The 230686-nt window shown below is 58.4% G+C and carries 207 protein-coding genes, 3 tRNA genes and 4 pseudogenes (2 of these 214 cut by a window edge); 139 read left to right on the top strand and 75 right to left on the bottom strand.

Going from position 1 to position 230686, the window contains the following annotated elements; all coding sequences use genetic code 11:
* On the top strand, window positions 1-208 hold the 3' portion of the coding sequence (locus tag AC1DUY_RS05735) for a RidA family protein (RefSeq protein ID WP_478112920.1). It extends 179 nt beyond the left edge of the window; only the last 208 of its 387 coding nucleotides appear in the window; its start codon lies beyond the left edge, outside the window; the stop codon is at window positions 206-208.
* Between the two features lie 25 nt (window positions 209-233).
* On the opposite strand, the gene AC1DUY_RS05730 is transcribed toward AC1DUY_RS05735, so the two are convergent.
* Window positions 234-671, bottom strand: a complete 438-nt coding sequence (locus AC1DUY_RS05730) for a MarR family winged helix-turn-helix transcriptional regulator (protein WP_175366344.1) — start codon at window positions 669-671, stop codon at window positions 234-236.
* Between the two features lie 174 nt (window positions 672-845).
* Between AC1DUY_RS05730 and AC1DUY_RS05725 the strand changes: the two genes are divergently transcribed.
* From AC1DUY_RS05725 to AC1DUY_RS05695, 7 genes are all read left to right on the top strand, one after another.
* A complete protein-coding gene (locus AC1DUY_RS05725) occupies window positions 846-2027 on the top strand; it encodes a substrate-binding domain-containing protein (RefSeq protein WP_478112918.1) in 1182 nt (393 codons plus the stop codon).
* 166 nt (window positions 2028-2193) lie between these two features.
* The gene (locus AC1DUY_RS05720) at window positions 2194-3708 is read left to right on the top strand and encodes an amidase (protein WP_478112916.1); all 1515 of its coding nucleotides are present in this window, start codon (window positions 2194-2196) and stop codon (window positions 3706-3708) included.
* A gap of 35 nt (window positions 3709-3743) precedes the next feature.
* Complete coding sequence (locus AC1DUY_RS05715) at window positions 3744-4601, top strand: branched-chain amino acid ABC transporter permease (protein WP_441230569.1); 858 nt, start codon at window positions 3744-3746, stop codon at window positions 4599-4601.
* Window positions 4602-4605: 4 nt separating this feature from the next.
* The gene (locus tag AC1DUY_RS05710; protein ID WP_441230568.1) at window positions 4606-5826 is read left to right on the top strand and encodes a substrate-binding protein; all 1221 of its coding nucleotides are present in this window, start codon (window positions 4606-4608) and stop codon (window positions 5824-5826) included.
* Between the two features lie 79 nt (window positions 5827-5905).
* Entirely contained in the window at window positions 5906-6928 is a 1023-nt protein-coding gene (locus AC1DUY_RS05705) for a branched-chain amino acid ABC transporter permease (protein ID WP_478113375.1), read from the top strand.
* 2 nt (window positions 6929-6930) lie between these two features.
* Complete coding sequence (locus tag AC1DUY_RS05700; RefSeq protein ID WP_478112913.1) at window positions 6931-7665, top strand: ABC transporter ATP-binding protein; 735 nt, start codon at window positions 6931-6933, stop codon at window positions 7663-7665.
* Entirely contained in the window at window positions 7658-8359 is a 702-nt protein-coding gene (locus AC1DUY_RS05695) for an ABC transporter ATP-binding protein (protein ID WP_068734624.1), read from the top strand. The genes AC1DUY_RS05700 and AC1DUY_RS05695 overlap by 8 nt, the downstream gene beginning before the upstream one ends.
* A gap of 131 nt (window positions 8360-8490) precedes the next feature.
* Here the strand turns inward: AC1DUY_RS05695 and AC1DUY_RS05690 are convergent, their stop codons facing one another.
* From AC1DUY_RS05690 to AC1DUY_RS05670, 5 genes are all read right to left on the bottom strand, one after another.
* Complete coding sequence (locus AC1DUY_RS05690) at window positions 8491-9033, bottom strand: GNAT family N-acetyltransferase (protein WP_120287017.1); 543 nt, start codon at window positions 9031-9033, stop codon at window positions 8491-8493.
* Between the two features lie 25 nt (window positions 9034-9058).
* Complete coding sequence (locus tag AC1DUY_RS05685) at window positions 9059-9283, bottom strand: hypothetical protein (RefSeq protein WP_147421566.1); 225 nt, start codon at window positions 9281-9283, stop codon at window positions 9059-9061.
* 75 nt (window positions 9284-9358) lie between these two features.
* Window positions 9359-10558: an acetate/propionate family kinase gene (locus AC1DUY_RS05680; RefSeq protein WP_478112910.1), complete on the bottom strand. Its 1200-nt coding sequence runs from the start codon at window positions 10556-10558 to the stop codon at window positions 9359-9361.
* A gap of 9 nt (window positions 10559-10567) precedes the next feature.
* Complete coding sequence (locus AC1DUY_RS05675; RefSeq protein WP_478112908.1) at window positions 10568-12970, bottom strand: phosphoketolase family protein; 2403 nt, start codon at window positions 12968-12970, stop codon at window positions 10568-10570.
* Window positions 12971-13046: 76 nt separating this feature from the next.
* Window positions 13047-13445 (bottom strand): translational machinery protein, encoded by a 399-nt coding sequence (locus AC1DUY_RS05670; RefSeq protein ID WP_478112906.1) that lies wholly within the window; start codon window positions 13443-13445, stop codon window positions 13047-13049.
* A 438-nt stretch (window positions 13446-13883) separates the two neighbouring features.
* Here AC1DUY_RS05670 and AC1DUY_RS05665 point away from each other — a divergent pair, with 438 nt between their 5' ends.
* Genes AC1DUY_RS05665 through AC1DUY_RS05655 form a run of 3 tightly spaced genes read left to right on the top strand, consistent with a single transcriptional unit; the run spans window position 13884 to window position 16910 of the window.
* Window positions 13884-15020 (top strand): ABC transporter permease, encoded by a 1137-nt coding sequence (locus tag AC1DUY_RS05665; RefSeq protein WP_478112904.1) that lies wholly within the window; start codon window positions 13884-13886, stop codon window positions 15018-15020.
* Between the two features lie 2 nt (window positions 15021-15022).
* Window positions 15023-15802 (top strand): ABC transporter ATP-binding protein, encoded by a 780-nt coding sequence (locus AC1DUY_RS05660; RefSeq protein WP_478112902.1) that lies wholly within the window; start codon window positions 15023-15025, stop codon window positions 15800-15802.
* A gap of 1 nt (window position 15803) precedes the next feature.
* On the top strand, window positions 15804-16910 hold the full coding sequence (locus tag AC1DUY_RS05655) for an ABC-type transport auxiliary lipoprotein family protein (RefSeq protein ID WP_478112900.1): 1107 nt from the start codon (window positions 15804-15806) through the stop codon (window positions 16908-16910).
* 173 nt (window positions 16911-17083) lie between these two features.
* Here the strand turns inward: AC1DUY_RS05655 and AC1DUY_RS05650 are convergent, their stop codons facing one another.
* Window positions 17084-17707, bottom strand: coding sequence for a TetR/AcrR family transcriptional regulator (locus AC1DUY_RS05650; RefSeq protein ID WP_478112898.1), 624 nt, complete (start codon window positions 17705-17707; stop codon window positions 17084-17086).
* A 79-nt stretch (window positions 17708-17786) separates the two neighbouring features.
* Here AC1DUY_RS05650 and AC1DUY_RS05645 point away from each other — a divergent pair, with 79 nt between their 5' ends.
* From AC1DUY_RS05645 to AC1DUY_RS05590, 12 genes are all read left to right on the top strand, one after another.
* Complete coding sequence (locus AC1DUY_RS05645) at window positions 17787-18671, top strand: SDR family oxidoreductase (protein ID WP_478112896.1); 885 nt, start codon at window positions 17787-17789, stop codon at window positions 18669-18671.
* Between the two features lie 82 nt (window positions 18672-18753).
* Complete coding sequence (locus AC1DUY_RS05640) at window positions 18754-19641, top strand: alpha/beta hydrolase (RefSeq protein ID WP_478112894.1); 888 nt, start codon at window positions 18754-18756, stop codon at window positions 19639-19641.
* 30 nt (window positions 19642-19671) lie between these two features.
* A complete protein-coding gene (locus tag AC1DUY_RS05635) occupies window positions 19672-20538 on the top strand; it encodes an MBL fold metallo-hydrolase (RefSeq protein ID WP_478112892.1) in 867 nt (288 codons plus the stop codon).
* 443 nt (window positions 20539-20981) lie between these two features.
* Window positions 20982-22487 (top strand): MocR-like pyridoxine biosynthesis transcription factor PdxR, encoded by a 1506-nt coding sequence (gene pdxR / locus AC1DUY_RS05630; protein WP_478112890.1) that lies wholly within the window; start codon window positions 20982-20984, stop codon window positions 22485-22487.
* Window positions 22488-22833: 346 nt separating this feature from the next.
* Window positions 22834-24441, top strand: a complete 1608-nt coding sequence (locus AC1DUY_RS05625) for an ABC transporter substrate-binding protein (protein WP_478113373.1) — start codon at window positions 22834-22836, stop codon at window positions 24439-24441.
* Window positions 24442-24515: 74 nt separating this feature from the next.
* On the top strand, window positions 24516-26516 hold the full coding sequence (locus AC1DUY_RS05620; protein WP_478112888.1) for a hydantoinase/oxoprolinase family protein: 2001 nt from the start codon (window positions 24516-24518) through the stop codon (window positions 26514-26516).
* A complete protein-coding gene (locus tag AC1DUY_RS05615) occupies window positions 26513-28084 on the top strand; it encodes a hydantoinase B/oxoprolinase family protein (RefSeq protein WP_478112886.1) in 1572 nt (523 codons plus the stop codon). The genes AC1DUY_RS05620 and AC1DUY_RS05615 overlap by 4 nt, the downstream gene beginning before the upstream one ends.
* Window positions 28085-28115: 31 nt before the next feature.
* Window positions 28116-29429: an aminotransferase class III-fold pyridoxal phosphate-dependent enzyme gene (locus AC1DUY_RS05610; protein WP_478112884.1), complete on the top strand. Its 1314-nt coding sequence runs from the start codon at window positions 28116-28118 to the stop codon at window positions 29427-29429.
* Between the two features lie 23 nt (window positions 29430-29452).
* Window positions 29453-29818, top strand: coding sequence for a nuclear transport factor 2 family protein (locus AC1DUY_RS05605; RefSeq protein WP_231079413.1), 366 nt, complete (start codon window positions 29453-29455; stop codon window positions 29816-29818).
* 35 nt (window positions 29819-29853) lie between these two features.
* The gene (locus AC1DUY_RS05600; protein WP_478112881.1) at window positions 29854-31506 is read left to right on the top strand and encodes a long-chain-fatty-acid--CoA ligase; all 1653 of its coding nucleotides are present in this window, start codon (window positions 29854-29856) and stop codon (window positions 31504-31506) included.
* Window positions 31503-31925 (top strand): Zn-ribbon domain-containing OB-fold protein, encoded by a 423-nt coding sequence (locus AC1DUY_RS05595; RefSeq protein ID WP_478112877.1) that lies wholly within the window; start codon window positions 31503-31505, stop codon window positions 31923-31925. Before AC1DUY_RS05600 ends, AC1DUY_RS05595 begins: the two co-directional genes overlap by 4 nt.
* Window positions 31922-33070: an acetyl-CoA acetyltransferase gene (locus tag AC1DUY_RS05590; RefSeq protein WP_478112875.1), complete on the top strand. Its 1149-nt coding sequence runs from the start codon at window positions 31922-31924 to the stop codon at window positions 33068-33070. The genes AC1DUY_RS05595 and AC1DUY_RS05590 overlap by 4 nt, the downstream gene beginning before the upstream one ends.
* A 464-nt stretch (window positions 33071-33534) precedes the next feature.
* On the opposite strand, the gene AC1DUY_RS05585 is transcribed toward AC1DUY_RS05590, so the two are convergent.
* From AC1DUY_RS05585 to AC1DUY_RS05550, 8 genes are all read right to left on the bottom strand, one after another.
* Window positions 33535-33609: transfer RNA gene (locus AC1DUY_RS05585), tRNA-Gln, on the bottom strand.
* Between the two features lie 312 nt (window positions 33610-33921).
* Entirely contained in the window at window positions 33922-35580 is a 1659-nt protein-coding gene (locus tag AC1DUY_RS05580; RefSeq protein WP_478112873.1) for a urocanate hydratase, read from the bottom strand.
* 19 nt (window positions 35581-35599) lie between these two features.
* The gene (locus tag AC1DUY_RS05575; RefSeq protein ID WP_478112871.1) at window positions 35600-36688 is read right to left on the bottom strand and encodes a DUF917 domain-containing protein; all 1089 of its coding nucleotides are present in this window, start codon (window positions 36686-36688) and stop codon (window positions 35600-35602) included.
* 64 nt (window positions 36689-36752) lie between these two features.
* On the bottom strand, window positions 36753-38132 hold the full coding sequence (locus tag AC1DUY_RS05570) for a dihydroorotase (protein WP_478112869.1): 1380 nt from the start codon (window positions 38130-38132) through the stop codon (window positions 36753-36755).
* Window positions 38133-38196: 64 nt separating this feature from the next.
* Complete coding sequence (locus AC1DUY_RS05565; protein WP_478112867.1) at window positions 38197-38856, bottom strand: amino acid ABC transporter permease; 660 nt, start codon at window positions 38854-38856, stop codon at window positions 38197-38199.
* Window positions 38856-39557, bottom strand: a complete 702-nt coding sequence (locus tag AC1DUY_RS05560) for an amino acid ABC transporter permease (RefSeq protein WP_478112865.1) — start codon at window positions 39555-39557, stop codon at window positions 38856-38858. The genes AC1DUY_RS05565 and AC1DUY_RS05560 overlap by 1 nt, the downstream gene beginning before the upstream one ends.
* Before the next feature lie 3 nt (window positions 39558-39560).
* Window positions 39561-40322: an amino acid ABC transporter ATP-binding protein gene (locus AC1DUY_RS05555; RefSeq protein WP_478112863.1), complete on the bottom strand. Its 762-nt coding sequence runs from the start codon at window positions 40320-40322 to the stop codon at window positions 39561-39563.
* Entirely contained in the window at window positions 40319-41152 is an 834-nt protein-coding gene (locus AC1DUY_RS05550) for a transporter substrate-binding domain-containing protein (RefSeq protein WP_478112862.1), read from the bottom strand. The genes AC1DUY_RS05555 and AC1DUY_RS05550 overlap by 4 nt, the downstream gene beginning before the upstream one ends.
* 166 nt (window positions 41153-41318) lie before the next feature.
* Here AC1DUY_RS05550 and AC1DUY_RS05545 point away from each other — a divergent pair, with 166 nt between their 5' ends.
* The 6 genes from AC1DUY_RS05545 (at window position 41319) to AC1DUY_RS05520 (ending at window position 47423) form a co-directional block, all read left to right on the top strand.
* On the top strand, window positions 41319-42539 hold the full coding sequence (locus tag AC1DUY_RS05545; RefSeq protein WP_478112860.1) for a LysR family transcriptional regulator: 1221 nt from the start codon (window positions 41319-41321) through the stop codon (window positions 42537-42539).
* A 183-nt stretch (window positions 42540-42722) separates the two neighbouring features.
* On the top strand, window positions 42723-43931 hold the full coding sequence (locus AC1DUY_RS05540; protein ID WP_184511854.1) for an ABC transporter substrate-binding protein: 1209 nt from the start codon (window positions 42723-42725) through the stop codon (window positions 43929-43931).
* Window positions 43932-44086: 155 nt separating this feature from the next.
* Complete coding sequence (locus AC1DUY_RS05535) at window positions 44087-44959, top strand: branched-chain amino acid ABC transporter permease (protein ID WP_439064911.1); 873 nt, start codon at window positions 44087-44089, stop codon at window positions 44957-44959.
* Window position 44960: 1 nt separating this feature from the next.
* The gene (locus AC1DUY_RS05530; RefSeq protein WP_478112857.1) at window positions 44961-45965 is read left to right on the top strand and encodes a branched-chain amino acid ABC transporter permease; all 1005 of its coding nucleotides are present in this window, start codon (window positions 44961-44963) and stop codon (window positions 45963-45965) included.
* Complete coding sequence (locus AC1DUY_RS05525; protein WP_478112855.1) at window positions 45958-46716, top strand: ABC transporter ATP-binding protein; 759 nt, start codon at window positions 45958-45960, stop codon at window positions 46714-46716. The genes AC1DUY_RS05530 and AC1DUY_RS05525 overlap by 8 nt, the downstream gene beginning before the upstream one ends.
* Window positions 46716-47423: an ABC transporter ATP-binding protein gene (locus AC1DUY_RS05520; protein WP_120286986.1), complete on the top strand. Its 708-nt coding sequence runs from the start codon at window positions 46716-46718 to the stop codon at window positions 47421-47423. The genes AC1DUY_RS05525 and AC1DUY_RS05520 overlap by 1 nt, the downstream gene beginning before the upstream one ends.
* 4 nt (window positions 47424-47427) lie before the next feature.
* Here the strand turns inward: AC1DUY_RS05520 and AC1DUY_RS05515 are convergent, their stop codons facing one another.
* Window positions 47428-47901 carry a hypothetical protein gene (locus AC1DUY_RS05515; RefSeq protein ID WP_478112853.1) on the bottom strand — a complete coding sequence of 158 codons (474 nt, stop codon included), beginning with the start codon at window positions 47899-47901 and terminating at the stop codon, window positions 47428-47430.
* The gene (locus tag AC1DUY_RS05510) at window positions 47898-48809 is read right to left on the bottom strand and encodes a helix-turn-helix transcriptional regulator (protein ID WP_184511849.1); all 912 of its coding nucleotides are present in this window, start codon (window positions 48807-48809) and stop codon (window positions 47898-47900) included. Before AC1DUY_RS05510 ends, AC1DUY_RS05515 begins: the two co-directional genes overlap by 4 nt.
* A gap of 158 nt (window positions 48810-48967) precedes the next feature.
* On the opposite strand from AC1DUY_RS05510, the gene AC1DUY_RS05505 reads away from it, so the two are divergent.
* The 20 genes from AC1DUY_RS05505 to AC1DUY_RS05410 all read left to right on the top strand — a co-directional run bounded on the left by AC1DUY_RS05505 (window position 48968) and on the right by AC1DUY_RS05410 (window position 71857).
* Complete coding sequence (locus AC1DUY_RS05505; protein WP_184511848.1) at window positions 48968-50518, top strand: benzoate-CoA ligase family protein; 1551 nt, start codon at window positions 48968-48970, stop codon at window positions 50516-50518.
* A gap of 21 nt (window positions 50519-50539) precedes the next feature.
* Window positions 50540-51358, top strand: a complete 819-nt coding sequence (locus AC1DUY_RS05500) for an alpha/beta fold hydrolase (protein ID WP_478112850.1) — start codon at window positions 50540-50542, stop codon at window positions 51356-51358.
* A gap of 12 nt (window positions 51359-51370) precedes the next feature.
* On the top strand, window positions 51371-51865 hold the full coding sequence (locus AC1DUY_RS05495) for a DUF309 domain-containing protein (protein ID WP_478112848.1): 495 nt from the start codon (window positions 51371-51373) through the stop codon (window positions 51863-51865).
* A gap of 111 nt (window positions 51866-51976) precedes the next feature.
* Entirely contained in the window at window positions 51977-53665 is a 1689-nt protein-coding gene (gene boxC / locus AC1DUY_RS05490; RefSeq protein ID WP_478112846.1) for a 2,3-epoxybenzoyl-CoA dihydrolase, read from the top strand.
* A gap of 104 nt (window positions 53666-53769) precedes the next feature.
* Window positions 53770-55215: a benzoyl-CoA 2,3-epoxidase subunit BoxB gene (gene boxB, locus AC1DUY_RS05485; protein WP_478112844.1), complete on the top strand. Its 1446-nt coding sequence runs from the start codon at window positions 53770-53772 to the stop codon at window positions 55213-55215.
* Window positions 55216-55292: 77 nt separating this feature from the next.
* The gene (boxA, locus tag AC1DUY_RS05480) at window positions 55293-56486 is read left to right on the top strand and encodes a benzoyl-CoA 2,3-epoxidase subunit BoxA (protein ID WP_120287978.1); all 1194 of its coding nucleotides are present in this window, start codon (window positions 55293-55295) and stop codon (window positions 56484-56486) included.
* 88 nt (window positions 56487-56574) lie between these two features.
* Complete coding sequence (locus tag AC1DUY_RS05475) at window positions 56575-58464, top strand: feruloyl-CoA synthase (RefSeq protein ID WP_478112841.1); 1890 nt, start codon at window positions 56575-56577, stop codon at window positions 58462-58464.
* A gap of 625 nt (window positions 58465-59089) precedes the next feature.
* Window positions 59090-59809, top strand: coding sequence for an aspartate/glutamate racemase family protein (locus AC1DUY_RS05470; protein ID WP_478113371.1), 720 nt, complete (start codon window positions 59090-59092; stop codon window positions 59807-59809).
* Window positions 59810-59884: 75 nt separating this feature from the next.
* Complete coding sequence (locus tag AC1DUY_RS05465; RefSeq protein ID WP_478112839.1) at window positions 59885-60745, top strand: VOC family protein; 861 nt, start codon at window positions 59885-59887, stop codon at window positions 60743-60745.
* On the top strand, window positions 60745-61866 hold the full coding sequence (locus AC1DUY_RS05460) for a M14 family metallopeptidase (protein ID WP_478113369.1): 1122 nt from the start codon (window positions 60745-60747) through the stop codon (window positions 61864-61866). The genes AC1DUY_RS05465 and AC1DUY_RS05460 overlap by 1 nt, the downstream gene beginning before the upstream one ends.
* A gap of 21 nt (window positions 61867-61887) precedes the next feature.
* Complete coding sequence (locus AC1DUY_RS05455; RefSeq protein WP_478112837.1) at window positions 61888-62901, top strand: quinone oxidoreductase family protein; 1014 nt, start codon at window positions 61888-61890, stop codon at window positions 62899-62901.
* Complete coding sequence (locus AC1DUY_RS05450; RefSeq protein WP_093756972.1) at window positions 62898-63332, top strand: PaaI family thioesterase; 435 nt, start codon at window positions 62898-62900, stop codon at window positions 63330-63332. Before AC1DUY_RS05455 ends, AC1DUY_RS05450 begins: the two co-directional genes overlap by 4 nt.
* A gap of 90 nt (window positions 63333-63422) precedes the next feature.
* Window positions 63423-64997 (top strand): ABC transporter substrate-binding protein, encoded by a 1575-nt coding sequence (locus AC1DUY_RS05445; RefSeq protein ID WP_478112835.1) that lies wholly within the window; start codon window positions 63423-63425, stop codon window positions 64995-64997.
* Window positions 64998-65011: 14 nt separating this feature from the next.
* A complete protein-coding gene (locus tag AC1DUY_RS05440; RefSeq protein WP_478112833.1) occupies window positions 65012-65980 on the top strand; it encodes an ABC transporter permease in 969 nt (322 codons plus the stop codon).
* Window positions 65981-65983: 3 nt separating this feature from the next.
* Entirely contained in the window at window positions 65984-66829 is an 846-nt protein-coding gene (locus AC1DUY_RS05435; RefSeq protein ID WP_093756969.1) for an ABC transporter permease, read from the top strand.
* Window positions 66830-66836: 7 nt separating this feature from the next.
* Window positions 66837-67859 carry an ABC transporter ATP-binding protein gene (locus AC1DUY_RS05430; RefSeq protein ID WP_478112831.1) on the top strand — a complete coding sequence of 341 codons (1023 nt, stop codon included), beginning with the start codon at window positions 66837-66839 and terminating at the stop codon, window positions 67857-67859.
* Window positions 67837-68826: an ABC transporter ATP-binding protein gene (locus AC1DUY_RS05425; protein WP_478112829.1), complete on the top strand. Its 990-nt coding sequence runs from the start codon at window positions 67837-67839 to the stop codon at window positions 68824-68826. Before AC1DUY_RS05430 ends, AC1DUY_RS05425 begins: the two co-directional genes overlap by 23 nt.
* 24 nt (window positions 68827-68850) lie before the next feature.
* Complete coding sequence (locus AC1DUY_RS05420) at window positions 68851-70359, top strand: class I adenylate-forming enzyme family protein (RefSeq protein ID WP_478112827.1); 1509 nt, start codon at window positions 68851-68853, stop codon at window positions 70357-70359.
* Complete coding sequence (locus tag AC1DUY_RS05415) at window positions 70356-71117, top strand: SDR family NAD(P)-dependent oxidoreductase (RefSeq protein ID WP_175366292.1); 762 nt, start codon at window positions 70356-70358, stop codon at window positions 71115-71117. The genes AC1DUY_RS05420 and AC1DUY_RS05415 overlap by 4 nt, the downstream gene beginning before the upstream one ends.
* A 224-nt stretch (window positions 71118-71341) precedes the next feature.
* On the top strand, window positions 71342-71857 hold the full coding sequence (locus AC1DUY_RS05410) for an Lrp/AsnC family transcriptional regulator (protein ID WP_175366291.1): 516 nt from the start codon (window positions 71342-71344) through the stop codon (window positions 71855-71857).
* Between the two features lie 431 nt (window positions 71858-72288).
* Here the strand turns inward: AC1DUY_RS05410 and AC1DUY_RS05405 are convergent.
* Window positions 72289-72363, bottom strand: a tRNA-Thr gene (locus AC1DUY_RS05405).
* A gap of 336 nt (window positions 72364-72699) precedes the next feature.
* Between AC1DUY_RS05405 and AC1DUY_RS05400 the strand changes: the two genes are divergently transcribed.
* The 5 genes from AC1DUY_RS05400 to AC1DUY_RS05380 all read left to right on the top strand — a co-directional run bounded on the left by AC1DUY_RS05400 (window position 72700) and on the right by AC1DUY_RS05380 (window position 76607).
* A complete protein-coding gene (locus AC1DUY_RS05400; RefSeq protein WP_231079452.1) occupies window positions 72700-72912 on the top strand; it encodes a hypothetical protein in 213 nt (70 codons plus the stop codon).
* A gap of 35 nt (window positions 72913-72947) precedes the next feature.
* Entirely contained in the window at window positions 72948-74657 is a 1710-nt protein-coding gene (locus tag AC1DUY_RS05395) for an FAD-dependent oxidoreductase (protein WP_231079453.1), read from the top strand.
* Between the two features lie 20 nt (window positions 74658-74677).
* Entirely contained in the window at window positions 74678-74986 is a 309-nt protein-coding gene (locus tag AC1DUY_RS05390; RefSeq protein ID WP_092145281.1) for a UBP-type zinc finger domain-containing protein, read from the top strand.
* Between the two features lie 41 nt (window positions 74987-75027).
* A complete protein-coding gene (locus tag AC1DUY_RS05385; protein WP_439072911.1) occupies window positions 75028-75951 on the top strand; it encodes an alpha/beta fold hydrolase in 924 nt (307 codons plus the stop codon).
* A gap of 149 nt (window positions 75952-76100) precedes the next feature.
* Window positions 76101-76607 carry a hypothetical protein gene (locus AC1DUY_RS05380; protein ID WP_441230530.1) on the top strand — a complete coding sequence of 169 codons (507 nt, stop codon included), beginning with the start codon at window positions 76101-76103 and terminating at the stop codon, window positions 76605-76607.
* A 24-nt stretch (window positions 76608-76631) separates the two neighbouring features.
* Here AC1DUY_RS05380 and AC1DUY_RS05375 read toward each other — a convergent pair whose 3' ends face one another.
* Window positions 76632-77264 carry a TetR/AcrR family transcriptional regulator gene (locus AC1DUY_RS05375; RefSeq protein WP_441230529.1) on the bottom strand — a complete coding sequence of 211 codons (633 nt, stop codon included), beginning with the start codon at window positions 77262-77264 and terminating at the stop codon, window positions 76632-76634.
* A 135-nt stretch (window positions 77265-77399) separates the two neighbouring features.
* Here AC1DUY_RS05375 and AC1DUY_RS05370 point away from each other — a divergent pair, with 135 nt between their 5' ends.
* The 10 genes from AC1DUY_RS05370 (at window position 77400) to AC1DUY_RS05325 (ending at window position 84392) form a co-directional block, all read left to right on the top strand.
* On the top strand, window positions 77400-78335 hold the full coding sequence (locus AC1DUY_RS05370) for an SDR family oxidoreductase (protein ID WP_120286964.1): 936 nt from the start codon (window positions 77400-77402) through the stop codon (window positions 78333-78335).
* Between the two features lie 42 nt (window positions 78336-78377).
* Window positions 78378-79043 (top strand): Rossmann-fold NAD(P)-binding domain-containing protein, encoded by a 666-nt coding sequence (locus tag AC1DUY_RS05365; RefSeq protein WP_439078205.1) that lies wholly within the window; start codon window positions 78378-78380, stop codon window positions 79041-79043.
* A 126-nt stretch (window positions 79044-79169) separates the two neighbouring features.
* The gene (gene murA / locus AC1DUY_RS05360; protein ID WP_093756957.1) at window positions 79170-80459 is read left to right on the top strand and encodes a UDP-N-acetylglucosamine 1-carboxyvinyltransferase; all 1290 of its coding nucleotides are present in this window, start codon (window positions 79170-79172) and stop codon (window positions 80457-80459) included.
* 21 nt (window positions 80460-80480) lie between these two features.
* Window positions 80481-80927, top strand: a complete 447-nt coding sequence (locus AC1DUY_RS05355) for a DUF2948 family protein (RefSeq protein ID WP_315843657.1) — start codon at window positions 80481-80483, stop codon at window positions 80925-80927.
* 103 nt (window positions 80928-81030) lie between these two features.
* Window positions 81031-82326: a histidinol dehydrogenase gene (gene hisD / locus AC1DUY_RS05350; protein ID WP_478112820.1), complete on the top strand. Its 1296-nt coding sequence runs from the start codon at window positions 81031-81033 to the stop codon at window positions 82324-82326.
* Window positions 82323-82820: a UPF0262 family protein gene (locus tag AC1DUY_RS05345; protein ID WP_089266102.1), complete on the top strand. Its 498-nt coding sequence runs from the start codon at window positions 82323-82325 to the stop codon at window positions 82818-82820. Before hisD ends, AC1DUY_RS05345 begins: the two co-directional genes overlap by 4 nt.
* Before the next feature lie 6 nt (window positions 82821-82826).
* The gene (locus AC1DUY_RS05340; protein ID WP_068734774.1) at window positions 82827-83294 is read left to right on the top strand and encodes an arsenate-mycothiol transferase ArsC; all 468 of its coding nucleotides are present in this window, start codon (window positions 82827-82829) and stop codon (window positions 83292-83294) included.
* A gap of 74 nt (window positions 83295-83368) precedes the next feature.
* Window positions 83369-83992: a Maf-like protein gene (locus AC1DUY_RS05335; RefSeq protein ID WP_093756955.1), complete on the top strand. Its 624-nt coding sequence runs from the start codon at window positions 83369-83371 to the stop codon at window positions 83990-83992.
* Between the two features lies 1 nt (window position 83993).
* Window positions 83994-84158, top strand: coding sequence for a DNA gyrase inhibitor YacG (yacG, locus tag AC1DUY_RS05330; protein WP_439059750.1), 165 nt, complete (start codon window positions 83994-83996; stop codon window positions 84156-84158).
* A 158-nt stretch (window positions 84159-84316) separates the two neighbouring features.
* Window positions 84317-84392: transfer RNA gene (locus tag AC1DUY_RS05325), tRNA-Phe, on the top strand.
* Window positions 84393-84445: 53 nt separating this feature from the next.
* Here the strand turns inward: AC1DUY_RS05325 and AC1DUY_RS05320 are convergent.
* The 4 genes from AC1DUY_RS05320 to AC1DUY_RS05305 all read right to left on the bottom strand — a co-directional run bounded on the left by AC1DUY_RS05320 (window position 84446) and on the right by AC1DUY_RS05305 (window position 90439).
* Window positions 84446-85495 carry a tyrosine-type recombinase/integrase gene (locus AC1DUY_RS05320; RefSeq protein WP_478112816.1) on the bottom strand — a complete coding sequence of 350 codons (1050 nt, stop codon included), beginning with the start codon at window positions 85493-85495 and terminating at the stop codon, window positions 84446-84448.
* 471 nt (window positions 85496-85966) lie between these two features.
* On the bottom strand, window positions 85967-86524 hold the full coding sequence (locus AC1DUY_RS05315; protein WP_478112814.1) for a hypothetical protein: 558 nt from the start codon (window positions 86522-86524) through the stop codon (window positions 85967-85969).
* Window positions 86525-86885: 361 nt separating this feature from the next.
* Window positions 86886-88556, bottom strand: coding sequence for a DUF927 domain-containing protein (locus AC1DUY_RS05310; protein ID WP_478112812.1), 1671 nt, complete (start codon window positions 88554-88556; stop codon window positions 86886-86888).
* A gap of 1070 nt (window positions 88557-89626) precedes the next feature.
* Complete coding sequence (locus tag AC1DUY_RS05305) at window positions 89627-90439, bottom strand: hypothetical protein (protein WP_478112810.1); 813 nt, start codon at window positions 90437-90439, stop codon at window positions 89627-89629.
* Between the two features lie 532 nt (window positions 90440-90971).
* Between AC1DUY_RS05305 and AC1DUY_RS05300 the strand changes: the two genes are divergently transcribed.
* The 7 genes from AC1DUY_RS05300 to AC1DUY_RS05270 all read left to right on the top strand — a co-directional run bounded on the left by AC1DUY_RS05300 (window position 90972) and on the right by AC1DUY_RS05270 (window position 95460).
* On the top strand, window positions 90972-91232 hold the full coding sequence (locus AC1DUY_RS05300) for a 3'-5' exonuclease (protein ID WP_478112808.1): 261 nt from the start codon (window positions 90972-90974) through the stop codon (window positions 91230-91232).
* Between the two features lie 394 nt (window positions 91233-91626).
* Window positions 91627-92133: a hypothetical protein gene (locus AC1DUY_RS05295; RefSeq protein WP_478112806.1), complete on the top strand. Its 507-nt coding sequence runs from the start codon at window positions 91627-91629 to the stop codon at window positions 92131-92133.
* Between the two features lie 377 nt (window positions 92134-92510).
* On the top strand, window positions 92511-92717 hold the full coding sequence (locus tag AC1DUY_RS05290; protein ID WP_478112804.1) for a hypothetical protein: 207 nt from the start codon (window positions 92511-92513) through the stop codon (window positions 92715-92717).
* A complete protein-coding gene (locus AC1DUY_RS05285; protein WP_478112802.1) occupies window positions 92714-93118 on the top strand; it encodes a 4-fold beta flower protein in 405 nt (134 codons plus the stop codon). The genes AC1DUY_RS05290 and AC1DUY_RS05285 overlap by 4 nt, the downstream gene beginning before the upstream one ends.
* A 209-nt stretch (window positions 93119-93327) precedes the next feature.
* Window positions 93328-93924 carry a hypothetical protein gene (locus AC1DUY_RS05280; RefSeq protein ID WP_478112800.1) on the top strand — a complete coding sequence of 199 codons (597 nt, stop codon included), beginning with the start codon at window positions 93328-93330 and terminating at the stop codon, window positions 93922-93924.
* Window positions 93925-93971: 47 nt separating this feature from the next.
* Entirely contained in the window at window positions 93972-94532 is a 561-nt protein-coding gene (locus tag AC1DUY_RS05275; RefSeq protein WP_478112798.1) for a tudor domain-containing protein, read from the top strand.
* Window positions 94533-94788: 256 nt separating this feature from the next.
* On the top strand, window positions 94789-95460 hold the full coding sequence (locus tag AC1DUY_RS05270) for a DUF4339 domain-containing protein (RefSeq protein ID WP_478112796.1): 672 nt from the start codon (window positions 94789-94791) through the stop codon (window positions 95458-95460).
* Between the two features lie 41 nt (window positions 95461-95501).
* On the opposite strand, the gene AC1DUY_RS05265 is transcribed toward AC1DUY_RS05270, so the two are convergent.
* Entirely contained in the window at window positions 95502-96086 is a 585-nt protein-coding gene (locus AC1DUY_RS05265) for a tyrosine-type recombinase/integrase (RefSeq protein WP_478112794.1), read from the bottom strand.
* Between the two features lie 299 nt (window positions 96087-96385).
* On the opposite strand from AC1DUY_RS05265, the gene AC1DUY_RS05260 reads away from it, so the two are divergent.
* From AC1DUY_RS05260 to AC1DUY_RS05200, 13 genes and pseudogenes are all read left to right on the top strand, one after another.
* Window positions 96386-97054, top strand: coding sequence for a hypothetical protein (locus AC1DUY_RS05260; protein WP_478112792.1), 669 nt, complete (start codon window positions 96386-96388; stop codon window positions 97052-97054).
* Window positions 97055-97234: 180 nt separating this feature from the next.
* Entirely contained in the window at window positions 97235-98932 is a 1698-nt protein-coding gene (locus tag AC1DUY_RS05255; protein ID WP_478112790.1) for a DUF262 domain-containing protein, read from the top strand.
* 65 nt (window positions 98933-98997) lie between these two features.
* Window positions 98998-99171: a hypothetical protein gene (locus tag AC1DUY_RS05250; RefSeq protein WP_478112788.1), complete on the top strand. Its 174-nt coding sequence runs from the start codon at window positions 98998-99000 to the stop codon at window positions 99169-99171.
* Window positions 99168-101618, top strand: a complete 2451-nt coding sequence (locus tag AC1DUY_RS05245; protein ID WP_478112786.1) for an AAA family ATPase — start codon at window positions 99168-99170, stop codon at window positions 101616-101618. The genes AC1DUY_RS05250 and AC1DUY_RS05245 overlap by 4 nt, the downstream gene beginning before the upstream one ends.
* A gap of 19 nt (window positions 101619-101637) precedes the next feature.
* Window positions 101638-102291, top strand: a complete 654-nt coding sequence (locus AC1DUY_RS05240) for a hypothetical protein (RefSeq protein ID WP_478112785.1) — start codon at window positions 101638-101640, stop codon at window positions 102289-102291.
* Window positions 102288-103310: a hypothetical protein gene (locus AC1DUY_RS05235; RefSeq protein WP_478112783.1), complete on the top strand. Its 1023-nt coding sequence runs from the start codon at window positions 102288-102290 to the stop codon at window positions 103308-103310. The genes AC1DUY_RS05240 and AC1DUY_RS05235 overlap by 4 nt, the downstream gene beginning before the upstream one ends.
* A gap of 272 nt (window positions 103311-103582) precedes the next feature.
* Window positions 103583-108427, top strand: a complete 4845-nt coding sequence (locus tag AC1DUY_RS05230; RefSeq protein ID WP_478112781.1) for an NACHT domain-containing protein — start codon at window positions 103583-103585, stop codon at window positions 108425-108427.
* A gap of 573 nt (window positions 108428-109000) precedes the next feature.
* Window positions 109001-109306: pseudogene (locus tag AC1DUY_RS05225) on the top strand (integrase core domain-containing protein); the annotation flags it as partial.
* A 288-nt stretch (window positions 109307-109594) separates the two neighbouring features.
* Window positions 109595-110557, top strand: a complete 963-nt coding sequence (locus AC1DUY_RS05220; protein ID WP_478112779.1) for a Bug family tripartite tricarboxylate transporter substrate binding protein — start codon at window positions 109595-109597, stop codon at window positions 110555-110557.
* A 76-nt stretch (window positions 110558-110633) separates the two neighbouring features.
* The gene (locus AC1DUY_RS05215) at window positions 110634-111884 is read left to right on the top strand and encodes a CaiB/BaiF CoA transferase family protein (protein ID WP_478112777.1); all 1251 of its coding nucleotides are present in this window, start codon (window positions 110634-110636) and stop codon (window positions 111882-111884) included.
* Window positions 111884-112819, top strand: a complete 936-nt coding sequence (locus AC1DUY_RS05210) for a hydroxymethylglutaryl-CoA lyase (RefSeq protein ID WP_478112775.1) — start codon at window positions 111884-111886, stop codon at window positions 112817-112819. The genes AC1DUY_RS05215 and AC1DUY_RS05210 overlap by 1 nt, the downstream gene beginning before the upstream one ends.
* A gap of 70 nt (window positions 112820-112889) precedes the next feature.
* Window positions 112890-113795 carry a LysR family transcriptional regulator gene (locus AC1DUY_RS05205; RefSeq protein ID WP_478112773.1) on the top strand — a complete coding sequence of 302 codons (906 nt, stop codon included), beginning with the start codon at window positions 112890-112892 and terminating at the stop codon, window positions 113793-113795.
* Window positions 113796-114383: 588 nt separating this feature from the next.
* Complete coding sequence (locus AC1DUY_RS05200; RefSeq protein WP_478112771.1) at window positions 114384-114476, top strand: hypothetical protein; 93 nt, start codon at window positions 114384-114386, stop codon at window positions 114474-114476.
* 101 nt (window positions 114477-114577) lie between these two features.
* Here AC1DUY_RS05200 and AC1DUY_RS05195 read toward each other — a convergent pair whose 3' ends face one another.
* Complete coding sequence (locus tag AC1DUY_RS05195; RefSeq protein WP_478112769.1) at window positions 114578-114709, bottom strand: hypothetical protein; 132 nt, start codon at window positions 114707-114709, stop codon at window positions 114578-114580.
* Window positions 114710-114912: 203 nt separating this feature from the next.
* Between AC1DUY_RS05195 and AC1DUY_RS05190 the strand changes: the two genes are divergently transcribed.
* Both AC1DUY_RS05190 and AC1DUY_RS05185 read left to right on the top strand, forming a co-directional pair.
* A protein-coding gene (locus AC1DUY_RS05190) for an IS3 family transposase (protein ID WP_478112767.1) occupies window positions 114913-116264 on the top strand; the annotation gives its coding sequence in 2 pieces (ribosomal slippage) (window positions 114913-115258 and window positions 115258-116264; 1353 coding nt in all).
* 296 nt (window positions 116265-116560) lie between these two features.
* Entirely contained in the window at window positions 116561-117664 is a 1104-nt protein-coding gene (locus tag AC1DUY_RS05185; RefSeq protein ID WP_478112766.1) for a Bug family tripartite tricarboxylate transporter substrate binding protein, read from the top strand.
* A 227-nt stretch (window positions 117665-117891) separates the two neighbouring features.
* On the opposite strand, the gene AC1DUY_RS05180 is transcribed toward AC1DUY_RS05185, so the two are convergent.
* Window positions 117892-118332: a nuclear transport factor 2 family protein gene (locus tag AC1DUY_RS05180; protein WP_478112764.1), complete on the bottom strand. Its 441-nt coding sequence runs from the start codon at window positions 118330-118332 to the stop codon at window positions 117892-117894.
* Window positions 118333-118812: 480 nt separating this feature from the next.
* Window positions 118813-119370 (bottom strand): nuclear transport factor 2 family protein, encoded by a 558-nt coding sequence (locus tag AC1DUY_RS05175; protein WP_478112762.1) that lies wholly within the window; start codon window positions 119368-119370, stop codon window positions 118813-118815.
* On the opposite strand from AC1DUY_RS05175, the gene AC1DUY_RS05170 reads away from it, so the two are divergent.
* Complete coding sequence (locus tag AC1DUY_RS05170; RefSeq protein WP_478112760.1) at window positions 119313-119546, top strand: hypothetical protein; 234 nt, start codon at window positions 119313-119315, stop codon at window positions 119544-119546. The two genes, AC1DUY_RS05175 and AC1DUY_RS05170, sit on opposite strands and share 58 nt — an antisense overlap.
* Window positions 119547-119863: 317 nt before the next feature.
* Complete coding sequence (locus tag AC1DUY_RS05165; RefSeq protein ID WP_478112758.1) at window positions 119864-120253, top strand: RidA family protein; 390 nt, start codon at window positions 119864-119866, stop codon at window positions 120251-120253.
* Window positions 120254-120637: 384 nt separating this feature from the next.
* Here AC1DUY_RS05165 and AC1DUY_RS05160 read toward each other — a convergent pair.
* Window positions 120638-121752 (bottom strand): annotated as a pseudogene (locus AC1DUY_RS05160) (YbfB/YjiJ family MFS transporter); the annotation flags it as partial.
* A 297-nt stretch (window positions 121753-122049) separates the two neighbouring features.
* Between AC1DUY_RS05160 and AC1DUY_RS05155 the strand changes: the two are divergent.
* From AC1DUY_RS05155 to pdxR (AC1DUY_RS05145), 3 genes are all read left to right on the top strand, one after another.
* Window positions 122050-122649: an AraC family transcriptional regulator gene (locus AC1DUY_RS05155; RefSeq protein ID WP_478112756.1), complete on the top strand. Its 600-nt coding sequence runs from the start codon at window positions 122050-122052 to the stop codon at window positions 122647-122649.
* A 122-nt stretch (window positions 122650-122771) separates the two neighbouring features.
* A complete protein-coding gene (locus tag AC1DUY_RS05150) occupies window positions 122772-123551 on the top strand; it encodes a YggS family pyridoxal phosphate-dependent enzyme (protein WP_478112754.1) in 780 nt (259 codons plus the stop codon).
* A gap of 500 nt (window positions 123552-124051) precedes the next feature.
* On the top strand, window positions 124052-125533 hold the full coding sequence (gene pdxR, locus AC1DUY_RS05145; RefSeq protein ID WP_478112752.1) for a MocR-like pyridoxine biosynthesis transcription factor PdxR: 1482 nt from the start codon (window positions 124052-124054) through the stop codon (window positions 125531-125533).
* Between the two features lie 65 nt (window positions 125534-125598).
* Here the strand turns inward: pdxR (AC1DUY_RS05145) and AC1DUY_RS05140 are convergent, their stop codons facing one another.
* Window positions 125599-126519: a LysR family transcriptional regulator gene (locus AC1DUY_RS05140; protein WP_478112750.1), complete on the bottom strand. Its 921-nt coding sequence runs from the start codon at window positions 126517-126519 to the stop codon at window positions 125599-125601.
* Window positions 126520-126594: 75 nt separating this feature from the next.
* Here AC1DUY_RS05140 and AC1DUY_RS05135 point away from each other — a divergent pair, with 75 nt between their 5' ends.
* Window positions 126595-128214, top strand: coding sequence for a GMC family oxidoreductase (locus tag AC1DUY_RS05135; RefSeq protein WP_478112748.1), 1620 nt, complete (start codon window positions 126595-126597; stop codon window positions 128212-128214).
* A gap of 321 nt (window positions 128215-128535) precedes the next feature.
* Here the strand turns inward: AC1DUY_RS05135 and AC1DUY_RS05130 are convergent, their stop codons facing one another.
* The 3 genes from AC1DUY_RS05130 to AC1DUY_RS05120 are packed head-to-tail and all read right to left on the bottom strand — an operon-like array spanning window position 128536 to window position 130710.
* Window positions 128536-129774, bottom strand: a complete 1239-nt coding sequence (locus tag AC1DUY_RS05130) for an NAD(P)/FAD-dependent oxidoreductase (RefSeq protein WP_478112746.1) — start codon at window positions 129772-129774, stop codon at window positions 128536-128538.
* Window positions 129775-129794: 20 nt separating this feature from the next.
* Window positions 129795-130439, bottom strand: a complete 645-nt coding sequence (locus AC1DUY_RS05125) for an FMN-binding negative transcriptional regulator (RefSeq protein ID WP_478112744.1) — start codon at window positions 130437-130439, stop codon at window positions 129795-129797.
* A 52-nt stretch (window positions 130440-130491) separates the two neighbouring features.
* Window positions 130492-130710: a rubredoxin gene (locus tag AC1DUY_RS05120; RefSeq protein WP_477721066.1), complete on the bottom strand. Its 219-nt coding sequence runs from the start codon at window positions 130708-130710 to the stop codon at window positions 130492-130494.
* A gap of 297 nt (window positions 130711-131007) precedes the next feature.
* On the opposite strand from AC1DUY_RS05120, the gene AC1DUY_RS05115 reads away from it, so the two are divergent.
* Both AC1DUY_RS05115 and pdxR (AC1DUY_RS05110) read left to right on the top strand, forming a co-directional pair.
* Complete coding sequence (locus tag AC1DUY_RS05115) at window positions 131008-132195, top strand: ABC transporter substrate-binding protein (protein WP_478113367.1); 1188 nt, start codon at window positions 131008-131010, stop codon at window positions 132193-132195.
* A 392-nt stretch (window positions 132196-132587) separates the two neighbouring features.
* Window positions 132588-134120 (top strand): MocR-like pyridoxine biosynthesis transcription factor PdxR, encoded by a 1533-nt coding sequence (pdxR, locus tag AC1DUY_RS05110; RefSeq protein ID WP_478112741.1) that lies wholly within the window; start codon window positions 132588-132590, stop codon window positions 134118-134120.
* Between the two features lie 165 nt (window positions 134121-134285).
* Here pdxR (AC1DUY_RS05110) and AC1DUY_RS05105 read toward each other — a convergent pair whose 3' ends face one another.
* Window positions 134286-134705: a DUF1348 family protein gene (locus AC1DUY_RS05105; protein WP_478112739.1), complete on the bottom strand. Its 420-nt coding sequence runs from the start codon at window positions 134703-134705 to the stop codon at window positions 134286-134288.
* A 507-nt stretch (window positions 134706-135212) separates the two neighbouring features.
* On the opposite strand from AC1DUY_RS05105, the gene AC1DUY_RS05100 reads away from it, so the two are divergent.
* The 7 genes from AC1DUY_RS05100 to AC1DUY_RS05070 all read left to right on the top strand — a co-directional run bounded on the left by AC1DUY_RS05100 (window position 135213) and on the right by AC1DUY_RS05070 (window position 142504).
* Entirely contained in the window at window positions 135213-136010 is a 798-nt protein-coding gene (locus AC1DUY_RS05100; protein ID WP_478112737.1) for an ABC transporter ATP-binding protein, read from the top strand.
* Complete coding sequence (locus AC1DUY_RS05095; RefSeq protein WP_478112735.1) at window positions 136007-136720, top strand: ABC transporter ATP-binding protein; 714 nt, start codon at window positions 136007-136009, stop codon at window positions 136718-136720. Before AC1DUY_RS05100 ends, AC1DUY_RS05095 begins: the two co-directional genes overlap by 4 nt.
* Window positions 136721-136732: 12 nt before the next feature.
* A complete protein-coding gene (locus AC1DUY_RS05090) occupies window positions 136733-137611 on the top strand; it encodes a branched-chain amino acid ABC transporter permease (protein WP_478112733.1) in 879 nt (292 codons plus the stop codon).
* 2 nt (window positions 137612-137613) lie between these two features.
* Entirely contained in the window at window positions 137614-138630 is a 1017-nt protein-coding gene (locus tag AC1DUY_RS05085) for a branched-chain amino acid ABC transporter permease (protein WP_478112731.1), read from the top strand.
* A gap of 135 nt (window positions 138631-138765) precedes the next feature.
* Complete coding sequence (locus tag AC1DUY_RS05080; RefSeq protein ID WP_478112729.1) at window positions 138766-139995, top strand: ABC transporter substrate-binding protein; 1230 nt, start codon at window positions 138766-138768, stop codon at window positions 139993-139995.
* Between the two features lie 324 nt (window positions 139996-140319).
* Complete coding sequence (locus AC1DUY_RS05075; protein WP_478112727.1) at window positions 140320-141741, top strand: amidase; 1422 nt, start codon at window positions 140320-140322, stop codon at window positions 141739-141741.
* A 493-nt stretch (window positions 141742-142234) separates the two neighbouring features.
* Window positions 142235-142504, top strand: coding sequence for a hypothetical protein (locus AC1DUY_RS05070; protein WP_478112725.1), 270 nt, complete (start codon window positions 142235-142237; stop codon window positions 142502-142504).
* 64 nt (window positions 142505-142568) lie between these two features.
* Here AC1DUY_RS05070 and AC1DUY_RS05065 read toward each other — a convergent pair whose 3' ends face one another.
* Window positions 142569-144284, bottom strand: coding sequence for an FAD-dependent oxidoreductase (locus AC1DUY_RS05065; protein ID WP_478112723.1), 1716 nt, complete (start codon window positions 144282-144284; stop codon window positions 142569-142571).
* 47 nt (window positions 144285-144331) lie between these two features.
* Here AC1DUY_RS05065 and AC1DUY_RS05060 point away from each other — a divergent pair, with 47 nt between their 5' ends.
* The 7 genes from AC1DUY_RS05060 to AC1DUY_RS05030 all read left to right on the top strand — a co-directional run bounded on the left by AC1DUY_RS05060 (window position 144332) and on the right by AC1DUY_RS05030 (window position 153126).
* A complete protein-coding gene (locus AC1DUY_RS05060; protein WP_478112721.1) occupies window positions 144332-144922 on the top strand; it encodes a MarR family winged helix-turn-helix transcriptional regulator in 591 nt (196 codons plus the stop codon).
* 509 nt (window positions 144923-145431) lie between these two features.
* Window positions 145432-146880: an aldehyde dehydrogenase gene (locus AC1DUY_RS05055; protein ID WP_478113365.1), complete on the top strand. Its 1449-nt coding sequence runs from the start codon at window positions 145432-145434 to the stop codon at window positions 146878-146880.
* A 126-nt stretch (window positions 146881-147006) separates the two neighbouring features.
* Complete coding sequence (gene mdlC / locus AC1DUY_RS05050) at window positions 147007-148644, top strand: benzoylformate decarboxylase (protein ID WP_478112719.1); 1638 nt, start codon at window positions 147007-147009, stop codon at window positions 148642-148644.
* A gap of 132 nt (window positions 148645-148776) precedes the next feature.
* Window positions 148777-149835, top strand: coding sequence for a maleylacetate reductase (locus AC1DUY_RS05045; RefSeq protein ID WP_478112717.1), 1059 nt, complete (start codon window positions 148777-148779; stop codon window positions 149833-149835).
* A 322-nt stretch (window positions 149836-150157) separates the two neighbouring features.
* Window positions 150158-151000, top strand: a complete 843-nt coding sequence (locus AC1DUY_RS05040; RefSeq protein ID WP_478112715.1) for a dioxygenase family protein — start codon at window positions 150158-150160, stop codon at window positions 150998-151000.
* 126 nt (window positions 151001-151126) lie between these two features.
* Entirely contained in the window at window positions 151127-152089 is a 963-nt protein-coding gene (locus AC1DUY_RS05035) for a Bug family tripartite tricarboxylate transporter substrate binding protein (RefSeq protein ID WP_478112713.1), read from the top strand.
* A 233-nt stretch (window positions 152090-152322) separates the two neighbouring features.
* On the top strand, window positions 152323-153126 hold the full coding sequence (locus tag AC1DUY_RS05030) for a tripartite tricarboxylate transporter substrate-binding protein (protein WP_478112711.1): 804 nt from the start codon (window positions 152323-152325) through the stop codon (window positions 153124-153126).
* Here AC1DUY_RS05030 and AC1DUY_RS05025 read toward each other — a convergent pair.
* The 5 genes from AC1DUY_RS05025 to AC1DUY_RS05005 all read right to left on the bottom strand — a co-directional run bounded on the left by AC1DUY_RS05025 (window position 153107) and on the right by AC1DUY_RS05005 (window position 158420).
* Window positions 153107-154003, bottom strand: a complete 897-nt coding sequence (locus AC1DUY_RS05025; RefSeq protein WP_478112709.1) for a bifunctional 5,10-methylenetetrahydrofolate dehydrogenase/5,10-methenyltetrahydrofolate cyclohydrolase — start codon at window positions 154001-154003, stop codon at window positions 153107-153109. The two genes, AC1DUY_RS05030 and AC1DUY_RS05025, sit on opposite strands and share 20 nt — an antisense overlap.
* 9 nt (window positions 154004-154012) lie before the next feature.
* Window positions 154013-155293 carry a glycine cleavage T C-terminal barrel domain-containing protein gene (locus AC1DUY_RS05020; protein ID WP_478112707.1) on the bottom strand — a complete coding sequence of 427 codons (1281 nt, stop codon included), beginning with the start codon at window positions 155291-155293 and terminating at the stop codon, window positions 154013-154015.
* A 26-nt stretch (window positions 155294-155319) separates the two neighbouring features.
* A complete protein-coding gene (purU, locus tag AC1DUY_RS05015) occupies window positions 155320-156222 on the bottom strand; it encodes a formyltetrahydrofolate deformylase (RefSeq protein ID WP_478112705.1) in 903 nt (300 codons plus the stop codon).
* A gap of 132 nt (window positions 156223-156354) precedes the next feature.
* Window positions 156355-156966 carry a nuclear transport factor 2 family protein gene (locus tag AC1DUY_RS05010; RefSeq protein WP_478112703.1) on the bottom strand — a complete coding sequence of 204 codons (612 nt, stop codon included), beginning with the start codon at window positions 156964-156966 and terminating at the stop codon, window positions 156355-156357.
* A 59-nt stretch (window positions 156967-157025) separates the two neighbouring features.
* Window positions 157026-158420 carry an MFS transporter gene (locus AC1DUY_RS05005; RefSeq protein ID WP_478112701.1) on the bottom strand — a complete coding sequence of 465 codons (1395 nt, stop codon included), beginning with the start codon at window positions 158418-158420 and terminating at the stop codon, window positions 157026-157028.
* A gap of 152 nt (window positions 158421-158572) precedes the next feature.
* Between AC1DUY_RS05005 and AC1DUY_RS05000 the strand changes: the two genes are divergently transcribed.
* Window positions 158573-159562 (top strand): LysR family transcriptional regulator, encoded by a 990-nt coding sequence (locus tag AC1DUY_RS05000; RefSeq protein WP_478112699.1) that lies wholly within the window; start codon window positions 158573-158575, stop codon window positions 159560-159562.
* A gap of 301 nt (window positions 159563-159863) precedes the next feature.
* Here AC1DUY_RS05000 and AC1DUY_RS04995 read toward each other — a convergent pair whose 3' ends face one another.
* From AC1DUY_RS04995 to AC1DUY_RS04985, 3 genes are read right to left on the bottom strand one after another with little or no spacing between them, the layout of a single operon-like run.
* On the bottom strand, window positions 159864-161030 hold the full coding sequence (locus AC1DUY_RS04995; RefSeq protein WP_478112697.1) for an FAD-dependent monooxygenase: 1167 nt from the start codon (window positions 161028-161030) through the stop codon (window positions 159864-159866).
* Between the two features lie 4 nt (window positions 161031-161034).
* On the bottom strand, window positions 161035-161457 hold the full coding sequence (locus AC1DUY_RS04990) for an acyl-CoA thioesterase (RefSeq protein ID WP_478112695.1): 423 nt from the start codon (window positions 161455-161457) through the stop codon (window positions 161035-161037).
* A complete protein-coding gene (locus AC1DUY_RS04985) occupies window positions 161454-162305 on the bottom strand; it encodes a fumarylacetoacetate hydrolase family protein (RefSeq protein WP_478112693.1) in 852 nt (283 codons plus the stop codon). The genes AC1DUY_RS04990 and AC1DUY_RS04985 overlap by 4 nt, the downstream gene beginning before the upstream one ends.
* A gap of 125 nt (window positions 162306-162430) precedes the next feature.
* Between AC1DUY_RS04985 and AC1DUY_RS04980 the strand changes: the two genes are divergently transcribed.
* The 4 genes from AC1DUY_RS04980 (at window position 162431) to AC1DUY_RS04965 (ending at window position 166902) form a co-directional block, all read left to right on the top strand.
* Window positions 162431-163654 carry an ABC transporter substrate-binding protein gene (locus AC1DUY_RS04980; protein WP_478112691.1) on the top strand — a complete coding sequence of 408 codons (1224 nt, stop codon included), beginning with the start codon at window positions 162431-162433 and terminating at the stop codon, window positions 163652-163654.
* Entirely contained in the window at window positions 163651-165336 is a 1686-nt protein-coding gene (locus AC1DUY_RS04975; RefSeq protein WP_478112689.1) for an AMP-binding protein, read from the top strand. The genes AC1DUY_RS04980 and AC1DUY_RS04975 overlap by 4 nt, the downstream gene beginning before the upstream one ends.
* Entirely contained in the window at window positions 165333-166382 is a 1050-nt protein-coding gene (gtdA, locus tag AC1DUY_RS04970; protein ID WP_478112687.1) for a gentisate 1,2-dioxygenase, read from the top strand. Before AC1DUY_RS04975 ends, gtdA begins: the two co-directional genes overlap by 4 nt.
* Window positions 166383-166452: 70 nt before the next feature.
* Complete coding sequence (locus tag AC1DUY_RS04965) at window positions 166453-166902, top strand: MarR family winged helix-turn-helix transcriptional regulator (protein ID WP_478112685.1); 450 nt, start codon at window positions 166453-166455, stop codon at window positions 166900-166902.
* Between the two features lie 86 nt (window positions 166903-166988).
* Here AC1DUY_RS04965 and AC1DUY_RS04960 read toward each other — a convergent pair whose 3' ends face one another.
* Window positions 166989-168308, bottom strand: coding sequence for an MFS transporter (locus AC1DUY_RS04960; protein ID WP_478112683.1), 1320 nt, complete (start codon window positions 168306-168308; stop codon window positions 166989-166991).
* Between the two features lie 148 nt (window positions 168309-168456).
* Window positions 168457-171996: an indolepyruvate ferredoxin oxidoreductase family protein gene (locus AC1DUY_RS04955; protein WP_478112681.1), complete on the bottom strand. Its 3540-nt coding sequence runs from the start codon at window positions 171994-171996 to the stop codon at window positions 168457-168459.
* 157 nt (window positions 171997-172153) lie between these two features.
* On the opposite strand from AC1DUY_RS04955, the gene AC1DUY_RS04950 reads away from it, so the two are divergent.
* Window positions 172154-173068, top strand: a complete 915-nt coding sequence (locus AC1DUY_RS04950) for a LysR family transcriptional regulator (protein WP_478112679.1) — start codon at window positions 172154-172156, stop codon at window positions 173066-173068.
* Between the two features lie 325 nt (window positions 173069-173393).
* Here the strand turns inward: AC1DUY_RS04950 and AC1DUY_RS04945 are convergent, their stop codons facing one another.
* Window positions 173394-174032 carry a TetR/AcrR family transcriptional regulator gene (locus AC1DUY_RS04945; protein WP_478112677.1) on the bottom strand — a complete coding sequence of 213 codons (639 nt, stop codon included), beginning with the start codon at window positions 174030-174032 and terminating at the stop codon, window positions 173394-173396.
* 89 nt (window positions 174033-174121) lie between these two features.
* On the opposite strand from AC1DUY_RS04945, the gene AC1DUY_RS04940 reads away from it, so the two are divergent.
* The 3 genes from AC1DUY_RS04940 to AC1DUY_RS04930 are packed head-to-tail and all read left to right on the top strand — an operon-like array spanning window position 174122 to window position 179327.
* Window positions 174122-175195 (top strand): efflux RND transporter periplasmic adaptor subunit, encoded by a 1074-nt coding sequence (locus tag AC1DUY_RS04940; protein ID WP_478112675.1) that lies wholly within the window; start codon window positions 174122-174124, stop codon window positions 175193-175195.
* A complete protein-coding gene (locus AC1DUY_RS04935; RefSeq protein ID WP_478112673.1) occupies window positions 175192-176274 on the top strand; it encodes an efflux RND transporter periplasmic adaptor subunit in 1083 nt (360 codons plus the stop codon). Before AC1DUY_RS04940 ends, AC1DUY_RS04935 begins: the two co-directional genes overlap by 4 nt.
* Window positions 176271-179327: an efflux RND transporter permease subunit gene (locus tag AC1DUY_RS04930; RefSeq protein ID WP_478112671.1), complete on the top strand. Its 3057-nt coding sequence runs from the start codon at window positions 176271-176273 to the stop codon at window positions 179325-179327. Before AC1DUY_RS04935 ends, AC1DUY_RS04930 begins: the two co-directional genes overlap by 4 nt.
* 437 nt (window positions 179328-179764) lie before the next feature.
* On the opposite strand, the gene AC1DUY_RS04925 is transcribed toward AC1DUY_RS04930, so the two are convergent.
* The 3 genes from AC1DUY_RS04925 to AC1DUY_RS04915 all read right to left on the bottom strand — a co-directional run bounded on the left by AC1DUY_RS04925 (window position 179765) and on the right by AC1DUY_RS04915 (window position 183735).
* Entirely contained in the window at window positions 179765-181960 is a 2196-nt protein-coding gene (locus AC1DUY_RS04925) for a xanthine dehydrogenase family protein molybdopterin-binding subunit (RefSeq protein ID WP_478112669.1), read from the bottom strand.
* Between the two features lie 2 nt (window positions 181961-181962).
* A complete protein-coding gene (locus AC1DUY_RS04920) occupies window positions 181963-182427 on the bottom strand; it encodes a (2Fe-2S)-binding protein (protein WP_478112667.1) in 465 nt (154 codons plus the stop codon).
* 420 nt (window positions 182428-182847) lie between these two features.
* A complete protein-coding gene (locus tag AC1DUY_RS04915; RefSeq protein WP_478112665.1) occupies window positions 182848-183735 on the bottom strand; it encodes a DUF3108 domain-containing protein in 888 nt (295 codons plus the stop codon).
* 363 nt (window positions 183736-184098) lie between these two features.
* On the opposite strand from AC1DUY_RS04915, the gene AC1DUY_RS04910 reads away from it, so the two are divergent.
* From AC1DUY_RS04910 to AC1DUY_RS04900, 3 genes are all read left to right on the top strand, one after another.
* Window positions 184099-184830 (top strand): response regulator, encoded by a 732-nt coding sequence (locus AC1DUY_RS04910; RefSeq protein WP_478112663.1) that lies wholly within the window; start codon window positions 184099-184101, stop codon window positions 184828-184830.
* A gap of 61 nt (window positions 184831-184891) precedes the next feature.
* The gene (locus AC1DUY_RS04905) at window positions 184892-186259 is read left to right on the top strand and encodes an ATP-binding protein (RefSeq protein ID WP_478112661.1); all 1368 of its coding nucleotides are present in this window, start codon (window positions 184892-184894) and stop codon (window positions 186257-186259) included.
* Window positions 186260-186723: 464 nt separating this feature from the next.
* The gene (locus AC1DUY_RS04900; RefSeq protein ID WP_478112659.1) at window positions 186724-187584 is read left to right on the top strand and encodes a DUF3313 domain-containing protein; all 861 of its coding nucleotides are present in this window, start codon (window positions 186724-186726) and stop codon (window positions 187582-187584) included.
* A 278-nt stretch (window positions 187585-187862) separates the two neighbouring features.
* On the opposite strand, the gene AC1DUY_RS04895 is transcribed toward AC1DUY_RS04900, so the two are convergent.
* From AC1DUY_RS04895 to AC1DUY_RS04870, 6 genes are all read right to left on the bottom strand, one after another.
* Window positions 187863-188576, bottom strand: a complete 714-nt coding sequence (locus AC1DUY_RS04895) for an ABC transporter ATP-binding protein (RefSeq protein ID WP_478112657.1) — start codon at window positions 188574-188576, stop codon at window positions 187863-187865.
* A gap of 2 nt (window positions 188577-188578) precedes the next feature.
* The gene (locus AC1DUY_RS04890) at window positions 188579-189340 is read right to left on the bottom strand and encodes an ABC transporter ATP-binding protein (RefSeq protein ID WP_478112655.1); all 762 of its coding nucleotides are present in this window, start codon (window positions 189338-189340) and stop codon (window positions 188579-188581) included.
* On the bottom strand, window positions 189337-190302 hold the full coding sequence (locus AC1DUY_RS04885; protein WP_478112653.1) for a branched-chain amino acid ABC transporter permease: 966 nt from the start codon (window positions 190300-190302) through the stop codon (window positions 189337-189339). Before AC1DUY_RS04885 ends, AC1DUY_RS04890 begins: the two co-directional genes overlap by 4 nt.
* A complete protein-coding gene (locus AC1DUY_RS04880) occupies window positions 190299-191183 on the bottom strand; it encodes a branched-chain amino acid ABC transporter permease (protein ID WP_478112651.1) in 885 nt (294 codons plus the stop codon). The genes AC1DUY_RS04885 and AC1DUY_RS04880 overlap by 4 nt, the downstream gene beginning before the upstream one ends.
* Before the next feature lie 27 nt (window positions 191184-191210).
* Window positions 191211-192344, bottom strand: coding sequence for an ABC transporter substrate-binding protein (locus AC1DUY_RS04875; RefSeq protein WP_478112650.1), 1134 nt, complete (start codon window positions 192342-192344; stop codon window positions 191211-191213).
* Window positions 192345-192446: 102 nt separating this feature from the next.
* Window positions 192447-193292 carry a cyclase family protein gene (locus tag AC1DUY_RS04870; protein ID WP_478112648.1) on the bottom strand — a complete coding sequence of 282 codons (846 nt, stop codon included), beginning with the start codon at window positions 193290-193292 and terminating at the stop codon, window positions 192447-192449.
* A 180-nt stretch (window positions 193293-193472) separates the two neighbouring features.
* On the opposite strand from AC1DUY_RS04870, the gene AC1DUY_RS04865 reads away from it, so the two are divergent.
* Window positions 193473-194288, top strand: a complete 816-nt coding sequence (locus tag AC1DUY_RS04865) for an IclR family transcriptional regulator (protein ID WP_478112646.1) — start codon at window positions 193473-193475, stop codon at window positions 194286-194288.
* A gap of 236 nt (window positions 194289-194524) precedes the next feature.
* Here the strand turns inward: AC1DUY_RS04865 and AC1DUY_RS04860 are convergent, their stop codons facing one another.
* Complete coding sequence (locus AC1DUY_RS04860; RefSeq protein WP_478112644.1) at window positions 194525-195370, bottom strand: beta-keto acid cleavage family enzyme; 846 nt, start codon at window positions 195368-195370, stop codon at window positions 194525-194527.
* Between the two features lie 43 nt (window positions 195371-195413).
* Window positions 195414-196358 carry a 3-hydroxyacyl-CoA dehydrogenase family protein gene (locus AC1DUY_RS04855; RefSeq protein ID WP_478112642.1) on the bottom strand — a complete coding sequence of 315 codons (945 nt, stop codon included), beginning with the start codon at window positions 196356-196358 and terminating at the stop codon, window positions 195414-195416.
* Window positions 196359-196741: 383 nt separating this feature from the next.
* Between AC1DUY_RS04855 and AC1DUY_RS04850 the strand changes: the two are divergent.
* A pseudogene (locus AC1DUY_RS04850) lies at window positions 196742-196952 on the top strand (transposase); the annotation flags it as partial.
* Between the two features lie 177 nt (window positions 196953-197129).
* Here AC1DUY_RS04850 and AC1DUY_RS04845 read toward each other — a convergent pair.
* From AC1DUY_RS04845 to mdcA, 7 genes are all read right to left on the bottom strand, one after another.
* On the bottom strand, window positions 197130-198017 hold the full coding sequence (locus AC1DUY_RS04845; protein ID WP_478112640.1) for an acyltransferase domain-containing protein: 888 nt from the start codon (window positions 198015-198017) through the stop codon (window positions 197130-197132).
* Between the two features lie 96 nt (window positions 198018-198113).
* Window positions 198114-199112, bottom strand: a complete 999-nt coding sequence (gene mdcB, locus AC1DUY_RS04840) for a triphosphoribosyl-dephospho-CoA synthase MdcB (RefSeq protein ID WP_478112638.1) — start codon at window positions 199110-199112, stop codon at window positions 198114-198116.
* Window positions 199109-199789, bottom strand: a complete 681-nt coding sequence (gene mdcG, locus AC1DUY_RS04835) for a malonate decarboxylase holo-[acyl-carrier-protein] synthase (RefSeq protein WP_478112636.1) — start codon at window positions 199787-199789, stop codon at window positions 199109-199111. The genes mdcB and mdcG overlap by 4 nt, the downstream gene beginning before the upstream one ends.
* Window positions 199764-200489, bottom strand: a complete 726-nt coding sequence (gene mdcE / locus AC1DUY_RS04830; RefSeq protein WP_478112634.1) for a biotin-independent malonate decarboxylase subunit gamma — start codon at window positions 200487-200489, stop codon at window positions 199764-199766. The genes mdcG and mdcE overlap by 26 nt, the downstream gene beginning before the upstream one ends.
* Window positions 200476-201414: a biotin-independent malonate decarboxylase subunit beta gene (locus tag AC1DUY_RS04825; RefSeq protein WP_478112632.1), complete on the bottom strand. Its 939-nt coding sequence runs from the start codon at window positions 201412-201414 to the stop codon at window positions 200476-200478. The genes mdcE and AC1DUY_RS04825 overlap by 14 nt, the downstream gene beginning before the upstream one ends.
* The gene (gene mdcC, locus AC1DUY_RS04820) at window positions 201414-201728 is read right to left on the bottom strand and encodes a malonate decarboxylase acyl carrier protein (protein ID WP_478112630.1); all 315 of its coding nucleotides are present in this window, start codon (window positions 201726-201728) and stop codon (window positions 201414-201416) included. Before mdcC ends, AC1DUY_RS04825 begins: the two co-directional genes overlap by 1 nt.
* 13 nt (window positions 201729-201741) lie before the next feature.
* The gene (mdcA, locus tag AC1DUY_RS04815; protein WP_478112628.1) at window positions 201742-203388 is read right to left on the bottom strand and encodes a malonate decarboxylase subunit alpha; all 1647 of its coding nucleotides are present in this window, start codon (window positions 203386-203388) and stop codon (window positions 201742-201744) included.
* A 185-nt stretch (window positions 203389-203573) separates the two neighbouring features.
* Between mdcA and madL the strand changes: the two genes are divergently transcribed.
* From madL to AC1DUY_RS04800, 3 genes are read left to right on the top strand one after another with little or no spacing between them, the layout of a single operon-like run.
* On the top strand, window positions 203574-204008 hold the full coding sequence (gene madL, locus AC1DUY_RS04810) for a malonate transporter subunit MadL (protein WP_478112627.1): 435 nt from the start codon (window positions 203574-203576) through the stop codon (window positions 204006-204008).
* Between the two features lie 9 nt (window positions 204009-204017).
* Complete coding sequence (gene madM / locus AC1DUY_RS04805) at window positions 204018-204782, top strand: malonate transporter subunit MadM (protein ID WP_478112625.1); 765 nt, start codon at window positions 204018-204020, stop codon at window positions 204780-204782.
* A gap of 9 nt (window positions 204783-204791) precedes the next feature.
* The gene (locus AC1DUY_RS04800) at window positions 204792-205478 is read left to right on the top strand and encodes a GntR family transcriptional regulator (protein ID WP_478112623.1); all 687 of its coding nucleotides are present in this window, start codon (window positions 204792-204794) and stop codon (window positions 205476-205478) included.
* Window positions 205479-205584: 106 nt separating this feature from the next.
* On the opposite strand, the gene AC1DUY_RS04795 is transcribed toward AC1DUY_RS04800, so the two are convergent.
* The 3 genes and pseudogenes from AC1DUY_RS04795 to AC1DUY_RS04785 form a co-directional block, all read right to left on the bottom strand.
* A complete protein-coding gene (locus tag AC1DUY_RS04795) occupies window positions 205585-206571 on the bottom strand; it encodes a flavin-nucleotide-binding protein (RefSeq protein WP_478112621.1) in 987 nt (328 codons plus the stop codon).
* Window positions 206572-206583: 12 nt separating this feature from the next.
* Window positions 206584-207194 (bottom strand): annotated as a pseudogene (locus tag AC1DUY_RS04790) (glutathione S-transferase family protein).
* 183 nt (window positions 207195-207377) lie between these two features.
* The gene (locus AC1DUY_RS04785) at window positions 207378-208310 is read right to left on the bottom strand and encodes a LysR family transcriptional regulator (protein WP_478112619.1); all 933 of its coding nucleotides are present in this window, start codon (window positions 208308-208310) and stop codon (window positions 207378-207380) included.
* 134 nt (window positions 208311-208444) lie between these two features.
* On the opposite strand from AC1DUY_RS04785, the gene AC1DUY_RS04780 reads away from it, so the two are divergent.
* The 3 genes from AC1DUY_RS04780 (at window position 208445) to AC1DUY_RS04770 (ending at window position 211486) form a co-directional block, all read left to right on the top strand.
* Window positions 208445-209473 (top strand): NAD(P)H-dependent flavin oxidoreductase, encoded by a 1029-nt coding sequence (locus AC1DUY_RS04780; RefSeq protein WP_478112617.1) that lies wholly within the window; start codon window positions 208445-208447, stop codon window positions 209471-209473.
* Between the two features lie 75 nt (window positions 209474-209548).
* On the top strand, window positions 209549-210901 hold the full coding sequence (locus AC1DUY_RS04775) for an MFS transporter (RefSeq protein ID WP_478112615.1): 1353 nt from the start codon (window positions 209549-209551) through the stop codon (window positions 210899-210901).
* Between the two features lie 192 nt (window positions 210902-211093).
* Entirely contained in the window at window positions 211094-211486 is a 393-nt protein-coding gene (locus AC1DUY_RS04770; RefSeq protein WP_478112613.1) for a tautomerase family protein, read from the top strand.
* 124 nt (window positions 211487-211610) lie between these two features.
* On the opposite strand, the gene AC1DUY_RS04765 is transcribed toward AC1DUY_RS04770, so the two are convergent.
* Window positions 211611-211940: a cupin domain-containing protein gene (locus tag AC1DUY_RS04765; protein ID WP_478112611.1), complete on the bottom strand. Its 330-nt coding sequence runs from the start codon at window positions 211938-211940 to the stop codon at window positions 211611-211613.
* A 170-nt stretch (window positions 211941-212110) separates the two neighbouring features.
* Here AC1DUY_RS04765 and AC1DUY_RS04760 point away from each other — a divergent pair, with 170 nt between their 5' ends.
* Window positions 212111-213079 (top strand): Bug family tripartite tricarboxylate transporter substrate binding protein, encoded by a 969-nt coding sequence (locus tag AC1DUY_RS04760; protein ID WP_478112609.1) that lies wholly within the window; start codon window positions 212111-212113, stop codon window positions 213077-213079.
* A 238-nt stretch (window positions 213080-213317) separates the two neighbouring features.
* Here the strand turns inward: AC1DUY_RS04760 and AC1DUY_RS04755 are convergent, their stop codons facing one another.
* Window positions 213318-213593 (bottom strand): hypothetical protein, encoded by a 276-nt coding sequence (locus AC1DUY_RS04755; protein WP_478112607.1) that lies wholly within the window; start codon window positions 213591-213593, stop codon window positions 213318-213320.
* Window positions 213594-214051: 458 nt separating this feature from the next.
* Here AC1DUY_RS04755 and AC1DUY_RS04750 point away from each other — a divergent pair, with 458 nt between their 5' ends.
* Both AC1DUY_RS04750 and AC1DUY_RS04745 read left to right on the top strand, forming a co-directional pair.
* On the top strand, window positions 214052-214387 hold the full coding sequence (locus AC1DUY_RS04750; RefSeq protein WP_478112605.1) for a winged helix-turn-helix transcriptional regulator: 336 nt from the start codon (window positions 214052-214054) through the stop codon (window positions 214385-214387).
* A gap of 23 nt (window positions 214388-214410) precedes the next feature.
* The gene (locus tag AC1DUY_RS04745) at window positions 214411-214890 is read left to right on the top strand and encodes a MarR family winged helix-turn-helix transcriptional regulator (protein WP_478112603.1); all 480 of its coding nucleotides are present in this window, start codon (window positions 214411-214413) and stop codon (window positions 214888-214890) included.
* Between the two features lie 350 nt (window positions 214891-215240).
* Here the strand turns inward: AC1DUY_RS04745 and AC1DUY_RS04740 are convergent, their stop codons facing one another.
* From AC1DUY_RS04740 to AC1DUY_RS04720, 5 genes are all read right to left on the bottom strand, one after another.
* Window positions 215241-217421 carry a molybdopterin-containing oxidoreductase family protein gene (locus AC1DUY_RS04740; protein WP_478112601.1) on the bottom strand — a complete coding sequence of 727 codons (2181 nt, stop codon included), beginning with the start codon at window positions 217419-217421 and terminating at the stop codon, window positions 215241-215243.
* A 17-nt stretch (window positions 217422-217438) separates the two neighbouring features.
* On the bottom strand, window positions 217439-218845 hold the full coding sequence (locus tag AC1DUY_RS04735) for an FAD-dependent oxidoreductase (protein WP_478112599.1): 1407 nt from the start codon (window positions 218843-218845) through the stop codon (window positions 217439-217441).
* Window position 218846: 1 nt separating this feature from the next.
* Window positions 218847-219059, bottom strand: coding sequence for a ferredoxin family protein (locus AC1DUY_RS04730; RefSeq protein ID WP_478112597.1), 213 nt, complete (start codon window positions 219057-219059; stop codon window positions 218847-218849).
* A gap of 157 nt (window positions 219060-219216) precedes the next feature.
* Window positions 219217-220719, bottom strand: a complete 1503-nt coding sequence (locus tag AC1DUY_RS04725; protein ID WP_478112595.1) for an aldehyde dehydrogenase family protein — start codon at window positions 220717-220719, stop codon at window positions 219217-219219.
* Between the two features lie 92 nt (window positions 220720-220811).
* Window positions 220812-221708 carry a LysR family transcriptional regulator gene (locus AC1DUY_RS04720; RefSeq protein ID WP_478112593.1) on the bottom strand — a complete coding sequence of 299 codons (897 nt, stop codon included), beginning with the start codon at window positions 221706-221708 and terminating at the stop codon, window positions 220812-220814.
* A 212-nt stretch (window positions 221709-221920) separates the two neighbouring features.
* On the opposite strand from AC1DUY_RS04720, the gene AC1DUY_RS04715 reads away from it, so the two are divergent.
* From AC1DUY_RS04715 to AC1DUY_RS04685, 7 genes are all read left to right on the top strand, one after another.
* A complete protein-coding gene (locus AC1DUY_RS04715) occupies window positions 221921-222796 on the top strand; it encodes a dihydrodipicolinate synthase family protein (protein WP_478112591.1) in 876 nt (291 codons plus the stop codon).
* A gap of 455 nt (window positions 222797-223251) precedes the next feature.
* Window positions 223252-224508, top strand: a complete 1257-nt coding sequence (locus tag AC1DUY_RS04710; RefSeq protein WP_478112589.1) for an ABC transporter substrate-binding protein — start codon at window positions 223252-223254, stop codon at window positions 224506-224508.
* Between the two features lie 4 nt (window positions 224509-224512).
* Window positions 224513-225274 (top strand): ABC transporter ATP-binding protein, encoded by a 762-nt coding sequence (locus AC1DUY_RS04705; protein ID WP_478112587.1) that lies wholly within the window; start codon window positions 224513-224515, stop codon window positions 225272-225274.
* Window positions 225267-225974: an ABC transporter ATP-binding protein gene (locus tag AC1DUY_RS04700; RefSeq protein ID WP_478113363.1), complete on the top strand. Its 708-nt coding sequence runs from the start codon at window positions 225267-225269 to the stop codon at window positions 225972-225974. Before AC1DUY_RS04705 ends, AC1DUY_RS04700 begins: the two co-directional genes overlap by 8 nt.
* 9 nt (window positions 225975-225983) lie before the next feature.
* Complete coding sequence (locus AC1DUY_RS04695) at window positions 225984-226871, top strand: branched-chain amino acid ABC transporter permease (RefSeq protein ID WP_478112585.1); 888 nt, start codon at window positions 225984-225986, stop codon at window positions 226869-226871.
* On the top strand, window positions 226868-227896 hold the full coding sequence (locus tag AC1DUY_RS04690; protein ID WP_478112583.1) for a branched-chain amino acid ABC transporter permease: 1029 nt from the start codon (window positions 226868-226870) through the stop codon (window positions 227894-227896). The genes AC1DUY_RS04695 and AC1DUY_RS04690 overlap by 4 nt, the downstream gene beginning before the upstream one ends.
* A 202-nt stretch (window positions 227897-228098) precedes the next feature.
* On the top strand, window positions 228099-228437 hold the full coding sequence (locus AC1DUY_RS04685; protein WP_478112581.1) for a tripartite tricarboxylate transporter substrate-binding protein: 339 nt from the start codon (window positions 228099-228101) through the stop codon (window positions 228435-228437).
* A gap of 201 nt (window positions 228438-228638) precedes the next feature.
* Here AC1DUY_RS04685 and acuI read toward each other — a convergent pair whose 3' ends face one another.
* Together acuI and acuR are read right to left on the bottom strand one after the other, a co-directional pair.
* Entirely contained in the window at window positions 228639-229622 is a 984-nt protein-coding gene (acuI, locus tag AC1DUY_RS04680; RefSeq protein WP_478112579.1) for an acrylyl-CoA reductase (NADPH), read from the bottom strand.
* Window positions 229623-229635: 13 nt separating this feature from the next.
* Window positions 229636-230307 carry an acrylate utilization transcriptional regulator AcuR gene (acuR, locus tag AC1DUY_RS04675; RefSeq protein ID WP_478112577.1) on the bottom strand — a complete coding sequence of 224 codons (672 nt, stop codon included), beginning with the start codon at window positions 230305-230307 and terminating at the stop codon, window positions 229636-229638.
* A 245-nt stretch (window positions 230308-230552) separates the two neighbouring features.
* Between acuR and AC1DUY_RS04670 the strand changes: the two genes are divergently transcribed.
* On the top strand, window positions 230553-230686 hold the 5' end (the start) of the coding sequence (locus tag AC1DUY_RS04670) for a Bug family tripartite tricarboxylate transporter substrate binding protein (RefSeq protein ID WP_478112575.1). The gene runs 850 nt beyond the window's last position; only the first 134 of its 984 coding nucleotides appear in the window; it begins with the start codon at window positions 230553-230555; its stop codon lies off the right edge, out of view.

Below are 230686 nucleotides of genomic sequence, written 5' to 3'. Positions count from 1 at the left end.
GCTCGCGGGGCTCGATCTCGGCTTCGAGCACATCACCATGACGCGGATTTATCTCACCGAGTTCAAGCGCGACTACGTGGCGATGAACGAGACCTATCGCAGCTATTTTCCGCCGGATCGCCTGCCGGCGCGGACCTGTGTCGGCGTCACGGACCTCGCTTATGACGCTCTGATCGAAATCGACCTGGTTTGTCGACGGCCCAGATAATGGTCGGTGCGAAGAGATGGAAAACCTAGTTCGCCTTTTCGATCAGGCTTTCGAGCAGGCGCTTCAGGTCGGCCGTTGCCTTGTTGCCGTAGTTTTCGGCGATATGGGCTTCCTGGCTCAGCGCCAGCGAGTTCAGCCGCTGGGTAAGAGTCTTGCCGCGGTCGGAGATGAACATCACCACCTTGCGGCGATCATCAGGGTCCTGCACTCGGTAGACCAGCGCATCAGACACCATACGATCGACCATCTTGGTAAGAGTCGGATGATTCAGCAGAACCGCATCGGCGAGGTCGCCCATGGAATGGCCCTTGCCGTCGGACAGCACTTTCAGAATGCGCCACTGTTCGACCGGCACGCCTTCCTTCTTGAAGCGCGCATCGAGCTGGCGATTAATCTCCCGGTTCGCCTGCGCCAGCAGATAAGCGAGGTGTTCGGTGATGGGCGTGCTCGGCGATTTGGCCACGGTTGGGAAACTTTGCTGGAAGAGGTGATGAATATTAGGCGACTTTGCCTGATCCATATGCACGGGAATCGTTGAATATTCAATATTTTCCTCTACGATATTTTCTTTCGCACGATTTTACTGCCGATCAACTGATGCCGCCGCCGCCGCTGACAATGTCGAAAGGAGAGCGACATGCTCTCGTCACTGCAGATTGCAACGACCGGCGCGCTGCCGATGCCGGCGCCATGGTTGCTGAAGGGCTTTCAGGACAGGGGGGGAGGTCGTGACGCGATAGTACGTCCCGATCTGTTTCCGCGGCGTCGCAATCGCGAAAAGCTGCGCGTCGTCAATTTTATCGGCCTGTCCGGCCCGGCCGGGATCTGGGGCCTGGCGGGCACCAATAGCATGATGCTCGCGGCTTCGGAGATCAATCGGCGCGGCGGCATTCTCGGGCGCGAGATCGAGCCGGTGTTTCATGACGCCGGCGGCGATATCGATGGCGTTGTCCGCACGGCAGCTGACCTGATTGCAGCCGGTGATGTCGATGTCGTCATGGGCTCGCATATCAGCGCGGTCCGCGTCGCGCTGCGCAAGGTGATCGCCGGGCGCGTGCCCTATATCTACACGCCGGTCTATGAAGGTGGCGAACGCACGCCCGGCGTGATGGCGATCGGTGAGACGCCGCGCGATCAGTCGCGCCCGGCCATCGAATGGCTGGCGAGTGAAAAGAAAGCGGCGCGCTGGTATCTGATCGGCAGCGATTACGTCTGGCCGTGGCTGGCCCACAAGGCCACCAAGACATACATCGCCGGCGCCGGAGGGCGCGTGGTGGGGGAGGAATTCGTTGCGCTTGGCGAGCAGAATCACGATGCCCAGATCGCCCGTATCCGGGCCGCCAAGCCGGATGTCGTGGTCATCTCGCTGATCGGTACCGACAGCATCGTGTTTAACCGCGCCTTCGCCGAACATGGTCTCTCGTCGAAGGTTCTCCGATTGGCGGGTGCCATGGATGAAACGCTGCTGCTCGGCATGGGCGCGGATAGCTCCGAGGGGCTCTATTGTGCATCGGGCTATTTCGTCGACCGCGCGTCGGCGGCGAATGATGCATTCCGTGCGCAATATGAAGCATCGTTTGGACGCTGTGCGCCTGTGCCGGGATCGGTCGCGCAGTCGAACTACGAGGGGCTTCGGTTTCTCGAATCCGTGGCGACCAAGGCGGGCTCATTCGACGTCCGGCCGATGCTGAACGCGGCGTCCAGCGTGGCCTATCACGGCGCCCGCGGTGAGGTCAGCATGCGCGGCGGGCGGGCGAAAATGCCGATCTATCTTGCCGAAGCAGACGGTCTGGATTTCAGGCTCATCCGGACATTCTAGGTCAGTCGCAGACCCGATCAGGACGACCCCGAAAAATAATACTTGAAAAGGAAAATATTTCTCTTTCTAATGATGCGCGAAAGGCAACACCGTCGTCGCCTTGACGGCGTGGGCATCCCGAAGAAATGCCGCGCCGGTTGCATCGTGGATATCAGGAGAAATCATCGTGGCCGTTTCACTTCCCACTCCCGATCAACTCCTCGCCGTCGCCGATCAGTGCGGCCTCGCGCTGTCCGATGAGGACGTCACCTCGTTCCGCGCGCTGATGCAGGGATCCGTCGATGCCTACAACGTCGTGGCGGCGATGCCCGACGAAGTACCCGAAGTGAAATATCCGCGTACACCTGGCTATCGGCCCGCGCCGGAAGAGAACACGCGCAACGCCTGGTATCGGAAGTCCGTGGTGAAGGGTGCGCCCGGCGGCAAGCTCAAAGGCAAGACCGTCGCGCTGAAGGACAACATCATGCTGGCCGGCGTGCCGATGATGAACGGCTCCTCCACGCTGGAAGGCTATGTGCCGGATTTCGACGCCACCATCGTCACGCGCATGCTGGACGCCGGCGCCGAGATCATGGGCAAGGTGCATTGCGAATCCTTCTGCATGTCCGGCGGCAGCCACACCAATTCGACGGGCAACGTGCATAACCCGCACAAGATGGGCTATTCCGCCGGCGGGTCTTCGTCCGGCAGCGCCGTTGTCGTGGCGCTTGGCGAAGTCGACATGGCAATCGGCGGCGATCAGGGCGGCTCCATCCGCATGCCGTCTTCCTTCTCCGGCACCTATGGCATGAAGCCGACCTGGGGTCTGGTGCCTTATACGGGCATCATGCCGATCGAGATTTTCGTCGATCACACCGGCCCGATGACATCCAACGTCGCCGACAATGCGCTGTTGCTGGAAGTGCTTGCCGGCGATGACGGTTATGATCCGCGGATCAAGTCGCCGGAAGTGCCGGAATACACCAAGGCGCTCGGCGCCGGTGTCAAGGGCATGAAGATCGCTATCGTCAAGGAGGGTTTCGAGCAGCTCGGCGCCGAAGACGCGGTCAACCGCAGCGTTCGCGAAGCCGCCAAGCGCTTCGCCGATCTCGGCGCGACAGTGGAGATGATCTCGATCCCGATGCATCTTACCGCGGCGGCGGTCTGGACCCCGATCGGCACCGAAGGCATGACCCAGACCATGATGGTGGGCGACGGGTATGGCCTCAGTCGGTCGGATCTCTATTCGACCTCGCTGATGGACGCCCATCGCGGCTGGCGCGGGCAGGCGGATTCGCTGTCCGAAACCACCAAGCTGCTGCTGCTGTTCGGCACCTACATCAATAACAACTTCGGGCCTCGTTTTTACGGCAAGGCGCTGAACATCTCGCGTCGCGTCACGGCTGCCTATGACAAGGCGCTGGCGAGCTATGATCTGTTGCTGATGCCGACCACACCGATGAAGGCGACACCGCTGCCAGCGCCCGGCGCGCCGCGTGAAGAAGTCGTCGGCCGCGCTTTTGAGATGATCTCCAACACCTCGCCTTTCGACATCTCGCATCATCCGGCGATGTCGATCCCCTGCGGCATGGTCGATGGTCTGCCGGTCGGGCTAATGCTGGTCGGCAAACATTTCGACGAGATGACCATCTATCGCGCCGCGCACGCTTTCGAGCAGTCCGCTGATTGGAAGACGATGTGAGGAATCCATGCAGAAGCGGGGATCGGTGATCGCGCATGGATAATCTGATCATGGCGATCTTCGAGATCGCCAGTTTCGGGGCGATCGTCGTGCTGGTCGTGCTGGGGCTGGGGATCATCGCCAGCATGATGGGTATCTTCAATTTCGCGCAGGGCGAGTTCGTTCTGCTCGGGGCCTATGTCACCTATATCGTCCATTCCGCCGGCGCACCGGTGTGGCTGGGCATGATCGCTGCACCCTTCGTGGTCGGTGCTTTAGGCTTCGTGCTGGAGCGGCTGATTGTCCGGCGCTTCTATGCCGCGCCGATCGTGGCAATGCTCGGCACCTATGCGCTCGGACTCATCATTCGCGAGATCGTGCGTGGCCTGATCGGTGGGCTGTATCTCTCGGTGCCGGAGCCGGTCGGCGGCTCGGTGACCATTGGTGGCATGCATTTCTCAACTTGGCGTCTGGTGATCATCGTGATCACCGCACTGGTGATGGCAGGGAGCTATCTGCTTCTGGCGCGCACCGCGTTCGGCCTGCGCATCCGCGCTTCCCTGGAGAACCCGGCGCTGGCGCGAGCCTCCGGCATTTCGACCAACGCAATCTATGGCGCAACCTTCGCCTTCGGCGCCGCGCTCGCAGGTCTGGCCGGCGCGCTGATCGTGCCGGTGTTCACGCTGTTCGCCGATCTCGGCATTCGCTTTCTGATTCAGGGCTTCGTCGCCGTCATGGTCGGTGGCATCGGCTCCTTTGCCGGACCGGTGGCTGGCGCAGGCCTGATCGGCACGCTCAGTGCAGCGCTGCCGTGGGTGATTTCGCCCGTTATCGCCGACGTCGCGGTATTCGTGCTCGCCATCATCTTCATCAAATTCCGGCCGCAGGGCCTCGTTGCAGGAAAAGGGGTTTAGTCCAATGTCTCATGACGCCAACACTCTCAGCCGCCGCCGCTTTCTTGGCAACTTCGCCTTTGCTTCGACGGCCATCGCTACCGGTATCGGAAGCTGGGTCATCCCCGCAGGCTGGGCTAACGCGGCTGCCGGACCGATCAAGGTCGGTGTCGGTACCGATCTGACCGGGCCGATGGGCTATGCCGGCAATGCTGACGCCAATGTGGCCAGGATGGTGATCAAGGACATCAACGATGCCGGCGGCCTGCTGGGCCGACCGTTGGAACTGTATATCGAGGACACCGCGTCCAATGAATCCGTCGCGGTCGGCAATGTTCGTAAGCTGATCCAGCGCGAAAAGGTCGATCTGGTCATCGGCGGCATTACCTCGTCGATGCGCAACGCCATCAAGGACGTGATCGTCTCCCGCGGCAAGACGCTCTATATCTATCCGCAGCTCTATGAGGGCAAGGAATGCACGCCCTATCTGTTCTGCACCGGGCCGACGCCGGCGCAGCAATGTGATGAATTCATTCCCTGGCTGATCAAGAATGGCGGCAAGAAATTCGCGCTGCCCAGTGCCAATTATGTCTGGCCGCATACGCTGAACGTCTATGCACGCAAGGTGATCGAGGCCAACGGCGGCGAGGTCGTGTTCGAGGAATACTACCCGCTCGACCAGATCGATTTTTCGTCGACCGTGAACCGCATCATTTCGAACAAGGTGGATGTCGTCTTCAACACCGTCATTCCGCCAGGTGTCGGGCCATTCTTCAAGCAGCTCTCCGAAGCAGGCTTCCTCAAGAATGGCGGGCGGCTCGCCTGCGTCTACTATGACGAGAACACGCTCAGCATCAATCAGCCGGCCGAGATCGAGGGCCTCGCAAGCTGCCTCGATTACTTCAAGGCGCTGACGCCGGAAGATCCGTTCAGTGCCAAGCTCCAGGCGGCCTACGAAAAACAGTTTCCCGGCAACTTCCTGTTCGCGGCTGGCAGTGCCGCGACCGGCACCTATCGCGGCCTGAAACTGTGGGAGGCGGCCGTCAAGGAAGCCGGCAGTGTCGATCGTGATGCAGTTGCCAAGGCGCTCGACCATGCCAAGATCGCCGAAGGCCCGGGCGGCCCGGCCGAGATGGTCCCCGGTCAGCGGCACTGCAAGATGAAGATGTACACGGCGGTGGCCAAGGGCGGAAAGTATGAGGTCGTCGCGCGCAGCGCCGGTCTCGTCGATCCCAAGGAATGCTGAGTCGATAACCGAACCTCGCGGGAGTGGCCGATATCACTCCCGCTTCTCTTTCTCTCATGCCGGCGACCTGATGACCGAGATGACGCCACTCTCTGCCGTATCTCTGACGCGAGGCATCAGCGCATCGCGCCAATGGCGCGTGCTGCCGATGATCGAGATCGCAGTGCTGGTCATTGGCCTGCTGCTGCCGCTGGTGCTGCAGGATTATCTCACCGTCTATGCCACGCGCGTGCTGATCCTCTGTCTGTTCGCGCTGTCATTCGACCTGGTCTGGGGCTATGCCGGCATCATGAGTTTCGGCCAGGCCGTGTTTTTCGGCTCGGCCGGGTATGGCGTGGCGCTGCTGGCGCGCGATCTTGGCATTACGTCCATCCTGCTCGTGCTGCCCGCCGGCCTTCTGATCGGCTTCGGCTTTGCGCTGCTGCTCGGCGGCTTTCTGTTGCTTGGTCGCCATCCCGCCAGCGTCATCTTCGTCGCGCTGGGCACGCTGACCGGTTCCTATGCCTGCGATCGTCTGGCGCGGGGCTGGTACTATCTCGGCGGCCAGAACGGCATTCCCTCGATCCCGCCGATGACAATCGGCAGCTATGAGCTCACAGAGGGACCTGTCTATTACTACATGGCCATCGGCTTCCTGATCGTGGTCTATCTGCTCTGTCGTTTCCTGATGCGCTCGCAATTCGGCCTCGCGCTGGCTGGCCTGCGCGAAAACGAACAGCGCATCGCCTTCTTCGGCTACAAGGTGCAGCACCTCAAGGCGATCATCTTCTCGCTGAGCGGGGCTATCGCCGGGCTCGCCGGCAGTCTCTATGCGTTTCACGAAGGCTTCGTCTGGCCGAATATGCTGGGCGTGGTGATCTCAACCCAGGTCGTGCTGTATGTGTTGTTCGGCGGTTCTGGCACGCTGATCGGCGCCGTGATCGGCACGGTTGTCATTGAGGCCGTCAGCTTCTGGCTGTCGAACAGCTATCAGGACGTCTGGCCGATCATTCTTGGCGTATTGCTGCTGCTGGTCATCCTGTTCCGGCCCGCAGGACTGGTCAGTCTGTTGTTGTCAGAGCGCGAGCGCGTCGGCAGTTTCGGCCGTCCGGGGAAGCGATAATCATGGCGCTTCTGGAAGCAAAAGGCCTCGTCAAGATATTCGGCAAGCTCACGGCGCTGAACGGCGCCGATCTCACCATCGCCGACAACGAATTCCATGGCCTGATCGGACCCAATGGTTCCGGCAAGAGCACGCTGATGAAATGTATCGCCGGCGCCGAGACACCGACGCAAGGCACCGTCACTTTCGGCGGTCGCGATATCACGCAGGCCTCGCCGGCCGAGCGCGCCCGTGCCGGCACGAGCCTGAAATTCCAGATCACCAGCGTGCTGCCGGCCCTGACGCTGTATGACAACATCCTGCTGGCGCTGCAGGCGCAGACATCGTTGCTCAATCTGGCGCTGTCGCGCACCCGCGGCGTGCTGCATGACAAGGTCATGGCGATGCTTGAACAGTTTCGTCTCGTCGATCGCGCCCACGAGCCGGCCTCCGCGCTATCGCACGGTCAGCAGCAATGGCTCGAGATCGCCATGGCGCTGGCGCCGGAGCCGAAACTGTTGCTGCTCGACGAGCCGACCGGCGGCATGAGTCTGGAAGAGCGGCGCGTTACCGGCGAATTGCTGCAACCGATCAAGGCGTGCTGTTCGCTTGTCATCGTCGAGCACGATCTCGATTTCATCCGCGATATCTGCGACCGCCTCACGGTGCTGGATCAGGGCCAAATCCTGCAGACCGGCTCGGTGCAGCATGTGCAGTCGTGCCCCAAAGTCCAGGAGGTCTATCTCCGCCGTGCCTGACGATAAATTCCTCGATATCCAGTCGCTGGATGCTGGTTACGGCCGCAGCCAGGTGCTGTTCGGCGTTACGCTCAGCGTGCCGTGGCGCGGCGGCGTCGCCATTCTCGGCCGCAACGGCGCCGGCAAGACCACGCTGATGAAGGCTATTGTCGGTGAGTTGCCGGTGCTCGGCGGTGCGGTGAGCCTCGATGGCCGCGATGTCGGCAAACTGCCGACCGAGCAGCGCATCCGCCGCGGCGTCGGCTATGTCCCGCAGGAACATTCGGTGTTCGCGAAACTCTCGGTGCGGGACAATCTCGCCGTCGGCGCGCTGACCAATCGCGACAGCGGGGCAGTCAACCGCGTACTGGAGATCTTCCCGAAGCTCGGCCAGCGGCTCGATCAGTTTGCCGGCACATTGTCCGGTGGTGAGCGCAAGATGCTGGCGATCGGACGCGCCATGCTGTCAGATCCCAAAATCCTACTGCTGGACGAGCCGACTGAAGGCGTCTGGATCGGTGTCATCGAGGAAATTACCGAGCGCCTGATCCTGCTGGCGAAGGACATCGCCGTTGTCATCGTCGAGCAGCATCTCGATCTCGCGCTTCGGGTCGCGAGCCGCGCTTACGTGCTGGATCGCGGCCGGGTTGCGCTGACAGGTTCGGCCGGCGAGATTCGCGACGATCCACGATTGTTGCAGTATTTGGCGCCTTAGAACCAAGCGAGATCGTTGGCACCTACTTCTTTTTGCAGCCTTCGTTTCAGGGTGAATAATGTCCGCGTTTGGCGCAAAGCGGACATCATCATGAAATGCTTCTGATGCCGAGTTGCAGCCGCTCCGTTTACTCAGAGGTTTAAAGTGACATCATAAATTCCGTGATCTTCTGTGTCGGCCATGACTTCGAAACCCAGCTCTCTGCACATTTGAAGCATGATCGTGTTTTCGCGCATGATTTGGCCAACGATCTGTTTAAGCCCTTCGGAGCGGGAATACTCAATAATCAACTGCATCAAAGCCCAACCGAGCCCTCTGCCTTTGAGGTCCGATTGAAGGAGGATGGCATATTCACCGGAAACGCCGTCTTCTTTGCGATGCATCCTGACGACGCCAAGCGGCTCCTGGCTCGCCTCATCGAACGCGATGAACGCCATGGCCTTAGCGTAATCAATCTGCGTCAAGCTTACGAGAAACGGGTGGGAGAATTCTTTGATGGCACCAAAGAAGCGAAGCCTGAGATCGCCCTTATTAACGCGGGAGAGAAGCGTCAGAACCAGAGGTTCATCCGCCGCCGTAATCGGCCGCGTAAAAATTCTCCAGTCAGAATTGAGAACGAGATGTCGCTCCCATTCGACCGGGTAAGGACGAGTTGATCCACCGACCGCGTTCATGTGTGGCTCGTGGCCTGATCCTGCATTAAAAACCGCCCTGCAGCTTGGTAGAAAGCACCTTCAGAATACCTTCGTAAGTGGTGATCATCTTCTTGTGCCGATCGACTGTCTCGGCCGTTATGTCCTGCCAGTCGCCACCGGTGGCGCGCTTGCCGATCTGCAGTTCGCCAGCTTCCATAGGCGACATGTGCTCGTGGCATTCGTCCAGAGCTTCCCTGATGCCATGCGCGTATGTTTCAAGATTTATCATGGGGACCTCGTTGGTTATATGGTGCAGACGGGTAGCCCGTCGAATGTCTCTCGGTAGTTTGAAGGAGACGGTGTCCTAGGCTGAATCGAAGAGGCCATCAGCTAGGTTCCTTACGCAATAACGCGCGATGACCAACTCCTCGTTCGTCGGAATGATCCGGATTTCGACACTGCTATGCCTAGTGCTGATGCATGCGGATCCTGCATCGTTTGCGTCTGAATCGAGGGCGAGACCTAACCAGCTCAACTGCTCGCAAACGCGCCGTCGAATTTCCTGCGCGTGCTCGCCAATCCCGCCGGTGAAGATCAGGCAATCCAGACCATGAAGACTGTTGACCATCATCGCCGATTGTCTGGCGATAGAATCCACGAACAGATCGATGGCTTCGGAGGCATACGGGCTTTCACTTGCGAGCAATGCTCGCATGTCGCCTGATAGTCCCGACACTCCAAGCAGCCCGGATTCTCGATAGAGCAGGTTTTCGAGGTCGGTTGCCGACATTCCACGCTGTTGTTGTAGATAGAGGAGCACGCCGGGATCAATGGCGCCGCAGCGGGTCGCCATCACCAAGCCGTCGAGCGGCGTGAAACCCATCGTGGTGTCGATACTGCTGCCATCGCGCATGGCGCACAGGCTGGCGCCGCTGCCCAGATGTGCGACAACGCATCGTTTCTCGTCGGGAGATGGTGAGAGTTCCAGGAATCGTTCGGCAATGAACTCGAATGATAGGCCGTGAAATCCATAGCGGCGGATGCCGACGTCATGGAGCTGGCGTGGAATGGCAAAGCGGGTGGCGGAGGCGGGAAGTGAGTGGTGGAACGCCGTGTCGAAGCAGGCAACCTGGGGCAGTTCCGGCCGTTCGGTCATGATCGCACGTATCGGCGATAGACAGCGTGGCTGATGCAGTGGCGCCATCGGTGTCAGCTTTTCAAGCTCATTGACTATCGATCCCGTCAATCGGACCGGCGCTGCGAAGGCCAATCCGCCATGGACCACGCGATGACCAACTGCAACCAGATCGTCACTGGCAAGGTAGCCATCGATCCAATTCAACGCATCAAGCAGCAGTTCTTCTCCGTGGCCGTCCGCGACCTTGCGATGCTGATCATAGAGAATGGCCCCGTCGGTTTGCTTGATCGTCAGGCGGGGCTCGGCGTCGTGCTCGTCCAGACGCCCCCGGCAGAGCAATCTCGGCTCTCCATCTGATACGATATCGAATAGCGCAAGCTTAATGCTTGAGGAGCCGGAATTCACGACAAGGACGGCATCAGACATCGCTTGTCCTCAGTCGGCTATGTGCTTGGTGAAGTGGTCTGGCCAGCTCCAATCGCGAATCTGCGGCATGTCTTCGCCATGGGCGCGCACATAAGTTGTGTGCTCGAGCAGCTTGTCGCGAAACTGCTGCTTGATCGCCGCTGCAGTGATGCCGAGGCCAGGAACGCGTTCGATGACATCGATGGCGAGATGGAAGCGGTCGAGCCGGTTCAGCACCACCATGTCGAACGGCGTGGTCGTCGTCCCTTCCTCCTCGAAGCCGTGTACATGCATGCCGGCATGGTTGGCGCGGCTGTAGGTCAGGCGGTGGATCAGGTTGGGATAACCGTGAAAGGCGAAGATCACCGGCTTGTCCCGGGTAAACATGCCATCAAAGTCGCGGTCATCCAGTCCGTGCGGGTGCTGTGTCTTGGGTTGCAGCGTCATCAAATCGACGATGTTGACGACGCGGACCTTCAAGCCGGGTACGGCTTGACGCAGCAGGTCCACCGCTGCCATGGTTTCCAGGGTAGGCACGTCGCCACAACAGGCCATCACGACGTCTGGTTCGCTGCCTGTATCTTCGGTGCCAGCCCAAGGCCAGATACCGATCCCAGCGTCGCAATGGGTCGCAGCTTCCTCAATGCCGAGCCATTGCGGCGAGGGTTGCTTGCCGGCAACGATGACGTTGATGCGGTCATACGTCCGAAGCACGTGATCGGTGATCCAGAGCAGTGTGTTGGCGTCCGGCGGGAAGTAGATCCGGACGATGTCGGCCTTCTTGTTAGCGACCAGGTCGACAAAGCCCGGATCCTGATGACTGAAGCCGTTGTGGTCCTGGCGCCAGACATGGGATGTAAGGAGATAGTTGAGAGAGGCAACGGGACGTCGCCAGGGTAAAGCCCGGGACACTTTCAGCCATTTGGCGTGCTGATTGAACATTGAATCGACGATGTGGATGAAGGCCTCATAGCAAGACATCAGCCCGTGGCGGCCGGTCAGCAGATAGCCTTCCAGCCAACCCTGACATAAATGCTCGCTGAGCACTTCCATCACCCGGCCGTCCTGGGCGAGGTGGACATCATACGGCTCGATGCCCTCCATCCAGACGCGCTCGGTCACGTCGAATACCGCGTCGAGCCTGTTGGATGCTGTCTCGTCTGGACCCATGATGCGGAAGTTGCGCGCATCGGCGTTCAGCTTGATGACGTCGCGCAGAAATTGCCCCATCACGCGCGTTGCTTCGCCTTCGGTTCCGCCGGGATGGGGAACATCGATGGCGTAGGCGCGGAAGTCAGGTAGCTTCAGCTCGCGCTTTAGCAAACCGCCGTTGGCATGGGGATTCGCTCCCATGCGCCGGCGACCGTGCGGCGCCAGGGCCTGCAACTCAGGTAGCAGCCGACCGGCTTTGTCGAACAGATCGTCGATCCGGTAGCTGCGCATCCATTCTTCGAGCAGACTGAGATGTTCGGGATTGCCGCGCGGATTGGCGATCGGGACCTGGTGGGCGCGCCAGAAACCTTCGACCTTCAAGCCGTCGACTTCCTTGGGGCCGGTCCAACCCTTCGGACTGCGCATGACGATCATAGGCCATTTCGGCCGCTCCACCGTTGCGCGACCGTCACGGGCCGAAGCCTGGATCGCACGAATCCTGTCAATCGCGCGCTCGAGCGTATGCGCCATCAACGGGTGCATAACGGCAGGGTCGCTGCCCTCGACGAACATCGGTTCATGACCGTAGCCATGAAACAGATGGCGTATTTCGTCGTCGCTCATCCGTCCCATCACGGTGGGATTGGCAATTTTGTAACCATTGAGATGAAGAATGGGCAATACCGCGCCGTCATGCTTCGGGCTCAAGAACTTGTTGGAGTGCCATGACGCGGCAAGGGGGCCTGTCTCCGCTTCTCCGTCTCCGACGACACAGGTGACGATCAGGTCGGGATTGTCGAAGGCCGCGCCGTAGGCGTGCACCAGCGCATAGCCGAGTTCACCGCCTTCATGGATGGAACCGGGAGTTTCCGGAGCCGCATGACTGGGAATGCCGCCGGGAAACGAGAATTGTCGAAACAGTTTCTGCAGTCCGTCTTCATCCTGGGTAATGTCCGGATAGACCTCGCTATAGGTGCCTTCCAGATATGTATTTGCGACCATCCCCGGGCCGCCATGGCCGGGGCCGCAGATATAGATCATGTCGAGGTCGTGGGCGCGAATAACGCGATTCAGGTGCGCGTAGATGAAGTTTAGCCCAGGCGTGGTTCCCCAATGGCCGAGCAGGCGGGGCTTGATGTGGTCCTTGCGCAACGGCTCGCGCAGTAGCGCGTTGTCCAGTAGATATATCTGACCCACCGACAGGTAATTTGCGGCGCGCCAGTAGCGATCAATTAGCTGAGCCTCGTCGGTGCTGAGGAAAGCTTCTCCATAACGTGGCATATGCTGCACCTTGATCCAGTCGCCGCACCGCGACAAATATCTGCCGCCAATATTCGCAATTGCTTGGTCGCAAATTTCAGCGGCTTGCGGGTGCGTCGCCGCGCAATGTACCGATCTTGAAGTGCTTCTTGGCGTAAGCGACGATTTGGCCATCGGTGGGATGGTCAACGGCCTCGACGCCGACAATGCGGCTGCCGATATGCGTATGCTCTCGCAGATAGGTCGCCAGTTCGGTTTTCGCCTGCGCCGGACCAATGATCAGAATCTCACCGGCATCACTCACCGCGTCCGCCACGTCTTTCATCAGTCCCTTGTCTTCGTGGACATGACCGCTTCCGATTTCGTTGGCCTTGTGATGAATGTGGCGTGTCTCGAATGTCGGATGGAGATCGAGTTGATCTGTCCCGGTGAGGCCGACATGGAATATCTTCGCTTCGCGATGGTCGATCCAAACGACCGCATGAAAATGATGCATCTTGTTTCCTTGTTTGCGAATTGCTCTCGCGTCTAGCTTGCTCTTGCAGCCGTGTTATCCTCTGCAGAAGCGAGGCACATGCTTGCTGTTGCAGAATATCGTCGCAGAACAGTACGGCAAACGGCGAGCGGCCGTTTGACATACGTCAAACAGCCGTCACGTCAGAAACGATCTAATTGAAAAAGACCAGAACGCGCGTGATGACCTCGTTCACTTCACCCAAACCGCCAGAGCGGCGGAAGTTCCGAAGATAAGTTACAGGCCGACGATAAACGGAATTTCGTTCCGGTGATCAGGCAGAAGGAACTTCGTTGTATGATTTGAGGGCGATCCGTGTCACCCAACATGTGGCCTCCACTTCAATCCGCGTGTCGTCCTGCTGACGACGCTCGATGGCGCCTCCACTGGCCTGTTTTGGCATAAGCGCAGGAGATCGTCGTGATGAGTGCACCTTTGCTGATAGCCAGCGCCAATGGCGATGAGCTCGAATTACGCCCAACAGGAAGTTGGACCGTCGTCAATGCGGCAACTCTGGAGCAACTATCTGCCAGCATAGCGCCGCAGCTCGCGCGGGCACGGTCGGTAACCGTGAACATGTCCGGCGTCCGGGAGCTCGACACGTTGGGCGCTTGGCTGATCGAGCGATTATCGCGACATTTGGCCAGCGGCGGCCAACGCGCGCACATTGTGGGAGCTGCAGAAGACTATATCGATCTGATCGAGGAATTAAGACAGGTCAATCGACGACGCAATCCGGGTCCCACAGAGCGTAACTCCATCGCCGACAGATTCGAAATGCTAGGTCGGGCGGCGCTGGCGGCAGTTCTGGATCTGTCGGCTTTCCTTCAAATGCTCGGCGCAATTTGCCTGGCCGCTGTCGGTGTGCTTCGCCGCCCGAGATCGTTTCGGCTGACATCACTGGTTTACCAGATCTATCGGGTCGGCTGGCAGGCGCTTCCGATAGTGGTCCTGATTACATTTCTGATCGGCGCCATTATCGCGCAGCAGGGTATCTTCCACTTCCGCAAGTTCGGCGCGGAGGCCTATGTGGTCGATATGGTCGGGATCCTGGTGTTGCGTGAACTGGGGGTTCTGATCGTTGCAATCATGGTCGCCGGAAGATCCGGGAGCGCCTACACCGCTGAACTGGGCTCCATGAAGATGCGCGAGGAGATTGATGCTCTATCGACGATGGGTCTTGATCCGGTCGATGTGCTGATCCTGCCTCGCGTCGTCGCGTTGATCGTCGCGTTGCCGATCCTAGCCTTCGTAGGGGCGGTCGCGGCGCTTTACGGGGGAGGCCTCGTTGCATGGTTTTATGGGGGAATGTCGCCGGTAACATTCATAGCCCGGTTACATGAGGCGATTTCGGTGACGCATTTCGAAGTGGGTATCATCAAAGCGCCATTCATGGCGCTGGTGATCGGGATCGTCGCGTGTAGCGAGGGGCTTCGCGTGAGAGGTAGCGCCGAATCTCTAGGCAAACAAACAACGACATCTGTCGTGAAATCGATCTTTCTCGTCATCGTTCTCGACGGACTATTCGCGGTGTTCTTCGCATCGATAGGAATGTAGCGATGCCGGAGACAGACACGCATGTTGCCATCCATGTTGAGGACCTAGTTGTCGGTTTCGGCCGCCATATCGTCATCGATCGTCTTTCACTCGATGTTCGGCGCGGCGAAATCCTGGGGCTGGTCGGTGCCTCCGGTGGCGGGAAATCGGTGCTGATGCGGACCGTGATTGGTTTGATTGAGCGGCAAAGCGGAAAGATCGAGGTCATGGGGAGTGATATCGGTCTGACGCCCGGGCGCCGGACAAGGGATGTCGCTGCAAAATGGGGAGTGTTGTTTCAGCAGGGAGCACTGTTCTCGTCGCTTACGGCATTGCAGAACGTCGAGTTTCCGCTTCGCGAGAATGCAACGCTCTCGGACGAGCTCATGACCGAGATTGCGAGTGCCAAGCTGGAAATGGTGGGTCTCGCGCCGGAAGACGGTGCCAAGTTTCCGTCGGAACTTTCCGGCGGCATGACAAAGCGAGTCGCGCTTGCACGCGCATTGGCGCTGGATCCGGCCATCGTCTTTCTCGATGAACCGACTTCCGGCCTCGATCCTATCGCAGCTGGCGATTTCGATACGCTGATCAAGACGTTGCAGAAGACGCTGGGACTCACGGTCTTCATGGTCACGCACGATCTCGCCAGTCTGAATACCGTTTGTGATCGCGTTGCCGCCCTGGCTGATGGAAAAATCGTCACGATCGGACCGATGAGCGAGTTGCTTCGATCCGAGCATCCATGGGTTAAGGCTTATTTCCATGGCAAGCGCTCCCTCATGCTCCAACCAAAGGCGATTTGATATGGAAACGCGCGCTCCTTTCGTCATCGTCGGCGCATTCGTTCTCGCAGCTATCGCTGCGGTGTTCGGCTTTATATTCTGGCTGCATAGCACCGGAAATTCAGGTCCGCGGACTGCCTATCAGATTGAGTTCGACGGCTCTGTGCCGGGTCTGCTGGTGGGCGCCGCGGTGCTCTTTAACGGCATTCGCGTAGGGGAGGTGACGCGTCTCGATTTGGCGGCCGATAGCCCCAGTCGCGTCAATGCAAGCATCTCGGTTGTGAACACCACTCCCGTTCGCAGTGACACAAAGGTGGGATTGGACTTCCAGGGACTGACGGGGGTGCCGGTAATCGCATTGGAGGGAGGTAAATTGTTGACGAATTCCGCTCCCGTGACGATGCTGGTAGCCGAACCCGGCGCTGGCCGCAGTATGACACAAGCGGCACGCGATGCCCTTGGGCGGGTCGACGGCGTTCTGGCGGACAATGCCGCGCCGCTCAAAATCACGATCGCCAATCTTCAAGTGTTCTCAGAAGGACTCGCTCGCAACACTGGAAAGCTCGACGGAATTGTCAGCGGTCTGGAGCGAATGACGGGCGGCGGCGCTTCTCCGGTATCTAAGGTGACCTATAATCTTCGCGCTGCTGTTGATTTCCCGGCACCAACCAAAATACTTAAGGGGCAGTTCGCGATACCCGAGCCAACAGCTGTCGTCCTTTTGCAGACGCAACGATTCTTGTTTTCGCAGCCCAAGGACACGGTGGCCTTCTCTGACGCGCAGTGGGCAGACAGCATTCCCAAGCTCGTCCAGGCGAAGATCTTGGAGAGTTTCGAAAACTACGACGTAACACATGCACCCACGCGGCCGCTGGACGGCGTTCAGCCCGATTATCAGCTTTTGATCGATGTCAGACGATTTGACGTTGGGCCCGATGAAACGCCCGCGGCAGAAATTGAGTTGTCTACAAAGATTTTGGATAAGGATGGAAAGGTCATAGCTTCACGGATATTTCGCCAGAGCCAGAGGATCGAAAAGCTGGATGCACCAGGAACCGTTCGGGCTTTCGACTCCGCTTTCTCAAACCTTGCCAAAGAGCTCGTCTCTTGGACTACCCAGAGTTTCTGACTTCGGAATCAGCAATGGTTGGCTTGTCCGCTTTTGGCGCAAAGCGGACATCTGCAAAGGTTGGCGCCGTTGCTCAGCTATTAAAACTGCGTCGCTCGCCAAGACTTGACCACAGCTTTGGTCTGATGGCCTCGTTCCCGATTTCTTATAAAAACTCTTTTATAGTCAGGAGACTAGTTGTTAGTACGTCGTCGACGTGGGTTCATCTTGGCGTCTTCTATCAACGGCCATGCCAACATGGCGAGGTTGACGACACGGCGTAGCTCTCCAGACGTGGCGCCAGCCTGCGGCAGGTTCATCGAAGCGTGCAGGACACCGAGGAAGTGCCACGACAGCCCGTCGATGTCGGATCCCGGGGCCAATTCTCCGTTTGCGACCGCTTCACGCAAAATTCCGCTGAGGATGGTGCGCTGGCCCGTGAGTCCCTCCCGCGCCACCGCTTGGCTCGCCGGCGGCAGATCGGTCATCTCCGAGCAGGAGCGCGCGAGCATGCAGCCGGCTGGGCGGGCCGCCTTATCGGCTGTGGGCAGGAATTCGTGAAGTAGCGCCTCCAGCTGTTGGCGCTTCGTGCCAGCTTGAACCGCGTTCATCCGCTTTAGGACGCGCTGCGCGTAGTTCGAAAGCACTTCCTGGAACAGTCCGTCCTTGTCCTGAAAGCGCTTGTACATGCTGGATCGTGACAGACCCATCGCCGTCGTCAGTTGGTCGATCGACGACGCTGCGTAGCCGTGCCGCCAGAACACCTCCATCGCGGAGTTGATCACTGCACTGTCATCGAACTGGGGCTTTCCGCTCATCGGGTACTCGCTTGACATTATGGAACGATCGTTCCAAGAATGGTGGACCGATCGTTCCAGGATACGTAAGGATGCTCCCATGTTCAAGCACTCTCAGCCCAACAGCAGCCGCCCCCGCATTGCCGTCGCCGGCGCCACGGGTCGCGTCGGATCCGCGCTGATCGCAAGCCTGGCGTCAGAACCTCTCGATTTAGTGGCGCTAACGAGAAATCCGAATGTGGAAGGCTTACCCGCTGGCGCTACCATCGCGGCAGTGGATTTCGACGCGCCATCGACCCTCGACGAAGCTCTGCGTGGCGCCGACAGGCTGTTTTTGGCTCATGGCACGTCCCCCCAGCAGGTTGCCAACGAGATCGCCCTGATCGATGCGGCGGTCGCCGCAGGCGTGGGTCAAATCGTGAAATTGTCCACGATGGGCCCGCCCTCGCGGCTGCACCCGATGGATTGGCACATGCAGATCGAGGCGCATCTTGCGACCGTCGACATCGGCTACACGGTTTTGCGGCCGTCGACGTTCGTCGACATCCTGGCGCGCGCAGGCACTCCAGTCGCGGATGATGCATGGGGCGGCGCGGCCGGCTCGGGAGTGGTCAACCTGATCGATACACGCGATGTCGCCGATGCTGCGCGCGTCGCGCTTTTGGACAACGCGCACCCCACTTCTCAGCGCGTCTACCATCTGACCGGCCCGCGGGCCGTAAGCATGCCCGAGGTCGCCGAAGAAATCTCGAAACTGCTTGGTAGGACCGTCACATATCAGCAGCGAAGCCCTGCAGAGCAGCGCGAGAAGCTCCTTGCCTCGGGACTGAGCGAGTTTGTCGCTGACGTGCTGCTCGGATTAGACCGCCTATTTTACCAGTCGGTGATGGCTGAAACGACAACAACGTTTAAGGCATTGACGGGCCGCGAACCTCGATCCGTCGCCGGGTGGCTGGGCGAAAACATCTCGAAGTTTCGGAAGTAGTCCGAGCTCTGCCAGTTCGGGGCAGCGAAGCCCCCCCCCCCCGGACTTTGATTTCGCGACCTCCATGGATGAGTGCTGTCTTATGACCAGCAAGCTCGATGTTTCGATCCCGGCCGAAGGCGGCATTTTTCTGCATGGTTGGCTGTTCGTGCCCGATGGGAAGGGGCTCTTCCCGGCTGTGACAATGGCGCATGGTTTCGGCGACTCGATCCACCACGGGCTTGAGCCGTTCGCCGTCTCATTCGCGGAGGCAGGCTTCGTCGTCCTGCTGCATGACCACCGTGGCTTCGGGCGCAGCGGCGGAGAACCACGTCAGGACGTTGACCCCTGGCGGCAGATCGCCGATTGGCGGCGGGCCATTTCGTTTCTGGAAACGCGGCCGGAAGTTGACGCCAGGCGCATCGGGCTGTGGGGGACGAGCTATGCCGGCGGCCATGCCCAGATGCTCGGCGCGACCGATCGGCGCCTCCGTGCGGTCGTGGCGCAGGTGCCGACCACCAGCGGTTATGAGCAGGGCCTTCGCCGCATCCCGGCGGAACTTCTTCCCGCCGTAGAGGAAGCTCTGTCGGACGATGAGCGCGGGCAGCTCTACGGCGAGCCCCGCTATCAGGCCCTTGTCAGTGCCGATCCGAACGTGCCCGCGGCGTACCGTTCAAAGGATGCGATCGACTTCACGCTTCAGCCGGTCCCAGAGGGCGCGTGGGAGAACAGGGTGACGCTGCGCTCGTCCCGCCTGGCGCGGATGTATGAACCCGGTGCGTTTGCCCCTCGCGTCTCGCCGACGCCACTCCTGTTCGTGGTCGCCCGCGACGACAAGACGACGCCGACGGACCTTGCTCTTGCCACCTATGAGCGTGCGCTCAAGCCGAAGAAACTCGCTCTGCTGCCAGGTGGCCACTACGACATTTACGTAGCCCAACGTGACGCCGCGATTGCTGCCGCCGTCGATTGGTTTTGCGCGCATCTCTGACACTTACCCCTTCTCAAACGAGGACAGTTCATGACTAAGACCAGCAAGCAATGGACGCAGCTTCAATGGGATCTGTTTATCAAGAAACGCCCCAGCGCGACGCAGGGTTTCCCACCTGGAAAGGAAAGCCTGAATTGGGTGGCGAACACGGTGACGCTATTATGGGGCAAACACAACGCGGTCTTGGTCGACACGTTACTCAGCGATGCCCACAACGCAGAGCTCGCCGACTGGATTGAGGCGAAGGGAAGTACGCTTCGCACCATCTACCTGACGCACGCGCATCCCGATCATTTCTTCGGCCTGACTCTGCTGTTGAAACGCTTCCCGGAGGCGCGTGCTATCGCGCGTCCCCGCGTTGTTGCGGCGATGCACGTAGCTTCCTCCCCCGAAATCGTCGCTAATAATTGGTCCCGGCGCTTTCCCGGACAGATCCCGGATCGCCTGACAGTCGCGGATGTACTCGACGCCGACAGCTTCGAATTGGAGGGGCACGAACTCCGTGTGATCGATACCGGCCACACGGACACCGACGATACCACGGCGCTCTACGTACCGTCGCTGGACCTCGTCATTGCGGGGGACGCGATCTACAACGAGACACATCCGTTTCTCGCGGAGTCTGGCCAAACCGGTCGGCAGGCATGGCTCGCGGCCATCGACAAGATCGCTGCGGTCAATCCGGCGGCGGTTGTCGTCGGCCACGGTCCGCTCGATCCCGATAACAGCCCGAGCCACATCGAAGCGACGTGCCAGTACATCCGCGAGTTTGATGAAATCAGCCGCGAGAGCGAAACTGCCCGGCAGCTTTATGATAGGATGCTCGCCCTATATCCCGATCGGATCAATCCTGGCTCGCTTTGGGGCAGTGCTCATGCAGCAAGGAGGAATGGATGAGGTAGATGACGAGGACAGTAAGGCGCGTCGCGTGACCTGAAGGAACACCTCTCATGTAGCGATGGTGGCCGTTGACGAAAAACAAAGTCAAGGATGACCGCTCCTGGCGCAAAGCGGACCTTCATTCGTAAATCCGAGCCCTTGTGGAGGGGGGCGTTGGTGCAGGCCGTGATTGCAGATCGTTGATACGCCCGATGCCTCCAGGCTCCGGATCTCTTCGAAGGACTTGAGGTAGAGGTCCGGATTTCGCGTATTGCGAGGACCGATACTGCGATCGAGATTTTAGCGCGCTGGAAGCGTTTTAGCTCCGATCTCAACCGTGTGCAGGGCGCCTGGCAAGCTCGGCCATTTCGGCTGTACGGTGCGATGTGGACGTCCAGCCTTCCGTGCTGCTACGTGTTCGGTCGCATTCATCTCGATCGTTTGTCCGGGCCCCGTTTCGCATGCAGAATTCCACTGGCCAGAGGAGACGGATGTCGCTGGCGGGCATCCGTCTTGACCGGGCCTCTTCAGTGGCATTGCCCCATCAGATCGCAGCGCAGATGCGCGACGGGATTCTGCACGGGACGCTGCCGGCGGGCACCCAGTTTCTCGGTTCGCGGGAGATTGCGCGCGAACTCGGGTGCTCGCGCATGGTGGTGCTGAGTGCCTGGGACATCCTCTACGCCGAAGGTTATCTGGAATCGATGCCGCGCGGCGGTGTCTCGGTCGCTGCTGTCAGCCGCAACGCGGCATCACCGGCGGGCGCGTCTGCGGATACGTCTCGTATCGCCGGTCCCATCTCTCAGCGCTGGCAGTCGCTGATTGGTTTCACCTATGAGACCAATTGGGCGTCCGATTTCAGCCCCGGTGCGCCCGATATCTCGACCTTTCCGTTCGGCGACTGGGCTCGGTTGCTGCGCCAGACGTCGCTGCAACCCGACAAGGAGGAATGCCTCGATTTGTCCCCCGCCGGGCTTCCCGAGCTTCGGCGCGAGATCGCGGATTTCCTCGGCGCGGTACGTGGTCTCGTCTGCACGCCCGAGCAGATCGTCGTGACCTCGGGCACTTCCAGCGCGCTCGACCTGTGCAGCCGCATGATCCTCGATCATGGGGACGAAGTTTGGGTGGAGGAACCGGGCTTCGTCGAGGCGCAGTGGTCGCTGACGGCGGCGGGCGGTAAATTGGTGCCGATACCGGTGGACGACAAGGGGCTATGCGTCACCGAGGGCATTCGCCGCGCGCCGAATGCGAAGCTGATCGTGGTGACGCCGTCGCATCAATATCCGCTCGGCGTCAGCATGGGGCTGGAGCGGAGGCTGGAATTGCTCGACTGGGCCAATCGCAACGACGTCTGGATTGTCGAGGACGACTACAATTCCGAGTTCCGGCATCAGGACAGCATGATCGCCTCGCTGAAGTCGCTCGACCGGGAGCAGCGCGTGATCTATCTCGGCACTTTCTCCAAGATCATGATGCCGAGCTTGCGCCTGGGCTATATCGTCGCGCCGGAGCGCTTCGTCGAGATCTTCACCAGGGGCCGCGCGCGCATCGACGTGCACAGTTCCGGCATCGGCCAGCGCGCCCTCGCCGAATTCATGCGCGAGGGCCATCTGCTACGCCATCTCCGCCGCATGCGAAAAGTCTATGCGGAGCGGCAGCAAGCCCTGATGGATGCGATCCGTCAGTATTTGCCTGATGATCTCACCCTCGCTCCCTGTGCAACCGGTCTTCATCTCGTCGCTCTGTTCACCGAGCGCCTGAAGGCGCGGATGAGCGATGTGGAGGCGGCACGGCTGTTGAAGCAAGGGGGTCTCCACGTGCAGCCGCTATCGCAGAATCATCTAGAGACGCCGATCTATGCCGGCCTCGTATTGGGTTATGGTCGCCTCAAGCCCACCGATGCGACGCGTCTGATCGCGAAAATGGCGCAGATTCTCGGTGTGGAGCCATCTGCAGCGAAAAAATAATCCGATCCGCCATATGCGGTTCCCAGCAATGGCGGGCGCGCCTGCGAATTGCGCAATCTTCGGCGGGTAGCTCCCTTGCCGCCGCACAGGCGCGATCTCGTCGAACCATCGATAGCGCGATAACTGCCGCACATCCTGCGTCTGAATGGATCGGCGCGCCGATGAGATCGTTGCTGCATTCGCGTGCAGCATTTGCACTGTAACCAAGCACCTTGGCCCATCGCTCGCGCGTTACGCTGCGTCCGGCAATCTGGCCTAGTCGTTTCCAGTGAGTCTGGCTCTATCCGGATGCGCGCGACGCGCCAAGATTTGCAGAACGAGGTTCGACAGGGGACGGTGGCAGATGATGGCTGATCGCGGGCGTTTGTTGAGATTGACGGGCACCGTGCTGCTGATGGCGCTCACGCCAGCGGCGGCACAGGCGCAGACGCGGGCCGAGACGCTGCGTCAGGTGACTGGCAACAATATCCCGACGCTGGACCCGACCACCCCGGGTGCGACACGTGAGGCCTTTGGCGTCTCGACCAGCATCTATGACCGCCTTGTGGCCTTCGACCGCAAGCGCGACGAGAACGGCGTCTGGGTATTCGACCGCAGCAAGATCCGCGGCGAATTGGCGGAAAGTTATGAGGTCAGCCCGGATGGGCTGAAAATCACCTTCAAGCTGCGCGATACCAAGTGGCACGATGGCACGCCCGTCACCGCAGAAGACGTGAAATGGTCGCTCGACCGCGCCGTCACCGCGAAATCAATTGCCGCGGGACAGATGGGCACTGGCTCCCTGACGAAGGCGGAACAGTTCGCCATCGTCGATGAGCGCACGATCACTGTAACACTACCCAAAGCGGATCGTCTGGCGCTGGCCAATCTCGCCACGCCGCTGGCGCCGATCTTCAACAGCAAGCTCGCGAAGCAGCATGCGACAGCCGAGGATCCCTGGGCTCAGGAATGGCTGAAGACCAATACCGCTGGTTCCGGCGCCTACACGGTCGAGATGTTCAAGCCGGGCGAACAGTTGATCCTGAAGCGCAATGAGAACTGGAAGAGCGGCCGTGACGGCAAGCTGCCTTACTTCAAGCGCGTCATCGAACAGACCATCGGCGATCCCGCCACGCGAGCCAATCTGATCGAGAAGGGCGATGCCGACATCGCCATCGATCTGCAGGCCAGCGACGTACCGTCGCTGCAGCAGCGCGGCAAGGTCAAGGTGGAGTCGTCACCGCAGACCAACGGCTTCACCATGATTGCCTTCAACACGCAAATGGCGCCGTTCGACAATCTCAAGGTCCGTCAGGCCATCGCCATGGCGCTGCCCTATAACGACATGTTTAGCGCAGCAATCTTCAAGCGTGGCTCTCCGCTGTTCGGTGCATCGTGGATGTCGCCGCCGACTGCCGACTTCCCGCAGCCGATGCCGGCGAAGACCGATATGGCCAAGGCCAAGCAGCTTCTGGCTGAAGCCGGTTTCGAGAAGGGCTTCAAGACCACTTTCAGCATCAATGTCGGCTCCGCCGCGGTCACCGAGCCGATGGCGGCGCTGCTGAAGGAGGCGCTGGCGAAGCTCAACATTGAGGTCGACGTGCAGAAGCTTCCGGACTCGCAGATGTCGACGCAGATCACCGAGAAGAAGTTGCCGTTCTTCACCGAAGGCTCCACCGCCTGGCTGCCGACCACCGATTACTTCTTCCGCAATTTCTTCACCGGTAACCAGCGCTGGAATTACAGCTCCTGGAATGACGAGCTGGTGGTGAAACTGGCCAATCAGGCTCGGTTCGAGCAGGATCAGGCCAAGTATGACGAGATGGGCAAGCAGATGATCGCGGAATACGTCAAGGAAGTGCCGCTGGTTCTGCTGTGGCAGGCCAATCAGGACGCCGTGATGATCCCGCAACTCGATGGCTACACCTACTGGTTTCACCGCCAGGTCGACTTCCGCGATCTCGCCCGCAAGTAAGCGAAGACGAACGACCCGGCGATGTAGCCCTTGTGCTGCATCGCCGGCCCTGAATGAAAGCGGGACCAACGCGCGTGACGAATATCTGGGAAATCGGAACCGACATCGGTGGCACCTTCACCGATATCATCGCCATCCGGCGCGACACGTCAGAGACGCGGATCGCCAAAGTGCCGTCGCGCCCCCACGCGCCGGTGCAGGCGATGCTCGAAGCCATCGAGGCTGTTGGTCTGCGCAAGAGCGACGTGAAGCGCTTCATTCACGGCACCACCCGGATCACCAATGCAATTGTCGAGGAACGCCTGCCCAGGATTGCGTTGATCGCGACGAAGGGGTTCGAGGACGTTCTTGAGATCGCACGATATCGCCGCCGCGATCTCTATCGCCTGGATATCGCGCCAAAGGCCAAGGCGCTGGTGCCGCGTGAGCTGTGCTTCGCGCTCGACGAGCGCCTCGATCACGAGGGTCAGGTGTTGAAGCCACTGGCCGAAGCCGAAATCGAGCGCCTGATCGCCTGGCTGAAGGAGACTGGCGTGGAAAGCGTCGCTGTCTCGCTGCTGCATGCCTATGCCAATCCCGTCCATGAACAGATGCTGGCCGAACGGTTGAAGGACATCGTGCCACATGTCTCGCTATCGCATGAGATCAATCCCGAGGCGCGCGAGTATGAGCGCACGTCGTCGACGACGTTCAATGCAGCGGCGATGCCGATTGCGGTGGAATATCTGAGCGAGCTTGAAGAGCGCCTGCCCATCGGTCCGGGCCTGCAGGTGTTTCACTCCGCCGGTGCGATGATCCCGATCTCGGCCGTCAAGCGCCGTCCACTGGTGATGGCGATGTCCGGCCCGGCCGCCGGCGTTGCGGCCTCGGTCAGCATCGCGCGCCAGCTCAAGAAATCCCGCGTGCTCACTTTCGATATGGGCGGCACGACCACCGACGTCTGTCTGATCGTCGATGGCCAGGCGGAGATGGCCGACGGCAAGATGCTTGGCGATCGCCCGCTGCGGCAGCCGATGCTGGCAGTGCATTCCATCGGCGCCGGTGGCGGCTCCATCGTACGTGCCGGCGCGGGCGGCCTCACTGTCGGGCCGGAAAGTGCCGGCTCCGAGCCGGGCCCAGCCTGCTATGGCCGTGGCGGCACCAAGCCGACCATCACGGATGCCAATGCGCTGCTCGGCTATCTCAACCCTGAAACCAAGCTCGGCGACCGCATCGGTATCGACGTCGATGCTGCAGCCCGCGTCATCGAGCCGATCGCGCAGGGTCTCGGGCTCAGCCTTACCGAGACTGCGCTCGGTATCATTCGCGTCGCGAATGCCACCATGGCTCGCGCGCTGCGCCGCGTGACGGTGGAGCGCGGCATCGATGGTCGCGACTGCACGCTGCTGGCGTTTGGCGGTGGCGGCCCGATGCATGCGGCGGGTCTCGCCGAACTCTACGGGATCACCGAGATCGTGGTGCCCGCTGCGTCCAGCGCCTTCTCCGCGCTGGGATGTCTGACTGCGGATTTCAGCTTCTTGCAGCAGCAGACTCTGCGCGTTGCGCTGGATAGCATCGATCCGGCCAAGGTCACGCAGCGTATCGAAGCGCTGGTCGAGCAGACCCTCGTGCCTCTGCTCGCCAATGCGATCCCGCGCGCGTCGATCCAGATCGAACTGGTCGCGCTGATGCGCTATGCCGCGCAGGCCGATGCGATCCCGGTGCCGTTCACGATGCCGCTCGATGCTGAAAAATTGCGGCAGGACTTTCTCGTCAAGCATCGCGAATTGTTCGGCTATGCGACCAGCGAGAGCTGCGTGATTGAATCCGTGCGTGCGCAGGCCCGCCAGCCCTCGACCACCGAAGTCAGCCGTCCAAAGACGGCGCTGCGCACCATGGCGACTCCCAGGCGCCGCTGTTCGTTCGATGGCGCACCGGATGTGATGACCGATGTGATCGATCGAAGCGCGATGACCGACACCATTATTGGCCCTGCGATCATCGAAGATGCCTGGTCCACCGTGGTGCTGCCGCCGCAATGGCAGGCGACGCCGGACAGCAACGGCAATCTTTATCTCGCGAAGGTGGCATCATGAAGCTCGACCCGTTTGCCGTCGAAGTGATCCGCCATGGCCTGTCGGCCGCAGCGGAAGAGATGAGCCTGGTGATGACGCGCTCGGCGCGCTCACCGCTATTGCGTGAGGCCGGCGATCTGTCCTCGGCGATCACCGATGCGCAGGGCGAGCTGATCGGGCAGGGCCGCGACATCCCGGTCCATCTTGGCGCCATGGCCTACACGATCCGCGAATTGCTGAAAGTCGTGCCGGCTGCGACGCTGAGCGAAGGCGACGTGCTGATCTACAATCTCGGCGCGCTCGGCGGCAATCATCTCAACGACGTCAAGGTCGTCCGTCCGGTGTTCTTCGAGGGCGACATCGTCGCTTTCGCTGTCAGCCTGGCGCATTGGCCCGATATCGGCGGCACGTGGCCGGGCAGCTATCTCGCCAAGGCCATCGACACCTTTCAGGAAGCACTGCGGATTCCGCCGATCAAGGTCGCCACGGCAGCAGGCGTCAGCGATGCCATCGTCCAGTTCCTCAAGGTCAATGTCCGCGATCCCGAATCCTGCGAGGGCGATTTGCTCGGCCAGATCGCCTGCACACTGGCCGGCGAAAAGCGCATCGTCGAATTGTGCAAGCAGCACGGTAAGGCAATGTTCGTGGCGGCGCTGTCGCGGCTGCACGATCTCTCCGAAGCCGAGATGCGCGAAGCCATTCTCGGGCTACCTGACGGCGTCTATGAAGGGGAGGATTTCCTCGACGACGGCGGCCCCGGCGACGAGCCGGCGCGTATCCATGTCAAGATCACCATCAAGGGCGACGAAGCGACGTTCGATCTGTCCGGCAGTTGCGACCGGGTCTCGAATTTCTGCAATACGACGTCCTTCATTGCGAAATCCGCGGTGGCCTATAGCGCGCGCATCATGAGCGGGCGCGATATGCAGCAGAATGGCGGCGCGTTGCGTCCGCTCACCATCATCACCCGACCGGGCTCGATCTTCGAACCCGGTCTCACCGCACCGGTGGCGGCAGGCAATCACGAGACTTCGCTGCGTATCGTCGATGCGATCTTCCTGGCTATGCAGGACGTGATTCCGGAGCGGCTGTCGTCGGGCGGCGCCACCACGTCCGGTATGCTCTCTTTCGCCGAGCCGCGGCAGGATGGCTCCTGGAAGATGCTGTACGAGGTCCATGCCGGCGGCGAGGGCGCGCGGCATAACCGCGCCGGCTGCGCTGCGACCCGCGTGCACCTGACGAACACCTCCAACACGCCGGCCGAGGCCATCGAGGCCAACTACAATATTCGCGTCGAGCAGCAGGCGATCCGCTGGGGCTCCGGCGGAGCAGGCGCATATCCGGGCGGTGATGGTGTCGTGCGCAGCTACCGCATCCTTGCCCCGAGCATGCATCTGACCAGTTGTGTCGAGCGCAAGCTTATTCCCCCGTTCGGCCTGAAGGGCGGCGCACCCGGCAAGACCGCACGCCTTACGCTCACGCGCGGCGGTGAGGTGATCGACGTCGAGGGCAAGTCGAACCTCGTGCTGCAACGGGACGATGTCATCACCATCGAGATGTGCGGCGGCGGCGGCTATGGCCGCGCGTGATGCGCCTCCGCAAGGACAAAAAGGATAATCGATGAGCAGACTTTTGCGGACGGGCCTCAATGCCGGCGACAGCGCCCCCCTGACCGTGGTCGGCGGCGAGGGCGTCTATTTCCATCTGCAGGATGGGCGTCGCCTGATCGACGGCAGCAATACCGGTGGCGGTCTCGGCCATCGCCACCCGAAAATGGTGGAAGCCATTCGTGCAGCCGCGGATACGCCGGTCGTCAACGAAGGCTGGACCTGGATCGGTCGCGAGAAAGCTGCCGATGATCTGATCGGCACGGCCTTTGCGGGCGAAGAGGATTGGGTCGGCGGCGTGCGCTTCTGCATCAGCGGCAGCGAGGCCAACGACATGGCGCTATCGTTGTGCCAGGCCCTGTCGCAGAAGACGGCATTGGCGACGCGCGAGCGCGCCTATCACGGCCTCGTCGGTCTCTCGCGCAGCATGACTGTGCAACCGCACTGGCATGGTGGGCTCGCCGTGCAGGCCGGCGGTTCGCGTCTGCCGGCCCCGATGGCGCCGGTGAAGATCCTGCCCGCGCCCGATGGCGCGATCTATGGCGCGCCGCTGAGCAATCAGCCGGTCAAGGACGTTCTCGCCGATGCCGGCGCTGTTCTGGCGGATACGGCGGCGACCATCATCGACTATACGCAGGGTGGAAATTACTACGACGGCGACTATCAGGACGAAGTCGCTGGTCACGCCGCCAAGGCGAATTCGATCTGGATTGCCGACGAAGTCGTCACCGGCGCCGGACGCTCCGGCCGCTGGTTCGCTTTCCAGGGCGCCAAGAGCCGTCCGGATATCGTGACCATGGGCAAGTCGCTCGGCGGCGGCGCTGCGGCGGTCGCGGCCGTGATCGTGTCCAAGAAGATCGTTGAGCAGCTCAAAGGATCGAGCTGGCAGAACTACGGCACGCTGCGTGGCCATCCGATCAGCATGGCCGCCATCAGTGCCTATCTCAATGTGGTGACGGAAGAGGACATTCTGGCACGCGTGCGCGCCATGGAAGTGTTCTTCACCAAGCGCCTGCTCGAAATTGCGCGTAACCATCCGAGCGTCAGCCGCGTTGCAGGGCAGGGCCTGCACTGGACCGTCGAACTGCACGGGCCCGACTGGCGCTCATGGGCTGCCGACACCATGGAGAATCCGATCGCCTCGCGTGTCGCTGCGCGGGCGATGGAAGCCGGCGCCGTGATCGGCACCAGCGGCGAGCAGACCTCGCTGTTCCTGGCGCCGCCGCTGATCATCAGCGAGCAGGATGCCGAGCGGCTGCTCGCAGCGCTCGACCATGGACTCAAACTTGCCGATGAGGAACACGAGCGTTCCGGCGGCCTCAACTGACACACGACAACAGAGACGTGAAGATGCAAGACGAACAGGACATCCGCGCCGTCATCGCCGGCTATTTCGAAGCGCTGTATCACGGCGATGTCGCCGGCTTCCGTCGGGTGTTGCACCCGCAGGTGCGGCTATCCTCGGCAACCGATGGCACGCTCGTCAATCTCGATCTCGAAACCTATATGGGCATGGTCGCGTCGCGACCGTCGTCGGCGTCGCGGGGCGACCCGCGCGAGGACGAGATCGTGAGCGTGTCCGTGGCATCGCCGACTACGGCCCATGCCCGCGTCAAGGACATGTATCTGCCGAAGCGCTTCGTCAACGAACTCTCCTTCATCAAGATCGATGGCCGCTGGCAGATCATCGCCAAGGTCTGGCACTTCTTCGCCTGATTAATTGCTGAAATGTACCTGTCAGGAGGCTTGCCGTGAGTGACGTCTCTCCGTTCTGGCCACCCGGCGAGCCGCACACGCTGCCTTTGCCCGAGGGCGTCCTCTACGATGCGCTGGTGCGGGCGGCGACGGCGCGGCCGGATCATCCGGCCACGCTGTTCTACGGCGGAGTGCTCACCTACGCGGAATTGTTACGGCAGGTCGATGCGCTCGCCGGCTATCTGCAGAACATCTGCGGCGTGAAGCGCGGTGATCGCGTGATGGTCGCGCTGCAGAATTCGCCGCAATATGTGATCGCGTATTACGCCGTCATGCGGGCCGACGCCGTGGTTGTGCCGATCAACCCGATGAACAAGACCGCCGAACTCGACTATATCGCGTCCGACAGCGGCGCCACGGTGGCGATCGTCGGCAGCGATCTCGTCGATGTTTTTGCACCGCTTCTTGGCAACGCCATCAACAGCATCATCGTCGCGCACTATCACGACTATGTACCCGAGACATCGCCTTACACGCTGCCAGCCTGTGTGACGCAAAACGGATCGTGCCCCACGGCGCCGGGTTGGCGCGCCTGGGACTATGTCATCGCGCGCAACGAGACGCCGTCGCCGATGACCGTGACGCCAGCCGATCTCTGCCTGTTCCCTTACACATCCGGCACCACGGGCAAGCCGAAGGCCTGCATGCATCTGCACTTGAGCGTGCTGTTCACAGCGGTGTTGCAAGCGCGCTGGTACCGGCTCGGTGGCGCCGACGTGCTGACTGGCGTGCAGCCGTTCTTTCATGTGGCGGGCATGCAGGGCTCGATGAATGCAGCGATCTCGGTCGGCGCGACGCTGATGCTGATGGCGCGCTGGGATAAAGACCTGATCCCTGATCTGTTCGAGGCCCATGGCGTGACCTTCTGGAACGCGGCGCCGACTATGATCGTCGACGTGCTGTCCAGCCCGACATTCCGCGAAGAATGTTTTGCAACGCTCAAGGTCATCACCGGAGGTGGCGCGACGATGCCGGTGGCGGTGGCCGAGCGGCTGAAGACCCGCTTTAGCCTCGAATTCGTCGAAGGCTACGGCATGACCGAGACCATGTCGCCGACCCACATCAATCCGATGGAAGCACCAAGGCGCCAGTGCCTCGGCATCGCCGTGCACCAGACCGACGCGCGGATCATCGATCCAGACACGCTGACCGAGCTCGGCAGTGACGCAATCGGTGAGATCGTGGTCAACGGCCCGCAGGTGCTGCAAAACTACTGGAACAAGCCTGAAGCGAACGAGACCACATTCGTCACGCTGGGCGGCAAGCGCTTCCTGCGCACCGGCGATCTCGGCTATCGCGATCGTGACGGCTATTTCTTCGCGGTCGACCGGCTGAAGCGGATGATCAATGTCAGTGGCTTCAAGGTGTGGCCGGCGGAAGTCGAGTCCATCATGTATGGCCATCCCGCCATCAAGGAGTGCTGCATCATCTCGACGCCGGACAGCTATCGCGGCGAGTCGGTGAAGGCTCTGGTGGTCCTGCATGATGCGGCCAAGGCGTCGACAACGGCAGACGACATCATCGGCTGGGCGCGTGGCGCCATGGCCAATTACAAGACGCCACGCTTGGTGGTGCTGGTCGATAGCCTGCCGCGCTCGGAAAGCAACAAGATCAGCTGGCGGTCGCTGCAGGAAGCGGAGTGGACATGACGACAGCAACCTCGCCAGCGGCCGAGCTTGGTCCCGAAGGACAGTTCTGGGCCCATCTGCGCGCGGGCAGACTGATGATCCAGCGTTCGCGCTCGACCGGCGAATATGTGTTCTATCCGCGCCTGATCGCGCCCCGCAGCGGCGCAGACGATCTCGAATTCGTCGAAGTCAGCGGCTTCGGCACGGTCTATTCGACCACCATCATGCGGCGGCCCGCGAAGCATGGCGGCGACCACAATGCCTGCGTCGTCGAGCTCGATGAGGGCGTCCGCATGCTTAGCCGCGTCATCGCGTGCGCGCCGGATGAGGTTCATATCGGCATGCGCGTGCAGGCGGTGATCGCGCCGGTGGATTTCGGCACCTATGCCAATGGCGAGCAGCCCATCGTGCTGTTTCGTCCCGTGGGAGCCGCGCCATGACCGCATCCTCGTTGCGTGGCAAGAGCGCCGTCGTCGGTATCGGCACCTACGGCCTCGGCCGTGCGCCCGGTCTGTCCTCGATGGATCTGATGGCGGGCGCCACTGCACGCGCCGTTGCGGACGCGGGCCTGCAGTTGAAGGACATCGACGGCATCTGCGGTGGCACGCTGTATCACATGTTCCCGACGCTCTCGATGGGTGAGTATCTCGGCATCCGTCCGAAATGGGCGTGTTCGGACATGACCGGCGGCTCGTCCTTCCTGTCGCATCTTCTGCAGGCCACCATGGCCATCGAGGCAGGGCTCTGCACCACGGTGCTGATCGCTTATGGATCCAATCTCAAAGGGGCCGGTACCTTCGGCATCCACGAACTGCCGACCTTCGAGAAAGTCTACGGCCTGATGTCGCCGCTGCCCGGTTACGCGATGTGCGCCGCGCGGCACATGTATGAATACGGCACCACGCGCGCGCAGATGGCGGAAGTTGCCGTGGCCGCGCGGCAATGGGCGCAACTGCATCCAGACGCAACGATGAAGGCACCGCTGACCATCGACGACGTGCTGGCATCGCCACTGGTGGCCGATCCGCTCTCGCGGCTGGATTGCTGTCTGATGAGCGATGGTGGTGCGGCGGTCATCGTCACCAGTCCCGATCGTGCGAAAGCGCTGAAGCACAAGCCGGTCTATTTCCTCGGCGGCGCCGGGGCGAGCTGGAGCCGCGAGGTCTCGCAGATCCCGGATTTCTGTACGACGCCGACTGCCGAATGCGCGCCGCGCGCGTTCGAGATGGCGGGCATCACCACGACTGATGTCGATGTGTTACAGCTCTACGACGCCTTTACCATCAACGTCATCATGTTCCTGGAAGACATGAGATTCTGCAAGAAAGGCGAGGGCGGTGCATTTGTCGCCGGTGGTCGGATCGCGCCGGGTGGTGCTCTGCCCGTCAATACCAATGGCGGTGGATTGTCGTTTGCACATCCGGGCATGTATGGGCTGTTCACGCTGATCGAAGCGACGGAGCAATTGCGCGGCAATGCCGGCGCACGGCAGATCGCGGATGCCGAGATCGCGATCGCTCATGGCAATGGTTGCACCTTCTCGCATGAATTTACGGCCGTGCTTGGCGGCGCCAACACGCTGTAATGACAGATCTGTTGATGTTCACACCTTGTGGATAATAGACGATCATGTGTAACCACACGTGGTGTCGCTGATGCTGCCCTAGTTCTTCCTATCCATCGTGAAACCGAAATTATGGCCTTCATCGGCTTGCGTCGCTGTCTGTTGAAACAGGTACACGTTGCCGAAGCCCGGCGATGAATGGGTCATGTATGTATCGTGCCAATACGGTGAAATGTTCCTAGCTTTTGCCGGCAGAAGTCGCTTGCGCGCGCCGACGCAAACCTTCATCGGTGATCGTTGCCGCCAGCCTTTGAACGGAAGGCGCATACGAACCGAATGCGAGTGAAAAGCGCCCCTTTGCGGGCGCTCTTTTTTGACCACTCCGCAGAACGCACCGGAAACGAGTTGTCAGAATGGGCGGGGGATGAGTTGTCAGAACGGCTTCTGACGATAATTCCTAACCATCTGATAATATTGTTAAATATTGGCTGGGGCGGGAGGATTCGAACCTCCGCATGGGGGAATCAAAATCCCCTGCCTTACCACTTGGCGACGCCCCAAAGGCCAAGGCGATAAAGGGCGGGCTGGGCCCGCGGATCGCTTTGGCTCCGTCGGTCTATAGAGAGAGCTCCGCAATTTCAACCACCTGCCAGCGGTGTTCCCCGCTTCCGGATGCGACTGACTTTTGTGCAATTGGGGGTGTCGGCGTCTGCCGGCGCGCGTGAGCCCCTGACGCCCTGAATTTTCCGATTTTCACGGTTGCATAATGCGCGATACGGACTGGGAGCTGGCGCTCGGCGACGTTCCCGAAGCCTGTCCGCGGGCGCGGGCACTCGCCCAACACGCCATAGAATGTGTTCGGAACGACCGTTCTAGAGTTGTATATGCGGGATGTGCTTGAGCGAGACCTCGTCGATGGCCTCGCCATACCCCGCATCCGCGTAGCGGATGACGCCGAGGCCCGTGTCGTTGTCGAGGCTCATGGCGAGTCGTTCTGCCGCGGCGGCCGTGCCGTCGGCGATCAGGGTGACCCCGGCGCTGGTCATGTAGCCGGCATAGCCGCCGCCGCCGGAATGAACGGCGACGAGATCGGCCTGGGACGAACACAATGCCATGGCGTCGAGGAGTGGCCAGTCAGCGATGGCATCTGAACCGTCGCGCATGTTCTCGGTCATGATGTTTGGATGCGCCATGCCGGCGGCATCGAGATGATCGCGCGAGAAGGCGACCGGTCCCTTGAGCGTGCCATTGGCGACGAGTTCATTCACGCCCAGCGCCAATTCGCTGCGCTCGCCATGACCGAGCCAGGCGATGCGGGCCGGCAAGCCTTCGAAAGGTACGTACTGGCAAGCGAGCTTGATCCAGTTCGAGACGATCTGGTTATCGCCGAATAGGCGCAGCACGAGATCGTCGATGGCACGGATGTCGTCGGGATCGCCCGACAGCGCCATCCAGCGGAACGGACCGATGGCGCGCGCAAAGAGCGGGCGCAGATAGGCTTCCGTGAAAATGGGGATATCGAAGGCATTTGCGACGCCGCCTTCCTTGGCGTGGGTGCGAATGAGATTGCCGTTGTCGAACACTTCCGCGCCGCGCGCCTGGAAGGTCAGCATGGCGCGCACATGATCGACAATCGACGCCCGGCTCTCCTCCATCAATTGTTCCGGCGCTGACTTGCGCATGGCGCGCGCTTCCTCGAGTGAGCGCGTGCGCGGCACATAACCGTAGACGAGATCGTGGGCTGCGGTCTGGTCGGTCACCACATCGGGGATGATGCCGCGCTGGGCGATTTCCGGATAGATATCGGCGGCATTGCCGACGAGGCCGACCGACAACGCGCGACGCTCGGCCTTTGCAGCGCCGATCATCTCCAGCGCTGAATCGAGATCCGGCGCGATCACTTCGAGATAACCGATCTCCTTGCGCTTGCGCGCCCGTTCCGGATCGATGTCGACGGTGAGGATCGCGGCGCCGGCCATGCGGCCTGCCAGCGGCTGCGAGCCGCCCATGCCGCCGAGCCCGGCGGTGAGGACGAAGCGCCCGGCGAGCGTGCCGCCAAAACGGCGCTCGGCGATGCGCATGAAAATCTCGTAGGTGCCCTGAATGACGCCCTGCGAGCCGATATACTGCCAGGCGCCGGCCGTGAGTCCGCCCCAGCAGATCAGACCCTTGCGCTCGAGTTCGTAGAAGATCTCGGCCTTGGCCCATTGACCGACAATGTTGCAATTCGCCATGATCACTAGCGGCGCCTTGGCGTGGGTGCGCAGCAGGCCCACGGGCTTGCCGGACTGGATGACGAGAGTCTGGTCCTCCTCCATGGTCATCAGCGCCTGCACGATGGCCTTGTGTGCGGGCCAGTTACGGGCCGCGCGCCCCAGCGCCGCATAGACGACGAGGTTCGACGGATCCTCACCGACCGCGAGCACGTTTTCCAGAAGGCGCAACAGACCTTCCTGCCGCCAGCCCTTGGCGCGCAGCTTTGGGCCGCCAGGAATCGGAAAATCGGGGTGCCGTGGATTCGCTGATGTCATGACGGACTCCTGTCGTGTCTCAGGCCAGTGCGTAGCGCGCGATCTCGATGCCCATGGCGCGCTCGACGGAGGGATAGACCGCCGGATCCTTAACGCTGGAGGCAAGCGGAATGATCGTCTTCGACACATGGAACAGATGCACGTTCATGCCGACTTCGAGATGGCCTACGCTCATCGGCTCAGCCTCGTCGGACAGTGTGGCGATGATGTCCGGGAAGGTCGCGAGACGCTTACCATTTGCGTCGACGATGGCCATGTATTCGTTCATCACATGCAGCGTGATGGCACGGTCGCCTTCGCCGATGGTCAGGGTGCCGATGTCGAAGGCTTCCGGTGTATAGACCACATTCTTCGCAGTAATCTTCCCGCTGCCAAGGATGGAGCCGCCGGTGTCTTTGCAGATCGCGTCGATCACGGCAGTCGCTCCTTTCGGCTCGGCGGCGAGGATGGCTTCACCGAGGCGCAGCGCTAGCGAGATGCCGCCGAGAGCAGCGTTGTCGCGCACATAGGACGCGCGCACCGGATTGCGGCAGGAGGCAATGAAGCCGCCAGACATGTCGCCAGCCGTACGCAGGATCGGCGACACCTTGGCGGTGGCGCCGCGCACTGTGAGTTCGATATAGCGGTTCTCGGCGCGGTTGCCGCCGGCGGCTGTCTGGATCATCGGCTCGGGCGAGCCGGCAAGGCCGATCGATCCCATGTCGCCGGTCGGATGCGCGCGCATGTCGCCGACGGCATCGACCACCTTGGTGCCGAGCAGGGCCGATGGTAGCCACGCATTCATGGTGGACGACTTGCCATTCTGGCCGATGATGAGGCCTTTCAGCGGTTCACCCAGCGCGTCCTGCAGCAGTTGCACCGCGCGGACGTAATCCTTGCCCTGCATCTCCCAGGCGGTGGTCGATGCCGGCGCGCCGATCGCAGCGGCTGTGGCGACCCAGTCGTCATCGTCGAGTTCGTCGATCGACACGAGTTCGGGCTTGCCGACGAGAATCGCGGCGCGGCCGAGCATGCGCCCGTGATCCGCCCAGCCGCCGCCACCGGCAGCATAGACACCGCCGCCGCGCACGGCGGCTTCAATATCGCGTTCGGTCAGAATACGTCCCATCGGAATGTCTCCTCGGCAGATGTTCTTGTGTTCGATACGTGGTCGGTGATCGGAACGGCGGGCGTCACGCCACCGGCAGTCGCTCTGAGAGAAGCAGCGGTGGCCGCACGAATTGTCCGCTGCCAGGTTCGGCGAGAACCTTGCTGCCATCGAAAGCAAGCTGGCCGCGCACATAGGTCGCAGCCACGGTCCACGGCAGCGTGATGCCGTTATAGGGGGACCAGCCGACCACGTTGTTGCCGCTTGCGGCACCGTCATAGATGATGGGCTTGTCCACCAGCACGGTGATGTCGGCGTCGAGGCCACGCGCCAGCGCGCCCTTGCGATCGTCGATGCGGAAGTGCCGCGCCGGATTGAACGACATCAGCTTCGCGGCATGGGTCAGCGGCAATTTGCGTTCGACGAGGCCCTTTACCAGTAGCGGCACCATGGCCTCTAAGCCGGGGACGCCGGACGCATTGGCAAGCATGTCCGGATTGATCTTGCGATCTTCCGACCAACTGACGTGATCGGTCGAGACCAGCGAGACGCGTCCGGCTGCAAGCTCTGCCCACAGCGCTTCGACATCGGCGCGGGGGCGCACCGGCGGATTGATCTTGGCCTTGCCGCCGAGGCGGGAGACGTCGTTCTCCTCGTCGAGCACGAGATAGTGGATGCAGCATTCCACTGTGGCGTGATAGCCCTCGGAGCGATACCACGCCGCAATATCATAACCGCGTGCGACAGAACAATGCACCACATGGGCGGGACAACCGGTCTCGGCGCCGGTCTCATAGATCTGCAGCATCGCCAGGATTTCGGCGAGCGGCGGGCGCGACATGGCATGGGCGCGCCAGTCGGTGACGCCCTTGGCCTTCACCTTGGCGACGGCATCGCGGATGAATTCGTCGTCCTCGTTGTGGACACCGGCTGCGAGGCCGGTCGGCGCAATGGCGGCGAAGCAGTCGGCGAGCAGCGGCGCGGGGATGCGCGGAAAGCGCTTGGGGTCAGTGCCGAAGGTGGAGAACTTGAAGGCGGCGACGCCGGCCTTAGCCTGTTCGGCGATACGTGCCGGACCTTCTTCGGGGTCGATGGTGCCATAGAGCGCGAAATCCACGCGCGCTTGCTTGCTCGCATGGGCGATCTTGCGCTCGACCGCAGCAGCTGAACAGACCAGATCGCCTTCATCATAGGGCATGTCGACGATGGTGGTCACACCGCCGGCTGCGGCGGAGCGCGTCGACCAGATGAAATCTTCCTGATTGCGCTGCGACAGCGAGTGCACCTGCGCGTCGATGGCGCCCGGCAGGATCATGCCTGACTTGAAGTCCTGCCGCTCGCGCGCGGCAGGCGGCGTGCCTTCGCCGACGGCACCCACGCGCCCGTCGCGGACCGCGACCCAGCCGTTCTCGATGATGCTGTCGTGACCGATCACCTTGCCGGTGAGAACCAGATCGAAATCCATGTGCAACTCCACATTCGCCGCCGGCGAGCCGGCTTGTCGTGATGATCCCGCGGGACCGTGTGTCCTAGAGCCTGTGCTCCAGCCGCGCGATCAGCCGCACGATCGGCAACAGCAGGAGCAGATAGATGATGGCCGCGAGGATCAGCGGCGATGAGTTGTAGGTGAGCGAGCGCGCCAGATTGGCGGAATGCAGCAGCTCCGGCACCGAGATGACGCTGGCCAGCGTCGTGAGCTTCACCAGCTCGACCGTGTTCGAGAGCAGATCGGGCAGCACGTTGCGGATCGCCTGCGGCAGCGTCACGTAAAGCAATGTCTGTGTGGCGGAGAGTCCGGTCGACCGCGCGGCCTCGCGCTGGCCCTTCGGCACGCTAACCATGCCGGCGCGATAGATCTCGCCGTAGTAACTTGCCGAATTGATCAGGAAGGCGACGGCCACAGCCACCAGCGCGGGCACGCGCAGCCCGATAAAGGGCAGGCCCGCATAGACGAAGACCAGGAGCACGAGCGGCGGAAAGGCGCGGAAGAAATCGACGGCGGCGATCGCCGGCCAGCGCAGCAGGCGATAGGGGCTGGTGGTCAGCAACATCACGAGGATACCGCTGACGAGGCCGATCGGGATCAGGAACGAGCATAGCAGAAGCGTCTGCAGCAAGCCCTGCAGCAGGAACGGTGCGACCTTCGCCATGACGTCGAGATTGAAGAATTCCTGCGTGAACTGCTCCATCAATGCTCACCCCACCGATAGTTGCGTTCGAGCGTACGGGAGGCGATCACCAGTGGAATGAAGACCAGCACGTAAAGTAGCGCGCCCATGGTCAGCGGCGTCGCATTGGCGGACATCGACAGCGCGGAATTGGCGCGGCCAAGAATCTCGTTGACACCGATGGCGCTGCCAAGCGCGAGGTTCTTGGTGATGGAGATCGCGCGGTTTGTGAGCGGCGGAATGCCGAGGCGGACCGCTTGCGGCAGGATCACATAGCGCAGCGTCTGAGCGAAGGTGAGCCCTGTTGAGCGCGCGGCCAGCCACTGGCCCTTCGGCACCGAGGTAATGCCGGCCCAGAAGATCTCTTCGGCAAAGGCCGCAAGCACCGCGCCGAGGGACATCCACAGCACGATGAGGCTGGGCAGGACGATGCCGATATTTGGGAAGCCGAAGAATAATACCAGGATGATTGCGAGCGGCGGCAGGGAACGGAAAATGTCGACGAACACCATGATGAGGAAATTGACCGGCTTCCAGCCGATCGCCCGGAGCGCCGCGAGGCCGAAGCCGGCGCCGATACCGGTGATGACCACTGCGAGACCGGCAAGAATGGTAACGCCGGCGCCCTGCAAAATCTCCCAGCCGTACTTCATCGCGATATCCGCATTGAAGAAGGTGAAGACGAAGCGGTCCCAGTTGCTCATCGCGTCGGCGGCGGTCATGACCTAATGCCTGATCTGCGCGAGGAAACGTTTGGTGCGATCTTCCTTCGGCCGCAGGAAAATGTCTTCGGCGCTGCCTTGTTCGATGACCAAGCCGCCATCGAGGAACACGACCTTGTCGGCGGCTTCGCGGGCGAAATTCATCTCATGGCTGGCGATCACCATGGTGATGCCGCGGTCGCGCAGGTCCTTCACGACGGCGAGCACGCTGCCGACCAGTTCCGGATCCAGCGCCGAAGTCGGCTCGTCCATCAGGATGATCTTGGGATTGAGCGCGAGCGAACGCGCGATGCCGATACGTTGCTGCTGGCCGCCGGAGAGTTGCGCGGGATAGGACGCGGCCTTGTCGGGCAGACCCACCAGCGCCAGCATCTCCGCGGCACGGGCATTGGCGTCGGCGGTGCTCATGCCGGCGATCTTGCGCAGGGCCAGCGTGATGTTCTTCTGCACAGTGAGGTGCGGATAGAGGTTGAAGCTCTGGAACACCATGCCGATCTGTCGCCGTGCGGCATTGATATCGGTGCGCGGCGACAAAAGGTCGACATTGTCCATGATGATGGAGCCGCCGTCCGGCTCCTCAAGGCGATTGCAGCAGCGCAGCAAGGTACTCTTGCCCGAGCCGGATGGGCCGATGAGGAACACCAGTTTGCCCGGCTCCACCAGAAGGTCGACGCCCTTCAGAACTTCGGTTGGGCCGAAGCTCTTCCGGACGCCGCGCGCTTCCAGCAGATAACGGGACGCAGACGTTGCTGCCGTCGAGCTCATGAGCAGGTCGGCTTCTGCTCGGTCGCATCATAGCCGGCGACACCCGGTGCGCCATAGCCGGGATAGATGGTGGTGGTCGCCGATCCGGCCTCGGGCTCGACACCGAACCACTTCACGTAAAGCTTCTTCAGCGTGCCGTCCTGCTTCATGCAGACGAGTGCGTCTTCGAGCTTGTTGCGCAATTCAGTATTGCCGTTGCGCAGCGGCATGCTCCAGACGAGGCCCGTCTTGTAGAGAAAGGCATTCTTCAGCCGCGGATTGTTCTTCACGATCCAGGCGACGACGGTGGCGGCCGAGATGTTGGCGTCGGCACGGCCGGCGAGCACGGCTTGCGCCGCGTCGGTGCTGGTGGCGAAGGATTCCGACTTCCAGCCATATTTGGCGGCGTTGTCGTTGACCCATTTCTCGTAGATCGCGCCTTTCTGCACGGCGATGGTCTTGCCGGAGAGATCTTCGAGCTTGGTGATGGGAGGTGCCGAAGCCAGCGTCATGAAGCGATAGTCGGCGTCGACGAAGCCTTCCATGAACAGCAACTGCTGCGCGCGCTCGGGCGTGACAGTGACCACAGCAGCGAGGAAGTCGTAGGTGCCGGCCTGAAGCGCCGGAAGGAGACCGGCGAATTGCGCGCCTTCCATCGTGATCGGGCGCTTGATGCGCTTCGACATTTCATCAACGACGTCGATATTGAAGCCTTCGAGGCCGCCCGACAGTTTGGGCATGGCATGCGGCGCGAAGGTCGAGTCGATCGCGGACTTCAGCGGTTCCTGAGTCTGAGCGAGTGCGGGACTGGCAAGGGCCAGAAGCCCGGCGGCAAGGATCATTGCTTTCATCGAACACCTCCATTGGTGCGGCCAGGCCAAGCCGGCAGCTGGCTCCGCGGTCCTTGTCATGAAGGCTAACGCAATTGCGCATCGGGGGGATATCCCATTTGATGGACATCCTATACGCTCTCGCTGCAGCGCGGAAAAATCGACTACAGACCCGGATGACAATGGAATGGACATTGCGACCTTGGTGATGACAGCCGTGGTGCTTCGTTGCGGCAATGTGCGCGAAGCCGCGCGCCAACTTGGACGCGCACCCAGTACGCTCTCGGCAGCGGTGAAACGGTTCGAGCGCTCCATCGCAGCGCCGTTGTTGAATCGCGTAGGTGCCGCGAGCTTTCTCACGCTTGAGGCACGGCGAATGCTGGACGAGATTGAAGCCGCAGCGGATATCGCGATGGGGATGATCGCGCCCGATAGGGCAGGCGATGCAGCACGGGCTTTCTGCGCCGAGTGTGATGTCAGTCTCACGGCCTTGCAGCGTGTCGCATTGGTTGCGGAAACCGGCAGCGTTCGTCGTGCCGCACGCATCATCCGTCTCGGTCAGCCGCAACTCGCGCGACAGATTGCACGCGTTGAAGATGAGCTCGGCAGCGTGTTGTTTCATCGCTCCCGTATCGGTGTCACGCCGACGCCGGCATGCCAGTTGCTGGTCACGTCGTTGGCTGAACTTGAAAAAGCCATGCAGCGACTGTCACGGCGTGCGCGTGAGCGTTTTCGTTCGACCAATGCCACCATCAGGCTCGGGGCGGTGATGCCGCTCGGCCATGAAAGCAATGTCGCGCGGCTGCTGGCCTTTCTCGTCGCCGCTTGGCAGCGGGATCGGCCGACGCAGCCGCTGTTTGTCACCAATGGTACGGCCGAGGATCTGCTGACCGGCCTGAAAGACAAACGGTGCGACGTCGCGTTGATCGACAGCGACACGATCCCGGCCGATGTCTCGTCCCGCGCGCTGGTGCGATCGAAACTTGTGGTCGTTGGCGCGCGCGAGGTGCTGGGTGACCAGCCCGATGTCATGCAGGTGCTTCGGCAACAGCCGCTAGCGCTACCCAGCCGACGCACCGGGCTCGGCCAAGCCGCGCACAAACTGCTGGCGCAATTGCTGCCTCAGGCAGAGATCGATGCGCTGACAATCACGGAAATCGACTCGATCCCGATCATTGCCAACCTGATGCTGGATTTCGGCTTCGTGTCAGTACTCCCCGAAAGCGCACTCGTCTCGTTCGATGCACGCCTCGTGGCGCTGCCGGTTGATCCCGGGCTTGAACTTATCCTGTCGCTGGTCTGGGTACAGACCGAGGGTGCGCGGCGCGGCGCCCGCTCCATTCTTGCTGCCCTGCGCAACTATGCGCCGGCAACGCCAGCAGCCGCCATGATGGTGAACAGCGATTGATTTGAATGAGCGTGGCTACCCACTGCCGCTGACTATGAATTATAATTCTTGATCTTTTCCAATTTCGTGCATTATGCTGCAGAGATGCGAGCGCGGGAGGAGGGCAATGCTCCCACCTGGCGTCAATCTGCATTGGTAGGCCGGATCAACCGGTCATCAATTATTCCGAGGGGAGACGAGCCGATGACCACCAAGGGGTTTCTGCGTCCGTTGACGCGGCGCGCCATGCTGTCCGGGACCGCCGGTGCAGCAACATTCATTGCGACGTCGCCGCTTCATAGCCCGGCCATCGCGCAGAACGCGCCATTGAAGGTGGGGATGATGCTTCCCTACACCGGGACCTATGCGAAGCTTGGCCAGTTCATCGATGACGGCTTCCGCCTTTATGTCGAACAGAAGGGCGGCAAGCTCGGTGGGCGCGACATTGCGTTCGTGCAGGTGGACGATGAATCGAAGCCGGAATCAGCCACCGACAACATGAACCGGCTGGTCGGCCGCGAGAAGGCTGACGTCGTTGTCGGCACCGTTCATTCCGGCGTGGCCATGGCGATGGTCAAGGTCGCGCGCGACACCAAGACACTTCTGATCATTCCGAATGCTGGCGCCAATGATGCGACTGGTCCAGCCTGCGCGCCGAACATCTTCCGTACGTCGTTCTCGAACTGGCAGAGCACCTACCCGATGGGCAAGGTGATGGCCGATGCCGGTATCAAGAACGTGGTCACGATCACATGGCGTTATACCGCCGGTGCGGAGATGATCGGCGCCTTCGCTGAAAACTTCACCAAGAACGGCGGCAAGATCGTAGCTGACCTGACGGTGCCATTTCCGGAGGTGGAATTTCAGGCACTGATCACGCAGATAGCACAGTTGAAGCCCGATGCCGTGTTCAGCTTCTTTGCAGGCGGTGGCGCGGTGAAATTCGTCAAGGACTATGCGGCGGCCGGCCTGAACAAGACCATTCCGCTTTATGGCGCGGGCTTTCTGACCGACGGTACCATCGAAGCGCAGGGTGAAGCCGCCAAGGGCATCAGGACGACGCTGCATTACGCGGACAATCTCGATAATCCCGCCAATCTCGCCTTCCTCAAAGCCTTCAAGGCCAAGACAGGCAAGGACGGCGATATCTACGCCGTACAGGGCTACGATGGCGCGGCGCTGCTGGATATCGGGCTGACCGCCGTCGGCGGCGACTTCAATGCGCGCGACAAGATGATCGCGGCGATGGGGGCTGCGAAGATCGACAGTCCGCGCGGGCCGCTGTCCTTCAACAAGGCGCATAACCCGATCCAGAACATCTATCTGCGCGAGGTCCGCAACGGGCGTAACGAGATGATCTCGATCGCCCAGGCCGATGTCGACGATCCCGCGCGGGGCTGCAAGATGACCTGACGCATCGTTGCGCGGTCTGTCGATGAAGATCGAATCGTCGAAGCCTGTTACGCGCAATACCGTCCGTGACGGAGGCGTAGCTGCGAAGCCAGGTACGGCCTCATGCTTGATTGCGCCGGCGACTGAAGGTGGCCCGCCGTGACTGGATTGATCTGATGGACCTCATCACACTAGGCGTTCAGTTGCTGAATGCGGTTCAGTATGGCGCAGTCCTGTTCCTGGTCGCGAGCGGCCTGACACTGGTGTTCGGCATCCTGGGGGTCATCAATCTCGCCCATGGCGCGTTCTATATGCTCGGCGCCTATCTGGCTTACTGGATCACGTTGATGACCGGCAGTTTTGTGGTCGCCTTGCTTGGCGGCGTGCTGGTTGCCTTCATCGCCGGCATTCTGCTTGAGACCGTCTTCGTTCGTCTTCTCTACGGCCGGGATCATCTGGCGCAGGTGCTGCTCAGCTTCGGCCTCATCCTGGTCATCGATGAAATCAGGCAGTTGCTGTTCGGCAAGGACGTGCACGCGGTTGCTCCACCCGCGTGGTTGTCGGGGTCGATCCAGCTGACCGACAATCTGTCCTATCCGGTCTACCGGCTGGCGATCTGTGTATTCTGCCTGATGGTGGCACTCGTCATCTTCTTCGTAATCACGCGCACCAAGATCGGCATGATCGTGCGGGCGGGCTCGGAAAATCGTGAGATGGCGCGCGTGCTCGGCATCAAGTTCGACCGGGTCAATCGCTACGTCTTCGCCGCCGGCATCGCGCTGGCGGCGCTCGGCGGCATCCTGATCGCGCCGATCTCGACAGTGTTTCCCGGCATGGGGGATGGCATGCTGATCCTGTCCTTTGTCGTGGTCGTGCTCGGTGGCATCGGTTCGGTCGCTGGCGCAGCCGTCGGCGCACTGCTGATCGGCCTCACGGATACGTTCGGAAAGGTGTTCTTTCCCAGCGTGTCCAGCATTCTGATCTATGTGGTGATGGCAGCCGTGTTGCTGTGGCGGCCCAGCGGAATTCTCGGACGCCAGGATGCTTGATATGAGCATGCCCAATCTGCGGGCGCGGTTGTTCGGCATCGCCTGTTTGGCTATGGCGATTGCGCTGCCATTCTGTGTATCGACCTATTACACGCAATTCTTTGCCAAGGCGCTCATCATGGGCATGCTGGCCATGTCACTGAATCTCGTGGTCGGCCATGGCGGTTTGGTGAGCCTCTGTCATGCCGCCTTTTTCGGCCTCGCGGGATACGTGCTTGCGCTGTTGTCGCCTCGTTATGATGCGGCGTCGCTGTTAACGACGCTTCCGATTGCGATCCTGTGCTCCGGCACTGCGGCCCTGCTAATTGGCGCGCTAGTGCTGCGTACCCGCGGCGTCTATTTCATCATGGTGACGCTCGCTTTTGGCGAGATGCTGTTCTTCTTCTTCCACGATACCAAATTCGCTGGCGGATCGGACGGCATTTCCATCAACATCCGGCCCGAGATCGCCATTGCCGGCCGCCAATTGCTCGATCTCGACAAGCCCATGACTTTCTACTTTGTCGTGCTGGGTTTCCTGGTGGGCGTGATCGCTCTGCTCATAATGGTGGTCCGCTCACCTTTCGGGCGGGCGCTGGCGGCAGCCCGGGACAATGAGCGCCGGGCGCGGTCGCTCGGCTTTCCGATCTTTCGCCTCCGTCTGACGGCGTTCACCCTGTCTGGCGCGCTGGCGGGCGTTGCCGGTTATCTGGCCGCGGCCCAGTTCGGCTTCGTCGCACCGCAGATGCTTGGATGGCACCAGTCGGCGACAATCCTGGTCATGGTGCTGATCGGTGGCTTACGCTCGGTCACCGGGCCGCTGGTCGGTGCGCTGGTTCTGATCGGCATGGAAGAAGTGCTGAAGGCGCATCTCGACAACTGGAAGCTTGTCGAAGGCCTGATCATCATCGGCATCGTTATCCTGCTACCCAACGGTGTCCGGCAGATCTGGTTGATGGTGTTCGGGGCGTCGCCGCAACGCGCGGCCGAAATCAAGCCTGCAGCTGCGGAAGCCCGCCATGCATGACATTGCGCTGCGTGCCGCTGGATTGCAGAAGCGCTTCGGAGGCCTGCTGGCCGTTTCCGATGTGTCGATCGACATTCGCGCCGGCGAGATCCATGCGGTGATCGGCCCGAACGGTGCCGGAAAATCCACACTGATCAATCTGCTGGCCGGCGAACTTCTGCCAACCTCGGGTGAGGTCCTGTTGAATGGCGCGGATATTACATCGTTATCGCCGGACCGACGCGCGCGCGCCGGCCTCGGCCGCGCCTATCAGAAGACGACGTTGTTTGCGCAATTCAGTGTTCATGAGAATGTGCGTCTTGCGGCGCAGGCTCGTTCAACCGCGCCGCTCCGGATGTTTGGCGGCACGCGGTCCGACCGGCCATACCTCCAGTTGGTCACCGATGCGATCGACCGGGTTGGGTTATCCGCACGCTCGCAGATCGTTGCCGATAAACTCAGTCACGGCGAACAGCGCCAGCTCGAGATCGCGATGGTGCTGGCGACCAATCCGCAGGTCATTCTGCTCGATGAGCCACTGGCGGGCATGGGGCCATGGGAAGCGCGGGGCATCATCGGATTGATTGCGTCGCTGAAGGCCGATCGTGCGCTGCTGGTGGTGGAGCACGACATGGATGCGGTGTTCGAACTCGCGGACCGGTTGACGGTGATGCAGGACGGTCGTGTCATTGCCACAGGTTTGCCTCAGGACGTACGCGTGGATCCCAGCGTGCGCGCCGCCTATCTCGGGGCTGATGGAGGCATCGCGTAATGGCCTTGCTCGAGGTGGAAAAGCTCGATGCGTTTTATGGCGCTAGCCAGATTCTGCACGGCATCGATCTGACCTTCGCGCCGGGCGAGCAGGTGGCGTTGATTGGTCGCAATGGCATGGGCAAGACCACGCTGCTGCGTTCGCTGATGGGATTGATGCCGCTTTGTCGCGGCAGTTTGCGCTTCCACGGCCATGATATCCGCAATGCAGCGCCTGAAACGATCGCGCGATGCGGCATGGCGCTGGTGCCGGAGGGCAGGGGCATTTTCGGTTCGCTGTCGGTCACCGAAAATCTGGTGATGGCCGCGCGACCAGGCAATCACGGCCGTCAGTCCTGGACCCTGCCGAAAATCTTCGAGCTGTTTCCGCGTCTGCATGAACGCCGCAATAATGGAGGGCACCAATTGTCGGGGGGCGAGCAGCAGATGCTGACTATCGGTCGCGCGCTGATGACCAATCCCGATATGATCATGATCGACGAAGCCACGGAAGGTCTGGCACCGCTGGTGGCGCAGTCGATCTGGCAGACGCTGGCGATCGTCCGGGGCGAGGGCATCGCGACCATCGTCGTCGACAAGGATTTTCGGAGTCTCGCGAAAGTCGCCGACCGAATGGTAATCCTGTCGAAGGGCTGCGTGGTGTTCGACGGAACGCCGGCGGCATTGGCTGCGCAGCCGGACGTGCTGGAGCGCCATCTCGGCGTTTGAGCGATCAGACCACGACGACGGTCAACGCATCGTCATTGGCCGCAAGAATATTGTCGGAAAGCGGTTCCGGCCATTGCACCACGAGGCGGCCGAACAGATCGTTGAGCTCTTCTCGGTCAATGGCGTCGTAAAAACAGGGCGTCGTGGCGCGCGCGATGAAGCTGTGTAGCAGGTGCGCGGCATCATAGTCATAGACGATGTCGCTGGGAACGCTTCCCGGCTTGCGCAGCAGGAAGGTTCGCAGGCTTGTCAGGCGTGCCTGCCCGCCGTCTGTTGCGGCAAAGGAGAGCACGGCTGTCTGATGCGCAATGCGTGGGCCATCCTGCATCCGGTCATATATCGGCAGCGCATTGGCGCTGATGACATCGGTGAGATCGCGGAAATCGTTTGAGACGTCTTCGGAATGCAGGGTGTTGCGGATCGCCATGACACCGGCGGGATCGAAGCCGCGTGCTTGCAGAAGCTCGCCCAATGTCACGACGCAGCGCTTCTCAGCCCGAAAGCCTGGGCATTGCTGTTCAACACGCGCGACACCGCGCCGACTAGTTGTGCGGCAGCCTTGTCCTTGCTGAGGCCGGCCGTATCGACAATGGCGGATGCGCGGGAATAGAGCGGTTCGCGGCTCAGCAGGATTGTGCGCAATTCCTGCATGGCGGAGCGGTCGTCGGCCATCGGGCGCAAGTCTCCCTGGCGACGGACGCGTGCCATGTGTTCTTCGGGCTTGGCCTTGAGCCAGATTGTGTAGAACGACGACAATACGCGATCGAAGGTCACAGGTTCCGAGACGATGCCGCCGCCGGTCGCAAGGACGATGGGCTCCTTGCGTCCCAGCAGGCCGTTCAGCGCGGCCTGTTCCATGCGACGAAAGCCCTCCTGTCCATAGAGCGCGATGATCTCGGCGACCGATAGTCCGTTGTGCTGCTCGATCTCCTTATTGAGTTCGACGAAGCTCCAGCCGATCTTGTCCGCCAGCAATTTGCCAAGCGTCGATTTTCCGGCGCCGCGCAGCCCGATCAGGGCGATGCCGCTGAATGACATATAATTCTGGAACTGACCGTTCCCGCGTCCGGCGAGAACGTCCTTGGCCTGGGCGATCTGGTTCGGTGTCGCGTTGCGAACGAGGTCGCGAATGACCGGCCACTCCGTTGTCGGTTCGTCCGCCGGAATCAGATCTTCGAGATGGGCACCCATGGCGCCGGACACCCGGCGCAGCAGCACGATAGACACGTTGCCCTTGCCGCTTTCCAGTTGCGCGATGTAGCGCTCCGAAATTCCAGACACTTTTGCCAGCACCTTTCGCGACATGCCGCGCAGGCCGCGCATGGTGCGGACACGCTGACCGAGCTGTTCAAGAAAGGCGGTTTCGGGATCGGCCTGGTCGGTCATGTGGCGTGCGTGCTCGCAGAGGATTTCAGGAAAGATAATTCCGGATGCGATTGACAGCAACCGGAGTTGGTGACTTTATATGAATTATAATTCAAAAAAGACGATAGGGAGAGCACCGTGAGCAACGGTTGTGGAATCGCCCAAGGTGCAGACGCATCATGAGTGGGCCGTCCAGTTCTTACAATGCGGTGACCTGGCTTCTCGACCGCAACATCGATGAGGGCCGTGGCAGCAAGCTCGCCTTCACCGATACCGTGACCGAACTGACCTATGGCGACCTGCAGGTAAAAAGCTGCCAACTGGCCAATTTACTGAAGCGGCTCGGTGTCCGGCGCGAAGAACGCGTCGCGATGATTATGCTCGACACCGTCGACTTTCCTGTGGTGTTCCTCGGCGCGATCCGGGCCGGCATCGTCCCGGTGCCGCTCAACACTCTGCTGACCTCGGACCAATATGCCTATGTGCTGGCCGATTGCCGGGCGCGCGTGTTGTTCATTTCCGCGGCGTTGTTGCCGGCGGTCGACGAGATGCTCGGTCGTTTGCCGGATCTTGAGCATGTGATTGTTGTCGGTGGCGCTGGCAATGGCCGCAAGAGTCTGGCTGACGAAGTCAGGAATGAGAGCACAAGCTTCGCCACGGTCGCGACCCATGCGGACGAACCTGCCTTCTGGTTGTATTCGTCCGGATCCACGGGCATGCCGAAAGGCGTTCGCCATCTGCACGCCAGTCTGGAGGCAACGGCGACCACCTATGGCAAGCAGGTTCTCGGCATCCGCGAGGACGATGTCGGACTGTCTGCGGCCAAATTGTTCTTCGCCTACGGCCTCGGCAACGCCATGACATTTCCCATGTCGGTTGGCGCCACGACGGTGCTCAATCCGGAGCGACCCACGCCGGCCACCATGTTCGGCCTGATGCGCCGATATCAGCCGAGCATCTTTTTCGGGGTGCCGACATTGTTCGCAGCGATGCTGAACGATGAGGGGTTCAAAACGGAGGCTCGCCTCCCGCGCCTGCGCATTTGTACCTCGGCTGGCGAAGCGCTTCCGGAGCCGGTGGGGAACGGCTGGAAGAGCCGCTTCGGCGTCGATATTCTCGATGGCGTCGGCTCAACCGAACTGCTGCATATCTTTCTGTCGAATGCTCCCGGTGATATCAAATACGGCACGTCCGGCCGGCCGGTGCCAGGTTATCGTGTGCGGCTCGTCGATGACGCGGGGCTCGATATTGCCGATGGAGAAATCGGCGAGTTGCTCGTCGATGCGCCGTCTGCCGGCGAGGGATACTGGAATCAGCGTAGCAAGAGTCGTCGCACCTTCGAAGGTCATTGGACGCGCACTGGCGACAAATATGTCCGCGACGCCGACGGGCGCTATACGTTCTGCGGACGTGCCGATGACATGTTCAAGGTGTCCGGCATATGGGTGTCCCCTTTCGAGGTCGAGAGCGCGCTGATCGCGCATCCCGCCGTATCCGAAGCGGCGGTCGTACCGGAGGCCGACGGCGAGGGGCTGTTGAAGCCGAAGGCCTTCGTGGTGCTGAAGCCGAATGCCGTGGTCGAGGGCCTACGCGAATCCTTGAAGGATCACGTCAAGCAACGGATCGGTCCGTGGAAATATCCACGCTGGATCGAGGTTGTCGATTCACTTCCCAAAACAGCCACCGGAAAAATCCAGCGCTTCAAATTGCGCGATGGAACGGCAGCCTGAAACCGAGAGATGGATGACAAGATGAGCGCATTGCAATCCGCGGGACGGCTGACCATCGGTGCATCCGAACTTGAATACCGTATGATCGGTCCGCAACCCGATGCGGCGCCGACCATCATACTGCTGCATGAAGGGCTGGGCTCGGTCGCGCTGTGGGGCGACTTCCCGGACAAGCTTCAGGCGGCGACCGGGGCCGGTGTCTTCGTCTATTCGCGCGCCGGATATGGCGCGTCGACGCCGGTCGTGCTGCCGCGGCCGCTGGACTACATGCATGTCGAAGCACTTGAGGTGCTGCCGCAGCTGCTAGATGCCATCGGCTTTCGCCGCGGCTTGCTGGTCGGTCATTCCGATGGCGGATCCATCGCGGCGATCTATGCCGGTGGCATTCAGGACCATCGCATCCGCGGCGTCTCGATGATCGCGCCGCATTTCGTCGTCGAGGATATTTCCGTCACGTCGATCGCTGACATCAAGACGGCCTACGAACAGGACGACCTGAAAGCGAAACTGGCGCGCTGGCATGATGACGTCGACAACGCGTTTTATGGCTGGAACGGCGCTTGGCTCGATCCGCAGTTCCGCGACTGGGATATTTCCGACTATCTCGCTTACGTGCGCGTGCCCGTGCAGATTTTGCAGGGCGCCGACGATCACTACGGCACCATGAAGCAGATCGAGATCGCCGAGGTCGAATGCTATTGCCCGGTGGATGTCGAGATCATTCCCGGCGCTGCGCATTCGCCCCATCGCGAAGCCCCCGAGGCAACCTTGCGGGCCGTGGCGGATTTTACCAATCGCCTGCTGCATTTTCACGGCGAGGGCGAATTACGCGCTGCGTAAGCGGGCACGATCGTGACTGTCACTCCTTCTCTCGCGATGCCGCGCTGGCCCTATCGGCTAGGCAAGCAGACGAAGGCTGATCACGACACGCTGGCGCAGGCCAAGGCGCTGGTCCCGCTGCGCTATGCCCGGTTCGTCCCGGCGGATGATCCGGCGTTGCGCTACGGGCTCGCGCTCAACGATGCCGGCTTCTTCTGGGAGGCTCACGAAATTCTCGAGGCTGTCTGGAAGGTGGCGCCGCAAAGAGGGCGCGACCGGATTCTGCTTCGCGCCTGTATTCAGGTTGCCAATGCCAATCTGAAACTCAGTCTGCAGCGGCCGCGCGCGGCATATCGATTGCTGCAGGACGCACTGTCCGAACTCGATGAACTCGCCATGCGTCCGCTGGCGGGTGTTGCCGGAAGTTTTTCCGAGCACTTTCCGGTCGCGATGCTGGCGTCTGCGCTCGCGCATCAACTGGCGATCGACGAGGCCGAGCGGGGTCCGGTCAAGATCACCGGAACATGAAAGAAAATGCATAATTGTATCGGATTTCCCTAGACGCCCTCAATATCATGAATTATTGTGCATATAAGCAAGGCGCACAGCGCATGAATCAAGACTGTCAAAGGGTGGAGCATGGCCGCAGAGCAACGCGTTCTCTCGAACGGCGCCAAATTTATCGACTTCCAAACCGATCCGTCGCGCTACCGCCACTGGAAGCTCAGTGTCGATAAGGCCATCGCAACGCTCACCATGGATGTTGATGAGAATGGCGGTCTGTTCGAAGGCTATCAGCTCAAACTGAATTCCTACGATCTCGGCGTCGATATCGAACTGGCAGATGCCGTGCAGCGGCTTCGCTTCGAATATCCCGAGGTCAAGGTTGTGCTGCTGCGCTCCGGTAAGAACCGCGTGTTCTGTGCTGGCGCCAATATCCGCATGCTGGCCGGCGCGACCCACGCGCACAAGGTCAATTTCTGCAAATTCACCAACGAGACCCGCAACGGCTTCGAAGACTCGAGCGAAAATTCCGGCCAGCGCTTCATTTCGGTGATCAACGGTACCGCTGCGGGTGGCGGCTACGAACTGGCGCTGGCCACCGATCACATTATCATGGCGGACGATGGTTCGGCGGCGGTGGCGCTGCCGGAAGTGCCGTTGCTCGCGGTGCTGCCGGGCACCGGCGGCCTGACCCGCGTGGTCGACAAGCGCAAGGTGCGCCGCGATCACGCCGATTACTTCTGCACGATCGAGGAAGGTATCAAAGGCAAGCGCGCAGTGGCGTGGCGGCTGATCGATGACATCATTCCGAACAGCAAGCTTGAAGCCAAGGTCGCGGAACGGGCCAAAGAGTTTCTGGCGACGTCGAAACGTAATGGCGCCGGCGATGGCCTCAAGCTGGCACCGCTGAATCGCGCCTTCGGCGACAGCGGCATCCGCTACGATATGGTCAATGTCGATATCAATCGTGCAGAGCGAATTGCGACCATCTCGATCAAGGCGCCTGACGCTGCGGCGCCGTCGGATATCGACGGGATGATAGCGCGGGGCACTGCCTTCTGGCCGCTGCAGGTGGCGCGCGAGCTGGACGATGCCATCCTGCACCTGCGGATCAATGAACTTGAGACCGCCATGCTGGTGTTCAAGTCGCATGGCGACGGCGCCAATGTACTGGCTCATGACGTTTTCCTCGAAACCCACAAGGCACATTGGCTGGTCAATGAGATCCGGCAATACTGGAAGCGGGTGCTGAAGCGTATCGACGTGACGTCGCGTACGCTGGTGACGCTGGTCGAGCCGGGCTCGTGCTTTGTCGGCACGCTGGCCGAACTCGTCTTCGCTGCGGACCGCTCCTACATGCTGGTCGGCCAAAAACAGGGCGACAACCGCGCGCCGCCGGCTATCGTATTGAGCGCGATGAATTTCGGGCCTTACCCGATGAGCCACGGGCTGACGCGGCTACAGTCGCGCTTCCAGGCCGATCCGGAGGATGTCACCCGCGCGAAAGCGCGGATCGGCGAGCCGCTCGATGCGGAAGCCGCGGAGCAGCTCGGGCTCGTCACCTTCGCGCTCGATGACATCGACTGGGATGACGAGGTGCGCGTATTCTTCGAAGAACGCTGCAGCTTCTCACCCGATAGCCTCACAGGCATGGAAGCCAATCTGCGCTTTGTCGGGCCTGAGACGATGGAATCGAAGATCTTCTCGCGGCTGACCGCCTGGCAGAACTGGATCTTCCAGCGGCCCAATGCGGTCGGCGAGAACGGCGCGCTTGGACGTTACGGCACCGGCCAAAAGGCGCAGTTCGACATGACGCGCGTGTAGCGTCTGCAACTGGAACAGCTCGGCCATGTGTCACTCTTTGGATAAATGCAAGTCGGTGGCTTGCCCAATTCGAACGATCAGAAATACAGCGGGAGATCCCAGTCATGAACATCATGAATGTCGACTACAGCACGAAGATTCCGAACAACGTGAATCTGGCCGAGGATCGCCAGGTGCTCAAGGCGCTGGAGGGATGGCATCCCGGCTATCTCGATTGGTGGAACGACATGGGGCCTGAAGGTTTTCAGGAATCCCTCGTCTATTTGCGCACCGCGATATCGGTCGATCCCAAAGGCTGGGCCAAGTTCGACTATGTGAAGATGCCTGAATATCGCTGGGGCGTGTTGTTGGCGCCGCAGGACACCGAGCGCAAGGTGAACTTCGGACGACATATGGGCGAACCCGCCTGGCAGGAAGTGCCCGGCGAATATCGGGCGATGCTCCGACGCCTCGTTGTCATTCAGGGTGACACGGAGCCAGCGTCGGTCGAGCAGCAGCGTCATCTCGGTCAGACCGCGCCGTCGCTCTACGACTTGCGCAACCTGTTCCAGGTCAATGTGGAGGAGGGGCGCCATCTCTGGGCGATGGTCTATCTGCTGCAGAAATATTTCGGCCGTGACGGCCGCGAGGAAGCCGACGATCTTCTCCGTCGCCGCTCGGGCGATGCCGATGCGCCGCGCATGCTCGGTGCGTTCAACGAGGCCACGCCGGACTGGTTGTCCTTCTTCATGTTCACCTTCTTTACCGATCGCGATGGCAAGATGCAGTTGGAGAGTCTGGCGCAATCCGGCTTCGACCCGCTGTCGCGCACCTGCCGCTTCATGCTGACGGAGGAGGCGCATCATATGTTCGTCGGCGAGACCGGCGTCGGGCGCGTGTTGCAGCGAACCTGCGAAGCGATGAAGGCGGCGGGGATCGAGGATCCTAATGCCATCGAGAAAATCCGTGCGCTCGGCGTGATCGACCTGCCGACCATGCAGAAGAAGATCAACCTGCACTATTCGCTGTCGCTCGACCTGTTCGGTTCGGAAGTTTCGACCAATGCCGCGAATTTCTACAATTCCGGACTGAAGGGCCGCTTCCAGGAGACCAAGATCGAGGATGATCACCAGCTCACCAACGACATCTATCAGGTCCTGAAATTCGTCGATGGCGAAATCAAGCTGGTCGACGAGCCGGCGCTGACCGCGCTCAACATGCGCCTGCGCGACGATTACACCGCGGATTGTGCCAAGGGCGTCGAGCGCTGGAACAAGATCATCGAGAAGGCCGGCGTCAATTTCCGCTTCGATCTGCCTCACACCGCGTTCCATCGCCAGATCGGTGAATTCCGCGATGTGAACGCTTCGCCGAAGGGCATCATTATGAGCGATGCCGCCTGGGCGAAAGCCAGGAACGACTATCTGCCGTCCGTTGACGACGGTGATTTCATCGCGTCGTTGATGACGCCGATCAGCGAGCCCGGCAAGTTCGCCAGCTGGATATCGGCGCCGAAGGTCGGCATCGATAACAAGCCGGGCGACTTCGAATATGTAAAGATTGCAGCCTGAAACAAGCACACGCGGCGGAGGGATTTCCAGCCCCCTTCCGCCGCTGTCAGTCCTCGATGGCACGCGCGGGATCTGCCATGAACGCCCCTTTCAAACAGCACCTGATCGATCCGGAAATCTGCATCAGGTGTAACACCTGCGAGGAGAGCTGTCCGGTCGATGCGGTGACGCATGACGACAACAACTATGTCGTCAACGCAGAGATCTGCAATTACTGCATGGATTGCATCTCGCCGTGTCCGACCGGCGCGATCGACAACTGGCGTGTCGTCGCGGCGCCATATTCGCTCGACGAGCAGTTCTCCTGGAGTGACCTGCCGGCGCAGGAGGAGATCGCGGACAATAGCCCCGGGGCGGGCGCCATCGAGGCGCTCGAGGATGAGATCGGCGCGTTGCTCGAAGAAGCACGCAAAGGGCTGGGCGGCAAGCCCGTCGCGCCGCTGTCATCGAGCAAGGCGTCGGTCAATCTCTATAACCGCGGCAAGCCCGCGCTGGCCACGGTAACCGGCAATTTTCGACTCACCCATGCGACGGCCGACTCCGACGTGCGCCATATCATCCTGGATTTCGGCGAGCAGCCGTTTCCCATCCTTGAAGGCCAGAGCATCGGCATCGTCGTGCCGGGCTTGGGCGCGGACGGCAAGCCGCATCAGGTGCGGCTCTATTCGATCGCGAGTTCGCGCGATGGCGAGAAGCCGAACACCAACAATCTGGCGCTGACCGTGAAACGTGAGTCCGGCGGGCTGTGTTCGAATTACCTGTGCGATCTGCCGCGTGGCGCAAAGGTCGAAGTCACCGGGCCATTCGGTGCCACCTTCCTGCTACCGAACGATCCTTCGGCGAATGTTCTCATGGTCTGCACTGGCACGGGCTCTGCACCATTCCGCGGCTTCACGGAGCGCCGCCGGCGCGCGATGCCTGGCGCGCCCGGGCGGCTGCTCCTGTTCTTCGGTGCGCGCCGCCCCGAGGAGTTGCCCTATTTCGGTCCGCTGCAAAAGGTCCCAGAGGAGTTGCTGGGCAAGCACTTCTGCTATTCGCGCGTGCCGGGCGAGCCACGGATCTATGTGCAGGATCGTATTCGCAGCGAAGCTGCAGCGATCACATCGCTGCTGCGCGACGTGCAGACCCACGTCTATATCTGCGGGTTGAAAGGCATGGAAAGCGGCGTTGAAGAGGCCTTCGCCGATATTTGCCGCGCCGCGTCGATGGATTGGTCGGATCTGAAAGCGGCGATGCGCGGCGGTGGAAGATATCATGTCGAGACTTACTGATCGATGTTGCATCCGAACTGGCAACGACCGGTTCGACTGAACAGCCCGAATAAGAACAAAGACGGGTAAGTTGTGGGGGAGAGAAGCGATGGTTCTGGACCGCGACAATGCGGCTGGCTCAGGCAGTCCATTTTTTCTGACGCCGTCGGTTGACGCAGAACAGCGATCCGACGGTACGATCCTTCTTCGATCCGATACAGCACTGCGTTCCTATGCGCGTTGTGTCGGGGACTGGCTCGAACATTGGGCACAACAGGCATCGGAGCGGATCTTTCTGGCGGAGCGGTCCAGTCCGGATTTGCCTTGGGTGACGCTGAGTTATGCAGAGACGCTTCGGCGGGTGCGCGGCGCGGGTAGCTGGATTCTTGCACAGGAGATGAGTGCGCAGCGGCCCCTCGCAGTGCTATCGGACAACGGCATCGAGCATGCGGTTCTCGCCCTGGCAGCGATGCATGTCGGTGTGCCCGTTGCTGCGATTTCGCCGGCATATTCGCTGATGTCGCAGGACTTCGAAAAGCTGCGTGGCGCAATTCAGCTTCTCGATCCCGGTGCCATCTACGTCTCGGACTTGCATCGGTTCGGTCAGGCCCTCGCTGCGATCGCCCCGTTTCACACTGCTGCCATCATCGGTGGTGGCGCGACCGCCGGAGTGGGATGGTCATATGCTGATGTGGTCACAACGCCGGTAAGCGCAGCCATCTATCATGCCTTCGCAGCGGTCGATGCAGATACGATCGCCAAATTCCTGTTCACATCGGGATCGACCGGCGCGCCTAAGGCGGTCATCAATACCCAGCGCATGCTGACCTCGAGCCAGCAGGCCAAGGCACAGACTTGGCCGTTTCTCGAAGCCGCGCAGAGCGAGCTCGTTCTTCTCGACTGGCTGCCCTGGAGCCATACCTTCGGCGGAAATCACAATTTCAATATGGTGCTTTGCAATGGCGGAACGCTGTACATCGACAGCGGCAAGCCCGCGCCCGGATTGTTCGCGACGTCGATCGCCAATCTGCGCAGCGTCATGCCGACGGTCTATTTCAACGTGCCGCGTGGCTTCGACATGCTTATTGCAGCCCTGCGGAAGGACGATGGGTTGCGAGAGCGCTTCTTCAGCGAGGTGAAGTTCGTCTTCTATGCCGGTGCGGCTCTGCCGCAGAGCACATGGTCGGCGCTGGAGACACTTTCCATCGAGACAATCGGGCGTCCGTTGCCGATGGTCTCCGCCTGGGGATCGACGGAAACATCGCCGCTTGCGACCGATTGTCATTTTCAGGCGCCAAGATCAGGCAATATCGGCGTGCCTATTCCTGGTACGGAGCTAAAGCTCGTACCATCTGACGGCAAGTTCGAGGTGCGGGTGCGCGGGCCCAATGTGACGCCGGGCTACTGGAAGGCGCCGGACCTCACCGCGAAAGCTTTTGATGCGGACGGCTTCTATCTGATCGGCGATGCCGTTGCATTTGCAGATCCGGCTCATCCCGAGCAGGGCTTGCTGTTCGACGGGCGCATCGCCGAGGATTTTAAACTGACATCGGGCACATGGGTCAAGGTCGGAACGCTGCGCGTGGCAGGAATCTCCGCGTTGGCGCCACTGGTTCAGGATATTGTCGTGGCCGGCCATGGTGGCGAGGATGTGCGCTTCCTTCTTGTTCCCAATCTGGCTGCCTGCCGTGCCGTGTCGGGCCTGCCGGATTCAGCGAGCATCGATGCCGTGCTTGGCTGCGAAAATGTGCGTTCGTCCATAGGGGAAGGGCTCGCAAGACTGAAGGCGGCAGGCGGAGGGTCTTCCACCTATGCAACTTGCGCGCTGTTGCTGGCAGAGCCGCTATCTGTCGATGGCGGCGAGATTACTGACAAGGGCTACGTCAATCAGCGCGCCGTTCTTGCACGCCGCGTAGCCGACGTGGAAGATCTGAACAGAGGGTTCTCAGGCCGCTTGATAATCTGCGCGAGCATCGAGCAATACGCCCGTCATGCCTAGCCGGGATATCCAGAACTCGAACGATGCATCGGGACAATAAAATATCGCGTTGATGGTGAAGGCATAAGGTCGAGCGACCACACGCAAGACTCTGCCGATGCGATCAACTGTCACATGCCGTGTCATGTCGTCGTCACACACCAGCGCGGGCGCCGTGGTCAAATATGGCGCTCTTCCCCAGAGCACATGGACCGGCGCGAGGGCATTCGCGCGCTCCACGAGGTCGCCTTTCCCTCCAGGAGGCGACCTCGTTTGTTTCTGATGAACGGCTCATGCGAAGTGTTCGCGGAACATGTCTGATTCGCATGCGTGTTAAGTTGCACTGAGTTCTACTCCTGGTGCAGACCGAACTCCGGCATTCTTCTCACACAGTGAGATTTCACGCGACACACACGGCAACTCCCGGCGCTGCACGTCGTTGCATCATTCTGGTCCGTCAGGGCCGAGCGAAGAAACGTTGATGCGGCGGAATGAAAAATTTGAAATCCTATTCCGCCGATCGCTCGAACTATGAAGTTTCATCTCAGGCAAACAGAGTATGATCGCTGCGATCCGCAATCGGATTGCGCGGCACCGATGCTATCGTTCCCGTCAAATACATCGACTGGAGAAGCGAGCAATGGTGATGCGGACGATAGGTTTGATTGGTGGAATGAGCTGGGAAAGTACTGCTGTTTACTACCGCCGGCTGAATGAGCAAGTCCGCACGGAGTTCGGTGGGCTCCACTCCGCGGATATTCTGATGCGCTCAATCAACTTCGATGCGATTGTGAGCCTGCAGAAGCAAGGGCGTTGGGACGAGGCCTGCCAGGTTCTTGCTGACATCGCCCGGGATCTGGAAGGAGGCGGTGCCGGTTGCATTCTGATCTGCACCAACACGATGCATAAGCTTGCCGACGAAGTGCAGCAGGCAGTGTCGATCCCGCTTCTTCATATTGCCGATGCGACTGGTGCTGCCGTGAAGGCTGCAGGGTTGCAGCGGCCACTACTTCTGGCAACGCGCTACACGATGGAGCAGGACTTCTATGTGACGCGATTGCGCGAGGGGTTCGGGCTAGATCCCGTTATTCCGGCTGAGGCCGATCGTGTGTTCATTCACGACATCATCTTCGATGAACTATGCCAAGGCGTTGTTCGCGAGGATTCGCGCCGTCTCTATCTCGATGCGATTGCACGAGGAAAAGAGCACGGCGCTGACGGTGTAATTCTTGGTTGCACCGAGATATGTCTGCTGGTCGGCCCCGAGCATATCGATCTTCCCGTCTTTAATTCAACAATTCTGCACGCGGATGCGGCGCTGGCTTTTTCAATGTCGAAAGAAGAGCCGCGACCACGTGCTGCATGACATCGGCGTGATTGATCTTTGGATTGGCATCGATCTTGCTCGTCTCTCTAACCTGGAAGGCAATGAGGCTTTCGTATGAGTGATATGCGTACTGCGCAACGTAAGATCTCGCCGGTCCTCGACCACGTCGTCATCAACGTGATGGGCCAGCTTGATGAGCCTGCTGCGCAATATACTCGCCTCGGCTTTCAGTTGACGGAGCGCGGTCACCATACGCTCGGCTCCAGTAATAACCTCGCGATCTTCGGCACGAACTATCTCGAACTTCTCGGCTATTTGCCGGGGCGTGAAACGATGCGTGCAGATCTCTGGACACATCCGCCAGGATTGAGCGGTCTGGTTTTCAAGTCCGTCGATGCCGATCTGGTTTATGCGACACTGAAGGACAACGCTGTTCCCGTCATGGAGCCAATGAGCTTCGCGCGGCCGGTCGAATTGCCGGGCGGCGCCCAAGACGCGCGTTTCAAGGTCATCCGCGTGGCGGGCGACGAAGTGCAGAACGGCCGCACGTTCTTCTGCCACCATGATACGCCGGAACTGGTGTGGCGCCCCGAATGGCAGACGCATGCCAATGGCGCTACTGAAATCGTCGAATTTGTCATCGCCTCGCAGCAACCGGCGCGAACTGCAGCGCCCTATGAACGCATGTTCGGCGCACCGCTCCTGACGCTGACGGATGGCGGCTTTTCGTTCAGCGCCGGTGCCGCGACGATCTTCATACTCGATCCTGCAGCCGTGGCCGATCGCTACGTCGGGGCCGCGCTGGTCAGCCCGGATGGCACTGACCGCATGGTCGCGCTGGTGTTCAAGGTCGCGGCGCTCGACACGCCGCGCGCCGTATTCGATGCGGCCGGCGTTTCCTTCAAGCCCTATGCTGATGGCATCATCGTGTCGCATGCCGATGCAGCCAATGTCGCTCTGGGGTTCACGGCGTGATGGTAGTGCTCCCCAATGATTTCACCCGGAGTTTTGCGCTCGACTATGACGGCGCGCGCGTGAAGTTTCGCAACGCTGCGAATGATGTCGGCGCTGCGTTGACCACCTACACCCATCCGGCGCTCAAGGGCCCGAATGGCCAGGATCTGTGCATCGACGTGGCGCGGCTCGGTGATCCGCGCGCAGCTTCGCAACTGGTGATCCTCAGTGGTACGCACGGCCTTGAAGGCCTCAGCGGTTCGGCGGCGCAGATCGGTTGGATGCAGAGCAATTTTGCGCGCGCCCTTTCGCGCGGCGTGTCGGTTCTCTTTGTTCACGCGATCAACCCCTATGGCTTTGCCTGGGGTACGCGGACCACCGAGAACAATGTTGATCTTAATCGCAACTTCATCGATTTCGCCGCTCCCCGTCCGGCCAATCCGGGTTATGCGAAGCTTTATCCGCACCTGCTTCCGGAGGACTGGACGCCGGCAGCCCTGCAGATCTACGCCGACGCCGTCGAAGCTTTCAAGGAGGCGCATGGAGACGACGGTCTGTTCGACACGCTGGCGCGCGGGCAGTACGACTTCCCGGATGGTTCCAACTATGGCGGCTCTGGGCGCGAGTGGTCCAATCTGACTCTGCAGACCATCGTCGCCGATCATCTCGGCGCGGCCGAGCGCATCGGCTTCATCGATTGGCATACCGGCATCGGTGATTTCGGCGAGTCCTTCTTCCTGTGCTTCAACCCTGAAGGAGGCGCGCTTCATGCGGAAGCCGTGCGCTGGTGGGGCGAAGACCGGATCGTCGGTCAAAAGCCGAACAATTTTGCACGGCCCAATTATCAGGGACTCGTGTTTCACGGCATGACCAGGTTTCTCGGCGCGCGACCGATGGTCGGCGCTGTGATCGAATTTGGCACGCGTGGTACCAAGGTCCGCCGCGCCCTGCAGCTCGATCTCTGGCTGAAGTTCAAGGCCGAGAAAGACAGCGAGCGCGTTCGCATGCTGCGCGCAGACCTGCACGATTGCTTCGTGCCCGTGTCGTCGCACTGGCGTGAAGAGACTACAGAACAAGCCATTTCCATCACTCAACAGGCGGTGGAGGGGCTGGCAAGCTGGTCCCTCTCTGCCGCAGCCTGAACCAACGGAGCGAGATAGATCATGCGAGCAGTTGTCCTTTACGAACACGGCGATAACGATAAGCTGCAATTCACGGCGGATTATCCGACGCCGAAGGCCGGCGAGGGCGACGTCGTCATTCGCGTGCGAGCATCGTCGATCAACTATCACGACGTCTTCACCCGCCGCGGTATGCCCGGCATCAAGGTGCCGCTGCCTGTCATCATTGGCCTCGACGTGGTCGGTGAGATCACCGAACTTGGCGCGGGCGTCACTGGCTGGAGCATCGGTGATCGCGTGCTGATCGATCCGGTCAACCGCGTCGAAGGCGGCCTGATGGGCGAGACCCAGGACGGCGGCCTCGCCGAATTCTGCCGCGCCAAGGCGCATCAGCTCGTCAAGATTCCGGAAGGCGTCAGCTTTGAGCAGGCGGCGGCACTTCCGGTCGCCTATGGCACCGCAATTCGCATGATGAACACCATCGGCCAGATCAGGGCCGGCGAGAAGGTCCTGATTCTCGGCGCCAGCGGCGGCGTCGGCGTGTGTTGCGTGCAGCTCGCCAAGCTGGCCGGCGCTTATGTGATCGCCTGTGCCGGCAGCGAGGAGAAGGGCAAGCGGCTCACGGAGCTCGGCGCAGACGAGATCATCCTCTACACGCAGTCCGACTTCATGAAGACGATCTATGAGCGCCACGGAAAGCCGCATCGCCGGCGCTTCGTCGAAGGCGGCGGTGTCGATGTGGTCGTCAACTTCACCGGCGGCGACACCTGGGTAAAATCGCTGCGCTGTCTGAAGCTCGGAGGCCGCATTCTGACTTGCGGTGCGACTGCCGGCTACTCGCCTACTGAAGATCTTCGCTTCATCTGGACCTTCGAACTGGAGATCAAGGGCTCCAACGGCTGGGAACGTGACGATATCACAAAACTGTTTGATCTCGTCGCCGCCAAGAAGCTGCAGGTACTGATCGACAAGACCTATCCGCTGGAGGAAGCAAAGGAGGCTGTGCGCATCATTGAGGACCGTGCGGTATTCGGCAAAGTCGTGGTGACGCCGTGAGCAAGCCCGACGTCAAGATTCTGACGGCTGCCGAGATTCAGCAGATGCTGGACGTGTCGCCGTTCAATCTGTTCCTCGGCCTTGAGGTCATCAAGGCCGATCCGGCAACGCAGGAAGTGACGATGCGGTCGCCGATGCGGCCGGAATTCGAACGCCGACCGGGCTCCAAGCAATGGCATGGCGGCGTCATTGCCTCGGTCATCGACACCGTCGGCGATTTCGCCGTCGGCATGATGGTCGGGCGCGGCCTTCCGACCGTGAACTTCCGGGTCGATTACCTGAAGCCGGCTGTCGATACCGCCTTGGTCGCCGTGTCGCGGGTGCGCCGTGCCGGCAAGAGCGTCGGTGTCGCTGACGTCGATGTGTTTGACGAAAAGGGCGCGCTGCTGGCCATCGGCCGCGGCACCTATTCGACGCTTGAAGCAAAATAATAGCAGGACCGGGCGGCGCACGATGGCGGACCGGTTCCTGTCTGCAACAAAGGAAGAACAATGAGCGGTTTTAGCAGACGTGATTTTTTGATGACGACAGCCGGTGCTGCTTTGGCCTCCGGCTTTGCCGGTTCTTCCAAGGCGGCAACCGGGGCCCCGAAGCGCGGCGGCACGCTGGTCGGCACATGGGGCGGATTTGAGCCGCAATCGCTGTTCGTTCCAGCGGGGGGCGGCTCCAGTCCGTATTTCACGTCGACCAAGGTGTTCGAGCGGCTGATCCGCCTGACCGCCGACCTCAAATTCGAGCCGGTGCTGGCTCTCGGGATCGAACCGGCAGAGGATTTCCGCAGCTACACGATCAAGCTACGTCCGAACGTCACCTGGCATGACGGCAAGCCACTGACCTCGGACGATCTGGTCTTCAATGCGATCCAATACTGGAAGCCGATCTCCGCTGGCGTCACGCTCGATGCTCTGCTGACCGCGGAGGCCGTGGATCCGCTGACCGTGGTGCTGAAATTCAAAGTGCCGGTGCCAGAGTTCTTTCTCAAGTCCGTGCTGGCCGGCAAGGCCGGTCTCGTCATTCCCAAGCATATCTATGACGGGTCGAACATCATTACGAACCCGATCAACAACACGCCGATCGGCACCGGTCCGTTCAAGGTCAAGGAGTGGGTGCGCGGCAGCCATGTCGAATATGCCCGCAATGACAATTACTGGAATTCGGGCTTGCCCTATCTCGACAAGTTGGTGATCCGCTGGTGGCGAGATCCGGCATCGCGGTCGGCCGCGTTCGAGGCCGGCCAGCTTGATATAGGCACATTCAATCCGATTCCTGCGCCGGATATCGCGCGCCTGACGGCCACCAAGAAGTTCGTTGCCGAGACCAAGGGCTATTCGAATTCGGCGTGGATCACGAGTGTCGAGTTCAACCAGCGTCGCGAGATCTTCAAGAAGCGCGAGGTGCGTCAGGCCCTGCTTCATGCGATCGACCGCAGCTTCATCGCGGATACGGTTTTCTTCGGTCGCGCGCGTCCCTCGCTTGGTGCTCTCCACTTCTCGAATTCAATCTTCTTCACCAAGGACGTTCAGGATTATCCGTTCGACGTTAAAAAGGCGGCCGCGTTGCTCGATGCTGCCGGCTATCCGGTGAAGGCCGGTTCGCGCTTCAAGATGAGCCTGGTATCGGCCGGGTGGTTCGAGGAAAACGTCAAGATCGGTCAGTATTTGAAGCAGGCTTTCGAGGACGTCGACATCACCGTCGATCTGGCGATCCCCGATCGCGCGACCTCACTGAAACGCATCTACACCGACTATGACTATGACGTCGCGGTGTCGAACAATTCAGCGAGCATCGAGCCGATCCCGCAGACAACGCAATACTACACCACAGATGGTATCGTGAAGGGGGCAGCCTTCCGCAACGCCACCGGTTATTCCAATCGGAAGATGGACGAGACCGTCAGCAAGATGGCGATCGAGACCGATGAGAAGAAACGCGTATCCCTGGTGCACGAGTTCGACAAGCTCGCAGCGAGCGACGCGCCGGTCCTGCCGATGGTCGACCTTGAACCCGTGACGATCGCTCGCTCCGATGTCCGCGATCATTCGCTGACGGCGGACTTCATGGGCGAAAGCTGGGCCGAGGTCTGGCTGGACCGCTGAGAGCGGAGGCAAACGTGCGTCGCATCATCATCCGCAGGCTCGTGCAAATCATTCCGCTGATCTTCGCGGTCATTGTGATGAATTTTATTCTGATCCATCTGGCGCCGGGGAGTCTGTTCGACGTCATGACGTCCGAACAGCAGATCACCGACCCGAAGATGCTGGATCAGCTGCGTCACACCTACGGGGTCGATCAGCCGGTGTCGGTGCAGCTTGCCAAATATATTTGGTCGGTGATGCGGCTCGATCTCGGCTATTCGTACCGGCAGAACGCACCGGTGTTTGATGTGATCATGCAGCAGCTTCCGGCGACCTTGATCCTGATGCTGGCGGCAATCGGAATTGCTTTGCTCGTTGGCGTCACGGCCGGCGTGCTGGCGTCGATCAAGGTCAACACGATCTGGGATAATCTGATCTCGCTCGGTGCGGTATTCTTCTTCGCTGCACCGAGCTTCTGGCTTGGCATCATGATGACGGTGATGTTCGCGGTGAAACTCGGCTGGTTTCCGGTCGGCGGCATGCGTACCATTGGTGTGGACGAGAGCGCCATCGGCGCTGTGCTGGACGTCATGCACCATCTCGTCCTGCCTGCAACGGCACTAGGGCTTTTCTACGCCGCGACCTTCGCGCGGGTGATGCGGGCCTCAATGTTGGAGGTGGCCCGGTTGGATTTCGTACGGACGGCGCGTGCCAAAGGCCTGTCGGGCGGTCGTGTGGTCCTGGCGCATGTGATGCGCAACGCGATGTTGCCGATCGTTACGCTGCTCGGATTGCAGCTTGGCACCATGCTTGGCGGGAGCGTCGTCATCGAAGCAGTGTTTAGTTGGCCCGGCATCGGCAGTCTGTTGTTCGACAGCGTGATGAGCCGCAATTTTCCCATGGTGCTCGGTGTGCTCGTCCTCGGTTCGCTGCTGGTCGCGGTCTGCAACGCGACCGTCGATCTGCTGTATCTGCGGCTCGATCCCCGGATCAAGGCGAGGTAGATCATGCTGACATTGTTCTTCGACTTCGCCCGGCGCTTCGCCCGCAACCGCGCGGCGCTGGTCGGTCTGTTTCTCGTCCTGGTCGTCGTCGGTGTTGCTATTGCCGCGCCATGGTGGTTCCCGCGCAACCCGCTTCGTATTGTCGGGCGGCCGGAGATCTGGCCCTTCATGTCGTCGCGTTATCCGCTTGGCACGGATTCTCTGGGTCGTGACATTGCAGCGATGATTGCCCACGGCGCCCGCACCACGCTTCTGATCGGCCTCTGCGCCAGTCTCACCGCAACCATCATCGGCATCACCGTCGGCGCCACTGCGGCCTATGTCGGCGGCTGGGTCGATGAGCTGTTGATGCGCCTGACCGAATTATTCCAGACCATCCCGAACCTGATCTTCGTGCTGACCATCGTGTCGATCCTCGGGCAAAAGATCGAATATGTCACCATCGCAGTGGGCGTCGTGACCTGGACGCCGATCGCACGGCTGACGCGCGCCGAGTTCATGTCGCTGCGCGACCGCGAATTCGTGCAGGCGTGCCGCGCCATGGGGATGGGCAGTCTGCGGATCATGTTCGGCGAGATACTGCCGAATGCGTTGCCGCCGGTGATCGTGCTGTCATCACTGGTCGTTGCTGGAGCCGTTCTGTTCGAGTCCGCTGTCGCATTCCTCGGGCTCGGCGATCCCAATGTCACCAGTTGGGGACAGTTGATCGGGGACGGCCGGACGCTCATTCGCTCGTCCTGGTACATCTGCGCAGTGCCGGGTCTTGCGATCATGCTCACTGTGCTGGCGCTCAACCTTGTAGGCGACGGCCTCAACGATGCGCTTAACCCCAAGCTGCGGGATCGCTGAGATGATCATGGGCAGCAAAGCCGGTCCAGCGCCAATCCTCTCCATTGAGAACCTGGAGGTGTCGTTGTTCACGCGCCGTGGCATTTTGCCTGCGGTCGATGGCCTGTCGCTGACGGTCTCGGCCGGCGATACGCTGGCCATCGTCGGTGAATCCGGCTGTGGCAAGTCGCTGACGGCGCTGGCGATCATGCGGTTGTTGCCGAACCCGCCGGCAAAGATCGTCGGGGGAGCCGTCCGCTTTATGGGGCGTGATCTCGCTGCCTTGTCCGAGCGCGAGATGCAGCGGGTCCGCGGCAAGGACATCTCGATGATCTTCCAGGATCCGATGACATCGCTGAACCCTGTGGTCGCGGTTGGGGATCAGCTGATCGAAGCAATCCGGCGCCACAATGACGTGTCGCGTCACGAGGCGAGAGACCGCGCGGTCGAGTTGCTGCGCCGGGTGCGTATCCCGGATGCGGAACGCCGCTTCAATGATTATCCGCACCAGATGTCTGGTGGCATGAGCCAGCGTGTCATGATCGCCATGGCGATTGCTTGTGGGCCAAAGCTCCTGATCGCCGACGAGCCGACCACTGCGCTCGACGTTACTATCCAGGCGCAGATCATCGAACTGATGAAGGAGTTGCAGTCCTCATCCGATATGGGTCTCATCATCATCACCCATGATCTCGGCGTGGTTGCCGAAGTTGCCGACCGGGTGGCCGTGATGTATGCCGGCCGCAAGGTCGAGGAAGCGCCTGTGGAGGCATTGTTCGAGCGGCCGCTGCATCGCTACACGCGGGGGTTGCTGGGGGCGACGCCGTCGGCACAGCGCCGACGTGGCAGTCGTCTCGTCGAAATTACGGGCAACGTGCCGGCGCTGTCCGATTTGCCGCAGGGCTGCGCCTTCCAGAACCGTTGTCCCGATGTACTCGATCGCTGCCGTGCCGAGCGACCACAGCTGGCGCCGTTGCTGCCGCACCGTTCCGCCGCATGTTTTGCTGCCGAGAAGGAGTTATCGCGCGATGCCGCTGCTATCGGTGCTTAGTCTCTGTGTCCAATACCAGAGCGCGCAGGGTGTCGTGCGGGCGGTCGACGATGTGAGTTTCGACCTCGAACCCGGAGAGACCGTAGGTCTGGTCGGGGAATCCGGCTGCGGCAAGTCCACGCTCGGCAAGGCGATCATGCGTCTGGTGCCGACGTCCGACGGACGCGTCTTCCTCGATGGTGACGATGTCACGCGGATGCAGGCCGGCGCGTTGAAGGCCTCGCGGAAGTCGATGCAGATGATCTTCCAGGATCCTTATGGATCGCTCAATCCACGCCACGACGTCGGCACCATCGTCGGGCAACCGCTCAGCGTCGCCGGCTGGTCGCGCCGTGATATCAAGGATCGTGTCATCGAGCTGATGGGACAGGTGGGCCTGCCGGCCGATGCGATGCGGCGCTATCCGCATGAGTTCTCTGGCGGCCAGCGCCAGCGTCTCGGCATTGCGCGTGCACTTGCGCTCAAGCCCAAGGTCATCATCTGCGACGAGCCGGTATCTGCGCTGGACGTTTCGGTGCGCGCGCAGGTTATCAATCTGCTCGAGGACCTGCAGCAGGCAACGGGCGTGTCGTATCTGTTCATCTCGCACGATCTTTCGGTCGTCGAGCATATTTCGGACCGGCTGATCGTGATGTATCTCGGTCGGATCGTCGAAACAGGCCGCAGCGAGGATGTCTGGGATAGACCGGCGCATCCTTATACGGAGGCATTGCTTGCCGCCGCGCCGATCGCCGATCCGCGCACCGCACGCAGCCGCACCCGCAGCGTGCTGCAGGGTGAGTTGCCCAGCCCGCTCAATCCACCGCCAGGCTGCGGCTTCAATACGCGCTGCCCCTACGCTCAGGCGCTTTGCCGCGAGGAGCGACCGATGCTGCGCGATGTCTCCGATGGCCGCAAGGTGGCTTGTCATTACGATCTGCTTGAACAACCCGCGGCGTTGCCGCGGGTTGCGCGGGTAGCCAATTAAGTTCTCAGAAGTGGAGTATTGCCAATGCGGTGGAATAATCTCGGTGACCTGATCGATCGCAGCGGTGACCTTGATCGGGAGGCGGTCATCGATCTGATCGATCCCGCGCATCCCAGGCGCTACACGCACCGTCAGATCGACGAGATGGCAAACGGGGTCGCCCAGTATCTTGTCGATAGTGGCTACAAGCGCGGCACACATATCGCGATCCTGTCGTTTAACCGCGCCGAATACATCATTTGCTATTTCGGCATCATGCGCGCCGGATGCATCGCTGTCCCGGTCAATATCAAGGCTGCGCGCGACACGGTCGATTTTGTGATGGACGACGCGAAGATCGCGCTGGCATTCGTCGACAATGCCAATCGGCCGATGGTGCGCGACGACATTCCCGTCATCAATTTCGACGACAACGGCCCAGAGGGCTTTTTCGCGACGATCAAGCCCGCCTCGTTCACAGCGGTAGAAACCACGCGGGAGGAGGTCGGGCAAATGCTCTATACGTCCGGCTCCACCGGCCGGCCCAAAGGCGTACCACTATCGCATTACGGACAGCTCTGGGCGATCTCGACACGGACCAGCGGCGCGCTCAATCAGGATGATCGCTACATCATCGCGCAGCCGCTGTTTCACATGAATGGCCTGTTCGCCATCAAGACGATCTTCGCTCAGAATGCGTCTGTGGTGGTGCTGCCGTCGTTCGAGACCCGCAGTTATATTGAGGCCATCGCCAAGTACAAGGTGACCGCCGCCACGGCCGTTCCCACCATGTGGGCCCGTGTCGTCAAGGAAACGGAACTGCTGGCGAAGAATGATATCACCTCGGTTCGTCGCCTGATGCTTGGGTCGGCGCCGATGACCATGGGTCTGTGGGACAGGATCAAGCAGGCGCTGCCCAACGTCGTAATGACGATGGGCTACGGCACCACGGAAGCGGGGCCGGCTGTGTTCGGCCCGCATCCCGACAAGATCCCGACGCCGCCGTTAGGGTTGGGCTATCCGATCCGCGTGGAGGACGTCCGTCTCGTTAATGGAACCGAGAATGAAGGTGTGCTGTTGATGCGCAATCCGGCGGTGCTGGATCACTATCACAATCTGCCGCAGCAGACCGCCAAGGTGCTGACCGATGGTTGGTATTACAGTGGCGATGTGATGCGCCGCGATGCTAACGGCTTCTATTTCTTCGTGGGCCGTGCGGATGACATGTTCGTCTGCTCCGGCGAAAACATCTATCCGGGCGAAGTCGAAAAGCTGTTGGAGCGTCACCCGCAGGTCCAGCAGGCGGCGGTGGTGCCGTTGCCCGACGAGGAACGGAGCCAGGTGCCGGTTGCGTTTATTGTCACGCGGGAGCAGCCTACGCCGAGCTTCGACGATATCCGTCAGTTCGCCATCGCCAATGGTCCGGCATATCAGCACCCGCGCCGCGTTGAATTCGTCCACGAATTGCCGTGGGCGGGCACCAACAAGATCGATCGCAAGGCTCTGATCGATCGGGCGCGCAGCCTGGAAGCCAGTCACGGCTGGTCCGCATGAGCGGGCTCGCAGGGAAGGTCGCGCTGGTCACTGGTGCCAGTCGGGGGATCGGTCAGGCGATCGCGCTTCGCTTGGCGAAGGACGGCGCAACCGTTGCGGTTCATTACAACGCCTCGGTCGATGCCGCGAATGCGACCGTGGCGGCCATCGCCGCCGTTGGCGGCGACGCCTTTCCGATCAAGGCTGATCTCTCGGAACGCAATGGCGCGGCCGCCTTGGCCGCGGATTTTGGTGCCGAACTGACCGAGCGCCATGGCAGCCCTGCATTCGACATTTTGGTCAACAACGCCGGCGTCGGAAAGCGTGCGACCATCGAGGATATTTCCGAGGACGACTTCGACCTTCTGCTGCAGACCAATCTGAAATCGCCGTTCTTTCTGATCAAGGCGTTGATGTCGCATCTGCGCGATGGTGGCCGTATCATCAATATCTCGTCGATGGGGACGCGTTCGGCCTATCCGACCATGGCCGCCTATGCGCCGGCCAAAGCGGGTCTGGAAGCGCTGAGCCGATTGCTGGCCGTTCAACTCGGTGGTCGACAGATCACCGTGAATTCCGTGATGCCCGGTGCGACCGCGACGGACATGAACATCGTCGCGCGCGATCCGGTGGCGAGCCGCGCAGTGGCTGAGACCATCGCGCTCGGCCGGGTCGGGCAACCCGACGATATCGCAAGGGTCGTCGCCTTTCTCGCGTCGGACGAAGCGGGCTGGGTCACTGGCCAGCAGATCGATGCCAGCGGTGGCCAGCGACTGTAAGAGGCCACGCGTTCAATCAACGAGCCGATATCACGACACGCGGTAGCGAATTCATCTTAGCACTGCGTTAGCAGAGGCGTCGCTTTTGACGCCAGCCTGCTGCTCGAATGCGCAGCGATGATAATTGTTTATGCTCGCGAACTTTCAAATCTCGCAATAGCATTGCGTCACGATGGCAATGAACGGCAGAAATATTCTGCGTACACCCTTCATCGGAGGTCACAATGCTCGACGAGCTCGACCGCAAAATTCTCGCGGCACTCCAGGTAGACAGCAGCCTTTCCATGCAGGACCTGGCTGATCGTGTTGGCCTGAGTTCCACGCCGTGTTGGCGTCGCATCCAGAAGCTCGAAAGCTCTGGCTACATCAAGCGACGCGTTGCACTTCTCGATGCAGACAAGCTGAATTTGGGTGTCAGCGTTTTCATCGCCGTGCGAACGAACCAGCATAACGCGGAGTGGGTTCAGCGTTTCCGGAAAATCGTCGTCAGCTTCCCCGAGGTGGTCGATTTCTATCGCCTGAGCGGCGACGTGGATTATCTGATCCGGGCTGTGGTCTCGGACATCCGGGCCTACGACGATCTTTATCAGCGGCTGATCGCCAAGATTGATCTGCATGATGTGTCGTCAATGTTCACGATGGAGCAGATCAAGTCGACGACCGAATTGCCGCTCGTGAATGCTTTGGTGAAGCAGGGCAGGGGCGATATATCTTCGGCGGCGCATTTCCTGTCACATTGAGATGCCGCGGCTCCGAAGCTGCCGCATGGAGTGTAATCGTTCGTGTGCCGCGGGCCGCACCGTTCCACGATTTTCGGCTGGAGCGGTACGTGCCGGCCGATCGCATCTGCGTCTTCTACGGTTCGACGAGGGTCGGCAGAGGCATTATGTGGGCCAAACGAAAAACCCGCCGGTTAGGGCGGGCTTCGGCGGTCGTCTCGATTTTGGTCCGTCATTCAAAGCGACAAGCGTACTGCCCCCGCGAAGGGGGTCTGGTTCAAGCTCGTTTGAGTCCGGTGACGCGGCTGCTTATGCCGGATGATTGGAACAGGCAGGGAACAGAGCCCCGGATAGTCCCGTATTGAACCGCGATTCGCGTTCTGTTCTGCCGCGAGATGCCTGATTGTCAGGTGCCTCGGTCGGGAGAACTTATTGATTTAACGGGGGAAAAATGGTGCTGCCAGACAGGATTGAACTGTCGACCTCTCCATTACCAATGGAGTGCTCTACCACTGAGCTACGGCAGCATGCTGGGTGCAGGAATCAGCCTCGAGGGCGCCTACCAAGCGGGGCGATCCTTGCCACAAGGTCACGGGCGGCGCAAGCGCGGGTGGCACTTAGAATGCATCATTATAACAGGGGTGTGGTCGGCCTGTTGCGGTTGCAGCCGCCTTGCGCTTCGCCATTGGCGAGTCGATCCGGTTCCCCATGGCCTCGATAACCGCCGGCAGAGCCTTCATTGGCCGGATCATCATCTCGAAGTCGATCATCTCGCCTGACGCGTTGAAGGCGGTTATGTATGGGGTCACAGGATCCAATCGGGCGCATCTGTGTGCACGCCATTCGATCGACCATAACTGCCCATGACCGATAAGCCGAGCAAACCCGCCAAGGAAAGTGCAACTGCCCGTCAGGACAGGCTGCGCCAGGCGCTGCGTGAAAATCTCAAGCGCCGGAAGGTGCAAATGCGCGGGCGCGCCAGTCAGGCCAGCGATGCCGTCGCAGTCGAGGCGTCATCGGATGACGATAAGACACAGGACTTCTGTTCAAGACCCGTCGATCCCGATCGGGATTGATGGCACCTGTCCGCCGCGTGAGCATGCGAGTTTAAATGTCATCAGAATCCCAAGCATCATCCAGCGCCGAGCTGCCGGCCTACGCGCCGCGGGCGGCGCTGCCGCGTCACGATCAGACTTTTCCCGTGCTGACGGCGGCGGAGATCGAGCGGATGCGCCGCTTCGGTGAGATCCGGCATTACAAGGATGGCGATTGCCTGTTCGAGACCGGCAAGCCCGGTCCCGGCATGTTCGTGGTGTTGTCCGGACATGTGGCGATCACCCAGCGCGACGGCTTCGGCCGCATCACGCCGGTGGCCGATCAGTGCACCGGACAGTTCGTGGCCGAGATCGCGCAACTGTCGGGCCGCGTCGCGCTGGTTGACGGTCATGCTGAAGGCGATATCGAGACACTGCTGATTCCGCCGGAACGGCTGCGCGCGCTGTTGATCGCGGAAGCGGATCTGGGCGAGCGCATCATGCGTGCGCTGATCCTGCGTCGGGTGAACCTCCTGCAGGGCAGCGCTGGCGGTCCGGCTTTCATCGGCACGGCCAATTCCAGCGATGTCATTCGCCTGCAGGGCTTCCTCTCCCGCAACGGCTATCCGCATCATCTGCTCGACCCCGCAACGGACAAGGACGCCGCCGATCTGATCGCGCGCTATACGCCGTCGCCGGAGGATCTGCCGCTGGTGGTGGTGGCCGACGGCACGGTGCTGCGCAATCCGTCCTTCTCCGAACTCGCCCGCGCGATGGGCATGATCAGCCATATCGCCAAGGGCAAGACCTATGACGTCGCCATCGTCGGCAGCGGACCTGCGGGCTTGTCCACCGCGGTGTATGGCGCGTCGGAAGGCCTGTCGGTTGCGGTGTGCGATGCCAAGTCATTCGGCGGCCAGGCCGGCGCCAGCGCGCGGATCGAGAACTATCTCGGTTTCCCGACTGGCATCTCCGGGATGGCACTCACGGCGCGTGCCTTCAACCAGGCGCAGAAGTTCGGCGCCGATATCATGATCCCGGCGGCMGTGAAGTCGCTGGACTGTTCACGCAAGGACGGACTGTTCGCTCTTGAACTCGACGATGGCGATGTCATGCGTGCCAAGGCCATCGTGGTGGCATCGGGCGCACGCTATCGCCGGCCGGACATCGAGCGGCTCGCCGATTTCGAAGGTCGCGGCGTCTGGTACTGGGCATCTCCGATCGAGGCCCGACTCTGCAGGGAGCAGGAAATCTACCTGGTCGGCGGTGGCAATTCGGCAGGTCAGGCGGCGGTGTTTCTCGCGAGCCAGGCCAACAAGGTGCATATGGTGATCCGCGGCGGCGGCCTCGGCGCCAGCATGTCGCGCTATCTGATTGAGCGCATCGAGGCGACACCGAATATCGAGCTGGTCTTCAACACCGAAGTCGTGGCGCTGGAGGGGACGCAGGAGGCGGGGCTCGAACGGATCTGTACCCGTAGTCGGCTGTCCGGCGAGGAGTCCTGCGCTGACATCCGTAATCTGTTCCTGTTCGTCGGCGCCGATCCCGCCACCGAGTGGCTGGCGGACTGCGGCGTCACGCTCGATCGTCATGGCTTCATCATCACCGGCATTCCCGCCAATGGCCGCAGCGTGCAGGCGCTGGAGACGTCGGTGTCCGGTGTCTTTGCGGTCGGTGATGTGCGCTCGGGTTCGGTGAAGCGTGTCGGCGGCGCGATCGGCGAGGGCGCCCAGGTGGTGGCGGCGCTGCATGGTTTTCTCGGCGATACGGCCACGCCAACCCTTTGAGCTCATAACGGGAGATCATCATGCCGAAAGGCTGCACGCATATTTCCGGCATTCGCGATGTGACACCCAGCGCACTCGGTTGCGAGGAATGCCTGAAAACGGGCAGTATGTGGGTGCACTTGCGGATCTGCCGGACCTGCGGTCACGTCGGCTGCTGCGACGACTCCCCGAACAAGCACGCGACCAAGCATTTCCACGCCACGAAGCATCCGATTATCGAAGGCTACGATCCGCCCGAAGGCTGGGGCTGGTGCTATGTCGATGAAGTCATGTTCGATTTGTCGGATCGAAAGACTCCGCACAACGGGCCGATTCCGCGCTACTACTGAGACAATCGTCCCGACGCGGGCGACGTTTCAGTGGGGACTTCATGCACATTTTTACGATCGGACGCCGGGCTTTGTTGGGTGTGCTGCTGGCCGTCCTGGCAGCGCCGTTTCTCCCCGTATCCGCTTCAGCGCAAGCTCCGCAAAGCCGCTTCGCCACCATCAACGGCGTCAAGCTGCATTATCTCATTGCGGGCAAGGGCGATCCGATCGTGCTGCTGCATGGCTATGCCGAGACCAGCCATATGTGGCGCCCGCTGATCGCGAAACTTGCGGCCAGTCATACGGTGATCGCGCCAGATCTGCGTGGCTTCGGCGATTCCGACGCGCCGGCTGATGGCTACACCAAAGCGGCGATGGCACGCGATATCCATGCGCTGGTGGCCGGCTTGAAATATCCCAAGGTGAAAATTGTCGGCCACGACATCGGTCTGATGGTCGCCTATGCCTATGCTGCGCAATATCCGAGCGAAGTCGATCGTATCGCGTTGATGGATGCCTTTTTGCCTGGTGTTGGCGACTGGACGCATGTCTGGCTGTTGCGCGACCTCTGGCACTTCCATTTCTACGGCAAGACGCCGCTGGCGCTGGTCGCGGGCCGCGAGCGCATTTACCTTGAGCACTTCTGGAATGATTTCGCCGCGAACCCGAAGAAGTCGGTGCCGGAAAAGGACCGCGTGTTTTACGCCAAGGCCTATGCGAAGCCCGGCCATATGGCAGCCGGTTTCGAGGTCTTCCGCGCTTTTGAGAAAGATGCCGCCGAGTTTGCCGAACTTGCCAAGACCAAACTGCCAATGCCGATGCTGGTTCTCTCCGGTGAGAAGGCCGGTGGGTCTTTCCTGATCGAGCAAGGGCGCCTCGTCGCCAGCAATGTGGACGGCGTTATCGTCAAAGGCTCAGGCCATTGGCTGATGGAAGAAGCCCCCGATCAGGTGATCCCGAAACTGGTTGAGTTTCTCAACAAGTAGGATTTCGCGGCTCTATTGATCGAACGCGAAAGTCTTGAACGAAACGGCGCCTTGCACGCAAATCTATATGATGACTATCAGCCAAAAACTATTGGCAAGTTCCCGCGCTGCACCCTAAGATTTGAAAAGTTCTAAAGCAGGGGTGCATCATGGTCCTAGGAATGAGCTTGGCAACGTTCACGTTGCTTCATGTGGTGGTCAGCCTGATCGGCATCGTCGCGGGCCTGGTCGCAATGGTCGGGTTGTTGAAGTCAAAGCCGATGCCCGGCTGGACCGGTCTGTTTTTGCTGACGACGATCCTGACCAGCGTGACCGGCTTCTTCTTTCCGGTCGAAAAACTGCTGCCGTCGCATGTCATCGGCATCATTTCGCTGGTGCTGCTGGCAGTCGCCTGTCTGGCGCTGTACGGCCAGAAGCTGGCGGGGCGCTGGCGCTGGATTTACGTGCTGACCGCGATGATCTCGCTTTATCTCAATGTGTTCGTGCTGGTGATCCAGAGCTTCCTGAAGGTCCCGCCGCTGCATGCGCTGGCACCGAGCGTGCCGCCGAGTGAGCCGCCTTTTGCGATCGTTCAGGGCATCGTGCTGGTGTTCTTCGTCGTCACGACCTTCCTTGCGATCAGGAAGTTTCGCCCGATGCCCGGCGGCTTCGCCTGATCGCCGGGCGGCTAATATCACCCGTCAGGTTTTCGCCTTGCGTGCGGGCGGCTCGTCGAGGGCCGCCCGGATATCCGCAAACATGCGCCTGACCAGCACGTCCGGCTTTTCGCGCGCGCCTTGGGTCAGCCAGTTCTCGCTCGCGATCCGGATGGCGCCGGTGGTGATCATTGCCACCAGTCGCGCCCGCGTCTGACCGGTCTTGTCGCTGGCGCGCGCTGCAAGCGCCCCCGCCATCGCGCGTTCCATCTTCTCGTATTTGAGCTGCTCGCGCGCCTGCAGTGCTGGCGTTTCGCGCTTCAACCGGGCAATGGCGATGGCATCCTCGGGGTTGAGGTGCCGAGTCATGGTCAGGATCGCATTCTCTGCTGCGGTGATCATCGATTCATCAGCAGGGCGTTCGGCGATGGCAGCGGTCAGGGCATCGGCGCTGCGATCCTGCCACGCCACCACGACATCTTCCTTGGACGCGAAATAATGGAAGAAGCTGCGGCGCGAGATCTCGGCGGCGGCCGCGATATCGTCCAGCGTGGTAGCCTCGTAGCCTTTGGCCAGAAACAGCTTCATCGCCGCTTCCGTCAGCCGCTGCAGGGTCTGCTCACGCTTGCGCTCGCGCAGCCCGGCGGCCGGCGCAATGTCGGCCGCTGACGTTTTCAATTTTGATTTCAGAGGCTTGGCGGTGCTCATCGGCCTTAAGATAAGGCTAGCCTGCACCTATTGCAAATTTGCACTGAGTGCACATTTAGCCTTGCGCAGGCGTTCGTGCCGCTGATCGGATGTGGGGAGACAGAGATGAGCGATTGGACCACTAGGGACATTCCGCCCATGACCGGCAAACTGGCCGTGGTGACCGGGGCGACAGGCGGCCTCGGCTTCGAGACGGCAATGGCGCTTGCGGGAGCCGGCGCCGAAGTGGTGCTGACCGGCCGTAGCGACACCAAGGGGAGCGCTGCGATCGAGCGCATCTGCGAGCGACATCCCGACGCGATCATCAGCTATGAGCACCTCGATCTCGCCAGCCTGGACGCCGTCGCTACTTTCGCACGCCGTTTCGATGCGATGTACGCGTCGCTTGATCTGCTGATTAATAATGCCGGCGTGATGGCGCTGCCGACGCGCCAGACCACCGCCGACGGCTTCGAGATGCAGCTCGGTACCAATTATCTCGGTCACTATGCGCTCACGGCGCGTCTGCTCCCTGTGCTTCGCCGCAACAAGGCGCCGCGTGTGGTCAATCTCAGCAGTCTTGCACATCGTTCGGGCCTCATCGATTTCGACGATCTTCAGGGCGCGACATTCTACAAGCCGTGGAAAGCCTATCAGCAGTCGAAGCTCGCGATGCTGATCTTCGCGATCGAGTTGCAGCGGCGCAGCGATGCCGCAGGCTGGGGTCTGATGAGCAATGCCGCGCATCCCGGTTTCGCGCTCACCGATCTCATTCCGAACGGCCCCGGCAGCGGTGGCTTGATGGGGCTCGGAAGCCGGTTGCTGCGTCCGCTGAGCCATTCAGCCGCCGCCGGTGCCTTGCCGACATTGTTTGCAGCCACCTCACCCGATGCGAAGCCAGCTGGCTATTACGGCCCGAACGGCGTCTACGAAATGAAGGGGCCGCCGGCTCCCGCGAAGATCATGCCGCGAGCTCAGGATGCCGCCGTCGGCGCGCGGCTGTGGGAGGTCTCAGCTGCGCTCACCGGCATGTCGTTTGATCAGGTCGCAATTGCCGCCTGATTGCGTCGCGCGATCGACTGTCAGTCATCCAAAGGAAGTCTCATGAAAGTCATTCTGTTCGGTGCGACCGGCATGGTCGGGCAAGGCGCGCTGCGCGAATGCCTGCTCGATCCCGATGTCGAGGCCGTGCTCGTGGTCGGCCGCAGTCCTACCGGGCAATGTGATGCCAAGTTGCGTGAGATCACGCATACGGATTTTTTCGATCTGTCGGCCATCGCGCCCGACTTGACGGGCTATGGCGCCTGCCTGTTCTGCCTTGGCGTCTCGTCGCTGGGCATGAGCGAGCCGGACTATCGTCGGATCACCTACGACATCACCCTCGCGGTGGCGAACACGCTGGCGCGGCTCAATCCTGGCATGACCTTCGTCTACGTGACCGGCCAGAGCACCGACAGCACCGAGCAGGGCAGCGTGATGTGGGCGCGGGTCAAGGGCAAAACCGAGAACGACTTGCTCAAGCTGCCGTTCAAGGCGGCCTATATGTTTCGCCCCGGTGGCATCCAGCCGCTGCACGGTGTGCGCTCGAAGACGGCGTGGGTTCAGGCGATCTACACCGCGACCGCGCCTCTCTGGGCGCTGCTGGTCCGGATCGCGCCAAAATACGTCACCACGACGGAGAAAGTCGGCCGCGCCATGATCCGGGTGGTTCGTAACGGTTATTCCAAGCCAATCCTGGAAACCCCGGATATCAATCAGGTCGGAGCGTAAACGGGCCGATTCGGCCCTTTTTTAGATTTGCTGCCGGCCTCATCGAAAAACCGCAAATTTCGACGCTTTTGCTTTAAAGAGGCCATCCGCCCTATAGTCGGGGCACAGCAATCAGCGGGAATCGGTATGGATCGCATTCGCATCGTCGGCGGCAGCAAACTCAATGGCACGATCCCGATTTCGGGCGCCAAAAACGCGGCGCTGCCATTGATGATCGCCGGTCTGCTGACCGACGAGACGCTGATTCTCGACAACGTGCCGCGTCTGGCCGATGTCGCGCAGTTGCAGCGCATTCTCGGCAATCACGGTGTGGACATCATGTCGGCCGGCAAGCGCCCGGGCGACCATGAATATCAGGGCCAGACCCTGCATATCTCCGCCGCCAACATCATCGACACGACAGCGCCCTACGAGCTGGTGTCGAAGATGCGCGCCTCCTTCTGGGTGATCGCGCCGCTGCTGGCGCGCATGCACGAAGCCAAGGTGTCTCTGCCCGGCGGCTGCGCCATCGGCACCCGTCCAGTGGATCTGCTGATCATGGCGCTGGAGAAGCTCGGCGCCGAGCTGACTATCGACGGCGGCTACGTGATCGCCAAAGCCCCCGGCGGCCTGAAAGGCGCCGAGATCGACTTCGCCAAGGTCACCGTGTCCGGCACCCATGTGGCGCTGATGGCTGCGACGCTGGCCAAGGGCACGACCATTATCAACAACGCGGCGTGTGAGCCGGAAATCGTCGACGTCGCCGACTGCCTGAACAAGATGGGCGCGCGCATCTCCGGCGCCGGCACCACGACGATCACGATCGAGGGCGTGGCCAAGCTGAATGGCACGCGCCACACCGTGCTGCCGGATCGCATCGAGACCGGCACCTATGCCATGGCCGTGGCCATGACCGGCGGCGATGTGCAACTTTCAGGCGCCCGGCCTGAATTGCTACAGTCGGCGCTCGACGTACTGGTCGAGGCCGGCGCGACGGTGACGCCGAACAACGACGGCATCCGCATCTCGCGCAACGGCGCGGGCATCAAGCCGGTTAACGTGTCGACGGCGCCATTCCCCGGCTTTCCGACCGATCTGCAGGCGCAACTCATGGCGCTGATGACGACAGCCACGGGCTCCTCGCATATCACCGAAACGATCTTCGAAAACCGCTTCATGCATGTGCAGGAGCTGGCCCGCTTCGGCGCGCGCATTCACCTCGACGGTGAAACCGCGACCATCGACGGTACGGCCAAGCTGCGCGGCGCGCCCGTGATGGCGACCGATCTGCGCGCCTCGGTCTCTCTGGTGATCGCCGGCCTCGTTGCGGAAGGCGAGACCATGGTCAACCGCATCTATCATCTCGATCGCGGCTTCGAGCGGCTCGAGGAAAAGCTGTCCGCCTGCGGCGCTACCATCGAGCGCATCAGCGGATAGGATTCTCTCAAAGGGGTCGCCGTGACGGGTCAACGCAAGCTGATTGCACTGGATGCCGACGACCTCGCGGTGATTTCCGCGCATGTTCAGGATGCGGCCGTCAATGTTGGCGACATTATCTGGCGGCAGGGCGAGAAGCGGCTCGTGGTCGGCATGAGCCGGCTCGACTGGGATCAGACGATTTCAGGGGAAGTCACGCCGCGCCGGCTGGTCTCGGCGCTGCGCTTCGACCGCGTGCTGGCCTGCAAGTCCCGCGATATCGATCTCGAAACGCCCGACATCGCGCTGGAACTGTTCGGCATCGAATTCCATGCCGCCGAGCCTCCTGGCGGTAGCGTCGTCCTGATCTTCGCCGGTGGGGGCGCACTCCGGCTGGATGTCGAGTGTCTCGAGGTCGAACTGGCCGATCTCGGCCCGGACGATCTGACCAGCGATGCCGGCACCGAGGCCTCCGGTCTGGACGCCTGATCCGCTATTCATCCTTTCCATGGCAGCACAGGGTTGACGGCCCTTTGCCGCCGCGCCATTGAGCAGGGGGCCTTGGCCGGCAAGGCCCCGCCGGAACACCAGAATGCCAATTCGTATCGATACCGCCAGCGCCGATTTCACCCAGCGCTTCAATGCTTTCCTGACCATGAAGCGTGAAGTCGCGGCCGATATCGAGGCGGCCACCCGCGCCATTGTCGACGATGTCGCCGCTCGCGGCGACGCAGCGCTGCTGGAGGCCACCCGTAAGTTCGATCGGCTCGACCTCAAGGCCTCGGCTCTGCGCGTAACCCCTGCCGAGATCGATGCCGCCGTGGCCGCCTGCGACGCAGAGACCGTCGAGGCCCTGACATTCGCCCGCGATCGCATCGAGCTGTTCCACAAGCGCCAATTGCCCAAGGACGACCGCTTCACCGATGCGCTGGGCGTCGAGCTTGGCTGGCGCTGGAGCGCCATTGAAGCTGTTGGTCTCTATGTGCCCGGCGGCACCGCCGCCTATCCATCGTCGGTGCTGATGAATGCCGTGCCGGCCAAGGTCGCAGGCGTCGAGCGCGTGGTGATGGTGGTGCCGTCGCCGGACGGCAAGCTCAACCCACTGGTGCTGGCCGCGGCGAAGCTCGGCGGCGTGTCCGAGATCTATCGCGTCGGTGGCGCGCAGGCCGTGGCCGCTTTGGCCTATGGCACCGCGACCATCGCGCCGGTGGCCAAGATCGTCGGTCCCGGCAATGCCTATGTGGCCGCTGCCAAGCGCCAGGTGTTCGGCAAGGTCGGTATCGACATGATCGCAGGTCCGTCGGAAGTGCTTGTTGTCGCCGACGACACCGCCAATGCCGACTGGATTGCCGCCGATCTGCTGGCGCAGGCGGAGCACGACGCCAATGCGCAGTCGATCCTGATCACCGACAGCGAGCGCCTTGCGGACGATGTTATCCTTGCCGTCGAGGCCCAGCTCACCACACTGCCGCGCGCCGAGATCGCGCGTGCGTCGTGGGAGAGTTTCGGCGCGGTCATTCTGGTCGATAAGCTCGATGACGCCGTGCCGCTCGCCAACGCCATCGCCGCCGAGCATCTCGAAATCATGACGGCCGATCCTGAGGCGTTCTCGCTCAAGATTCGCAATGCCGGCGCCATCTTCCTCGGCGGCCATACGCCGGAAGCGATCGGCGATTATGTCGGCGGCTCGAACCACGTGCTGCCGACCGCACGCTCGGCGCGGTTCTCGTCGGGTCTCGGCGTACTTGACTTCATGAAGCGAACATCGATCCTGAAGTGCGGGCCGGATCAGCTGCGGGCGCTGGGACCGGCTGCGATGACGCTGGGCAAGGCCGAAGGCCTCGATGCTCACGCACGTTCAGTCGGATTGCGCCTCAATTTGCGATGAGTAATGCCCCTCCACCAGAGGATGACAGCAACAACCGCATCGTCGCGGTGACGCTCGATGAGGAATCGATCGGCCGTTCCGGGCCGGATATCGAGCATGAGCGCGCGATCGCGATCTACGACCTGATCGAGCAGAATCTGTTCGCGCCGGAAGGCGCGCACGTCGGCCCGTTTACGCTGCATATCGGCATCACCGGCAGCCGGCTGATGTTCGACATCCGCCGCGAGGACGGCACGCCTGTCGTCGCGCACCTTCTGTCGCTCGGGCCGTTCCGCCGCATTGTGAAGGACTACTTCATGATCTGCGACAGCTACTATCAGGCGATCCGCACCGCTACGCCCGACAAGATCGAGGCCATCGACATGGGCCGCCGCGGCATCCACGACGAAGGCTCGCGGACATTACAGGAAAGACTGGCCGGCAAGGTACGCGTCGACTTCGAGACGTCGCGGCGGCTGTTTACGTTGATCTCCGTCCTTCACTGGAAAGGCTAGTCGCTGATGGCCGCGCCGCCACGCGCGCGTACGCCGCAGGCGGTGTTGTTTGCCTGCGGCCAGAACAGCGTGCGTTCGCCGATGGCCGCCAGCCTGCTGCAGCAGATGTTCCCGCAGGCGCTGTATGTGAAATCCGCCGGGGTGAAGAAGGGCGAGCTCGATCCTTTCGCAGTGGCCGTGATGGCCGAACTCGGCCAGGACATCTCCAGACACAAGCCCATGACCTTCGAGGAACTCGAAGACTGGGAAGGGCTCAATTTCGATCTCATCATCACGTTGTCGCCGGAGGCGCATCACAAGGCGCTGGATCTGACACGCACCGATGCCGCCGAGGTCGAATACTGGCCGACGGTGGACCCGACGGGAACCGAAGGTAACCGCGACCAGAAACTGGCCGCCTACCGCGAGGTCTGCGACGGGCTCCTGCTACGCATCCGCAAACGTTTCGCCAAAGGCGGCGCTGCCAGCGGTTAAATAACCGCACCGCGGTTGTCGAAGCAGAGCCCTTCCGATAGGTTCCGGCCGCATTTCCAGGATCATCGCCCCGCATGCTCGGCCGCCCCAAATTCGTTCTCGCCTCCGGTTCGCCCCGCCGCCTCAGCCTGCTCAATCAGGCCGGGATCGAGCCCGATGCGCTGCGTCCCGCCGATGTCGACGAGACCCCGAAGCGGGGTGAACTGCCGCGCGCCTGCGCCAATCGTCTGGCACGTGCCAAGGCGGAAGCCGCCCTCAAGTCAGTTCAGCTCGACGACGAACTCCGCGGCGCGTTCATCCTCGCGGCCGATACCGTGGTCGCCGTCGGCCGTCGCATCCTGCCCAAGGCGGAACTGGTCGATGAGGCCTCGCAGTGCCTGCGGCTGCTGTCGGGCCGCAACCACCGTGTCTATACGGCGGTCTGCATCGTCACCCCCAAGGAAAGCTTCCGGCAGCGGCTGATCGAGACCAAGGTGCGCTTCAAGCGCCTCAATGAAGAAGACATCTCGACCTATATCGGCTCCGGCGAGTGGCGCGGCAAAGCCGGTGGCTATGCCGTGCAGGGCATTGCCGGCTCCTTCGTGGTCAAGATGGTCGGCTCCTACTCCAATATCGTCGGCCTGCCGCTCTATGAGACCGTCTCCCTGCTGGGCGGCGAAGGTTTCCCGATCCGTTTTGGTTGGTTGAATGCAAGCTAAGGTGTCCAAATCCGGCGAAAAACCGTGCCCGATCTGCGGCAAGCCCGCGGTGGAGGCCTCCAAGCCGTTCTGCTCCGAGCGTTGCCGCGACGTCGATCTCAATCGCTGGCTGTCGGGTTCCTATGCGATTCCCGGCAAACCGACGGATGACGAGGACGCCGAATAGGCTTGACGGGCATTCGCGCTGTCCAAGCCGGTCCGAAGCGGTCATTTCCCATTGTTTTGACGGGAAAATCTTCGTTCACAGAAATGCCATCGGGCGGGTGGACAGGGCCGATTTGCCTGACTATAAACCGGCGCTCCCTGGACCTGATCCGGGGCGGCGCCCAGGTAGCTCAGTTGGTAGAGCATGCGACTGAAAATCGCAGTGTCGGTGGTTCGATCCCGCCCCTGGGCACCATGATTTCAATGGCTTAGCGGTAATTGAGTTCGAGCGTTAGACAAAAATGCGATTCAGTTAGACGAGTTTGTTCTTCGTTTGCTCCCCAACGGGTCGAGCCTGCCAACAACTTCATTCATCCGGTCTGACGTATTCGCTGTCTGGGAATAGTGGATCGCCATGGCGAGGGTCTTTTGCCCGAGCCACCTCCGTACTGTATCAATGTCGAAGCCTGCCTCTATTAGGAGCGTTCCTACGGTGTGGCGTAGGCCGTGAAATGTCAGGCCTTCTCCGACCTTCCCTTCTTGCTTCAGCTTCGAGATGGCTTTGATAAAGGTCGAATTAAAACCGCTCTCGGTCCACGGTTTACCGTAGGTTGTTACTGCAAGAGTGACCGCACTTGCCTGCCGGTTCTCTTTGAGAACCGAAGCCAAGTCGGGATGCAGCGGAATTGAAACTTCCTGTCCTGTCTTGGAAGTTCTGCGCCAAATTCTGCCATCCCGTATTGCAGTGCTGGTGAGCGAAAGCACATCGGCCTTACGCAAGCCAGTGAACATCCCCAGGGCTACCGGCACCCGAAGCTGGTAAGGAACCTCGGAGAGTACGGCCCGACATTCGTCTGCGGTCCAGGGCCTATTAGCAGCCGCCTTCCGACGCGAGCGTCTGATCCGCTTAATTCCCTTTACAGGATTTTCTTTAATTGCGCCCGTTTCCCTTCCGTGCTCGCACGCGACTGACAAAACGGCCAAGGCGTAATTGGCCTGACGCTGCCCATGTCGGTCATACAATTTATCGCGCAACTGAGCGACGAACTGTGGAGTGATCTCAGTGAGCGGCATTTCGTCGAGCGGCTTCAGCAGATTCATCATGCGCCCATACCCCTGCTTTGTCGCCATCGCGAGATCCCGAAAAACAGGAGAGTTACGATACGTGACAAATAGCAAACCTAGCGTACCCGGTAGTCTCGAAGACGATTTAAGCTTGCGCTCTATTGCCGCGAGTTCGGCAAAGAATGTTCCTGTACCGTATTCGGCATTGAGACGAACCATGGTCTTACGGTGGTAAGCGTACCACTTGCCTTTCACCATGTAGCGCTTGAGGCCTTTGACACGAACTACCGTCACATCACTTTCCAATCAATTCGAGCCAGTTTACGTGGCCACTATGTTGGCCTGCCTTGAAATCGTCGATCCAGGAATCCAAATCCCGAATATCGTAGCGCTCTAATCTCTTTCCCGTACCCAGAGCCAATACTGGCACCGTGCAGACCGTCAGAAAGCTCGGTAAGCTGAGACCGCAGTAAGCCGCGGCTTGCTGACGCGTAAGTAGGCGCATCGAAGTCCGCCAACAGCCACTATGAATTCTATCAAAATCACGTTGTTTTGGCTGCATGATAGTACAAGGAGCTTTTACACTAGAGCTCAATCTGAATCGGATTTGCGCAATCGAGCGCAAATCAGTTCAGTTTGGCATCCGATGCCGCTTGCTCCTACCCGATGTTGTGTGGTTGCGATGACTTACACGCTATCCCGAAATCCGCCACCTCATCGGAATGAGCCTGCAAAATTCGCAGGCGACCATCGTTCCTTTGGCTCCTAAGGTAGCAAGCGATCAAAACGCCGAAGAAACCGTCGCGCTTCTTGGCCAGACTCTGTGTGATCACGAAAATCGTTCCAAAAATCCCCAGTGCTCCACCGCAGCTGAATTAGATTTATTGCAGAGACCGGATTTCCCTTCCGCATTTTGTACGCGATTACGGCACCTTTCTTGAGAGAATCGGGCGTGTTGCGAAGTCTATGTTCCAAAGGAAGCTTCTGTTGCAGGCGTGCAATGAAAGCTATCGCACCGGGCAGGAGTTGCTTTCGTGAAGGATGCTGAACGGGAATTTGGTGCTGCCGAAGCAGGGAAAACACGTGCGCAACCCAAATAAACCAAAGCTGCTTGCGGCGAAATTGACCGGCGCTCTGCGGTCGCGAAAGCAGTGCGATAACACCTTCCGTCAAGATCATCGTTTTCGCGATGTGATGCTCAAAAAGGTCAACCGGGTCGCTCAGATCGCTGTATTGCGATACGTCGCCAAATTGATAATTCAGAAATGCGATCAACTGAGTCGGATCTTCCCGGATGGCGTCGAGCAGTGCAGTTCTGCTCATCTCCTCGCGGCGCTTCTGCTCCTCAGTATGGTGCGTTAGAGATCGCCGTAGGTAATCCGCCCGATCTCTCCAGCGGATGATCTTCTGGACATTATCTTTCTGAATCTTTCTCGGCGATGGGTAGCTAGTACTCGAATTTGCCAAGATGATTGTACTCGAGATTAATTTATCGCGAAGCACGCTCGGTATTCTACAGGGCTTGATACTTGCCTGTAGCGTCAACCATTCATGTTCTGGAATTGTAATATCGTGATGCATCTAACACCGAAAGGAATGTGAGCGAGGTCAAACCCAGGTTTGTGCGATGGATTTCTGCGCATGCAAAGAAGTGCCCGCGAGAGATCCATGACCGCGGAGGTGTCTAGTTTTGACTAGCACGTTTACGAATCGAGCTTTTTGCGAGCTCTTCTTTGGTAATTTCAATGCGATAAGAACGACGGCGCTTGCCGTCTGGCCAAGTAAACTGCTCTTTGGGCCCTGACTTGCCCTTCTTCGCGTTGGCAAGCCGTATCTTCCCGGTCATGATCAAGTCTTGTAAGGTCAACCGGCGCTGCTCTTTTGATTGAAAAATTCCATTGATCGATTCAATTTTGGCGTAATAGCGCGCGGACTTTGTCAGACTGATACTGTACCCGCGTTCAGTCCTGTAGGATTTTATCTTTCCTCTTGGCTTTAGTGAGCGCAAGAAATCGATCAACATCCGTCTTCCACTTCTTAGCAGTACACCTTCATCATTGAGCGAATCCCTCGCAGCAAAATAGCAGGAGCTTATAGCGGCTTGTAAATGCTTCGCTGTCCATGGAAGAATTCCGAGGTCAATTGCAATCATCCCGCCAGCATAGATAATTCCAAATTTCTGGGCCACATCTCGCGCGAGATCGCGGTCATCATTCGAAATGACAGAATCAACGAAACGCGCCGTGTACTTCTCTGCATCTTTCGTAAAAGTCTTTGGCTGTCTGCATAAGCCTCCGGCATAGTGGATAAACACGGCCCCATGATTGTTGCCGCATGCTTCTTGAATCCTTCGAAACTGATCAATTCTCCATTTTGGAGTTGGCTTTATTCCTTCCGCTCTCGCTCGATCAAAGATATGCTTTCGACCGTTTGAAAGCACAGGCACGTCAATCATCCTAATCGACTCACCGCCGCGCCGCTCCTCTCCAACTGACCTGGCTAGTTCGTAGATTGGACTTTCCATGGAAGTCAAAAGAATCACATTCCAGCTTTCGGTCGTGGTTTCGAATGACGTGTGACGCCGACGTTCGGATCCGGCACTAATACTGTACGAAAAATCTCGAATTCGCTGATACTTCTGAGTTGCCGTGCCTTTCATACTTTCAAAGTCGTCAATTGGTGCCAAGCAATCGTTGAAGCGTGGCATGAGCTCTTCCTGGCCTGCGTCGGTAGAATGCCAAGTCGGCAGCATGTCGATCCGGCCGATACCGACAACCGAGGATGCCAGAAGAGACGCCATGGATTTTCCTGAGCGCGTCGGCCCAGATATGCATAGAGAGAAGCTTTGCTGCTTGAGTAAATGCAACAATGGCGCTGCAAATGACGCGGCTATTCCGAGCGTCAGGATCGACGACGAATTCGCTAACGGGGCGACTGTTCTTGCCCATGTTTTCCAAGTGCCAGAAGCTGCAAACCATCCGCGTTCATTTGAATTGCCGGGCTCCGGCAGGCCGATTACCGAAGAAGTGTTCTTGCCGACAATCCGACTCTGCACCGCAAACGACCGCTCGCCCGGAAGCCACCCAGATCGTGCAACGCGGGAAATCTGCTGCTCGGCTTTTATATTACCAAACTTCTTGAGAGATTCTCGGCGATGATCGGAGATTGGAAGGTCTGCGCCGATATCCAGCAACTTCGATTCGAGTGATTTTGGATCCGACACAAGTGAGGGTGACAACTCCACTCTTCGAAGCTTTCCATTTTTGAGCCGAACCTCAATCAATACTTTAAAAAGGTCTGATGCATGATCGTGGATTTCTGCAACTTTTCTTAAACCCAGCGTTTTCTTCGTCATGGCGAATCTCATTGTTTTCAAATGGTTTGCAGTTCGTGCGCTGCTGCACAGTGTGCACGGCTCAAACGCGAGCCTTCCGCTGTGAGGTCGGTTGCCTGTGCAGTTCAGTCACTTTGGGGTTGAGGTCTGTCTGGACTTATCGCAAACGGGGCTCAGGAATCGTCCATTCCTTTGAGCAATATGCGGTCTGACAAATGCGAATTGTGCAAGAACGTATATAGCTCGATGCGTTCCTCGCGCCGCAAACGATCATAAGAAGTGATGCGGCACATTCTTGATCCGTCTCGATATCGACGCTCTCCTATCTTTGAGATGCGGCGATTGAACTGAGTTTTAAAGGCATAGCCAATTGCAGCACGATTCCCATCCCAATGCTGAATCTTGACTGGTCGGAAGACGGTCCGCGTACGCTTGAAGGTTCGGCGGAGGCGTTTCTCCCAGCGAGGCTGATTGAAACTGCTCGTCAATAGCCAAACATGCGGTGACCAATGTGCTTGGAATAGGTCGCTGGTATGCTCGTTAAGCGAGAAATCGATGCCTCCGACAAAGACCTTTATTCGGCAAGCTTGCAGCGTGCTCATCAGGGATCGCTTATAGTCGCCCAAGTCTAAATCGCCCAAACGACCTTTGGGGAGCGACTGTGCAGGTATCAAAGAGACCACGCGAAACTGTCTATGAGGCTTCAATTCGCTGTAGAGGGAGCTAACCAGAAACCGCTGGATAGCGCGCCCGCACGCAGGACATGCGCCTGAGCCGCAACGCTTCCGGGGTTCACATGCCTTTAGTATGCTAGCACCCTCAGCATAGCCGCCACGTCGAAACAGGCGCGCCCTCTTTTCGCGCTCCGCCTCGATGGCCGCGCTGCTTGGAAGATGCTTCCAGCGAGGGGAGGCGTCCGTAAACCACCTCTCATCCGCGAGAGCCATTCGCAAGAAATCATTGAACCCTGGTGCATCAGAAGAAATCACAGTAGCGGTCTCCTTGTTTCGACCGCTGCAATCTCACTCACTTTAGGCAACTAGGGTATGAGGCGTTTTCTTTTGACCTAGGTCTAATTTATTTGACCACCTCTACTGGGGAGCGCGGTAAGTTTTCATGATTTCTAGTTGAACTTCGTCAAAATAATCGATGTCGGGGCAAACTAGTTCAATGCTGCTGGGAAATCGCGCGAACTTGAAGCGAGAACGTGATACGGGGTCAAGCAAACGCAGCAGCCGTTCTTGAGCAAAACGTGCAATGCCAAAAAACCTGTCGATTTGGAGCGGGTCGGCTAGAAAAGCTTCGGCAACTGGAATTGAATCAGGATCATCTGGGACAATCCACAAAAGTTCTTCGATTCCCTCTTCTTCGCCGAATGATTCAGCCGTCCAGGCGAATGGACCCGCAATAGCTTGCTCGCTCCATCCCGCTTTCAGAAGAGTAGACCCGGGCGTGCTTTCCTTCCTCTCCTTGTCAGTCATGTCTTCGGACGTAAATCCTCCCTGCTCAATGAAGTATCGAGCTTTCAAGAGGCTGGGCTTTAGCTCCTCCGGGCAGTGCATAAAGAAATTGACGATCTCTCCGGCAAGCAGATCCGTAGTTTCATAGACGTGGGAGAACCAACCCGCCAACGGTGATTCAACAAGGGCCCTCGCCATGTCGTCAACGCTCGGCGATACTCGCGGCTCCTTGCCGTTGCTTTTGTCATAGAGATAGATATTTGCTGCCGCGACGACGTTCGCATATCGCAACACTTCCTGATCCTCAGGCCAACGCATCCATGCACTGAAGGTCATCAAAGAAATTAAGCGATCAGCTGGGGGCGTTTTCACATCCACAATGTGAGCAATAAGTTCGTCGCCGGTTATCAATTGAGCAGTCTTGGCTGTAAGTTTGGATATCATGCTTATTCCAAAAATGCGTAATCTAAATCAGTTCGGCAGCGGGGACCTCCGCTCCGGGCATACGAACTAATTGCCAGCCGTCGTCGGAACGCCGAACAGCCGGGCAAGAACCACCAAAGCTCTGCTTAGCCGATTCAGAGGTAGCTTCAAACTGGAAGTGATCGAACTGCGATCTACTTGGTGCTATTACGGCGTTTATCGGCTCACGCCCGAAGATGTGACCGGGGCAGCAGCTTGACTCAACCCACATGCAGCATGCGTGCTGGACTTGCCGGATGCCGGACCAGTAGGGGGCCGGTGCAATCTTCGACCAGCTCGGCGGGCGGCTAACGCCCCAGCGATTGAGGAAGGTCATTGTTCCGATTTCCGCACTACCGGCATGGAGCGATCTCTGTGACCCGCTGAGGCGACGCAAGAGCCTGCGATTGCCTAAGACGCGACGCTGCAGACGATTGCCATGCAATTCGGGTCCGCTGGAGAGTCCTGACAGGCTTCGTGCTCGATGCGGCTGATGTCGCGTTCGGCGACAGTTATGATGATTCGCGTGGTCCTCTCGACCGAGTGGGAATGCGTCACGATTATGAGTGACGTCGATGGTTACTTCCCATCGGCGAGTGCCGAAACCGACCCCGCTATCGAAGAGGAGCGTCGAGTTTTCTACGTCGCGCTAAGTCGTGGCAAAGAGCGTTTGGAAATCTTGATGCTTTGTGGGCGTTCGCTGGAAAATACCAAGGTGTCGTTAAAGGCAACACCTTTCCTCGCAACAGCATTGTTGCCAATGTGCAGTCAGTAAAAGGACCCTCCGTTTATCAGAAACAGAAAAACGAGGGTGGACAACCTGCTCACCATGGAATCTTGAATCGTGATCCAGCCGTGAGCCGTCAAACTCCACATTTGAGCGGTCAAAACGCTTTGATCACGTAAAACGGTTTTTTCTTTTTCTCGCTAAAAAAGTCGCGATGTTAGCCTCCGACCGGGCGTCATTTAACTTGGAACCAAGCGGGCGGTGATCCGCTTTGAATGACAGAATGCGAACTTTGAGCGGTGCGATATGCGTCGCCGCTGACATCGATCTAGGGATCGGAAATTCCAATCTTGTAAATGAGCAGTGAGCATCCTGCTCAACGTCAATTATGACGCTTGATCGTGGTGCTCGTGATCAGTCAATAAAAATGGTGGAGTCAATTATGAGCAAATCCAGAACGACCGCGAAACCCGTTGAAAATGTAACCTCCGACGGCATCCAGCACACAGAGAAAAAGCTGAGAGATATAAGGCGCTACGTGAATGGCGTGCGTGTAACGAGCGAACTCGGTGAAATGCTCGCTCATATCGCATCCGCTAGTCGTCCAATTGCGCCGGAAAGGAAGCTGAAAAATTCGGAGTGCGCTGAATACGTCCTAGGCGTTCTTAGCAGTTTGAATTTAGCGGAGCGCGTTGATCCGGCCGCGCCGCTACCGATATGGCTGTCGGGTGACGACAGGAGGTTTGTCAAATGGGGGAAATCAAGACCCGCATGGGTAATTCGAAATGCTCGCCTCAGTCGCGCAGTCGCTAAAGCGATTGAGGAACTGGATCCGTGGGAGGCGAATGCCGCAGATGCCGATGAAAGGCGCATCCACGATATCCGAGTGCAAGTCGCAGCTAACCTGATGTCCGTTGCCGAGCGAGCTAAGAAGAAATCATTCCATTGATCGAAGCATTCGCGAGACGTTCGCAATTCGCTTTGGTGAAATATCAAGAAGATTGATCAGAGTTTTAGGATACGAGTCAGCGGCGACATCAGCCGTTGGCCCGATCAACTGTATAACAAAGTGGCCTTTCTTATACAGTGTCGCCGTTGAGTTCCTTGGCCCATCAAGCGAAGCCGGATCCAAAACGACACCCAGGCAGGGCGTACTGCACCGGTCGATTTTGCGGTCGACACGACGACATAAAGGCTCCACGGCGGTCGTCCTTGAGCAATGTTGTAAAATGATCGAGGGGCGCTACAGCGCCGCCTGGTTCGCAGTACCGCTGCGAAATTAGTACGATCAAAAGCGCCTCCCTTGAAAATATCGCGGTTTCGATCATGGCAGTCATCCAGATCGCGAGCGCCGCTGGCTGCCCAGAAGAGGAGATGATCACCAAATTTTCTATTGATGAATACCTAGCGCAATCGAACGTGCAGCGCGAATTAAGCGACCGCGTCATCATGCAGCAACAACGTCGCATGACGCTAATTTCAAGTGCCACAGTTCCGGTGACTGCGCGCAACCTTAAGAGGAGAAATTTATGAGAAAGCTCATACCGCTTTTCGATCAGAAGGGTATTCCACAGTTATGGCTCGGTCCCGATGATTGGCTATATGACGAAGATGGGCAGCCCGCGGCCTTTCTTTTCGGGGATGGCGTATTCAGCGTTCGCGGGGTTCATATCGCTTGGTGGGACAGCGCGTCGGTGCTGGGCAGCGACGGCTCCGTCATGCTGATCACGCGAGCGGGAAATCCTTGGGTCGGGGATGCTCCCTACCAACTAGGTCGATCATCTCCGGCACCAAAACTCGGTGCGGTAAAACCCAGCGTCGGCTACACGCCCGCGAAGTTTCACACGAAGAGAGGTTGGTTTCGGCCCGATACGCTTATGTATCAGGTTGCCGTGGAACAAGCTCTCAAGCAACGTGGGACAATGAGGCCGTAGACGCGTGACCGAGACATTTATGGGATTATAGTCTAATAAATATAGGAAATTGATCGTATTGACAATGGGAGTAAAATCCTACATTATCGCGTCTGTCCAATGATGGAGAGACAGATGTCAAAACGACTGAGATCATCCAATTCTATCGCCCGCCACTTACTCGAAAACAGGAGCCAATTCGGCTCCTGTTTCGTTTAAGGGGGACGCCAATGGCCCAAGCTACTTCGATCAAGAAAACGCCTGACCCGACCTTCAGCGAGTTGTTTGTGTTTGGCCGCGATAAAACGGGGCGAGAACGAGGCGCGAGATTTCTCTCCTCGACTGAATTTGCGGTCCGGGCTGCTACCGAAGACGGCTACAAAGCGGTCAGTCATCCGCCCCTCGGTTTTGCGGAAATCGCGATGGACTTGCCCTTAGGCCAGGTCAGTCCAACAGGGCGGCTCTCTATTCCTATCATACAAACCAAGCTGTTCCGCTCTGTAATGTCTGCTGAACGCCAGATTGAGCAAATGAAGCACGCCGAGCTTCACGGGATCGCCTCATCTAATCTGCTCAGTATAGTCGGGGCGCAAGAGCCCAGCGGAGCTGAGTTGCCAGCTTATCCGACAATGCCTCAAAGTTGGGGGGCGATCGGTATCGGTGATCTCGTTTTGATTCACGGCGGCCCAGAGATTGGGTGGTGGGACGCGGTTGTCGTGGATCGCATTGAAGATGTCCTGAAGCTGCTGCTGCGCAACGACCCTTGGGAGGGTGTGTTCTATCGTCATCGGAATGCCGTCGCGCTGATCAATTCCGGGGCGGCTTAAGGATTGTCAAAACTGCCTTCAAGGCCGATTCAATCAAGGGAAATGAGATGATGAATAGTACGCACGCTTTGCCCGAGTCAGCGTTGATTGCGCTCGGGCGTAATGAAAAGCAGCGCACATGTGGCGCATGGTTTTCTCAACCGAGTGACAAGCTCATCGCAGCTTTGTCGGCTATGAGGTGCCAGGTGTTCAACGGCGTCCCCAAAGCGTTGCAGGACCTCGCAAGAAAATTGCCGGAAGGTCGGTTGCTTTCGAGTGGCAAGGTTGTGCTGCCCAGCATTCGAAAGGACCTGCACGAGAAAATTTCGGCTGCGAGCGTGAAAGAGAACTTCAACAACTTGGCAGCAACGCTGAACGAGCGATTGCTCCCCGAAGTCGGCAAGGTTGTTGACGCAAGCCGAAGCGAACGCCTCTCCCGGAATTGGGACGATCTGCGACCAGGCGACGTTGTGCTGGCTCCTTTTGGCCCCGATGAAGGATGGTGGGAAGCCACGGTCATCGAACGGGAGAACAACGTTGTCACGCTCAAATACCGCGATCATCCAAAGGAGCCGACGTTCGTGCGACACGTGAGCACGTTGGCCCAAATGCACCCCGATCTGGCCTAGCAGCTTTGGACGCGGTGTACGGCCGTGTGAATGCCTGTACCAGAACGAACGAAAGCGGCCCCGATCTCTGATCGGGCCACTTAAAAAAATATCATTAATCGGAATCGGGGTGCCTCGCACCGGTGCGCATAAGGCTGCCGGTTGGCGGCGCCTTGACATGGGGCGAACGCAGAATGACCGTTAAACAGCAAACTTCGACGACATCTCAGACGCCATTCGTGGCAGGAGCGGCGACCCCAAAACATGGAGAGAAGCAATGGGCGGTCTTGTCATGAATGATCGTGGCACGCTTGGCGGTTTCACGAGGAATGGTTCATCCGCAGACGCAGACGCGCCGCCAGATTTCGATCAATCGAACTACGATGATTGGTATTATGTAGGCGATGGTCAGAAGAACGGTCCGATCTCTGCAGTCACAATCAGGCGGCTGTTGAATGACCGGAAGATCTCGGCCAGTACGCTTGTCTGGCGCAGAGGCATGAAGGATTGGTCGACCATTCGTGAAAGTGACCTCGAAGCATTCGTCGAATCTGAGCCTCCAACTATCTCTCCGCAACACATAGGCAATGGCTACGTGTGGGTTCTTGCAACCCTTCCTCTCTTATGGGGCTTTATCGACGCATCAATCGCTTATAGCAATCAAGAGGCGGCGGTGCGAACCATCGTGCTTGGTTTCCCCTATCAGCCTAGCCGAGGGCTGCCGTGGCAACTCACCTTCTTAGTGAACGGAATTCTAGGTTGGTTGGACGACCGAAGATTGCAAAAAGCTGGATACGGCACGACGTGGACCAGAGTGTTTGCTGTTTCGTTCTTCCCGGTTTATCTCTTCGTCCGCGCGAATAGGCTAAAGCAGCGGCCGTCCTATGCTATCGTCTGCATTATTTCCTTCGTTGTAGGGATGCTTCTGCTGGCATCTGCAGGCTCTTGAAACGCAAATGGCTCGATCATTGATCGGGCCATTTTTGCATCTCATTCAATCAGATGCACCAGTCGGTGCTGCGCTTCGCTATCACCCTCAATATAACGCTGCGTCGTCAGAATTGACCGATGTCCGGCGAGAAGCTGAACATCCCGGAGAGATCCGCCCGCCGCATAGACCATCTTTGCAGCCTTCGTGATAAACGTTCTTCGTCCCGAGTGTGATGAACAGCCGACCAAGCCAATCGCACGAAACGCGCGGGCAAACCAAACAACGATGTTGAGAGGCGTCACTGGCCCGCCGCGCTCCGACTGAATGACTGCCGCGCTTCTGCCCACGAGGGAGACTGCACGCAGCTCGATCATCGAGTCTCTTAGCTCGGCATTCATCGGAATCACGCGGCCTCCGCGTTTCTTTGCAATTCGGTCGTGCAGAGCAATCGATGTGCCGACGTTCCCCTCAGCATCCAAGACCATGTCCCACGTCAGCTTCGCGATTTCTGCTGCGCGAAGGCCAGCTTTAACCGACAGAAGCACGACAACACGGTTTCGGAGGGGGTGGCGAGATCGTGTCGCCCAATAGAGCAAATCGTCAGCCTGGTCGGGCGTCAGTATCCGCGCTTGTCGGCCGGGCATACGTATATCTCTGTAATCTTCATCACCGAAATATAGCTGACATCAATGATAAAAGCGACGTCCAGAGCGGCGTTACGTCGTCGGAGAAGTGTTCGGCCAGCATATAGCGGCGGCGTCAAGGCAGACTGATAAGGTTTCGTGGCAATCCTATACAGTGAGCAACCGGATAGTTCTACGGCGAAAGGCGTACTGTTTGTCACGCCTCCTAGGAGGATCGGTCCCGTTCCTCCGAAACGTAAGCGCAGGAGAATGACCCCAGACCTGTTTCTTGCGGGAAGCTAGAGTGTTAGAATGCCCTTATGGAGATGGACAAGATAAAAGCCGAACTCGACGTACTGCGGGAGTTCATCGAATTCGTGAACCGGCAGGTGGGTGTTTATTGCGACTGCCTGTCTGGTTTCCAGGGCAACAAGGTTCGCGTCGAGCGGCAGATGCCCTGCCTGCAGAAGCCAACCAGCCGCCGCATCGAAGATGGCCAGCCGGTCATCACCTATGTGAGCGTGGAAGACCCGGCACGGCCCGATGTGCTGCACCAGCGCATCATCCGGGCAGACGACTATATCAAAGTGAATTCGGAAGCGGCCTACAACGAGCAGCAGGTTTGCTGGGCGATCGTGGTCTTCATCTTCGCGACGTGGGACGAGGAGATCCGGTCTCGGATCGCGCGCATCCGGGGTGTCGAGCCCAACACGATCCGGCTCGACGAGATGGGTGACCTTCGCATCCTGCGCAAGGCCATCATCCATAACAGCGGCATCGTCACCGCTGCCGAACACGCCAAGCTCAAGAAGATGACCGATATCTGCCAGCCCGATATGAAACTGGCCTTCACCCACGATCAGATGCACACTCTATTTGTGCATGTGAAGCGGTCTATCGGCCGGCTCATGACGTGGCCTTTCGCCCATTTGCCCGGTGCGCCCGACCCGGACTCGATAGTCGGCGTGGCGATTTCCAAACATCGATGACCCGGTCTGCCGTCCTGAAGTTTGTCGGAATGGCGACCTTGATCCCGGGCCAGTAATACGCGGGCGCGACGCTGGCTATTGCCTGGGTAACCAAAAGACATTGCGTCCGACGAAATGTGGCAAACCCTCGACTCCCAATGCCTGGGGTGGCATCGTGAGGCAAAAATTGGGGGAAATACGATGGCTGCACCGCTTTCCGCGCATGAACACGCGATCGCCAAAATCTTTGGCGGTGACTATGTTTTTCATATTCCGGGGTTTCAACGGCCTTATTCCTGGACGACGGAGCAGGCTCGCGACCTGCTTGAAGATTTCCTCACTTTCATGAACGACGACGATCCGGGCGATACGCAGACGCCTTTCTTTTTGGGCAGCATCGTCCTGACCAAACCAGAGAACAACCCGCACAGCGATGTGATCGACGGCCAACAGCGCCTGACTACCATCACATTGCTTTTGTCAGCTCTCCGAGCCCACCTTTCCTCCGCCGAAGGCAAAGGCATAACCCAGCTGATCTACGAACAGGGCAACCCGATCCTGCGCACGGAGGATCGATTTCGGCTGTCGCTACGCTCACGTGATGAGGAATTCTTCCAGAACCATGTGCAGCGCGAGGGCGGTTTCGCCAAGCTTATCGCGTTGGGTGACCAGACTTCCGATAGCCGTCAAAATCTTCGAAACAATGCCCTGTTGTTCGACGAAAGACTCAAGGAACTGAAGGTGCCGGAGCGCCTTGCATTGGCGCAATTCATCGCTACGCGCTGTTTCCTTGTCGTCGTATCAACGCCTGATCTGGACTCTGCCTATCGCATATTCCAGGTTCTGAATAGTCGCGGCCTGCCGTTGGCCCCCGGCGATATTCTGAAAGCGCAAATCGTCGGTGCCATCGAAGAGGGACAGCGGGACGCCTATACTCGCAAGTGGGAAGACCTGGAGGAAAGCCTTGGCCGGGAGGAATTCAGCGAGTTATTGAGCCATGTGCGAATGATCTATCGCAAGGCCAAACCGAAAGGCACGGTCCTCAAGGAGTTCAATGATCATGTCGCGAAAGACCACAAGCCCAAGCAGGTCATCGACGACATACTCATTCCTATGGGAGAGGTTTTCCGGGAATTGACGAACGCGGAGTATGTCAGCAGCGAGCGAGCGGAAGTCATCAACGAATATCTGAGGTGGCTCAACAGGCTGGAATTTACTGATTGGCTCCCTCCGGCGCTGGCATTTGCTGCAAAGAACAGAAGCAAGCCTAAAGCCATGGAGACTTTCTTCAAGGACCTGGAGCGACTGGCTTATTCGATGCTCGTCCGCAAGAGCAGCATAAATGACCGTATCGACGCCTTCTCGAAGCTGACCCGTGAGGTCGAGAACGGTGATGATCTTGGGGCTTCGAAATCCGCACTCCAATTATCGAGCAAGGCGCAAGCTGCAACATACAAGGTTCTAAGCGGGCCTCTGTACGACACGCTTGCGGCCCGGGCACGATCCGCAGTCCTGCTTCGTCTGGATGGGCTCGTCTCGGGCGGCGGCGCGACCTATGATTACGCAACAATTACGGTCGAGCATGTCCTTCCTCAAACGCCAAAAGCGGGTTCGGCGTGGCTGACGTGGTTTCCCGATGCGGACAAGCGCCTTGAGGTGGTTCACACCTTGGGCAACCTTGCGCTGCTCACCCGGAAAAAGAATGCCTCGGCGAGCAACTGGGAGTTTGACCGCAAGAAAACGTCCTATTTCTCCAAGGGCGGCGTGTCACCATTCCCGATCACGACGCAGGTGCTTGAGCACAACGACTGGACGCCAAAAGTCGTTGCTGCACGACAGAAGGAGCTGTGTGACAAGCTCGAGAACCACTGGCGATTGGAAGGCCGTAAAGCAGCCTGAAGCGATTATTACGGGCGAATTATGAAACGCGGGAACGCAAACATATTTCTGGAAGCATACTCCCAATGACCAGCCTTAAAGAGACGATCGTCGAGAAATTCCTGTCTGATCTTGCCGCGAAACAGGCGCTGAATGACGGAAAACTCGAAGCGTTCCGAAAGCTTCTTGCGGAGAATCCAAAGGTCAAAGCCGACGAATTCTTGAAGATATTCGCGGACGACGAGAGTGATTTCGCATGATCAAATTAATCTCTGCCCACATTGAGGAAGTTCGCGGCATTCGCAAACTCGACATAACCTTTGATCAAACGAATTTTGCGATCTCCGGACCTAACGGCTCAGGCAAGAGTGGCGTTATTGACGCGATCGAGTTTGGCCTTACCGGAGAGATGGTCCGCCTTCAGGGGCGCGGCACCAAGGGGCTGTCAGTCGCGGAACATGGACCGCACGTGGATAAAACCAAGTTTCCTGATGCGGCGTTTGTCGAACTCAAGGTCTTCATTCCGGCTCTCAACAAGGGTGCCACTATCCATCGCAAGGTTTCTGCGCCGAAGAAGCCAAAAATTGTTCCCAACGATCACGATATAAAAGCGGCACTCGCTGATATTGCAGCGCATCCGGAGATCACCCTTTCACGTCGTGAGATCCTCCGCTTCATCCTGGTAGAACCGACCGCTCGGTCGGAAGAAATACAGGCAATCCTCAAGCTTGACGATATTGGTCAAATCCGCAGCAGCCTGAATACTGCGCAGAACCGGCTTCAGACCGCCCACAAGGCCGCGGAAAATAACGTACGGTCTAGCCGTGACACCTTGCAGCGGCACCTCCAGATTCCGGCGTTTCAGGCAGCTGAAATCCTGGCGGCAATCAATCCGCGTCGCAAAATATTGGGGCTTGGCTCCATTGAAGCCTTGGCTGCAGACACAGAGCTCGATGCGGGCCTCACGGACACGGCAAAAGCGCCGGAATTCAACAAGCAATCGGTTCTGCGCGATCTGCATGCGCTTGAACAGGCTGTCACGACTCTTCCAGCCACCGGGGCGGACAACGTTGCCTCCATCCTGTCTGTGCTCGGCACTCTGGAAGCCGATCCTTCTTTTCTGGATATTCTCAACCGGCGTGAGCTGATCGAAAAAGGTCTCAACCTCGTTGATGGGGCTGACTGCCCACTCTGCGATAAACCCTGGGATGGCGAAAATCACCTGCGCGCGCATTTGACGGCTAAATTGGCCAAATCATCCGAAGCAGCGCGCCTTCGCGCGACGCTAGTCGCGGCGGGAAGCGAGCTTTCGCGAGACGCCACGAAGCTGAGCTCGCTTCTTGGGCTTGTCCAATCGGCTGCGGTTAGCTTGGACGATGCTTCGACAGAGGCAATTATCGAAGCATGGGTCGCAGACCTTGGACAGCTCCGAGGCCAACTTGCGCGCTTTGAGGGATTGCTGGAGCTTAAGCCGAGGCTGCAAGCCGGATGGTACTCGATACCAGGTGATTTGGTTGAAAAGCTGAGCGGTTTAAGGAAAACCATTGAGGCCAGGCCGGACCAGACTGCAACGGCGGATGCCCGAACATTTCTGCTGACAGCCCAGTTGCGGTTAAACGATTACCGTAACGCCATGCGCCAGAATAAGCGCGCAGAGGCGACAAGCAATATTTCGAAACTGGCCTACGAAGCCTATTGCGGAGCCATGGAGACGGAGCTTAATGCCCTGTACGAAAGCGTGGAGAACGATTTCAGTTCGTTCTATCGAACAATCAACGAAGGTGACGAGCTGAAGTTCGCGGCCAAACTTACGCCAAGCGAAGGCAAGCTCGATTTCTCTGTGAACTTCTATGAGCGCGGACTGTTTCCGCCTGCGGCCTTTCATAGCGAAGGGCATCAGGACGGCATGGGCGTCTGCCTATATCTTGCTCTGATGAAACGTCTGCTTGCAGACCGCTTCACGATCGCTCTGCTTGATGATGTCGTTATGTCAGTGGATACGGATCACCGATATCAGTTCTGCAAACTGCTAAAGTCCGAATTTCCGAATACGCAGTTCATTATTACAACCCATGATCGCGTATGGGCGGAGCAGATGCGGTCAGCAGGCCTCGTCACGTCCAAGACCTCTTTGGCCTTTCATAGCTGGACGGTCGATACCGGACCACTTGTTGAATCAAATGTCGAGATCTGGGATGAAATCGCGGGATCACTCGCGAAGGGCAAGGTCGAGGCCGCAGCGGCAGCCCTTCGACATCACCTCGAATACGTCGCGCGGCTTCTTGCCAATGACCTTGGAGCCCAGCCGGTTTTCAAATCAGACGGACAATACGAACTCGGCGAACTGATGCCGAGTGTGCTTGTCCGTCTTAGAGACCTATGCGGCAAAGCGGCGGATGCTGCCCAGTCTTGGGGACATGATGCCGATAAACAAGCAGCCCTCGACCGGAAAACGAAGCTTTCGGGCTGCAACGGCGCTGTGAGCATTGAGCAATGGGCGGTCAACAAGGCGGTCCATTACAACGCATGGGCAAATTTCGGCCGCAAGGATTTCGAGCCCGTGGTAACCGCTTTTCGGGAACTCCTGGACTGCTTTCGCTGTAGTGAATGCGACACGTGGCTTCACATTACTCCGCGCGGCGCACCTGAAGTGGTCCGTTGCTCGTGCAGCAAAGTGAGCCTGAATTTGAAACGAAAAGCCAAATAGCGAACCACTTGGCTGACACATGACCGATCTCAAACAGTTCAGCGAAGATACGTTCAAGGCGGCGCAAAGCCCGGCAAACTGGCTGCTTAGTGCCGAGCGACTGCGCGATGGTGCAGAGGCGATCCTGACCCACGAACAGGCTTTGGAAGTCGATTTCCTGCGGGCCTATGACGCCGCCACGAAGGAAGCAGCGGCGATAGCGTATAGCGAAGGAAGACATGCAGGCGTCGCTGATATCGAGGCGCGCGCTCCAAATTACCCTGCGGCGCAGCTTCTCTATGGGTACGCCCTTGAAAATCTGTTCAAGGGAATCTGGATTGCAAAGGACCGCTCGCTGATCTCCAAAGGTAAACTAAACCGCAAGCTGAAAGCGCACGACCTGACAAAATTGGCAGAGCTCGCGGGCTTTGTCCTTCACACACAGGAGACACCGGTCGTACAGGCGCTTTCAAAGCTTACGGTATGGGCGGGCCGCTACCCGGTCGCACTGTTCGAGAGGGAATTCACATCCACGCCGAATGCCGACGAGTTGCTCGACTATGGGGCGCGCCATCCGATCGTCAGAGCCCTGTACGAACGGGGCCATGCTAAGTTGACCGCGTTACTGCCGAATCCGATCACAAACCGGCATGGTGCAGTCGCGGTCTTCCGCCAGCCGGGGACGTACGCATGACCGATCGAGCGACCGTCTCATGGCTAAGCGACGGCGAGAAATACGCGCTGTTGGGCCTCAACATCAAAAGCGACCCGACGGGGTTTTCCGCCGAACAAATTTCGCCCGAGCTTGCGGTTCTGACGCAATCCTCGTTCAAGATGCCGTCGCACTGGCGCGAATGGCTGGGAAGTATCCGCGCAGAGGAAGTCGAGGATTGCGATCTCTTCATTCTCACCAAGCTTCAATCAAAGCACCCCGGTGTGCTCGACGACGAAAATCAGGAGCTTCAGGCACGGGTCTGGGGTTTTTATCGCGGGTTGTTACTGACAAGCCGGTTCGCTACCGCACACAAGCCTGTGATCTTGACGGGGTCGCGCGAGGACAATGAAGTCGGCGTCCGTCAGGCGCAGGATCTGGAAACGCCCGCTGAGTGCGTTTTCCGCTTCTATCCCGAGGTCTCGCAAGCAGACCTGAGGCAGGCTGCTGAAGTTGCCATGCAGCTCGGCAAGATTGGCGAGGCTGCGAAGAGCAACAGCTTTTGGCGTCTGTTTCGAGTTCTGCAACTCTATGTCTCCACTCGCCCCGAACGTCAGATGCTCCACCGTTTGCATCAATATGCGCGGTGCGTTGACGGTCTCATCCTGTCGCGACCAGGTAAGGGTGCCAGCGATTTCATGAGCAGGACCGAGTTGTTTATTGGAGCGGGTCATGCCGACGTGATGGGCGAAATCTACGCGGATCGCAGTGCTGTCGAGCATTTGCATGAAGACAGGTTGCTGGAGCCGTTCGAGCGGACGAAGCGGCTTGAACTGGTGCGAAAGGAAGCGATCATCGAGTACGTCGCGCGCACGGTCCAGCAGCGGATCGTCCTGAACGAACATCTATGGCTGCATTTCGCCAACCGAGAGGGGCTTGAAACGTTCTGGGCGATGCGGCCCGACCAGCGGAGGGCCGTCTGGGGCGATCCGATCAATCCGCTTGAGGCGCTCGCAGAATTTGAACCGAAGGATATCCAAGATGGTGATTTGGGCGCTTGATTCCGACTTAGTGGAGCGTTTTGGCCCGATTAGGGGCCATGGCCAGATGCTCGCCCGACGGTCAGCTTTTACCTAGCGACGCCTTGATTCCAAGTTCGCTGCGATGCGGCGAGCATGATGTACGTCAATTCTGACATGGTGTTCCCTTGCAAGGTTGGCAGCTTAGGTTGTGTATAGGTAGCCGATTCCACTGCATCGCGACCTTAAGCGCGCCTAATAGCGTCATTTCGGTCTGTCGATCGCCTCAACGCGAAATCTTTGAAGGGTTGAACGTGACGCCCGATAGAATTGATCTTCAGCGCATTAGGGTCTTTGGGGGGTCGCAAAACCATGCATTTGAAGAATTGTGCTCGCAACTCGCAGCGTTAGAGCCGCGCAGTGACGGCGATGTTTTCTTTCGCAAAGGTGTTGGTGCCGACGCCGGGGTGGAATGTTTTATTCGGCATCGCAACCGCGACGAAACGGGATGGCAAGCCAAGTTCTTTTTTGAATTCGGCTCGGGGCAAGTTGGCCAGCTTGACGAATCAATCGAACAGGCTCTTGCGAAGCATCCGCGTCTGAAGCGCTATATCGTCTGTATACCATTCGATCTGTTCGACCAGCGTTCGGGCAAAGCAATGAGCCAGTTGGCCCGCTGGGAAGCTTGGGTCAATAAGTGGAAAACGAAGGCTGCCGGTAACAAGCGCAGGATTTCAATTGAGCTGTGGAGCAAGAGCGCCATCGTCGAGCGGCTGGGCCGGGACAATCCGCTTTATTCGGGACGCTCAGTCTTCTGGTTCGACGACACATTTCTCACGACGCGATGGTTCGCAGAACGGTTCGAGCGGGCGCGCGCGAGTCTCGGACAGCGCTACACGCCTGACACGAATGTTGAACTGCCCATCCGGCATGCGATCCTTGGCTTCTGTCGCGACCCTTCTGTTCTTGATGAGGTCGACCGCTGGGGCCAAGAACTTGAAACGACGCGGCACAGCGCGATACGAGATCTCCGATCGCTCCAATCTATCAGCGCACTCGCCGTCGAAACCGCGGATCTAGAGAAGACGACCGCGTCATTGAGTTCGCTCCTCTCGGCGATACCTGCTGATCCAGATTATCACTTCCCGATCCAGAGTTTGATCGATGGAGCGAACGAGGCGCTTACAGCAGCCGCGCGAATAATGCGGGCCGCCTGGAACTTCAAGAGTACCGATACAAAAGAACAGGACAAAGTCCGATACCTGTCTCACAGCTTAAACAAACTCGACGCGGCGATTGACACCATTCTCTCGGCTCTCGGCGGAGACCGCTGGCGTATCATCAACGAGCGACGCGTACTCGTGACTGGTCCGGCCGGCATCGGCAAGTCACACTTGTTCGGTGATGCGGTCGATCATCAAGTCTCGCAAGGACGTCCTGCCGTACTCGTCCTGGGCGGCGCGCTGATAGAGGACGACTTATGGAGCCAGATTGTGAAGCTGCTGGGCCTCACGGTATCTCCCGAGATGTTCCTTGGAGCTATGGATGCGGCAGCCGAAGCGGCCGGAACTCGTGCAGTCATTTTCATTGATGCGATTAATGAGCGTCACGGTATCGCCATTTGGTCCGAACGGCTCTTGGCTTTTTTAAAGGTGATCGAACCGTTCCCTCGTGTGGCGGTGGCATTGTCCTGCCGCTCGACCTATCTGCCTTATATTCTACTGAATGACGCGGCTAAGAACGTGCCCCAGCTCCGGCATATCGGGTTTTCAGGTCGGGCCGCAGAGGCTGCCAGGCTGTATCTCGATCGACGTGGCATCGTGCGTATGGCGGCGCCCAACCTCGTACCCGAATTCGAGAATCCGCTGTTTCTAAAGACGTGTTGTGATTATTTACAAAAGGAGGGCCTCACAGAACTTCCCCGAGGTCTTCGGGGCGTTACCGAGATTTTCCACTTCTACACGAAAGCTGTTGCAAAGTCGGTCGAGCACCGCCTCGGGCTTGATCATAAAATGAAAATCGTCACTCGTGCTCTTGAAGCCCTGGCGGCGGCTTTCGATAAGGGCGAACGGGGATATCTAGAGTATCAAAAGGCCGCGCAAGTACTCGAACCCATTCTTTCGTCCGAAGGCCGCTTTGAAACCAGCTTGCTTGCTCAATTAATCAATGAGGGCGTTCTTGCGGACGAACCTGTCGCGGCTGAAGATGGTGGGATTGATCAGATCGTGCGATTCTCGTTCGAACGCTACAGCGATTATCGCATTGCGCGGCAACTTCTTGATCAGCATTTGAATGATATCTCGCCCACGAGCTCGTTTAAAGATGAGACGCCGCTTCATGCCTATCTCACCGGCGAAGACGCCTATAAGCATGCTGGCGTGATCGAGGCTATGGCCGTTCAGCTTCCTGAACGATGCGGCCTTGAATTACCGGACGCGATCGCGAGAAATGCCCGCTACGTGCATTTGGTTACTGAGGCGTTTCTTGGCAGTGTATTGTGGCGCGAGCAAAAGGCATTCACCAAACGTACTCTTGAACTTCTTAAGGATGCCTCACGGATGTCAGGCCGTGACGAGCAGCTCCGAACGCTGATTGCCATAGCGACCGAACCGCACAATGCGTTCAACGCAAATTACCTTCATGACATTCTACGCAAGCGACCTATGCCGGACCGAGATAAGGAATGGTCAACATACATCGCCTTTGAAGAGGATGAGGACGATCCAATCGAGACGCTCATCTCGTGGACCGGTCACAACGGTTTCGAAGCAATTGATGACGCGAGGGCTGAGCTTACTGCCATCATCCTCACTTGGTGTTTCACAACAAGTAACCGGTTCATTCGGGATCGTGCCACCAAATCGCTCGCGACGCTTCTCTCGACGCGGCTCAAAATTGCGGCACAGACAATTGACCGCTTCAGGGATATTGACGATCTTTACGTTATCGATCGACTTATGGCGTCGGCATATGGTGCTGCGTTACAAGGAATGGATGTTGGCGGTCTTGCTGCGCTAGCTCAGAGTGCCTTTACGTGTGTGTTTGATCGCGACGAAGCGATTGTACACGTTTTAATTCGCGATTATGCGCGTGGGATAATTGAACTGGCGCAGATGCGAGGCGTACTGCCTTTGACCATCGATATTGGACGGGCACGACCGCCGTATCGGAGCGAATGGCCAATCGAAGATGTTCCAGAATCCACCATCGAAAGCTACAAGCAGGATTACCCGGGCGGACATCGGATTAGAGATGATATCGTCGGATCGGCTGTCAATGACGGCGATTTTGCGCGCTATATATCAGATTACCCTATTCGCAGCTTCAGTACTCTTCCAATTGCATGGATAGGCAGAACTGAGCGGAGCATATATGATGATTGGGTTGCCGCGCTTACGGCAGAGGATCCAAAATCATTTAAGCTATTGAACGATGTGATAGCGGCATGTGATCTCTGGCGCGCGGAGCAAGATCCGCGCAGTCCTATGGAAATCGCAATTAAGTTCGTTAAGCCTGGCGATCCCGTTGATGAGGATCGGCGAAATTCACATGAGAAGGCAGTCGACGAGGCCGAAGAAAAATTGCGTGCATCACTTGGTGTTACAGGGTGGACCCAATACTGTGATCAGGCCCGTCATCACGTGCGCGACGGTCTCCAGTGGGCTCGACGACATTATCAGTGGCCGCCATCGTTTGACTCCCATGTAGGGCGACGCTGGATCTGCAAGCGAGCGCATGACTTTGGCTGGACGCAAGAACGGTTCGCCGATTTCGAGCGAAACTCAAGCCGTGGCGGTGATCGGCACAATCATCGGATCGAGCGGATCGGCAAAAAGTATCAATGGATGGCATTCCACGAGCTTCTAGCTCGCTTGGCAGATAATGTTGCCTATAGGGAATCGTCCTATCCTGCACGATTGACCGCGTTCAATGGTCCTTGGGAAGTCAATCGCCGAGATATCGATCCTTCGCTACTGGCCGCGCGGCCGCAAGATGAAAAACGTCAAAGTGATCGGACATGGTGGATGCCCGTCCAGGTTTCCCTGAAGGAAATGTCGCCATACGGACGGCTTGCGTGGCTTGAGAGCCCAGACGATATAGTCAATGGGGAGCATCTAATAACAGTCACGGAACCTAAGACTAAGCGAACGTGGCTTGTCATCGACGAATTCGAAAATTGGAATCAATGGGGTCTTCGAAACGGAGAACGTACCCTCGATCGCCAAGTATGGTTTCATCTTCGTTGTGTTCTTGTTCGGTCGCCCGACCGGGAAAAGCTAGTTAGTGCGCTCTCGGATAAGATATTCCGAGGCCAGCACGACATGCCCGAGCTTGATAAGCCATCGGAGGGTTACATAGGTGAGTACCCCTGGCACCCGATCTTTAAACAAATGGACCCTTGGCTTTCGGCCTCCAAATTCAAGGAAACCTCCTTCAAAATCCAGCCGACCGTGACGGATTATCTCGCTGAACGAGGTGGGCACGACTATTCGATTGAGGAGACGTTTCGCTTCAACCTGCCAGCGCCGGGACTTCTCAACGGCATGAAGCTTCATCTGTCAAATGGGCGCTCGCTCGATTACGCCGATGATAATAGAAATACCATATTCTTCGATCCATCGACGCGGGAGCCCGGTCCAGGCGCGGGCTTGATCGACCGCGATGCGTTTCTCGCTTACCTATCATCTGCTAATCTAGAAGCCGTTTGGATCATCTCGGGTGAAAAAGACATAACCGGTGGCGACAAACACCACCCGGGCTTTGGCGGGTCACGGTCGTTTACGTCGATATATTGGCTGAACGAGGGTCGCTTTGAACGCCGCGATTTCGAAGAGCGTCAGAGGCCGACACCGGAACAACTGGAAAAATACTTTGAAGAAGACGGTGTAGAGCCGCCGCGGCCTAGGAGAAAGCCATCGGTGACAAAGAAGCCCGTGAGAAATCCTAATGCGAAGCCGAGGGCAGGATCGGCCACCAAGTCGAAAGTGTCACCAAAAAAGGCGACTAAGAGACCGACATTGGCTGCGGCTGGTAAGACGGTCGTTAAAAAGAAAGTCGCCAAGAAAGCAAAAGAATCCTCGAACCTAAAAAGGGTGCCTGGAAAAGTACAGGCAAGAAAGAGCGCGACCAAAGTTGAACCTCGCGGAAGACGAAAATAGATATCTGACAAGCCAAAAGTAATTGTGACCCTTACAAATAGCCTTCGTATAAATACACGCGCGCTCTCGCCTGAAGATGGCGGCCTCGGCATGGCCGGGCGCGGAGGAACGTCAGACTGGCGCGGTGCCGCGGGCGCGGAATCCCATTCATAGGTTGAGCGGGAAGCCGCCCAACCACATACTCATCTTGCGCTAGGCAGCCACCTTATCGCGGATCAGGTCGCCCGTGGCAAAGCACGGCTTTTGGCCACTCTGGAAGATCTGGCAATCGATGCAGCGGCCAACTGTATAAGAAAGATGAAAAACCTATCCAGTCCGGTGACTGTATAAGAAAGTTACATTTCCTATACAGTTCTCGGCGATCAGGTAGCTCGGTGATTTCGCCATTTCCAATGAGTGAGATCAACCCTGTGCCAACGCCAAACTGCAGTCGTCGAAACGAAAGGGACTGGAAGGTGGGGCTTTAGCCTGTTGGCGCCCTTAGGTGCCTCTAATTGGTGGCAGTGTGGCTGGTCGTACGACAGCTACGTGTACTCGTGATGCAGTGAGCTTTTCGGCGAAGCTTGTGAAGACAAGGGCAGGGAGCATGTGCGCGGGGCACCGTATCACCCGCAGACCCAGGGAAAGATCGAGCGCTGGCACCAGACCCTGAAGAACCGCATTCTGCTCGACAACTATTATCTACCCGGAGATCTCGAACGACAGATCGGCGCCTTCGTCGAACATTACAATCACGTCCGCTATCATGAGAGCATCGAAAACGTCACACCGGCCGACGTCTACTTCGGCAGAGCGGAGACAATCCTCGCAGAACGTCAGCGCATCAAACGCGCCACCATCGCAAACCGCCGCTTGCAGCACCGACTGCAGGCCGCTTAAACTCTACCCCTGATGAGCCAGAGCCTCCCTTCTCGAAATGCCTGATCAGTCTCAAATTATCTGATGACGGACACTGACGCTTAAAACGGTCGCTGCGAGCGCTCGTTACACTTTAGGAACGAGAAATCCGATCATCCGCAACGGAGAAACCAATCAAGTCTTGCGTTCTTATCGTGTTCCGCGATGTCTGCCATCGCGAAACACGGCTTTAGCTCTCAGCGGCATCACTTCACCTTCCCGTGAAAACAGACCATTTGGCTAAGCCGGTGGAATTCCAGGGAGGACCGTATGAAATCCGTACTCGTCGCGGCCGTAGTCATGATTGCTACAACAGGTGCCGTAAGAGCTGACCAATATCCGAGCAGGGCGGTGACGATCGTGGTCCCTGCAGCGCCGGGTGGAACGACGGACTTGACCGGCCGCCTGCTGGCTGAAGGTCTGCGGCAACGGCTCGGTAAGACTTTCATCATCGAAAACAAGGGCGGAGCCAGCGGCAATATCGGCACTGGCGGCGTGGCTCGTGCGAAGCCGGACGGCTACACGCTGCTAAGCGCTTATTCCGGCTATCAAGTCGCTAATCCGGCCCTGTTTCCAAAGCTGGACTGGGATCCGGTAACGAGTTTCGAGCCCATTGCGATGGCGCTGCGCGCGCCGCAGGTTATTGCAGTGCGGAAGGAATTTCCCGCCAACACGCTGCAGGAATTCATTGCATATGCGAAGGCGAACCCGGGCAAAGTGACGTACGCATCTTCCGGACTGGGCTCCATCCAACACATCGGCAGCGAGCAACTTTCAAATCTCACTGGCATCAAGATGGTCCACGTCCCGTACAAGGGATCGGGACCGGCGATGAACGATCTCGTTGGCGGTCAGATCGACGTTTTCATCACGACTCCACCGGCGGTCGTAGGCTTGCTGGCTGATAAACAGGTCAAGGTGTTGGCGATCACGAGGGCAACGCGGCATCCGTCGATGCCGAACGTGCCAACGACGGCGGAAGCCGGATTGAAGGAGTTCGAAGTTGATTCCTGGTTCGCACTCTATGCGCCCGCAAAGACGCCAAAGGCGATCATCGAGAAATTGGCGAAGGAAGTCGCGGAAGTCGTGAAGTCGCCCGACTTCATTCGCAAGGCTTCAGACAACGGTGCCGATGTCGAATTCAAGGGGCCGGAAGAGTTGCGGGCCTTTACGGGCGAGCAGCTCAAATACTGGTCGGAAATGATCAAACAGACCGGGATCAAGCTGAACTGATCGAGCGAGGGCTTCGGATAATGCTCACGCATCACCGGTGCGCTCCTCACGACGGCAATTTGTGGAGAAACCAAGCATGCCTCAGGGCGAAAACAAAATAAATGCAGAAACGGCCACGGGGCCGCTTGCGGGCATGATGGTCCTTGAACTCGGCTGCTATATTGCGGGACCGTTCGCGACACGGCTCCTTGCGGATCAGGGCGCGACCGTCATCAAGGTCGAGCCGATCGACGGCGGCGATCCCGTCCGTACGTGGGGCGAGATGGTGGATGGTAAATCGGTCTGGTGGTCGGTTCACGGTCGCAACAAAAAGAGTGTGACAGTCAATGTTAAGACGCCGGAAGGGCGTGCCATCGTTCTTGACTTAGCCAAACAGTCGCGGGTCATCGTCGAAAATTATAAGCCGGGCCAGATCGAACGCTGGGGGATTGGTCCCGGTGAAATCGAAGGGGTGAACCCAACCGCGGTTCTCGTTCGCATTTCCGGATACGGTCAGACAGGTCCGCTCTCGCGCAAGCCATGTTTCGGCGTGATAGGAGAGGCCATCGGGGGCCTGCGCCATCTCACTGATCAGGCGCCCGGCACGCACGATCTGCCGCCGGTGAGGGCAGGTGTCAGCATCGGCGACAGTCTGGCAGGCATATACGCGGCAATGGCTGCGCTCGCAGCGGTCCATGAGCAAGACCACAGCGACGCGCCGAAATTTCGCATTGTCGATGTATCGCTCACCGAAGCAGTTCTCAGCCTTCTGGAAGGATGCGTTCCGGAATATGGATTGCTTGGAAAGGTGCGTCAGCCGTCCGGATCGACATTGCCGACGACGGCTCCATCGAACGCCTACCCGACGAAGGATGGCACGTGGATGTTGATCGCAGCGAACTCCAATCCGCTATGGACGAAGCTGTCGGCTTTGATCGGGCGCCCCGAGCTTGCCAATGCACCGACGTTCCAGACCAATGTAGAGAGGGTGGCCAATGCAAGTGATCTGGACGCATTGATTGCCGACTGGACGAAGACCGTGGACAGTGACGATCTCGCAAGAAAGCTCGACGAGGCCGAGATACCGTCCTCGAAAATCTACACGGCTGCGGAAATCTGTGCGGACGAACAATATCGCGCCCGCCAGATGGTCGTCCCGATAAATGACCCGAACTTCGGAGAGGTCCTGCATCCCGGGGTAGTTCCCGTCGTTTCCGGATTTGACAGGACGGCCGCGATCCGCTGGCCTGGCCCGGAAGTGGGCGCGCACACGAACGAGGTTCTCGAACACCTGCTCGGATTCTCACCGGATCGCATATCCGGCCTCAAGCAGAGCGGAGTAGTATGATGGATGGCGTGACGATATGCGAGGTGTCTCCGCGTGACGGGTTTCAACCGGTGCGAACGGTCATTCCTACCTCGGACAAGGTGGAAGCGATTTGGCGATTGAGCAAGACGGGTCTGGGTCGCATCGAAATCGGCGCGTTCGTCAGCCCGAAGGCGATCCCGCAAATGGCCGACATCCGCAATGTCTGGTCCGCCACAAGGTCGGATAATCTATCCTATCGGCCCTCCGTTTTGGTGCCGAACGCAAAAGGGGCTGAGCTGGCACTCGCCGAAGGGTTGAACGAGATCGTCTTCGTGCTTTCTGTCTCCGAAAGCCACAACGAATCCAACGTAGCCCGCTCAGTGCCCGAATCCATGATGGAGCTCCAGGCCGTCATTGACCGTTTGAAGCATGTCGAAGGCGCATTCCTTCGGGTCAATCTTGCAACTTGTTTCGATTGCCCGTTCGAAGGCACGATCTCGCCGAACCGCGTCCTCGAACTTGTGGAGACGATCTCGCCGTTCCGCAGTCAGATCGAGTACGGTATCTGCGACACGACGGGCAGAGCGAACCCGGCCCAGATGACCAGCCTGTTCTCACTCCTTGTGCCCCGCATCGCGGCAAAACAGCAAGCGGTCGCTTTTCACGGGCACGACACGTTCGGGCTCGGCGTGGCCAATGCCCTGTATGCCTATCAGGCTGGCGTTCGGATATTCGATGCGTCGGCTGGCGGGTTAGGGGGATGTCCCTTCGCACCGGGCGCTTCCGGAAACACGGCGACGGAGGATCTCGTCTTCACGTTCGAGAATATGGGCATTACGACGCAGATAGATCTAGCCAGCATGCTTGACGCCGCGGCGTACGTCTCCAAACTGGACCCATCGTCGTCCGGCGGCCATCTCACCCGGGTCCCGCGCGAGCGCGCCCTCGCTCCGGCCAGGCGGGCCGCCGCGTAAATCCGATGGAGATGGCTGCGCCAGCGAGCCGTCCCTCAACCGCCGGTAGGGCTCCAATCGGTGCATTGCCATGATCTCACATGACCTGACATCTCTTCTCCTGTTCGCAGAAGTGGTGGAACAACGCAACATTGCCGGCGCCGCTCGAGAAAAGAACCTTGCCACCTCGGCCGCTTCGAAGCGCATCTCCGACCTCGAATTGAGGATGGGTACTGCTCTGCTGAACAGGCTGCACAACGGTGTTATACCGACGCCAGCGGGAGAGGCGCTCTACAACCACGTCAAACGCGTCGAGAGCATCCTACAAGACGTCGAAACCGAGATCGGCGAGTATGCCCGCGGCGCCCGTGGGCATGTGCGCATTTGGGCGAACTGGTCGGCGCTCGCACAGTTTCTTCCCGAGGATCTGGCGATGTACGCTCAACGCTTCCCGGACGTCGGTTTGGAGTTGAAGGTGGACGTTTCCGGGGCGATCGTGGAAGCGGTCTCGATGGGAGAGGCCGACATAGGAATCTACTCGAACCATATCGGCCCGACCAGCCTGTGCGAACGCGTCTATCGCCGGGATACTCTTGTGGTGGTCGCGCCGCGTGGACACGCGTTCGAAGGCAGGGCCTCCGTGTCCCTGCGCGACCTGAGCGAACATCCCATCGTTTCTCTGAGTGTGAAAAGCACGCTGAGCACTCGGCTCGCTGCAGAAGCTGCGGTCATCGGCGTGCCCTTGCGTGTGAAGATCGAGGTGCTGGACTTCGATTCTGTGCGCGGCCTCGTGGCGGCCGGCCTCGGCGTTTCCGTGCTTCCGCAAGGGGCGGTTGAGCCTTATCTCGGCGGCGATCTGTCGATCATTTCCGTGCCATTCAGCGAGCCGTGGGCGACCCGCTCGTTGATGATCGGCTATCGAGCGGAGGACGCCCTGACTGCGGCTGCGCGCGATCTGGTTATGTGCCTTGCACCGCGATTGGATGCCAAAGCTTAAGTACGGTGGGACTTGGACGAGTGGTGAATGGTGCCAGGAGACGGCGCCGCGCGGCAGGATCGGACAAGAATTTCGCAGAGCTGGGCTACCGCCCGAAATGGAAACTGAGCCACAACGCGTCTCACACCTGCATGGAGACGCAAATGACCGTTCGGCATTCATCCTCGACAAGATCCCTGCGACCGCTGCGATGGGGAACGGCTGCATGGTGGGACGATCTCCATAAATTGGCGACACGACGGCATCGCTAAGTCTGCGCCGCCCTCCGCCGTGAAGGTTGCCGTAGGGTTGCCGCGTTCGCTCGTGCACCGGCATGTCGTGGACACGCGACTGTTTTCAGCGGAACGTGCAACTTCCATCGCGCATTGTTAGACGCGGGCGTTGATACTCATTTGATTGTGTTCGACGCGATGCCCCATGTTCACTAGACCAAGTATCTCGCCCCTTTCTGGAGGCCGGATGTGGAAAACGATCACCTCGCCGATTCAAAAGAAGCTTGCCAGCATGCTGGTAGATGCAAGGTAAGACGCTGGCCGCCAGATTGATCTTGCAGAAAAGCTTGGCGTTTATCAGTCGTGGGTAACGCACATGGAATCTGGTCAGCGGCGGATTGATGTCGTGGAGCTTATCGAGTTGGGCCGAATCATTGGTTTTGATCCTGCCGCGATGGTACGAAACTAAACAAGCGCTCGTCGCAACGTCGCCCGCCGGGTGTGAGTCCAGGGTTCTGAGCATTAATTTCTAGCATATCGATATCGGTGGATTGGAGAGGTGCCAATTTCCTAGATTCGGTGGAGATGGTGCTTGGTCCCATATCCCTTGTGCTGCTGGAAGCTGTAACCCGGGTGGACTCGGCTGCTGTTGTCCATAAAGCGGTCACAAACGACTTTCGCGATAATGGATGCTGCCGCCACGGATAGACTGGATCGCCGCCGACGATTGGGCGCGTGGGAACGGGGCGTTCAATATCGATAGGTCCGTCGACCAGGACAAGATCCGGCCGGAGTGGAAGATTGCGGTCATCTTCAAGACTTGTTGCCCGTCAGCACCCCTGAGACGAAATGAGGGACTTCACGTAGGGAGGATTTCTGGTTCATCGTAGCCGTAAGGAACGAAGATGAAACATACATCCGGGCCGGGCAAAGCACCGGCAGAACAAGTGCTGAAGGACATCCGGCGCCAGACGCGCCGCCAGTATTCGGCGGAAGAGAAAATCCGCATCGTGCTGGATGGATTGCGTGGAGAGGAGAACATCTCCGAGCTTTGCCGCCGCGAGGGCATCGCCGCCTCGATGTATTACGGCTGGTCGAAGGAGTTCCTTGAGGCTGGCAAGCGCCGGTTGGCGGGCGACACGGCCCGCGCCGCCACCTCCGGCGAGGTCAAGGACCTACGTCGTGAAAGCTCAGCTCTGAAGGAAGTGGTTGCGGATCTCACCCTGGAAAATCGCCTGCTCAAAAAAAGTTTGAACGGGGATGGGGAGGACGAGGCATGAGATATCCTGCGTCCGAGAAGGCCGAGATCATCGAATTGGTAGAGCGGTCACACCTGCCCGCCAAGCGCACGCTGGACAGGCTCGGCATCCCGCGCGCCACGTTCTATCGCTGGTACGACCGTTACCGCGAGGGCGGTATTGAGGCGTTGGCCGACCATCGGTCTCGACCGGATCGCGTCTGGAATCGCATCCCGGACGATGTGCGAGGCCAGATCATCGGTGTGGCGCTGGAACTTCCGGGGCTATCGCCGCGCGAGTTGGCGGTGCGCTTCACCGATGAGAGGAAGTACTTTGTCTCCGAGGCTTCAGTCTATCGGCTGCTGAAGGCATACGACCTTATCACCAGTCCTGCCTATGTGGTGATCAAGGCGGCGAACGAGTTCAAGGACAAGACCACCGCCATTAATCAGCTTTGGCAGACCGACTTCACCTACCTCAAGATCACCGGCTGGGGCTGGTACTATCTGTCGACCGTCCTTGACGATTTCTCGCGCTGCATCGTGGCCTGGCGGCCTGGTCCCACCATGTGCGCTTCCGACGTCACGGCGACGCTCGACCAGGCGCTGGCGGCCTCCGGCCTTGACGACATTGCTGTCACGCAGCGGCCGATGCTTCTCAGCGACAATGGGTCGAGTGACGTGGCAGGCGATCTGGCCACATGGCTTGAAGACAAGGGCATGGAGCATGTGCGCGGGGCACCGTATCACCCGCAGACCCAGGGAAAGATCGAGCGCTGGTACCAGACCCTGAAGAACCACATTCTGCTCGACAACTATTATCTACCCGGAGATATCGAACGACAGATCGGCGCCTTCGTCGAACATTACAATCACGTCCGCTATCATGAGAGCATCGAAAACGTCACACCGGCCGACGTCTACTTCGGCAGAGCGGAGACAATCCTCGCAGAACGTCAGCGCATCAAACGCGCCACCATCGCAAACCGCCGCTTGCAGCACCGACTGCAGGCCGCTTAAACTCTACCCCCTGATGAGCCAGAGCCTCCCTTCTCGAAATGCCTGATCAGTCTCAAATTATCTGATGACGGACAAAACGGCATCAGCAGGGATTATAGCCTTGGCCGTGATTCGGAAGCGGAACTGAGCAACGGCGATTGTCCGGCGGTGTCCCTTGGGCGCGGATATGGAGGCGAATGCATCGGTCAAGTCAAAGCTCCTACTCAACGCGTTCTGACGACACTTCGATTCTGGCACAACGATATTTTGCCAAACTGGTACTTAGCCGCTGCATCTGCCGGTGTTGGAGTCAGTGGATGCCAGTGACCAGAACACATGCGAAATATTTGTGCAGGTTCGAGAAAATACGGGCACCAGGGCTAAGGGCGCAGGCGATGCATACACTACGCGCGCTGCCGCTCCGTTGGATAATTGAAACGGTCAATTGGGGTGTTGATATGAACCGGTTAAAAATACTCATTATCGGGTTCGCCATTTGTCTTATGCCCGCGATCGCGTTGGCGCAACCTTATCCTACACGACAACTAACAATGGTTGTGCCGTATGCGGCAGGCACGGGAGCAGACGTTGTCGCGAGAGCGCTCAGCAGAAACTTAAGCGAAAAGCTAGGGCAGCCGGTAATCGTCGAGAACAAGCCGGGTGCCGGCACGAATATCGGTCATGCGTATGTCGCTCGTTCCAAACCGGACGGATACACGATCGCATTCGCTTCAGTAGCGGGCCTTGCAGCAAACAAGAGCCTCTATCGAAATCTCAATTTTGATCCTCAAGGCGATTTGACGCCGGTGTCGATGGTAGGGAAGGGGGCAATGGTGGTTCTCGCGACGCCAGCCTCCGGCGTTCGCAGCATCGAAGATCTCGTGAAATATGCCAAGTCTCGACCCGGCAAGGTCAATTTCGGCGCCGCCAACACGTTTGCCCGCGTTTGGATCGAGGTGCTGAAGTCTGCTGCCGGAATCCAGGCAGAAACAATTCTATACGCTAATGCAGGAACGATGCTGAACGATCTGATGGGAGGGCGCCTAGACTTCACCGTCGAAAATACCGGAACGTCGCGTGGATTAGTTAGCAGTGGTGATCTCGTTCCTCTTGCCGTTACCTCGAAGGAGCGCGGCAAATTCAATGCTGACGTCCCGACGCTCTCGGAGTTGGGAATAACGAATCTTGAGGCTGATACGTGGTATGCGATATATGCTCCAAAAGGAACGCCGAGCGAGATCGTCAAGCGCCTAAACGCTGAAATTAACGCGATCCAAGTGATTCCTGAATATGCGCGAGTGAAAGATTTTGCTGAATATGCGGGGGGCGGTGGCACGCCCGAGGAAATGGGAGCATTCCAGGCCAGTGAATTGGAGAAGTGGCAAGGGATAGCCGCGAAGACTGGCATTCGACTAGATTAAGTTCTCCGCTAGGCATGTCGTACCGTCCGCCGTTTATTAGGCGAAAGGCGTCGACCAGCGATTGAGGTTTGCAGGGCGCGAGCTGATCAGGAACACGATGATCGAGCAGCCTTTCATCTGACGAGAGTATTGCCTCGTCAGATGAAGGCATGACGCGTGCCGGCGCCTGCTGACCGGACGGGAAGGTGATCGACACCTTGTACCGTCACCCATACCAACCCATTGCGTTAAGCTGGATCGAAGTATTCACTTTCGGCCCGCTTGCCGTCCTCCCACACGTGGAAGCAAGCATCCCAAAGCACCAGTTTCCCGTGGCGATATTCGAGGAGTTCGAGGCCCCGGCCTTCCATCTTTTTGCCGGTGACCGAGTCAATCCAGTCGGCGGTCCAGCTACGGGTCACTTTCTGCCCGTCGATGGCCAGCACCGTCTTCTTCAGCTTGTAATTCTTCTGTCTCAACAGCCGCTTTTTCAGCCAGGCCCGCGCCTGTTCCCGTCCTCGGATCTCCGGCAGTGTTGCGAAGCGGACGATGACCTCGTCGTCATATTTTGCAACTAGGCCGTCGACATCGCCCTTCTCGAACTTCTCCTCGGACGCGCGGCTTGCCGCCTCGGCTGCTTCCCAAGCGATGGGCTCTTCTTCGACAGGCTGTTCCAGGGCAATATTCATTGTCGCTCCTTGTCGATGGGTGATAGGAGCGCAACATCGCCTCATGCCGGTTACGCGAGTAGACCCAGTTTGAACGGATGTCGATGATCCAGAATGCGCAGCATAAAAAATCCCATCGCACTTCCGGAAAAAGCGCGATGGGCAGTGGGAGGAACCTAGTCGTTCGATCGCGGCTCGACGGGTTTGATTACACGGCCGAAATCAGGCCGAAAGTGCATCTATACGTTTGGTGAAGCACGTGATCTTAACGCTTCCGGACTCAGAAGATAACTACACGGTGCATGCGACCGCGCCGGGGCAAAGTCAGCGTGATGGTCGGCTTCACATCCAGAACGTATGAGGTGTGAGCAATCTCGGCAGATTGGCATAATGGCCCGATAGTCGGCCTTTGAACCTAATCCAGAGCGACATAAGCATGCTTGTCTCGTATTCTTCCAAAGGAGCGGGAAGGCGCACGGCCGTCCCGTTGCTTGGACCGGATCAGTACTTGCCGAAATAGCTGCTTTCCTTGGCCTTGCCAGCTTCCCAGTAATTGTAGGAGCAGTCCCAGACTTTCAGTAAACCGTTTTCTAGCTGTAGGGCTTCAACACCACGCGCTTCATATCGTTTGCCTGTGGCATTATCAGTCCAGGTTCCTACGAAGCTGTTGGCGTAATTCTGGCCGGAAACCAGCAGGAAGCTCTTGTCGACTTTGTAGTCGCCTTGAGATGCGAAGCGCGCACGAAGAAACTTCTCGACCTGCCCCTTGCCCGTCATCTCTGGCAATTCCGCGAAACGGACGACGATGTCGTCAGCATACTTGCTGATGATGGCGTCGACGTCGCCGGCCTCGAAGCGCTCCTTGCTCTTAGCTAGGCGCGCGACAACGTCTTCAACTGTGAGGTCTCGTTCGAGAGTTGCAGTCGACATTAGAAGTTTCCCTTCCGTTATTAACGACAAGGCAAGCTGAGGCGGTTTTCGAGACTCCGGCGAGAGCCAGATTGCGGGTTTCGCGCTGGACCAGATTGCAACGTGCTGCGACATTTCGAAGCCGATCATTCGCAGCTTGCCGTCCTAAGCCGAGCGTTGTCCATGCAGATATTTCAACAGCCACTGCCCCATATGCTGGCTGTTGCACGGATTTGCGGAAATTTTTGACAAACCATGCCGTTTGCATGTGCAGATACCATCGCCATGTGGATCACTGTGGAGTGTGGATTCTGGACCTGTTGTGAGTTGGTCCGGCGGCAGCCGGGATTGAAGCGCGACCGTATTGTGGTTAAGGCGGCGTTCAAAGCCCGCTCGATCCGCCCCTCGTGTGCCGCTTTCAAAACACGCGGCCCGATGCGCTCCGAAATGTCGAGTCGAGGGACTGATGCTTACGATGCGAGATGAAGATCCTATGCTTGCCCGTCGCTTTGACCTTATAGCAAACAGGGCCAATCCATTTGGTTCAGCGGACCTAATTATCGGTCCTAGCTTAGGTCTCGTAAGGTGACTATCGTGATATGAACCGCACGTGACGAAACAAAAAACTTAAGGAGAGAAACTTATGAAAATTCTTCAACCAGAGAACTGGAAAAAGCCGCGCGGTTATGTGAACGGTGTCGCTCTCGATGGGCCCGGCCGCTGGATCGTTCTCGCCGGGCAGACGGGCCAGAACGAGGATGGCAGTTATCCCCCGTCTCTCGCCGAGCAAACCAGCAATGCCATGCGGAAGATCTGCACATTGCTGACCGAAGCAGGCGCAGGCCCCGAACATATGGTCAAGCTGACGTGGCTGTTGACCAGTCGTGACGAGTATGGAGCTTCCGGCGCTGGCATCGGTGAGGCCTGGAAACAGAATTTCGGCCGCAACTTTCCGCCATCCACGCTCGTTTACGTCGCAGGTCTGGTCGATGTGGAGGCGAAGGTCGAGTTGGAAGTAACTGCGTTCGTGTGAGTAGCACCTAGGTGTCTAGGTCCGCGCGGTGTGGGGGATCAGTCAAGCTGATCCCTCGCTCCGGGAGAAGCTGTGAGACAGATACTCCACGGTAATCGCATGACACGCATGCCATCCGAGTGGCGACACAGCGAACGAAGGCTCAGCTCCAGCAACTAGCCGCGCAGCGCAGCCCCGGCTCGGATGCGGACATTAATGCGTCTGGTCTGCTCGTCCCGCGCTCGGACAGAATCACCTGATTAAGCTGCATTTCGTAACATGCGTTTTCGAGGTCAGAGTTGAGGACTTAGCACTATGGAGCATGCTGAGACGATGTCCATTCACTGCGACTTCGCGGGCTTTTCTCGTTTCTTCGCGTTGGAGCGCAAAAAGTAAAACGACTCCGATTGCCATTACGAGTGCAGCTAAGATCATCGCTCCTTGAAAGCTGCCTGTTGAGGTCGCGATATAACCAGCTATGGCCGGTGCAACAATTTGGGCGGCGCTATAGCTGAGCGTTAAACGGGCCATTGCCTTGGCTGGATTCTCGGGAAAGTGCCTTCCAATGATTGACAAGGTTAGGCTCACTACGCCCACGAACGTGGCGCCATAGAGGATTGCACTGAGTATGTTGACCGAAGCATTGTTGCTCATTGTCGGCCATGCAATGGAGAGTGTCTGCGACCAACCGCATTCGCGAGGCGATCCCAGAGGAAACAGGAAGGTGTTGCTGCCAAGCCCACCATCACCCACACCCACATTCCTTTGCCTGTGAGCAGCGGGAGCTGCTCTAGCATGGCAACGGTGAACGTTGCGCTGATGACGTAACCAACCCCTCCGCAGAAGTAGGCAGCAACCAGCAGGTTCATCCAACATCGCGATGGTGGCTGAGGAGCGGCCTTGACGGTTTGAGGAGGAAGCCCTTCTGGTGCTGGAAGCCAGAACCAAGCGGGCAAGAAGAACGCCACGCCTAGCAGCCCAAGGCTCATCCATTGAGCCTTCCAAGACAAGCTCCCCGCCATTGCGGCGACGGCCCAGCCTGAAACGATGATACCAAGCCCAATTCCGGCAAAGTGCAGACCGAGTTCGGGTTTGTGGTCGTGCCGGATGAGCCAATTGAGGACGAGTCCGGACGCGAGAAGAAGGCCGGCAGTGCTTGAGAAACCAGATATAAAGCGCAGGACGGCCCAGAGAAACATGTCTTGAGCTAGCCCCATCCCGGCAGTGCTGAGAACCGCAACTATGAGCCCACATCGATACATGTAGAATTTCTGCCTCAAGCTACCAATCGTGGCCGCTGTGAGCACGCCGAAGATATAGCCAAGGTAGTTCAGCGTCGCTAACCATCCCCCCGCTAAACTAGATAGGCCTGCATCGTTACGCATGATCGGCAGCATGGGGGTGTATGCGAACCGTGCGAGCCCGACAGTCAGAATTAGGGCAGATATGCCGGCGAAGATAACCCGCTGACGATTAGAGCCAGAACAGCTAAAGCGTGGAAGTGTGGTGTGGAGGGGCATGTGAAGCGCTCAAGTGTTGAGGGATGAGCAACATGCTATGGCCCGGGCACATTCACTGTCTTTCGACGTATGGACTAAGTATATCGATGAAACGACAAAGTGAGGTGAAAGCGTGCCTTTGCGAGATGACTGGATCACGATTGCAGTGCCTGAGTTTGACTCGCTGCCCGCACCGATTTACCTGCGCGCCGAAAGCTTGGCCCCCCGACAGTGCTTTCCTTCGCACGCGCACCCTTGGAATCAGTTTGTCTATGCCAAGCCGGAACGTTAGTCGTGGCGGTTCAGGAGTCGTGGTACGTGATCACTCCCGAGCAGGCGATTTGGGTGCCGACAGAGATGCAACACACCGTGGGTACACTTCACGGAGCTGATTTCCGGAACCTATATGTGGAGGATAACCGTCGTTTGGCCATGCCGAAGACCTGTACCGTGTTCAAGGTTTCGTCTCTTTTGCGTGCTCTCATCGCCGAGTTGGAGGAAATCGATCAGCGAGACGAGGCTCAGGTGTACGTTGACCGAGTCAACGGACTGATTGTTGAGCAGTTGCGCCGCCTGCAACCACAGAACTTTCATCTCCCATGGCCTCGAACCCCTATGTTGCGGAAAGTCTGCGAAACGCTCCATACCAATCCGGCAGATCCTCGTGACATGGAGGACTGGGGCAGAGAGCTTGGTGCCTCACCGCGAACTCTTGCTCGTCGATTCGAGAAGGAAGTTGGAAGCAGTTTGCGAGACTGGCGCCATCGCTTGCGCTTATTTCTGGCAATGGAGTGGCTCGGTGCTGGGCGTAGCGTGACTGCTGTGGCGCTTGATCTTGGCTATGCCTCAACTTCGGCATTCACCTTCATGTTTCGTCAAGAAATGGGGTGCAGCCCGAGGGCATGGATTTCACGATGAAGTCCTTGCGTATACATCGTAGCGATTGTCAGTAGCCGGCAAGCTTGCCATTCGATCACAGCCAGCGCGGTACTCCAGAAGGACGAACACGCAGCTGCTCTCGAGCAAGAACGGGAAAATTTATGTTGGAGATAGATAGCGCGCGATTCACAGACGACCCGCGCTCGCTAATACGCACCAATCTTGATAAGCTTGAGCAGCGCATAGATCAGGCTTGCATGCGTGCTGCCCGCAGACGTTCGGATGTTCGCCTTTTGCCCGTTAGCAAAACCGTACCCGCCGCGGTTGTCCGTATCGCTTCCGAACTGGGCCTTTCCGAATTCGGCGAGAACAAGGTCCAAGAGGCGGAGGGTAAGGTTCGCGATTTGGCCGAGCTGCCGTTGAATTGGAGTATCATCGGTCACCTCCAGACAAATAAAGTGAAATCGATGGTAAAGTTCGCCAGCGAGTTTCATGCGCTGGATAGTTTGAGGCTGGCCGAAGCGCTCCAGGCAAGTCTCGGCACCGCCGGCCGGCGTCTAGACGTGTTCGTCCAGGTCAATACCTCCGGTGAGGCGAGCAAATATGGTTTGAAGCCTAACGAGGTAGAGGATTTCGCTCGTCGGCTCTCCGACTATCCAGCCCTTATCCCACGCGGGCTGATGACTCTTGCCGTCCTGAGCGGAGAGACTGACAAGGTTCGCGAATGCTTCAAGTTGCTGCGGCGACTTCGCGATTCACTCGGCGATAGAACATCGGTGCGACTTGACCTCCTCTCAATGGGAATGACAAGCGACTTCGAGATAGCAATCGAGGAAGGTGCTGACATCATAAGAGTCGGTCAGGCGATATTCGGGGCTCGGCCGACAAAGGATGGACACTATTGGCCTGGGCTTCCTCTCCGCAGCAGCGGGCTGTCCTAGTGACGCCGCGGGGCCGCAGTTCGGTACGCTCGGCGAGTTCTGTTACGTCCTTCACTGCAAAATGAAATGCTGGCGATGCAGCCCTACGAATGCCGGCAAGTCGCTGACATTCAAGCGTTACCTGATCGGCTAGTTCCACATCGATATCGGTGAGGTCCGAACCGAGGAGGCAAGCTCTGCCTTTTTGCGGCGGTGGACCGGACCGCGAAGGTCCCTTTCGCTCGTCTGGAGGACCAGCGCCAATTCGAAGATCATCTGGCCACCTTCCTCGACGGACGATAACTTCGCAAGGCGGCTCAAGACCCTGCGGCATCACACCCCACGATGCTATCAGCACGGGCCTGGGCCAACGAGTCAGGCCGCTTCCGGCTCAAATACAGTCCTTGGACGTCGTGACTGAATACCCTAGCGGAAACGACCCTGAATTGCCCCTTTGCTTCGGACCAAATCGCATTCTGGTCTAGAGGATTTCTAAGGATCGTGGCATATAACTAAGCCAAATGCCACGTATTCGCAGCACCATCGTCATTCCGTCTCTGGGGTCGCTGGACCGATCGTCTGGACGCGTTGGCCAGCAATTGGCGCGCGGTCTTCGTGATGCTATTTCGCGCGGGGACCTGAAGCCAGGCGAGCGACTGCCTTCCACGCGCACGCTCGGGCTGTCGCTGGGCTTGGCTCGTGGGACCATCATCGAGGCTTTTGAGCAGCTCAAGGCTGAAGGGTACCTCGAGTCACTGCCGCGCGCCGGCACGGCGGTAGCCCGTGCGTTGCAGGATGAGACGGTTATGCCGGATCCTGGCGTGATCTCGGTCTCAGCCGGGAAAAATTCGGCCCTCCCTGCCAAGGCAGCGGCATTCGCCGCCATTGCGCGCACGCTGGAGCCGCAGCTCGGCATACCGTTTGCGATCGCGCATCCAGCGGGGGCGGTGGCGCCGGACGAAACCTGGCGGCGCCTCGGTAATCGCATCCGTGCGACGCGTGCCGCAGCTCCGACCGGATATATCGATCCGCGGGGCCTGCGGTCACTGCGTTTGGCTATATCAGACTACGTTCGGAAGGCTCGCGCGGTAAGATGCGATCCCGAGCAGGTGATCATCACGGGTGGCACACAGCAAGGACTTTTTCTATCTGCAACGGTTCTCTCAAGTGCGGGTGATTCCGTTTGGATTGAAGATCCCGCTTATCCCGGCATATCGACGCTGCTGAGCGCTTTCGACCTAAACGTCCATCAGGTCCCCGTCGATACCAACGGAATCGCGGTGGAACAGGGCGTGGCGGAATGCCCCCATGCCCGCGTCGCTTTTGTGACTCCGTCGCACCAATATCCGATCGGTATGCCGATGAGCATGTCGCGGCGAGTGGCGCTGCTGCGTTGGGCGCAGGACCACGGCGCCTGGATCGTGGAGGACGATTACGATAGCGAACTGCGTTACTCCGGTCATCCTTTCCCGTCGCTGCAGGGCCTTGATCCCAATCGCGTTATTTATCTTGGCACCATGAGTAAGATCATGTTCTCGTCCATGCGGCTCGGTTATGCCATCGTTCCCGAACCACTGATCGAAGCGTTCGCCGGCGCACGCGCGCTCATTGACAGGCACTCGCCGACCGCCGACCAACACGTTTTGGCGGCGTTTATCAATGAGGGCCACCTCGAAGCGCATATTCGGCGTATTCGCGGCGTGTATGCGCAGCGACGCTCGGCGCTGATCGAAGCAATTCGTGACCATTTTCCTCAATGGGTTACGCTCCAGCCTAGCGACCAAGGTATGCATTTGGTACTATGGCTGCCAGACGAGATCGATGACGTGTCGTTCTCAGCGGAATGCTTGAATCAGGGAATTGTAGTCCGCGCCATATCGCCGATGTTTTCTGCGCGTCAGAAGCGCTCCGGCTTGATGCTGGGCTTCGGCGGTTTCTCGATCGCCCAACTGGAGTTCGAAGCCGTTCGCCTTGGAGCGCTATTGCATAGCCGGCGTGGCTGACGCGATGGTGCGTTTGCATACGCTGCCGTCGTGAAGCACGGCGTCTGAGAGACGCGGCTACGTTACTAGTCCGATTTGAGGAACAGCTCCCGATCTCTGCGCACATTTGTACGAAGCACGTCCATCGCAAACTTAATCAGTGGTCGGCCCTTGAGATCGTCATGAACTGATAGCCAATACGCGCGTTCGAAAAAGATCGCGTCCGTCATGATGCGTTGCAGGCGCCTGTCGCGCTTTGCGACAAATAACGGAAGGATGCCCAAAGCCGCACCGCAGGCCACCATGTTGGCCTGCGCCGCTACGCTCGTGCTCCGCATCACCGGCTTGATCTGAACGCCTGGTGCAATCTTGATGAAATCAAGTTCCTGAGTGAACAGAAGCTCCGGAATATAGCCTGTAAAAATATGAGACTGCAGGTCGGACAAGTCGTTAGGCCGATTATGGGCCTCGAAATAAGGGCTGCTGCCGTAGAGCCCAAGCTTGTAGTCGGTGAGCTTCTGTGACGTCAGTTGGCCCGATTTCGGTCGGTCCAGTGTGATTGCGATATCGACCTCGCGGGCGGCAAGAGAATAGCTACGAGGTAAAGCCACAAGTTCTATCTCTATCCCGGGACGCTCTGCGGCGAGCCGGGCCAGACATTCGGCAAGATAGGCGATGCCGAGCCCCTCGGGCGCTCCGATCCGAACAACGCCAGCCAGCTCTGCGGAAATGTCAGCAGCGCCAGCGATCTTGCGAAGGATAATCGATTCCATTTCGTTCGCCGCCTCGGCGAGCTCTCGGCCTTTCTGGGTGATAACTGTACGGCGGCCGGCACGCAGTACCAGCGGCAACCCCAGTTCGGCCTCCAGCCGCGCAATCCGCCGACTGACGGTTGAGTCGTCCATGCCGAGCGCTTTTGCGGCAGCCGTCATTTGCCGAGTGCGCGACAGCTGCAAGAAGATCTTCAGGTCGTCCCAATCCACGTTTTTCTCTGCAAATTTGCGCAATGCTTTCTCATCTATCAGCGTTGAGCGACCGAATCCATCGTGTCATCTGGAACGATCGCCAAAGGGAGATAAATGATGACAGCGCAATTGGACGGCGATTACGACTACATCGTCGTTGGTGCAGGAACGGCTGGATGCATTGTTGCCAATCGTTTGTCTGAAAATCCTGCTAATCGGGTCCTCGTTCTCGAAGCTGGGGGGCGTGACAACTGGATTTGGTTTCATATTCCCGTCGGTTATTTGTTCGCGATCGGCAATCCACGGTCCGACTGGATGTTCCGCACCGAGCCGCAGGCGGGGCTCAACGGCCGCTCGCTCGCCTATCCGCGCGGCAAGGTTATCGGTGGATCGTCAGCTATTAACGCGATGATTTCCATGCGCGGACAGGCGGAAGACTATGATCATTGGCGCCAATTAGATCTCCCCGGCTGGAGCTATGACGATGTGCTGCCGCATTTTCGCAAGCTTGAGGATCACTTTCTCGGCGAAAGTGAGCATCATGGCGTCGGCGGCGGTTGGCGAATTGAGGCTCCACGCATTTCGTGGGGTGTCCTTGATGCCGTTGCCGCGGCAGCCACCGAGATGGGAGTACCGCGCACAGCGGATTTCAACACTGGTTGCAACGAAGGCGTGGGCTATTTTCACGTCAACCAAAAGCGAGGGCTGCGCTGGTCGTCGGCGCGAGGTTTTCTAAAGCCTGCGCTTCGCCGCCCCAATCTGCGCCTGGAGACCCACGCCCAAATTGATCGTTTAATCATCAGGAACGGCCGGGTTGAGGGTGTGCGGTACGAAAAGGATGGCACACTCTTCGAAGCGCGAGCGCGCCGCGAGACGATCCTGAGCGCTGGAGCCGTGGGCTCTGTCCAAGTGCTGCATCGTTCAGGAGTTGGCCCAAGTGAATGGCTCGCACCGCTCGGCATTCCGATGGTTATCGATCGCCAAGGGGTCGGTCGCAATCTCCAGGATCATCTGCAGCAGCGAGCGATCTATCGCGTGAGCGGCACGCGCACATTGAACGAAACCTATCACTCGCTTCTCCGGCGTGGCTTCATGGGGGTCGACTACTTGCTTCGTCGCAAGGGGCCCCTGACGATGGCGCCGTCGCAACTCGGGATCTTCACGCGCTCAGATCCGGGACAGGAGAGAGCAAATATTCAGTTTCATGTTCAACCGCTTTCCCTGGATAAATTTGGCGATCCCTTGCACAGGTTTCCGGCCATCACGGTTGCTGCATGCAATCTTCGGCCGACATCGCGCGGCGTTATCCGAATTAGGTCGGCCGCCATCGGCGAAGCACCGGTCATCGCACCCGAATATCTGTCGACTGAAGAAGATCGTTTGGTCGCGGTCGATGCAATCCGCGTTACTCGGCGCTTGATGCGCCAGCGCGCCTTGTCGGCATTTAATCCTGTCGAACATCTGCCAGGGCCCTCGGTTGGCGATGATGCCAACGCGCTTGCGATGGCCGCTGGCGATATCGGGACAACAATCTTCCATCCTGTTGGCACCGCACGGATGGGACGCGTGGACGATAATCGCGCTGTGGTCGATGCCCGATTGCGCCTCATCGGACTGGACGGCCTGCGCATTGTTGACGCATCGATCATGCCGACCATTACTTCCGGCAACACAAACACGCCGACCGCGATGATCGCTACGAAGGGCGCGAGCATGATCCTAGACGACGCTCGCTGAGACGCGAGCTGCTCCATTTGGGCTTAGGAGGAAAACACCCATTCGGCTGCGCCGAATGGGCGTTAGTCTTCCTCCACAAAAGCCACTTCGCGGGTGCGCCTAAAGAACGGAAGCAATAGGGGCGCAATGAAGCAAGATCGGCGCGATCAAGTCCGGATCCTTCGCAGACATGATTGCGATGGACGGTGACCCGATCCGGGATATCTCTCCTTTAACAGATCAAGGAGCGCATCTTCCGCTGATCGTAAAGGGCGGTAAGATCATCAAGAATACCTTACCTTGACCTCCCAGTTGTCGATGATGCGCTGTCGTCCGAGCTACTTACGGAGCGACACTTAAGAGCCTGCTCAGCAAAGCGTCGGGATCAATCGAGTTGATGTCGTCCGCAATGTAGCGATGAGCGATCGCAACCTTTAGCTTGCGCAGCGGCATCGCAATGTCTTTAACATGACCAAAGCCACTTACACCGAGAAGTGTGCCATCCGTGCCGAACGATAGGAAGAGCTTAGAGCTTCCCATCTGATGGATTGTGGTCGTTGAAGCGCTGGTGGGCAAGCCGAAAACTTGCAGAGCAGATGCGTACTGGTTACTCCAAAACCACGGTACCTCGTCGAAGGTTTTGCTTTTCCCCAGCATATTGCCGGCCGCCACGCCGGATTGATCCTCGGCGTTTCTCCAATTTTCCAGCCGAATATGGTTGCCAAATAGAGCGCTGCTATACCGACATACGTCCCCGCACGCGAATATCGCCTCATCGTCCGTTTGCAGATAGCCGTTCGTGAGGATGCCATTCGAGACGCTTAGGCCCGCCGCCTCGGCAAGTTCAGTTCGCGGCGTAACGCCAACACCGAACACGACCATATCGCATTCAATCGTTTGCCCGTTGGTGAGAACGACGGCAGAGACGGAATGACGTCCATCGAGTGCGGCAACCGAAACGCCAAAGTCGATATCGACGCCGCGCGCTCTGTGTTCGGCTATGACGGCTTCCGAAATAATGGAAGGGAGAGATCGGGCCATAGCAACCGGCGCTGCCTCAAGCACGCGTACCCGGCATCCGCGCTCAATGGCGGCTGCAGCCACCTCCAGCCCAATCACGCCCGCACCGATGATCGCGACCGTCCGTCCGGGTCGCAGCAGCCCTTCTATCGCTTCTGCATCGTGCGGGGCACGAAGTGGAAACACCCCAGACAAGGTTGCACCAGGCACTACGAGAGGTCTGATCGCGGACCCCGTTGCAAACAGCAGTTTACTGTAAGAGATAGCTTTGCCACTCGCGACAGATACGGATTTCCGGGATCGATCAAGCTCGACCGCAGGATCGTTAAAAGCCAAATCGATGGAGTTTTCCGTGAACCAGGACAGCGGAAAGAACGTGCATTGCTCCGCTGTTCGCTGTCCAAGTAACACGGCCTTAGAGAGCGGCGGACGATCGTAAGGTAGATAGGATTCCTCTCCGATCAACGAGATTCGTCCGGTCCAACCCTGCTTACGCAAAGCTACTGCCGCTTTAAGTCCGCTGTGACCAGCGCCGACGATTACGAAGTTGGCATCGTTCAAAGTTATCTCCGTGTCCAGCCTTAGTTGCTGGCTTCCTTCACAACAGCGGCAGCCAGCATGGCCTCGCCGATGACGTGCTCTCCCTTATCACTTAGCGCCTGGCCAGCAGTGCGAATGTCCCGGACCTCCTTGTTCTGACTTAATTTCGATTTTCCAATGAGGCGGGTGATCTCGATCTCGATCCCAACGATCGCTTTCAACATCATGTCGAGATAATCCTTCGGCGCGTCTGTCATTTTCCAGGGCGTCGGCTGAGATGCTTCGTGCCGACGTGTGAGCCGCGCAACATTACCGCGCACGTAACGTTCATCATCGCGTATTGTTACGCGACCATAAGCGTGGGCGACCATGTAATTCCAGCTCGGTACTTGCTTGTGGAATTCGTGCTTGCTCGGATACCACTGCGGAGAAATGTAAGAATCTCCAGCGCGGAAGGTTACGAGAACTTCGTCTCCATCCGCAATGTCTTGCCAGACGGGGTTCGCGCGCGCGACATGACTGTGCAAAATGCCTAGAGCAGAGTTACTTTTGTCGAGCTCGAACGGAATGTGATTGGCATCCAGTCCGCTCTTTCCGTGGGTGATTAGCGTGCCGAGTGCATTGTTCTCGATCAGATGGAAAAGTTGCTCAGATCGGGACTCTTCAAAGTGGGGCGGGACGTACATAGCTAACCTCAAGGCTGTGCATGCAACACCCGGCGCATGCGAATTCCGGTGTTTAGATCTCGATCATCTCGAAATCGCTTTTGCCAGTGCCGCAATCGGGGCAAACCCAATCTTCAGGGACTTCGTCCCACCGCGTGCCGGGCAGGATACCATCGGCGGGCCAGCCTTCGCTCTCATTGTAGATCAGGCCGCATATAACGCAGAGCCATGATTTGTATGGCGGCTCTGCATTGCTTGGCGTGGGATCCCCTACGGGCGCTTGAATACTCACGAATAACTCCGAAGCCGGTTAGACCAATGAACCCGGTAGGGCATACTTAGCTTGAGTGCTGGCTGGTTAAAGAACCAGTTTAGAACCATCGGAGTAGACCAGATGCCGCAGGCTGCGATGCAATCGCTAGGCAATGGCGGTGACGAGCAACCGTTTCGCCAGCTCAGTGAGCTGATAGCTGCATTAGATGCCCCTGAACTCTCATCTGGTCCAATAAAGATCAAGCATTCTGGAACTACTTCAGGCGGCAAGCCGCACCGAGACTTTATCCGCCGCATGAAACTACGGGGGATATCGATGAATTTAACGAGAGCGTTGTGCGTTTTGACCGGGGTGTTACTTTGCTCGCCCTGCTGGGCGCAAGTCAAAATTGGCGTGTTGAATGATCAGTCCGGCTTATATGCAGACTATGCAGGCAAGTGGTCAGTGGAAGCTGCCAAGATGGCCATAGAGGACTTCGGGGCCAATGTTCTCGGTGGCAAAATCGACCTGGTGTCTGCAGACCATCAGAATCGCGCTGATGTAGCAACCAGCATCGCGCGCCGATGGTACGAGGTCGATGGTGTAGATATGATCACTGATCTGAACGGATCGTCGGTTGCGCTTGCGGTCCATGAACTCGCAAAACAGATGAAGAAGATCGACATCGTGGTTGGTGCGGCTACGTCCCGTTTGACCGGAGATGCGTGCCACTCCAACGGCTTCCACTGGAGTTTTGATACCCATGCACTTGCGCTTGGGACCGGCGGAGCGATGACGGAAGCGGGATCTAAGACCTGGTATTTCGTCACGGCAGATTACGCGTTCGGTCACTCTCTCGAACAGGACACCACCGAGATTATCAAGACGTTCGGAGGCAAAGTGCTGGGATCGGTGCGTCATCCGATGAACACGTCGGACTTTGCCTCCTTTCTCCTGCAAGCGCAAAGTTCTCGTGCTAGCGTGGTCGGGCTCGCCAACGCTGGACTAGACACCATAAATGCAATCAAGCAAGCATCAGAGTTCGGGGTCGTGCAAGGGGGGCAGAAGCTCGCAGGCTTATTGTTCACGCTTGCCGAGGTGCACGGGTTAGGCTTGAAGGCAGCGCAGGGATTGGTTCTGACGGAATCCTATTATTGGGATAGGGATGACCGGTCGAGGCGGTTTGGAGAACGTTTCTTCAAACGCATGGGCCGCATGCCGAGCATGGTGCATGCTGGCGTATATTCCGCGACCTTACAATACTTGAAGGCTGTGCAAGCCGCGGGAACGAAGGATCCTGAAAAGGTCTCGCAAAAGCTGAAAGAAATGTCCGTCGATGATGACGTCTATTCCGGAGGGAAAATGCTAGCCAACGGACGGATGGTGCATGATCTGTACTTGTTTGAAGTCAAAAGTCCCGAAGAATCCAAACGGCCGTTTGACTACTATAAATTGCTTGCGACCGTGCCCGGTGCAAAAGCTTATCCGACGGCTGCACAAAGCGGGTGTCCCTACACGCGATGATAAGAGTTACCCACGAGATATTGAAGAGAGATTACTTGGTAGGCCCTTAGCGGAGTCCTAACCATGCATAATGAATGCATTTCGGTCAGAGAACGGGACGCCAATTCTCGCCATGGGCGCCGGCGCCGCCAATTGCTGTCGGGTGGCTTGCTTATAAAGAGCAGGCCGCCCGGCGCGACACGAACAAAAGGTTCAGCCGATGGTCGCTTTGAAGCAGATGGCGGAAGCGCGGTCGGTCTCTCTTCAGATTTAGCGAGATCATTCGCCAGGTCACTGTCCGATCATGAGGTAGAATATTACTCGAGTCCCTGATCGGGAAGGAAGCGTTCCTCACTGTATTTGGCCTATTGTTTGCTTCAGGATTGTTCCGGATCATTAGGCCAGTATTTCGAATGGCACGACGACGCAGCATCATTTCAATCCCCTCGCTCGGTTCGCTGGACAAAACAGCGGGCCGAGTGGGACAACAGCTCACGCAAGCACTTCGTGAAGCTATTTCAAAAGGGGAGTTGAAACCCGGCGAGCGTTTGCCGTCGACACGGGCGCTGGCAACGTCACTACATCTCGCGCGAGGCACCGTCATCGAGGCGTTTCATCAATTGCATGCAGAGGGTTATCTGGAAGCCCGGGCAAGAGGCGGCACAGTTGTCGCAAACGTCAATGTCCCGAGTGAGTTCGTCGGCCAGATGCAATCTCCGACGGAATCTTCGCTGATCGGTCCCGGATTGCCCGCAAACGTAGCGCGCCTCGCAGAGGTAGCGCGAACTCTTCGTCCGCAAGGGGGGGCGCCCTTCGCCATTGCCCATCCCGCAGGCGCAGTTGCGCCCAACGACAAATGGAGACGTCTCGGAAATTGCGTGCGCGCCATGCGCGTTGCTGCACCTTCGGGGTACATCGATTCTCAAGGGTTGTTTGAGTTGAGGGTCGCTATAGCCGACTACGTTCGCAAGGCACGCGCTGTCAAATGCGATCCCGGCCAGGTCGTGATCACTGCAGGCACACAACAGGGATTGTTTCTGGCCGCGACCGTGCTTCTCTCGCCAGGCGACGCGGTCTGGGCCGAGGATCCAGCGTACCCAGGAATAATAGCGGTGCTCGGTGATTTCGATGTGAACACACATCGAATTCAGGTCGACGCGCAGGGAATTGACGTTCAGGAAGGGCTCAGTCGTTGTCCTGGTGCACGCGTCGCTTTCGTCACTCCTTCGCATCAATACCCGCTGGGAATGCCAATGAGTATGGCGCGTCGCACTGCGTTGCTTTCATGGGCGCGACAGAACAACGCCTGGATCGTCGAAGACGATTACGACAGCGAGCTCCGATATGCCGGCCATCCTTTTCCATCTCTTCAAGGATTGGATCCGGCCCGTGTCGTCTACATCGGGACGATGAGCAAAGTTCTATTTTCTTCGATGCGCTTAGGGTATGCCATCGTTCCGACGTCACTCGTCGATGCGTTCGCAGGCGCAAGAGCTCTGATCGATCGTCATTCTCCTGCAGCCGATCAGTATGTACTTGCGCAGTATATGCGTGAGGGCCACTTCGAGGCGCATATCCGCCGCATACGGAGCGCTTATGCCGAACGACGCACTGCCCTGATTACCGCAATAGAGGAAGAGCTATCGGCTTGGATCACTCTTCAATCCAGCGATCAAGGGATGCATCTTGTTCTCTGGCTGCCACCCGGGTTTGACGACGTTGAGCTCTCTGACCGAGCCGAGAAAAACGGCTTGGTCGTTCGGCCGATCTCACCAATGTATCACGACACTCCACCGCGCTGCGGCTTGATGCTCGGCTTCGGAGGATTCTCGGTTCCGGAACTGAGGGCCGCGGTGATCCGACTACGTGCTCTCCTCGAAACTACCGTCGGCGCGGTGCGGGGTTCTGAGCTGTCGAAACCGACGAGCCTGGAAGCGGCGAGGTAGGATGGCTCAAGCAGACCAATTCTTACCTCGCATCGATTTCCGTCATCGGAGCGGCGGTTTGCAAAACGATGGGTAACACGGGGGCAAATGTGCCCCCGTCCCTTTAGTAGAGTTGGGCCTGAGTACGTTTTGCTTTCGAAGCTCCGGAACAGGGCGAGCAGGAGATTACGGCAGATCCGGCGGAGCCAAGCAGGAAACCAGCTCCCATTTGCAGGCGTACCCGTCACGGAATGTCAAAAATTCCAACGCTCGAGAGCGCCGCATCTCACCGTTCGAGGCTGTGCCGGACCATCTGATATCCAGATCCACCGCCAGCATGTTCTCGGAGGCCATCCGGACCGTCTTCTTGAGACGGTAAGATGTGAACTCCGAAAAGCGCTTCTCCAGCATCCTTTCCATTTCCGCACGAGAGCGGAGAATCGGCATATCGCCGTAATGCGTCTCGCAATCGCTCGTAGCGAAACTCGCCATCGCAGCGATGTCCCGCGGATCCGCATTCCAAAGTTCGACGAGTACATTTAGCCATTTCTGGCCTTCTTCGACGGTTACTTTGGTAAGCGGCGGATGCTTGAGTGAAGTCGTCATTGTGTACTTCCTCCACGTTAGGGTGGGGGAGATCGCGAACCGGTTTGCGCCGTGGTGCGCTGTTCTCCCCGGGTCTGCAACAAACCCTGTGCGACATCTCAGGTTAGGTTGCGGCGTGTACAGAGCCAGATTGGTGACTTTCAATAGAACCAAGTGATTGAACGTCGACGGCGGCGAACTGCTGGATTTGCAGGCAGGCGCTGGGTCGAAAGGATGCACTGGACCAGTTTGAAATCTTGTCGATTGGATTCTGCGTGAAACTGGACCTTGTTGGCGCAACGTGAGAGGGCCAGGAATTTGACATGACAGACCGGTGACGCAGCCGCTGTTGGCGGCACGACCATTACAGCATGTTTCATGCGGTATGGAGTCACATGGCAAGTGTTGTGATCAAAAGACAATAGGCAAAAGCGGGGTGCACGTGAGGCCAAGGGGATTAGTTAGCGTTTGTCATCGCAGAGGGCGCTTCGTGCGTTCCTACCGCCCTCTCAGCGGTGTGCCCGAGAAATGACGCAGGCACAGCTTGAGCGGGGGGCATCGTCCTTGCTCGCAGTTCGCGATGTCAGCGTCGCGTTCGGCGGCATCATCGCACTCAACGGCGTTTCCTTTGCCATGCACAAGGGCCAAATCCTCGGCTTGATCGGCCCCAACGGCGCCGGCAAGACGACGCTCTTCAACTGCCTGTCCCGGCTATATCAGCCGTCGTCGGGTGACATCCTGATGGAAGGCGTGAGCATCCTGTCGCGCCCGCCGCACCGAATCGCCGAAATAGGTATCGGCCGCACCTTCCAGAACGTGGCGCTGTTTCCGAACCTCTCGGTGATGGACAACGTCCGTGTCGGCGCCCATTCGAAGACCTCCAGCGACATCATTAGTGACTCCCTGAGGCTCGCCTGGGTCCGACGCAGCGAAACCAGCGTCAATGACAAGGTGCACGAGATCCTAGCCTATCTTGAGCTCGAGGATGTTGCCCACACTGTCGTGTCCGGTCTGCCCTTTGGGACGCAGAAGCGTGTCGAGCTGGCGCGCGCGCTGGCGGCCGATCCGAAGATCCTGCTGCTCGACGAGCCCGCGGGCGGGCTCAATCACGAGGAAGTCTACATTCTGGGCGACCTCATCCGCCGCATCCGTGATGAGCGCCACATGACCGTGCTGCTGGTCGAGCACCACATGGGCCTCGTGATGTCGATCGCCGACCACGTCGTCGCGTTGAATTTCGGGAAGAAGCTTGCGGAAGGCACGCCCGCGCAGGTGCAGGCGGATCCCGACGTCATCAAGGCCTATCTCGGGAGCAAGGACCAATGAGGACGCTGCTCAACGTCCAAGACCTGCGCGCCTATTACGGCCAAGTCCAGGCGCTCCACGGCCTGTCCTTCTCGCTCAACGAGGGCTCGCTCACGACTCTGCTCGGAGCCAACGGCGCCGGGAAGACCACAACCCTGCGTGCGATCTGCAACATGGTGCGCTCGACTGGAGGTATAGAGTTCGACGGTAAGCCGCTTAACGACCGCTCCACTGAGAGCATCGTGCGGCTGGGTATCGCCCATGTGCCGCAGGGCCGCGGCACCTTCACCACCATGACGGTGGAGGAGAACCTTCAACTCGGCGCGATCACCCGCAAGGACGGTGCCGGCATTATCTCCGACATCGAGCGCATGTATGCACATTTCCCGGTGCTTAAGCAGCGCCACACCCAGCAGGCCGGCACGCTCTCCGGCGGTGAGCAGCAGATGCTTGCAGTGGCGCGCGCCCTGATGCTGCGACCGCGCCTGATGCTGCTGGACGAGCCATCCTTCGGCCTCGCCCCGCTGATCGTGCGTGACCTGTTCGGCATCCTCGGCAAGATCAACCGTGAGGACAAGGTATCGATCCTGGTGGTCGAGCAAAACGCGCAGCTTGCGCTCGAGCTTGCTGACCAGGCCTATGTGGTTGAGACCGGACGCATCGTGATGTCAGGCAATGCCGAGGACATCGCGAACAACGAAGAAATCCGCAAATCCTATCTGGGTTACTGAGGAGCCGGTACGATGGAGCTGTTCACCAATCAAGTGCTGGCTGGCATCGCCACGGGCGCGATCTACGCGTGCATGGCGCTCGCGGTGGTCATGATCTACCAGGCGATCGACCATCTCAACTTCGCGCAGGGCGAGATGGCGATGTTCTCGACCTTCATCTCCTGGCAGCTCATGCAGTGGGGCCTCTCTTACTGGGCGGCTTTTACCATCACGCTGGCCTTCTCCTTCGTCGCCGCCATCGCGATTGAGCGGGTTCTGTTCAAGCCTCTCGTGAAAGCGCCGGTACTGACCAACGTCGCTGGCTTCATCGCACTGTTCGCGATCATCAATTCCGCGGCCGGCCTGATTTGGGACTTCACCATCAAGCAGTATCCGACGCCGTTCGGCTCTTCGCCGTTTTTGGGCAGCCAGCTAATCTCGACCCACCAGGCCAGCATGATTGGTGTCACGGTGCTGCTGCTGATCGGCCTCTACTTCTTCTTCCAGTACACGCGTATCGGTCTCGCGATGCGCGCGGCCGCATCCATGCCTGAATCTGCTCGGTTGGTCGGCATCAACACCTCGTGGATGATCGCGCTGGGCTGGGGCATGGCCTCGTCGATCGGCTCCATCGCGGGCATGCTGATCGGCCCCGTCGTATTTCTCGAGCCCAACATGATGGGCGGCGTCCTGATCTACGGCTTCGCCGCGGCGGTGCTCGGCGGCCTGGCTAGTCCGTTGGGTGCCGTCGTCGGCGGTTTTCTCGTCGGCGTATTCGAAAATCTCGCCGGAACTTACATTCCCGGCATCGGTAACGAGTTGAAGCTCCCGATCGCCCTCGCGCTGATCATTTCCGTCCTGGTCGTCAAACCCGCTGGTCTGTTCGGCCGGCACATCGTCAAGCGAGTCTGATTATGAGCACAGCAGTTGAAGTCCTCGCACAAGGCCGGGTAGCGGTCGAGGCGTTGCCGAAGCGAGCCATGACGCTGAGCACCGGCACCTCGCTGGTGGTGCTGGCTACGCTGCTGATCGCACCCGTCTTCGTCAAGAACTTCTTCATCTTCCAGATGACGATGCTCCTAATCTACGGGCTTGCGGTGCTGGCACTGAACATCCTAACCGGCGGTTCAGGTCAGTTCTCGCTGGGCCAAAGTGCCTTCTACGCAGTGGGCGCCTACACGACGGCAGTGCTGATGGAGCACTTCAACGTCAATTACGCGCTGACGCTACCGATTGCCGGCGTAGTCTGTTTCGGATTTGGCTTCGTATTCGGTCAGCCGGCGCTGCGGCTCTCCGGCGTGTATCTGGCGCTCGCGACATTTGCGCTCGCGACCGCCATGCCGCAGCTGTTGAAGCTGAATTTCCTTGAGCATTGGACCGGCGGGGTGCAAGGCCTCGTCGTTACCAAGCCGGATGCGCCGTTCGGCCTGCCGATGTCGCAGGACATGTGGCTGTACTACTTCACGTTCGCCATTGTCATTGCGATCTATCTCCTATCGGCGAACCTGTTGCGGTCGCGCTCGGGCCGCGCGTTCATGGCGATCCGTGACAACGAAATCGCGGCCTCCTCGATGGGCGTTAACGTCGCGCTCTACAAGACGCTGGCATTCGGCGTCTCTGCGGCGATCACCGGCATTGCCGGCTCGCTCGGCGCCATCGCGGTGCAGTTCGTCGCGCCCGACAGCTACACCGTCACGCTGGCGATCTCGCTGTTCCTCGGCATGGTCGTCGGCGGCGTCGGCTGGCTGCCCGGCTCGTTTATTGGCGCGGCCTTCATCATCTTCGTGCCGAACATGGCCGAGAGCATCTCGAAGGGGCTCTCCGGCGCCGTCTTCGGCGTGCTCCTGTTCCTCGTCATTTACCTCGTGCCGCATGGCGCAAGACAAGTCGCGATCGTCAGCCAACGCATGATCCATGGAGCTGAGAAATGACGGGAGAAAACAACTGGCTTAGACAGAGTACCAGCGATCGATTGCAAAATTTGGAGCTTCTTGGCTCTCGTTGGAGAGCCCAGAAGGCACCCCTAATAGACAAGAATTAGACATAACAACCAGAGGAGAAAAGGCATGACTTCTTTCGATTGGAGATGGGTAAATCTTTCGATTGCCCTCCTGCTCAGCGTTGCTACGTCGATCCCGACGCAGGCACAGACCATATACGATCCTGGCGCAACAGACACGGAGATCAGGATTGGCAACATCATGCCGTATAGTGGTCCGGCTTCGGCCTATGGCACGATAGGCAAGGCAGAAGCCGCTTATTTCAAGAAGATCAATGCCTCGGGCGGCATTAACGGTCGCAAGATCAACTTCATTAGCTACGATGATGCTTACAGTCCACCTAAGACGGTGGAGCAGGCACGCAAGCTCGTCGAAAGCGATGAAGTTCTCTTTATATACAGTGCGCTGGGCACTCCACCGAACTCGGCGATTCACAAATATATGAACTCGAAGAAGGTGCCACAGCTTTTCGTCGCGACCGGCGCCACGAAGTGGGCCGATGCGAAGAACTTCCCCTGGACGATGGGCTGGCAACCTAACTATCAGAGCGAATCTCGCATCTACGCCAAATATCTCCTCAAGGAGAAACCCAACGGCAAAATCGCCGTGCTTTATCAAAATGATGATTACGGCAAGGACTATCTCAAGGGCTTGAAAGATGGGTTGGGCGCCTTGGCGGCGTCGATGATCATTGCGGAGGAAAGCTACGAGACCAGTGAACCTTCGATCGACAACCACCTGGTTAAGCTGAAGTCTACCGGTGCTGATGTGCTTATCAACATTGCGACACCAAAATTCGCGGCACAGGCGATCAAAAAAGTCGGTGAGATCGGCTGGAAGCCCCTACACATTCTCAACAATGTGTCGATCTCTGTGGGAAGCGTCATGAAGCCAGCCGGCTTCGACAATTCGCAGAATGTCGTCTCCGCGGCCTATCTCAAGGATGTATCAGACCCGCAGTGGAAGGAAGATGCTGGCATGAAAGAGTTTCTGGATTTCATGGCCAAGGATTTCCCCGACGGCGACAAACTCGACTATTACACTTTGTACGGCTATGGAATCGCGCAAACACTGGTGCAGGTGCTCAAGCAATGCGGCAACGACCTAACCCGTGCCAACGTCATGAAGCAGGCTGCCAACCTAAAGAATTATCGCACGGAGGTGCTGCTGCCCGGCATCACGATCGACACTTCGTCAACCGATTTCGTCCCCATTAGCCAACTGCAGTTGATGCAGTTTAAAGGCGAGCGGTGGGAGTTATTCGGCGATATTATCTCAGGCGATATCGGCGGCTAATCTTAATCCAGATCTCGTCGTCCCCCGCAGTGCGGTCTGCGGGGGAATATGGTTGCACTGTCCTTGTTCCGCGGCTGCTCACGTTCGCCGCGTCCGAGTCCCTCAAAGCAATGTCGACCGTCGGGTCACGCTAGTTCATCAAGAGAGGGTCAATGAAAAGTATCAGAGCAGGGCGGACTAGAATTCGCATCTATGAAGGTCGTTTCTCAGGTGCAGGTTCTCGCTTGCGCGTTTCTCGTCAAATGGCACGCCGGTCGTTCTTAGCAAGAGCTGAGCACTCTTCGGAAGCGGCAACGCTTGAAAGTTCTTCATTGCGAGTCGTCAATGTGTGATCCTACGTCTCTTTCAGGCACCGAGCTCCTCATAGCTTATAAGACGCGCACCCTTTCTCCTGTCGAAGTGGTCAACGCTTGCATCGCGCGCATCGATCGATTTCAGCCTGAAGTCAATGCGTTTGTAATCCAAGATCGTGAAGGCGCGTTCAAGGCGGCAAGAAAATCGGAGCGTCGTTGGCTATCGGGCGAGCCGTTGGGACCTGGCGACGGAATTCCTGCCACGATCAAAGACAACATCGCTTGGAAGGGGTTTCCCACTCGCTCCGGCTCGTGCATCACTGGTTTGGAGCCGCTTGATTTCGACGCTCCAGCAGTTTCTCGCCTGAAGGAATCGGGCTGCGTTCTTCTCGGCAAGACAACGATGCCGGAATTTGCGTGGAAGGCGGTCGGTGATAGTCCCCTTACTGGCATTACACGCAATCCTTGGAAGCTCTCACGCACCAGCGGTGGATCGTCATCTGGAGCAGGTGTGGCGGCCGCCTTAGGATTGGGGGTCTTTCATCTTGGAACCGATGGAGGAGGGTCGATCCGAATACCGGCAAGTTTCAATGGTGTTGTGGGCTTCAAGCCGTCATATGGCCGCGTGCCATCGTTCCCTTCGTCTCCAATGGGAGCGCTTGCCCACCTTGGTCCATTGACCCGCTCCGTCTCCGACGCCGCTCGTATGCTGTCAATTATCGGGCAGCCAGACGGTAGAGACCTAACGGCCTGGAACCTTCCCATGTTCGAGTTCAACCAGGGAGCGGTAGGAGGGATAGAGGGCATGCGTGTGGCGTGGTCCCCGACGCTGGGATTTGCTGAACGCGTCGATCCAGAGGTGGCTCGGCTTACCAAGGCGGCAGCCCATTCGTTTGTGGATCTCGGCGCAATCGTCGAGGAAGTGGATCCTTGCTTCAGGGATCCAATCGACATGTTTCAAACTGTCTGGACGGCAGGCGCAGCACTGATCATGAGACAATATCCTGCGGATGCGCGGTTGAAATGCGACCCCGGTTTCGCTCAAGCGGCCAAAGCTGGAGCTGGAGTGACGGGTGCCGACGTAGTCGAAGCGCTGACACGTCAGCGATACGCTGTGTCAAACCAACTCAACAATCTGTTCTCTGAATATGATCTGCTGTTGACGCCTCAAGTGGCGGTTCCAGCAATGCCGATTGGGATGAACGTGCCGCCGTCGGGCTTTGCTGGTTTCGACTCTTGGGGTACGAGTTGGACGGAGTGGAGTCCCTTCACCTACCTTTTCAACATTACTGGGTCTCCAGCGATCTCGCTTCCTTGTGGCCTCACGTCGGACGGGTTGCCTGTCGGGCTCCAGATTGTTGGGCCGTTGAGGGCTGACGAGATGGTCCTACGCGCAGCCCGTGCGTTCGAAAGCCTCAAGCAGTTCAAACGGCTTGATGCTTTGGGCGTATAGCGATCCCGGAATAGTGATGGCATTCTTCCTCGCGCTGCCCTACGGCAAACTCGCACATGCCGTAGTCCACTCGGTCGCGTTGCTCAAGTTTAACACCGAGAAGCAGATGCCGGACCGGCTCGGGCTCGGTGGCGATAGCATGCCCGCTTTCGCGGAGGATCTTCGGCATCGGGCGTCGGCGGCCGCAATTCGGCGACGCTCGCTGTGCAGCAGCGCAATGCAAGTCCGTCTGCAAAATACGCTACGAGCTCGTGACGTTCGATGACGAATGCAAGCCCAATGTCGGTATTCATGTGGCGACTAAGGCGGCTTCGGACAATTCGATCGTCGCGGGCGTCACCCAATACTGATCCGCCGCGCCGCAACGCCGCGGGCGAGGGCATGGTCTCGTTCCACACCGGCGCGCCACTCAGCAAATATGCGCAGGGGCAGGCCTTCCTCTCGCGAGGATCCTGCATGCGGACCGTTCGCTTATTCGGCTGCGAGTCTGGTGATGGATGCGGTCGAGAAGGTTGGGGCCGACCGCAAGAAGGTCAAAGCGGAGGTCAACAGGACCAAGGGCCACAAGGCGCTTATCGGCGAGATCAACTTCGACGATCACCGGCAGAACATCGTCACCGCCAACGTGTACGTCGTGCGGGACGGCAAGTGGGTCTACTGGCCGGACAGCGACTATTCCGTCATGATTGCGACAGTGGAGACCGTATCAACAACCGTGGGTCTCGTTCGGTCTAACGCGTCGGCTCTGCGCCCGGCTCTCTAGCACTCGTAGCGCGCGGGGGGGGGGGGGGCGTGGCCCTGTTGGAGGGGGGCGTGCCTCAGCGTTCTCAAGCGATCGCTGTCATATCGACAGCATGGCCGGTGACTGTCGAGAGCAGCCAGGTCGGATCTGGAAAAGAATCTCCGCGCCAGGCAACGATCTGGTCCGGCCGGACCAGCACGAAGTCCGCTTCGTATAGATCGCGCACAGCCTGTTCGGCGATATCCACTACTTCGAGCGTGATACCTGAAGCCCTCGCGGCGCTGATCAGCGTGGAGCTCTTGGCATTGTCATGTCCCATACGCAACAGCGTCCATTCAAAGCCGAAGATATCGAACAGCGACTTGTTTTGATCCAGCCAGATGTGCGGTGCACGACCGCCTGGGCAAGCCGTTGCTACGTAAAGGTTCGCCGTGTCTGGTGGCGGCTTGGTGCCATCGGCGACCACAATGGTCGAGCCGTCATAGCGCCCGCCAAAGGTCACACCGGGGATATTGAACTCAGCTCGGGCGTGAGCTTCAAGATGAGCACCCGCGATCTCACGCGCCTTGGCTCCTTCAGGCCCAATATCCTCGATTTCCGCGACCGGCAAAAATAGCCCCAGGGAATCCGCAAATCTGCGGGCATAGCCCGTGTTGCGGAGCGCCAGCGGACGTCGCTCGACCTCGTAGCTCGCAAGCAAATCAGGGCCACCTTGACCTTTCAATGTTGCAGCGAGCTTCCATCCAAGATTGACAGCGTCTTCAATAGCCGTGTTGTAGCCGAGCCCACCGGTCGGCGTGAACAGGTGAACGGCATCCCCCCCGAGGAAAACGCGTCCTTTTTGAAAGTGATCGGCCACAAGCGCGTGTCCGGCGGTCCAGCTTCCGCGTGACAGAATCTCGGCCTGCACCGGCGCGCCGACAGCGGCCCGGAACATCGCCAGTGCATCGGCGTCGGTGATGGTGTCGGGATGCTCATGGGCGCGCAGTTGCGTGTGGAAGGCAAACTCGCCCTTACCATCGACAGCAGTCATGAACGCGCGACGATCGGCATTGAAGGTGACGTTCATCCACGCCGGCGGGTGCGGAACCAGATTATAGAATTCGACGGCGCGCAGATAGATCGCGTACATCTGGCCGCCCATGAAGTCGCGGATAACGCCAGTTTCGCCCTGATAGGAAAATCCGAGTTGATCGCGCACCATGCTTCGCGGACCGTCGGCACCAACGAGATACTTCGCTGTCACCTCTTTACGCTGTCCGTCCGCAATGCTTTCGATCACGGCATCCACGTGACCACCTGCATCATGGAACGATACAAGTTTCCAACTATAGTTGACAGAGATACCGGGCAACTTCTCCGCATGTGTACGAAGTGTCGCCTCAACATACTTCTGTGACACGCGGTGGGGCAATTCAGCCGCACTCCACGAACCAGATAGGCCACTTACCTGAGCACGAGCCTCATTGGCTGAAGGCAGTTTAAATCGAGCAAGTTCGTGCCCTGCATACCTTGTGAAGTAGGCAATGTCGGTTGGGAATTCCGGAGGCATTCCCAGGGCACGAATCTCATCGGCAAATCCTAATCTGCGGAAGTGCTCCATCGTTCGAGCCTGGGTCGCATTGGCTTGTGGGTTGAAGGCCGTTGTGGGCTTGGCATCCACCAGGATCGCATCTATCCCCCGCCTACCCAACTCATTCGCAAGCATCAAGCCACACGGCCCACCTCCAACAATCAATACCGAACAACATTCTGCGGGCATGCCCATCTCCTCACGATCGGCAATATAGGAAGGTAGCATGACTATCTTGTCAAGTTCTTGTCTGAAGAGAACGCGGGCACTAGAAGTTGTTTCAGATTGTCATTGAAAGGCTGAACGACGTGGGCATCAAAAAAGAAGTCGCAAAGCTCCCCCGGCGCGCGCCGGCGCGTCTTACTTCAACGAAACAAGTTTCGGTCAAGGTGCGGGTGACCAAGTCGCCCGGCGATGTTGATAGTTGGCGCCACGACAACGTCGGTCGTCTGATGAACAGTGCGATTCGACGCTTTGAGGCCCGCGTGCTCGAACTCATGAAGGACGCCGGTTATAGAGATACCCGCATTTCCCACGTCAATTTGACTCGAAACCTTGATCGACCCGGCACCCGGGTCACCGAATTGGCGAAACGGTCCGCGATGACTAAACAGGCCATGGGCGAGCTTGTGGATCAGTGTGTTCTCATGGGGCTCGTCGAGCGTGTGCCCGACCCGGAGGACGGTCGCGCGCGCACGGTCCGGTTCACCAAGGCCGGTCTCGAATGGCTCGACGAGTTCAGGAGAGCGGTTGATCAGGCTGAGTTGGAAATGAGCGACGAAATCGGCCAACACAAGCTCGAAAGCATCAGGGCTGGGTTGGCAAAATACGGCGCCAAGCACGACGCTTTGCGCCCAGGGGACTAGTAGGTCGTGCACGTATAAGCCCTGATCCACAGGCGCCTGAGATAGGGGCAACGGCGGCGAGGGCTGTCTCTTGAGCGAATTTGTCGCGCGTTAATAGGCCTGCGCCTGCGGGCCGTGCTGCTTCCCCTAAGCTTCCGAAGCGGCGCGCCGACGGTAGGCCGAGACATTTGTCGCTTAGATGCCGCGGCCCAACTCTTGACAAACTAGTCAGGTTTCCTGTCAAATACTAGTCAGGCTACCTGTCGAGTGCTGCGTTGATTGGTCAGTAACGGTTACGTGGTGGCCAGCGGCATCGAACAGGATCGATATTTAAATTGCAGATCTAAAGGGAATTCCCGTCCACCGCGGCCGCCGGTGATGCTTCGTCACATACGGAGCTGGGGTATCGCCATCGAGTTTCGAGAAGCAGCCGCTTCAATGGGGAGGCGGAAGATCGATTGTTTAAAACGCTCAGTGCAGTCACGCGGTCAACCGGGTGGCAACCAAGAAAACATCAACGGAGGAATAAGATGGACGTTAGACTGCTCATCGGCGATCGCGATACAAATGCAAGCGACGGTAAGACCTTTCCCTGTAACAACCCCCTTTCGGGAAAACCCGTAACTAATGCCGCCGCTGCTACTGTGGCGGATGCCCAAGCTGCGGTTGATGCTGCTTCGGCAGCATTTCCGGCATGGGCCGCGATCGGTCCATCCGCCAGAAGGGAAATGCTGCTCAAGGCTGCCGATAAATTCGAAGAAAAGCGCGGCGCCTTTGTCGAAACAATGATCAACGAAATCGGTACAACCGAAGTCTGGGCGCAATTCAACGTCAAGCTGGCGGCTGGGATTATTCGTGAAGCTGCGGCCATGACCACTCAAATTGGCGGCGAAGTGATTCCGTCGGACAAGCCCGGATGCGTCTCGATGGCTGTGCGTCAAGCCGCAGGCGTCTGTGTTGGCATTGCGCCGTGGAACGCGCCCATCATCCTGGGCGTCCGAGCTGTCGCTATGCCGCTTGCCTGCGGCAATACGGTGGTGCTGAAGGCCTCAGAACTTTGTCCCGGGACACATCGCTTGATCGGTGACGTATTCCGGGACGCCGGTTTTCCCGCCGGAACGGTCAACGTCATCAGCAACGCGCCCGCAGACGCCGCCGCCGTGGTCGGCGCACTGATTGCTGCGCCTGCTGTCAAGCGGATCAATTTCACGGGCTCGACCCGCGTCGGTCGCGTGATTGCAACGACGGCCGCACAGCACCTGAAGCCGGTCCTTCTCGAACTGGGTGGCAAAGCGCCGTTGATCGTGCTGGACGATGCGGATCTCGACGCCGCGGTCAATGCCGTTGCGTTCGGCGCTTTCATCAATCAAGGACAGGTCTGCATGTCCACTGAGCGCGTAATCGTCGATAACTCCGTTGCGGACGAATTCGTCCGAAAACTTGCGTCGAAAGCGAGTTCGCTACCATCGGGCGATCCGCGCACCAAACGCGTCGTTGTCGGCTCCATGATCAGCGTCAACGCCGCCAAGCATGCCGAAGCTCTCATTGCCGAAGCAGTCGCCGATGGTGCCGTGAAGGTCGCAGGCGGCGAGCGGGAAGGCACAATTCTTCCCGCTACGGTGCTCGATCGCGTGACGCCGAAAATGCGCATCTTCGTAGAGGAGAGTTTTGGCCCGTCCGTCTCGGTGATCCGCGTCAGCGGCGTCGAGGAAGCGATCAAGGTGGCGAACGATACCGAATACGGGCTTTCGGCCGCCGTCTTCAGCAAGGATGTGGCGCGGGCCCTTACGATTGCCGCCCGTATAGAAACCGGCATCTGTCACATCAACGGGCCGACCGTCCATGACGAAGCGCAGATGCCCTTCGGCGGCGTCAAAGGCTCCGGCTATGGCCGCTTTGGCGGCAAGGCCGGTGTCGATGAGTTCACTGATCTTCGCTGGATTACGATCGAGACCGGTCCCCAGCACTATCCCTTTTAACGGGTCCATTCGCTGATCACCAGATACGCGGTTGCCAAATCGCGTATCTCGGCATTCGACGCCGAAGGCTCTTGCACCATTGTCACCGTTTTTAGTCGACACGAAGAAAGAAGAGTAGGGAACGCGATGCCAGATTCTCAAGGTGCGGGGAAATCGAACAAGACGGTGCGGGAAGTTACGCTTGACCTGCTTCGCGCGTTCGGGATCTCAAAGGTGTTCGGCAACCCTGGCTCGACGGAACTGACATTCCTGCACGACTGGCCCGATGACATCGAATATGTTCTGGCGCTCCAGGAGGCGTCGGCCGTCGGCATGGCTGATGGTTATGCGCAAGCGACCGGTAATGCGGCCTTCGTCAACCTGCATTCCGCAGCGGGCATGGGCCACGCTCTGGGCAACCTTTTCACATCCTTTCGCAACAAGACGCCGCTGGTCATAACTGCCGGGCAACAGTCGCGCAGCATTCTTCCCTATCAGCCGTATCTGTATGCCGAGCAGGCTACAATGTTTCCGCGGCCCTATGTGAAGTGGAGTGTTGAACCGGCGCGCGCTGAAGATGTCCCGACGTGTATAGCTCAGGCTTATTACATCGCCATGCAGCATCCGCGCGGTCCAACCTTCGTGTCCGTCCCTTCGGACGACTGGACAAAGACCACGCCAACTCTCAACGCACGCCATGTATATCCTGAAGTCGCGCCGGATCTGACAGCCATTAAAAAGCTGGCAGAAGCGATTCAACAAGCAAGCAATATCGCGTTTGTTGCGGGACCGACAGTGGATCGCAGCGGTGCGGTCGATCTCATGATTGAACTCGCTGAACGCTCCAACGCCGTGGTGTGGGCGAGCCCGATGTCCAGCCGCGCAAGTTTCCCCGAGCGCCATCCGTTGTTCGCCGGCTTCCTGCAGGCAGCACCGGAGCCATTGTCGAAAAACCTCGAGCAATATGATCTCGTCGTCGTATTCGGCGCGCCGGTCTTTACATTCCATATCGAAGGTCATTGTGATTTCCTGCACTCCGGCACTCCGCTATGGCAGATTACCGATGACCCGACCGAAGCCGCAATCGCGGTGACAGGCACCAGCATTCTCTCAACGTTGCCGTCCGCCATCCGGGCACTGCTCGGGCAAGTGTCGTCAAAGAAACGGACCGAGCGGCAATCGAAGGTTCTGGAGACCGCGTCGGTGCCGGCCGCTGACGGCAAACCCCTACGCGCCGAATTCCTGCTATCCAGGCTTTCGGCAGCATTGCCGGAAGGGGCAATTGTCGTCGAGGAGGCGCCGTCGCACCGGCCGGCGATTCAGCGTTACCTGCCAATGTCCGGCGCAGACAGCTTCTATACCATGGCGAGCGGCGGCCTTGGCTACAGTCTGCCCGCATCGGTCGGGGTCGCCTTTGCACGCCAGGGCCGACGAATTGTTTGTCTCATCGGTGACGGATCGACGATGTATTCCGTTCAGGCGCTCTGGACGGCGGTCCAGCACAAGCTGCCTGTTACCATCATCGTGCTCAACAATTCCGGATATGGAGCTATGCGCACGTTTTCCCGCATTCTCGGGGCCGATCGGCCGCCGGGGATCGATCTCCCCGGCATTGATTTTGTCAGAATAGCAGAAGGTTTCGGCTGCGCTGCGTCCCGCATTCATGAGGCCGCCGATGTGGACACCGCATTGCGTGACGCGCTGACCGGGACTGAACCTAAATTGCTGGAGGTTATCGTCGATCCGACGATTTCCGATATCTACAGCGTACCGAATGCACGTTGATGCCGGCAGCAATGCTACTTCGCGGTTCGTGGAGGTGTCCATACAACAGGGGTGATGGAGGTTCATCAGACTATGTCGCCCCTCCATCTTCAATCGGCTCCGGCCGCGCCTCGCTTGACGGGAAATAGTGAAATGATTTCGTCGTTTTTGTATAACACCAACCCTGCTCGCATTCTTTTCGGGCAGGGAGCCCTGGCCAGCGTGGCTGACGAGATCAGAGGGCAGGGTTGTCACCATGCGCTGGTCCTCTCCACGCCATTTCAGAAAATGGAGGCAGAAGCGCTTGCCAGGCAGCTTGGCGGATTATCGGCGGGCGTATTTGCTGAAGCTACGATGCACACTCCGATTTCGGTAACTGAAAAGGCGGTGTCTGCTTATAAGGCCGCTGAAGCCGATTGTATCGTAGCGCTCGGCGGTGGTTCAACTATTGGGCTTGGCAAAGCGATCGCCTATCGCAACGACGCGCCACAGATCGTGATTGCGACAACTTACGCCGGTTCTGAAGTAACTCCGATCCTCGGGCAAACTGAGAATGGCATTAAAACAACGGTAAGAGACGCCAAGATCCTACCCGAGGTGGTCATCTACGATCCGAATCTGACGTTGAACCTGCCTGTGCGAATGAGCGTGACAAGCGGGCTGAATGCCATGGCACATGCCGTTGAGGCTGTTTATGCGCAAGACCGCAATCCGATCTCGTCAATGATGGCAATCGAGGGGGTGCGCGCGCTACGCGATGCACTGCCGTTGATCGTAGCCGATCCGCGGAACGCGGAAGCGCGTGGCAATGCGCTTTACGGAGCATGGCTGTGCGGAACGGTGCTTGGATCCGTCGGCATGGCGCTGCATCACAAGCTTTGCCACACGCTGGGTGGTAGCTTCGATCTGTCTCATGCGGAAACCCATGCGGTCGTGTTGCCCCATTCGGCATCCTACAACGCCAAAGCCGCTGCGGAGGCGATGCAGCCGCTCGCTAATCTGTTTGGAGGTTCCGTCGGTGGCGGTCTCTATGATTTCGCCACGTCGATAGGAGCACCGTTAGCGCTGAGAGACTTGGGGCTGCAGCAGGCCCAGTTGGATAGCGCTGCCGATCTCGCCGTGAAGAACCCATACTGGAACCCGCGCCCTGTAGAACGTGACGCTGTGCGAGCGCTGTTGCAACGCGCTTGGGAGGGCGCACGACCGGAGTAAGCGACGCTAGGGCAGCTCAAACTAGATCAAGGGATGAGAAGGGAAAATGCGAATGTTTACCAAAAGAACATTGCTTGAGATCGGGACTGCAGCAACGATTCCCTTGGGGTCGCCAGACTACGCTCTGGTTTATTCCGTCAAGGTTTAGCGCATCAATGGATGCTGACACTGATTTTAGATAGCCTAACAGGTTGCTTCCGCGCGCTGACAATTGAGTTCGGTCATGCCAGACGTTTCCCGCTTTGCCACCTGTTGGTCGGCGAAAAGTCATTCTCGAAAATGACAAAGTTAGTACTCGACCAGTCAAGAAAGGACTCCAGCAATGACCGGTTTTTTTACCGAGGAACGTTCTGTCGAAACCGTGAATGCCCGCATGGGCAAGCACATCAATGCACGTCTGGCGGAGGTGATGGCATCGCTGGTCCATCACCTACACAGTTTCGCCAAGGAGATTCACCTGACGACGGACGAATGGGAGATCGCTGTCGATTTCCTGACTAAGACTGGCCATATCTGTAGCGTAGAACGTCAGGAGTTTATCCTTCTGAGCGACACGCTTGGACTGTCCATGCTGGTGGATGCAATCAACAATCGCCGCCCGATTGGCGCCACGGAAAACACGGTACTTGGTCCTTTCCACGTGGTTGGCGCTCCAGAACGCAAAATGGGCGACAAGATCACGCTTGATGGTAAGGGTGAAGCCTGCCTGTTTGAAGGCCGCGTGATTAGTGCGAACGGCGAGCCGATCTATGGTGCGCGGATTGACGTGTGGTCAGATAACGCAGATGGTTTCTATGATGTGCAGCAGCCCAATATTCAGCCGCAATGGAACAATCGCGGTATCTTTATAACCGGCGCGGATGGCAAATACAGTTTTGTCGGCATTAAGCCGGTTTCGTACCCGATCCCAAACGACGGCCCAGTAGGGCAAATGTTGGACAGCTTGGGACGTCATCCCTATCGGCCTGCTCATATGCACTACATCATCACCGCACCAGGCTATCAAAAAATTGTCACGCACACCTTTGTCGGTGACGATCCGTACATCACGTCCGACACGGTGTTCGGCGTCAAACAAACGCTGGTCGCGCCATTCGAACGCGTCAATGATGGCAGCACGATCTGGCGTTCGCCGTTTAATTTCGTGCTTACGCCGGCGCGATGAAGGCAAGTCGATGACCACATCCTGTACGAAGCATTGAGCTAATAAAACAGGAGTGGCGATGTTTTCGATGCGCATAAGCAGCTGCAGATCGGAAAACGACGCAGTCAAACACGGGGGAGAATATCGATGCGGACTTATTTTCTAGCATTTTCGATCGTCGCGGCGTTGTTATCGCAATCAAAGGCGCAGACTTGGCCAACGCAGCCTATCAAGATCATCGTCAATTTTCCGGCCGGCGGTGCCGCCGACCAACTGGCACGCCTGATCGGCCAGCCGCTTCAAGACACATTCCGCCAGTCGATCGTCATAGAGAACAGGGTAGGGGCTGGCGGAAATATCGGTGGAGACGCGGTCGCAAGGGCCACGCCGGACGGCCATACTTTGCTCATGTCTTCGGGCGGGATGGTCGCGATCAATCCGCACATCTATTCCAATATGTCCTTCAGTCCGACGAAGGACCTCGCCCCAGTCGCCTCCGTCGCCCGCGTGCCCTTCTATCTCGTTGTGCGTTCAAACAACCAAGCGAAAGATTTCGGGGCATTCATCGCGGATCTGCGACTCAACCCAGGAAAGAGAAGTTACGGGTCGCCTGGCATCGGCAGTTCGCCCCACCTCGCTTCGGAAATGATGGGGCGCATGACCGGAACGGAGATCGTGCACATACCCTATCGCGGAGCGGCCCCCGCTCTAAACGATCTACTCGGGGGGCAGATAGATTTCCTGTTCGATCCTGGTATTGCGATCGAACATGCGAAGTCCGGTGCGCTGCGGATCCTGGCTATCGGTAGTCCCAGGCGGTCACCCCAGCTGCCCGACGTACCAACGCTCGATGAGCTTGGCTTGAAGGGGTTCGATGCAGATGCTTCATTCGGGTTCTATGCACCTGCCCGCACGCCTCCCGCGGTGATCGAGAAGCTAAACGGCGAGATTAATCGCGTGCTCGCGACGCCTTTACTGAGTGAAAAGATCGTGACTTTCGGAAGTATTCCCGCTCCGATGAGCCCCGCCGATTTCGGTGTGAAGTCGGAGAGGGACTCTGAGCGTTTTGGCGCTATCATCAAAGAGAGAGGAATTAAGTTAGCCAATTGATGAGAAGACCTGAGGGTAGAGAGCGCAAGATGACGCTTGCGAGGTCCCTGTCAGGCGGCCAATAGCAGGTGGTCGCAATAGGCCGTGCGCTGATGTTCGATCCGAAGTTGCTGCTCTGCGATTCGGACAACTTTCGCCGACGCTACGACGCCGCCAGATCTGGGCAGTTCGTCAGAAAAACAGCCTCTTCAATCGCACCATTTGAGACAATATCGATCTGACAGTATCGAGACATGTCCATGGAACGCGCCACGGTAGCGCCAAATTGGCAGGGGCCACGAGCTCATCGTAGCCTTGCCCGACGGTACAACGCTGATCGTGGGGGAGGGAAGGCGTCTCTCGAGCGGGCAGCGGAAAAAGATTGCCAGCTAGGGCGCTTGTCAACAACCCGCTCATCCTCCTCTTCGACGAGGCCACCGTTTAGTTCGGTCGGTTTTGGGTCCACCCAACATCTGACGGGAGAATTGCTCGCGCAGTTCGCGGGGATCAAGTTCATGCATGTGCCTTACCGCGGCGGCATGCAGCCTCTCACCGATCTCATCGGCGGGCAGATCGATCTCATTGTCGACACCATTACGGTGACAGGCCAGGCGGTTAATGCAGGAACCCTAACGGGACTGTGGATTTCCAGTGCGCAGCCCTGGCCGACGCTTCCGCAAGTTCAGCCCATTGCCGCCGAACTTTCCGGCTCCGAAGTGAAGTCCCGGGTCGGGCTGGCGGCGCTGGCACGCACGCCGCCGGATATCGTGGCAAGCTCAACGCTGCTATCGCCAAAGCGATCGTCAATCCGGAATTCCGGTCGAAACTGGGCTTACTCGGAATCCATGCCGAAGGTTCATCTCCGGAAGCGATGGCATCATTCGTCGCATCGGAAAGCAAGCGCTGGAACGACGTCATCGACAAAGCGGGCATACAGCGCGTCGAGTAGGCGCGACCGCACGCATCGAAGATGCTTCGCTTTTCTTATCTTCCGCACTTTCGGCTTTCTCGATCACCTTATAGCCAATAGAGGCGCGTTTAAGCACCCGTTGATTTGATTAGTCGGTTTGCGGCCGCAATACGTGCAGTGCTAAGGGTGTTCACGAGCAAACACGCAACTGTCATCGGACCCACTCCGCCGGGAACAGGTGTGATGGCGCCGGCAATCTCCACTGCTTCGTCGAACGCAACGTCGCCGACGATCTTTTCCGTCCCCGCATCTGTCCTAATTCGCGTGATACCGACGTCGATGACGATCGCGCCTGGTTTGATAAAGCTACCACGGATGAGGCCGGGTACGCCGGTTGCCACAACCAAGATATCCGCCTCTCTGCACCGCTTCTCGAGGTCTGTCGTGTGAATATGTGCAATAGAAACCGTGCAGAGCTCCTGTAAAAGCAACCGAGCCATCGGGCGACCGACAACATTTGACGCACCTACGACAAGCGCGCCCAGACCAGCGAGGTCATTCCGGACAGACTTAATCAGACGCATAACCCCGAGTGGGGTGCAGGGAATGAGAGCGCCGGCCATTCCGGCTGCCGTCCGCCCGACGTTAAGCGGATTAAAGCCGTCCACGTCCTTGTCTGGACATATTGTACTGACCACTCGCGCGGTGTCGATATGCGTCGGCAAAGGAAACTGAACCAGAATGCCGTTGACGGCGATATCGTTATTCAGTTCATCGATTAACCCAATCAGTTTTTGCTCCGCGGTATCGCGATCAAGAACGAACTTACGCGATCGCATGCCGACCGCTTCGGTCTGTCGCACCTTATTTGAAATATAGACGTGACTGGCGGGATCGTCACCAACGATCACAACAGCCAGTTCCGGCGCGTCAGCTCCGCCGGCACGGAGGGCTGCAACGCCCTTTGCAACTTCGTTCCGGACGGCGGCTGCGATAGCCCTTCCGTTAATGATATGTGCTGTCATGATCGACGATCAAACCTTAGAGAGATCGACGCGTCGATTGTCCTTCTTGTAGGGCGCCGCCGCGACCTTCGCACGAATGCGTTTCTGACGCCGGCCCGGCTCACCCCAAATAACCTCGACTTCCGTGCCGATCTCGGCGTGATCCACGTCTATGGTGCACAGCGACAGCATCTCGCGGAAATAATAGCTGTATCCGCGTGAGGTGGTTACGCCAACGTCCTTGTCACCACTGATGACGCGGTCCGCATACATGAATCCGCGTTGATCACGGGGCATTTCCATGAACTGATAGGGCTCCTGCTCCTTTTGGAAGAGTGAGGCATGGACATCAGCTACGTCATCGCCATTCCACACGAGTGTGCGCATTGCACGGCGTGGATTGGCAACTTCTTTTTCCAGCGCTTCACGTCCGATGAAGTCGTGATTGAAGTTGATGACCTTGCTCCAACCAAGTTCGACCGGGCTGCGATACCAGTCGCGGAGATCGTTCGACTGGAAGCTTCCGGCAACATTGAACGTCGCCGCATAGCCCGGCATAGCGGACCTGAATTCCTGCTGATACTGCTCCATATCCTCGTCAAAGATCGCAGGCATATAGTCTGTCACGATGGTCGGGAAGCATGCCTCAAGGTGATTGACGAAAATTGCGCGGCCGCCAATGCGCCGGAGTCCAAATTCTTGACCGGCGGATACAATGGCATCATACACCGCGGTTGCCTGGGTCATTGGCCCCTGCAACTCGAACCCGATTTCGCCTGACATTCCTTGCCTTAAGGCAAGCATCTTGCAGCCCGCGATTTCGATTTCACCGGAATGCATGAATTTCACATCGCGCAGCGACGTGTTCGCCACTTTTTCCAGCAAGGCGAGCGAGGTCGGCCCTTGGACCTGAAAGTTGAACCAGTCATCAGCGGCAGAGGTGACGTTGTAGTTACCGTGACGGCGGACATAGTCCACCCAGAAGGTGCCTCGTCCGAACAGCATAAATTCGTCCTCGGAGAGGCGGGTCAGAATGCCCTCCGCGATGACCTTTCCCTGCTTATTGGTGTGCACGACGTGCTTCGACTGCTTGACGTCGAATTTCTGAAAGCTGTTCACCGAAGTATCCGAAAACAGCTTTAGGGCATCCGGCCCTTTAAAACGTCGCTCCCAGAGAAATGACCAGTCGCCGATCGCGCAAGTCTCTTTCCATGACATGCTTTCATCGATCCAATCAGTATATTCGGGAAGACCCCAGCGCGAAGTGAAATAGCCTTCTGGAGTCTTGCGCATGTCGGCTGGCTTCAGCATTGTCGTTCTCCTGATGTTGTCTTTGGTCAGTCGGCGAAAACGATTGTACGTTCGCCGTTGATGATCACGCGATCCTCGAGGAAGAGGCGAACGGCGCGCGAGAGAACGCGTCGCTCGATATCCCGTCCCTTGCGGACGAGATCTTCCGGCGTATCCCGATGGCTCACGCGCTCAACATCCTGTTCGATGATCGGACCTTCATCCAGATCGCCCGTTACGAAGTGTGCCGTTGCGCCGATTAGCTTCACGCCACGCGCGTGAGCCTGGTGATAGGGCCGCGCTCCCTTGAAGCCGGGAAGAAAGCTGTGATGGATATTGATGCAGCGTCCCTGCAGGTGACGCGATAAATCGTCCGACAATATCTGCATATATCGAGCAAGCACGACGAGGTCAGCCTTCGTGTCCGCGACGAGCGTCTTTATCTTTGCTTCCTGCTCCGCCTTCGTATCGCTCGTGATCGGAAGGTGATGGAAAGGAATGTCGCCGACGAGGCTAATCGTAAGAACGGACTGCGGGTGATTTGAAACGATACCGATGACATCCATGTGAAGTTCGCCGAGCCGATGACGGTAGAGAAGATCGCCCAGACAGTGATCAAATTTTGAAACGAACAGAAGGACGCGCTTGCGCTCCGCTTGAGGTCTCAGCTTCCATACCATTTGAAACTTGCGCTCGATGGTTCCGAGGCCGGCGCGCGCTGTCCTTGCGCCATCCTCCGACAGGGTCACGCCGACGCGCATGAAGAAGTGCTGACTTATCACTTCATCGACCTGAGCGGCTTCGATGATGTTGCCGCCGTTTTCATATAGGCAGCGCGAGATCTCCGCGACTATGCCGGGAACATCGCGACACGATATGGTTAGGATATATGGAGAAGCATTCACGGCTTGTGATTCCATAAATTGACGGTGACCCGAGACGGTGGCCATCAAAAGGACCACGGGGTCGTCGATGGACAGATGATTCCGGAGGAGGTGGATCGAAGAGATTGTGGAACAGAGCGTGGTTGTGCTTGCTCCGCCACCAAATCTATTTCTTCAATCGATCTCGGTTAACGCGTGCTACGGTGTTGATGAATTGCCCGCCAACCAGCTCGTACCGCGCCGATACAAGTCTTGCACTTCATCACCGATAAGCCCCGGCATATCTCGCTTCACCTTGTAACCGATGCGATGTTGGAGATAGGCCAGGTGGCGATACCCGGTCGGATATTCCTGGAGAATCTTGTCATCGAGCTTGAGCAGAGCGCCCGGGTCTACAGGCGTTAGCTTGTCTTTCTCATAAATGGGCTGGCGAACGACGAGACCCCAGCGGCCGTTCCGTCGCTCCAGGAAGTCATAAAACCGACCAGTGCAAACCACGTCGCAAAGGACGCTATCGACCGGGCCTCTCTGGGAGATTGTCATCTTCGTCTGCGCGACGGCGCGATCCTTGGCGAGATCAACAGACGTTCCGCCGAGAAAATGGAGGATGTTCACCCCTTTCTCGAAACCTTGCTTGCTTACGCGAATGAACTCATCGGCGTTGCCTTGGAACCAAGTGGCGTGCATTACGCCATCGTCATGCCAGACGGTACGGAATCGCTCCCAATCACCCGCATCCCGCCAGATAACCCAGTTTTCAATGAGGTCGCGCACCTCGAGACGGTCCAACAAGTCCTGCGAAAATGCCATTTTGTAACCTCTAATTTGTATGATGAATTCTCTATTGTCGAGGATTGTTGCCGGGCGGACTACGGCCGATTTGCGTTCACCGGTGGCGCGTGCAGATTTACGGACGCCACCGCAACGAGAGCGATCAGCAGGCTCACCGCGATAGAGACGAAGAAAATGCTTCCACCAACTCCGATCGCCAGCGACCCTGCAAATGCACTCGCGATCGCGCCGGCACGGCCAAAGCTTGCAGCGACGCCAACGCCCGTCGAACGAATTGAGGACGGATAGACGTGCGTCGCCAGTGCGTACAACGAACCTTGAGCACCGAGGAGGAAGAAGCCTTGAATGCAAAGCAGAAAGAGTAATATCGGCTGATTTGTTGGTGCGATCTGGATATTCGCCAAAGCGATCGTACCAACAATCGAGGCGCCGGTGACGCCGAGGATGCCTGTCCGAGTGCCAAGCCTGGAGATTGCCCAAGCTGCGGCGAAGCAGCCCGCGGTGCCTCCAAAATTGAATAGCGCGAGCCCGAAGCTGGCGCCTTGCACATCGATGCCGCTGGTGGTGAGGAGCGTCGGTGCCCACCCATACATCATAAAGACAGGAAGTTGACAGAAGAAGAAAGCCGCCCAAAGGGCGAACGTGCTCCGGCGAATTCCGATATCAAACAATCTGCCCAGCAGGCTTGACCCAGGTGCCGCCCTGCGAGTGTCGACTAGGACGCAATCTGCCGGAATGCTCTCACCGAGCATTCGTATTGACCTGGCCATTCTTTTCGGCCCGGCGCCTTGGCGAAGCAGGTATTGCGGCGATTCAGGCAGTAATAGAACCAAGGCGGTCGCCAGGAATAACGGAACCAACCCGCTCACAAAGAACAGGGCGCGCCATCCGTAGCTCGGTAATATCTGCGCCGCGACTAAGCCTCCGATCATGCCACCTATGGGAATGCAGGCGATGCCGATAATTACCGACACGCTTCGGCGGTTCATCGGCGTGTATTCTGCCGTCAGAGCCATCGCGGCGGGAACGGCTCCTCCCAGTCCCAGCCCCGCGATAAAGCGGCAGAGCACGATCTCGTTAACGGAGGAGGCAAATGCGATCGCCATCGTAGCAAGTGCGAATAACGTGACGGAAGCGATTAGGGCCAGCTTACGGCCGAAGCGATCGCCCACCATTCCGCCGATCGGGCTTCCCACCGCCATGCCGACGAATCCTAAAGCGAGCGCCGGCGCAAAATCGCTCCGCAGGACCTTCCACTCGGCGATCAGCGACGGGATCGCAAAGCCAAGAATCTGGTTGTCCAAACCATCGAAGATTAGAGCCAGGGAGCAGAAGAAAAGTACTTGCTTTCGACTGGCATTCCAGCTGCCGCCATCGACTAGAGCAGCGATATCAATTGTCGCGGCCGAAAGGCCCGAACTTTCTTTATTCATTTTTCCCCCTTGACCAACTGAAGCAATGTTCAATTCCATTGCTTTGCTGCGACGCAGCAAATAGTGGAGACCAGCCACGTAGCGACAGCTTCGGCCTCTTCCTCCGGCGTTGCTTCACCGTGTTGCTTGTTTTCTAGTGGCGTGAACTGATATTGAAAACCTGCGGTTTGCTTATATGAGTTATCAGATCCATGGATATCAGACGCCTCGATCTCAACCTGCTTCTGCTTCTGGATGGACTCTATCGGGAACAGAACCTCTCGGCGGTCGCGCGCCGATTACAGTTTAGTCAGCCGGCTGCGAGCGCCGGGTTGCGCAAGTTGCGTGAATTTTTCGGGGACCAGCTATTTTTCTCTACGGGTCGCGGAATGAGGCCGACACCTTTCGCAGACTCTATCATCGAGTCCGTTTCGTCGGCTCTCGCGATTATCAATGAAGGAATCCTTCAGAAGCCGCTTTTTGTGCCCAGCAGCACCGACCGTATTTTTACAGTCACTACGACTGATATCGGCGTGATGATCTTTCTGCCGCCAATTCTCCGTCGATTACAATTGGAGGCGCCGCACGCGAACATCAATTGCGTTGCTTGCGCTCATGGCGAAATGGAGCACTTGTTAGAGACGGGAGAGATTGACCTGGCTATAGGGTACTTCCCCGATCTCGATGGACCGAATATCGTAACAGAAAAACTGTTCGATCACCCCTTCACGTGCATTGTCAGAGACACTCATCCCACAATCTTGGACTCACTCTCTCTGGGCCAGTTTCTTGCTGCAGACCATCTCGTCGTCAGTCAGCAAGGTCGCAGCCAGGAGATATTCGAACGGCGAATTCGCGAATTGAGAATCCAGCGGCGCGTACTGCTTAAGCTGCCGCACTTTATGAGTGTTCCTCAATTGATCGCTCAAAGCGACATGATCGCGACAGTCCCTTATTCCCTCGGAGTCTGGTACGCCAATATCGGATTGAAGCTGTTCCCACCTCCGATGCAGATTCCTCTTATCGAGCTCAACCTGCATTGGCATAAACGCACGTTCAACGACCCCGCTGTGCGTTGGCTGCGCGGTATGGTGGTGGAGGAGTTGCGAGATCGAGATCCAGTGCTTGCAACAACCGCAGGGTACGCCAATACAAGGCATGGCATGTCTAAATCTAACAGCCGCATTCCGATCAATGACTGAAGGTGCGTAAATAGGTTTGGGTTGATGTTTCAAGCGAATTCGTGGTCGAATGCCATTCGAAGGGGCTGTCAAGGCGGCTCGTTGATTGACAGCCAGTCAATGAGTCACTGCTTGCACGCGGCATGGACGGCCCTCGCATCCCGTGGCGCAAGAATCAGGTTCAAGTTCTTGCATAAATAGGAAGTAAACTTGCCGCTGTTCGCAGCAATATGCGCAAGATGCCTTGCTACGAAGGGCACCCTTCAGCATGAGTGACCAAGGCTGCAGTTGAACGAGTTAATTAGATACGATCTTCAACAAGTCACGAGCTCGGTATTGCCTTCGTCACATTCTTCCAGCTCAAGTAGCTATTAACGAAGTTTGGGCATGTGGAAGCGAGTTTATCCGGATCGACCCGGCCGGACCGGCTTATATATTCGTGAGCGAATTCCAGCGGCGCAAGCTTCATCTTCTCGTCGAAGCTTTCGTACCAATTTGCACTGCGCGCCGCGGCCGTTAAGAGTTTAGCCACGATAGGCTTGCGGCGCTCTTCGTACACCTGAAGCGCACTCGGGATATCCGCATCCGTATCTTGAATTGCGCCGACGAGTGCTTGGACATCTTCCAGCGCCAGACGGGTCCCGGAGCCGATGGAATAATGCGCGGTCCGCAAAGCATCTCCCACGAGCACCATGTTTTGGTGCGACCAGCGTTCGTTGGTGATTTTCGGGAATTGGCGCCAGATCGATCGGTTCGTCAGTAGCTCTGCGCCTTCCAACGTCTCGTCGAATATGCCTTGACAGAAAACGCGTGACTCCTCTTCCGTCATTTTCTGCAGGCCAAGTCTTTGATAGTTGTCGGCGGTCGTCTCTACCAAGAATGTGCTATGGGTCTTGCAATAGCGGTAGTGGTGAGCATTGAACGGGCCATTGTTCGTCGCGAGGAACGTTTGCGTGAGTGCGTCGTAGGGTCGCGCCGCGCCAAACCAGGCAAACCAGTTTGTTAAATTCTCGACCTTTGTGCCGAACTCTTGTTCATGCGTCCTTCGTACCAAGGAGTTGGCGCCATCTGCAGCGATAATGAGATCCGCATCGCTGAACTCGGAGATGTCCCGAAGCGATTTGTCGTAGATTGTTTTCAGGCCGACCTCCTGGGTCTTGGCGTGAAGAATGCGCAACAATTCGAGGCGGGCAATCGCCGTGAAACCAATACCGTCAATGCGCACACGCTGGCCACCAATCCGTACCTCGATGTCGTCCCATGCTTCAAGCCCGCTGGAGATAGCGTGAACGAGATCAGGATCGTCACCCGACAGAAACTGCAGCCCTTGAGCCGACAGGACCACGCCAAAGCCGAAGGTGACGTCCTGCGGATTCTGTTCGACAATCATGATGTCGGAAGAAGGAAGCAGTCTTTTGAGACGATAACCAGCGTACAGACCGGCCGGACCGGCGCCTAGAATTCTGATTTTCAAGGATGACTTGGACAATTCCTTACTCCTGGACCGTTCGAGCTTTTAACAGCTCAATGACAGACTGCGGCAGGGGGCATTTGCGCAGGCTTTGTCCTTCGTGAGATGCCCATACCCGCGTGTCCGTCAGTTCCGCATAAATGCAATCTTCTCCGAGAAAGCGATGGCGGACCGTAAACGATGTTGTGCCGATCCGCATGACCGCAATCTCATGGGTAATCAACACATGAAGTTTCGGTGCATCGAAAAAACGCATGCCGAACTCGACGCAAGGTAGTCCCTCCGTCTTGCCGTCAGCGGTCGTGCCGTTGGGCGCGTATCCGGCCGCATGAAACATTTCGTTTAGGCCATCGACCGCCCATTTTGCGTAGTTCGGAAAGAATACGATCCCTCCAGGATCGCATTCGCTCCAGTGCAAACGCCGGGCGTAGGAATACGGGCTCAATCCGATACCTCTCCGATATTGATCGTCAGTTTGCCGATGCGTTCGATGTCGACATCGAGGACATCACCGGGCACGATCGGCCCCACGCCTTCCGGCGTGCCGGTCATGATCACGTCGCCGGGATGCAGCGTATAGAAGTTCGACGCATATTCGATAAGGCGTGCGACATCGAAGATCATCATACGCGTGTTGGACTTCTGCCTTATTTGGCCATTCACGCTGAGCGAGAGATCGAGCGCATCCGGATTTGGCACTTCGTCTGCCGTCACGATCCACGGGCCGAGTACGCTGTATGTATCCGGCGACTTGCGGAAACCCGGAAACTCCTTGCCGCGTACTGTGATGTCGAGGCCGACCGTGTAGCCGTAAATATGGTCGAAGGCGTTGTCTCGCGAGATGCGACTACCGGCCTTGCCGATGACGATCGCAAGCTCGACCTCGTGGTCGGTACGCCGATCGGAAAAACGCGGACGGATCGCCTGCGACGGCCCGATCAGCGAACTGCCGGCCTTGAGAAACAATCCGTATTCGTCGAGCGACGTATACGTTTTGCCCTGATTGATCTCGCGATCGGCATTCGCTTCGTCGATATGAGCTTTGTAGTTTATGGGCGCGCCAATGATCTTTCCTGGATTGGCGATTGGGCTGTCCAGCCTAACCCCCGCCAACGGCAATGTCATCGTGCCAGAGAGCAGATCGCTGCGCTGCGCCGACGCCAACTGCGAGATGGCCCAGTCTCCCGGCGGAAGAGGCCACGACGGGTTCAAGTCCAGTTTATCGGTGATGTCCCGAACCACGTCGCCTTCGACGATCCCCACACGGTTGAAATCGAACCTGCAGATGTTCATGGCGTCTCTCCCTCGCTTCTAATTACTGCATTTGCATTTATTGCATATGCAGTATATTAATCGTCGTCAAGCCGTCGATGAACGGCGATGCAGTCGAGCAATCATGACCGGGAGAGGAACGATCGATGTACAGGACATTGTTAGCAGCGACGCTTTGCACTGCAGCGGCGATATCGAGTTGCGCTGCACAAGCTGAAGTTTCCGGCGGTGTGGTTAGGGTTGGGGTACTCAACGACATGTCGGGCATCTTTCAGGACACCAATGGGCCAGGCTCGCTCGAGGCGGCGCTGATGGCGGTTGAGGACTTCGCCGGCGGCGGCAAGAATTTGAAGGTCGAAATCATCTCCGCCGATCATCAGAACAAGCCTGACGTGGCGACGGCCATCGCTCGTCGATGGCTGGATGTCGATGGTGTCGATGCCATCGTCGATGTGCCGAATTCGGCAGTCGGTCTTGCGTTAAACTCTCTGTTGCGCGGCACGAAGATGACGCTGCTGGCATCCAGCACGGCCACATCAGACCTGACCGGGCAGTATTGCTCACCGAACACTGTTCAATGGGTCAATGACACATGGGCTTCCGCGCGTGCGACAACGTCTGCCATAGCAAAGCGCGGCGGTAGAAGCTGGTATTTCCTGACCGCGAATTTTGCGCTCGGTACGGCACTGGAGACCGAGGCAACGTCCTTCGTCGTGGCAGAAGGCGGTAGCATCAAAGGCTCGGCGCGCCATCCGTTTGCAACGGCAGACTTCTCCTCCTTCTTGCTGAGCGCTCAGGCGTCCAAAGCGGATGTCATCGGGCTGGCCAACTCGGGAACGGATACGATCAATGCCATCAAGCAGGCCGACGAGTTCGGGATCATGCGGGGCGGTCAGTCGCTCTTGGCTTTCCTGGTGTTCGTCAACGATATCCATGCGATCGGATTGAAGACCGCTAACGGTCTGTTGCTGGTGGAGTCGTTCTACTGGGATATGAACGAAGAGACGCGCGCGTTTTCGAAGCGCTTCGCGGCGCGGATGGGCGGCAAGGTTCCGAGTGCAAATCAAGCCGGCGTTTATTCATCAACTCTCGCCTACTTGCGCGCGGTCGCAGCCGGCGGATCGGATGAAGCGAAAATTGCCGTTCCGGAAATGAAGCGCGCCCCGATCAAGGATCCATTGTTCGGCGAAACCACCGTCCGGGCCGACGGCCGTGCCGTGCATCCGATCTATTTGTTCCAGGTCAAAAAGCCGGAAGAGAGTCGCTATCCGTTCGACTATTACAAACTCATCGACACCATTTCGGCCGAAGCGGCATTCAGGCCCGTAAACGCCGGGAACTGCCCCTTGGTGCCTGGAGCCGTGAAGTGAGTGGACCAAGCGTACCACTGGACGAGGTCGTCTATGCGGACGCCGTCGCGGCCGAACGTTTCTTCCGTTGCGGCGCATGGATCGATCGGCGCATCGATCAGCAGCTCGACGAATGCTGCGAGCGTTACGGCAATCAGACGGCTTTCGTATGCGGCGATGTGACGTTGACATTCGCTGAGCTCGGAATGCGGGCGCATGAACTCGCCCGCATTCTCGGTGAGCGTGGGCTAAAAGCGGGCGACCGCGCTCTTTTCCAGATGGGCACGAGTATCGAGACCGTCGTTTCTTTCTTCGCTTGCCTGAAGGCGGGGGTGATCCCCGTCTGCACGATCCCGCAATACCGTGAAATCGAGATGTACAAGCTGGCCGACGTCACACGTCCGTCCGCCTACTTCGTTCAGAGTGGTGACGGTGCCTTCGATCTAGTGCAGTTCGCCAAGGATGTGGCGCGAGAGAAATCGATTGCGCATGTAATCGCCTTCGCGGCCCCATCGGAGAAGCACGCTTTTCACATCACGTCTTCCGAGACCTGGAAGACACCCACCGTCATTACGGCGCGGCCCGCAATATCCAGCCAGGATGTGGCCGTTCTGCAGCTATCCGGCGGCTCTACGGGGGTGCCGAAAGTGATACCGAGGTTTCACGCAGAATACCTCGGACATGTGCGGCAATGGTGCGACCGCTACGATATGCAGGCCGGCGACGTCGGGATTTGGGCGCTTCCCCTTATGCACAACGCCGGCATGATGTTCGCGCTGCTGCGGACCGTGATCTATGGATGCTGCACCGTGCTCGTGCCGCGCTGGGATCCTGAGCGGTTTCTTGCGCTGATTGAACGCTGGAAGGTCAACCACGCCTTTACGATCGGTCCGCACGCCCCGGCGATCRCATCGTTCGACGGAATAAATCGCTTCGATCTTTCCAGTTTGCGGTTTTTTCTCACCCTGCAGGGAGCGGCACCGATTGAGCGCGCGACAGGTGTCGCAACGACGAATATGTTCGGGATCACCGAAGGTCTGGTTTTAACCGCACGCCCGGACGATCCAGCTTCCGTCCGGCACGCTTCGGTGGGCTCTCCGTGCTCGGCCTTCGACGAGATCCGGCTTCTGCAACCGGGAACCGAGCAAATTGTCGAGGATGGCGAAGTTGGCGAACTCTGTTTCAAAGGCCCATCCTCGCTGAGAGGCTATTTCGCTGCTCCCGAATTGTCCGGGTCGAGTTTGACGAGCGACGGTTTCTTTCGTACCGCCGATTTGATGCGTCGCGTGCAGATCGATGGCCGATACGCCTTCGTCTTCGAGGGCCGGATGCGCGACAATATCAACCGCGGCGGAGAGAAGTTTGGCACCGAGGATATCGAGCATCTGATTGCACAACATCCCGATGTCGCGGACGGCAAGATCGTAGCGATGCCAGACCCGATCTACGGCGAGAAGGCGTGCGCTTTCATTATTCCGAAGCCGGGCAGTCAACTCGTCACGCTCTCCGACATCACGCCCTTTCTCCTCGCCAAAGGTCTGGCAAAATTCAAGCTGCCCGAGCGGATCGAATTGATCGAAGCGTTTCCGGTCACCCGGGTGGGCAAGCTAGATCGCGCCGCATTGCGCGCCGCTATCGCGGATCGTCTCGCCGAGGAAGCTCGGCCAAGCCCGACAACCAGTTCTCGAAAGGAGAGCGCATGAACCAGCAGAACATTTTGAGAAACAGCGTCGATCGCGGCGACTTTTACCGAGAGCTCGATTCCCTGAACCTCGCGCCGCTTTGGGAGGTTCTGAAAGGCCTAGTTCCTTCAGATCCCCGGCCGGTCGCAACGCCATATGTCTGGCATTGGTCGACCGTCCGCCCGCAGTTGCTCGCAGCTGGTTCGTCGATAAGCGCCGAGGAGGCCGAACGGCGCGTTCTGGTGCTGGAAAATCCTGCTTTGCGTGGGCGTTCGCAAATCACGGACACGCTTTACGCGGGACTTCAGCTGATTTTGCCGGGCGAAATCGCACCTGCCCATCGCCACACCCAATCGGCGCTCCGCTTCGTATTGGAGGGTGAGGGTGGCTATACAGCCGTAGACGGCGAGCGAACAGCCATGCATCGCGGGGATCTCATTCTGACCCCTTTCTGGACCTGGCACGACCACGGACATGATGGTGAAGGACCGGTGATCTGGATGGATTGCCTCGACGTACCGCTTGTCGGATTCCTGAAGACAGGCTTTCGCGAAGAGCACCGGGAGTCAGCCCAGGCCACCACACGACCCGAGGGCTATTCCGAAGCACGGTTCGGAAGCGGGCTGATGCCGGTCAATTACCGGCCGGAATCATCCACCTCACCGATCTTCAACTATCCCTATGCGCGAACGCGGGAAGCTCTCTTTCAGCTTGCGCGAACGGGCGAGATCGATCCCCATCACGGCATCTGCCTGCGATACGTCAATCCGGTCAATGGCGATTGGGTGATGCCTACATTGGGCCCAACGATGAGGTTGCTTCCGGCAGGCTTCTCGACTGAGAAATATCGTTCGACTGACAGCGCCGTGTTGGTCATGCTCGAAGGCGCGGCCGAAATTGTCGTCGATGGCCGACCGTCTGAAATACTGCGGGAAAACGACGTGTTCTCGATGCCCGGCTGGAGCCCCTACACAATCCGCGCTACTGAGGGCGACTGCGTCATATTCTCGTTCTCGGATCGACCGGTTCACGAGAAGCTGGGCCTGTTCCGGGAAGAAAAACATTAGGTTGCCGGTATAGAACCGGCTTGCCTCGGTTGCACCACAATAATACGGTGCGACTTTACAAAAGTCGCACATGAAGAAGCTGAATTACGCCCTCGAAGAGCGCATACCTTATCTGACCAATAGGCTTGCCTCCGCTGTCAACGAGATCTTCTCCCGGGACCTCGCCGCACACGAGTTGACGATCGCTCATTGGCGCGTCTTGTCAGTCCTGCATGACATGGGCGATCAGAAACTGATCGAGCTGTCCGTGCATACCAGCATCGACTCATCGACGCTTTCCAGACTAACCGAGGGGATGCAGCGTCGGCATCTGATCGAAAAGAAGCGCTCCAAGCTGAGCAAGCGCGAGATCACGGTGACGTTAATGCGTCGCGGCAAAGAGCTGGTCGAGGAGCTGACGCCGGCTGCCCTCGTTTATGAGAAGATCATCGTGTCGAATTTCTCGAAGGAGGAAGTCGATATCGTGCGCCGCCTTCTCCGCGAGATGTATCATCGGATCATGGACTACAAACATACGTGAAGAACGATGAGGCGGATTTCACGCCAGCCGGTATCGTGCCAGCCGTCGTCGATGACGGCTGGCAACTTTGTGCAACGTCGTTCCCATCAATGGTCGAGCGCACCCTTAGCAGTCTCGCGGGCCATCGCCAGAGCGATGCCTCCCCCCGTTGCCAGAACGAGGAAGTAAACGCTAATCGCCGTCGTCGATCCGAAATGAGCGTAGAGCGTGGCCGCGACCAACGGTGCGATACCGCCGCCCAACACAGTCCCGAACTGTTTTCCGATCGAGACGCCGCTGAAGCGAACGGCGGTCGGGAACAGCTCTGGGAAAAAGCTCCCTTCCGGTCCGAACATCATTGGATGTACGATGCCGGCTGTGACGACGATCGCTATCGTAAGATAAACCGCATTCCCCATCGCCAGGACATCGTAAAATACCAGCATGGATATTGCTGCGAGGACGAGGCCGGCTCCGTAAACGGGCCGGCGGCCGACACGATCGGATAGTGCCCCGAAGAACGGCACGCAGAACAATCCAACGATATTTGCGATCAGGACTGCTTGGGCAAGCGTCCCACGCGCGACGCCGAGCACCTGTGTTGCGTACGAAAGAGTGTAGATTGCCGTGAGGTAGAAGAACGACGTCTGCGCAAGCTCGATGAAGAAGACGATCAGAATTTGCCTCGGATGTTCCTTGAGCGCTTTCATGGCAGGCCGCTCTGTCGTCTCCGCTATTTTGAACATCTTGGATTCCTCGATGCCGTAGCGTAGATAGAGCCCGACGGCCACCAGCACGCCGCTGGCGACGAATGGAATGCGCCATCCCCACGAAAGTAAATCCGCTTCGGGAAGCCTGGTGATCAAAAGCGCCGAGAGCGATGCCAGCACCACGCCGATCGGCCCTGCGGCCTGAATCACCGACCCCGACAGACCGCGCGAATTTTTGTCGGCCGTTTCGACGGCCATCAGGCCGGCAGCTGTGGCCTCGCCGCCGAGCGCGAAACCCTGCAGGAATCTTAGAAGCACTAACGCGATCGTGGTCGCGATGCCGGCCGCTTCGTAGGTTGGCAACAGGCCCATGGTCATGGTCGCTAGGCCCATAATGAGCATTGTCGAGAGAAGGACCGACTTTCGGCCCACCACGTCTCCGAAATGGCCGAATATCACGCCGCCGAGGGGACGGGCGATGAAGCCCACCGCGAACGTCGCGAAAACGGCGATCGTTGCGGTCGTTGGATCGAATTTCGGAAAGAAAAGCCGTTCGAAGACAAAGGGAGCGATGAGGCCGTAAAGAAAAAAATCGTACCATTCGATGGTCGTTCCGATGGCTCCCGCCACCAGCAATTTTCGATGTTCGGCTTGTTCCGACTTTGTCTTTCGCTGCGATGATGGCGTGATTGTCGCGGTGGTTCCGTGCTCGCTCATAATCATGTCCCTCCGTTTGATGACCCGAGTTGATTTGCGATCGGCTTTGCATCTCGGGCTGCAAACCGTTGGCGTTGATCGTCTCAGTCCCGCAGTGCGATGAGAGCCAAAGACCGGTTTGCGATCCTCATTCCCGAATTGTCCGCGGCTAGGCCAGTTCGAGAGTTGCCCTTCGAGGCGGCTTGTCATGCGCCGGCGCGAGCGATGACAAGAGCTTTCTCGCCCGCTGCTTGGCTTTCTCGACCGCTTCCGATTTGACGCGCTCAAACCCTCTGATGTCCTCGGGCAGCGAAAGTAACTCGTTGATCTTACGGATGTTGTCCCGCCGAAGTAGCGGCAGCGCGATGTCGACAAGGGTGAGATACCAGTGAATGAGTTCACGCTCTTCACACCGGGAAGGCAGCCTTGCGAATGGATCAAATGGGGTTCCGCGCAGAAACTTCAGCCGCGCGAGGACGACCATAAGCGGTCTGAACCAGGGGCCCAGCCGGACTTTTCGGCTGATGCCCAAACGCCGCCCCAGCGGCGGTTGCAAATTATACTTGATGCGAACGGGTCCGTTAAAGCTCTCGCGCAAACGCTGTTCAAATGACTCGCACGTTAGAAGCCGTGCCACTTCATACTCGTCCTTATAGGCCATCAAAGCGTGAAGATTGCGCGCAACGGTCTTTATTAACGTCTCTTCGGGCGAGTGCGTGACATTACGTTCCGTATCTGCAACGCGAAGCACGGTATCGATATAACGATGGGCATAGCGGAGGCCCTGATAGTCGACGAGGTCCGCGAATCGCTTGGAGATAATATCTTTTGTTGACGCGCTTATCGCGGCGTTCGCTGAATAGATGTCGTTCAAGGCACGACTGACCGACAGGCTCGGCGTCGGATTAATCCGGTTAGCTAGGAGCGGCGACCGCGGCTTCATCATGACGCTCATCCGCTGGGGATCGCATTGCCACATGCGCCCGGCGTCGAACGCGAGAAGATTGGCTTGAACTTGAACGCCGTTTAGCTCGATTGCAGTCTTGATCGAGGCCCCAGAAATCGGCAGCCACCCTGCCTGATAGGCAGCCCCAATGGCTACCATGTTCGTCATGAGGTAATCCCCAAGCAGCGCTTCGGAGATTTGTCGCGCGTCAATGGCGAGCGCAGCGTCTCCATTCGTCGATGCTGCGACGCGGTTCCGCATCTCATCGATCGGCGGCTTGATTCGTACGTCGCGGATCATCTCGCCGTTCGGCAAGACGTCGACATTAATCACGGCTTTCGTGCGACGCATGTCGCAACGGGCTAGGTTGGCCGGCTCAACCGCCGCTAGTAGATCGAGTGCCAAATAAAGATCCGCCTTTGCGCGACCAACCGTGTTTGTCAACGGGACGGCGCCGTGCGGCGCCAGTACCAGGCTGGACAGAACGGGTCCCCATTTCTGGGCGGCGCCTGTCTGGTCGTACGTTTTCACCTCCAGACCATCGAGAGCCGCCGCCTGGGCGAGCATGGCGCTTGCGGTCAGAACGCCCGTGCCACCTAGGCCCGGAATATAGATGCTGTAAGTTCGCGTGATCGGCTCATATACCGGTTCGGGCAGCCAAGACGTATCGAGTTCCGCGCGCGATGGCTTCTTCAGCGAAACGCCGTCGTCCACTTCAACAGTTACGAAAGACGGACACTCCCCGACGACACAGGCCTGATCCTGATTGCAGGATGACTGATGGATCTGAGTCTTTGGACCAAACTCTGTGTCAACCTTCTGCAACGACATGCAGTTGGCTTTGACACCGCAGTCTCCGCAGTTTTCGCAGACATCCTCATTGACGAAGGTGAACTTTGTAGGCGCGGGAAGCAGTCCGCGCTTCTGACGGCGGCGGCGTTCGTTGGCACATATTCCGTCATAAAGTAATATAGTAACGCCGGGGACTGAGGCCAATTCTGCCATCGTGCTTTCGAGTTGCGAAACCTCGCGCTGTTCGACAATGGCTGGTAGCTTTACGTCCAGGTAGCGTTCGGGCTCCTTGCTGATCAGTACGATGCGCACGACCTTGTCCAGCGCGAGATGGGTCAGTAGATCTGCGATGGTTGCGGTCGAGACAGCATCCTGTCCACCCGTATTGGCTAACACACCGTTGAACAGGATCTTGAACGTAATATTAATTCCGGTCGTCACCGCGTATCGGATATTTTGATAGCTTGAGTGAAATAGCGCGCCGTCGCCGAGATTCTGCACGATATGGCTGCGACTTGTATAGGGTGATAGGCCGACCCAGGGCAGCCCCTCTCCGCCCAGTTGGGTCGTTGCCTCCACGCGCTTTTGTGGATTGTCCATCAACGCAGCAAAGAGGTGACAGCCGGGCGCGCCCCACGCCATCTGTCCGGGGGCGAGAAGCGTGGATGTGTTGTGAGGGCAGCCTGAACAATAGTTCGGCGTTCGATTCATGCGCGGCTCGTCACCCTTGTCGACTGTCGGAGCCGAAACCGCTTGAGACTGGATTGTCAGTCCCAGGATTGCCGCCAACCGATCCGCAATGAGGTCGCTATTCATTCCGCCGTGGGTGGGAAAGAGAGCCTTACCATTTCGGCTGGTCTTGCCGAGTACCTCAATGACGGAGGTGCCGATCGCTGCGGCAGCGACCTGCCGCTCCAAAAAATCTCGTTTTTCCTCGATGACGATCACCGTCTTCAAGCCGTGGGCAAACTGCTTGATGAACTCCTTGTCCAGAGGACAAACCAGTCCAACCTTGGCCAATCGGATGCGGGACGTAGAAGTCGCGTGTGATAGACCGAGATCATGCAGCGCCTGCAACGTGTCGGACCAGCTCTTTCCCGCGCTGATGATGCCGATCTCGTCGTCCGGACTGCTTGCCATTATCTTGTTGATGGAATTGGCCCTGGCGTAAGCGAGTACGGCCGCATGCCGTTCCTCATACAGCTTACGCTCCGTTTCCACATTGACGACGGGGAAGAAACGATGGTTTGCCACCTTGACGAAAGGCCCAGCCGCGGTTTGGACATGTGGAGTTTCAATGGCGATCCCCTGGCGATGGACCTGCACCACTTCTCCGCCGTCGCAAAGGGTTCCGACAAGCTTTAACGCCACCCAGCATCCGCTGAACCTGGATAGCGCCGCGGCGTGCAGCCCGAAATCGAGAAACTCCTGAATGTCAGCAGGATATAAAACGGGAATGCCGTGATGCTCGAAGGCGAATTCCTGCTGGTAAGGAACGGTCGAACTCTTAGCTTCATGGTCCTCACCACTCAGGATGACGACCGCGCCGTTCTTGCTGGTCCCGGCAAAATTGCCATGCTTGAGGGCATCGCCCGCACGATCGAGTCCGGGACCCTTGCCATACCAGTAGCCGACAACGCCGTCGACGTCGTCATGCGGATGCTCGTCGAGCATCTGCGTCCCCATCAAGGATGACGCGGCAAATTCTTCGTTCTGTGCCGGAAGGTGAGTGATGCCGAATTCGGCTAGATACTTGCTCGCTTGCTTCAGCGCCAGGTCGATACTTCCGAGCGGCGACCCCGGATAGCCAGTAACGAATGCGCGGGACCGGATTCCGGCGGCCTGATCGCTCCTCATCTGCTCAATGAGCATTCGCACCAGCGCCTGATTGCCGGTTAGGAAAAGACGGCCGTCCTCCACACGATAGCGATCGTTCAATGACGGCCGCCGATCGGACTGCTTCCCTGCCATCGTTTCCACCCATTTTTTTGATCGACGGCCGCCACTGGCGCGGGCGGTCGTAGCCGTTATGGGTGCGAGGTAAGAACAAGCCTAACATTGGTGCAATAAAGTATGGGTTATTATATATATTGGTTTTTCAAATAACACATGGAGTAGGGACATCGGCATGCGTCACGACCGACAGCTGGATCTCAACCTTATGCGGCTTTTGATCTCGCTCCACCGCAAGCGCAGCGTTTCGAAGGCGGCTGAAGAGCTTGATCTCAGCCAGCCCGCAGCCAGTCTTGCACTGGCGCGTCTTCGCAAAGCGGTCGGAAACGATCTTTTCGTGCGCACATCGCGAGGCATGTTGCCGACATCGTTTTGTGAGGAACTGGTCCCCATTGCCGAGCAGGCCATCAAAGCCGTCGAGTCCGCCGTGACCGGGCGATCTGCATTCAATCCCGGAACGGCGCGCCGCGAGTTCGTGCTGACGACGCCGGACGTCGGAGAAGTTCACTTCCTGCCGAAATTGGCTGCTCATCTCGCGAAACATGCACCAATGTGCAATTTACGCTGCGAGCAAATCTCCAACGATCACATGGAGGAAGCGCTCGCATCCGGCAACGTTAATCTTGCGCTCGGTTATTTTCCCAACTTGAGAGGCCCGGGATTGGTGAGGCGGCGGCTCTTCATGCACTCACTGGTCTGTCTCGTTCGAGACGATCATCCCATCGTACGGTCGCGTTCGGTGAGTCTTGCGACTTTTCTCGAATTGTCACATGCCGTCGTCCACTCGGTCGGGCGCAGCAACGAACTGTTTGAGACCCTGCTCAAGAAGCAAGGGCTTCGGCGGCGTATCCAGCTCTTGTCTTCTCACTTCCTGTCAGTCCCGGCGATAATCGCCGCCACCGACTTGATCGTAACTGTTCCCCGATCTGTCGCCGAATATTACGTCGGACTCGAGAAGCTGAGGATGGTTGAACCACCCATCAACATTCGACCCTACCCAATTCAGCAATACTGGCACACACGCTTCGCCGATGATCCAGGTTTGAAATGGCTGCGGCAGACGACGGCAGCACTCTTCGTAGAGAAGTAAATGTTTTTGTGATGCTTTATGCCAATCGCTTGGGAAGCGCCCACCGGGCCAGCTTTCGGTTGTCGTTTACGCATCCGAAAAGCAAGAAACTGGACCTGAATCTTCCCGCTCCTCGCAGAAGGGTCCCGCTGTCGGTATGGTCGATCTCGCGACCCGAAGGATGCTTTTCATGGGCGTTGTCGAAAGTCACAACACCAACTCTTTCGTCGGCGCCGCCGGGCTGAGCGGCGGCGATCTGGTCGGCATCGACGGTGGCATCGGCGGTATCTCGCGCGGTACCTAGACGATTTCAAAAGCCGTGCTGCGGAACTATGGCCGATGAAGCCTACGGGATATCGCGGCTTGGCTTTTCGATACCTTTCATGAGCATATCGATGCTTGCTTCTGTAAAGGCTGCAATATCGAGCTGGCGTCGCGTTCCGAACAGCATGGTCCAGATACTCAACAATAGCGCTGGGCTGGCGACGATGTCCGTGAACGAGCTTGCCGGCCCCGCTCGGAATTCTCCCGCGGCGATACCATCAGCGATCACGTGTTTGAAATGGTTGAGAATCGGCTGCACGAACTCATCGTAATATTGGTCCACCATGTCTGGAAAGCGCGAGCCTTCCGCAATCAGTAGCCTGAGCGTCTCGCGCTCAGTACGGTCTTCTGCGATCCTGCCAAAAAAGAACACCACGAGCGTGCGAAAGCGCTCTGCGTGGGACCCCTCGAATTGGCCGGCGAGACGATCGAGGTCCGGTAGTAGTCCTTGCGACTTGTGCCGCATCATCTCTTGAAAGACGCGTTCTTTGGTCTCGAAGTAAAAATAGATCGTGCCTTTGGTGACGCCCGCGCGCTTAGCCACATCTTCCAGGCGTGTCGCGGAATATCCGGCTTTGACGAATTCCTCGAAAGCCGCGTCAAGAATCTCGGTCGGGCGCTCCACTTTGCGGCGGGCACGTTTCTTCGTTTCTACACTCATAGGGAGACATTAAACGGTTTAGGCGAAAAACGCTATTGACTTCCCGGTCAGTCAATAATAGTGAGTGAACGCTCACTAGGTTCCCCTGCATGAAGTTTCATTTCAGAATTACGCCTCTACTGCCGTTGATGTTGCTGGTTTGTTGCGAACGCGCACCAGATGTCGCGCGATCGCCGACCCTAGTGACTTCGGACATCGTTCGCCTGCAACCGCGTCAGACCTCTATCCGATTGAGCGGAGACGTCGAAGCACGCATCAGCAGCGACCTTGCTTTCCAGGTGACCGGTCGGGTGACCGAGCGGTTCGTCGATGTCGGCGCCCATGTCAACGCGGGGGACATCCTGGCGAAGATAGATCCGGCCGAACAACTTGCCGATGTAGAGGGTGCGAAAGCCGCGGTGAAATCGTCCGAAGCCCAGTTGCGCGTTGCAACGGCAAACTTCGAGCGGCAGAAAACGCTGATGACCAGCGGTTTCACCACCCGCGTCTCCTACGACCAGGCACAGCAGGCGCTGAACGCAGCACAAGGCGGCCTGGAAACCTCGAAGGCCCAGTTGGGGACCGCGGCCGACGCGCTCGGTTACACCACGCTGCGCGCGAGCGCCTCGGGCATCATCACCGCCCGCAACGTCGAGATCGGGCAAGTCTCCCAGTCGTCCCAATCGTCCTACACACTTGCCCAGGATGGTGCGCGCGATGCGGTGTTCGATGTCTATGAAGCAATCTTCCTGCAGAAGCTCGATGGCGACAGCATCCAGGTGTCGCTCGTTTCGAACCCAAAAATAACGGCGCGCGCCCGGCCGCGGGAAATCTCGCCTGCGGTGGATCCAAAAAGCGGCACTGTTAAAGTCAAGATGGACATTCTGAACGTCCCGAAGGAGATGACCCTCGGCAGCGCCGTGGTCGGCGAAGGGATCACCCAGTCGGTCGATAAGATCATTCTGCCGTCGGCCGCCATGACATCCTCGGCGACGGGTCCGGCGGTCTGGGTGATCGATCAGAAAACCAATGTCGTGTCACTGCGCGATATCGCGGTCGAGAGCTACGAAACCAGTTCCTTCGTCGTCGCGCGCGGGCTCACGGTCGGCGAACGCGTCGTCACCTCCAGCGGAAAAATGCTGCGGCCGGGTGCTAGCGTCACCTATGCGGGGATCGAACTATGACCCGCGTCATGAGCGCTGGCCGGATCGCCGTCTGTTTTACAATGGTCGGCTTGCTCGCCGGATGCAGCGAGAAAGCAGCCGCGCCCAAACCAGTGCGACCAATCCTTTCGATCGTGGTTTCGCCGCCGGCGGCCGATGCCATCAGCATTGTCGGAACGGTGCAGCCAAGATACCAGACCGACTATGGATTCCGCGTTCTCGGCCGGTTGATCGCGCGACCGGTCAATGTCGGGGACAACGTTACTAAAGGCCAGCTGCTGGCTGCGATCGACGCGACCGCCGCCGAAATGGCCGTGAAGTTATCGCAGGGCGCGCTGACCACGGCGCAGGGCTCTCTGCTGAATGCTACCGGCACTGTCATCCGGCAACGCACACTGATCGAAACCGGCGCCAATACCCAGGCGACACTGGATTCCGCTGAACAAAGCTACGCCTCCGCCGAAGCCGGCTTGGTCCGCGCCCAGGCCGATGTCGCGAAGGCGCGCGAGCAGCTCACCTATACCAAGAGCAACGCCGATTATGCCGGTGTCGTAGCGTCGGTGGGCGCGCAGGTCGGACAGATCGTCGCTCCAGGGCAGACCGTAGTGACGGTGGCCCGCCCCGATGTGCGCGAGGCGGTCATCGATATCGCGATCGAACTGGCAGGCAGGCTGGAAATCGGCATGCCGCTGACTGTTAGCCTGCAGGTCGATCCGCAAGTCCGCGCGGAAGGCAAGGTCCGCGAGATCGGCCCGCAATTCGATTCGCTGACCCGCCTCAGTCGCGTGCGAGTCACGCTCGACTCCCCGCCGGACACGTTTCGTCTGGGATCGACGGTTACGACCTACATCCCCGGCAACTCCCAGCGCGGTTTTAGGCTGCCGGCCGGCGCCATCCTCACGCATGACGGCAAGTCGCGCGTCTGGATCGTCGATCCCGGCACCAAGTCGGTCACGGCACGCAATGTCGCGATCATCGCGAATGACGACGGCTCCGTGACGGTTACCAGTGGCATCGAAGCCGGCATGCGCGTCGTCGCGGCGGGGGTGCATCATCTCAAGGAAGGCCAGCAAGTCCGGCTCGAAAAGGAAGACGCGTGAAGCCTTTCAATCTCTCCGACTGGGCCCTGCATCACCGTGCGCTGGTCTGGTATTTTATGCTCGCTTTCATGGTGGCCGGGCTTTTTGCGTATCTCCATCTCGGCCGCGAGGAAGATCCCGACTTCACGATCAAGACCATGGTGATCCAAGCCAAATGGCCCGGCGCGTCTGCCGAGGAAGTCACCAAGCAGGTCACCGAGCGAATCGAGAAAAAGCTCGAGGAACTTGAATCACTAGACTACACCAAAAGCCTGACCGTGCCCGGGCAGACTACGGTCTTCGTTAATCTGCGGGACGATACGAAGGCGCGAGACGTGGTGCCGACCTGGCTCCGCGTCCGCAACATGATCGCCGATATCAAGCCGGATTTTCCAAGCGGCGTAACCGGTCCCGGCTTCAATGACCGGTTCGGCGACGTCTACGGCAATATCTATGCCTTCACGAGCGACGGTCTGACCCAGCGCCAGCTGCGCGACCGTGTTGAGGACGTACGCGCCAAGGTTTTGCAGGTTCCGAATGTCGGTCGCGTCGACATCGTCGGTGCGCAGGACGAGGTGGTCTATCTCGAATTCTCGACCAGCAAGATTGCGGCGCTCGGCATCGACCAGCAGGCGATCACCGCATCTCTGCAAGCCCAGAACGCGATCACGCCGTCGGGCGTGTTGCAGGCCGGTCCGGAGCGCATCCTCGTCCGGGTCAGCGGCCAGTTCACTTCGGAAGAAAGCCTGAAGGCGATCAACCTGCGCGTCAATGACCGGTTCTTTCCGCTCACCGACGTCGCCACCATCCGCCGCGGCTATTCCGATCCGCCGACGTCGCTGTTCAGGTACAAGGGTGAGACTGCGATCGGCCTGACCATCGGCATGAAGGCCGGCGCCAATCTGCTCGACTTCGGCGAGGCGCTGAAGAAGGAAATGGCGCGCATCGCCGCTGATCTGCCGGTCGGCGCCGAGATCCATCTGGTCTCGGACCAGCCGCAGATCGTCGACGATGCGGTCTCCGGCTTCACCCACGCTCTGTTCGAAGCCATTGCGATCGTGCTTGCCATCAGCTTCATCAGCCTGGGCATGCGCGCCGGTCTCGTCGTGGCGGTCTCGATCCCGCTAGTGCTCGCCATTACTTTTGTTGTGATGTCCTATTCCGGCATCTCGCTGCAGCGCATCTCGCTCGGCGCCTTGATCATCGCGCTCGGCCTTCTGGTCGACGATGCCATGATTGCGGTCGAGATGATGGTCGCGCGGCTCGAGGTCGGCGACAAGCTCGAGAAAGCCGCGAGCTATGTCTATACGTCGACGGCATTCCCGATGCTGACCGGAACGCTGGTCACCGTTGCCAGCTTCATTCCGGTCGGACTGAACAGCAGCGCGGCCGGCGAGTTTACTTTCACGCTGTTCGTCGTGATCGCGGTATCGCTGATCGTGTCATGGATCGTCGCGGTGCTGTTCACGCCTCTGCTCGGCGTCGCGCTGCTGCCGAAAACCATGAAGAGCCACCACGAGAAAAAGGGGCGGTTTGCCAGGGCGTTCGGGCGTATCTTGGTATTCTGCATGCGATACCGCTGGCTCACGATCGGCGTAACCGTCGCCACTTTTGCGCTATCGATCGCAGGCATGGGCTATGTGCAGCAGCAATTCTTTCCGTCGTCGGACCGCAATGAACTGGTAGTCGATTGGAACCTACCGCAGAACAGTTCGATCGCCGAGACCAATGCGCAGATGGCACAGTTTGAGAAGGAGGCGCTCACGGGCAACGACGATATCGACCATTGGTCGACCTATGTCGGACAGGGCGCGCCACGTTTCCTGTTGTCGTTCGACGTTCAGCCCAATGACGTAACGTTCGGCCAGATGGTCATCGTCACCAAGAGCGTGGAAGCCCGCGACCGTCTAAAGCCAAAATTGCAGGACTACCTCACCAGGACCTTCCCGGGTACCGATGCGTTCGTCAAACTGCTCGATATCGGTCCGCCGGTGGGCCGTCCCGTCCAGTACCGGATGTCCGGACCCGATGTCGGTAAGGTCCGTCATTATGCGCAGCAGCTTGCCGGCATCCTTTCGGGCAATTCCCATTTGTCGAATGTGGTGTTCGATTGGATGGAGCCGGCGCGGGTCGTCAAGGTCGATGTCCTGCAGGATAAGGCGCGCCAGCTTGGCGTCACGTCGGAGACGATCGCAACCACGCTCAACGCCATCGTGGACGGTTTATCGGTTACGCAGGTGCGCGATGATATCTATCTTGTCAATGTGCTCGCGCGAGCCAATGCAGCCGAACGCGGCTCGATCGAAACGCTGCGCAATCTGCAGTTGTCGTCGAGCAGCGGCCAATCGGTGCCGCTCGCAGCCGTGGCGCAATTCCGCTACGAACTCGAACAGCCGAAGATATGGCGCCGCTCCCGACTTCCGACCATCACGCTTTCAGCCGGCATCCTCGACAGTGTGCAGGCTGCGACCATCTCCGACCAGCTGAAGGTGCCGATCGCCGAGTTCTCCGCCAAGCTGCCTCCCGGCTATGCGGTAAATATCGGTGGTGCGGTCGAGCAGAGCGGCAAGTCGCAGGCGCCGATCCTCGCCGTGTTTCCACTAATGCTGATCATCATGGCCACACTGCTGATGGTGCAGCTGCAGAGCTTCAGCAGGCTGTTCCTGGTGTTCGCGGTGGCGCCGCTGGCCTTGATCGGCGTCGTCGCGGCGCTGCTGCCGAGCCGGGCTCCGATGGGGTTCGTCGCCATTCTTGGCATTCTCGCATTGATCGGCATCCTGATCCGCAATTCGGTGATCCTGATCGTGCAGATCGAGCAACACCGCAACGACGGTCAGTCGCCATGGGAGGCGGTGGTCGATGCCACCGAGCACCGAATGCGACCGATTCTGCTGACGGCAGCGGCGGCTAGTCTGGCGCTGATCCCGATCTCGCGTGAGATCTTCTGGGGACCGATGGCCTACGCGATGATGGGTGGAATCATTGTCGGAACGGTTCTCACCCTGCTTTTCCTGCCGGCGCTATACGTGGCTTGGTTCCGCATCGCCGCTCCCGACCCTGGGAGGCCGGGATGAAGGATGACAGTGTCCGCGTCTCGCTCGCGGCGTCCGCGTACGCATGAGCGCTCTGGGCCGTCAGCGCCACCCAAGTATGGCGACAGACCGTGCGTGATAGTCGGGCAGGGCTCGCCGAGCAGCTGGCGCGTGAAATTCGACGAACGCGTCACGGTGCAGGCGATCCACGAGGACTATCTTGAGTGTGCCGGTTGCGGAGAGAAGCCGAAAGGCGAGGCTGCTTTCCCTGCCTGGCCGAGGCGCGCGCTCGTGACACACTTCCGAACACTTGCCACGCACAGGCACGGAAGGCGTACGCGCTCTGCGGGCCGCCTGTGGCTGCTTGCCATATCAACCCTGGTGCTTGCCGGATGTTCGACAGTCCCGAGGACACCATATTCAGCGGCCGAAGCGGAGACACGCGGGTTCTAAGCGCATGAAGGGTTGTAGCCTTCTTGCTATGCCAGTGCTGCTCGCACTCTAGCGGGCGTGAATGGAATTCGCCGTAGCCGGCGGCCCGTAAGGTTGAAGAAGGCGTTGCCTACGGCGGCGGCGACCGGTCCTATCATTGGCTCGCCCATGCCTCGCGGTTTGCCGTCGAGCCCGAGAATGCGCACCTCGATCTCGGGCGTGCGGCGATTCGTGATGAGTGGGTAGCTATCGAAGTTGCCCGGCTCGATGACGCCGTCCTTGACTGTCATCTCTTCGATCAACGTCGAGCTCAACCCCATGACGATGGAGCCTTGCGCCTGGGCTAGGGCGCCGTCAGGACTGATGACGAGTCCGATGTCAACCGCACCGCTCGCGCGGTGTACCGTGATCTCGCCGTCGGGCTCGATGGAGATCTCCGCGACCATGGCCGCGATGGCATCGTGATAGTCCGTAGCGGCGATGCCGCGCGCGCGCCCGGCAGGCACAGAACTACCATAGCCACCAAGCTCCGCGGCGGCCTTCAGCGTAGTTCGAATCCGATCGCTGTAGAAGGAATCGTCGAGGTGGTCGAGCCTAAATTGCAACGGATCTGCGCCCGCCAATGACGCAAGCTCGTCGATGAAGCTTTCGACGGCAAATGTGTTCGCCAACGATGAAAGCCCGCGCAACGATCCGGTTTGGACGGGAAGGCGAACCGTGTTCACTCGCGTTTCATAGTGAGGAATCCCGCGATAGTGATTGATCCCGCTCATCCAGATGCCCGGATCGGCGCCCGCGATCAGCTTGAGCGGCCCGGGAAACATACTAAACAAAACCTCGCCACTCGCAACGTTGTGCGACAGCACCGAAATTCGCCCGTCGTGGAGCACCGCACGCATCAGATTTCGTTGTGCCGGTCGCACGGGCCCGCAGCGCATCTCCTCCTCGCGCGTCCAGCCCACATGCACCGGCCGCCCCGTCGCCTTCGCGAGCCGTGCGGCTTCGGGGGCGCTGTCCAAGCCCATCTTGCGACCAAAGGAGCCGCCCAGATAGACGTTATGCGCGGTGATGCCCTTGGGATCGATGCCGAGAATGTTGGCGACCGCATCACGACTGGGTTCGAGTCCTTGCGCTGACACAAAGATCTCCTTCCCGACCGGATCGACGAGCGCTGCCTCCGGCTCCAACTGCGCTTGAACCCCGAAGGGAGCGGCATACTCGGCCACGACAGCTCGCTCGTTGAGGGCTCTCTCGCCCGCGCCGCGGCGCCACACCGACGTGCACGCTTTGCTGTCAGTCACGAGCAATGCCTCGATCTCGCCCTGGTTCCAGCGCCTGCCTTCGTCCCATTGAACCGACAGAGCCTGCACGGCACGGCGGGCCTGCTCGCGAGTGCGCGCCGCGACGCCAGCGAAACCCGCCTTGACGTCGATGACGACTGCTTCCACGCCGGGCATCGTCTCGGCCCCGTCCGCAGCTGCGGAGACCATTCGCGCCTCGATCGTCGGTGCGCGCGCGACTGCGCCGTAGAGCATCCCCTGCCTGTGTATGTCGTAGGCATAGACCGGCTTGCCGCGTAGCTTGTTTTCGAAATCGATTCTGGGCACGACCTTGCCGATGTAAGTAAACTCGGAGGGCGACTTGAGAATCGGCTGATCGGGAGGGTTCGGCCAAGCACTTACGCCGTCGACGATTTCTCCGAACGTCAGCCGCCGGGCAGGGTTCGCTTTGACCCTCACGCCGCCGGAGACGGCTTCGAGTTCCGCAATAGGTACGCGCATTTTATTGCTCGCCTCGCCAAGCAGCAGGGCCCTCATGCTTGCCGCCGCCAAGCGCAGGGGAGCGTATGAAGACATCACCGAGAAGCTGCCGCCGGTAAGGCTGGTGCCAGGCGGTCCGAAAGCCGTGCTCGACGGACGCACGTCCATCTGCTCCCATCGAGCTCCGAGCTCGTCGGCGGCAATTTGCGTCAGCGCCGTGTGAATGCCCTGACCCATCTCTATCTTAATGACGTTGAAACGCACGACGTCATTCGGCATGATCTCGAACCAAGCATTGGGATCTGCCGTGGGTCCGCCCATACCCGAACTCATAGTGCGCTCGACCTGTCCTGCAACAAAACGATGTATACCGTCGCGGCCCAGCGCAACACCGAGCACGAGGCCCACGCCCGCAACTCCCGTGCCAATGAGAAATCCGCGTCGGGTGACGCGCAAACGCTTCGTCGCGGTATGATCAGACATTGTTATCCCCGCAATAGATTGGCCGCTCGCGCCACGGCCGCACGCACGCGAATATAGGACCCGCAGCGACAGTAGTTGCCATCCATCATGCTGATGATTTCGTCGTTAGTCGGCGCGCTGTTCTCGCGCAGCAGCGCGGCGGCCGTCATGATCTGCCCAACCATGCACCAAGCGCATTGCGGCGCCTGCTCGTCGATGAACGCCTGTTGCACAGCGTGAAGCGGATCGCCATCGCGCGCTAGTCCTTCAATCGTGGTGACCTCCGCATCCAAGACGCTGTCCACGGAGGTCACGCACGCGCGCGCTGGCCGGCCGTCGATGTGCACTGTGCACGCGCCGCAAATGCCGACCCCGCAACCAAACTTCGTACCTGTCAGCGCCGCGCCGTCGCGTAGCGCCCACAGCAGCATCCCGCCCGCGTAGTCGTTGTTGATCTCGATAAGCTCGCTATTGACTCTCAGTTGCATGACCGAACCTCTCTATCAGATCGCGCCCCCTTGACGGGACCGCCCAGGCGCGCCGGCGCTTTTCCTTGGATTTCTCACGAATACCGGATGCATTGGGGTTTCCAGTAGAAACTTAGTTTTCCGACAACGAGTTCTGTTCGCCAGAAGAAAGTCGCGCTGCTCGCCAGCGTAGACAACACAGCTGAAGCGAAATGGTGGTCGACGCGGCGTAGTCACTTCCGGCCCAAGCCGGCCTTTGCAAAACCCATCATCTCGCGGCCCCTCGACAGCGCCCGAAGGCCGATGTCGATTGCAGATGGCTCGGATCATTTCAAAAGCTACCCCTCCTATCCGAGAGCGTCCCGTAATTAGAATACTCGGCCTTCTTTTATGCGTGTCTTCGCCTGTAGGTCGGACGAAGCTGCGCCGGGCAATGTCTGATTACTCAAGGTTTGCAAGATCCTTGAGGCGAAGATGGAGCGTCGCGTGGCCGATTTTTGCAGACAGCAACACAGGAATGTACATGTTGGGTACATTCACAGCCCCAAATGTCACCTCGATCTCACCCTGAGCCCTGTTCGGTGTCACTGCCTGCGAATCGCGCGCACCTCGCATTTCTCCGGCGATTGGTGTTATCCGCAATTCACAGGCGGTAAGCGCCCTGACATATGGGCTGTGCTTCGCTACCCGGGTTTGCTTCCTAGCTAACGCGACGTCGAAACGACGCAAGCCGTCGAACACCGGTATGGTGCGGTCGCAAAGCCCGTCCTCGCCCTTCTCATCGGCGCTAGCCGCCGGTACGAATAAAGCGCTGAGGGGATCGACGATGCTCTTCAGGTGCTCCGGCGTGATTTGTGCGCCCCAGGACCCAGGTTTGACCGGAGGGTCAATCGTCATCGTCTTGACCGCTCCTTTATCCATAACCAGGGTAATTTTTTGAGTCCGGTGGCTTCCTTGATGGGCAATTGCAAACGTAAAGGGAAAAAGGCGGCCCTGTCTGTGAGTTCCGCTCGACACCGCCTCGCCGGTCGCCGAACCCAATAGCCTCCCGGCACCAGAGATTCGATAGTTCACGCGGAAAGAATAGGTTTCCCCTTTCATAACAATCAAAGTTTCTGCGTATGCAATAGTAAGGCCGGCAAGGGTGACCTCATAATTGGCGCGTATTTTGCCGTCCGCGGCTGCGAAGGACGCCTGCGTAAAGACAAGAAAGATGATCGCCCGACACAGCGTTGCTGAAGCCGAGATTGCGGCGCCGGTCGTGCTCTGGGACGAGCCAAATTTCCTTCGGCAGGGCCGCGCCCCTGCCGCAGTCAAATCCGATACCACTACCTCAACTCCCGGTAATTGCAGAACGATAGTCCATCCTGTTGCAAAGGTGCTCGTAAAATGGCGGCCGTCATGGCCGCACTACTGATTGATGAACCGCTATCGCCGAACGCTCCTGACAGAATTTGTGCTTTGATTGCTCTAATATCTTCGAACCGCCCTTTACGGCCGCTGCGACGATTGCGTCCTTGCTTTCGAAGTGGTGATGGAGATGGTCGGAGTTGTTTCCTCGTCTCCGTGCAATTTTCGATGAAACCTTAACCAGGGACTCGACCCGGGCGATAACCGCCAAGTTTTGGATTGTTACGGGGTGTAACAAATCTAAGATTGTCTGGGACGAAGAGTGGAGAGATAGACTAGAACATGGACCGATCTCCGCACATTCTGATAGTCGACGACGATCCAAAGATTCGAAGCGGGCTCTCGCGGTTTCTAACCGGGCAGGGTCTGCGCGTTACGGCAGCTTGCGACGGCCGGGATATGCTGACTAAACTCGCCACGGCAAAAGTCGACCTCATCATTCTCGATGTCATGATGCCGGGGGAAAATGGATTGTCGCTCTGCCGCAAGCTGAGCGGTGACAGCGCTGTTCCGGTCATTCTGTTGACGGCGGTTGCTGGGGAAACGGACCGGATTATCGGCCTTGAGATCGGAGCCGAGGATTACGTCTGCAAACCATTCAGTCCGCGCGAATTGCTTGCGCGCATACGCGTAGTCTTGCGGCGACGCGAATTCCGTGAATCGAGCAAGCCTAACACGAAGACGCGATATGAGTTCAGCGGCTGGATGCTGGATGCACGTGCTAGGACACTGACGTCGGCTACGGGTGGCCACGTCGAACTCACGACAGGCGAATTCGATATGCTACAAGCCTTCGTCGAACATCCAAATGTTGTGCTGACTCGCGATCAATTGCTAGATCTTGCGCGCGGTCGGTCAAGCTTCGCTGTTGACCGCGCAATTGACGTTCAAGTTATGCGGCTGCGACGCAAGCTAGAAGCCGATCCCCAATTGCCGCAGCTCATCAAGACCGTTCGGAATGGTGGCTACATCTTCACGCCCGAGGTGCGCACCGATGTCGAGCCCTTGCCTTAGCTTCAATCGTGCCGGGAGCTGGTTGCGCCGCCCCGGCTTAAGTCGGAGGATAGCCGTCGCTATGGTGCTTTCGCTTGTGGCGATTCAGGCGCAGGCATTTCTTCAGTTTTGGTTGCTGAGAGATCCTGAATTTCGACTCGTTGGCACGCGCTGGCTGGCAGAAGCGACGCGCGACGCCGTGACTGAAACCTTCGCAGCGCCAGCCGATCATCGCAGCTCGCTCCTACGTCAGAGGGCGGACGACAACTTGATCCGGTTCAGTTGGGGCGCGCCGCCTGCATGGCCGGACGAGAGCGGCTCGCCCCTGGTAGCGCGATTAGCGGCGACGCTGCGCGACATGCTGCAGGATAAGGCTCAAGCCATCCGCATCAGTGTCACGAACCTCCACTTCAAATCCCCGGTCGGTCGAGCGCGCGTCGTGCTCATCCCGGACGACGCAGGAGCGCGATTAGGGACCTTGCCTGTCCGCGCAGACGAGCCCGACATTCTCATTCCCGCAAGTGCGCGCATTGCCGTGCAGGGCGTGGACGGCACCTGGGTTAGCGTCGAGCCGATCGCTTTTACGGACGGTGCCCTTGGGTCGAGCTTGCCGTATGCGCCGCTCGTTGCTGGCGGAATGATCATCGCCTTGGTTTCCACATTCATGGCGCGGCGGCTTGTGGCGCCCTTGGATAGGTTGGTGGTGGCTGCGGAGCGCATCGGCGCAGCGCGAGAACCGGTGCATGTCGAAACTGCGGGCTTGCATGAATTTTCGGCTGTAGCGCAGGCCTTTGAAGACATGCAGCAACGGCTGTTGCGGTTCGTGGACGATAGAACACATATGCTGGCAGCCATTTCCCACGATTTGCGTTCATCGCTGACGCGATTGAGGTTGGCGGCAGAGCAATGTCCTGGTGAGGACGAGCGGGCGGCTTTATCGGCTGAAATAGATGAGATGCGAATCATGGTCGACTCAACGCTGGCATTTGCCAGCGGAGAGGCACGCTTGGCGCCTAACAAGCCGACAGATATAGCGGCGCTGCTGATCAGCCTCGTGGACGAAGCAACCGATGCCAACCGGCTCTGCTTCTATGAAGGCCCCAATCATATCGAAACAATGGGCCATCCTGTGTCGCTTAAGCGCGCATGCTGGAATATAATCGATAACGCCTTAAAGTATGGCAAGACCGCGAAAGTTGAACTGTGGGTTGGAACTTCGACTATCGAAATCATCGTAGACGACGAGGGCCCTGGAATTCCACAGGCCAGTCTCGAGGATGTTTTTGCACCGTTCCGACGCCTCGACCCATCGCGAGGGCAGGAGACACCGGGCGTCGGTCTTGGTCTGACGATTGCTCGTGATGTGATTCAAAGCCACGGGGGGACGATCGCTCTTGCCAACCGCTCGGGTCGAGGGCTGAGGGTAGTGCTGCGACTGCCTAGACGATGACGAGCCGCTTCCTCCGCGGGCGCGGCCGCGCTGCCGGGCGATCTTAGCTTCTCCAACGTAACCCTGAGATGATCTCGCCGATCGCTATTGTTAAATCTTGTTACACGATCGAACTTGCCGGTTATTGCCCCGGCCCATTGCCCCATTATCCGTGAAGGCGATGATGGAAGCATTGAACGATATTTTTTGGGTGTCAGCGCCGCTCCGACCGTCGGCATTCGCAATGCGGCTGGCGTTCATTAGGTCGACATCCTGCAGCAGTTCCTTATTAGGCCGTGCTCGTTTGTCCGATCCGAAGCTCGCCCGAGCCGCTGTGATCTATTCGACGATACAAATTGTTGTCTCCGTTACTCGTCAACGGCGATGGAGCCCTGTTCCGATCCATGCCCGCACGGAACGCGCCGCGACCTGATCCCGTGGCAGCGCCGCGGCCGGGTATAAAGTGAATGCACACGGGGGAATTTATGAAATATAGCGGCCAAGCAACCGCACTGGGCCTTTTCCTTCGCGCTGGCGCGGCGAGCATGGGTGCCTCCCTCTCGGCGTGCGCCAATGCACCATTGACGCAGAGCGGAAGTCTGCCCTCCTACGAGAATCTCCGGTCCAGTGATGGCGTCCTTACACGCACGCGGCAGGCAGTCGACAGGCAGGTTTTGCTTGCCGCGAAGTCAGTCACGATTATGCCCAGTACGATATCCGACCATGCGAGACAATCTGGACTTTCCGAAAAGCAACTTCGCCTTGTGACAAATGCCGTCGACCGCGCATTGTGCGCTGGGCTCAGTGCACGGTTCGAAGTCGTGACGTCGGACAAGCCGGCCGACCTTACCGTGCATGCCGTCGTCACCCACCTTGGAAAGACTGATGTGGCGATGGCCGGCGCCTCCAAGGTTGTCGGCATCGGAGGATCGGTCGTCAGCGCGACAACAGGCGTGCCTGTTCAAGTGCCCCGCATTCCCATCGGCATGGGTGGCCTCTCCGTCGAAGCCCAAGCAAGCACTCCTCAGCGTCAGCAAGCTGCTGCGATGATTTGGGCACGAGGCGCGGATGCTGTGACCACCCGACCGCGCCTCTCCGAAGAGGCCGACGCTTATACGCTCGCCACAGAATTCTCGCTTGATTTCGCCAAGCTTTTGGTGACCGGGTCCGACCCCATCAATAGTCCTGTACCGTCGCTGCCGACGGTACAAAGCATCAACGAATTCTTCGGAGGCAAGCTGAAGCATGTTGCCTGCGAACAATTCGGAACCCAGCCAGGCTTAGGCGGTGCGTTGGCTGGGGTGATCGGTGTCCCGCCAGATTGGGCCGACGCGGGGGCGCGATGAGTGCATTGGCCGATCATGAAGGCTTAAGCATTCGAGAAGGGGCATATCTGTTTAACTGGCCGTACCTCGGTCGGCATCCTACGACATCGCGTGGTGCTCGCAATGGCTTTGGATTAGTTTCGCGAAGTCTTCCATTTGCCGCCCAATCCGCGCAGGAAGCGTCAAATATTCACTCGATGGACGGTTCGTGTTCGGGGTTTATGAGTCATCGCCTTAGTTCACAGATGTGTACGCAGATTGCGCGCGGTTTAAAAATAGCAATGAACTGTGAAATGATATCAATGCTGCCCAAGATAGGATTGGACCAGCTTTGTGTCATTCAGAAAATCAGGCCAACCACCGCACCTGATGCTGTGCGCGATGCGACCCGTCGACATCACATACGCGCGCTGCGTGACGCTCGATGCAATTGCAATATTCTGTTCGACGAGAATGATGCTCATTCCCTCAGCACAGAGCCGACTTAGTATATCGAGAATCGATTTGACGATCTTCGGGGCAAGGCCCGTCGAAGGCTCATCCATGATCACGATATCAGGCTGCAACAGCAACGCACGCGCGATGGCGACCATCTGTTGCTGGCCGCCGCTCAACAGATCACAACGCGCTGAGAGTTTCTCGCCAACGGCCGGAAACAATGCGACGATCCGATCAAGATCAAACTTTCGAGGGCGGCCCGCACCGGCGCATATTGCCAACCGCAAATTCTCGCGGACCGTTAGTTCTGTAAAAAGATTGCGATTCTCGAGAACGAAAGCGATACCCTGGCGCGATCGCGCGTGCGGCGGCACTTTCGCGACATCTCGACCGTCGATGGTGATGGTCCCGCTACGGGTGGTAAGCAGCCCAGCAAGCACTCGCACCAGTGTGGTCTTCCCGGCTCCATTGGCTCCAACCAGACCAACCATCTCACCGGCTGCAACCGTCAAGTCTATCCCATGCAGGACGTTCGGGATGCCGTAGCCGGCGACTAAGTTGGAAACGCTGAGCATAATCAAACTCCAAGATAGGCTTCGCGGACCATCGCATTATCCTGGACCTCGCTCATGGGGCCCGCGCAGATAATTCGTCCGAAATTCAGAACATTGATGTGCGACGTGATGCGCATCAGGTCCATGTCGTGGGAAACCAAAAGGATCGCGATGCCATCCGCTGCGATGAGATGCAACTTTTCGATCATCGCTTCGATTTCGGTGGTGGTCAGCCCGGACGATGGTTCATCGAGCATGAGAAGCTGCGGCCGGCTTTGACAAGCGCGCGCGAGCTCGAGAAGCCTTCGTTGTCCTGCCGGCAACAGCGCTGCTTCGCGGGAGGCGACGTCGCTTAGATCGAATTTGCGGCAATTTTCGAGTGCCGATTGCCTCGTCTCCTCCATCTCGCGGCGAGAGTGGGCGGTGTTCAGAAGACCGGCCCATAGCCCGGATGATGTGCTCTTATAGGAGCCCACCATGATGTTTTGCTCGACCGTCAGACGATCGAATACCTTCGGCGTCTGAAACGTTCGAACGACACCCATGCGGCTCCGCGCCTGAACGCTCTCATGACCGATGTCGACACCGCGATACAGCACGTGGCCGCTGGTTGGGCGGACGAATCCTGAAATGATGTTGAACAACGTAGTCTTGCCCGAGCCATTCGGGCCCATCAGCCCGGTAATACCGGTTGCGGCAACGTCAAAGGTCACTTCTTCCAGCGCTTTGAACCCGCCGAACGTCTTGCCGATCTTCTCGACTCGCATCAAAGGCACGACGGTCATGATGTCGACTCCACCGGCCGACCAAATTTGCGTTTGATCTTGGTAAGCCCGCGCAACATCAGTCCGTGCAGGCCCGCAGGAAAAAATACCACCGCACCAACTAGCGCGAGACCGAATAGCACCCGGTGGATGTCTCCGAACAGGCTCAACGCTTCTGGCACCAAACCGACGAACAGCGCGCCGATCAGCACACCCGCCGGCGCCGCGGCACCGCCCAAAACCGGCACAAGCAGGAAAAAGACCGAACGGTCGACGCCGAAACTGTCAACATTGACGAAGCCGACATAGTGCGCGAACAGGCTACCTGCGATCGAGCCGAGCCCGCTTGAGATGACGAACATCCATAATCGCAATTGCCCGATATCGATGGACATGACCATCGCAGCTTCCGGTGCATCGCGCATCGCCTGCATCGCAAGCCCGATCCGGCTTGTCATCAAGCTGCGCATCGCGAGCACACAGAGGACGGCGAGCGGCCACACCAGAAAGTAGAATTTAGTCGGCGTATCCAGCGCAAATAGGCCGAGCGTTAATTTTGGCACGCCGGGGATACCGAGCGTTCCGCCCGTGAAAAACTCGGCTTCATAGAAAATATTGGTACATATGATCCCGAGCGCGAGCGTCGCAAGCGCGAGAAAATAGCCGCTCAGACGCAGGATCGGACGGCCTATTACAAATGCCAACGAAACCGATACGACGAGCCCGGCAAGAATTCCGACAGGCGCGGGCAATCCAAGCCGCGTCGAGCAGAAGGCGCTACTGTAAGCACCCAGACCGTAAAACGCTGCCTGACCGAGATTGACGATGCCGCCCTGCCCAAGAAGGAAACCGACGCCTGCGCCCGCGATCGCGTAGAGGCCGCAGAACACTAATAGATCGACGGCATGCCGCTCCAAAACGAAGGGCGTTATTGTCCAACATGCCGCAAGCATGGCATATCCCAATAGCTTCATCGACATCATCCACCTTTGCGCCCGGCCCTGCCGAGAATGCCGTCGGGCACGAGGATCATGATGACGATCAGTGCCGTCAGCGCGATCGCATCCTTCATCCCCGACGATATGAATACAATCGAAAACGATTCGAGGATGCCGATCGCAAGGCCGCCGACAAGTGCGCCCAGCGGGTTCGTCAAACCGCCAAGCACGGCCGCAGCAAAGCCTTTCAACGTCAGCGCGGGGCCCATCTGATAACTGACGCCGATCATCGGCGTAATCAGCAGTCCCGCAACCGCCGCCATCAGGCCGCCTAAAGCAAAGGTGGCGGTTCGCATCAGCCGAACATTGATGCCGGTGGTCGCAGCGCCGTCCGGGTCGATCGACGCCGCCATCATCGCCAGGCCAAAATCGGTGTATTTATAGAATAATCGTAAGGCGACGAGCATCGAAGCCGAAATGGCAATCAACCAGAGAGCCTGCTCACGGATGATTGCGTCGAAAAGCTCATATACTTCTTCGCCGAAGGCCGGCAGCAGGTGCTCCTCCCGGCCGAACACGAAAAGCACCGCCGCCGACAGCGTAAAGCCTAGCCCGACTGTCAGTAACAGGAACGACTCTTCGCGGGCGTTTCGCTTGAATAGGCGGCGTAGCAAGGCGACATCGACCAGGATCGAGATCAGCATGGCCCCTGACATTCCAGCGACCACCGCGAGCCAAGTCGGCCAGTGCGCAATCTCGACGCAGTAAACTGCAGTGGCGGCACCAACCACAGCAAGTTCGCCCTGCATCGCATTGATCAACCGGCTTCCCTTGAAGATCACGGCCATCCCGAGCCCAATTAGTGCATAGATAAGACCATTGGTAACTCCTGTAATCAGCGCCTGAGTCAGAAGCATCCCGGACATGCGTTGAACCCTTCGCTTCGATCGACGTCAACGGCCCGCGATGAACGGCAACCGTGTGAACTTGCCTTTATCCAACTTCGAGAAGGTATAGCTCCCTAATGTCAGGCCGGTGAGATCCGGCGCCGAGAAATCGAACGGGGCCATTGCGCCCTGGAACGGACCACGAAGTGCTTCGCCGATCTCGGCAGGGGTGGCATTAGGCCCAGCTTTTCCGATTGCCGTCGCAACGGCATTCACGGCGTCCCAGCCGCTAGCCTCCATCGTCTTCGGCAAGGTCGTATATTCCTTGCGAAATGCTTCGACGAACGCCGCTTGATGCGGCAGCGGATCTTCGGCGACGAGAAACTCTGCAAATATGATGTTGTCGGCGGCGTCGCCCATGGCGCGGACATATTCATACGACGCCGTGCCAAGCGCGGACATCAATGGTACGTTGAGGCGGATCTGTCGGGCGTTGCGGAACGGCGTTGCTGAGTTACCGATCACGAATACAACGTCAGGGGCGGCGGCCTTGATCTTTGCGGCTTGCGTCGTGACGTCCGTTGCGCCGACTTCCCATTTCTCTGTCGCCACGAAATCGACGCCGTAGGACGCGTTCACTTCGCGAAGCTTGGCCATGACGATGTTGCCGTAGGCGGAGTCGTGCAGAACGCCGACCTTCTTCGTCTTCATCTCCTTGGTCACGTAGTCCAACAACGCACGCGCATTTAAATCCTGCGATGGCAGCATATGGAAAACACTGCGCCGTTGCTTTTCCATTTCCAGACCAAGCCCGGTGAACGGCATTACCGGCATCCTTACGGGATCGGCTACGCCGCCGACCGACAACGTGCTCGCCGTCAGCGTGGGGCCGACAATTGCCTTGACCTGTTGTGTGAAGATCAGGTTGTTCGCCTTCGTGACGGCCGTGTCGGGATTGGAGCCGTCGTCCTCTAGTATCAGCTGAAGCGGCCGGCCCTTGATGCCGCCATTCGCATTTATTGTCTTGATGGCAAGCTGGACGCCATTGCGCTGGGGAATACCGACGCCCGCGCCGGGGCCAGTCGATGACAGGATTGCACCGATCTTAATGGGCTCGGCACTTTGCGCGTAACCAGTTCGAATCRGCGCCGGCACAACAAGGCCGCCGAGAAAAATACGCCGCGATATTGCGTTGACCATGATATCCTCCACTGGTGGTTTATTTGCCGTTTCGTCATTCCGTATCGCAGAAGGTGGCCAAGTCGTTGCCTGTCAGCTTCAGCGTCGTGGCGGATCAGCGCGTTAAAACGCCGACCCGCTTTCAATCCGATAGGCTTGTTGTTTGTCGATCATGGCGACCAGTCGAATGATGCAGCCGTCACCGCGATCCCAATTCCACGGAAAGAACGCAAAAGTCACGCGCTTGCCCGTCACTGCATCGAGATCACCGCCAACATTCTCGATCCCGAGAATGCCGGCCTCGAAAAGCTTGCGATGTACCGGCTCCCATTCCGGATGATCATCCTTCCAGTCGCGGCCGCCGGACCATTCAAAGTATTCCTTCTTCAAATCGACGTGCTGGATGATGGGACCGATGCCGTGCGGGCCGATCGCGGTTGCTAGAGGATGATCATTTGCCTGGGTGTCGTGACCGACGACCTTGACTTTCTTCTCGATGAACCAGTCGGCGGCCGAAGGCACGAAACCCGGCGCGCGTAGGAAGTAGTCCTCATTGTCTTCGTAAATATGGTGATAGCCGGTATTGACGATAATGACGTCATGCGGCCGCACGGCCTTGCCGCAGGCTTTCTCGAGATCTGCATAGGTGATCGGCTCCCACTGCTTCTTCGGGATAGACACCACGAGGCCTGTGCCGAAGAAATGCGGTAGCGGTACCTCGTCGATAAATGGTGCGCCCTGCACGACGTGAGCGGGCGCATCGATATGCGTGGTGTTGTGCATGCTAGTCGTGATGCGCTGCGACAGCACACCTGATTTCGCCATGTAGTGGATACGCTCGATCTTGACGTCTTCGAAGTAAGGCCAGTTTGGGGACTGGAATCCAAACCGATGGGAGAGGTTGTAGAACTCGATCCCCATCTCGTTTTTGAGATTACTTTCGAATTCGATCCCTCTGATTTTGGCCACGAACGACGCTCCCTGAATTTCGCATGCTGATGCGGCTTTTGCGATTAAAGCCACCAACCATATGTACCGTAATGCGGTCAAGAAGTTTGTGACTGTATTGAATGGCGATACACCGAGTTGACAACGGCAGCCGATGCGTAGAATGAACGACGACAGCGCCTGGCAAACTTAGAGGTTGATATGCCCAGCGATTCCAGCCTTGAGCATCGTTCCGGCGCCGGCATTCAGGTCATAGCGCGAGCTGCCGCCGTTCTCCGTGCGCTGAAGAACACGCAATTCGGCCTGAGTCTTGCCCAAATAGCAGAACGCGCTGATTTGCCTCGATCCACAGTACAACGCATCGTCAACGCGTTACTCGCCGAAACTCTTGTCGTGTCTGCGGGCCCAGAAGGCGGCTACCGGCTTGGGCCGGAGATTCAGGCTCTAGCGCGCTCCAGCAAGATTGATCTTGTGGCGGTAGCGCGTCCTCATATCGTTGCTCTGTCGCACCAAACCGGCGAAACTGTCGATCTGTCGATGCTGCGCGGCAGCGAAGTTTTGTTTATCGATCAGATCACCGGCACGCATCGGCTCCGAACCATATCTGCAGTCGGAGAAATCTTTCCGTTGACTAACACCGCAAACGGCAAGGCCTGCTTGCTCCAGTTGGGAGACAAGCAGGCTCTCAGCCTTATCGAACAAGAACTTGCTGCGGGACGAGGCGCAGTCGGGCGTTCGGCTCGCGCAATTTTGAAAGAAATCATCGAGATGCGGCGCAGCGGCATCAGCCTGAACCTCGATGAACATACCCACGGCATCAGCGCTGTGGGTATCGGTTTTCGGGACGCTGTTGGCGACATTTACGCCATCTCTGTTCCCATTCCCACGCCGCGCTTCAATCAGGTCAAGCAATCCGTCGTCGACGCGATGCGACTGGCGCGTGCCGCTATCGTGCAGGATATCGGCGGTGAACCGGCCAAGGATGTCATCAGTGCGCGCACAGGAGATAGACGCTGATACATAAATCTTCACGATATATCGATTGATATGACAGCAGCCGGTCTGAAGCCAATGGCACCTTGATTTCGAGTGCTGCCATTGCGTCACCAACCAACGCATCCTCAACGGCAGAGACCCGGCAGCCCATCAGATCGCAAGTTCAGCTAAGGTGATCGGGATCAGGAGCCGAAAGCCGATCACGATGACTTTAGAACCGCGATCGTGAAAGCCGCCTCGTTCAGAAAGGCCATAATTCAGGCGGGCTGTTCCACGTATGAAGCTGCCGGTAGCTCAAGTAACTTCCGAGCCTTTTCTGGCGTCGCTACTTGGTTGTTCGCTTCGACGACCAGCCGAGCGGCGCGCGCGACGAATTCTGCATTTGATTTTGCAAGCCGGCCTTTCGCGTAGAGGACATTATCTTCCATGCCGACCCGGATATGGCCCCCCAGCGCTAATGTGGCGTAAAGAATTGGCAGATGACCGGAACCGATGCCGAAAGCGGACCACGGCGTTTTTGGGGGAAGCAGGCCCTTTAGAAATACGAGGTTCTCGACCGTCGCAGCGATGCCTCCGGCAGCACCCAACACGAACTGAAAGTAGGCAGGCGCGTTGAGGATGCCGTTCTTGATGTAGTGCATCGCGGTATAGAACATGCCCGGATCAAAGATTTCGATTTCGGGACGGACGCCATTCTCCGCCATTACTGCTGCAAGTTTCACCAGAAACGAAGGATGGTTGATGAATAGGGTCGAATGCATCCAGTTCATCGAGCCCGCATCATAGGACGCGAACTCGGGTTTGAGTTCGATAAGATGCGCCATCCGGGTCTCGTCGGTCGCATTGAGATCGCCTGACGTCGTGAGGTTAAGGACGATGTCGCACCGCTCTCGGATCCGGCCGACCGTTTCGACAAAACGGCGCGTGTCCATCGTGCCCTTGCCGTCGTCGTCACGCATATGCAGGTGCGCGATCGCGGCACCCGCCTGCCAGCATTCATAGACATCATCCGCGATTTCGCGAGGCGTTAGCGGGATCGCGGGATTGTCTGCCTTGGTCGGGAAGGCGCCTGTGGTGGCGACGGTGATGATGGTATCGGCCATGTTGTTTCTCGTTTCTTGCTGGCTTTTGCGTGGCTTTTCTGTTTCAGATGTAGGCTTGCGACGCCTTGAGTTGATGGATTAGCCTTTTTATGAAGTTGCGGTGTGCCGCAGCTTCTTGCGCCGCGTCGTAGACGAAAAATCCTTCACCGGATTTTACGCCGAGTTTCCCTGCGGCAACCTTTTGTCTTAACAGCGCGTTCGCGCTCGTTGAGGCATCCATGTCTGCCAGCAGATTGTCCGCGACGGTCAGCCAGATATCGAGCCCGCCGAAATCGGCGACCTCGAGCTGGCCCGTGGTGGCGTAGCGAAATGCCGGACCGAATTTCAGAGCCTTGTCAATGTCTTCAGCGGCCGCGACATTTTGTTCGAGTAGTGAGAACACCTCGCGTGCGACAGCCTGTTGGATACGGTTTGCAACGAGACCCGGGACATCCTTCAAGACCTTGACAGTCTGCTTGCCTATCGACTCGTGAAGACGGGAGACATCATCATAGATTGCCGCGGGCATGTTGCCAAAGAACGAGAGCTCGACGATCGGCATCAATAGCGGCGGATTGTACCAATGCGTCACCATCATCCGCTCGCGTCGACGCGGCGGCATGACGTCGAGCATGGGAGCAAGCGGCAGACTGGATGTATTGCTGGCGAGGACCGTGTGGTCGGGGCACAGCCGGTTCAACTGGGCGAACAAGTCTTGCTTCAGATCAAGACGCTCGGGAATCGCTTCGACTACGAAGTCACGGTCTGCCACACTAATAGCAAGATCATCCGAAATCTGAATCCGACCAAGCGCCGCAGTCGCGTCGGCCTCGGTGATGAATGTTTCTTCGACACAAAGTGCGTATGCCGTCTTGATTGCCCGCATGGCTGCGGCGCGCTGCGTTACGGACGGCTCGAACAGATTAACGGAACGGCCATGCAGCGCAAAGGCGGCCGCGATACCGAGGCCCATAGTGCCGCCACCGATCACGCCGATTTTCTCAAACATGACGTCCTCCGTTTTCGTACTAAGCAGTCCCTTAGTCGGTCGTCATCGTGATGCATTGCGACGACGCACGCAGTTCTAGCGCTGCGTGAATGTGGTCGATCTGCACGTCTTTGAATTACCGCGTGCGGCCTCCTGCAATCCGAACCCATGAGAGAAATTGCAGAACTCAAGCCCAATAGTTTCAGATCTTTTCTGGAAATCGAAACTGCCAAAGCGGATCAGGCTGCCCTTCATGCCATGACTAAATTCTTTCGTGTATCGTATCGTGGTACATACTGTATCGTTTTCTGGAGCTTTATTCAAGCCCAATTTGTTTGGAGCCGCACCTCCCGCAAGCATCGCTTTGTGATAGGTCTCTTGCCCCGTCGGGTCGTAGGCGGTGGGAGAGCGCCCGAGACGTGGCGAGGCATCGCCAAAACGGACGCCTATGTAACGTCGCGGCGTGAACGCAAGAAGATCGAGATGTTGTTCGCGCATCTGAAGCGCATCCTGCGCCTCGACCGCCTTCGTCTGAGCGGCCCTTGCGGCACTCACGACGAGTTCCTGCTGGCTGCCACCGCCCAGAATCTTCGAAAGCTGGCGAAGCTGGTCCCGGCCCCCGGCTCCAATGCCTGCCTGAGCGGCGACAAGCTCGTGCGCGCCGACTCCCTGCACGCACGTCAATCACATCGCCGACTTCTTCTACACAATCGTCGCAATGCTTCGAGTATTCGCGACTTCAGTTGCGAATTCCTCAGCGTGGTTGGGATTTATTCCGTGAGGCTATTGGCCTTAACATATAACGCGTGCCAGCCAGGTGCGGAGGCCCGTCAGTGTGCTGAAGTCTTCCAGGCTGCGGGCGGGAATGGCAGGATAGGCCGCGGTAGCCATTTCGCTGAGCGCTCGGCCGGGGCCTAGTTCGAGAAAGGTGCTCGCTCCCGCTTCCACGCAGGCCTCCAGGCAAGTTGCCCATTGGACCGTATGGGATATTTGCTCGGCCAATTTGTCCAACCCGAGCGGGATATCGAGGACAGAAGAGCCGTCGATTCCGCTGAAGAGGCGCGCGCCTATGCTCGGTTTAGGCTTGACGGAAGTTCGGTCTAATATTTTACCGAATTCCGCCGAGGCTGCTGCCAAGCGTGAGGTATGAGAGGCCACGTTCACTGCCACTCGGACAACGCGAGCAGCGCCTATCGCTACCGCCTTTTCGGCCAGGGCGTCGAGCGCCTTACCAGCACCGCCGAGGACATAGGCGTCGCCGGGATTGACGATGGCGATTGCCACATCATGGCTGCTGCACAAATCTTCGATAACGCCGCGGGATAAGCCGCGGACGAACAACAAGCCATCTCCGGGAATACTGGCGGCATCCATGGTTTCGGCGCGTCGCGCCACAAGATCGAGGGTCGTCGTCGCGTCCAGCAAACCTGCTACACTCCAAGCGGCTACTTCGCCCACGCTGTAACCCGCGACGATCAGCTTGCGGGGCCACGCGTCGCGCAGGATCGATGTCGCAGCTAGCGCCTGGAGGGTACAGAGAATTTGTCCGACGCGGTTCTGATACAAAGCCTCGTTGCGATCCTGTCGCACTATGGCACGCGGATCGCGTCCGCCGAGTAGCGTGCCGGCATGAGCGAAAAGGCCCGCGGCTTCCGGTGCATCGCCGGTCAGGGTAAACATCTCCGGGTGCTGAGGGCCCTGACCGGAGCACAAAATAGCCAATGTCATCGAAACCGCCTCATCGGACGTAGAGCGCGACGATAGCGATCCCACTCATCACGAGCCGAGCACAGTGCTAGTCATCACACTGAAGCCTCCTCCAGCAGCGGGCAGAACCACCTTGCGGCATCGCCGAGCGCATAGCGATGATCGAGATCGTGCGCAGCATGAAGAGACCTCTGTCTCACAAGCTTGAACAAAAAGGCTCATGGCGAGAAGATCCGCTGACCCGCCTGGACTCAGCCGACGTGCGACGAAAGACTGGTGTACGATATTGGCCCGCTGTCTCCAATCGGGCGTGCCCACGCCGCCGTCATCAAGAAAACGGCCGGCGGCGGACTGGGCGTAGGCGAGACCGGACAGGCCTCCGCGGTGCAGAAGATTAGTGTCCTGCAGAACGGCAATGAGAGCAAAACAGGTTTGTGCGCGTGCTGCTTCGGCGTCGCCGGGGGCGAGCAGGGCGCCACACTGGAGCGCTGGCAAGCCGATTTCGTAAATACTCGGGAAGCCTTGGGCCGCCTCCGATCTGGCGCCGCCGGCTCCATAGCGTTTGTATGCCTTGTGGCCATGGCTGTGCAACAGCACGGGCCCGTCTAGAATATCGCGGCCCCATAACCGTGCAACGGCGGTGCCGAGCGACGCTGCTGGATCGATTCGCTCGCCTATCGCTGCGCCGGCAGCGGCACACAGCAAACCCAACCCGAAGATCGCTCCCCGATGAGTGTTGATGCCTGCCGTGGCAGCGAACATGGCGGCTTCGGCTTCAAGACCGATGGTTCTGAGACGCCCCATGGGGCGTCCTTCTGCGCCAGCCTCTGCCAGCGCCTGAAAATAGGGGCCGATCGCGGCGGCGCTGCGGCGGAATGTATCGGCATCCATATCCGAATGGCTACCGGTATCGATATGACTGACAAGTCCGGGCTTGGGCCAGGTTTCCAACTCTACGAGAAGGCACTGGACTGCGGTGGCGGCGACGGCCTCCGCATCACGAATACCAGCGGGTCTCGTGGTGGTCAGGCGGTTACGGTGTGAGCGCAGCGCCAGAGCTGTTGTCATGACAAAACCCCGCCGCTGAGGAAGTAGCTCGTATCCAGCAGCGTGACCCCGTCGGTTGTCTTGACCAGGACCTCGCGCTCGCCCGAGTGGAGCTCGCGCCAATTCACGCTCGCGCCATCCTCGCGCACCAATTCTCCGTCCAGCCGCATGGGCGCCGCAGCCTCGATCGCAACGAGCTCCGTGATAAGGCGGGCGAGATCGCTTTCGCAAGGCAGCGGCAAGAGAAAGTCGAGATCGGAGCCCGCGCTCAGATAATCCAGCCCCGTCAATGCGCGCCACGCCAAGCTGCCGAATATCCGCGCCTCCACTCCCCGCCGAGATGCCAAGCTCGCCAATTCGTCGAGTGTGTGTCGCCACGGTTGAGGTGCCGCGCTCATAGCGGCGCGCAGCTCAAGCGGTGGTGCTTTCGCAATAATATCCTCAAGTCGCATGAGGAGGGAGATCCGCCGTTTGCCGGCAAACGGAGGCAGAGGCAAACCAAGCGCCAAGCCGTCTTTCTCGCAGGGTGTCGCGCGGCGCACGACAAGTGGCCAGCCCCGATCGGCCCAGTCGACAACCAGCGGCTCGCCCCTCAGGTCATTACGCGTTTGCAGCAGGGAGCTCCACGCCGCTGGCGACACGACGATCAGATCGTGGCGACGTATCTTCCGATCATTGCGATTGAAGTGCGAGGTCATGCACGCGCTCCGCGATGTCTGCCGCCTTGGGGCGTCCTTTGCGTCTTTGGCCGAGGCGATCGCGCTGATCACCCTTGCTGTTTTGGGCATCAGCCAGCAACGCCTCCAACTGGTCGGCTAAGGAAATGTTCTCGTCCCAGGTCGCAAGCACGGCGCCGGTCTGGGCTAGGTTTTCCAAGCCCGGCGCGAAAACCGGGGTGGATTTGGCCTTCTGTTGAAGGACTTCGATGGGAAGCTTGGTCACTCTCGACATGGACGGCAGATCCATGACCTCAGGTTCCGCGCCTGGCAACGCCACGAGCGTGCGCGTCGCCAGTGCAGTTGCGATGAATGCACCCGCGGCGGTGTGACCGTAGAGCAGGCCCACCGTATGGCGACCCTGCACGTCGGCGTAAATCAGGCATTTCGCGAGGTGGGCCAAGAATTCGTTCAGTCCCAGAAGCTCGTCGCGCTTGCTCATCCGCTGGCTGTCGCTGTCGACCAGCACCAAAATGGGACCATCAACCTGCTGCATGGCACTCAAGACGTAGCGCGAAAGCCGGATCGCTTCGTCCACGCCGATCGCAGTCCGATCGGCAACACCGACGACGGTCGCCCGACCGCCGCTTTGCAGCGACCCTGATCCGACCAGCAGACCATGGTCGTTGGTGACGTGACAGCCTTCCGGAAACAGCGAAGCGAGGATGTCATCGAGCGTCATGGCGCGGCTCCTGTTTTCGGTTCGCGAGGGCGATAAACTCCGGGGCGTCCATTACGGGCACAGCTTCGGTCTCGGAGATCCCCAAAGTCCTCCAGATATCTACAGCATCGCCGCAGGTGTCGAAGCGCTGCAGCCGCTCCTCTAGGCGCGCCTGCTCGGCTTTTAATACATTCTCATCGAAGCCAGGTGCGGAGCTAATCAGATGGACTGCGATGTTACGGAAGCTCTCTATTGTGTCATCCGCGAAGGCGTCGGCACCGCCGGTCAGCCGCCGGTGTTTGCCACCCATCGTGCGCCACACCAAGGCGCGATCCTTGGAGTCGAACTCCTCCACTCCACGGTTGGTCTCGATGACTTCGGGGCCGGACACGCTGATGCGGCCTTGCTCGGACACCGCCAGTGCCGAGCAGCAACCCGCAATCAGCCCACCACCGCCATAGCAGCCTGCGCGACCTCCGATCAGACCGATAACTTTCACACCCGCCACCCGTGCTTCAATCAGTGCACGCATGATTTCGGCAATAGCTAGTTCGCCCGCATTAGCTTCCTGCAGGCGGACGCCGCCAGTATCGAAGAGAATGAGGACCGGGATCGACGTGATGTCGCGTGCGGCGCGCAGCAGGCCCGTGAGCTTGGCGCCGTGAACCTCGCCGAAGGCGCCACCCATGAAGCGCCCCTCTTGCGCGGCAAGAAACACCGGCCCGCCTGCGATCCTGCCGCGTCCCACGATGATGCCATCGTCGAATTGCTCGGGAAGATCGAACACCTGCAAATGCGGGCTGGCCTCGCGATGTTCCGGGCCGATGAACTCCTGGAAGCTGTCGGCATCGAGCAGTAATTGAATTCGTTGCCGTGCGGAGGCTTCGTACCAACTCGTCGTCTCACGATCTGCAGTCTCGGATTCCTGTATCTTTGAAGCGCTCATCAGTCATCTCCCTCGATCAGGCGGACGGCCTGAGCCAGTCGTAAAGCGACTGTGTCTGGGCGTGCGCCGCCATCGTTGATGGAGAGTTTCAAGCCGCCCGGTGAGCGCCGCTCGACGAAGTCGGCGACAACGGCCATCCACACTGCGCCGAATCCCTCGGCGGCCGTGCGGATGTCCACCTCGCATTCCGTGTCGGGCAATATCCGCTCAGCCAGTACTTCCAGATTTCCAGAGGCAACCACGCCAACAATGGCGAGCGATTTCGAACCGCGGGCTCGCTGCTGCGCCTTATGGCGATAGCTTAGGGTTTCCATCGCTGCTTCCTTCTCACCAGTTGCGGAATTGGGAGGGGGGCGCATAGAGCCCACCGGACCATCGGACGAGGTCCTTGATGGAACGCGCTGCCAGCAGACTGCGATCCGCATCCAGCGGATCGATGCCAAGGTCTTCCGGCCGCCTGATGGCGCCGCGCTCGCGCAGGCGTTGGACCATTTTTGTATCCCGCCGACGGCCGATCTCGGTGTAGCCTGCCACCCCGCGGATCGCCTGTTCGCGCTCATCCTTGTCGCGGCAGAGCAGGAGATTGGCGATTCCTTCTTCCGTGACGATGTGGGTCACGTCGTCGCCGTAGACCATCACTGGAGCGAGGTCGAGATTAAGCTTCTCGGCAAGCGTCAATGCATCTAGCCGTTCGACAAAGAGCGGCACGTTCTTGTCGCCGAAGGTCTCACCGATCTGAACCACAAGCTTGCGGCCGCGTCGTAGGTGCGCCGGCGTGCCGGGGTCTGCTTCAGCACCGGCTTTCAGCCAGGGTTCGCTCGGATGCCGTCGCCCGCGTGGGTCGGATCCCATGTTGGGCGCGCCGCCGAAGCCAGCAATGCGGTTTGCCGTCACCGTCGAGCTGTGTCCCTGCAGGTCGATCTGTAGGGTCGAACCGATAAACATATCGCACGCATAGAGCCCGGCCGTCTGGCAGAAGGCGCGGTTCGAGCGGAGTGAGCCGTCGGAGCCGGTGAAGAAGATATCAGAGCGGGCACTGATGTACCCCTCCATTCCGACCTCTGACCCGAAGCAGTGGACCTGTTCAACCCAGCCCGCTTCGATTGCGGGAATCAGCGTAGGATGAGGATTGAGCGCCCATTGGGTGCAAATCTTGCTCTTGAGGCCCAGCTTCTCGCCGTAGGTTGGAAGCAGGAGCTCGATCGCTGCGGTGTTGAAGCCGATGCCGTGATTGAGTCGGCGGATGCCATAGGGAGCATAGAGGCCCTTTATTGCGAGCATTGCCGTGAGAATCTGAGTTTCGGTGATGGCCGCGGGATCGCGGGTGAAGAGCGGCTCGACATAGAAGGGCTTGCCTACCGGCACCACGAAATGCACCTGGTCGCCGGGGATATCGACGCGCGGCACCCTGTCGACGATCTCCTTCACTTGCGCAACCACCAAGCCCCCCTTGAAGCTGGTCGCCTCGACGACCGTCGGTGTGTCCTCGGTGTTTGGACCGGTATAGAGATTGCCTTGGGCGTCTGCGCTGACCGCCGCGATCAGCGCGACGTTTGGGGTCAGGTCGATGAAATAGCGGGCAAAGAGTTCCAGATAGGTGTGAACTGCGCCGAGTTCGATCTGTCCGCCAAAAAGCATTCGCGCGATCCGCGCCGACTGCGGGCCGGAGTAAGCGTAGTCCAGTCGCTTCGCCACGCCGCGCTCGAACACATCAAGGTGCTCGGGAAGGACCACGCCCGATTGCACCATGTGGAGATCGTGGATCTTCGTCGGATCGAGGTCCGCGAGGGCGCCGGCGAGAATATCGGCCTGCTTTTGATTATCACCCTCCAAACAGACTCGGTCGCCTGGACGAAGAACCGCTTGCAGGAAATCGGGCAGGTCCGAGGCCGCAACCGTCTTATCGCGTGCGTAGCGCGACCCTGCCTGAATACGGGTCTGCCGGGCCGCTCTCTGGCTTTCCCAGTCTTTCATTTCGATGTCTCTACGGTGTGAGGGGCACCCGTCGTGTATACGAAAATGCATTAATAGTTGATTATTGTATTCTTATCAAATAAAAAAACGGCGATAAAAATACAATATGGAGGATAACGAGCTATGGCGTATTTATTCGCACGCAAGGCTGTACTCTCCCGTTTTTCTGGCGACGGGAGGTCAAAATGACCATTTCCGGTGTCGCGCTCCTTGCGATTTGCACTCTGCTTGGGGGCTATCTGGGCGATCTCCTCGGAGCCTTGCTCGGTGTCAAAGCCAACGTCGGCGGTGTTGGTATCGCTATGCTGCTATTGATTGCCGCGCGCCTTTGGCTGGTCCGGCGTGGGTATTTCAGCCATGGACTCAGGCTCGGCGTCGAGTTTTGGGGATCGATTTACATTCCGATCGTCGTTGCAATGGCCGCCCAGCAGAATGTTGTCGCTGCGGTGAAAAGCGGTCCGCTGGTGCTGCTCGCTGGCGCCGGGGCTGTCGCAATCTGTTTTTTGGCTGTGGCTCTCATAAGTCGGCTCGGAGAAATGGTCGAGACTATGGATGAAATCGAAGCGCGCGAAGCGATCGCGCAGGAAGCCGCGCGCGTTGCCGCCGGCGACGTCAGCTAGGAGAACACCATGGACATGCTCTCGCACCTCTTCGTTGCCAACGCCCTACTTGTCGCCTTTGCGGTGGTCGGCCTTATTATGTGGGCCTCACACGCCGCTTCGAAGTACCTTACGTTTGGGCGTATCCACGGCTCAGCAATCGCGATTGTCTTTGGTCTTCTGCTCGCCTTTTTGAGTGGGCTCGTAACTAACGGTGAAAAGGGATTAGCGGATGTGCCGGCGTTGGCAGGCATCGGCCTGATGGGAGGCGCGATGCTGCGTGATTTCGCAATCGTCGCCACCGCTTTCGAGGTCGACGTGGTGCAGGCGCGGAAGGCGGGCGTGATCGGTGCCGTCGCGCTGGGGCTGGGGACGATCCTGCCTTTCATTCTCGGCGTGATCCTTGCCGCCGCGTTCGGTTATACGGACGCCGTCTCACTGACGACGATCGGCGCGGGGGCTGTCACCTATATTGTCGGCCCGGTCACGGGCGCCGCGCTCGGTGCCAGTTCGACGGTCATTGCCCTGTCGATCGCGACAGGCGTGTTCAAGGCAGTCTTGGTGATGATCGGCACCCCTTTAGTCGCCAAGATGATCGGCCTTAACAATCCGCGTTCCGCGATGGTGTTTGGCGGCCTGATGGGGACGGTCAGCGGCGTTTCCGGCGGGCTTGCCGCAACTGACCGCCGTTTGGTGCCCTACGGAGCGCTCACTGCCACTTTTCATACAGGCTTGGGTTGTCTGGTCGCACCCTCTATCCTCTATCTGATTGTTCGGGGAATCACGGGGGGCTGAGGCGTGTCGATGTTGACGGCGATTGACGAGGAAGCGGGCGAAGAGCGGTCGTTGCTGTCCGACCGTATCCGTAATGCCCTTACCGACGAAATTGCAGCGGGTCTGCTGGCAGCCGGAACTGCACTTGACGAACAGCATCTCGCCGAGCGGTTTGGAGCCTCGCGAACGCCGGTTCGCGAGGCGCTACGTCAACTCGCGGTGAGTGGCCTGGTCGAGATGCGCCCGCGCCGCGGAGTCGTCGTCACCCGCCTGACGGCCGAACGGATCATGGATATGTTCGAGACATCGGCCGAGATCGAGGCGATGTGCGTGCGTCTCGCGACCTATCGCATGACGCCGCTTGAGCGCAGTCATCTCCTCAAGCTGCATGACGCTTCGAAAGCGATGGTCGAAGCCGGAGACTATGATGCCTATGATGCGTTCAATTTAGAATTTCACGAGAGCATCTATCGTGCCACACACAACGGCTTTCTTGCCGAACAGGCCATTGCCGTTCGCACAAGGCTTACCGCTTTCCGTAGAACGCAACTGCGACAAGATGACCGAATCGTCCGCTCACGGGACGAGCATGCGGGCGTGATGGAAGCTATCTCACGAGGTGATGGCGAGGAGGCTGCTCGCCGCATGCGCGCGCACATGTTGAATGCAGCGAGCGCGATCGACCGGTATATTGCGGCACATACAAGCACAGGCTGATGCAACACGAATACAGTTTTCTGATTCGAGTCCGCAGCGGCAGGACCGTTTAGTGGCCTGTCATTTTGATTACCATGAGATGACGAGAGACCTCTGCTCGTCGAGCTTATGTAATAGCTCGCTCAGGCAGAGCCGGTGCGGCAGCCGCATTCAGTGTCCATCTGAGAGCAAAGGCGCTTGATCGCCGTACGATTTTGCGAGGACGGAACCGCCATAGTCGTTCGGCGCCGGGAATATTTGCAATTCGTTCTGAACCAAAAATGACTTCGGCATCGCCAGTCATCTGTAGTAGCGTTCCGTCGGAAAAATCCGGGAAAGTGAGTCCGGCCTTGCTGTTGAGAATAATATTGCCGAGTGTGTTGAAGAACTTGTTGCCTGCATAGTCGGGTATCGTCAGACAACCATGCGAGACCTCAAAAAACCCGGCGTGACCGCCGCGATGTGATACGTCCACTTGCTTCGTGCCGTCGTCGCAGTCGGCATAGGAAGCGACGAAGAAGGTGTCGGCCTCGCGTATAGTTGTTATGTGCCCAATATTCAGGGCATCCGAGATCTCCACTTGCTCTACGATGGCCACCTCCGCCGGCGGATCAAGCTGGGGGTGGCGCATCCAGATATATTGGGCGCAATTGCCGAAACTGTGCTCGATCTGGATATCGAAACCATCGCTGCTCATATGCGACACCGTTCCATTGGCGCGATTGCGCCGTCGGGTCTCGAGCTGAATGCCAAGCGTGCCGATGGCGCATCCGTCAGAGATCCCGGACTGTGCGGGATCGAGAGGGCGGCTATCGATGCCGATATGAAGCAGCCGCTCGTTCTCCACGCGCATGAAGCCAACGTCGCCGTCCCGCAGCGTAGCCCAGGGCTGTCCCTCCGGATCGACGGATCCGAGCACGATATAAGGCAAGCTGGCGAAGAACTCGCGTTGCTGGGCCGTGAGGTGGTCGCGGATGACCTGGGGACCGCGTTTGTCCATGCGATCCACGACGCCCACCGTTTGCTGCAGCGTGATTTCTCCGGGATGCCACGGTGACGGACGGGTATCGGTTTCCCGGATTGCCGTTGGGCTAGCAGCCAAGTCGATCGCCATCGGCCGTTCCCATTATGACTTGGCGTTGAGGCCTGCGGCGGTCTCGACAAAGGGAAAAAAGTTGGGCAGCGCTTCGACGCGGGATAGCCATGACCTGATCTGCGGATAGCTTGACGTATCGACATTGCCCTCCGGTGCACGCGCGACGTAGCTGTAGAGGGCGATGTCGGCGATCGTAGGTCGATCCAGCGCGATCCAGTCCCGGCCGATCAGCGTGTCGTCGATGATCTTGAGCACCTTATGGGCACTCTGGATCACCTGCTCGGCGCTGAGTGGCGCCTTGAAAATGGTGATAAGGCGGGCAGCGCAGGGTCCGTTCGCGATTTCATTTGCGGCCACGGAGAGCCATTTCTAACCGCAGCCGCACCGGCCGCATCCTCCGGCAACCAATCGGTCTTGCCATGCTTCTTGGCCAGATAAACCAGGATTGCGTTGGAATCCGCAATGGTGACATCGCCATCGATGAGAACGGGGACCTGTCCGAACCGATTGATCTTGAGATAGTCCGGCTCACGGTTGGCGCCTGGGGCGACCGCGATCAATTCGGGATCGAGACCGATAAGCGACATGAACAGCCTGACGCGATGCGAATGCCCGGACAATGGACGATGATAGAGCTGCATGGAGATGTCTTTCCGCCGATGAAGAATTCAGGTTCCGGCAGAGCGTTACCGGAAGCCATAGGCGGTTTGAATTCCCTCTTGAAGAAAGACTGTCTTTCAAAAAACGAAAGAATGATCGAGCGATGCTGGGCGAGGTGACGTTGAAGTCTTCAGTCCCGTAACGACACGCGGAAAACTGTACTGTCAGGACGCGCGTGGCTGCATACGGATTGCCGCCCGATCGAGATGAACGCCGGAATCGGTTGCGCAAGGGCGGGCATTGTCGATGAAACTGCGTAACGTCCCAGACAGATAGTCGTTCTTGCGCCTGACGAATACCGTGGTGGCGAGCCCGGCGCCATCGGCAAGCGCATGCGCGCTGACTTGGCCCGCATCGATGGCAGATTGCATCACGGCGCGAGGCAACATGGCGATGCCAATCCCGGCGGAGACGCAGCCGATGATGCCGTCGAGCGTTCCCATCTCCATCCAGCGAGCATCGAAGATTCCGTCCCTCGCTAGAAATTCCTCCATCCGCTTGCGATACGAACAGCCCGAGCGGAAGGCTAGCACTTTCGCGCCGCTCCGGACGAATTCGCTGCGCAGCTGTTGCCAGTTCGCCGTCGAAGCCCTGGAGAGAATGACGAGCTCTTCGACCACGACGGGTATGGTTTCGAGTTCGCTATGTTCAACGGGACCGGACACGAACGCGCCATCGATCAGCCGCTCCAGCACGCGGCGGAGAAGGTCGTCGGTCGGCCCGGTCTCGATATGCACATCCACTGATGGATGTTTCTGCGCATAGCGGATTAATGTCGGTGGCAGTCTGAGCGCGGCTGTTGTTTCGAGTGAGCCGATTCGCAGTTGTCCGCTTGGCGCGGCATCATCCGTGACGGCCTGCCGCGCCTGTGCCAGCAATTCGCCGACCTTGATCGCGTAGGGGAGCAGACGATCGCCCACATGGGTGAGCGTTACGCCTTTACGCGACCGGTGGAACAGAGGCGCGCCTAGTTCCGCCTCCAGCGCGCGGACGCGGGCGGTCACATTCGACTGCACCGTGTTCAGCATCCCGGCGGCCCCGCAGATGCTGCGCGCGTCCGCGACGGCCCGGAAGAACTTGAGGTCTGCGCTATTCATGTCCACGCCTCATCTCAAAATCAGATGAAATTGATCTGATCTAATCATTTGAAATGAGTCAACGCGAGATTTAAGCCAGATCATGACAACGATCTAGGCAGTCAGAAGAGCTGCCAAACAAGGAGGCAGGCGATATGACAGGTTCTCGCGCGACGTCCGGGCTGACGACTAGGCTTACCGAATTCTTCGGGGTCCAGCATCCGATCATTCTAGCTCCCATGACGCCCGCGTCGGGAGGCGTGCTTGCGTCGGCGGTCAGCGAGGCCGGCGCACTCGGTCTGTTGGGTGGCGGATACGGCGACCGGGCGTGGTTCGAGGCAGAATCCGCGAAGGTCACTCACCCTCGCGTTGGCTGTGGCTTCATCACGTGGTCTGTGACGCCGGACATCGAGCTATTCGATCGCGCGCTCGCGCAGCGCCCGACGGCCATGATGCTCTCGTTCGGCGATCCTGCAGCGCTCGGCGCGCGCGTCAAAAAACTCGCTATTCCTCTGATCTGCCAGGTTCACACGATTGAGCATGCCAAGCGCGCCATCGATGTCGGCGCGGACGTGATCGTCGCGCAGGGCACGGAAGCCGGTGGTCACGGATTTTCGGTGCGTTCGACCATGCCGTTCGTTCCCGACGTTGTCGATCTCTGTGCCACGCGCTCGCCGAAGACGCTGGTCGTTGCGGCCGGCGGTATCGCGGATGGTCGCGGGCTTGCTGCCGCGCTGATGCTCGGCGCTGATGGCGTGCTGATGGGAACGCGCTTCTGGGCCACGCAAGAGGCTCTGATCCACGAAGACGCCAAGGCGAAGGTCGTTGCGGCAAGTGGTGACGATACGATCCGCACAACTGTGTACGATGTCGTTCGCCAAAAGGCCTGGCCATTCCCCTATACGGGACGGCTGCTGCGCAACAAGTTCATCGAGGAGTGGCACGGCCGCGAGGATGAGCTTGGCAAGATTCAGGCCGATCAACTGCAGAAGGTCGAGGCTGCCTCAGTCTCGGGTGACCACGACACAGCCAACGTTACTGTAGGCGAAGCGATTGGGCTGATCCGTGATCTGCCGACCGCGCGAGAACTCATCGACAGCGTCGTCGCCCAAGCGATCAGCCGACTGTCTGCCAGCAGCGAGCTGATCAGGACCGGTAACGTGCCGCTGCGCCGGGTGAAGTAGCGCGGCGCGTTCGCCCAAACATATCGCATTCACGATCAACAAGATCCACAACCAGCAGCCAATGGAGTCCACGATATGGGAAGCGATGTAGGCCAAGCCAGCACCAGCGACGATCCAGGAATCTGGACGGTGGTTCTGGCATCGAGTGCTGGCACGATCATCGAATGGTACGACTTCTATCTTTACGGCAGCCTAGCCATCTTCTTTTCAACTTTGTTTTATCCCGCGAACGAGCCCACCGCGGCCGTTTTGATTAGTGTCGCAACATTCGCGACCGGCTTCCTGGTCCGGCCTCTGGGCGCGATCTTGTTTGGCAGCCTGGGTGATCGTCTCGGCCGCAAGCACACCTTTCTTTTGACTCTCGTTCTAATGGGCGTATCGACGGCACTGATCGGATTGCTGCCGACCTTCCAGACGGCGGGTTATTTCGCGCCCGTGACCCTCGTCCTGCTTCGCCTCATTCAAGGTCTCGCCATCGGCGGAGAATATGGTGGCGCCGCGATCTATGTTGCGGAACATGCGCCGCCCAACAGGCGCGGCTTTTTTACCAGCTTCATCCAGACCACGGCAACCGTCGGCTTCTTCGTGGCGATCGTGGTTGTCCTTGCGTGTCGCCTTTCTCTTGGCGATGCCGCTTTCAAGGAATGGGGCTGGCGCATTCCGTTCTTGCTATCATCTCTGCTCGTCTTTCTTTCGATCTACTTGAGACTGAAACTCAGCGAATCGCCTGTGTTTCAGAGAATGCGCGAAGAAGGCAGCTTAGCGCGCTCGCCCGTTAAGGAGAGTTTCGGCGACAAAAAGAACCTCGGTTTTGTTGTCTACGCGCTATTCGGCGCAACCGCTGGGCTGGGGTGCGTCTGGTACACCGGGCAATTCTACGTCCTTTATTTCCTCCAGGGCGTATTGAAGGTTGATTTTCTGACGGCCAATATTTGCCTTGCAGTCGCTCTAGTGATCGGAACTCCGATGATCGTAGTCTGTGGCGCACTGTCCGACCGCATTGGACGCAAGAAGCTAATGGTGACTGGCTTATTTCTTGCGGCGCTCTTGTACTTGCCGATCTACATGGCGATAACCAGCGCCGTCGCAGCGCAGAACTTCGTTCTGGTCACAGGACTCATCGTCGCCCAATTGGTTTTTGTCGCGATGGTCTACGGTCCCAATGCCGCATTTCTGGTTGAGATGTTTCCTCCCCAACTGCGCTACACGTCACTATCGCTTCCCTATCACATCGGCACAGGCGTATTCGGCGGTTTGATGCCGCTCATAAGCCTCTCCTTGGCGGCTGCGACAGGAAATATCTACGCCGGCCTTGCTTACCCGATCGCCGTAGCCACGATCACTGCAGTCGTTAACCTAGCGTTCGATCCTAGGCGTTCGAAGGCGTCCCTACCTGAAAAAGCTACGTCGGTCGGTCTCGCCGAATAAAGCGGTCGGGAACTGACCGTGTTGTCTTCGGATGACATGCTCTCCATTCGATCCGGCTTCGAGGTCGGCGTCACAAATAATGAACTCACCGGACAGAGACCTTACCTTCGGAACAGCGAAGGTCAGAATTTCTCTGTCCGGGACGTAAATATCCACTCGAACTGCTCATAGACACCGCTCAAAGGAACGCTGATGCCATTGCTTCGTTTCAACATGATCGAAGGTCGAACGGATGCTGAACTAACCAACCTGCTGGATGCAGCCCACGCCGCAGTGGTCAGCTCGTTTGGCGTGCCGGAAGGGGATCGCTACCAGATCGTATCGGAATATCAAGCTGGCAGAATGTGCCTCCTGGACACCGGCCTCAATATCCGTCGCACCAAGAACGTGCTCCTGGTGGAAGTAACTTCCAGAAAGCGCCCGGATGATCAGAAAACCGCCTTCTATGCCTTGCTATGCCAAAAGCTGAAAGACGCCTGTGATCTCGATGGCTCCGATGTCATTGTGTCGTTTGTTGAGAACGGCGACGCGGATTGGTCGTTTGGACTCGGCCGCGCGCAGTTCTTGACCGGCGAACTTGCTTAGAAGCGGGCGTCGAGGGCCGGAACCGGCGTGTTAAAGGCGAATCTTGCACACGACATTTCGCGGAATCGTGTCAGATGGCCGGCTTGAGCTTCATCATGCGGCTGCCGATTAACGCTGGGAAAAATCAAGCTTTCAGCCAATCGTACTTCCCCACACCCTGCACAAGGATGAACCGTGTAACGGTATCGTTCGTATTCGCCACCGAATGTTCCTCGCCGGGCTCGACCCTGTATCGCTCACCGAGACCCAGCGATATGCGTCCATCTGCGCCACGCGTGTCGATCGAGACGGTGCCCTCAAGGACGAAATAATGATCGATGCTCTCTGAATGGTAGTGCCAAGGGATGCGGTCGCCGGGTTTGAGTGTGAATAAACGAACAACAACATCGGCTCCTTTCACGATCGTTTCGATATCGTTGACGGTGTAGTTCGAGTTTGGTCCCGCAACTGCCATAATGATCCAACCTTCTCGTTTCCAATTCGATCATCATCCTGCTGCCATGGCACGTCAATGTTTGATGCATCGGCGGTCTCCAAATTCTTGCAAGGAGCCGTGCAGAATTTCGTATTTGTATCGTTGCAACGTTCCGTCATCATTTTCGCTTTCAGCTATGGGGAGGAACAATGATGTTTCTGAAGTCAATGTCGATTTTATTGGCCGCTTTGCTGTGCGGAGCTGCGACGGCTGAAGAGATGCGGTATCCGGTTCGCCCAGTGAAAATCGTCGTGCCGTTCGGACCGGGGGGGCCGACTGACGTTTTTGCTCGGCTGCTGGCGCAAAAGATCAGCGCAAAGCTGGGCCAGCAATTTTATATCGAGAACCAGGCCGGTGCGGGTGGCAATATTGGAATGGCCGCTGTCGCCCGCGCGAAGCCGGACGGTCACACGTTGCTGGTGGCTTCCTCCAGTTTTGTCGCCAATCCTAGTTTGTATGCGCGGGTGTCGTTCGACCCCATCAAGGATTTCGAACCAATCACTCTCGCTGCTTTGACGCCTAACATACTTGTTGTTCATCCGTCGTTTCCTGCAACCACTGTCAACGAGATGATCGCGTATGTGAAAGCCAATCCCGGAAAGTACAGTTTTGCATCCAGCGGAGCCGGCACCGCGCCTCATCTGACYGYGGAGGTGTTGAAAGCGTCGCAAGGGCTGGATCTCGTCCACATCCCGTTCAGTGGCTCAGGTCCAGCGATTCAGTCCGTTGTGGGTGGGCATACGCTAATCGGATTCACCGTCATGACGCCGGCAGTCGGGCAGGTCCTCGACGGGAAGCTGCGAGCGCTCGCCGTTACGACGACGCGTCGCTCGCCAGCGTTGCCCAACGTGCCGACGCTCGTTGAGCAGGGACTTACGGGGCTGGAGTCCGATACAATGCAAGGCTTTTTGGCGCCAGCGCATACGCCGAAAGCGATTATCGACGTTCTGCAAAAGGAGATCGTCGCCGCAATGAATGATCCTGAGGTCCAGTCAAGGATGGCTCAACTCGGCTTCGACGCTGTCGGTGACACTCCGGAGCAATTTAAGGCGCGAATCGAAACGGAGATTCCGAAGTGGGCGAAAGTGATCAAGGATGCAAACCTGAGAGTTGAGTGAGCACGGACCTATCTTCACTCCAGCTGAAGTGACATACGATAACTGCCGGTGTCTCCTCCGGCAGTAAGGTAAACTTATCTCTCTGAGACTAGGGCACTGGTTATTGTCGAGACGAGCTTCTTAGCGCGGTCTTCCAGCATCCCTTGCGAGACGAGTTCGGCGAACTGTTCCTCTGTAGAAAGGTCGCGGTAAGGGATCGACTTTCCGACCTGGAGCGACGTTTCGGCCGCCAGATCTTTCATCGTCCAGGCATCGTCGCCGGCCAGCTCAAGCACCTTATACCCTGCGAAGGTTCCGAAGTAGCGACGATCGAGAGCGCTTCTGCCGGATCGGCGCGAGAGGCGGACGCCGGGCGGCCTTCGCCGACGCTGCCGACGTAAGCCCCCTTCTTCAGCGCCCTGACGATCACCGGAATGTAGATATCGGAATAAACGCTATTCCGCATGACCGTGGTCGGTATACCCGCCTCTTTGAGCTCGGCTTCGGTGATCTTGTGGTCGTTAACCAGGGCCATGACGATGTGTCGGTGTGCAGAACGCTGGTATAGAGGATGTGCACACGCCCGCGGCCTTGGCGGCTTCGATGACATTGCTGTGATGCACGGGCCTGCCCGCGCCGACCGACGAGATGGCGGGCGCCAACGCATCCTTGTTCTCATAGTCGAAAGCTCGAACCTGGACACGCGCGTCCGACATCTTCTACGGTGACCGCACCAGTGCGATGATCTGCTTTGCGCCGATCCGCTCTTTGAGTTCTGCAACAGCGAGCTGGCCGAGTTGCCCGCTGGCTCCAGTTAATCCGATATGCATCGTGACTCTCCTCGTTTGCATATCGCGACAATAAGCAGTTTGCTATTGAGAAGTACGCACACGGAAGTAAGTATGGACAAGAAAGCAGAACCTTTATCGCGTCTAGCACGTTCATCGCGCGAGCGCGGGAACGTGCTGTCATCAGCCTGCCCCCTCGCGCTCGGTGTTAGAGAATCTCACCAGCCGATGGGGCGTGTTGGCCGCTATAGTTTTGAAGCGCGGCACCCATCGGTTCGGCGAGTTGCGTCGTGCGATCGAAGGTGTCAGTGAAAGAACGCTAACCTGGCCGATTGGATCGAGATCAGCATGCCTGAGATCAACGAGGCGCGAACAAAGCGTTGATGCGACGCTCAATTCGGGGGGCAGTTATGTTTTGGCCGAGATGCACTCTACTTGGTGCAGGAGCACTGCGCTCCCGCAGTTACGTTGTAAAATGCTATCACACGACGCCGCGTTGACGGACACGCCAACTTTCAGCTTATGTACGCTGAATCTCTAGCGATGGTGAGCGGGATCAAGGCAATGGACGACACTTTGCAAAGTCTTTCTAAACACAATCGGATTCTATGGAATTTCATCGCGATATACGCGGGCATCTCGCAGCTGGGAGACATTCTTGGAAAGCAGATCGGGGTCCGTGGGCCTCAATGGTCAATACTGACGCTATTGGAGACCTTAAATGATGGCGGTGGCGCTCCGGTGAAGGATCTCGCCGCGCATATGAATGTTGACCCATCATTCATATCTGCTCAATCCAAGGTGCTGGAGCGAGAAAGACTGATAGTACGAAGTTCGGCGCCAAACGACCGACGATTGTCTATTCTGTCACTGAGTTTGGAGGGCCGGCAGCGAATGAAGCCGGCTATGGTGACTCGCGACAGAATTCAGTCGTTCATCGAGCAGCCGCTGGACAAGCAGTCCCTTAAGAACTTGGAAGAGTATTTAGACCGGATTCAGAGCCGGCTTACGAAAGCGATCGCCTTGGCAGGCATCGGGGAGTAGCTGGTAGTTGCTCTTCAGGCTATGGGCCACCTGGTAACTCGCTCTAGTCAGGTAAATCTAAGGTTCACCACATAAGTCAGGCAGGTCACTCGATCCGCACAGGCCACCTACACCTGCGACGATCGACTGGCATTTCCTTCATCTTCGGCGCCACCGTCGGACCGTCCTCCGATTGGGCTGCGGCCACTGCCTTGAAGTAGTGGGGCAGACCGGTATAGTGCTGCTCGCTGCATCGTCGGCATCTTCTTCATTCGCTCGAGGGAAGCGCTCCAGCCAACCGATCCCTGCAAATGTCCCATGTCAACTCATTGTCAAGCATGGTCTAGCGCTCAACAGTTGCTTGAAAAATCCTAAACTATAGCTGGCCGAACATTCCGTTTCCGATTGTCGCCGTTGATGATTGGGACATCGGCAAGGTCTGCTTTCGAAACTTTGCAAGCACAGTTGCGAGATTCCGACGAGCCAGAGATTGGATCCCAGTATGGCCCATACGGAATCGCCGCTTCAACATTGAAAATCAGCGCGCCGTGGTCCGGGCCGTCTAGCTCAGGATACCACCAACCCATTCCGGTGGCGACCATGCCATTGGAGACTTCGTCAGTGATGCGAACCTTCAAACAAACGCGGGCAATACCCTTGGGTGTTTCGATCCAAGCCCAGTCGCCATTTTCGAGACCACGCTTCGTAGCGGCCTCGGGATTAATACGAAGCTCGGGCGCATTGGCAACTCTGCGAGACCAGGGATGGTTTCGGAAACGAGAATGATGAAGGGCCATTGTGCGAATGCCGGTCATAAGTATCAAATCGAATTGAGGATCAACTTGCGCATAGCTCGGTGCTTTGTAGCTAGGTAGTGGATCGTAGCCGGCCGCGCGCAATTTGCTTGACGCAAGTTCCACTTTTCCGCTCGGAGTTTTAAAACCAGTTTGTTGGTAGGATTCGTAGGTATTCGGAATCGGGATAAAGCCGTTAGCACAGACGTCATCGAAAGTTAGACCGGTTTCCGCGAGCTGGTAGTCAATAAAATCGCGATGCGTGTTCCAAGGCATGAGTTCAAACTCAATTAAATCGCGCTTGCGTAGCGCGTCGCGAAGTCCAATAGCGATTTCGACGTCAGTTCGAGCCTCTCCGCGTGCCGGGGTTGCGGCTTGCATTGCTGCCAAGCTGGACCCCTCGACAAATACGGCTTCTTCTTCCAGTAGCGTTGTCTTCGGAAGAATGTAGTCAGCTAATTCGGTAGTTGGCGTCATTTGATCGCTGGATGTGATGAACAGGTCAAGACCGCGCAGCGCCTTTATCGTTTCTTGCATACCCGGATAGGTGCATACAATGTTCACACCGCTCGCATAAAGAGCGCGAACGGGATAGGGCTCGCCAGCGAGCATTGCTTGAATGACGGACGGATTATGACACGCCCGTCCCCAGCTGTCTGGGCCTGACCAAAAGGGATAATCGCTGGCGCCGATTATTTCTGCTTCGCGCTCGGCGGGCATACGAAACGCCGGATCGTGAATGAAGCTGTTGTACTCACGAAAGCCCGGTACTGACTTCGGTATGCGGTTCGTGCCCGGTCTGTCGATGTTGCCCGTAATAGCCAGCAGGTTGCTGAAGGCAAGGGCTGTGTAGACCCCGTTCGCTTGTGCATCAATTCCATGTCCCATCAGGAGGGAGCCCGGCCGGGTCGTAGCAAAAATTCGGGCCGCTTCAACGATGCTCTCAGCTGCTACACCCGCTATTTCAGCTGCCACTTGCGGTGTAAACTGAGCGGATCTCTCTCGTAGTTCATCTAAACCGACCGTCCATTCGCTTACGAAGTCCGCGTCGGTCAAATCTTCGCTTAAGATCACGTTGGTCATGGCCAGCGCAAGCGCGACGTCGGTGCCGGGTTTAGGCGCGAGCCATATGTCAGCTTGTTGAGCTATCGTGGATCGACGCGGATCGATTACGATGAGCTTCGCACCTGCTTGCTTAGCTGCCTTCGCATTCATCCACTCGACAATATTGGAATCGGAAGGACTCTTACCTACTGACAGGATGCATTTTGAAACTTTAAGCTCCTCGCCGGGTAGGCCCGGAATGCCAGATAGAACGCCGGCAGTCGAACGACAACCTTGGCAGAGGTCTTGGTTGATCATGTAGTTTGGCGACCCTAAGCTCCGTAGCAGGACAGCCATAGCAACCCCGCGATCATAGAACTGGTTCGATACTGCCCCTGCAATCGATTTTCTCCCGTAGCTTCTAACGACGTCTTCCAGACGCCTCGCGATCTCGTCGAATGCCTGGTCCCACGTGATACGGGCAAAATGCCCATCACCTCGTGCGCCGATACGTTTCAAAGGGGATAGTATGCGATCCGGGTGATCAAGCGCTGTGGTGGCGGCGTTCATCCCTTTCACGCAGAACGCACCCCTTGAGTGCGGGCTGGCAGGATTACCAGACACACGCACAATCTTCTCATTCTCCAGATGAATGAGCGAGCCGCATCCGATGTAGCATTCTTTGCAGGTGCTCGGGATTGCTTGAGTAGGCATAAATTGTCTCCCGGCGTTTAAGACGACATTGTTCGAGATTGATCGGCCGTGAGGACGCGGCAAATATCGAGCATCTCTCGAACGTACGTCAATTTTTCGCGAGGCTTGTTAAGAAGCGAACCGGCGGCGATCTCCGCTGCGTCGATAAGATGCCAGTCTGCTAATGATGTTGTCCGAATCGCTCGGGCTGACAACATATCAACCAGGCCCTGAGCGCCAGACTTCAAACCAAACGTCAGTGTCTGAAAGTCAGAAAGAAGCTTTTCTACGGTTGCCATGCTATCGGCCCGATTCGTGCCGATGATGCCCGTGGGTCCTCTTTTTATCCAACCAGTTGCGTAAACACCGTGGAGCTGCCTACCGCGGTCATCAATCACACGACCGTCTAAATTTGGCACTTTGCCGAGGCTTATATCAAAAGGGAGGCCGTGCATTGGCTTTCCGCGATACCCAACGGCGCGAAGTACCAATTGGCAGGATAGAGTGTATCTAACATCCGTCATTACGGCTCGTTGACTGAAGGGATCCCCAGAAAGCTCTGTCCGCGCAAATGTCATGCCATCGACTCTCGTATCGCCTGTCAAGGCCACCGGTGCCAAATTGAAAAGGAAATGGCATTTTCTCTTCGCATCCGGGTCGGTGAGCGAAGCGAAGTTGCGCAGAATTTCAAGATTCATTGCGGTTGTGCGGCCTAGTCGGTCGTTTGCTTCAATTTGGCTTGCTTCATTGAGCGCAAGGTCTGACTGTCGCACAATAGGACAGCAGGCCACGATATTCCCAAATTCGCGAAGCTCCGCCGATGTAAACTTGGCTTGCGCAGGGCCGCGGCGGCCAACGATATAGATTTCTTTGATTCGACTCTCTGCAAGGACCTCAATAGCGTGGCTCGCTATGTCGGTTGAGCGAAGTGTATCTACGGGCTTAGATAGGATTCTGGCAACGTCCAGAGCCACATTTCCTTGACCGACAACAACGGCAACCTCGCCACTGAGATCAAACGTCAAATCGCGATAATCTGGGTGTCCGTTGTACCAACCGACAAATTCCCTAGCTGCGTTCGAGCCTAGTAGTTGCTCACCGGGAATACCCATTCCTTGGTCCTCACATGCGCCATACGCGAGGATGACAGCGTCGTGAGTGAGCAGGATATCTTGTATGCTGGCTGTTCGGCCGACATCTACGTTGCCGATATAGTGAAACCCGTCCATCCTCGCGATCTTTTCAAAGATCGCGGAGGCCTGCTTGAGCTTTGGGTGGTCTGGAGCCACGCCACTTCGCACTAACCCGTGTGGGGTAGGAAGGCGCTCGATCATCGTGACTTCGCAATGGGCAGCGGATCTCAACAGAGATTCGGCAGCGAAGAACCCGCTGGGGCCTGCGCCCACGATGGCAACGCGAAGCGTGGGCGAGGCGATATCGACCACGTCAAAATCCTAGGGCCAATCGTCTGTTATCGGCGCCCGGCAACGGTTCGTGCTTACCCGTGATAACCGGACATTCGGCGGCTCTCCGTTGGTTGATCGAGATCCATTCGGCCTTATCGCCGGGCAACTCGCCTTCCATAAAAATCGCTTGAACTGGGCAGGCCGGGACGCAGGCGCAACAGTCGATGCAGGTGTCTCGATCGACGTAGACCATGCCATCGTCCGCATGGAAGCACTCAACCGGACACACCGCTACACATTCGGTGAACCGGCAAGCGTTGCAATTATCGGTAACGATAGCTGGCATTGATCACTCCACAAGTTGTCGTCGTCTGTTGCCGGTGGCGGCCAAAGCTGCCACCCTTTTCACATCAAGCGTAGTTCACGACGAGGAACTTGATGTCGGACATCTCTTCCATTGCGAACCGTGTCCCCTCTCGACCAAAGCCAGACTGCTTCCATCCACCAAATGGCATATTGTCGATACGATAAATGGAGACGTCGTTGATCATCAATCCGCCGACATCCCAATCCTCAAGGGCTTGAAACGCCCGCCGGAGATCATTCGTGAAGATGCCGCCTTGGAGGCCGTAGCGGGAATTAGATGCTCGCTCGATCGCTTCCTCAAAGGTCTTATAACTGTTGAGCGTCAGAACGGGGCCGAAAACCTCCTCGTCCTCGACCTTCATGCCAGGGCGCGTATTGGCCAACACGGTTGGTTGAACGACGGCATTTTCGCGGTACCCACCCGTTAGCAGTTGCGCACCCTCTGCAATCGCTTCGTCTATCCAGCTTTGGATACGAATTGCGGATTGTTCGTCGATAACCGGCCCGACATCAACGCCTTCATGAAGAGGATTACCAACGCGGCAAGCACGGACACTCTCCAACAGCTTCTGTTCGAACGGCTTCGCGACCGACTCGTGCACAAGGATGCGCTGAACGCCGATGCAGTATTGTCCGCCGTAAACTACCCCGCCGCGAACGCAACGTTGAGCTGCAAGTTCGAGGTCAGCATCCTCAGCGACGATGCACATCCCATTGCCACCGAGTTCGAGGGCAACCTTTTTCTTTCCTGCGATGTTCTTGATGTGCCAACCGACCTTCGCGCTTCCTGTGAACGAGACCATTGCGAAACGCTCATCTCGGACCATCGCCTCTGCGTCGGGAATTGCGCAATGGCATACTTCGAGGGCGCCTTCGGGTAGGCCGGCCTCGTCAAAGATCCGCTTGAGCAGCAGCGATGTGAGGGGGGTCTGGGGGGCGGGTTTGAGGACGACGCTATTCCCAACTGCAAGCGCCGGAGCGACCTTGTGCAAAACCAAGTTGAGAGGAAAATTGAAAGGTGCGATCGCGAGGATGGGGCCAATCGGAAAACGGCGCGAGATGCCGATTCTGCGCCGCATCTTGCTTAGCGCGTCGTTGTCGAGTTTGACGAGGTCGACCGCACGGCCGTCGCTGTCGGTTGTTTGATACTCAAAGACGGCCGCATCCACGTCTAGTGGCACCTCTTCGCCGCTGAAGCGACGGGCTTCACATGCTGCATTTGTGAGGTTGAAGACGCCACGGGACACCTCACCACGAGCGTCGTAGAGCGGCTTGCCGGCTTCGGCCGCGATTGTGTGGACAAACTCCTCTTGATCGCGCTTTAATAGCTCAGCGGCTCGCTGCAAGATGTCGGCTCGGACGAAGCGCGGAAGCTTACGCATGATGCGGTACGCGCTCTCTGACCTAAGAATAGCGCGTTGAATATCGTCATAGCTTGATACCGGCATCTCGCCGATCACCGCACCGTCGTAAGGAGCGCGAATAGAATCTGTTGAAGCGCGCCGTTCAACAATGTTAGCGGCGAGAGTGGAAGTCTGTTTTGGCATCTGTCGGAACTCCGTTCGCACCTATTGTGCGACAGGGCCCCCCGTGGCGGAATACTTCAGAAGTCACTACCGCGTTGCGGAAAACCGAACGGTCATGACGCTTTCATTGCGGCGCTTATGCGGACCAGAAACGCGCGGGCAGCCGACGAAAGCTCTCGATACCTAGAGGTAATGACGTCGACACTGGACCTCTCTGCAGCCACGTCAGACAGAAGAATCGAGTGCAAAGTTCCCGCTGCTCGTTCAGAGGCAAATGTCAGTGCGGGCATAAAGGTGACGGTATCCGAAGAGCTTACGATAGTCTTTAACAACTGAAGTGAATCCGCTTCGTACCGCACATTTAGCACAATCTTTGCGCGCGAGGCTGCTTGATCTACAAGATATCGGATGCCAAATGATCGAGCGGGAAGAGCGATCGGCATCTCTCCCAGTTCTCCGATTGTCATCTCAGTTCTGTCAGCTAACGGATGGCCGCCCCGGCAAACGATCTGTAGCGGTTGAGACATGCGTGATTGAAGCTTTAAGTCGTCCCTATCCAATACGTTGAACGCCAGTCCAATATCCGCGCGATCAGCAGAAACGTGGTCAGCGATTTCGTGCGTTCCTGCGACGATTATGTCGAAGTGAATGTTGGGATGATCATAAGAAAAGTCTGCAAGCAGCCTTGGTAAAAATTCACTCGTGGTCGCCTCAACGACTGCTAGTCTCACGCTTCCTCTACTAAGGTTGCCTAAACCATCAATTGTCGACCGAAGTTTTTGGACGCTCGCACGGCTCTCTTCCACATAGCGGAGCAGCGCACTGCCCGCGTCAGTCAGCACCATACCGCGGGAAGAGCGATTGAACAGTGGCGCACCTAGCTCTTCTTCAAGGTTGGCGATTTGCCTGCTGATTGCGCTAGGAGTGATTAATAGGTTCTCTGCCGCCTTCCTTAACGACCCAACGCCGACCACTTCGGCAAAATAGAGTATAGCTTGGCTTTGAATCACTTTGGATGGCACTCCCTGTGTTGGCGCATGCCGGTTACGTAAAGAATACCTCGTCGGCGGAGCAGGCCGCTAAGCCGGGTTCGTGACCATTCGTGGAGAGCATCCTACGACGCAGCATTGCGAAGAATCGAACACCTGGCCAGAGGCATTCTCATGTAAAAGGCCGATCTGCGTAACCTTGAGGCAGGTCAGCCAACTTTGAGAGAAGCCAAATGAAACGTTTCAAAGGCGTGTTTCCATATCTCGTGACTCCGCTGCGGGATAACGGCGAAGTCAATGTTGAAGCAATGTTGCTCCTCTGCGAACATCTTATCAACTGCGGTGTGCACGGGCTGGCCCCACTCGGATCTACTGGCGAATTTGCCTATCTACCTGCTTCCGCACGTTCTGCGGCAGTGAAGGCTACCTTGGAAGCTGCGGCTGGCAGAGTGCCGGTAATTGCAGGTGTCTCTTCGACCGCCACGGCCGATGCCGTTGAACAGGCTCGCCGATATCAGGAGATGGGCGCCGACGGTATTCTTGCTGTGCTCGAAACTTACTTTCCGCTGACCGAATCCCAGGTAGAGGGATATTTTACCGAGATCGCGGACTCGGTGAGCATTCCGGTTGTGATCTACACGAATCCCTCCTTCCAACGGTCCGACTTGACGCTGGACGTCATCGCGCGGCTGTCTGAGCATCCTCAGATTGCTTATATAAAAGACGCCTCGACGAATACTGGGCGACTTCTTTCAATCATCGAGAGATGTGGAGATAGGTTGGGTGTGTTCTCCGCTTCCTCGCATATCCCCGCCGCCGTCATGATGATTGGGGGGCTTGGCTGGATGGCGGGACCGGCATGCCTTGCGCCCCACATGAGTGTTTCACTCTACGAGCTTTGCCAAAAGGAGGACTGGAGGGGCGCCATGCGAGTGCAACGCGAGTTGTGGGGTCTGAATGAGGCGTTTGTGCGCTTTAACCTTGCTGCCTGCGTCAAGGCCGGCCTCGCCATGCAAGGATTCGACGTCGGGGCGCCGGTCAAGCCGCAGTCGCCATTGAACGCAAGTCAGGCGCGAGAGCTGCATTCGATCCTGCTGAACGTTCGCTGATTGGATCGTCGCATGCCGCAACATAAGGCACGCGGCCGATAGGCCACCACGCAAAAGGCAACTGGAACGCCCATGGTGTATCGTTTTTGTAAACGCTGCGGTTCGTCTCGCATAGTCACTGCTGAGCAATTCGGATGCTAACCTGGTTGCGGCGATCCGATGAAGAAGGCGAACACTGCCAAGTACGCGAAAGTGTCTGATGAGCTGCGGCTCATCTAAACGCATGCAGACGTTCACGTATTACAGGAAACATTGGCTGGGAAATCGTCGGAATTAGCCAACTTCGCTACGCGTGTGGTTGCGCAAGGCGGTCAGTCGAGTGCTACCTAAGATCCAACAATAACACGTTGGTCAAAAAGTGGACTCTGAGTGAGAGATTTTAGAGCTTGAGTCATGTGCGCCGGAAATACGATCTTCTGAAGTCAACGCATCATTACGCAAATGGAGTTGCATCGATGACCAAATGGCAGCCGGACCGTCGTACGGTTCTCACCGGATTAACGGCAGCGGCGACAACGAGCATCTTCGCGACGCCGCGCTCCACCGCAGCGCCAGCAGGTGCGCCAATCCGCATCGGCCATCAGTGTGACGTTACTGGTGGACTAGCCAGTTCAGGATACTGGCATCGCAAAACCATCAATATCGCAGCGAAATGGTTCAACGATCGCGGCGGCTTCGCCGGGAGACCGATCGAGATCGTTGGCATTGACAGTGAGACGAAGGTCGATATCGGTATCGCGCGCCTGCGGCAGCTATTGCAGGATCAGAAAGTCGATTTCGTCATCGGGTCTCAACACGGCGGCGTCGCGGTAGCGAGCACCGCGATCGTTAGGGATGAGCAGGTTCCATACTTCTCAATGAGCAGAAGTGAGGGTGTTACGGAGGATGCTGGAAATCCGTTTGTCTTCCGCTTGATCGTCAACTCGCGACAAACGGACGTGGCCGCAGCCAAGACGATGGTGTCGAAGGTTGGCAAGAAGTGGGCGATTCTTTACGCGGACTACATTTGGGGGCAGTCGCACAACGCGAGCTGGTCAGAAGCAATCAAGGCGTCAGGTGGAGAGGTGATCCAGTCTATCGCCTTGCCGTTGAACAGCAGTGATCCAATTTCCCACATCTCTAAGCTCAATCGTGCGGCGGACGGCGTATTCGTGGCTTTGATCGGGACGGATCTTCCAAAGGCGTTCGTGGCGCTTCCGCAACTTGGCTTTACTAAGAAGCCGGTTGTGACTGCGGACTACGTATTCGGAGCGTTCGACCCATTGAGCAACGGGAAGTACGTTGAGGGTGTCTGGGGCATGGATACGCTGCCTTGGGAGCTATCGGACAGGAACACCGCTCATTTGCGCGCCTTCAGAGACCTCCTTGGTATCGATGTGCACGGACGAGAAGCTGGTACCAACAAGAACGTTTCGGTCGGTGAGACCTGGCCGGTTTGGGAGAGTCTCTCGGTCATCAAGCTTGCAGTCGAAGGGACGGGCTGGACGCAGCGTTCTGACTCGGTGGCAGTCACGAAATTTATCGAGACCAATCCGAACTACGCCGAGGGTGAGCTGTTTCCACAAGGCCCGCTATACATTCGTCCCGCTGATCACCAGGCGTTTTGCACGATTGATCTGTTGCAGATCGAGAACGGAAAGATATCGCTTCGGGAATCGCTTCCGCCCGAAGCCGGGAATTATCCGACCAAGATGAAACTGGCATCCAAGTAAGCCGATGATCGAGAAAGGTGTCTCCGCGTTGCTCGAGATCAAAGGCGTCACGAAGAACTTTGGCGCGCAAAGTGTTCTGCGTGGTGTCGAGATGTGCGTTGCACCTGGTACGGTGCACGCGGTAATCGGCCCCAACGGAGCCGGGAAGACGACGTTGGTAAATGTGATCACCGGTGTCCATCAGGCCTCAGCAGGGCATATTGCATTCAACGGAGAAGCGATGACGAACCTAAGCGTTCATCACCGCGCTCGTCGCGGTCTCGCGCGGACCTTCCAGATCACGAACTTGTTTGGAGATCTAACCGTTCGAGAAAATGTAGCTGTTGCGATCGCCGGCGCTCGAAAACATCGATTCAGCCGTCTTTCCCCGGAAGAAGTTTCGATAGCGCAGCGGACGACAGCTGAACAGTTGCTCGAAGAGGTCGCACTAGGCCACGCCGCAAACCGCAAAGCAGATGTCCTGTCGCACGGAGATCAGCGATTGTTGGAAGTAGCAATTGCATTGGCATGTCAGCCGAAGATGCTGCTTCTCGACGAACCCAGCGCAGGCATGAGTCCTTCGGAAACTCAGGCCTTCATATCCTTAGTGAACTCCCGACTTCGCGGAAAGGTGACGATCGTCCTGATCGAGCACGATATGGCGGTCGTCTTGGGCACTGCCGACAAGATCTGCGTGCTCGCTGCCGGCGCTGTTCTCGCAGACGGGGAACCTTCGGAAATCATGAAGAACTCGTTTGTTAGGGAGGCTTATCTTGGCCGTGCTTGAGCTAGAAGATCTTCATGCCTACTACGGCAAGTCTCATATTCTGCAAGGGATTAATCTGAGCCTAGAGTCGGGGCGTGTGATCGGAATTCTTGGTCGTAATGGCGCGGGAAAAACGACCCTTCTCCGAGCGATTATGGGCCTCGCGCCCCGTGTTCATGGCTGTGTCAAGCTTTTCGGCACAAGTATCGACGCGATGCCGACCGACGCACGTGCGCGCGCTGGCTTAACGCTCATGTCGCAAGACATGCGTGTTTTTCCGGAATTGTCAGTCGAAGAAAATTGCCGGACCGCTGCATGGACGGTAGATGACGCAATGCCGTTCGATGAAGTTATTTCAATCATTCCTGAGCTGAAAGAGCACATCCGCCGTCCTGCTGGTCGTTTGAGTGGGGGGCAACAGCAGCTCGTTGCGATCGCGAGAAGTCTAACCGTTCGCTGCAAGGTGTTGATGTTGGACGAGCCTACTGAAGGTCTAATGCCGTCGATCGTGGACAGGGTCGGAGAGATTGTTAAGGCATTGGCGGATAAATCCGTCGCGGTGTTGCTTGTAGAGCAGAACGTCGAACTCACGCTTTCGACGTGCACTCATCTTTATTTCCTGGAAAAGGGCAAGCTTGTAGCAGACGGCACTCCTAGCAGCGTGGTCTCGAAAGGAATGCTAGAGCGATACTTGGGCATCAACGGCGGCTCTATTCACTAAGAGCGATTATTGAAAAAGGGTGATGAGCATATGGCCTGGGACCAAATTGTCTTCGAGCTTATCAATGGCGTTGTATGGGGGCTTGTGTTGAGCGTAATTGCGCTTGGTCTCTGTCTTATCTATGGCTTGATGGGGGTCATCAACCTCGCCCACGGATCCCTTTACATGGTCGGAGCGATGACCGCTGCCTACCTAATCAACAATCATGGAATGAATTTCTGGCAGATACTGCCTGTATCAGCGGTTGTGGTAGGCATTCTGGCGCTCGGGCTAAACAGCGTTGTGCTGGAGCGCGTATTAAATCGCGACCCGGCGATTGGTCTGTTGGCGACGGCGGGTGTGTTTCTAACTCTCGACAACGTTGTACTGGCGTTGGTCGGCGCGGATCCGCAAAGTGTGATCCCGCCGGTTTTCGACGTACTTGAGTTTGCGGGAGTATACTACCCAATCTATCGCATCATTGCGGCGGTGATCGCCTTGGCGTGCCTTGCGGCAGTTGCTTTGTTTTTGCACTACACGAAATATGGGCTCTGGATGCGGGCAGTTCCACAAGCGCGTGATTTGGCGGCAGTAACGGGCATTCCAATACGTCGGGTCAATGCAGCCACGGTCGCATTGGCTGGAATCACGGTCGGGCTTGCGGGTGCGCTCGCAACCCCGATTAGCGGCGCCCATTTTCAGATGGGCCTTTCGGTCATTGCGGCGTGCTTCATCGTTGTTGTTATCGGAGGGATGGGCAACTTGGTCGGCGCCGTTGTTGTTGCGGTTGCCTTTGGAGTGATCAAAGGACTCTACAGCACTGCCTTAAGTCCAACGTGGTCGGAAGTAGCTGCACTTTCGACGTTGTTGTGTGCTCTTTATTTCAAACCGAACGGAATCTTCGGGAGAAAATCATGAATGCTCGTCGCTGGAGCGGTGTTCTCCTGAACGTATTGCAGTATGGCGCGGCTGTGGTCCTTCTGTTGGCGCCCGTGATCTCAACCGACTACTGGAGGTTCTTTTTCTTTCAGATGGTCGTGATGGCCTACATCGCCGTCGGTTTCGATTTGAGCTATAACTACGCGCGCATCCTGAGCTTCATGCATGCGGTCTTTTTCGGTCTCGGAGCCTATTCTGCGGTACCGTTTGTCTCGACGGCCGCGTGGTCGCTGCCAGCGGTCGTCGTTGCTGCTGTTGTTTGCACAGGCGTTCTCGGTTTGATCGTCGCTGCTGTATTGGTCCGAATGGAGAACCACAATCCAACTATTGCGACTGTGATAATCTCGTCTGTCGTCCTTCTTGCGGCGAACGCGATGCCGGAAGTAACAGGCGGAGATGATGGGCTTCTGATCAGCGCGCCAGCGATCGGCGCGCTGGGGCTTCAGATTGGCATCGGCCCGTCCATTCCACTATACTATATCGCGGCAATTCCATTGGTGGGCATTGCCGTTGCGCGGCTACTATTGCGAAAAAGCGAAATGTGGACTCTTGTCCGAGCTGTTGCCCAGAACGAAATTCGGGCGCAGCAGCTGGGTTTCGACGCCCGTTTGTGGCGGCTTGTCGTGTTCTCCATTAGCGCCGCGATCGCTGGACTCGGCGGGGCATTTTACGCCCTTATGATGCGACACGTCGGCACGTCCAATTTGGAGGTCGGCCTATCCATTAATGCGATTCTGTATTCTGTCGTTGGAGGGCTTGGGACTGCAGTCGGGCCATTGATTGGCGTATTGGTCATTTATCCGATCACCGAGGTGATTTCTCTTTATATCCTTTATGTCCCGATCCTCATCGGCATTGTTCTGACTGTCGTTTCGTTGTTCTTCTCAAAAGGTGTCATTGGATCGCTTCAACGGTTTAACGAAGATGCGGAAGACGGACAAGCAACTGCTGGTACTATGCGTATATCAGCTGCTGAAGTTGCTGTTAACGGAAGACCTCATTGAATTGGTAGTGCGGTCGCTGCCGATCGGTGAAACGTCCGCGCCAGCGATCGATTCTCAGGTGCAGATACTGAACGCGACGGGCGCGGGCGTGTTTCTCAACTTTCCGCTCCGAAATTCTCGGCGCAAGCCATAAAACGGGTCGCCGAGACCCAGTGGAACCATCTGCTGAGCGACGCGTCGGAATCGCTCGCCATTCGCGGGCTTGACATCTACGTCTTTGGCGCACGCCTGGCCCCACTCGAGTTATTCGACTTGTGGTCAACTTTCCGCCAGGAGGCGCGCCCGACTTGCTCGCACGCCTCGTGGGCCAGACCTCACGGAGGCGTTCGGCCAGCCGGTGGTCGTCGAGAACAAGAGCGGCGCCAACGGAAATCTTGGCGGGGAATCGGTGGCCCGAGCTGAGCCCGATGGCTACACCTTGCTTATGTCTTCGGGTAGCATGGTCGCCATCCATCCGCATCTATACGCTAAAATGTCTTTCGATCATCGAAGGATCTTGTCCCCGTCGCCTCCGCCGCGCGCGTCCCATTCTATCTGGTAGTTCGCTCAGAAACATCCTTGCGCGATTTCAAGGCCTTTCTGGCTGATTCCGCGTCGCACGCGGCTGTACATGCTTTGCCGCGGAGCGGGACTCCGCGGCGACCCGTCGGCTACATACTTGAAGTCAGCTTGAATCGACATCTTTGCTGGAGTTTCGGCGTCCCAGGACGCTGCAGGTGTATTGTGCCTGGGCCGACCTCTTTCACCGGTTGACGTCAACTACGACCCTTCCACGGATCTGTCCATCCATGAGGCGTCCCGCGGTGCTTTGAACATCGTTGAGTCCGATTTCGATCATCGTCGCTTCCAGCTCTGCTTGTGTCAGTAGCGAAGCGAGACGATCCCAAGCTTCGACACGCTCCGATTTCGGACGGGTCACGCTGTTAATTCCGAACAGCGCAACACCGCGTAGGATGAACGGGGCGACGCTCGCCGGGAAATCCAAGCCTTGCGCCATGCCGCACGCGGCCACCGCGCCATCAGGCTTGATCCCCGCACACACATTGGCAAGCGTATGGCTGCCGACGGAGTCGATTGCTGCGATCCATCGCTCCTTTTGCAGAGGCTTACCGGGCTGGGAGAATTGCGCCCGGTCCACGACTTCGGCGGCGCCAAGGCTCTTGAGGTATGATTCCTCTTCCGGCCGCCCGGTTGAAGCCACAACTCTGAAACCGAGCTTATGCAGTAGTATGATCGCGATGCCTCCGACGCCGCCGCCAGCGCCGGTCACCAGAACATCGCCGCTTCCGGGCCGAATGCCGTATTTTTCGAGAGCCATGACAGACAGCATGGCCGTGTAGCCTGCCGTGCCAATAATCATCGCGCGACGGGAAGACATCGACGTCGGCAGCTTGATCAACCAATCGCCCTTGACCTTTGCACGTTGTGCCAGGCCACCCCAGTGTTGTTCGCCGACACCCCAACCGTTGAGGACTACGCGGTCGCCGGGCGCATAGGCCGGGTCTGAGCTCGACGACACCGTGCCAGCGAAATCAATGCCGGGAACCATGGGGAAAGTCCTGACGATCGGACCCTTGCCGGTGATCGCCAGACCGTCCTTGTAGTTCAACGTGCTGAACTCGACGTCGACCAACACGTCTCCTTCGGGAAGACGGCCTTCTGGAAGTTCGACAACATCGGCGCGGTATCCTTGTTCGTCCTTTTCGATCAGTACAGCTTTGAACAATTGACGCTCCTTTTCATGGTTTCTTCTTCGTCCCAGCCTTTGGCCGATCTGGACGGGGCAGGCCGGCGACAAATCCGGCAATGAAAGTGTCGAGTGGAGTACCGTTCTTAACGAGGCGCGCCCGCATCACTGCGCCTTCCCAACCGATCCAAAAGAACTCAGCCAAGACATCGCAATCCGCGTCCGGGCGAATCTCGCGGGCATCGCGCGCAAGTTCGAGACAACGCGCAACTTTGCGCTGCCATCCAAGGACGATTTCGTTCAGCAGCGACCGATAATCGTCCGGCAAAGCCTCGACTTCCTGACTGAGGTTTCCGACGAGGCATCCGCGGGCATAGCCGTACTTGGCCATACCCCGTTTGGCATCCTCGACGAACGCGCGCATGCGCTCGGAAGGCGCCAGTCGCTCATCATCCAAAGCGCGATCAAGTTTGCGATGAAAGAAGGCATCATAGGCCTTCATGACCTCTCGGCCGAAATCGGCCTTGCTGTCGAAGTAATGGTAGAATGAGCCTTTCGGCACGGTCGCGCGGCGTAGCAGCGCATCCAGACCCGTGGCTGCGAACCCTTGTTCCGTCAGCACTTCCATTCCGCAACGAAGCAGAACGTCCTTTGTCGGCACGTAGCCAGCCGCGCGCCGGTCCGCACCTATTGTTGTCCCCGGATTATCGTTGCTCTTTGTCATCGCCCCACCATTAGACCGATCGTCTAGAGCATTGCAGTTGGAATGGCAAATTGGCGGACGCGAAGAACTTCTCGTGATTTCGCTCGAATAAAGGTATTTGCTGCGACAAAATGCAGTTTGCGTAGCATTTCAGCATCAGATGGTGAGACAATGTGCGGTTTTGCATTGCGTCATCGTTGTTTCGTTCTTGACACAAAGTGTCCTCGGACCGAAGGTCGGGGGTCCTTCGAGAAAGGTGTTTCCTGATGCAGGTGTTCAGAAAATCAACCCAATTAGCGGCCGTGTTCTGCCTCGGCCTTTTGTCTGCTCCAGCGAGTGCCGCCGACGCCTATCCCTCCAAGATGATCAAGCTGATCGTCGGGTTTCCGCCGGGCGGACC

Source organism: Tardiphaga sp. P4_G1, assembly GCF_056401215.1.
This window is presented reverse-complemented; position numbering and strand designations above follow the sequence as displayed.

Coding starts and splice junctions, on each gene's coding strand:
- AC1DUY_RS05725 (WP_478112918.1), top strand. CDS start 846: ATGCTCTCGTCACTGCAGATTGCAACGACCGGCGCGCTGCCGATGCCG.
- AC1DUY_RS05715 (WP_441230569.1), top strand. CDS start 3,744: ATGGATAATCTGATCATGGCGATCTTCGAGATCGCCAGTTTCGGGGCG.
- AC1DUY_RS05710 (WP_441230568.1), top strand. CDS start 4,606: ATGTCTCATGACGCCAACACTCTCAGCCGCCGCCGCTTTCTTGGCAAC.
- AC1DUY_RS05705 (WP_478113375.1), top strand. CDS start 5,906: ATGACGCCACTCTCTGCCGTATCTCTGACGCGAGGCATCAGCGCATCG.
- AC1DUY_RS05700 (WP_478112913.1), top strand. CDS start 6,931: ATGGCGCTTCTGGAAGCAAAAGGCCTCGTCAAGATATTCGGCAAGCTC.
- AC1DUY_RS05690 (WP_120287017.1), bottom strand. CDS start 9,033: ATGAACGCGGTCGGTGGATCAACTCGTCCTTACCCGGTCGAATGGGAG.
- AC1DUY_RS05685 (WP_147421566.1), bottom strand. CDS start 9,283: ATGATAAATCTTGAAACATACGCGCATGGCATCAGGGAAGCTCTGGAC.
- AC1DUY_RS05680 (WP_478112910.1), bottom strand. CDS start 10,558: ATGTCTGATGCCGTCCTTGTCGTGAATTCCGGCTCCTCAAGCATTAAG.
- AC1DUY_RS05675 (WP_478112908.1), bottom strand. CDS start 12,970: ATGCCACGTTATGGAGAAGCTTTCCTCAGCACCGACGAGGCTCAGCTA.
- AC1DUY_RS05670 (WP_478112906.1), bottom strand. CDS start 13,445: ATGCATCATTTTCATGCGGTCGTTTGGATCGACCATCGCGAAGCGAAG.
- AC1DUY_RS05660 (WP_478112902.1), top strand. CDS start 15,023: ATGCCGGAGACAGACACGCATGTTGCCATCCATGTTGAGGACCTAGTT.
- AC1DUY_RS05655 (WP_478112900.1), top strand. CDS start 15,804: ATGGAAACGCGCGCTCCTTTCGTCATCGTCGGCGCATTCGTTCTCGCA.
- AC1DUY_RS05650 (WP_478112898.1), bottom strand. CDS start 17,707: ATGAGCGGAAAGCCCCAGTTCGATGACAGTGCAGTGATCAACTCCGCG.
- AC1DUY_RS05645 (WP_478112896.1), top strand. CDS start 17,787: ATGTTCAAGCACTCTCAGCCCAACAGCAGCCGCCCCCGCATTGCCGTC.
- AC1DUY_RS05640 (WP_478112894.1), top strand. CDS start 18,754: ATGACCAGCAAGCTCGATGTTTCGATCCCGGCCGAAGGCGGCATTTTT.
- AC1DUY_RS05635 (WP_478112892.1), top strand. CDS start 19,672: ATGACTAAGACCAGCAAGCAATGGACGCAGCTTCAATGGGATCTGTTT.
- pdxR (WP_478112890.1), top strand. CDS start 20,982: ATGCAGAATTCCACTGGCCAGAGGAGACGGATGTCGCTGGCGGGCATC.
- AC1DUY_RS05625 (WP_478113373.1), top strand. CDS start 22,834: ATGGCTGATCGCGGGCGTTTGTTGAGATTGACGGGCACCGTGCTGCTG.
- AC1DUY_RS05615 (WP_478112886.1), top strand. CDS start 26,513: ATGAAGCTCGACCCGTTTGCCGTCGAAGTGATCCGCCATGGCCTGTCG.
- AC1DUY_RS05610 (WP_478112884.1), top strand. CDS start 28,116: ATGAGCAGACTTTTGCGGACGGGCCTCAATGCCGGCGACAGCGCCCCC.
- AC1DUY_RS05605 (WP_231079413.1), top strand. CDS start 29,453: ATGCAAGACGAACAGGACATCCGCGCCGTCATCGCCGGCTATTTCGAA.
- AC1DUY_RS05595 (WP_478112877.1), top strand. CDS start 31,503: ATGACGACAGCAACCTCGCCAGCGGCCGAGCTTGGTCCCGAAGGACAG.
- AC1DUY_RS05590 (WP_478112875.1), top strand. CDS start 31,922: ATGACCGCATCCTCGTTGCGTGGCAAGAGCGCCGTCGTCGGTATCGGC.
- AC1DUY_RS05580 (WP_478112873.1), bottom strand. CDS start 35,580: ATGACATCAGCGAATCCACGGCACCCCGATTTTCCGATTCCTGGCGGC.
- AC1DUY_RS05575 (WP_478112871.1), bottom strand. CDS start 36,688: ATGGGACGTATTCTGACCGAACGCGATATTGAAGCCGCCGTGCGCGGC.
- AC1DUY_RS05570 (WP_478112869.1), bottom strand. CDS start 38,132: ATGGATTTCGATCTGGTTCTCACCGGCAAGGTGATCGGTCACGACAGC.
- AC1DUY_RS05565 (WP_478112867.1), bottom strand. CDS start 38,856: ATGGAGCAGTTCACGCAGGAATTCTTCAATCTCGACGTCATGGCGAAG.
- AC1DUY_RS05560 (WP_478112865.1), bottom strand. CDS start 39,557: ATGACCGCCGCCGACGCGATGAGCAACTGGGACCGCTTCGTCTTCACC.
- AC1DUY_RS05555 (WP_478112863.1), bottom strand. CDS start 40,322: ATGAGCTCGACGGCAGCAACGTCTGCGTCCCGTTATCTGCTGGAAGCG.
- AC1DUY_RS05550 (WP_478112862.1), bottom strand. CDS start 41,152: ATGAAAGCAATGATCCTTGCCGCCGGGCTTCTGGCCCTTGCCAGTCCC.
- AC1DUY_RS05545 (WP_478112860.1), top strand. CDS start 41,319: ATGGACATTGCGACCTTGGTGATGACAGCCGTGGTGCTTCGTTGCGGC.
- AC1DUY_RS05540 (WP_184511854.1), top strand. CDS start 42,723: ATGACCACCAAGGGGTTTCTGCGTCCGTTGACGCGGCGCGCCATGCTG.
- AC1DUY_RS05535 (WP_439064911.1), top strand. CDS start 44,087: ATGGACCTCATCACACTAGGCGTTCAGTTGCTGAATGCGGTTCAGTAT.
- AC1DUY_RS05530 (WP_478112857.1), top strand. CDS start 44,961: ATGAGCATGCCCAATCTGCGGGCGCGGTTGTTCGGCATCGCCTGTTTG.
- AC1DUY_RS05525 (WP_478112855.1), top strand. CDS start 45,958: ATGCATGACATTGCGCTGCGTGCCGCTGGATTGCAGAAGCGCTTCGGA.
- AC1DUY_RS05520 (WP_120286986.1), top strand. CDS start 46,716: ATGGCCTTGCTCGAGGTGGAAAAGCTCGATGCGTTTTATGGCGCTAGC.
- AC1DUY_RS05510 (WP_184511849.1), bottom strand. CDS start 48,809: ATGACCGACCAGGCCGATCCCGAAACCGCCTTTCTTGAACAGCTCGGT.
- AC1DUY_RS05505 (WP_184511848.1), top strand. CDS start 48,968: ATGAGTGGGCCGTCCAGTTCTTACAATGCGGTGACCTGGCTTCTCGAC.
- AC1DUY_RS05500 (WP_478112850.1), top strand. CDS start 50,540: ATGAGCGCATTGCAATCCGCGGGACGGCTGACCATCGGTGCATCCGAA.
- boxC (WP_478112846.1), top strand. CDS start 51,977: ATGGCCGCAGAGCAACGCGTTCTCTCGAACGGCGCCAAATTTATCGAC.
- boxB (WP_478112844.1), top strand. CDS start 53,770: ATGAACATCATGAATGTCGACTACAGCACGAAGATTCCGAACAACGTG.
- boxA (WP_120287978.1), top strand. CDS start 55,293: ATGAACGCCCCTTTCAAACAGCACCTGATCGATCCGGAAATCTGCATC.
- AC1DUY_RS05475 (WP_478112841.1), top strand. CDS start 56,575: ATGGTTCTGGACCGCGACAATGCGGCTGGCTCAGGCAGTCCATTTTTT.
- AC1DUY_RS05470 (WP_478113371.1), top strand. CDS start 59,090: ATGCGGACGATAGGTTTGATTGGTGGAATGAGCTGGGAAAGTACTGCT.
- AC1DUY_RS05465 (WP_478112839.1), top strand. CDS start 59,885: ATGAGTGATATGCGTACTGCGCAACGTAAGATCTCGCCGGTCCTCGAC.
- AC1DUY_RS05460 (WP_478113369.1), top strand. CDS start 60,745: ATGGTAGTGCTCCCCAATGATTTCACCCGGAGTTTTGCGCTCGACTAT.
- AC1DUY_RS05455 (WP_478112837.1), top strand. CDS start 61,888: ATGCGAGCAGTTGTCCTTTACGAACACGGCGATAACGATAAGCTGCAA.
- AC1DUY_RS05445 (WP_478112835.1), top strand. CDS start 63,423: ATGACGACAGCCGGTGCTGCTTTGGCCTCCGGCTTTGCCGGTTCTTCC.
- AC1DUY_RS05435 (WP_093756969.1), top strand. CDS start 65,984: ATGCTGACATTGTTCTTCGACTTCGCCCGGCGCTTCGCCCGCAACCGC.
- AC1DUY_RS05430 (WP_478112831.1), top strand. CDS start 66,837: ATGGGCAGCAAAGCCGGTCCAGCGCCAATCCTCTCCATTGAGAACCTG.
- AC1DUY_RS05425 (WP_478112829.1), top strand. CDS start 67,837: ATGCCGCTGCTATCGGTGCTTAGTCTCTGTGTCCAATACCAGAGCGCG.
- AC1DUY_RS05420 (WP_478112827.1), top strand. CDS start 68,851: ATGCGGTGGAATAATCTCGGTGACCTGATCGATCGCAGCGGTGACCTT.
- AC1DUY_RS05415 (WP_175366292.1), top strand. CDS start 70,356: ATGAGCGGGCTCGCAGGGAAGGTCGCGCTGGTCACTGGTGCCAGTCGG.
- AC1DUY_RS05410 (WP_175366291.1), top strand. CDS start 71,342: ATGCTCGACGAGCTCGACCGCAAAATTCTCGCGGCACTCCAGGTAGAC.
- AC1DUY_RS05400 (WP_231079452.1), top strand. CDS start 72,700: ATGACCGATAAGCCGAGCAAACCCGCCAAGGAAAGTGCAACTGCCCGT.
- AC1DUY_RS05390 (WP_092145281.1), top strand. CDS start 74,678: ATGCCGAAAGGCTGCACGCATATTTCCGGCATTCGCGATGTGACACCC.
- AC1DUY_RS05385 (WP_439072911.1), top strand. CDS start 75,028: ATGCACATTTTTACGATCGGACGCCGGGCTTTGTTGGGTGTGCTGCTG.
- AC1DUY_RS05380 (WP_441230530.1), top strand. CDS start 76,101: ATGGTCCTAGGAATGAGCTTGGCAACGTTCACGTTGCTTCATGTGGTG.
- AC1DUY_RS05370 (WP_120286964.1), top strand. CDS start 77,400: ATGAGCGATTGGACCACTAGGGACATTCCGCCCATGACCGGCAAACTG.
- AC1DUY_RS05365 (WP_439078205.1), top strand. CDS start 78,378: ATGAAAGTCATTCTGTTCGGTGCGACCGGCATGGTCGGGCAAGGCGCG.
- murA (WP_093756957.1), top strand. CDS start 79,170: ATGGATCGCATTCGCATCGTCGGCGGCAGCAAACTCAATGGCACGATC.
- hisD (WP_478112820.1), top strand. CDS start 81,031: ATGCCAATTCGTATCGATACCGCCAGCGCCGATTTCACCCAGCGCTTC.
- AC1DUY_RS05345 (WP_089266102.1), top strand. CDS start 82,323: ATGAGTAATGCCCCTCCACCAGAGGATGACAGCAACAACCGCATCGTC.
- AC1DUY_RS05340 (WP_068734774.1), top strand. CDS start 82,827: ATGGCCGCGCCGCCACGCGCGCGTACGCCGCAGGCGGTGTTGTTTGCC.
- AC1DUY_RS05335 (WP_093756955.1), top strand. CDS start 83,369: ATGCTCGGCCGCCCCAAATTCGTTCTCGCCTCCGGTTCGCCCCGCCGC.
- AC1DUY_RS05315 (WP_478112814.1), bottom strand. CDS start 86,524: ATGAGCAGAACTGCACTGCTCGACGCCATCCGGGAAGATCCGACTCAG.
- AC1DUY_RS05310 (WP_478112812.1), bottom strand. CDS start 88,556: ATGACGAAGAAAACGCTGGGTTTAAGAAAAGTTGCAGAAATCCACGAT.
- AC1DUY_RS05305 (WP_478112810.1), bottom strand. CDS start 90,439: ATGATATCCAAACTTACAGCCAAGACTGCTCAATTGATAACCGGCGAC.
- AC1DUY_RS05300 (WP_478112808.1), top strand. CDS start 90,972: ATGATGATTCGCGTGGTCCTCTCGACCGAGTGGGAATGCGTCACGATT.
- AC1DUY_RS05295 (WP_478112806.1), top strand. CDS start 91,627: ATGAGCAAATCCAGAACGACCGCGAAACCCGTTGAAAATGTAACCTCC.
- AC1DUY_RS05290 (WP_478112804.1), top strand. CDS start 92,511: ATGGCAGTCATCCAGATCGCGAGCGCCGCTGGCTGCCCAGAAGAGGAG.
- AC1DUY_RS05285 (WP_478112802.1), top strand. CDS start 92,714: ATGAGAAAGCTCATACCGCTTTTCGATCAGAAGGGTATTCCACAGTTA.
- AC1DUY_RS05280 (WP_478112800.1), top strand. CDS start 93,328: ATGGCCCAAGCTACTTCGATCAAGAAAACGCCTGACCCGACCTTCAGC.
- AC1DUY_RS05275 (WP_478112798.1), top strand. CDS start 93,972: ATGATGAATAGTACGCACGCTTTGCCCGAGTCAGCGTTGATTGCGCTC.
- AC1DUY_RS05270 (WP_478112796.1), top strand. CDS start 94,789: ATGGGCGGTCTTGTCATGAATGATCGTGGCACGCTTGGCGGTTTCACG.
- AC1DUY_RS05265 (WP_478112794.1), bottom strand. CDS start 96,086: ATGCCCGGCCGACAAGCGCGGATACTGACGCCCGACCAGGCTGACGAT.
- AC1DUY_RS05260 (WP_478112792.1), top strand. CDS start 96,386: ATGGAGATGGACAAGATAAAAGCCGAACTCGACGTACTGCGGGAGTTC.
- AC1DUY_RS05255 (WP_478112790.1), top strand. CDS start 97,235: ATGGCTGCACCGCTTTCCGCGCATGAACACGCGATCGCCAAAATCTTT.
- AC1DUY_RS05250 (WP_478112788.1), top strand. CDS start 98,998: ATGACCAGCCTTAAAGAGACGATCGTCGAGAAATTCCTGTCTGATCTT.
- AC1DUY_RS05245 (WP_478112786.1), top strand. CDS start 99,168: ATGATCAAATTAATCTCTGCCCACATTGAGGAAGTTCGCGGCATTCGC.
- AC1DUY_RS05240 (WP_478112785.1), top strand. CDS start 101,638: ATGACCGATCTCAAACAGTTCAGCGAAGATACGTTCAAGGCGGCGCAA.
- AC1DUY_RS05235 (WP_478112783.1), top strand. CDS start 102,288: ATGACCGATCGAGCGACCGTCTCATGGCTAAGCGACGGCGAGAAATAC.
- AC1DUY_RS05220 (WP_478112779.1), top strand. CDS start 109,595: ATGAAATCCGTACTCGTCGCGGCCGTAGTCATGATTGCTACAACAGGT.
- AC1DUY_RS05215 (WP_478112777.1), top strand. CDS start 110,634: ATGCCTCAGGGCGAAAACAAAATAAATGCAGAAACGGCCACGGGGCCG.
- AC1DUY_RS05210 (WP_478112775.1), top strand. CDS start 111,884: ATGGATGGCGTGACGATATGCGAGGTGTCTCCGCGTGACGGGTTTCAA.
- AC1DUY_RS05205 (WP_478112773.1), top strand. CDS start 112,890: ATGATCTCACATGACCTGACATCTCTTCTCCTGTTCGCAGAAGTGGTG.
- AC1DUY_RS05200 (WP_478112771.1), top strand. CDS start 114,384: ATGGAATCTGGTCAGCGGCGGATTGATGTCGTGGAGCTTATCGAGTTG.
- AC1DUY_RS05185 (WP_478112766.1), top strand. CDS start 116,561: ATGCCAGTGACCAGAACACATGCGAAATATTTGTGCAGGTTCGAGAAA.
- AC1DUY_RS05180 (WP_478112764.1), bottom strand. CDS start 118,332: ATGAATATTGCCCTGGAACAGCCTGTCGAAGAAGAGCCCATCGCTTGG.
- AC1DUY_RS05175 (WP_478112762.1), bottom strand. CDS start 119,370: ATGATCGGCTTCGAAATGTCGCAGCACGTTGCAATCTGGTCCAGCGCG.
- AC1DUY_RS05165 (WP_478112758.1), top strand. CDS start 119,864: ATGAAAATTCTTCAACCAGAGAACTGGAAAAAGCCGCGCGGTTATGTG.
- AC1DUY_RS05150 (WP_478112754.1), top strand. CDS start 122,772: ATGTTGGAGATAGATAGCGCGCGATTCACAGACGACCCGCGCTCGCTA.
- pdxR (WP_478112752.1), top strand. CDS start 124,052: ATGCCACGTATTCGCAGCACCATCGTCATTCCGTCTCTGGGGTCGCTG.
- AC1DUY_RS05135 (WP_478112748.1), top strand. CDS start 126,595: ATGACAGCGCAATTGGACGGCGATTACGACTACATCGTCGTTGGTGCA.
- AC1DUY_RS05125 (WP_478112744.1), bottom strand. CDS start 130,439: ATGTACGTCCCGCCCCACTTTGAAGAGTCCCGATCTGAGCAACTTTTC.
- AC1DUY_RS05115 (WP_478113367.1), top strand. CDS start 131,008: ATGAATTTAACGAGAGCGTTGTGCGTTTTGACCGGGGTGTTACTTTGC.
- pdxR (WP_478112741.1), top strand. CDS start 132,588: ATGGCACGACGACGCAGCATCATTTCAATCCCCTCGCTCGGTTCGCTG.
- AC1DUY_RS05105 (WP_478112739.1), bottom strand. CDS start 134,705: ATGACGACTTCACTCAAGCATCCGCCGCTTACCAAAGTAACCGTCGAA.
- AC1DUY_RS05100 (WP_478112737.1), top strand. CDS start 135,213: ATGACGCAGGCACAGCTTGAGCGGGGGGCATCGTCCTTGCTCGCAGTT.
- AC1DUY_RS05095 (WP_478112735.1), top strand. CDS start 136,007: ATGAGGACGCTGCTCAACGTCCAAGACCTGCGCGCCTATTACGGCCAA.
- AC1DUY_RS05090 (WP_478112733.1), top strand. CDS start 136,733: ATGGAGCTGTTCACCAATCAAGTGCTGGCTGGCATCGCCACGGGCGCG.
- AC1DUY_RS05085 (WP_478112731.1), top strand. CDS start 137,614: ATGAGCACAGCAGTTGAAGTCCTCGCACAAGGCCGGGTAGCGGTCGAG.
- AC1DUY_RS05080 (WP_478112729.1), top strand. CDS start 138,766: ATGACTTCTTTCGATTGGAGATGGGTAAATCTTTCGATTGCCCTCCTG.
- AC1DUY_RS05075 (WP_478112727.1), top strand. CDS start 140,320: ATGTGTGATCCTACGTCTCTTTCAGGCACCGAGCTCCTCATAGCTTAT.
- AC1DUY_RS05070 (WP_478112725.1), top strand. CDS start 142,235: ATGGATGCGGTCGAGAAGGTTGGGGCCGACCGCAAGAAGGTCAAAGCG.
- AC1DUY_RS05065 (WP_478112723.1), bottom strand. CDS start 144,284: ATGCTACCTTCCTATATTGCCGATCGTGAGGAGATGGGCATGCCCGCA.
- AC1DUY_RS05055 (WP_478113365.1), top strand. CDS start 145,432: ATGGACGTTAGACTGCTCATCGGCGATCGCGATACAAATGCAAGCGAC.
- mdlC (WP_478112719.1), top strand. CDS start 147,007: ATGCCAGATTCTCAAGGTGCGGGGAAATCGAACAAGACGGTGCGGGAA.
- AC1DUY_RS05045 (WP_478112717.1), top strand. CDS start 148,777: ATGATTTCGTCGTTTTTGTATAACACCAACCCTGCTCGCATTCTTTTC.
- AC1DUY_RS05040 (WP_478112715.1), top strand. CDS start 150,158: ATGACCGGTTTTTTTACCGAGGAACGTTCTGTCGAAACCGTGAATGCC.
- AC1DUY_RS05035 (WP_478112713.1), top strand. CDS start 151,127: ATGCGGACTTATTTTCTAGCATTTTCGATCGTCGCGGCGTTGTTATCG.
- AC1DUY_RS05030 (WP_478112711.1), top strand. CDS start 152,323: ATGTCCATGGAACGCGCCACGGTAGCGCCAAATTGGCAGGGGCCACGA.
- AC1DUY_RS05025 (WP_478112709.1), bottom strand. CDS start 154,003: ATGACAGCACATATCATTAACGGAAGGGCTATCGCAGCCGCCGTCCGG.
- AC1DUY_RS05020 (WP_478112707.1), bottom strand. CDS start 155,293: ATGCTGAAGCCAGCCGACATGCGCAAGACTCCAGAAGGCTATTTCACT.
- purU (WP_478112705.1), bottom strand. CDS start 156,222: ATGGCCACCGTCTCGGGTCACCGTCAATTTATGGAATCACAAGCCGTG.
- AC1DUY_RS05010 (WP_478112703.1), bottom strand. CDS start 156,966: ATGGCATTTTCGCAGGACTTGTTGGACCGTCTCGAGGTGCGCGACCTC.
- AC1DUY_RS05005 (WP_478112701.1), bottom strand. CDS start 158,420: ATGGAATTGAACATTGCTTCAGTTGGTCAAGGGGGAAAAATGAATAAA.
- AC1DUY_RS05000 (WP_478112699.1), top strand. CDS start 158,573: ATGGATATCAGACGCCTCGATCTCAACCTGCTTCTGCTTCTGGATGGA.
- AC1DUY_RS04985 (WP_478112693.1), bottom strand. CDS start 162,305: ATGAACATCTGCAGGTTCGATTTCAACCGTGTGGGGATCGTCGAAGGC.
- AC1DUY_RS04980 (WP_478112691.1), top strand. CDS start 162,431: ATGTACAGGACATTGTTAGCAGCGACGCTTTGCACTGCAGCGGCGATA.
- gtdA (WP_478112687.1), top strand. CDS start 165,333: ATGAACCAGCAGAACATTTTGAGAAACAGCGTCGATCGCGGCGACTTT.
- AC1DUY_RS04965 (WP_478112685.1), top strand. CDS start 166,453: ATGAAGAAGCTGAATTACGCCCTCGAAGAGCGCATACCTTATCTGACC.
- AC1DUY_RS04960 (WP_478112683.1), bottom strand. CDS start 168,308: ATGAGCGAGCACGGAACCACCGCGACAATCACGCCATCATCGCAGCGA.
- AC1DUY_RS04955 (WP_478112681.1), bottom strand. CDS start 171,996: ATGGCAGGGAAGCAGTCCGATCGGCGGCCGTCATTGAACGATCGCTAT.
- AC1DUY_RS04950 (WP_478112679.1), top strand. CDS start 172,154: ATGCGTCACGACCGACAGCTGGATCTCAACCTTATGCGGCTTTTGATC.
- AC1DUY_RS04945 (WP_478112677.1), bottom strand. CDS start 174,032: ATGAGTGTAGAAACGAAGAAACGTGCCCGCCGCAAAGTGGAGCGCCCG.
- AC1DUY_RS04940 (WP_478112675.1), top strand. CDS start 174,122: ATGAAGTTTCATTTCAGAATTACGCCTCTACTGCCGTTGATGTTGCTG.
- AC1DUY_RS04935 (WP_478112673.1), top strand. CDS start 175,192: ATGACCCGCGTCATGAGCGCTGGCCGGATCGCCGTCTGTTTTACAATG.
- AC1DUY_RS04925 (WP_478112669.1), bottom strand. CDS start 181,960: ATGTCTGATCATACCGCGACGAAGCGTTTGCGCGTCACCCGACGCGGA.
- AC1DUY_RS04920 (WP_478112667.1), bottom strand. CDS start 182,427: ATGCAACTGAGAGTCAATAGCGAGCTTATCGAGATCAACAACGACTAC.
- AC1DUY_RS04910 (WP_478112663.1), top strand. CDS start 184,099: ATGGACCGATCTCCGCACATTCTGATAGTCGACGACGATCCAAAGATT.
- AC1DUY_RS04905 (WP_478112661.1), top strand. CDS start 184,892: ATGGTGCTTTCGCTTGTGGCGATTCAGGCGCAGGCATTTCTTCAGTTT.
- AC1DUY_RS04900 (WP_478112659.1), top strand. CDS start 186,724: ATGAAATATAGCGGCCAAGCAACCGCACTGGGCCTTTTCCTTCGCGCT.
- AC1DUY_RS04895 (WP_478112657.1), bottom strand. CDS start 188,576: ATGCTCAGCGTTTCCAACTTAGTCGCCGGCTACGGCATCCCGAACGTC.
- AC1DUY_RS04890 (WP_478112655.1), bottom strand. CDS start 189,340: ATGACCGTCGTGCCTTTGATGCGAGTCGAGAAGATCGGCAAGACGTTC.
- AC1DUY_RS04885 (WP_478112653.1), bottom strand. CDS start 190,302: ATGATGTCGATGAAGCTATTGGGATATGCCATGCTTGCGGCATGTTGG.
- AC1DUY_RS04880 (WP_478112651.1), bottom strand. CDS start 191,183: ATGTCCGGGATGCTTCTGACTCAGGCGCTGATTACAGGAGTTACCAAT.
- AC1DUY_RS04865 (WP_478112646.1), top strand. CDS start 193,473: ATGCCCAGCGATTCCAGCCTTGAGCATCGTTCCGGCGCCGGCATTCAG.
- AC1DUY_RS04860 (WP_478112644.1), bottom strand. CDS start 195,370: ATGGCCGATACCATCATCACCGTCGCCACCACAGGCGCCTTCCCGACC.
- AC1DUY_RS04855 (WP_478112642.1), bottom strand. CDS start 196,358: ATGTTTGAGAAAATCGGCGTGATCGGTGGCGGCACTATGGGCCTCGGT.
- AC1DUY_RS04845 (WP_478112640.1), bottom strand. CDS start 198,017: ATGTTTACCCTGACCGGCGATGCACCGGAAGCCGCGGGCCTTTTCGCT.
- mdcB (WP_478112638.1), bottom strand. CDS start 199,112: ATGACAACAGCTCTGGCGCTGCGCTCACACCGTAACCGCCTGACCACC.
- mdcG (WP_478112636.1), bottom strand. CDS start 199,789: ATGACCTCGCACTTCAATCGCAATGATCGGAAGATACGTCGCCACGAT.
- mdcE (WP_478112634.1), bottom strand. CDS start 200,489: ATGACGCTCGATGACATCCTCGCTTCGCTGTTTCCGGAAGGCTGTCAC.
- AC1DUY_RS04825 (WP_478112632.1), bottom strand. CDS start 201,414: ATGAGCGCTTCAAAGATACAGGAATCCGAGACTGCAGATCGTGAGACG.
- mdcC (WP_478112630.1), bottom strand. CDS start 201,728: ATGGAAACCCTAAGCTATCGCCATAAGGCGCAGCAGCGAGCCCGCGGT.
- mdcA (WP_478112628.1), bottom strand. CDS start 203,388: ATGAAAGACTGGGAAAGCCAGAGAGCGGCCCGGCAGACCCGTATTCAG.
- madL (WP_478112627.1), top strand. CDS start 203,574: ATGACCATTTCCGGTGTCGCGCTCCTTGCGATTTGCACTCTGCTTGGG.
- madM (WP_478112625.1), top strand. CDS start 204,018: ATGGACATGCTCTCGCACCTCTTCGTTGCCAACGCCCTACTTGTCGCC.
- AC1DUY_RS04800 (WP_478112623.1), top strand. CDS start 204,792: ATGTTGACGGCGATTGACGAGGAAGCGGGCGAAGAGCGGTCGTTGCTG.
- AC1DUY_RS04795 (WP_478112621.1), bottom strand. CDS start 206,571: ATGGCGATCGACTTGGCTGCTAGCCCAACGGCAATCCGGGAAACCGAT.
- AC1DUY_RS04785 (WP_478112619.1), bottom strand. CDS start 208,310: ATGAATAGCGCAGACCTCAAGTTCTTCCGGGCCGTCGCGGACGCGCGC.
- AC1DUY_RS04780 (WP_478112617.1), top strand. CDS start 208,445: ATGACAGGTTCTCGCGCGACGTCCGGGCTGACGACTAGGCTTACCGAA.
- AC1DUY_RS04775 (WP_478112615.1), top strand. CDS start 209,549: ATGGGAAGCGATGTAGGCCAAGCCAGCACCAGCGACGATCCAGGAATC.
- AC1DUY_RS04770 (WP_478112613.1), top strand. CDS start 211,094: ATGCCATTGCTTCGTTTCAACATGATCGAAGGTCGAACGGATGCTGAA.
- AC1DUY_RS04765 (WP_478112611.1), bottom strand. CDS start 211,940: ATGGCAGTTGCGGGACCAAACTCGAACTACACCGTCAACGATATCGAA.
- AC1DUY_RS04755 (WP_478112607.1), bottom strand. CDS start 213,593: ATGGCCCTGGTTAACGACCACAAGATCACCGAAGCCGAGCTCAAAGAG.
- AC1DUY_RS04745 (WP_478112603.1), top strand. CDS start 214,411: ATGGACGACACTTTGCAAAGTCTTTCTAAACACAATCGGATTCTATGG.
- AC1DUY_RS04740 (WP_478112601.1), bottom strand. CDS start 217,421: ATGCCTACTCAAGCAATCCCGAGCACCTGCAAAGAATGCTACATCGGA.
- AC1DUY_RS04730 (WP_478112597.1), bottom strand. CDS start 219,059: ATGGTCTACGTCGATCGAGACACCTGCATCGACTGTTGCGCCTGCGTC.
- AC1DUY_RS04725 (WP_478112595.1), bottom strand. CDS start 220,719: ATGCCAAAACAGACTTCCACTCTCGCCGCTAACATTGTTGAACGGCGC.
- AC1DUY_RS04715 (WP_478112591.1), top strand. CDS start 221,921: ATGAAACGTTTCAAAGGCGTGTTTCCATATCTCGTGACTCCGCTGCGG.
- AC1DUY_RS04710 (WP_478112589.1), top strand. CDS start 223,252: ATGACCAAATGGCAGCCGGACCGTCGTACGGTTCTCACCGGATTAACG.
- AC1DUY_RS04705 (WP_478112587.1), top strand. CDS start 224,513: ATGATCGAGAAAGGTGTCTCCGCGTTGCTCGAGATCAAAGGCGTCACG.
- AC1DUY_RS04690 (WP_478112583.1), top strand. CDS start 226,868: ATGAATGCTCGTCGCTGGAGCGGTGTTCTCCTGAACGTATTGCAGTAT.
- acuR (WP_478112577.1), bottom strand. CDS start 230,307: ATGACAAAGAGCAACGATAATCCGGGGACAACAATAGGTGCGGACCGG.